Annotated in this window: 206 protein-coding genes, 2 tRNA genes, 2 other RNA genes and 1 pseudogene (1 of these 211 only partly in view); 117 read left to right on the top strand and 94 right to left on the bottom strand. The window is 64.7% G+C overall.

Annotation, left to right across the window (positions count from 1 at the left end; all coding sequences use genetic code 11):
* The 4 genes and pseudogenes from M2336_RS17370 to M2336_RS17355 all read right to left on the bottom strand — a co-directional run.
* Positions 1-464: pseudogene (locus M2336_RS17370) on the bottom strand (chromosome partitioning protein); the annotation flags it as partial.
* A 32-nt stretch (positions 465-496) separates the two neighbouring features.
* A complete protein-coding gene (locus M2336_RS17365; protein ID WP_264571106.1) occupies positions 497-1999 on the bottom strand; it encodes a GumC family protein in 1503 nt (500 codons plus the stop codon).
* Positions 1999-3192 (bottom strand): hypothetical protein, encoded by a 1194-nt coding sequence (locus M2336_RS17360; RefSeq protein ID WP_264573431.1) that lies wholly within the window; start codon positions 3190-3192, stop codon positions 1999-2001. Before M2336_RS17360 ends, M2336_RS17365 begins: the two co-directional genes overlap by 1 nt.
* Positions 3189-3806 carry a polysaccharide biosynthesis/export family protein gene (locus M2336_RS17355; RefSeq protein WP_264571104.1) on the bottom strand — a complete coding sequence of 206 codons (618 nt, stop codon included), beginning with the start codon at positions 3804-3806 and terminating at the stop codon, positions 3189-3191. Before M2336_RS17355 ends, M2336_RS17360 begins: the two co-directional genes overlap by 4 nt.
* Positions 3807-4077: 271 nt before the next feature.
* Here M2336_RS17355 and M2336_RS17350 point away from each other — a divergent pair, with 271 nt between their 5' ends.
* The 4 genes from M2336_RS17350 (at position 4078) to M2336_RS17335 (ending at position 10591) form a co-directional block, all read left to right on the top strand.
* On the top strand, positions 4078-5610 hold the full coding sequence (locus M2336_RS17350; protein WP_264573430.1) for a tetratricopeptide repeat protein: 1533 nt from the start codon (positions 4078-4080) through the stop codon (positions 5608-5610).
* Between the two features lie 24 nt (positions 5611-5634).
* Positions 5635-7083, top strand: a complete 1449-nt coding sequence (locus M2336_RS17345; RefSeq protein WP_181560414.1) for an undecaprenyl-phosphate glucose phosphotransferase — start codon at positions 5635-5637, stop codon at positions 7081-7083.
* 95 nt (positions 7084-7178) lie between these two features.
* Positions 7179-8600: a hypothetical protein gene (locus M2336_RS17340; protein ID WP_264593231.1), complete on the top strand. Its 1422-nt coding sequence runs from the start codon at positions 7179-7181 to the stop codon at positions 8598-8600.
* A gap of 263 nt (positions 8601-8863) precedes the next feature.
* Positions 8864-10591 (top strand): hypothetical protein, encoded by a 1728-nt coding sequence (locus M2336_RS17335; protein ID WP_264573428.1) that lies wholly within the window; start codon positions 8864-8866, stop codon positions 10589-10591.
* Positions 10592-10656: 65 nt separating this feature from the next.
* Here the strand turns inward: M2336_RS17335 and ggt are convergent, their stop codons facing one another.
* The gene (gene ggt, locus M2336_RS17330) at positions 10657-12399 is read right to left on the bottom strand and encodes a gamma-glutamyltransferase (RefSeq protein ID WP_264593230.1); all 1743 of its coding nucleotides are present in this window, start codon (positions 12397-12399) and stop codon (positions 10657-10659) included.
* 219 nt (positions 12400-12618) lie between these two features.
* Here ggt and M2336_RS17325 point away from each other — a divergent pair, with 219 nt between their 5' ends.
* The gene (locus M2336_RS17325; RefSeq protein WP_264573426.1) at positions 12619-14412 is read left to right on the top strand and encodes an AMP-dependent synthetase/ligase; all 1794 of its coding nucleotides are present in this window, start codon (positions 12619-12621) and stop codon (positions 14410-14412) included.
* Positions 14413-14427: 15 nt separating this feature from the next.
* Here M2336_RS17325 and M2336_RS17320 read toward each other — a convergent pair whose 3' ends face one another.
* From M2336_RS17320 to M2336_RS17310, 3 genes are all read right to left on the bottom strand, one after another.
* The gene (locus M2336_RS17320) at positions 14428-14844 is read right to left on the bottom strand and encodes a DUF6491 family protein (RefSeq protein ID WP_264573425.1); all 417 of its coding nucleotides are present in this window, start codon (positions 14842-14844) and stop codon (positions 14428-14430) included.
* A 132-nt stretch (positions 14845-14976) separates the two neighbouring features.
* The gene (gloB, locus tag M2336_RS17315; RefSeq protein ID WP_264573424.1) at positions 14977-15708 is read right to left on the bottom strand and encodes a hydroxyacylglutathione hydrolase; all 732 of its coding nucleotides are present in this window, start codon (positions 15706-15708) and stop codon (positions 14977-14979) included.
* Positions 15702-16136 (bottom strand): VOC family protein, encoded by a 435-nt coding sequence (locus M2336_RS17310; RefSeq protein ID WP_264573423.1) that lies wholly within the window; start codon positions 16134-16136, stop codon positions 15702-15704. Before M2336_RS17310 ends, gloB begins: the two co-directional genes overlap by 7 nt.
* A gap of 112 nt (positions 16137-16248) precedes the next feature.
* Between M2336_RS17310 and M2336_RS17305 the strand changes: the two genes are divergently transcribed.
* Positions 16249-16965, top strand: a complete 717-nt coding sequence (locus tag M2336_RS17305; RefSeq protein WP_264574915.1) for an SIMPL domain-containing protein — start codon at positions 16249-16251, stop codon at positions 16963-16965.
* A 32-nt stretch (positions 16966-16997) separates the two neighbouring features.
* Here the strand turns inward: M2336_RS17305 and M2336_RS17300 are convergent, their stop codons facing one another.
* The 6 genes from M2336_RS17300 to M2336_RS17275 form a co-directional block, all read right to left on the bottom strand.
* Positions 16998-17933: a hypothetical protein gene (locus M2336_RS17300; protein WP_264573422.1), complete on the bottom strand. Its 936-nt coding sequence runs from the start codon at positions 17931-17933 to the stop codon at positions 16998-17000.
* A gap of 8 nt (positions 17934-17941) precedes the next feature.
* Positions 17942-18700: an alpha/beta fold hydrolase gene (locus M2336_RS17295; RefSeq protein WP_264573421.1), complete on the bottom strand. Its 759-nt coding sequence runs from the start codon at positions 18698-18700 to the stop codon at positions 17942-17944.
* Positions 18701-18713: 13 nt separating this feature from the next.
* Positions 18714-19796, bottom strand: coding sequence for a M48 family metallopeptidase (locus tag M2336_RS17290; RefSeq protein ID WP_264573420.1), 1083 nt, complete (start codon positions 19794-19796; stop codon positions 18714-18716).
* A gap of 15 nt (positions 19797-19811) precedes the next feature.
* On the bottom strand, positions 19812-20900 hold the full coding sequence (locus M2336_RS17285) for a YjgN family protein (protein WP_264573419.1): 1089 nt from the start codon (positions 20898-20900) through the stop codon (positions 19812-19814).
* 111 nt (positions 20901-21011) lie between these two features.
* On the bottom strand, positions 21012-23201 hold the full coding sequence (locus M2336_RS17280) for a TonB-dependent receptor (protein ID WP_264573418.1): 2190 nt from the start codon (positions 23199-23201) through the stop codon (positions 21012-21014).
* A 160-nt stretch (positions 23202-23361) separates the two neighbouring features.
* Entirely contained in the window at positions 23362-24948 is a 1587-nt protein-coding gene (locus M2336_RS17275; protein ID WP_264573417.1) for a M23 family metallopeptidase, read from the bottom strand.
* A gap of 226 nt (positions 24949-25174) precedes the next feature.
* On the opposite strand from M2336_RS17275, the gene M2336_RS17270 reads away from it, so the two are divergent.
* The 5 genes from M2336_RS17270 (at position 25175) to M2336_RS17250 (ending at position 30748) form a co-directional block, all read left to right on the top strand.
* On the top strand, positions 25175-28144 hold the full coding sequence (locus M2336_RS17270) for a helicase-related protein (protein WP_413715981.1): 2970 nt from the start codon (positions 25175-25177) through the stop codon (positions 28142-28144).
* Complete coding sequence (locus tag M2336_RS17265) at positions 28128-28481, top strand: RNA-binding S4 domain-containing protein (protein WP_264573415.1); 354 nt, start codon at positions 28128-28130, stop codon at positions 28479-28481. Before M2336_RS17270 ends, M2336_RS17265 begins: the two co-directional genes overlap by 17 nt.
* A gap of 94 nt (positions 28482-28575) precedes the next feature.
* Positions 28576-28914, top strand: a complete 339-nt coding sequence (gene fdxA / locus M2336_RS17260; RefSeq protein ID WP_181560401.1) for a ferredoxin FdxA — start codon at positions 28576-28578, stop codon at positions 28912-28914.
* 391 nt (positions 28915-29305) lie between these two features.
* Positions 29306-29836: a CarD family transcriptional regulator gene (locus M2336_RS17255; RefSeq protein ID WP_181560400.1), complete on the top strand. Its 531-nt coding sequence runs from the start codon at positions 29306-29308 to the stop codon at positions 29834-29836.
* A gap of 183 nt (positions 29837-30019) precedes the next feature.
* Positions 30020-30748, top strand: a complete 729-nt coding sequence (locus M2336_RS17250; protein WP_264593229.1) for a DUF2807 domain-containing protein — start codon at positions 30020-30022, stop codon at positions 30746-30748.
* Positions 30749-30812: 64 nt separating this feature from the next.
* On the opposite strand, the gene M2336_RS17245 is transcribed toward M2336_RS17250, so the two are convergent.
* Positions 30813-31412 carry a PEPxxWA-CTERM sorting domain-containing protein gene (locus tag M2336_RS17245; protein ID WP_264573413.1) on the bottom strand — a complete coding sequence of 200 codons (600 nt, stop codon included), beginning with the start codon at positions 31410-31412 and terminating at the stop codon, positions 30813-30815.
* Between the two features lie 239 nt (positions 31413-31651).
* Positions 31652-33748 (bottom strand): RelA/SpoT family protein, encoded by a 2097-nt coding sequence (locus M2336_RS17240; protein WP_264573412.1) that lies wholly within the window; start codon positions 33746-33748, stop codon positions 31652-31654.
* A 178-nt stretch (positions 33749-33926) separates the two neighbouring features.
* On the opposite strand from M2336_RS17240, the gene M2336_RS17235 reads away from it, so the two are divergent.
* From M2336_RS17235 to M2336_RS17225, 3 genes are read left to right on the top strand one after another with little or no spacing between them, the layout of a single operon-like run.
* Positions 33927-34436: a winged helix-turn-helix transcriptional regulator gene (locus M2336_RS17235; RefSeq protein WP_264573411.1), complete on the top strand. Its 510-nt coding sequence runs from the start codon at positions 33927-33929 to the stop codon at positions 34434-34436.
* Positions 34437-34444: 8 nt separating this feature from the next.
* Positions 34445-35545: a sensor histidine kinase gene (locus M2336_RS17230; protein ID WP_181560395.1), complete on the top strand. Its 1101-nt coding sequence runs from the start codon at positions 34445-34447 to the stop codon at positions 35543-35545.
* Positions 35542-36342: a LytR/AlgR family response regulator transcription factor gene (locus M2336_RS17225; protein WP_181560394.1), complete on the top strand. Its 801-nt coding sequence runs from the start codon at positions 35542-35544 to the stop codon at positions 36340-36342. Before M2336_RS17230 ends, M2336_RS17225 begins: the two co-directional genes overlap by 4 nt.
* 102 nt (positions 36343-36444) lie before the next feature.
* Here the strand turns inward: M2336_RS17225 and M2336_RS17220 are convergent, their stop codons facing one another.
* The gene (locus M2336_RS17220; RefSeq protein ID WP_181560393.1) at positions 36445-36819 is read right to left on the bottom strand and encodes a glycine zipper 2TM domain-containing protein; all 375 of its coding nucleotides are present in this window, start codon (positions 36817-36819) and stop codon (positions 36445-36447) included.
* A gap of 188 nt (positions 36820-37007) precedes the next feature.
* On the opposite strand from M2336_RS17220, the gene M2336_RS17215 reads away from it, so the two are divergent.
* Positions 37008-38012: an esterase-like activity of phytase family protein gene (locus M2336_RS17215; protein WP_264573410.1), complete on the top strand. Its 1005-nt coding sequence runs from the start codon at positions 37008-37010 to the stop codon at positions 38010-38012.
* Positions 38013-38093: 81 nt separating this feature from the next.
* Here the strand turns inward: M2336_RS17215 and rpmB are convergent, their stop codons facing one another.
* Positions 38094-38387, bottom strand: coding sequence for a 50S ribosomal protein L28 (gene rpmB / locus M2336_RS17210; protein ID WP_181560391.1), 294 nt, complete (start codon positions 38385-38387; stop codon positions 38094-38096).
* Positions 38388-38546: 159 nt separating this feature from the next.
* Here rpmB and M2336_RS17205 point away from each other — a divergent pair, with 159 nt between their 5' ends.
* Complete coding sequence (locus M2336_RS17205) at positions 38547-39005, top strand: nucleoside deaminase (RefSeq protein WP_264573409.1); 459 nt, start codon at positions 38547-38549, stop codon at positions 39003-39005.
* On the opposite strand, the gene M2336_RS17200 is transcribed toward M2336_RS17205, so the two are convergent.
* The gene (locus tag M2336_RS17200; protein ID WP_264573408.1) at positions 38964-41012 is read right to left on the bottom strand and encodes a hypothetical protein; all 2049 of its coding nucleotides are present in this window, start codon (positions 41010-41012) and stop codon (positions 38964-38966) included. The two genes, M2336_RS17205 and M2336_RS17200, sit on opposite strands and share 42 nt — an antisense overlap.
* 208 nt (positions 41013-41220) lie before the next feature.
* On the opposite strand from M2336_RS17200, the gene M2336_RS17195 reads away from it, so the two are divergent.
* Positions 41221-41601 carry a GtrA family protein gene (locus M2336_RS17195; protein WP_181560388.1) on the top strand — a complete coding sequence of 127 codons (381 nt, stop codon included), beginning with the start codon at positions 41221-41223 and terminating at the stop codon, positions 41599-41601.
* Positions 41602-41673: 72 nt separating this feature from the next.
* On the opposite strand, the gene M2336_RS17190 is transcribed toward M2336_RS17195, so the two are convergent.
* Positions 41674-41883 carry a circumsporozoite protein gene (locus M2336_RS17190; RefSeq protein ID WP_181560387.1) on the bottom strand — a complete coding sequence of 70 codons (210 nt, stop codon included), beginning with the start codon at positions 41881-41883 and terminating at the stop codon, positions 41674-41676.
* 183 nt (positions 41884-42066) lie between these two features.
* Here M2336_RS17190 and M2336_RS17185 point away from each other — a divergent pair, with 183 nt between their 5' ends.
* Complete coding sequence (locus M2336_RS17185; RefSeq protein WP_264573407.1) at positions 42067-43038, top strand: ArsR/SmtB family transcription factor; 972 nt, start codon at positions 42067-42069, stop codon at positions 43036-43038.
* Positions 43039-43080: 42 nt separating this feature from the next.
* Here the strand turns inward: M2336_RS17185 and M2336_RS17180 are convergent, their stop codons facing one another.
* The 3 genes from M2336_RS17180 to M2336_RS17170 form a co-directional block, all read right to left on the bottom strand.
* Positions 43081-43263 carry a DUF465 domain-containing protein gene (locus M2336_RS17180; protein WP_181560385.1) on the bottom strand — a complete coding sequence of 61 codons (183 nt, stop codon included), beginning with the start codon at positions 43261-43263 and terminating at the stop codon, positions 43081-43083.
* A 260-nt stretch (positions 43264-43523) separates the two neighbouring features.
* Entirely contained in the window at positions 43524-44237 is a 714-nt protein-coding gene (locus M2336_RS17175) for a hypothetical protein (RefSeq protein WP_264573406.1), read from the bottom strand.
* Between the two features lie 10 nt (positions 44238-44247).
* Positions 44248-45453: a toxic anion resistance protein gene (locus M2336_RS17170; RefSeq protein WP_264573405.1), complete on the bottom strand. Its 1206-nt coding sequence runs from the start codon at positions 45451-45453 to the stop codon at positions 44248-44250.
* 323 nt (positions 45454-45776) lie between these two features.
* Between M2336_RS17170 and sthA the strand changes: the two genes are divergently transcribed.
* Positions 45777-47174 carry a Si-specific NAD(P)(+) transhydrogenase gene (gene sthA, locus M2336_RS17165; protein ID WP_264573404.1) on the top strand — a complete coding sequence of 466 codons (1398 nt, stop codon included), beginning with the start codon at positions 45777-45779 and terminating at the stop codon, positions 47172-47174.
* A 145-nt stretch (positions 47175-47319) separates the two neighbouring features.
* Here sthA and M2336_RS17160 read toward each other — a convergent pair whose 3' ends face one another.
* Together M2336_RS17160 and M2336_RS17155 are read right to left on the bottom strand one after the other, a co-directional pair.
* Positions 47320-48693, bottom strand: a complete 1374-nt coding sequence (locus M2336_RS17160; protein WP_264573403.1) for a glutamate--cysteine ligase — start codon at positions 48691-48693, stop codon at positions 47320-47322.
* A gap of 64 nt (positions 48694-48757) precedes the next feature.
* A complete protein-coding gene (locus M2336_RS17155; RefSeq protein WP_264573402.1) occupies positions 48758-49519 on the bottom strand; it encodes a 16S rRNA (uracil(1498)-N(3))-methyltransferase in 762 nt (253 codons plus the stop codon).
* A 267-nt stretch (positions 49520-49786) separates the two neighbouring features.
* On the opposite strand from M2336_RS17155, the gene ubiA reads away from it, so the two are divergent.
* From ubiA to M2336_RS17035, 24 genes are all read left to right on the top strand, one after another.
* A complete protein-coding gene (ubiA, locus tag M2336_RS17150; RefSeq protein WP_264573401.1) occupies positions 49787-50698 on the top strand; it encodes a 4-hydroxybenzoate octaprenyltransferase in 912 nt (303 codons plus the stop codon).
* 55 nt (positions 50699-50753) lie between these two features.
* Positions 50754-51335 carry a YqaA family protein gene (locus tag M2336_RS17145; RefSeq protein ID WP_264573400.1) on the top strand — a complete coding sequence of 194 codons (582 nt, stop codon included), beginning with the start codon at positions 50754-50756 and terminating at the stop codon, positions 51333-51335.
* 64 nt (positions 51336-51399) lie between these two features.
* Positions 51400-52929, top strand: coding sequence for an apolipoprotein N-acyltransferase (gene lnt, locus M2336_RS17140; RefSeq protein ID WP_264593228.1), 1530 nt, complete (start codon positions 51400-51402; stop codon positions 52927-52929).
* A gap of 88 nt (positions 52930-53017) precedes the next feature.
* A complete protein-coding gene (metK, locus tag M2336_RS17135; protein WP_181560377.1) occupies positions 53018-54226 on the top strand; it encodes a methionine adenosyltransferase in 1209 nt (402 codons plus the stop codon).
* Positions 54227-54379: 153 nt separating this feature from the next.
* Positions 54380-55087, top strand: coding sequence for a tRNA (guanine(46)-N(7))-methyltransferase TrmB (trmB, locus tag M2336_RS17130; protein ID WP_181560376.1), 708 nt, complete (start codon positions 54380-54382; stop codon positions 55085-55087).
* A gap of 158 nt (positions 55088-55245) precedes the next feature.
* Positions 55246-55785 (top strand): hypothetical protein, encoded by a 540-nt coding sequence (locus tag M2336_RS17125; protein WP_264573398.1) that lies wholly within the window; start codon positions 55246-55248, stop codon positions 55783-55785.
* Between the two features lie 13 nt (positions 55786-55798).
* Positions 55799-57103 (top strand): DNA-packaging protein, encoded by a 1305-nt coding sequence (locus M2336_RS17120; RefSeq protein ID WP_413715980.1) that lies wholly within the window; start codon positions 55799-55801, stop codon positions 57101-57103.
* Between the two features lie 106 nt (positions 57104-57209).
* Positions 57210-57917, top strand: a complete 708-nt coding sequence (locus tag M2336_RS17115) for a helix-turn-helix transcriptional regulator (RefSeq protein WP_264573396.1) — start codon at positions 57210-57212, stop codon at positions 57915-57917.
* Between the two features lie 120 nt (positions 57918-58037).
* A complete protein-coding gene (locus M2336_RS17110; RefSeq protein ID WP_264574914.1) occupies positions 58038-59183 on the top strand; it encodes a phage portal protein in 1146 nt (381 codons plus the stop codon).
* Positions 59180-59599 (top strand): HK97 family phage prohead protease, encoded by a 420-nt coding sequence (locus tag M2336_RS17105; RefSeq protein WP_264573395.1) that lies wholly within the window; start codon positions 59180-59182, stop codon positions 59597-59599. Before M2336_RS17110 ends, M2336_RS17105 begins: the two co-directional genes overlap by 4 nt.
* A gap of 79 nt (positions 59600-59678) precedes the next feature.
* Positions 59679-60830, top strand: a complete 1152-nt coding sequence (locus M2336_RS17100; protein WP_264573394.1) for a phage major capsid protein — start codon at positions 59679-59681, stop codon at positions 60828-60830.
* 95 nt (positions 60831-60925) lie between these two features.
* Complete coding sequence (locus tag M2336_RS17095) at positions 60926-61465, top strand: head-tail connector protein (RefSeq protein WP_264573393.1); 540 nt, start codon at positions 60926-60928, stop codon at positions 61463-61465.
* Positions 61466-61473: 8 nt separating this feature from the next.
* Positions 61474-61857 carry a DUF3168 domain-containing protein gene (locus M2336_RS17090; protein ID WP_264573392.1) on the top strand — a complete coding sequence of 128 codons (384 nt, stop codon included), beginning with the start codon at positions 61474-61476 and terminating at the stop codon, positions 61855-61857.
* Between the two features lie 61 nt (positions 61858-61918).
* Complete coding sequence (locus M2336_RS17085) at positions 61919-62326, top strand: phage major tail protein, TP901-1 family (protein WP_264573391.1); 408 nt, start codon at positions 61919-61921, stop codon at positions 62324-62326.
* Positions 62323-62643 carry a gene transfer agent family protein gene (locus M2336_RS17080; protein WP_264573390.1) on the top strand — a complete coding sequence of 107 codons (321 nt, stop codon included), beginning with the start codon at positions 62323-62325 and terminating at the stop codon, positions 62641-62643. Before M2336_RS17085 ends, M2336_RS17080 begins: the two co-directional genes overlap by 4 nt.
* Positions 62640-62849 carry a phage tail assembly chaperone gene (locus M2336_RS17075; RefSeq protein WP_264573389.1) on the top strand — a complete coding sequence of 70 codons (210 nt, stop codon included), beginning with the start codon at positions 62640-62642 and terminating at the stop codon, positions 62847-62849. The genes M2336_RS17080 and M2336_RS17075 overlap by 4 nt, the downstream gene beginning before the upstream one ends.
* The gene (locus M2336_RS17070; protein WP_264593227.1) at positions 62842-63405 is read left to right on the top strand and encodes a tail tape measure protein; all 564 of its coding nucleotides are present in this window, start codon (positions 62842-62844) and stop codon (positions 63403-63405) included. Before M2336_RS17075 ends, M2336_RS17070 begins: the two co-directional genes overlap by 8 nt.
* Before the next feature lie 158 nt (positions 63406-63563).
* Positions 63564-65891, top strand: coding sequence for a DUF2460 domain-containing protein (locus M2336_RS17065; protein WP_264573388.1), 2328 nt, complete (start codon positions 63564-63566; stop codon positions 65889-65891).
* The gene (locus M2336_RS17060; protein WP_264573387.1) at positions 65888-66703 is read left to right on the top strand and encodes a DUF2163 domain-containing protein; all 816 of its coding nucleotides are present in this window, start codon (positions 65888-65890) and stop codon (positions 66701-66703) included. Before M2336_RS17065 ends, M2336_RS17060 begins: the two co-directional genes overlap by 4 nt.
* Before the next feature lie 3 nt (positions 66704-66706).
* Positions 66707-67105 carry a peptidoglycan endopeptidase gene (locus tag M2336_RS17055; protein WP_264573386.1) on the top strand — a complete coding sequence of 133 codons (399 nt, stop codon included), beginning with the start codon at positions 66707-66709 and terminating at the stop codon, positions 67103-67105.
* 3 nt (positions 67106-67108) lie between these two features.
* Positions 67109-69325: a phage tail protein gene (locus M2336_RS17050; RefSeq protein WP_264573385.1), complete on the top strand. Its 2217-nt coding sequence runs from the start codon at positions 67109-67111 to the stop codon at positions 69323-69325.
* Positions 69326-69381: 56 nt separating this feature from the next.
* The gene (locus M2336_RS17045) at positions 69382-69879 is read left to right on the top strand and encodes a DUF2793 domain-containing protein (protein ID WP_264573384.1); all 498 of its coding nucleotides are present in this window, start codon (positions 69382-69384) and stop codon (positions 69877-69879) included.
* Between the two features lie 194 nt (positions 69880-70073).
* On the top strand, positions 70074-71162 hold the full coding sequence (locus M2336_RS17040; RefSeq protein ID WP_264573383.1) for an OmpA family protein: 1089 nt from the start codon (positions 70074-70076) through the stop codon (positions 71160-71162).
* A 230-nt stretch (positions 71163-71392) separates the two neighbouring features.
* A complete protein-coding gene (locus M2336_RS17035; protein ID WP_264571054.1) occupies positions 71393-72124 on the top strand; it encodes a Bax inhibitor-1/YccA family protein in 732 nt (243 codons plus the stop codon).
* 103 nt (positions 72125-72227) lie between these two features.
* On the opposite strand, the gene M2336_RS17030 is transcribed toward M2336_RS17035, so the two are convergent.
* The 4 genes from M2336_RS17030 to M2336_RS17015 all read right to left on the bottom strand — a co-directional run bounded on the left by M2336_RS17030 (position 72228) and on the right by M2336_RS17015 (position 76385).
* Entirely contained in the window at positions 72228-72857 is a 630-nt protein-coding gene (locus tag M2336_RS17030; RefSeq protein ID WP_264571053.1) for a glutathione S-transferase family protein, read from the bottom strand.
* A gap of 51 nt (positions 72858-72908) precedes the next feature.
* Positions 72909-73526 carry a lipase family alpha/beta hydrolase gene (locus M2336_RS17025; RefSeq protein ID WP_413715943.1) on the bottom strand — a complete coding sequence of 206 codons (618 nt, stop codon included), beginning with the start codon at positions 73524-73526 and terminating at the stop codon, positions 72909-72911.
* A gap of 184 nt (positions 73527-73710) precedes the next feature.
* Positions 73711-76041, bottom strand: coding sequence for an ATP-dependent Clp protease ATP-binding subunit ClpA (gene clpA, locus M2336_RS17020; protein WP_181560356.1), 2331 nt, complete (start codon positions 76039-76041; stop codon positions 73711-73713).
* A gap of 143 nt (positions 76042-76184) precedes the next feature.
* A complete protein-coding gene (locus tag M2336_RS17015) occupies positions 76185-76385 on the bottom strand; it encodes a DUF1192 domain-containing protein (protein ID WP_181560355.1) in 201 nt (66 codons plus the stop codon).
* Between the two features lie 190 nt (positions 76386-76575).
* Between M2336_RS17015 and M2336_RS17010 the strand changes: the two genes are divergently transcribed.
* From M2336_RS17010 to M2336_RS16990, 5 genes are all read left to right on the top strand, one after another.
* Positions 76576-77556: an NAD(P)H-quinone oxidoreductase gene (locus M2336_RS17010; protein ID WP_264574912.1), complete on the top strand. Its 981-nt coding sequence runs from the start codon at positions 76576-76578 to the stop codon at positions 77554-77556.
* Positions 77557-77660: 104 nt separating this feature from the next.
* The gene (locus M2336_RS17005) at positions 77661-78500 is read left to right on the top strand and encodes a UDP-2,3-diacylglucosamine diphosphatase (protein WP_264593226.1); all 840 of its coding nucleotides are present in this window, start codon (positions 77661-77663) and stop codon (positions 78498-78500) included.
* Positions 78497-79555, top strand: a complete 1059-nt coding sequence (locus M2336_RS17000) for a glycosyltransferase family 4 protein (RefSeq protein WP_264573381.1) — start codon at positions 78497-78499, stop codon at positions 79553-79555. Before M2336_RS17005 ends, M2336_RS17000 begins: the two co-directional genes overlap by 4 nt.
* A 167-nt stretch (positions 79556-79722) precedes the next feature.
* Positions 79723-80379, top strand: coding sequence for a DUF1013 domain-containing protein (locus tag M2336_RS16995; protein WP_181561486.1), 657 nt, complete (start codon positions 79723-79725; stop codon positions 80377-80379).
* A gap of 125 nt (positions 80380-80504) precedes the next feature.
* Positions 80505-82190, top strand: a complete 1686-nt coding sequence (locus M2336_RS16990) for a long-chain-fatty-acid--CoA ligase (RefSeq protein ID WP_264573380.1) — start codon at positions 80505-80507, stop codon at positions 82188-82190.
* 101 nt (positions 82191-82291) lie between these two features.
* Here M2336_RS16990 and M2336_RS16985 read toward each other — a convergent pair whose 3' ends face one another.
* The gene (locus M2336_RS16985) at positions 82292-82501 is read right to left on the bottom strand and encodes a hypothetical protein (RefSeq protein WP_181560352.1); all 210 of its coding nucleotides are present in this window, start codon (positions 82499-82501) and stop codon (positions 82292-82294) included.
* A gap of 225 nt (positions 82502-82726) precedes the next feature.
* On the opposite strand from M2336_RS16985, the gene M2336_RS16980 reads away from it, so the two are divergent.
* Positions 82727-82909 carry a hypothetical protein gene (locus M2336_RS16980; protein ID WP_264573378.1) on the top strand — a complete coding sequence of 61 codons (183 nt, stop codon included), beginning with the start codon at positions 82727-82729 and terminating at the stop codon, positions 82907-82909.
* A gap of 73 nt (positions 82910-82982) precedes the next feature.
* Positions 82983-84350: a PQQ-dependent sugar dehydrogenase gene (locus M2336_RS16975; protein ID WP_264573377.1), complete on the top strand. Its 1368-nt coding sequence runs from the start codon at positions 82983-82985 to the stop codon at positions 84348-84350.
* 132 nt (positions 84351-84482) lie between these two features.
* On the opposite strand, the gene M2336_RS16970 is transcribed toward M2336_RS16975, so the two are convergent.
* The gene (locus M2336_RS16970; protein ID WP_264574911.1) at positions 84483-85304 is read right to left on the bottom strand and encodes an ATP-binding protein; all 822 of its coding nucleotides are present in this window, start codon (positions 85302-85304) and stop codon (positions 84483-84485) included.
* A gap of 164 nt (positions 85305-85468) precedes the next feature.
* Between M2336_RS16970 and M2336_RS16965 the strand changes: the two genes are divergently transcribed.
* Positions 85469-86425, top strand: coding sequence for an L-threonylcarbamoyladenylate synthase (locus M2336_RS16965; protein WP_264573376.1), 957 nt, complete (start codon positions 85469-85471; stop codon positions 86423-86425).
* A gap of 369 nt (positions 86426-86794) precedes the next feature.
* Positions 86795-88585: a glycosyltransferase gene (locus M2336_RS16960; protein WP_264593225.1), complete on the top strand. Its 1791-nt coding sequence runs from the start codon at positions 86795-86797 to the stop codon at positions 88583-88585.
* Positions 88586-88639: 54 nt separating this feature from the next.
* Here the strand turns inward: M2336_RS16960 and M2336_RS16955 are convergent, their stop codons facing one another.
* The 5 genes from M2336_RS16955 to M2336_RS16935 all read right to left on the bottom strand — a co-directional run bounded on the left by M2336_RS16955 (position 88640) and on the right by M2336_RS16935 (position 92995).
* On the bottom strand, positions 88640-88861 hold the full coding sequence (locus tag M2336_RS16955; protein ID WP_264571045.1) for a hypothetical protein: 222 nt from the start codon (positions 88859-88861) through the stop codon (positions 88640-88642).
* Positions 88862-88958: 97 nt separating this feature from the next.
* Positions 88959-89489, bottom strand: a complete 531-nt coding sequence (gene msrA / locus M2336_RS16950) for a peptide-methionine (S)-S-oxide reductase MsrA (RefSeq protein WP_264573374.1) — start codon at positions 89487-89489, stop codon at positions 88959-88961.
* 185 nt (positions 89490-89674) lie between these two features.
* On the bottom strand, positions 89675-90601 hold the full coding sequence (gene argC, locus M2336_RS16945) for an N-acetyl-gamma-glutamyl-phosphate reductase (protein ID WP_264573373.1): 927 nt from the start codon (positions 90599-90601) through the stop codon (positions 89675-89677).
* Entirely contained in the window at positions 90598-91503 is a 906-nt protein-coding gene (locus M2336_RS16940) for a C40 family peptidase (RefSeq protein ID WP_264573372.1), read from the bottom strand. The genes argC and M2336_RS16940 overlap by 4 nt, the downstream gene beginning before the upstream one ends.
* 91 nt (positions 91504-91594) lie before the next feature.
* Positions 91595-92995: a leucyl aminopeptidase family protein gene (locus M2336_RS16935; RefSeq protein WP_264573371.1), complete on the bottom strand. Its 1401-nt coding sequence runs from the start codon at positions 92993-92995 to the stop codon at positions 91595-91597.
* A gap of 83 nt (positions 92996-93078) precedes the next feature.
* Here M2336_RS16935 and M2336_RS16930 point away from each other — a divergent pair, with 83 nt between their 5' ends.
* Entirely contained in the window at positions 93079-93906 is an 828-nt protein-coding gene (locus M2336_RS16930) for a DUF3298 and DUF4163 domain-containing protein (protein WP_264573370.1), read from the top strand.
* A 106-nt stretch (positions 93907-94012) separates the two neighbouring features.
* Here M2336_RS16930 and rimO read toward each other — a convergent pair whose 3' ends face one another.
* The 4 genes from rimO to serS all read right to left on the bottom strand — a co-directional run bounded on the left by rimO (position 94013) and on the right by serS (position 98666).
* Complete coding sequence (rimO, locus tag M2336_RS16925) at positions 94013-95383, bottom strand: 30S ribosomal protein S12 methylthiotransferase RimO (RefSeq protein ID WP_264573369.1); 1371 nt, start codon at positions 95381-95383, stop codon at positions 94013-94015.
* A gap of 67 nt (positions 95384-95450) precedes the next feature.
* The gene (locus M2336_RS16920; protein ID WP_264573368.1) at positions 95451-96509 is read right to left on the bottom strand and encodes a potassium channel family protein; all 1059 of its coding nucleotides are present in this window, start codon (positions 96507-96509) and stop codon (positions 95451-95453) included.
* Between the two features lie 106 nt (positions 96510-96615).
* Positions 96616-97389: a 5'/3'-nucleotidase SurE gene (surE, locus tag M2336_RS16915; protein WP_264573367.1), complete on the bottom strand. Its 774-nt coding sequence runs from the start codon at positions 97387-97389 to the stop codon at positions 96616-96618.
* Positions 97389-98666: a serine--tRNA ligase gene (serS, locus tag M2336_RS16910; RefSeq protein ID WP_264573366.1), complete on the bottom strand. Its 1278-nt coding sequence runs from the start codon at positions 98664-98666 to the stop codon at positions 97389-97391. Before serS ends, surE begins: the two co-directional genes overlap by 1 nt.
* Positions 98667-98928: 262 nt before the next feature.
* On the opposite strand from serS, the gene dksA reads away from it, so the two are divergent.
* Positions 98929-99390, top strand: coding sequence for an RNA polymerase-binding protein DksA (gene dksA / locus M2336_RS16905; protein WP_181560338.1), 462 nt, complete (start codon positions 98929-98931; stop codon positions 99388-99390).
* Positions 99391-100244: 854 nt separating this feature from the next.
* Here the strand turns inward: dksA and M2336_RS16900 are convergent.
* Positions 100245-101129 (bottom strand): neutral zinc metallopeptidase, encoded by an 885-nt coding sequence (locus M2336_RS16900; RefSeq protein WP_264593224.1) that lies wholly within the window; start codon positions 101127-101129, stop codon positions 100245-100247.
* A 194-nt stretch (positions 101130-101323) separates the two neighbouring features.
* On the opposite strand from M2336_RS16900, the gene M2336_RS16895 reads away from it, so the two are divergent.
* Entirely contained in the window at positions 101324-102502 is a 1179-nt protein-coding gene (locus tag M2336_RS16895) for a patatin-like phospholipase family protein (protein WP_264571034.1), read from the top strand.
* Positions 102499-103284 (top strand): 3-hydroxybutyrate dehydrogenase, encoded by a 786-nt coding sequence (locus M2336_RS16890; protein WP_264593223.1) that lies wholly within the window; start codon positions 102499-102501, stop codon positions 103282-103284. Before M2336_RS16895 ends, M2336_RS16890 begins: the two co-directional genes overlap by 4 nt.
* A 329-nt stretch (positions 103285-103613) precedes the next feature.
* On the opposite strand, the gene M2336_RS16885 is transcribed toward M2336_RS16890, so the two are convergent.
* The 6 genes from M2336_RS16885 to M2336_RS16860 all read right to left on the bottom strand — a co-directional run bounded on the left by M2336_RS16885 (position 103614) and on the right by M2336_RS16860 (position 108494).
* Positions 103614-104279, bottom strand: a complete 666-nt coding sequence (locus M2336_RS16885) for a DUF1345 domain-containing protein (protein WP_264593222.1) — start codon at positions 104277-104279, stop codon at positions 103614-103616.
* A gap of 240 nt (positions 104280-104519) precedes the next feature.
* Positions 104520-105449 carry an electron transfer flavoprotein subunit alpha/FixB family protein gene (locus M2336_RS16880; protein WP_264573363.1) on the bottom strand — a complete coding sequence of 310 codons (930 nt, stop codon included), beginning with the start codon at positions 105447-105449 and terminating at the stop codon, positions 104520-104522.
* Between the two features lie 107 nt (positions 105450-105556).
* A complete protein-coding gene (locus M2336_RS16875) occupies positions 105557-106303 on the bottom strand; it encodes an electron transfer flavoprotein subunit beta/FixA family protein (RefSeq protein ID WP_264573362.1) in 747 nt (248 codons plus the stop codon).
* 49 nt (positions 106304-106352) lie between these two features.
* Positions 106353-106802 carry a GFA family protein gene (locus M2336_RS16870; protein WP_264573361.1) on the bottom strand — a complete coding sequence of 150 codons (450 nt, stop codon included), beginning with the start codon at positions 106800-106802 and terminating at the stop codon, positions 106353-106355.
* On the bottom strand, positions 106802-107998 hold the full coding sequence (gene sucC / locus M2336_RS16865; RefSeq protein ID WP_181560330.1) for an ADP-forming succinate--CoA ligase subunit beta: 1197 nt from the start codon (positions 107996-107998) through the stop codon (positions 106802-106804). The genes M2336_RS16870 and sucC overlap by 1 nt, the downstream gene beginning before the upstream one ends.
* Positions 107999-108170: 172 nt before the next feature.
* Positions 108171-108494 (bottom strand): hypothetical protein, encoded by a 324-nt coding sequence (locus M2336_RS16860; protein WP_181560329.1) that lies wholly within the window; start codon positions 108492-108494, stop codon positions 108171-108173.
* A gap of 172 nt (positions 108495-108666) precedes the next feature.
* On the opposite strand from M2336_RS16860, the gene M2336_RS16855 reads away from it, so the two are divergent.
* Positions 108667-109077: a low affinity iron permease family protein gene (locus M2336_RS16855; protein WP_181561484.1), complete on the top strand. Its 411-nt coding sequence runs from the start codon at positions 108667-108669 to the stop codon at positions 109075-109077.
* Positions 109078-109130: 53 nt separating this feature from the next.
* Here the strand turns inward: M2336_RS16855 and M2336_RS16850 are convergent, their stop codons facing one another.
* The 4 genes from M2336_RS16850 to M2336_RS16835 all read right to left on the bottom strand — a co-directional run bounded on the left by M2336_RS16850 (position 109131) and on the right by M2336_RS16835 (position 112491).
* Positions 109131-109427: a hypothetical protein gene (locus M2336_RS16850; RefSeq protein ID WP_264573359.1), complete on the bottom strand. Its 297-nt coding sequence runs from the start codon at positions 109425-109427 to the stop codon at positions 109131-109133.
* A 57-nt stretch (positions 109428-109484) separates the two neighbouring features.
* The gene (locus tag M2336_RS16845; RefSeq protein ID WP_181560327.1) at positions 109485-109829 is read right to left on the bottom strand and encodes a glycine zipper 2TM domain-containing protein; all 345 of its coding nucleotides are present in this window, start codon (positions 109827-109829) and stop codon (positions 109485-109487) included.
* A 109-nt stretch (positions 109830-109938) separates the two neighbouring features.
* Positions 109939-110364 (bottom strand): OsmC family protein, encoded by a 426-nt coding sequence (locus tag M2336_RS16840; protein ID WP_264571026.1) that lies wholly within the window; start codon positions 110362-110364, stop codon positions 109939-109941.
* A gap of 258 nt (positions 110365-110622) precedes the next feature.
* Complete coding sequence (locus M2336_RS16835) at positions 110623-112491, bottom strand: ribonucleoside-diphosphate reductase subunit alpha (protein ID WP_264574909.1); 1869 nt, start codon at positions 112489-112491, stop codon at positions 110623-110625.
* A gap of 533 nt (positions 112492-113024) precedes the next feature.
* On the opposite strand from M2336_RS16835, the gene M2336_RS16830 reads away from it, so the two are divergent.
* Entirely contained in the window at positions 113025-113576 is a 552-nt protein-coding gene (locus tag M2336_RS16830) for a hypothetical protein (RefSeq protein WP_264573358.1), read from the top strand.
* 10 nt (positions 113577-113586) lie between these two features.
* The gene (locus tag M2336_RS16825) at positions 113587-114816 is read left to right on the top strand and encodes a Bcr/CflA family efflux MFS transporter (protein WP_319801646.1); all 1230 of its coding nucleotides are present in this window, start codon (positions 113587-113589) and stop codon (positions 114814-114816) included.
* Positions 114817-114820: 4 nt separating this feature from the next.
* Here the strand turns inward: M2336_RS16825 and M2336_RS16820 are convergent, their stop codons facing one another.
* From M2336_RS16820 to M2336_RS16810, 3 genes are all read right to left on the bottom strand, one after another.
* Positions 114821-116233, bottom strand: a complete 1413-nt coding sequence (locus tag M2336_RS16820; RefSeq protein ID WP_264593268.1) for a methyl-accepting chemotaxis protein — start codon at positions 116231-116233, stop codon at positions 114821-114823.
* 91 nt (positions 116234-116324) lie between these two features.
* A complete protein-coding gene (locus M2336_RS16815) occupies positions 116325-117248 on the bottom strand; it encodes an EamA family transporter (protein WP_264587640.1) in 924 nt (307 codons plus the stop codon).
* A gap of 25 nt (positions 117249-117273) precedes the next feature.
* Positions 117274-118797 carry a fumarate hydratase gene (locus tag M2336_RS16810; RefSeq protein WP_264593221.1) on the bottom strand — a complete coding sequence of 508 codons (1524 nt, stop codon included), beginning with the start codon at positions 118795-118797 and terminating at the stop codon, positions 117274-117276.
* Positions 118798-118969: 172 nt separating this feature from the next.
* Between M2336_RS16810 and M2336_RS16805 the strand changes: the two genes are divergently transcribed.
* Complete coding sequence (locus tag M2336_RS16805; RefSeq protein WP_264575280.1) at positions 118970-119215, top strand: GlsB/YeaQ/YmgE family stress response membrane protein; 246 nt, start codon at positions 118970-118972, stop codon at positions 119213-119215.
* A gap of 130 nt (positions 119216-119345) precedes the next feature.
* Here M2336_RS16805 and M2336_RS16800 read toward each other — a convergent pair whose 3' ends face one another.
* From M2336_RS16800 to M2336_RS16785, 4 genes are all read right to left on the bottom strand, one after another.
* Positions 119346-120227 (bottom strand): arylamine N-acetyltransferase family protein, encoded by an 882-nt coding sequence (locus M2336_RS16800; RefSeq protein WP_264593220.1) that lies wholly within the window; start codon positions 120225-120227, stop codon positions 119346-119348.
* A gap of 16 nt (positions 120228-120243) precedes the next feature.
* Complete coding sequence (locus M2336_RS16795; RefSeq protein WP_264593219.1) at positions 120244-122121, bottom strand: ABC-F family ATP-binding cassette domain-containing protein; 1878 nt, start codon at positions 122119-122121, stop codon at positions 120244-120246.
* Between the two features lie 70 nt (positions 122122-122191).
* Complete coding sequence (locus M2336_RS16790) at positions 122192-122611, bottom strand: VOC family protein (protein WP_264573351.1); 420 nt, start codon at positions 122609-122611, stop codon at positions 122192-122194.
* Between the two features lie 177 nt (positions 122612-122788).
* Positions 122789-123343 carry a DUF3617 domain-containing protein gene (locus tag M2336_RS16785; RefSeq protein WP_264573350.1) on the bottom strand — a complete coding sequence of 185 codons (555 nt, stop codon included), beginning with the start codon at positions 123341-123343 and terminating at the stop codon, positions 122789-122791.
* Positions 123344-123574: 231 nt separating this feature from the next.
* Here M2336_RS16785 and uvrB point away from each other — a divergent pair, with 231 nt between their 5' ends.
* The 10 genes from uvrB (at position 123575) to M2336_RS16735 (ending at position 136521) form a co-directional block, all read left to right on the top strand.
* A complete protein-coding gene (gene uvrB / locus M2336_RS16780; protein WP_264593267.1) occupies positions 123575-125770 on the top strand; it encodes an excinuclease ABC subunit UvrB in 2196 nt (731 codons plus the stop codon).
* Positions 125771-126058: 288 nt separating this feature from the next.
* A complete protein-coding gene (locus tag M2336_RS16775; RefSeq protein ID WP_264585525.1) occupies positions 126059-127252 on the top strand; it encodes an efflux RND transporter periplasmic adaptor subunit in 1194 nt (397 codons plus the stop codon).
* Between the two features lie 98 nt (positions 127253-127350).
* Entirely contained in the window at positions 127351-130491 is a 3141-nt protein-coding gene (locus M2336_RS16770) for an efflux RND transporter permease subunit (protein WP_264573348.1), read from the top strand.
* Positions 130492-130622: 131 nt separating this feature from the next.
* Positions 130623-131864 (top strand): DUF445 domain-containing protein, encoded by a 1242-nt coding sequence (locus M2336_RS16765; RefSeq protein ID WP_264573347.1) that lies wholly within the window; start codon positions 130623-130625, stop codon positions 131862-131864.
* Between the two features lie 91 nt (positions 131865-131955).
* Complete coding sequence (locus tag M2336_RS16760; RefSeq protein WP_413715979.1) at positions 131956-132342, top strand: DUF2946 family protein; 387 nt, start codon at positions 131956-131958, stop codon at positions 132340-132342.
* Positions 132343-132409: 67 nt separating this feature from the next.
* A complete protein-coding gene (locus tag M2336_RS16755; RefSeq protein ID WP_264573346.1) occupies positions 132410-132880 on the top strand; it encodes a copper chaperone PCu(A)C in 471 nt (156 codons plus the stop codon).
* On the top strand, positions 132867-133490 hold the full coding sequence (locus M2336_RS16750; protein ID WP_264573345.1) for an SCO family protein: 624 nt from the start codon (positions 132867-132869) through the stop codon (positions 133488-133490). Before M2336_RS16755 ends, M2336_RS16750 begins: the two co-directional genes overlap by 14 nt.
* A 40-nt stretch (positions 133491-133530) precedes the next feature.
* Positions 133531-135534, top strand: coding sequence for a TonB-dependent receptor family protein (locus M2336_RS16745; protein ID WP_264573344.1), 2004 nt, complete (start codon positions 133531-133533; stop codon positions 135532-135534).
* A 151-nt stretch (positions 135535-135685) separates the two neighbouring features.
* Positions 135686-136246, top strand: coding sequence for a type 1 glutamine amidotransferase domain-containing protein (locus M2336_RS16740; RefSeq protein WP_264573343.1), 561 nt, complete (start codon positions 135686-135688; stop codon positions 136244-136246).
* A 5-nt stretch (positions 136247-136251) separates the two neighbouring features.
* The gene (locus tag M2336_RS16735) at positions 136252-136521 is read left to right on the top strand and encodes a hypothetical protein (RefSeq protein WP_181560308.1); all 270 of its coding nucleotides are present in this window, start codon (positions 136252-136254) and stop codon (positions 136519-136521) included.
* A gap of 24 nt (positions 136522-136545) precedes the next feature.
* Here the strand turns inward: M2336_RS16735 and M2336_RS16730 are convergent, their stop codons facing one another.
* Entirely contained in the window at positions 136546-137985 is a 1440-nt protein-coding gene (locus tag M2336_RS16730; protein WP_264573342.1) for a L,D-transpeptidase family protein, read from the bottom strand.
* 97 nt (positions 137986-138082) lie between these two features.
* Positions 138083-140062 (bottom strand): DNA topoisomerase IV subunit B, encoded by a 1980-nt coding sequence (parE, locus tag M2336_RS16725; protein WP_264593218.1) that lies wholly within the window; start codon positions 140060-140062, stop codon positions 138083-138085.
* 352 nt (positions 140063-140414) lie between these two features.
* On the opposite strand from parE, the gene M2336_RS16720 reads away from it, so the two are divergent.
* Positions 140415-141266, top strand: coding sequence for an outer membrane protein (locus M2336_RS16720; protein ID WP_264571006.1), 852 nt, complete (start codon positions 140415-140417; stop codon positions 141264-141266).
* Positions 141267-141378: 112 nt separating this feature from the next.
* Here M2336_RS16720 and M2336_RS16715 read toward each other — a convergent pair whose 3' ends face one another.
* Positions 141379-142080 (bottom strand): GcrA family cell cycle regulator, encoded by a 702-nt coding sequence (locus M2336_RS16715; protein WP_264573340.1) that lies wholly within the window; start codon positions 142078-142080, stop codon positions 141379-141381.
* A 134-nt stretch (positions 142081-142214) separates the two neighbouring features.
* Between M2336_RS16715 and M2336_RS16710 the strand changes: the two genes are divergently transcribed.
* Complete coding sequence (locus M2336_RS16710) at positions 142215-143054, top strand: ABC transporter permease (protein ID WP_181560303.1); 840 nt, start codon at positions 142215-142217, stop codon at positions 143052-143054.
* Positions 143055-143101: 47 nt separating this feature from the next.
* Here M2336_RS16710 and hspQ read toward each other — a convergent pair whose 3' ends face one another.
* On the bottom strand, positions 143102-143497 hold the full coding sequence (hspQ, locus tag M2336_RS16705; RefSeq protein ID WP_264571004.1) for a heat shock protein HspQ: 396 nt from the start codon (positions 143495-143497) through the stop codon (positions 143102-143104).
* Between the two features lie 143 nt (positions 143498-143640).
* Here hspQ and M2336_RS16700 point away from each other — a divergent pair.
* Positions 143641-143730: transfer RNA gene (locus M2336_RS16700), tRNA-Ser, on the top strand.
* A 560-nt stretch (positions 143731-144290) separates the two neighbouring features.
* On the opposite strand, the gene M2336_RS16695 is transcribed toward M2336_RS16700, so the two are convergent.
* Entirely contained in the window at positions 144291-147404 is a 3114-nt protein-coding gene (locus M2336_RS16695; RefSeq protein WP_264593217.1) for a TRCF domain-containing protein, read from the bottom strand.
* Positions 147405-147971: 567 nt separating this feature from the next.
* Between M2336_RS16695 and xth the strand changes: the two genes are divergently transcribed.
* Both xth and M2336_RS16685 read left to right on the top strand, forming a co-directional pair.
* Complete coding sequence (gene xth, locus M2336_RS16690; RefSeq protein ID WP_264593216.1) at positions 147972-148781, top strand: exodeoxyribonuclease III; 810 nt, start codon at positions 147972-147974, stop codon at positions 148779-148781.
* A complete protein-coding gene (locus M2336_RS16685; RefSeq protein ID WP_264593215.1) occupies positions 148778-149272 on the top strand; it encodes a cupin in 495 nt (164 codons plus the stop codon). The genes xth and M2336_RS16685 overlap by 4 nt, the downstream gene beginning before the upstream one ends.
* Positions 149273-149331: 59 nt before the next feature.
* On the opposite strand, the gene M2336_RS16680 is transcribed toward M2336_RS16685, so the two are convergent.
* The 3 genes from M2336_RS16680 to M2336_RS16670 form a co-directional block, all read right to left on the bottom strand.
* Complete coding sequence (locus M2336_RS16680) at positions 149332-150546, bottom strand: ATP-dependent DNA ligase (protein ID WP_264593214.1); 1215 nt, start codon at positions 150544-150546, stop codon at positions 149332-149334.
* Positions 150547-151618: 1072 nt separating this feature from the next.
* On the bottom strand, positions 151619-153043 hold the full coding sequence (locus M2336_RS16675) for a UdgX family uracil-DNA binding protein (RefSeq protein WP_413715942.1): 1425 nt from the start codon (positions 153041-153043) through the stop codon (positions 151619-151621).
* The gene (locus M2336_RS16670; RefSeq protein ID WP_264573339.1) at positions 153040-154281 is read right to left on the bottom strand and encodes a putative DNA modification/repair radical SAM protein; all 1242 of its coding nucleotides are present in this window, start codon (positions 154279-154281) and stop codon (positions 153040-153042) included. The genes M2336_RS16675 and M2336_RS16670 overlap by 4 nt, the downstream gene beginning before the upstream one ends.
* A 190-nt stretch (positions 154282-154471) precedes the next feature.
* On the opposite strand from M2336_RS16670, the gene purC reads away from it, so the two are divergent.
* A complete protein-coding gene (gene purC / locus M2336_RS16665) occupies positions 154472-155251 on the top strand; it encodes a phosphoribosylaminoimidazolesuccinocarboxamide synthase (protein WP_181560284.1) in 780 nt (259 codons plus the stop codon).
* Between the two features lie 49 nt (positions 155252-155300).
* Here purC and M2336_RS16660 read toward each other — a convergent pair whose 3' ends face one another.
* Positions 155301-156080, bottom strand: a complete 780-nt coding sequence (locus tag M2336_RS16660; protein ID WP_264573338.1) for a glutaredoxin — start codon at positions 156078-156080, stop codon at positions 155301-155303.
* Between the two features lie 68 nt (positions 156081-156148).
* Between M2336_RS16660 and M2336_RS16655 the strand changes: the two genes are divergently transcribed.
* Complete coding sequence (locus M2336_RS16655) at positions 156149-156553, top strand: MerR family transcriptional regulator (RefSeq protein ID WP_264573337.1); 405 nt, start codon at positions 156149-156151, stop codon at positions 156551-156553.
* A gap of 4 nt (positions 156554-156557) precedes the next feature.
* On the opposite strand, the gene M2336_RS16650 is transcribed toward M2336_RS16655, so the two are convergent.
* The 4 genes from M2336_RS16650 to M2336_RS16635 all read right to left on the bottom strand — a co-directional run bounded on the left by M2336_RS16650 (position 156558) and on the right by M2336_RS16635 (position 159760).
* Complete coding sequence (locus M2336_RS16650; protein ID WP_181561478.1) at positions 156558-157862, bottom strand: sensor histidine kinase; 1305 nt, start codon at positions 157860-157862, stop codon at positions 156558-156560.
* A gap of 73 nt (positions 157863-157935) precedes the next feature.
* Positions 157936-158601 (bottom strand): response regulator transcription factor, encoded by a 666-nt coding sequence (locus M2336_RS16645; RefSeq protein WP_181560281.1) that lies wholly within the window; start codon positions 158599-158601, stop codon positions 157936-157938.
* A 48-nt stretch (positions 158602-158649) separates the two neighbouring features.
* On the bottom strand, positions 158650-158967 hold the full coding sequence (locus M2336_RS16640) for a hypothetical protein (protein WP_181560280.1): 318 nt from the start codon (positions 158965-158967) through the stop codon (positions 158650-158652).
* A 58-nt stretch (positions 158968-159025) separates the two neighbouring features.
* Complete coding sequence (locus M2336_RS16635) at positions 159026-159760, bottom strand: SIMPL domain-containing protein (protein WP_264573336.1); 735 nt, start codon at positions 159758-159760, stop codon at positions 159026-159028.
* 139 nt (positions 159761-159899) lie between these two features.
* On the opposite strand from M2336_RS16635, the gene M2336_RS16630 reads away from it, so the two are divergent.
* Entirely contained in the window at positions 159900-161687 is a 1788-nt protein-coding gene (locus M2336_RS16630) for an ABC-F family ATP-binding cassette domain-containing protein (RefSeq protein ID WP_264593213.1), read from the top strand.
* 112 nt (positions 161688-161799) lie between these two features.
* Complete coding sequence (locus M2336_RS16625; protein WP_264573334.1) at positions 161800-162681, top strand: DMT family transporter; 882 nt, start codon at positions 161800-161802, stop codon at positions 162679-162681.
* A gap of 15 nt (positions 162682-162696) precedes the next feature.
* Here the strand turns inward: M2336_RS16625 and M2336_RS16620 are convergent, their stop codons facing one another.
* The 3 genes from M2336_RS16620 to M2336_RS16610 all read right to left on the bottom strand — a co-directional run bounded on the left by M2336_RS16620 (position 162697) and on the right by M2336_RS16610 (position 164559).
* Entirely contained in the window at positions 162697-162996 is a 300-nt protein-coding gene (locus tag M2336_RS16620; RefSeq protein WP_264573333.1) for a putative quinol monooxygenase, read from the bottom strand.
* Positions 162996-163652, bottom strand: a complete 657-nt coding sequence (locus M2336_RS16615) for an alpha/beta hydrolase (protein WP_181560275.1) — start codon at positions 163650-163652, stop codon at positions 162996-162998. The genes M2336_RS16620 and M2336_RS16615 overlap by 1 nt, the downstream gene beginning before the upstream one ends.
* A 115-nt stretch (positions 163653-163767) precedes the next feature.
* On the bottom strand, positions 163768-164559 hold the full coding sequence (locus M2336_RS16610; protein WP_264573332.1) for a TSUP family transporter: 792 nt from the start codon (positions 164557-164559) through the stop codon (positions 163768-163770).
* Positions 164560-164658: 99 nt separating this feature from the next.
* Between M2336_RS16610 and M2336_RS16605 the strand changes: the two genes are divergently transcribed.
* From M2336_RS16605 to M2336_RS16545, 13 genes are all read left to right on the top strand, one after another.
* Positions 164659-165711, top strand: a complete 1053-nt coding sequence (locus tag M2336_RS16605) for a cysteine desulfurase family protein (protein WP_264573331.1) — start codon at positions 164659-164661, stop codon at positions 165709-165711.
* Positions 165708-166814: a cysteine desulfurase family protein gene (locus M2336_RS16600; protein WP_264573330.1), complete on the top strand. Its 1107-nt coding sequence runs from the start codon at positions 165708-165710 to the stop codon at positions 166812-166814. Before M2336_RS16605 ends, M2336_RS16600 begins: the two co-directional genes overlap by 4 nt.
* Positions 166811-167146, top strand: a complete 336-nt coding sequence (locus M2336_RS16595; RefSeq protein WP_264573329.1) for a 2Fe-2S iron-sulfur cluster-binding protein — start codon at positions 166811-166813, stop codon at positions 167144-167146. Before M2336_RS16600 ends, M2336_RS16595 begins: the two co-directional genes overlap by 4 nt.
* Before the next feature lie 176 nt (positions 167147-167322).
* Positions 167323-167420, top strand: an RNA gene (gene ffs, locus M2336_RS16590) — signal recognition particle sRNA small type.
* Positions 167421-167570: 150 nt separating this feature from the next.
* Positions 167571-168479 carry a DMT family transporter gene (locus tag M2336_RS16585; RefSeq protein WP_264573328.1) on the top strand — a complete coding sequence of 303 codons (909 nt, stop codon included), beginning with the start codon at positions 167571-167573 and terminating at the stop codon, positions 168477-168479.
* Positions 168480-168511: 32 nt separating this feature from the next.
* On the top strand, positions 168512-170266 hold the full coding sequence (locus M2336_RS16580) for a DNA polymerase III subunit gamma/tau (protein ID WP_264593212.1): 1755 nt from the start codon (positions 168512-168514) through the stop codon (positions 170264-170266).
* On the top strand, positions 170266-170589 hold the full coding sequence (locus M2336_RS16575) for a YbaB/EbfC family nucleoid-associated protein (RefSeq protein ID WP_264570937.1): 324 nt from the start codon (positions 170266-170268) through the stop codon (positions 170587-170589). The genes M2336_RS16580 and M2336_RS16575 overlap by 1 nt, the downstream gene beginning before the upstream one ends.
* 216 nt (positions 170590-170805) lie before the next feature.
* Complete coding sequence (gene lon / locus M2336_RS16570; RefSeq protein ID WP_181560267.1) at positions 170806-173202, top strand: endopeptidase La; 2397 nt, start codon at positions 170806-170808, stop codon at positions 173200-173202.
* 253 nt (positions 173203-173455) lie between these two features.
* Positions 173456-173728 carry an HU family DNA-binding protein gene (locus tag M2336_RS16565; protein ID WP_181560266.1) on the top strand — a complete coding sequence of 91 codons (273 nt, stop codon included), beginning with the start codon at positions 173456-173458 and terminating at the stop codon, positions 173726-173728.
* 256 nt (positions 173729-173984) lie between these two features.
* Positions 173985-174061, top strand: a tRNA-His gene (locus M2336_RS16560).
* An 85-nt stretch (positions 174062-174146) separates the two neighbouring features.
* Positions 174147-174536, top strand: coding sequence for a phosphoribosyl-AMP cyclohydrolase (hisI, locus tag M2336_RS16555; protein WP_264573326.1), 390 nt, complete (start codon positions 174147-174149; stop codon positions 174534-174536).
* A gap of 111 nt (positions 174537-174647) precedes the next feature.
* Positions 174648-175082, top strand: a complete 435-nt coding sequence (locus M2336_RS16550) for a MerR family transcriptional regulator (RefSeq protein ID WP_181560264.1) — start codon at positions 174648-174650, stop codon at positions 175080-175082.
* Positions 175083-175105: 23 nt separating this feature from the next.
* Positions 175106-176911, top strand: coding sequence for an acyl-CoA dehydrogenase C-terminal domain-containing protein (locus tag M2336_RS16545; RefSeq protein ID WP_264573325.1), 1806 nt, complete (start codon positions 175106-175108; stop codon positions 176909-176911).
* Positions 176912-176988: 77 nt separating this feature from the next.
* Here the strand turns inward: M2336_RS16545 and M2336_RS16540 are convergent, their stop codons facing one another.
* The 4 genes from M2336_RS16540 to M2336_RS16525 all read right to left on the bottom strand — a co-directional run bounded on the left by M2336_RS16540 (position 176989) and on the right by M2336_RS16525 (position 183551).
* Positions 176989-178401 (bottom strand): cell wall hydrolase, encoded by a 1413-nt coding sequence (locus M2336_RS16540; RefSeq protein ID WP_264593211.1) that lies wholly within the window; start codon positions 178399-178401, stop codon positions 176989-176991.
* Between the two features lie 177 nt (positions 178402-178578).
* Positions 178579-179502, bottom strand: coding sequence for a cysteine synthase A (gene cysK / locus M2336_RS16535; protein WP_264573323.1), 924 nt, complete (start codon positions 179500-179502; stop codon positions 178579-178581).
* A 67-nt stretch (positions 179503-179569) separates the two neighbouring features.
* Positions 179570-180919 (bottom strand): MFS transporter, encoded by a 1350-nt coding sequence (locus tag M2336_RS16530; protein WP_264573322.1) that lies wholly within the window; start codon positions 180917-180919, stop codon positions 179570-179572.
* A 289-nt stretch (positions 180920-181208) separates the two neighbouring features.
* On the bottom strand, positions 181209-183551 hold the full coding sequence (locus M2336_RS16525; protein WP_264573321.1) for an ATP-dependent helicase: 2343 nt from the start codon (positions 183549-183551) through the stop codon (positions 181209-181211).
* A gap of 106 nt (positions 183552-183657) precedes the next feature.
* Here M2336_RS16525 and M2336_RS16520 point away from each other — a divergent pair, with 106 nt between their 5' ends.
* The gene (locus M2336_RS16520) at positions 183658-184068 is read left to right on the top strand and encodes a hypothetical protein (protein ID WP_264573320.1); all 411 of its coding nucleotides are present in this window, start codon (positions 183658-183660) and stop codon (positions 184066-184068) included.
* 32 nt (positions 184069-184100) lie between these two features.
* Here M2336_RS16520 and rsmD read toward each other — a convergent pair whose 3' ends face one another.
* On the bottom strand, positions 184101-184643 hold the full coding sequence (gene rsmD, locus M2336_RS16515; RefSeq protein WP_264570928.1) for a 16S rRNA (guanine(966)-N(2))-methyltransferase RsmD: 543 nt from the start codon (positions 184641-184643) through the stop codon (positions 184101-184103).
* Positions 184640-185542, bottom strand: a complete 903-nt coding sequence (locus M2336_RS16510; RefSeq protein ID WP_264570927.1) for a pseudouridine synthase — start codon at positions 185540-185542, stop codon at positions 184640-184642. The genes rsmD and M2336_RS16510 overlap by 4 nt, the downstream gene beginning before the upstream one ends.
* Before the next feature lie 100 nt (positions 185543-185642).
* Between M2336_RS16510 and M2336_RS16505 the strand changes: the two genes are divergently transcribed.
* On the top strand, positions 185643-186080 hold the full coding sequence (locus M2336_RS16505) for a response regulator (protein WP_181560256.1): 438 nt from the start codon (positions 185643-185645) through the stop codon (positions 186078-186080).
* Positions 186081-186174: 94 nt separating this feature from the next.
* A complete protein-coding gene (locus M2336_RS16500) occupies positions 186175-187533 on the top strand; it encodes an AmpG family muropeptide MFS transporter (RefSeq protein WP_264593210.1) in 1359 nt (452 codons plus the stop codon).
* A 9-nt stretch (positions 187534-187542) separates the two neighbouring features.
* Here the strand turns inward: M2336_RS16500 and M2336_RS16495 are convergent, their stop codons facing one another.
* The 10 genes from M2336_RS16495 to M2336_RS16450 form a co-directional block, all read right to left on the bottom strand.
* Positions 187543-188880, bottom strand: a complete 1338-nt coding sequence (locus M2336_RS16495; protein ID WP_264593209.1) for a bifunctional folylpolyglutamate synthase/dihydrofolate synthase — start codon at positions 188878-188880, stop codon at positions 187543-187545.
* A gap of 110 nt (positions 188881-188990) precedes the next feature.
* Entirely contained in the window at positions 188991-189845 is an 855-nt protein-coding gene (gene accD / locus M2336_RS16490; RefSeq protein ID WP_264573318.1) for an acetyl-CoA carboxylase, carboxyltransferase subunit beta, read from the bottom strand.
* A complete protein-coding gene (trpA, locus tag M2336_RS16485; RefSeq protein WP_264573317.1) occupies positions 189842-190651 on the bottom strand; it encodes a tryptophan synthase subunit alpha in 810 nt (269 codons plus the stop codon). Before trpA ends, accD begins: the two co-directional genes overlap by 4 nt.
* On the bottom strand, positions 190648-191904 hold the full coding sequence (gene trpB, locus M2336_RS16480; RefSeq protein WP_264573316.1) for a tryptophan synthase subunit beta: 1257 nt from the start codon (positions 191902-191904) through the stop codon (positions 190648-190650). Before trpB ends, trpA begins: the two co-directional genes overlap by 4 nt.
* Before the next feature lie 216 nt (positions 191905-192120).
* A complete protein-coding gene (locus tag M2336_RS16475) occupies positions 192121-192732 on the bottom strand; it encodes a TIGR02281 family clan AA aspartic protease (protein WP_264573315.1) in 612 nt (203 codons plus the stop codon).
* Between the two features lie 67 nt (positions 192733-192799).
* Positions 192800-193444, bottom strand: a complete 645-nt coding sequence (locus M2336_RS16470) for a phosphoribosylanthranilate isomerase (RefSeq protein ID WP_264573314.1) — start codon at positions 193442-193444, stop codon at positions 192800-192802.
* A gap of 96 nt (positions 193445-193540) precedes the next feature.
* Positions 193541-194047, bottom strand: a complete 507-nt coding sequence (locus M2336_RS16465) for an NUDIX hydrolase (protein ID WP_264574904.1) — start codon at positions 194045-194047, stop codon at positions 193541-193543.
* Positions 194048-194091: 44 nt separating this feature from the next.
* Positions 194092-194757, bottom strand: coding sequence for a TPM domain-containing protein (locus tag M2336_RS16460; protein WP_264573313.1), 666 nt, complete (start codon positions 194755-194757; stop codon positions 194092-194094).
* 17 nt (positions 194758-194774) lie between these two features.
* Positions 194775-195578 (bottom strand): TPM domain-containing protein, encoded by an 804-nt coding sequence (locus M2336_RS16455; RefSeq protein WP_264574903.1) that lies wholly within the window; start codon positions 195576-195578, stop codon positions 194775-194777.
* A 44-nt stretch (positions 195579-195622) separates the two neighbouring features.
* On the bottom strand, positions 195623-196240 hold the full coding sequence (locus M2336_RS16450; RefSeq protein ID WP_181560247.1) for a LemA family protein: 618 nt from the start codon (positions 196238-196240) through the stop codon (positions 195623-195625).
* Between the two features lie 143 nt (positions 196241-196383).
* Between M2336_RS16450 and mscL the strand changes: the two genes are divergently transcribed.
* From mscL to M2336_RS16420, 6 genes are all read left to right on the top strand, one after another.
* Complete coding sequence (gene mscL, locus M2336_RS16445) at positions 196384-196812, top strand: large conductance mechanosensitive channel protein MscL (RefSeq protein ID WP_264573312.1); 429 nt, start codon at positions 196384-196386, stop codon at positions 196810-196812.
* A 123-nt stretch (positions 196813-196935) separates the two neighbouring features.
* Positions 196936-197196 (top strand): hypothetical protein, encoded by a 261-nt coding sequence (locus M2336_RS16440; protein WP_264572283.1) that lies wholly within the window; start codon positions 196936-196938, stop codon positions 197194-197196.
* An 89-nt stretch (positions 197197-197285) separates the two neighbouring features.
* Positions 197286-197676, top strand: a transfer-messenger RNA (tmRNA) gene (gene ssrA / locus M2336_RS16435).
* 270 nt (positions 197677-197946) lie between these two features.
* Complete coding sequence (locus M2336_RS16430; RefSeq protein WP_181560245.1) at positions 197947-198303, top strand: tetratricopeptide repeat protein; 357 nt, start codon at positions 197947-197949, stop codon at positions 198301-198303.
* Between the two features lie 360 nt (positions 198304-198663).
* Positions 198664-200271, top strand: a complete 1608-nt coding sequence (locus M2336_RS16425) for a hypothetical protein (protein WP_264573311.1) — start codon at positions 198664-198666, stop codon at positions 200269-200271.
* A gap of 80 nt (positions 200272-200351) precedes the next feature.
* Complete coding sequence (locus tag M2336_RS16420; protein WP_264573310.1) at positions 200352-202997, top strand: TonB-dependent receptor domain-containing protein; 2646 nt, start codon at positions 200352-200354, stop codon at positions 202995-202997.
* 96 nt (positions 202998-203093) lie between these two features.
* Here M2336_RS16420 and M2336_RS16415 read toward each other — a convergent pair whose 3' ends face one another.
* The gene (locus tag M2336_RS16415; RefSeq protein ID WP_181560242.1) at positions 203094-203720 is read right to left on the bottom strand and encodes a prolyl hydroxylase family protein; all 627 of its coding nucleotides are present in this window, start codon (positions 203718-203720) and stop codon (positions 203094-203096) included.
* 201 nt (positions 203721-203921) lie between these two features.
* Between M2336_RS16415 and M2336_RS16410 the strand changes: the two genes are divergently transcribed.
* From M2336_RS16410 to ligD, 16 genes are all read left to right on the top strand, one after another.
* Complete coding sequence (locus tag M2336_RS16410) at positions 203922-204788, top strand: type II secretion system protein N (protein WP_264593208.1); 867 nt, start codon at positions 203922-203924, stop codon at positions 204786-204788.
* Positions 204785-206962 carry a type II secretion system secretin GspD gene (gene gspD, locus M2336_RS16405; protein ID WP_264573308.1) on the top strand — a complete coding sequence of 726 codons (2178 nt, stop codon included), beginning with the start codon at positions 204785-204787 and terminating at the stop codon, positions 206960-206962. The genes M2336_RS16410 and gspD overlap by 4 nt, the downstream gene beginning before the upstream one ends.
* Positions 206959-208572, top strand: a complete 1614-nt coding sequence (gspE, locus tag M2336_RS16400) for a type II secretion system ATPase GspE (protein WP_264573307.1) — start codon at positions 206959-206961, stop codon at positions 208570-208572. The genes gspD and gspE overlap by 4 nt, the downstream gene beginning before the upstream one ends.
* A gap of 23 nt (positions 208573-208595) precedes the next feature.
* Positions 208596-209843 carry a type II secretion system inner membrane protein GspF gene (gene gspF / locus M2336_RS16395; protein WP_264573306.1) on the top strand — a complete coding sequence of 416 codons (1248 nt, stop codon included), beginning with the start codon at positions 208596-208598 and terminating at the stop codon, positions 209841-209843.
* Between the two features lie 3 nt (positions 209844-209846).
* Positions 209847-210356 (top strand): type II secretion system major pseudopilin GspG, encoded by a 510-nt coding sequence (gene gspG, locus M2336_RS16390; RefSeq protein WP_181560238.1) that lies wholly within the window; start codon positions 209847-209849, stop codon positions 210354-210356.
* A 40-nt stretch (positions 210357-210396) separates the two neighbouring features.
* Positions 210397-210807, top strand: coding sequence for a type II secretion system minor pseudopilin GspI (gspI, locus tag M2336_RS16385; protein ID WP_413715516.1), 411 nt, complete (start codon positions 210397-210399; stop codon positions 210805-210807).
* Complete coding sequence (locus M2336_RS16380; RefSeq protein WP_264573305.1) at positions 210804-211277, top strand: GspH/FimT family pseudopilin; 474 nt, start codon at positions 210804-210806, stop codon at positions 211275-211277. Before gspI ends, M2336_RS16380 begins: the two co-directional genes overlap by 4 nt.
* Positions 211270-211935, top strand: coding sequence for a type II secretion system minor pseudopilin GspJ (gene gspJ / locus M2336_RS16375; protein WP_264573304.1), 666 nt, complete (start codon positions 211270-211272; stop codon positions 211933-211935). Before M2336_RS16380 ends, gspJ begins: the two co-directional genes overlap by 8 nt.
* Positions 211925-212965, top strand: coding sequence for a type II secretion system minor pseudopilin GspK (gene gspK, locus M2336_RS16370; RefSeq protein ID WP_264573303.1), 1041 nt, complete (start codon positions 211925-211927; stop codon positions 212963-212965). Before gspJ ends, gspK begins: the two co-directional genes overlap by 11 nt.
* Positions 212962-214077 (top strand): type II secretion system protein GspL, encoded by a 1116-nt coding sequence (gene gspL, locus M2336_RS16365; RefSeq protein WP_264573302.1) that lies wholly within the window; start codon positions 212962-212964, stop codon positions 214075-214077. Before gspK ends, gspL begins: the two co-directional genes overlap by 4 nt.
* Complete coding sequence (locus M2336_RS16360) at positions 214077-214556, top strand: type II secretion system protein M (protein WP_264573301.1); 480 nt, start codon at positions 214077-214079, stop codon at positions 214554-214556. Before gspL ends, M2336_RS16360 begins: the two co-directional genes overlap by 1 nt.
* Complete coding sequence (gene gspN / locus M2336_RS16355) at positions 214553-215275, top strand: type II secretion system protein N (RefSeq protein ID WP_264573300.1); 723 nt, start codon at positions 214553-214555, stop codon at positions 215273-215275. Before M2336_RS16360 ends, gspN begins: the two co-directional genes overlap by 4 nt.
* A gap of 7 nt (positions 215276-215282) precedes the next feature.
* The gene (locus tag M2336_RS16350) at positions 215283-216041 is read left to right on the top strand and encodes a prepilin peptidase (RefSeq protein ID WP_264573299.1); all 759 of its coding nucleotides are present in this window, start codon (positions 215283-215285) and stop codon (positions 216039-216041) included.
* A 706-nt stretch (positions 216042-216747) separates the two neighbouring features.
* Positions 216748-217683, top strand: coding sequence for a Ku protein (locus M2336_RS16345; RefSeq protein ID WP_264573298.1), 936 nt, complete (start codon positions 216748-216750; stop codon positions 217681-217683).
* Between the two features lies 1 nt (position 217684).
* Complete coding sequence (locus tag M2336_RS16340; protein WP_264573297.1) at positions 217685-218188, top strand: MgtC/SapB family protein; 504 nt, start codon at positions 217685-217687, stop codon at positions 218186-218188.
* The gene (gene ligD / locus M2336_RS16335) at positions 218188-220713 is read left to right on the top strand and encodes a DNA ligase D (protein ID WP_264573296.1); all 2526 of its coding nucleotides are present in this window, start codon (positions 218188-218190) and stop codon (positions 220711-220713) included. The genes M2336_RS16340 and ligD overlap by 1 nt, the downstream gene beginning before the upstream one ends.
* A 151-nt stretch (positions 220714-220864) precedes the next feature.
* Here the strand turns inward: ligD and M2336_RS16330 are convergent, their stop codons facing one another.
* The 3 genes in view from M2336_RS16330 to M2336_RS16320 are tightly spaced (each overlapping or abutting the next) and all read right to left on the bottom strand, a layout consistent with a single transcriptional unit that may run on beyond the window.
* Complete coding sequence (locus tag M2336_RS16330; protein ID WP_264573295.1) at positions 220865-222073, bottom strand: ABC transporter permease; 1209 nt, start codon at positions 222071-222073, stop codon at positions 220865-220867.
* Positions 222073-222786, bottom strand: coding sequence for an ABC transporter ATP-binding protein (locus tag M2336_RS16325; protein ID WP_264570898.1), 714 nt, complete (start codon positions 222784-222786; stop codon positions 222073-222075). Before M2336_RS16325 ends, M2336_RS16330 begins: the two co-directional genes overlap by 1 nt.
* Positions 222776-223231: the 3' end of an efflux RND transporter periplasmic adaptor subunit gene (locus tag M2336_RS16320; RefSeq protein WP_264573294.1), read on the bottom strand. 891 nt of this gene lie beyond the right edge of the window; the window shows 456 of its 1347 coding nt (coding positions 892-1347); the start codon falls outside the window, past its right edge — the gene reads right to left on this strand; it ends in the stop codon at positions 222776-222778. The genes M2336_RS16325 and M2336_RS16320 overlap by 11 nt, the downstream gene beginning before the upstream one ends.

Here is a 223231-nt window from a genome sequence, read left to right as displayed (position 1 = left end):
TTCGAATAGCAGGGGTAGAGCGTGAGGTTGGTGCCTTCGACATGGCGGCCAATCTTGCGCAGATCGTCGGTTTCACCCGCGAGAAAGCGCTCCAGGCCGACTTCGCCCACCAAGCCGAAATTCTGCGCGAGCGAGGCCCGGCGAATGTCGAGGTCGAACACGAGGACCTGCTTGCCGGGCAGGCGGCTCAGCGTGGCGGCAAGATTGGCGGTCAGGAACGACTTGCCGGCACCGGGAGCCGGGGAGGTGACCCCGATGATCCGGTGCCCGCCCGCTACCATCCGCTTGACCACCTGCGAACGCAGCAGGCTGAACGGGCGGGAGGCAAGGTGCCGGTTGCTGAACGCCACGACATGCTGGGCTTCGAGAAGCTTCGGGTCGGGTGTGAACAGCGCCGTTTCATTGGGCGCGGGAATGCGGAAAGGCGCGCCCTGCAGGGCCGATGGCGCAAGCTGATCAGACAATGCTCAAACTCCTTGGATACAGTGCGCGCGGATCAGTCGTCGTCATCATCGTCATCGGGCTTCGTGCGGCCCTTGCGCCCGCCAAAGGGCCACAGGCGCTTCAAACCGCGCTGCTGCTGCTCGGCCCGCGACATGATCGTGGGAATGACCACCAGCGGCAACGCACCGGTCGCTTGCAGTACGGCGTCAGCGCCACGGATCGGCCGCGTGAGCATCTCGATCAGGAAGATCAGGCCAAAGCCGAGACCCAGGCCTGCGAAGGCGCCGAGCAGGATGATCTTCGGGCGATTGGGCGAATAGGGGTCGTCCGGCACCACCGGCGGGTCGATCACGGAAAGACGCTCGCCCTGCTGCTCGTCCTCGGCACGCTTGCCCGCCTTGGCGTTCATCAGCTGGTTGGACACCTTCTGATATTGCTCGTTGAGGCCCGTCATGCGCTGCTGCAGCTGCGCCAGTTCCTGCTGCACCACCGGCGCGCGGATCTGGGCGCTCAGAATGGAGGCGCTGCGGCCTTCTTCGGCGGCACGCGCCGATTCAAGGCGGGAAATCTCGCGATTATTGGCGGCGATCTGCGCGGAAATAGCGGACGTCGGGATGCGCGACTGATTGGATTTCGCCAGCTCCCGCGCCTCGGCGAGCCGCTGCTTGGCCAGAACCACGTCCGGATGCTGCTCGGTGTAACGCGCCCGGGCGGTGGCCACAGCGGCTTCCGCTTCGGCGATCACCGGATCGCGGTCGGCCGCGCTTTGCGTCAGTTCACGCTGCGCCTGCAACTGCGCATTGGCGGACTGGAGCGCGGCGATGCGGCTGTCGATGCCGATGGTGCCGCCGCCGGTCGTCGCCATGGTGCTGCTGGCCAGCGTGAGGCCGTTCTTCAGCTGGATGTCGGCGATCTGCTTGTCCAGCGCTGCGATCTGCGTCTGCAGATCGGCCTGCTGGTCGGTGAGGAACTGAATGGTGTTCACCGACTGCGCGGCCGAGGTGCTGGCGTCCAGCTGCAGCACCTGGTCGGTCAGCGCCTGGGCGACGGCCTGGGCCTTCACCGGGTCGGAATAGTTGAAGCTCATCGAGAAGGCGATGGTGCTGCGCCGCCCGCCATTGGCGGCCTGGATGTCCGCTGTGACAGGCTCGATGGCAATCGCTTCGCGCATCGTGGTGATGACTTCGGAGAGCGACTGGGTCCGCAATTCGGTCTGGTACAGCCCGTTCCTCTGGATGAGTTCCACCAGCTGCGGACGGCTGAGGACCTGCTGGCGAATGCGCGCCATGCGCTGGTCGACGACGCTCGTGCCGTCTGCGCTGCGGGGATCGCCCGCCACATCCTCGGGAAGAAGCGAGGCCTCGACCAGCAGAACCGCCTTGGACTGGTACTGCACCGGCAGAAGGAACGCCGTAGCGATGCCGGCCAGGAGCAGCAGAAGGGCGGGCACGATGACCAGCCATTTGCGCTGCATGAGGATCGTCGGGATATGCGGCAGGAACGATGCCCCGCCGGACTCCTCAGCCGTGTCGTAATTGGCGTGGACGTTGTTCATCAGTTCTGACCGAGCCTGTACCGCAATCCAACGAGTCCGTGGATGTTTGCGTTGCGTGAGACGAGCGAGCTATATGTGTCACTATAGGTTACCGAAATGACAGCAGACAGCCGAGGACGTAGCAAACGCTCGTAACCGACGCTCGCCCGCGCATAATCGCTGTCATTGCCGCCGGTTCCCACAAGGCTGCTCGACCGGGAATAAGAGGCGCTGGCGTTGAAGCTGCTACGCTGATCGATCTTGTAATTGTACAGCGCGCCGATGGCCGTGACTCGCGAGGAGCCGGCGATCGACGAGGGGGAAACCCCATGCGAGCCCGTGAGGCAGAAGCTCGTGCGATCCCCTTCACGGCAGAGATCTGCCGAGGCGTAGAAGGACGTATTGTTGATCGACACGGCGGGGAATTGCGTTTCGCTGAAGGTCAAGCCCGCCGCGAGTTTCAGGCTCAACCGGGGCGCCAGCCGCGTATTGAGCTGTGCGGTCGGCGTATATTGGGTGGTCTTGCCGAAGGCGGGATCTAGATAGTCGCTGCGAGCCGCATTGAAGCCGACACCCACCGAGGTGTTTGCACCGATTGCGCGCATATAGGTCAGGCCGCCGCCGTAGGTGTCATATTCCTTGGAGAGGCCCATATTGTCCGGGAACCGCACGCGCGTGCCGTTGGCTGACACGTTGAGCGTGTCGCGGGGCGAGAGGGTGAAGCCAAGGCCAAGCTGGCCGGAGAACACGTCGGACCGCTGGCGATAGTTCACGCTGCCGCTCGGATCGACGATGATCGGGGAGCCAGGATCGACCGGGCCGCCCACGATCGGATCGTAGACCGGATACAGGCCGTTGCGCACGTAGCTGCTGTAGGAGAGACCTGCAGTCAGCGAGGTTAGCGGACTGATCTGGCGGCTGATGTTGCCGGAAAGACCGTAGTCGGTGGTGCCGTCGTAGAGCCGCGAATATTCCGTATGCGTCACCGATCCGCGCAACTGGGTCGTGCCCGTCGGCGAATTGATCGTGACGGTGGGGGCGAAGCTGCCGGCCAGCGTGGCAGCCGCGCTATCGCCGCCCACCGTGCCGTAGGGATTGCTGGCGACACCGCCGGTGACGCCGAGATCCGCGCCAATGCGGGTGTCAGCCTGCGCGGCGCTGCCGAGCATGAGAGCTGCCATGGCTGCCGAGCCGATCAGCTTCGTCTTATTCATGGAACGATCACCGTGTCGCCGGTCTGGATCTGGGGAATGGCGCGGGCGGCCTCTTCGGAAAGATTGCCCTTCATCGCGCCGCCGAGCCGGAAGCGCAGCGCCGACAGCTCATTGCCGTTCTTGCGGATGATGGTGACGTTATCGAGATTGGCGAACTCGTCCGGTCCACCGGCCATGGCGATGGCCTCGACCAGGTTCACATAGCGACCCGGGGTGAACGAGCTGGGGCCGCGGACCCGGCCCACCACCGAGAAGGTGAAGCCCGAGGGCGTTTCGACCGAGACGGTCACCTGCGGGGGCTCGCCGCGATACTGGCTGGCCAGTCCGTTCGAGATCGCAGTCTGGACCTGCTCCGGCAGCATGCCCTGCGCGACGATGCGGCCGACCAGCGGGAAGGAGAAGCTGCCATCCGGCAGCACGCGGATCGAGCGCTGCAGACGCTCCTCGCCCCACACATAAACCTCGATCTGGTCGCCGGGGTTAATTGTATAGGGCCGGGCGACCTGATTGGATGCACCGCCTGCCGCAGCGGCGTTCTGCTGCGCCATCGCTGGCAGCGTTGCGACGGCGGCAAGAAGGCCCGCCATGGACCATGAAATTACGGGAAACCGCACGGTTGAGGATCCTTCTACTTGGCCGGGAATGCAGGCTTCATATACCAAAACCCTATGCCGTCACTACGTAAAAGCTGGGTTAATGATGTGGGGGCAATGGTTACTTTCGTTGCTTGCTGGGGTTAAGCCCTGTAACGCGACGCGGGTTGGGCGATATTCACGACAGGGCGATATGACCGGGTTTGGCAGGCTGACTTTCGCTCATGGCAGCGCTGCCCGTTTCGGCAGTAGAATGCCGAAGGCCTCGGGCCGAGGCCCATCATCGAACGCTTTGGCAGCTTTGCTGATCCTCGCGGCCTTGGGCGGCTGCAAGAGCCCGAGTGAGCAGGCCGCCGAGCGGGCGCAGGCGGCGGAAGCGATGCTGCAGGCGGGTGACCTCGCCGGCGCCCAGCGGGCGATTGGCGAGGCGATCCGTCTGCGGGAAGATGGACCCAATTTCCAGCAATTGGCGGGCATGATTGCCTTGCAGTCGGGCGATCCTGCGGGGGCCTATCGGGCGTTCCAGAGAGCGCTGGAGTTCGATGCCACGAACCGCCTGGCCCTCGCTTATGTGGCGAATCTCGGTGTTCAGCTGGGGCAGATTGCGGATGCCGAAGCGGCAGCGGACCGATTGTTGACACTGGAACCCGATGCCATGCCCGCGCTGCAGACGAAAGGCATGATCGCCCTGGCCCGCGAGCAGCTGGACGATGCGATGTCCTATGCGGACCGGATTCTGGCGCGCTCGTCGACGGACGAAGCCGGTGTTATCGTGAAGGCGCGAGTGCTGGCGCGGCGCGGGCAGGCGGAAGAGGCCATCGCCCTGATCGACAACGCGTTGCGTGTCTCCGGCGATTCCTCGGCGCTGCTGACCAATAAGGTCAATCTCTACCGCTATCTGGGCAAGCCCGAGCCGATGGCGGAGGCGCTGGGCCGGCTGGTCGCGACCGGCAATGCCGGGACGGCCATGAAGCTGGACCGCATCAACCTGCTCTACAAGATGGGCCGGCTGCCGCAGGCCCGCGAGGCCAGTCTGGCGCTGCTCCGCGAGGGTCTGCGAGAGCCGTCGGATTATGAGGTGCTCACCCGCATCTGGTGGGAGTTCGACCCCACGCCGCTGTCGCCCGAGGTCGCGCGCGGGCCGACGGATTGGCGCGACCCGCTCGCCGTCCTGACGGTTTCGCGCTATCTGCTCGCGCGCGGAAATCGCGAGACGGCCAGTCTGCTTTTGAATTCCGTGCCAGACGGGCGGGCCAAGGATTTGATCGCGCCGCTCAAGCTGCGGCTGCTCATGGAAACCGGCAAGGATCAAGGAGTCGAGGGCCAGGTCGAATCGCTGCTCAAGCAGGATCCCGAGAATGTCGACGCGCTGCTGTTGCGCGCGCACTATGCGGCGAAAAGGGGCGACGCACGCGCTGCGCTGGAAGCGGCGCAGCTGGCGCTGGCGAACGATCCGCGCAATCCCGACGCCTATCAGGCCGTGGCGCAGCTTTATCGGGCGCGCGGCGAGAACTGGCGTGCCCGCCAGATCTACGAAGAGGGATTGAAGCAGATTCCCCAGAATTTTCCTCTGGTGCAATCTTATATGCAATATCTTCATGACTCGGGGGATAGGGCGCGGAGTATGTCGGTCGCGCGCAATTTTGCCCGGGCTTTGCCGTCGTCGGAAAAGGCGTGGAGCCTGCTCGTGGCGCAATGCGCGGCCATACAAGATGGGACCTGCGCGAGCGTGGCTCAGAATGGATTGGACAATGCCCGGACAGCCTATCTCGTGGATGATCCCCCAGGCAAACCGGCCGATCGCGGCCTGTTTGGTCGCTTTTGACACCGTTTTGTAATTCGGCGAACCATGATCAGCTTTCAGCGTCCTGCGCGTAACAAATATGTCCGCTTCACGTCCAACGTGTTGCGCTCGGGCGGTATCATCAATGACAGCCTGTGCTTCCTGCTGTCCTATCTGATCACGGTCGCCTTTTACCGCAGTTTCCTGGGCTATTATCTGGACGCGCGCCTGCATTCGACCGTCGTGGTCGTCATGGCGATCAACTTTTTCCTGATCCGGATTTCCCGGGACGCCTATTCCGGCTTCCGGGGGCAGGGCGATGATCTTGGCGGCAGCACATTCCTCGACTTCCTCGTGGCTTTGACGCTGACCGGATTCATCCTCGTCCAGTTTGGCAAAGGCGGCGATCTGTCGCTCCGCTTCGCGCTCGTCTTCTCGCTGGTCTGCCTGATCTTTCTGGTGTTTTCGCGCCTGCTGTTCCGGCAACTCGTTCGCGTGGCGATGAAGCACAAGATTATCGGACAGCGCGTGGCGATCTATGGCGCGGACCGGGAGGTAACGAGCCGGCTGCTGGAACTGCTGGAAATCGAGCGGCTGCCCCATATCAACATCGTGGGTTTTGCAGACGACCGGCGCTCTCGGGTCGAGACGGGCATGATCGGGCGATTTCCGTATCTCGGCGGGTTCGACGAGATGCTGGGCCTCGCGCAGCAGGGGATGCTGGACCAGGTGATCGTGGCGCTGCCTCTGGTGCGACAGGAGCGCCTCAACCAGATCATCGAGCAGCTCAGTGCCGGCGCGATCGACATTTGCATCATGCCGCGCGAGTTCCTGGTGCTGCGCGACCGGTACAGCGTCAATTATATCGGCTCCCTGCCGGTGCTCAGCGTGTGGCAACTGCCGATGCGAGACTTCGACGGTGTTCTGAAGGAGATCCAGGATCGCCTTCTTGCGCTCATCGGCGTGATCGTGCTGGCGCCGCTGCTCATCCTCACCGCGCTCGCCATCCGGCTGGAGAGCAAGGGGCCGATCCTGTTCCGCCAGAAGCGCCTCGGCTTCAACAATCTGGAAATCGAGGTTCTCAAGTTCCGGTCGATGTATACCGATCGTCAGGATGTCAGTGGTGGCGAACGGACCCGCAAGGGCGACCCGCGGATCACCCGGGTGGGCCGCATCATTCGTCGCACCAGCATCGACGAACTGCCGCAGCTGTGGAATGTGCTCCGGGGTGAGATGTCTCTGGTCGGGCCTCGGCCCCACGCCTTGGCGATGCGCGTCGGCGATGCCTATTATCACGACGCGGTTCGGGGATATGCTGCGCGGCATCGCGTGAAGCCCGGGATCACGGGCCTGGCGCAGGTGAGGGGCTTGCGCGGGGAGATCGATACGATCGAGAGAGCCAAGAAACGTGTCGAATATGACATCTATTATATCGAGAACTGGTCGCCCTTGCTTGATCTGCGGATCATCCTCGAGACTGTCGTGCGCCTGATCTGGGACAAGCATGCCTACTGAGGCTGTCCGCCAGCGTGAAGGGTCGTGCGAGCGGGCTGCCATGGCCGGCGCGTTGATGAGCGCGCTCAACTGCATCGCGCGGAGGGGATGAAGCGATGCAGGCGTTGATCGCTCAGGGCGTTCTCATCCTCTGGCCGCTGGTGGCTCTGGTCCTTTACATGACCATGTCGGCCGGACGGGCGACGATCTGGACGTTGCTCGCAGGCTATCTGCTGCTGCCGCGCGGGGTTGCGTTCGACCTTCCGGGCATCCCGGCCTTCGACAAGTCCACCGTCCCAAGCCTCGCAGCGTTCGTGCTTGCGCTGGCCACCTCGCGGCGGGGTGAGTTCAAATGGCCGCGCAGCAAGGCGCTGAACCTGCTGATGCTGGGCTTCGTCCTCACGCCCTTTGCCACGGCTTTGACCAACCGCGATTTTTACATGATCGGGAGCATGGCCTTCCCGGCGCTTGGTTTCAGAGAAGGGCTGTCCATGTCGGTCGGCCATATGATCACGCTGGCGCCGTTCGTGCTCGGCGCCGGTCTGCTGGGCAATGAGCGCGGCCATCGGCAGATCCTGCTCGCGCTGGTGATCGGCGCGCTAGCCTATTCCATCCCAATCATGCTCGAAGTCAGGCTCAGCCCGTTTTTTCAGCAGTGGGTCTACGGTATTTCCGACGGCGAGTATTTCCTGCAACAGATGCGGTTCGGCGGCTTCCGTTCGATGGTGTTCCTCGGCCATGGGCTGCTGGTATCTACGCTGCTCGGTATGGCACTTCTGGCCGCGCTCGGCCTGATGAAGATGCGAATGAAGTTGTTCGGACTCCCGATGGCTCTCATCGCGGCTTATCTGGCGGGCATCCTGATCCTGAACAAATCCGTCGGCGCAGTTGTCCTGGTCGCGCTGCTGGCGCCGATGTTGTTGCTGCTCAAGCGGCGCATGTTCCTGATCGCAATCGCCGGCTTGGCCATGATGGTCGTCACATATCCTGCCCTGCGCGGCGCCAATCTGCTGCCGTTGCAGGGGATCGTGCAGGCCACTGCCTCGTTGAGCGCTGAGCGGGCGGAATCCTTCGATTTCCGGCTGAGGAATGAGGAATTGCTGCTCGACAGAGCGGAGCAACGGCCCTTGTTCGGCTGGGGAACATTTGGCCGGAATCGCGTGATTGTGGTCGCGAATTGGGGCGGCACACTCGATGTCGCGGTAACCGATGGCACATGGATCATCGTCATCGGTATGCTGGGCTGGGTCGGCTATGTGGTATTCTTCGGTTTGCTGTCCTATCCCTTCTGGCGCGCTTTCCGGTTGCGCCGCAGCGCGGTACCGACAGCCAGCCTCGCACTGGTGGCGGTCCACATGTATAATGTGCTCGACTTGATCCCAAATTCGTCCATCCAGCCGATTACATGGCTCGTCGCGGGAGCGATTGCCGGACTGCGCCTGGACACGAGGCTCCGGAGAGGCCAGCGCGATGCCCAGCCGGTGGATGGGCCGTCCCGTGACATCCACCCGCTATCAAAGGCGTTGGCGCGCGCCTAGCAGCATGGCGAGCCGCTGATCGCCGCAGATGGAAACCTGTTGGTAGCTTTGCTCTTGGCAAAACCGAAAGATCGGTCAACCGGCTTAGAACGGCGGGCTGCAGATAATCTACAGAGCAATAGAGCGGATCGGTAACGCGATGCGTTCAGTGGGGTGGTAAGCAGGAATTTAACCACACTTGGCAATCGAAGCTTTTTGGCTCTCTCCTAGGTTCGCTTCGGGACGCAATGAATCCCTACGGGGTTGGCAGGAAGTTGAAGCGTATGAACCGGGTGCGTAAAACGAAACTCAGGTTGATCGGTGCGATGGCACTGAGTTCGACAGTGATGATGGGCACGGCGGCAGTGGCTGCCAGCACGGCCAGCGCGTTTCTTCTCTATACGGCGTCAATCAAGCTGAAAGGCCTCAATCTGGTGAAATGGGCCGATGTTCTCTCGGTTCTGACCCTTGCGTCACTCCCGTCGACGTCATCGGGCACAAAGCCGTCGGGCTCTTCCACGACGACGATTTCTACACCGGGTTCTGCGACCACTGTGGGAAGCGGGTCGGCAGCGACCGGCGTGCCGGCCATGAAGCTCGGATTGAACTTGACTGCTCCCGCCACGTGGATTGGAAACAGGTCTTTCCTGAACCTCCTGAGCGGCTGGCGCCTCAGCAATGCACAGGGCGGATGGTCTGACATGCCCGAGGACCGTCTGGACGCCAACAAACGGCTTGTCGATCTGCGATCGGGTGAATCGGGTATTCGCCAAATGGCTCTGCCTACGCGCACCCTGCGGGGTGAGAGTGTCGATATCATCTGTCGGTGGCAAGGTACGGGAAGCGTCAGCGTCGGTGGTACGCCTGCAAAGAATGTCCGTGTATCCGGGAAAACCTTGACATTCACATTTGTCCCTCAGGGGGGGGCTTCACCCTGGCTTCGGATCGCAAGTACAAGCCCGTCGGATCCTGTTCGGAACGCAGACTGTCGTGAAGTTGACGCCGATCCGAATGCGACGTTCGACCCGACTTATCTTGCCGAGGTGAAGCGCTACGGCGTCTTGCGGTTCATGAAATGGTCTTACGGGGGCGTCGAGGGTAATCTTCCCGTGCGTTGGGAGGCCCGAACAAAGCTGGGCGACGAAATCGTGGCCGGTTCGGACGGCGTGGCGCTGGAATATATGATCCAGTTGGCCAATGAATTAAAGGCCGATCCGTGGTTCTGCGTTCCCTGGAATGCCGACGACGAGTATGTGCGCAAGTTCGCGGAGCTCGTGCGCACACGGCTGGACCCGTCTCTCAAAGCCTATGTTGAGGTATCTAACGAGGTTTGGAATTACGTTTATCCCGTGACGACGCAGGCTTTGAAAGAAGGTAAGGCGGCCGGTCTCTCCTCGAACGACCATATGGCAATGCTGTCTCGTTATTCGCAGAAGACTGGACAAGTGATGGACATCTGGTCCTCCGTTTTTGCCGGCCAGATGCAACGGATCGTTCGTGTTGCGGCAGTTCAGACGGGCGCCTGGAATGCGGACTTTGTTCTAAGTTTTGGCGACACTGCAAAGAAGGTGGATGCTGTTGCCATCGCGCCTTATTTTGCAGCGAACCTATCTGCGAATGCGCTTGATACCTCGGCAGGTGTCGATGCTGCCTTTGCCGGTCTGTCCAATGACGTGAACGACCGCATCGCCGAATCCAAGAAGGTCAAGGATGTCGCGACCAAATTCGGTTTGCGAACGATCACTTATGAGGCGGGCCAGCACGTGCTGGGATCGGCGCCGCTGGACAAAATGATCGCCCTGCAACGGGACGCGCGGATGACCAAGCTCTACACGACCTATCTCACCAAATGGCGTGACGAGGTCGGAGACCTCATGGTGATGTTCGCGGATTATGGAGGCGGCAGCCAATGGGGGAGCTGGGGCCAGCGGGATTATGTGGGTCAGCCTTTGAGTGAGGCGAATAAGGAAAGAGCCGTAGAGCTGTTCCGCCAGTCCTACATCACACGCTGATCAGGATAGATTGGATGGGACGGGTCGCGCTGAGCGCGGCCCGTTCTTTTGTCTGACGGATAACTTTATCGGTCAACTTGCGGAGTCGCGGCCTCAACGAGAACCCGCCCCTCTCTGCGTGGGTCATAACCGCCGTCCACCACGCCATTGCGGATGATGACGGCGTGAACACCGCTGTCTTCGCCTTGTCCGGGTCGCAGGTCGATGCCGCGGGCCTTCAGGCCTGCCAGCGTCTCCGGAGAGAACTTGCTCACTTCACCCTGAAAGGCAGAGCCGCGCGCGATGAGGTTGGGGAGGGCGAGGGCTTCCTGCATGGGGAGACCCCAATCCACTGCAGCGACCAGCGACTTGCCGACATAAGCGAGAATGGCGTTGCCGCCAGCTGAACCGGTGGCGCCTGCGAAGTGGCCCGCGCGATCAACCATCACCAGCGGGATCATCGAGGAGCGCGGGCGCTTGCCGGGTGCGACGGCGTTGGCTGCCGGCCTTCCGCCCGCATCCTGCGGCGTGAAGGAAAAATCGGTCAGCTGATTATTGAGAAAGAAGCCATCGACCATGCGGCCCGTGCCGAAGATGGATTCGACGGTGGTCGTGATCGAGACGACATTGCCGCGCGCATCGCCCACGATGAAATGAGAGGTGCCGCCGGGCTCATGGGTATCGTCGATGCCAGCGATCTGCGCGCCGGGCGGCACGCCGGCCGAGGGCGGCGGCCCCGCGGTAGCGCCGATCAGCTTTGCCCGGCTGTCGACATAGGCGCTATCGAGGAGCCCGGCGACGGGAACGGCAGTGAACGCCGGATCGCCGACATAACGGTCGCGATCGGCGTACATCAGCCGGCTCGCCTCGGCGAACAGGAACCATGCCTGCGGGTCCGCCGGTCCGCGCTTGTCGATGTCGGTCCGTTCCAACAGGGAGAGCAATTGCAGGAAGGCGACACCGCTTGACGGCGGCGGCGGTACGCACACGACGTAGACCCGGTACGGATTGCACACGGCTTCGCGCTTGAGCGGGCGGTAGGCCGCCAGATCAGCCAGCGTCATGCTGCTGCCCAGCGGCCCGGCGGCGACGCGCGTCACGATCCGTTGCGCGGTATCGCCGGCATAGAGCGCGGATGGCCCCTGCGCCGCGAGACGCTGCAGAAAATCGGCATAAGCGGGATTGGCGAGCTGATCGCCGGCCTTCTTGATCGATCCGTCCGGGGCAGAAAAATAACGCCGCGCGTCGGCGACCTGCATCTGGGGAAAATTCCCTTCCAGGAACTTGGCCAGGCGCGGCGTGATAGTGAAGCCGGTGCGTGCCGTCCGCTCCGCGTCGCCGAAGAGAGATTTCCAGGGCAGGCTGCCATGCTCGTCATGAGCCAGGGCCAGCATCCGCACCGCACCCGGCACGCCGGTGGCCCGGCCGCTCACCAGCGCGTCGCGAAAGGGGATGGGCTTGCCGTCGGCGCCGAGGAACATGTCCGGCGCGGCACCGGCGGGTGCGGTTTCCCGACCGTCATAGACGACCACCTTGCCCGTGCCGCCATCGAAGAAGGTCATGAATGCGCCGCCGCCCATGCCCGAGCTCTGGGGTTCGACAAGCGAGAGCATCGCCTGCACGGCAATGGCCGCATCGACTGCGCTGCCGCCCTGGCGCAGGATCTTCATGCCGGCTTCCGCTGCCAGCGGGTTGGAGGCCACGACGAAATTCTGGGCTACCGGCGATGCAGAACGCGGCGCTGTGCTCCAGCGCGGCGGCGTGGTTGTCGCGCAGGCTGCCAGGGCCAGCGCGGAAAGGAAGCCGATGGCGACACGGAAATGGAACATATGGCAAGCCCGCTTGGTTGTGATCGACGACGCTGCGCTGCAGTCGCGGCACAGTGGGGCGCGCACGATCCCGAAGCAAGGGGATGATGTGCGTATCTTGCCGGCGCTGCCGCCCATGCCCGATCGGGCGCGCGGGCAGGGTGGCCCTCGCGGAACGGCGCGCTATATGGGATGTAAAGGCGCTCGCTGTCGGAGCAGCCGGTTCAAGGAGAGCGTTGCTTGCAGGCCCTCGAATATTTTCCAAGCCTGACCGCCATGTTTTTCACCCGCGCCATGGAGCGCGGCGAGCGGCCGTTCCTGTGGGCCAAGCAGGGCGAGCAATGGCAGCCAATCAGCTGGATGGAGACCGCCCGCCGGGTCGCCTCAATGGCAAAGGCGCTCAAGGCGCTGGGCGTCGCGCCGGGCGACCGGGTGATGCTGGTCTGTGAGAACCGGCCGGAATTCTGCATTGCCGATTTGGCGATCATGGCGGCGGGCGCCATCACCGTGCCGACCTACACCACCAACACCACGCGCGATCATGAGCATATCATCGGCAATAGCGGCGCGCGGGCGGTGATCTTCTCGACCGCGAAGATCGGCTCTGCCCTGCTGCCCGCCGTCGTGCGCTCGCGGATCGAGTTCGCGATCAGCATCGAGCCGATCAAGTCGATGCAGAACTCGGCTGTGCAGATCTGCGACTGGGCGACGCTCATCGCCGAGCATCCGGCCGACCCTGTCGCCTGCGCCGCCGAGCAGACGGCCACGCGCGATGACATTGCCTGCCTGATCTACACCAGCGGAACCGGCGGGGCACCGCGCGGGGTGATCCAGCATCACGGCGCGATCCTTTGCAATGTGGAGGGCTGTGTCGACATCATTGCCGGTGATTTCGGCTGGGACGACGAGGTGTTCCTCTCCTTCCTGCCGATCAGCCATGCCTATGAGCATTCGGGCGGGCAGTTCCTGCCGATCGGGCTGGGCGGGCAGATCTATTATGCCGAGAGCCTGGAAAAGCTGGCCAGCAATATTGCCGAAACCCGACCGACCATCATGGTGGTCGTGCCGCGCTTGTTCGAGCTGCTGAAAACCCGCGTCACCAAGGCGGTGGAGAAACAGGGCAAATTTCCTTCCATGCTGCTGGAGCAGACGCTGCGGCTGGGCGCCAAGCGGGCGGAAAGGGGCGGCACGCTGGCCTTGTGGGACAAGCCGCTCGAGGCCGTGCTCAACCGGACGATCAATCCCAAAATCCAGGCCCGGTTCGGCGGCCGCATGAAGGCACTGGTCTCCGGCGGTGCGCCGCTCAATCCGGAGGTGGGGACCTTTTTCCAGTCGTTCGGCCTCACCTTGCTGCAAGGCTATGGCCAGACGGAGTCAGGACCGGTCGTGAGCTGCAATCGTCCCTCGGTCGGGCTGCGGATGGACACGGTGGGGCCGCCGCTCAAGCATGTGGAGGTGCGCATTGCCGAGGATGGCGAAATCCTCGTGCGCGGCGAGCTGGTGATGAAGGGCTATTGGAACAACCCGGCGGAAACCGCGCGGGCCATCCAGGATGGCTGGCTGCACACCGGTGATATCGGCCGGTTCGACGATGTCGGGCGGTTGATGATCACGGACCGCAAGAAGGACCTGATCGTCAATGACAAGGGCGACAATGTCGCACCGGCCAAGCTGGAGGGAATGCTGACCCTGCAGCCGGAAATAGGGCAGGTGATGGTGCATGGCGACCGGCGCCCGCACATCGTGGCGCTGATCGTGCCCGATCCGGACTGGCTCAAGGCATGGGCGCAGACGCAGGGCAAGCCGGCCGATCTTGAGGCCTTGCGTGAGGACCCTGCGTTGCACGGGGCGATCAGGGCCGCGGTCGATCGCGTCAATATCGACCTGTCCGTGATCGAGAAGGTGCGGCGCTTTGCGTTGGCGGACGAGCCGTTCACGATCGACAATGAGATGCTGACGCCCAAGCAGTCGATCCGCCGCCACGTGATCCGCGCACGCTATCAGGCGCGGCTGGACGCGCTTTACAAGGCGTGACGGCTGGCCGGCGTGTTACTTGCCGGGCGTGCGGTAGGGAATGAAATCGCCCAGCGCGCAGCTGCCCGTCATCGCGCCCGAGGGCAGGTTCACCACGCGGGCGATGTCGCCCCGGCAATATTGCGATGAACTCATGCGGTTCATCACCAGCGTGTCGCCGCGCGAGATGCCGTTGCAACTCCCCTGCAGGCGGTTGAGATAGACCTGATCCTTGCTGACCACATAGACCAGCGTGTTATCGCCGATGGACCGCAGGCGGCTGCTATCGAACGAGGTCACGCAGGAGACGGGCTCGCCCGCCGTCTTGCCCTCCAGCAGGCGCTCCAGCTCCTGCGTTTCGCGTTCGCTGAGCCTTGGTTCGGGGGCGGGACCCGCCGTCGCGCAGGCGGCTAGCGGCAGGACCGCCAATGAGAGACACAATCTGTTCATCATCTCCGCTCCTCTCGCGTCCGTCTGTCTCGCGAAACTAGCAGATTTCCGGCTGTCTCGCATCTTGTATGACGGATACGAATGTGCGGGCCCTTGGTTGCGCAGGCCAGGACAGAGCGCCGTGGCCTCTATTGCCTACCCCCTGTCCTTGGCCGCGCGCCGGCTGGCCAGTTCCTCCACGCTTTGGGCGCGCATGAAGGGGTTGGTGGCGCGTTCCAGCGCGATCGTTGTGGGAACGGTGGCCTCGTCGCGCGCGCGCGCAGCTTCGACCTGCGCGAGGCGATCCGCGATGGCCGCATTCTGCGGTTCGGCCTGAAGGGCGAACTTGCCGTTGGAGAGCGTATATTCGTGCGCGCAATAGACCTGTGTGTCGTCGGGCAAAGCCTCGAAGCGACGCATATTGGCGTACATCTGCGCGGGCGTACCCTCGAACAGCCGGCCGCAGCCCATGGCGAACATCGTATCCCCCACGAAGATCATGACATCGTCAGCAAAGTGATAAGCGATGTGGCCGGCGGTGTGGGCCGGCACTTCCATCACCACCGCTTCATGGTCGCCCAGCCGTACCCGGTCGCCTTCGCGGGCCGGGCTGTCGACATGGGGGATTCTCGCCAGTTCGGCGGCGGGCGCCGTGACGGTGGCGCCGGTCGCGACCACGATGCCCGCATTCCCGCCGATATGATCGCCATGCCAGTGCGTATTCCAGATCTGGGTGATGGACCAGCCGCGCGCCTGCGCGGCGGCCAGCACCGGCTCGGCCACCGAGGGGTCGACGACCAGCGTCTCCCCGCTCGGCTTGTCATGGACCAGCCAGATGTAATTGTCCGACAGAACCGGAACACGCAGGATTTCGAGCGTGCTCACCATTCACCCGTGTTCGGCATCGACGCCCAGGGTTCGGCCGGGTCGAGGTGGCCATCCTGCAGCAGCTCAATGGAAATGCCATCGGGCGTGCGGACAAATGCCATATGGCCGTCCCGGGGCGGGCGGTTGATGGTCACGCCATTGTCCATGAGGCGCTGGCAGGTCTCGTAGATATTCTCGACCCGATAGGCGAGGTGGCCGAAATTGCGCCCGCCGCCATAGCTTTCGCCGGCGCTGCCGTCTTCCGGCGGCCAGTTGTAGGTCAGTTCCACCTGCGCATCCTCATCGCCCGGCGCGGCGACGAAAACGAGCGTGAAACGACCCTTCTCATTATCGAAGCGACGGACTTCCTTAAGGCCGAGCAATTCGAAAAAGCGCAAGGTTGCGTCGATGTCGGTCACGCGGATCATGGTGTGGAGATATTTGGGCATGGTGCAGCTCTTTCCTTTGGTCCCGCGTCAGCAACGGTTCAGCACAAGAGTGAGATTGGTCACCTCTCAAATAGGCGTCTCGCGGTCGCGGGAAAAGAGAGGAATGCGCACAATGGTTTGGCTGCAGGACATGAACAAGGTCGCTTTGGCAGGTGCGGTGGTACTCGCGGGCGGCATGATCACCGGTGGCTACCTGCTTGGGGATGGCCTGCGGCGTGCTCACGCGGCCGACCGGTCTGTCACGGTGCGGGGCCTTGCCGAGCGGAATGTGACCGCCGATCTTGCGACCTGGACCATCGCCTATTCCGCGACCGGCACCGACCTTGCCAGCGTGCGGGCCGATATCGAGGGCAATACGGCTGAACTGCGCGGCTACTTCAAGAGCCTCGGCTTCCCGGACACTGCGCTGACCGCGACCGGTGCCGGGGTCAATCAGTTCATCAACAATGGCGTGCCTAACATCACGATCACCCAGCGGATGCAGTTGCGCACGACCGATATCGAGCGGGCGCAAAAGGCAGTGGCCAACCAGTTCGATCTCGTCCGGCGCGGCGTCACGCTGCAGGAAGGCTCGGCGATGAGCTACAGCTTCACCAGGCTCAACGATATCAAGCCGGAGATGGTCGCCGCCGCGACCAAGGATGCGCGCTCCTCCGCAGAACAGTTCGCCAAGGATAGCGGCACTGGCGTGGGTGGCATCAAGAGCGCGACACAGGGCTATTTCTCCATCGAGCCGCGTGATGGCGAGACGTCCGGCGGTTATGGCGCGGCTGACACGCCGTTCAAGAAGGTGCGGGTCGTGACGACGGTGGACTTCTACCTCGATTGAGGTCGGCCGGACTCAGCCGGCCGCGTGATGCTTCACCGCCCGGTTTCGGTCCCTGTCGGAGCAGCGGCGGGGGCCGGATCGCCGTTCAGCTGGGCGAGATAATCGGTGGCCTGCCGGGCAATATCGCTATCGCGCGCAGCCAGTTCCTTGCTGCGGCTGAAGGCAGCGCGGGCGCCGGCATCATTGCCTGAGAGCGCCAGAATGATGCCCTGTTCCAGCGCAATGGCGGCATCGTTGCGGGCGCGGCTGGCGGCTTCCTCGATATGCAGGCGAGCCAAGGGCAGGTCGTCCATGCGCCGGGCCAGCGTGGCCGAGAGCAGCCATGCGAGCGGATCGGCGGCGGCCAGCACGATCGCCTGATCGAGATCGGCCCGGGCGCCGGGCAGATCCTTGGCAGCCACGCGGGCGCGGGCGCGATCCAGATAGATTTCTCCGGTCGCGAGCGTCTTGGGCAGGGGCCGGGAGAGCGCCGCGTCCAGCGCTCGCAGTGCGCGTGGCGTTTCCCCCGCGATCAGTGCCGCGTTGCCGGCCTGCGACCACAATCGCGCCTGCGTTACCGCGTCGAGGCCCTTGAAGGCCGCGCCATCCTCGAAAGCCTTTGCCGCATCACTCCAGCGCCCGGCCTGGCCGAGCGCATAGCCCCGGCATTGCGCGGCATAAGCGCCGCCATCGGTCTTTGCCCAGGTCTCCGCATCGGCAATGCCCTCGGAGGGGTTTGCGTTGGCGCGCTCCAGACAGGTGGCGAGGCGGGGCGCAATGGCGGGCGGGACGACGGCGGCCAGTTCCGTGCTGTCATTGCCGGCGCGTTCCCCCGGAACCTGCTCGATCCAGGGGCGCTGCTCTCTCTGCTCGGCCTCGGCGCGGCGCATCTCGTCTCGTCGCCGCAGCAGGGCCTCGATTTCGGGATCATGCTGGGGCACGCTCGCCTGAGCGAGCTGGGCGAGGGAAAGCGCGGCGGCAACGAGCATAGGCAGGGTCAGGACTCCACGAGGCGCGCGACAGTCGCGATCAGCAGGGCGATGTCCTGCGGGCGCGAGAGGCGATGATCGCCATCCTTGACGAGCAGCGTCTGCACATCGGCTGAACGAACCTGCTGCGCGATCCGCACGGCGATCTGCCAGGGGACGTCGGCATCGGCCTGTCCTTGCAGCAGGCGGATGGGGCACTCGATCGCGATTTCGCCATCGAGCAGCCGCAGCGCCTCGCCCGATTCCCAGAAGGCGCGTGTGGTGACATAGGGCTGGTCGCCATAAGGCGTAGGCTCGACCAACTTGCCCTCGCGCTGCAAGATCGCTTTTTGCGCAGCATCAAAGCCCCAATTGGTAAAATCCGGCGCGGCGGCGATGCCGACGAGGCCGGCGACGCGCGCGCCCAAATCGCGGGCGAGTAGCAGGGCCAGCCAGCCGCCCATGGAGGAGCCGACGAGGATGATCGGCCCGGCGGGGACGCAATGATCGATCACGGCGCGGGCATCGTCGCGCCAGCTGGCGAGTGTGCCGTCCTCGAACCGGCCTGCACTTTCGCCGCAGCCCGCATAGTCCAAACGGAGCATGGCGCGGCCTTGGGCGGCGGCCCAGTCGTCCAGCGCGAGCGCCTTGCTGCCCATCATGTCCGACATGTAGCCGGGGAGGAAGACGATGGTCGGCCCTGTGCCGGACCGGTGGCGATAGGCGAGGCGCAGGCCTGCGGCGTTGGGCAGGAAGGCGGGCGGTGCGCTGGTGGTGTCGTCAGTCATGACGCTGCCCTTATCAGAAAGGGAAGCGGCTGGCAGGTGCGACGTCCTTGTCATCCTTGCAGGCATTCACGAGGGCGCGCCATTCCGCCGGAGTCAGTGCGGCCTCATAGCGGTGGCCCTTGCGCGCAGAGGCCTCGAACGCCTTGCGCCGTTCGGCCGAAATGGGGTGCGACGCCATGAGATTGGCGGCGCGCTCGATCTGCTCCCCGCCCTCACCACCGCCGAGGCGTTTAAAGAAGGCGGCGGTGGGCAGGGGCGATATGTCGGCCTTTTGCAAGGCGCCGATGGAGTAGCTGTCCGCCGCCCGCTCGGCATCGCGACCATAGCTCAGGGACAGCAGGCCGTTGGCGGTGTTGCCGAGGTCACCGCCGAACCCGCCCAGCACGATGCTGAGGCCAAACTGGCGGATCAGCGCGGTCATCGTGTCGCGGTTGCGGACATGGCCGATCTCATGGGCGAGGATGCCAGCCACTTCATCGGGCGACTGGGCATCCTGAATGAGCTGGTCAAACAGCAGGATGTGGCCGCCGGGCAAGGCGACCGCATTGACCATCTTTACATTGGCGATGCCGATGCGGCGGATTGGTACATCCTCACCGAGCTTGCGCTGGAGCTTGTCGAGCGCGGCGCGGCTTTGGGGCGTCTGGCACAGGCGACCGCCGAAATCGCCGATCATGGCATCGCCGAGCCGTTGCTCCCAGCTGAGCGGAACATGCGGCGCGATCCAGTCGGGCGCGCGGAGGACGGCGTAGACGACGCCCGCCGCGATCACGGCGAAGAGCGCCAGTGCCCGCCACAGGCCGACACGGTCGATCCAGCGGCCATAACGTGCGGGGAGGGGCAGGTGGATCGCGAAGTCCTGCGGTGGCGCGCCGGTGAAGCCGAGCCGCCAGCCATGCTGCCCGCGCAGGCCATAAATGGAGCGCCCGCCGCTGCCATCGACCGGCACCAGATCGCCCCAGCGGTGCGGGCCGCTTTTGTTCAGACCCCAGCGGAGCGTGAACGTCTGCGCTGTCCATTCCAGAACCGGATGATGGCGCGTCGCGCTGGTGCCATCATAATGCCAGATGGTCTCGTCCGGGCCGGCCTGGGTCATGCGCGCGCTATGGAGCTAGATAGCGCCGATGTCGAACGCATCGGCAAGGCCCTCGCCCTGACCCGGCGCATTCGTGCTCGACTGGGTGAGAGATGAGAGGCTGATCTCGCCGCTGGCATCGAGATGGACGATGAAGAACTTCCAGTGCCGATAGGAGAGGAAGACGAGGCCGATGCCGAGCGTCAGCACCACCAGCGCGATGTCGCCGAGGATGAGCTTGAACCAGTCCTTGGTGCGGGCCGAAAAGTGGAAATCGAGCGTCGAAAGTGACAGGCTGCTCACCGCCACGCGGAAGAATTTGGCGTAATAGGCCAGCGCCACAAAGCCGATGATCGTATAGATCAGCAGCACCATCAGGATCATCGCCAGCACGAAGGCGAGGCCGGGTTGGGCCTGCGTCTCGGGATCGAAACCGCCAAGCATCGCAGCGCCGCCACCTGCAAAGATGAGTACGGCCATGACGGCAAAGATGATGAACGGCAGCAGGTAGAATAGCAGGAACCGGCGGAAGATTTGTCCGGGCATTGCCGCCGCGCGGAAGGGATGGGGGCCAAAGCTCATCGCGTTCCAGCGATCGTTCCACAGCGAGGTCATCGACCAGGGAATGAGCAGGCCGATCACCATCCACGCGACGATGTTGCGCCAGACATAGGACCAGCCATAGGCCCAACCCTTATCATTGCTGCCACCGCGAATGCCGTGCCACCAGGTGCGGCTGAGGCGATAGCGCAGCATCCGCATGCGCGCGACGCCGGCGAGATAGAAGATCACCATGAACGACGCGAGGCCCAGCACGCCGGCGAGCGGTGCCTGTCCGCGCAACACCATCGCCTGCATGCCGAAGTTGAGAAACAGAAAGGGGATGCCGAAAAGCACCAGCACGATGAGGAAGCCGATGAGCAGCTCAACGCCGGTGCCGGTCCATTCCAGCCGCTCGTCGATGAAGCGGGTGCGGCTCCATAGATAACGGCGCGTCCGCGTCGTTGCCCAGAAGCGATACACGCCCAGTGTCACGATGGTCAGCAGCAGATTGGTGAAGGCAATCGGGGCGTATTCCCGCCAGCTTCCTTCAAAACCGAATGCACGGTCGGTCTGGTCGTTCATTGGCAATGGTCCCCCGGCTATTGCGCGGGCGACCAGACACCGGATGCGGCTGAGCTGTCAAGTGACTGAGAAAAAAGGGCGGGGCGCGGAGAGGGGCGCCCCGCCCCGCACTCACAGGGCGAGGGAGACCGTGAGGCGTATGTCGCGCCCGGCGAGCGGGGCGTAATCCTTGAGCAGGCTGGCATGGCGCCGCGCCTCGACATCGAAGATGTTGTTGGCTTGCAGGGAGAAGGAAACCTGCTGGTTCGCGATGGCGGGTTTCCAGGTCAGCCCGGCGTTGACGAAGGTGTAGGCCGGCGTGACAGTCTCGCGCGCGCTTACCCGATCCTGGTTGAAGGCATGCTCAATCTCGCCGCGCGCAGACCATTCGCCCGCATCGAGCGTGGCACCGCCAAGCAGCCGCAGCGGCGGGATGCGCGGGACGGGCTCCCCGCTGTTAAGAGTCGCGCGCGTGAAGTCGGCGAGACCATCCAGGCGCAGTTCGGTGCGCCCGAAGCGCGCCGCGGTCCAGTCCGCCTGAATCTCCGCGCCATAATATTCCGCGCCGGATTGCAGATAGGCAAAGCAGGGGAATTCCAGCGAGGTCGCGCCGCTGGCCGCCAGACAGACGCTGTCATCGACGATGGAATCATAAATGAACCGATCGAACTTGTTGTAGAAGCCCGAGATGGTGAAGTGGAAGTCCTGGCCCCGCCCGTGCAGTGTGCCCTCGACGCCCCAGCCGCGTTCGGTGCCGAAGTTGGGGTTGCCCAGCTCAAAAGCCTGCGTGCCGGCATGGTTGCCGCGCGCGAAGAGTTCGTCTGCCGTGGGTGCGCGCTCGACCCGCGAGAGGTTGACGCCGACCCGCCAGTCTGTCGCGATGGCATAGCTCGCGCCGAGCGATCCCGACACCGTGTCGAAGTTGCGGCGATAGTCCGGCGAGCCGAGGTCGCTGTCCTGCGCCGCCTCGATGCGGTTGTGCTCGAACCGCGCGCCGGCCTCCAGCCGCACCTTGCCGAGATCGAGCGCCTGCAGGGTGAACAGGCCCCAGGTCTCGCTGTCGATAGCCGGCAGGAACTTCTCCTCGCCTTCGATGTGGCTCTTGCGCAGCAGCATCTGGCCGCCGATCGCGCCTTCCCATCCGCCGCGCCGCGCCTGTACGAGATCGAGCCGGGTTTCGAGGCCTTGCGTGAAGAAGCGGGTGTGAATGTCCTGCCCGTCGAGCGACATCTCGGCGTGCTCGTAATCGGCCCAGCCGGCGCGCAGGCGGATCTGGTCGAGCAATCCGCCGCCCACATTCACTTGCGCGCGCAGATCGGCACGGGTCTGTTTCATCTGGATTTTGACTTCCTCGGCGCCGTGCTCGTGCTCGCCTTCTTCGCCCTCGATCGCGCCTTCGTCCTCATGGTCCTCGTGGGTCACGTAGCGGATCGGCAGACCATAGGTGAATTGCGAGCGGCCGACCGAGAAGCCGATGGACCCGCCGGAATCGATGTAGTTGAGGCCGCCGGTGTAGCTCCAGCCTTCGATGGCGGAATTGGGGATGCGCCCGCGCAGCCCGGCGAGGTCGCGGATCTCGGCTTCGTCGCTTTCCAGCGCTTCGGCGCGCGGCTCGGCGCCAAGCACATAGCCGCCGCTGCGCAGATCGTCGGTTTCGATCCAGCTGCCATCGGCATGGAACACAAAGCCACCCCCCAGTGCAATGTCGGTCTTGCCGGCGAGCGATTTCTCGCGGGCGGCGCTGCCGAAGGTACCGGTGGCGGCCAGATCGAAGCCGCCCTCGGGCAGATGCGTAGGAATGCGCGTGTCGATGACGTTGACGACGCCGCCGACCGCGGACGAACCATAGAGCAACGCCGCAGGGCCGTGCAGCACCTCGATCCGGTCGGCGAGCAGCGGATTGATTGCGACGGCATGATCCGCCGAGGTGGCGGACGCGTCGAAGCTGCCGATCCCATCAGTGAGCAAACGGATGCGGTCGCCCGAGAAGCCGCGCAGGATCGGGCGGGAGGCGCCGGGGCCGAAGGACGTGGAAGAAACGCCCGGCTGCCGGGCCAGCGTCTCGCCCAGGCTCGGGCGGATGTCGCGGGCCAGTTCCTCGCCGGTGAGGACGGATGTGCCACCAAGCACATCGATATGCGAGCGCGGGATGATCGCGGTGACGACGATGTTTTCCGGCCGATCGTCATGGCCATGCGCTTCGCCGGTATCCGGCGGCGGCTGACGCTGCGCCAGAGCAGGGGCTGCGAACAGCGCGGCGCTGGAGAGAAGGGCGGAGAGGGCGGCGGTATGCGCGAGGCGCGGACGGAAATTGCTTTTCATATGATATAACGTAACGAGTGGAAAAATGCTGCGCAAGCGAAATATCGTTCGGCGTCGCTTCGTGCGAATTTTGACGCGGCAGCGGGGCGGCGCGCGTCAGGCGCGCCGAAGGCGTGGCATCCGAGAGGAACGACGTCGCTCGTGACCGAGCGGATCGCTCTTACCGCGTGCGGCTGGACCCGCCGCCTGCCGACTGAGCGGACGCAGCAACGCTTGAGGCATTGCTCGCTGCCATTTCCGTCGGCTCCGTCTTCGCAGGCTCAGGAAGGCCGGCGCGCAGGCGCTTGAGTTCGGCAAGGCGGCCCTTGAAGGCGCGCAGTTCGGCGCCGGCCAGTTGCGCTGTCTCGGTGAACTTCACGCTCGCCGGATTGATGGTGCGGCCATTGCGATAGAGTTCGTAGTGCAGGTGCGGCCCGGTGGAGAGGCCGGTCGAGCCGACATAACCGATGACCTGCCCGCGCTTGACGCGCTGACCAGCGGCGACGGCGATGCGGCTCATATGGCCGTAGCCAGAACCAAGGCTGCCACCATGCTCAATCTTGACGTACTTGCCATGGCCGCCGTGCCAACCGGAATAGGTCACCCGGCCGTCGCTCACCGCATAAATGGGTGTGCCGGTGCTGGCGGCGAAGTCGAGGCCGGCGTGCATCCGGCTATAGCCGAGGATCGGGTGCCTGCGCATGCCATAGCCGGAACTCTGCCGCCCGCTTACCGGACGGGCGAGAACACCGCGCCGCTCACCGACGCCGGATGCTTCGAACCACTGCGCGCGGCCGGCCTGCGTCCAGCGCAGCAGATTGATGTCCTTGCCGCGCTGCCGCTGCAGCCCTGCAAACAGCAGCTCTCCGGTCTCGCTTTCACCGGTCGCGGCGCGGCGATGGGCGACGATGATATCGAACGTATCGCCAGCCCGCAGGCCGTTGCCGACATTGACCTGCGCCGACAGCACCTTGAGATAGGCCTGGATCGTCGACGGATCGGCGCCGGCTGCGCGGGCAGAGCGGTAGAGGCTGTCACCCACCTGGCCGCGAATGCGCATTGGCGTGTTGTCCACAATGATGGGAATGCGGCGCAGCGTCAGCGCGCCATCCTGCCGGGTGATTTCCAGAGCCAGCTCGAGCTTCGCGCGGAGGGACAGATGATCCAGCGGGCGTGCGACATTGCGATTGGCGCGCCGCCCGAGCACGATGCGCACGCGGGTGCCGGGCGCGATCGTGGCAGGATCGACAGCCTGCCGGATCAGCGCCATCGCCGCGCTGGCGTCATTGCTGCTGATGCCAGCGCGCGCGAGGGTGTGAGCAAAGCTGTCGCCAGTGCCGACGGCGGCATCCAGCTCGATCTGCGGGCGCTCGGGCGTCTCGCGCAGCGGCGCGACCAGATCGGTCGGCCCCATGCGCTTGCCTGTATCGGCCCCGAGCGCCGAGGCGCTGATCATCTGCGAGCGATACTGGTCCAGCTGCTCGGTCGAGAGCGGCGCGGGTTGTGCGCCGGGGACGGTCAGAACGCCGGGCGCGGACATGACCATGATACCGCAGAGCGAAAAGCAGGTGATGAGACCGCGCCACCAGGTCCGGCTGCCGATGTTCTGGCCAAGATCGGGCGCGAGATCGACACGATGCGCCCAGTCCTGCACTCGCTCGCGCCAGTCGCCAGAACGGAGCGGTGCGAGCACCTTCGCCGGGCTGTTGAGCCAAAGCGTACCGGTGCCGGCGCCCTGCGTGGGGCTAAGCTCGATCTTCTGAAACACGAATTGATGCGCCCCTGACGGCTTCTGCCACGCTGTCGCGACTGCCAAACGTCGCGCTTTGTTTGTAAAGGCAGGGGGTTAAAGTCAAATAAAGACACAATATCGACCTGCGGCTTGCGGCGAGTTGTGCGCAATCGTCGGCTGGTTGCGGAACCATCCCTAATTCTTGTGCCGTCTGGATTGAGCCTTGCCGTGAGGCACGCCGCGCTCCATGTGTCAGACAATCATGTCGAGCTACGAGCCTGCAGCTCTCAAGGCGGTCCTGGGACCGACCAACACGGGCAAGACCCATCTGGCGATTGAGCGGATGTGCGGCCATTCGAGCGGGCTCATGGGGTTTCCGCTCCGCTTGCTGGCGCGTGAGGTTTACGAGCGCGTGGTGCGAATCAAGGGCGCCGATCAGGTCGCGCTGCTGACCGGCGAGGAACGAATCGCGCCGCCCGGCGCCCGTTATGTGCTGGCGACTGCCGAGGCAATGCCGGTTCGCGGCGGCTTCGGCGCCTTCTCAGACTTCGCGTTCGTGGCGGTGGATGAGATCCAGCTCGCCGCCGACCCTGAGCGCGGCCACATCTTCACCGACCGGATGCTGAATGCCCGTGGGCGCGAGGAGACAATGCTGCTCGGCTCGGCGAGCATGGCGCCGTTGGTGCGCACGCTGCTGCCCAAGGCGGAAATCGTGACGCGGCCGCGCTTCTCGACCCTGCGCTACAGCGGCCCGCAGAAGCTCTCACGCCTGCCGCGCCGCTGCGCTGTCGTCGCCTTCTCCGTCGAGGAGGTGTACCGCGTCGCCGAAATGTTGCGCCGGCATCGCGGGGGCGCGGCGATCGTCATGGGCGCGCTCAGCCCCGCGACGCGCAATGCGCAGGTCGCGATGTTCGAGGCCGGAGAGGTCGATTATCTGGTGGCCACCGATGCCATCGGCATGGGGCTTAATCTTAACGTCGATCACGTCGCCTTCGCGTCGCTCCGCAAGTTCGATGGGCGGCGGACACGCCGCCTGACCGTCTCCGAAATGGCGCAGATTGCCGGGCGCGCCGGGCGCCACCAGCGGGACGGGACATTCGGCGATGTCGGCGCGGCGGATGGCGAGCCGGCCTTTTCTGCCGAGGAGGTGGAGCGGATCGAGGAGCATCGCTTCGACCCCATCGAGCAGATTTTCTGGCGGGAAGCGGACCTGCCGATGGACGACATCGACACGCTGATCGAGGCGCTGCTGGATCGGCCGGAGCGTGCGGGGTTGCGCGCGGCGCCCGAAGCGATTGACCTGGCGGTGCTGCAATATCTCGCCGACCTGCCGGACGTGCGCGCACGGGCGCGGGGCCGGGGGCAGGTCGCGCGGCTCTGGGCGGCCTGTTCCGTGCCGGATTTCCAGAAGCTCGGCATCGAGCATCATGCGCGCACCGTCCACCGCCTGTGGACGTGGCTGAGCCAGGGCAGCGGCCATATTCCGCAAGACTGGTTCGCAGCCCAACTCGCCCGGCTGGACAATGTGCAGGGCGATGTCGATGCGCTGGCCGGGCGGATCGGTGCCGTGCGAATCTGGGCTTATGTCGCGCAGCGCGACGATTGGCTGGCCCAGCCTGTCGAGATGGCGGCGCGCGCGCGGGCGCTGGAAGAGCGGCTTTCCGACGCCTTGCACGGCGCATTGAAGCAGCGTTTCGTCGATCGGCGCGCCTCCGCCTTGCTTCGGCGCGGCGGTGATGCCAAGGCGTTTTTGTCAGTGGACGTCGATGGCGCAGGCAATGTAACAGTCGATGGTCACAGGATCGGCACGATGCGGGGCTTCCGCTTCATCGTCGATCCCTTGGCGAGAGCGAATGAGAAGCGGCTGCTGCTGGCCGCTGCCGAACGGAGACTGGGTGCGCATTTGAACGAGATGGCTCAGGCATTGCTGGCGGTGGACGATAAAGCGTTCACTCTCGCCAGCCCTCCCGGCGGTGATGCGCAGATCATCTGGAACGGGCACCCGGTCGCGACGTTGAAGGCAGGGCAGCGTCTGCTCGCGCCTGAAATGACGCTGGATGCGGGGCTCTCCAGCCTCGTCCCGGAAATTCAGCAGGGCGTGCGCGATCGGCTCGCGCTCTGGCTCAAGAATCAATTCGAGCGCCACATTCCGGCGCTGCTGAAGATGGAGGCCGGCTCCACGGACGCCGAACTGCCGGCGACCGTGCGCGCGGTGCTCGCGCAACTGGCGGATGCCGGCGGTATCGTGCCGCGCAACACGCTGGATGAGGCGCTCGGGCAGGTCGCCAAGGAAGACCGCACCCATTTGCGCAAGGCCGGCGTGGTGATCGGCGTCATGGATTTGTATCATCCGGGCCTGATGAAGCCGGCGGCGGCGCAATGGCGCATGGTGCTGCTCTCGCTGAAATCCGGCAAGCCGCTGGTGGCACTGCCCGCGCCGGGCGCGGTGCTGCTGCAGAGCGGTGGCGGCGAAGAGCGCAAGGCGAGTGCGCCGAGCGAGCCGGTGGAATCCAGCGACGTTGCAGCGCCGGCTGAGGCCGAAACCGAAGCATCCGCGGAGGCTCCGGCGCCGGTTGAGGCTCCGGCATCCGAAACGCCGGCAGTTGCTGAGGCGCCCGCACCTGCCAAGGTCGCCAAGCCTGTCGTGCCGATCGACGAGATTGGCGCGCGCATTGCCGGGTTCCGCAAGCTGGGCGAGGCCTGGCTGCGCATCGATATGGCCGAACGGCTGGCGCGCGGGGCGCATGAGGCGATTGCAGCCGGTAAGCCTTATGGCGCTGATGATCCAACGATCGTCTCCATTGGCCTGAATGAAGCGAGCTTCCTGGAACTGATGCGGCAGGCGGGTTTCCGCCCGGTGCCCGATGCGGCGGAAGGCGCGCCCAACTGGCAGTTCCGTGGCCGGCCCAAGCCGCGTCCGAAATTCGAGGGGCCGCGCAATCGCGGCGGCAATCGTCGTCCGGCCCAGCAGGGGCGGCAGGATCAGGATGGCCAGGCTCAAGCGGCCGGCGATGGCCCGCGCAACCGCCCGGATCGGCGCGGTAAGGCGGCCGAGGGTGGCCCGCGTCGTGAACGGGACAAGCGCCCGGATCGCGACAATCGTTCCGATCGCGGCCAACGGCCGGATCGTGGTCCGCGACCGGACCGTGATGGCGGAGGTCGCGAGCGGCCGATTGTCGCCACGGGCAAGGCGTTGGCGGGTCTTGGCGCCCTGTTTGGCCGAGAGGACTGACTTTCTGGCGAGGCAGCGGGATGAGGGTGCATCGACCGGGCACGGACCGAGCCTGCGCCTCGACAAATTCCTCTGGTTTGTGCGCCTGTCTCCCAGTCGTTCCAATGCGCAGGCGCTGGCAGAGCGCGGCATCGTGCGCATCAATGGCCGCCGGATCGAGCGGGCGCACGCGCCGGTGCGTGTGGGTGACCTGCTCACCTTGCCGCAGGGCAATGTCATTCGCGTGATCCGCGTGGAACATCTGCCGGAGCGGCGTGGCCCGGCCCCCGAGGCCCAGCTTTGCTACAGTGCGATCACGCCCGGCGCCGACCCGGATACGACGGTGATGCCCCGATAAAGTTAAGCTACGCGCAATCCTTGCCCTTGCCTGTTGACCCTGTGGCGGCGCGCGCATATCGCGATCAGCGAAAACCAAGCTAGGAAAGCCAGCCATGACCTATGTCGTGACCGACGCGTGCATTCGCTGCAAATATATGGACTGCGTGGAAGTATGCCCGGTGGATTGCTTCTACGAGGGCGAGAACATGCTCGTGATCAATCCCAACGAGTGCATCGACTGCGGCGTGTGCGAGCCGGAATGCCCGGCTGAGGCGATCCTGCCCGATACCGAGAGCGGTCTCGAGCAGTGGCTTGAGGTGAACACCAAATATTCCGCCGAGTGGCCGAATATCACGACCAAGCGCGAACCCCCCGCGGATGCTGAAGAGCATAAGGGTGAGGACGGCAAGTTCGACAAATATTTCTCGCCTGAGCCGGGCGAAGGCGGCTGAGCCTTACGCACAACTGACTGTATTCGCCTGCAATTGCGGGCGGATGCGGTCCCTCGCGATGCCGACCTAGTGGCTCGCGAAGGACTAAGGGCGGGTTCGGAACGAGCCCGCTACGGTTGGGCCAGATGAACTCTCCAGACCAGCGCGACACGCCATCCATAGTGTGTCGGCGTGCGATATGCCGCAAAATATCAGATTACCTCCGGTTAGGCTGGTAATTTTGTTGCGAATCTGTTAAACCCGCCGGGAAGTGACACCCCTCGTCACTCAGGAGTATTCGCGCATGGCCTGTGGCTGGCACCTGCACATCTGCATTCTCGCACATCTGCATTCTCAACGTGCCGCGTAACTCAGCCAAGAATACAAACAGATAGAAGAAAGGTTCGCAAGAATGGCTGCAAAAGCGCTGTCTTTTGATGTCGGCGACTATGTTGTCTATCCGAAGCACGGCGTCGGCCGGGTGATCGAGCTGCAAAGCCAGAAGATCGCCGGGATCGACCTCGAGCTTTATGTGCTGCGTTTCGAGAAGGAGCGGATGACCCTCCGCGTCCCGACGAACAAGGCCGAAAGCGTGGGGATGCGCAAGCTCTCCTCGGACAAGACACTGGGCGAGGCACTCGAAACCCTCAAGGGCAAGCCGAAGGTGAAGCGGACGATGTGGTCGCGCCGCGCGCAGGAATATGAAGCCAAGATCAATTCCGGCGATCTGGTGTCGATCGCGGAAGTGACCCGTGACCTGTTCCGGGCGGACGATCAGCCCGAGCAGAGCTATTCCGAGCGTCAGATCTTCGAAGCCGCCTCCAGCCGTCTGGCGCGTGAACTCGCGGCGATGGAAGAGGTGGACGAGGCGACGGCTCTCAAGAAGATCCTCCAGATCCTCAACGAGGCTGCCCCGAAATATGCCAAGGAACGCGTCGAGTAATCGAGGCTTCTTCCTTAGAGACCAAGAGACGGCGCCCCTTACGGGCGCCGTTTTTTGTTGGGGCGCGTCCACGCCAGGGGCATCGTCCATAGTCACCTCGTCACGATGGGGGCTCGTGTTGGCGACTTGGGGCGACACATCTGCTATGCTCGCGCTCATGAACTGCTTCGGGGGATGACCGTCATGACATCAGGTGCCGCGCGCCGGACGATCCGGCTGCTGATGCTCGTGGCTGCCGCTGGCGGACTGTCAGCGGCCCATGCAGCGAACCGCACCTATATCGTGACCGACTTTGATAGCATCCGTGTCGAGGGACCATTGGAAGTCTCCCTTGAAACCGGGCGCGGGGCGTCCGCGCGGGGCGAGGGAGATCGTGCCACGCTGGATGCTCTGCAACTGACGGTGTCTGCGCGCACGCTGACGGTGCGCCTCCGCGCGCCCGTGGCCGGCGCTGCCGGGGCGCAGGGCGCGCGGGGCACGGCGCGCCTCGCTCTCACAGTGCCGAGCTTGCGCCGGGTGCAACTTGTGGGCTCCGGTCTGCTGCGCGTGAAGGGCCTCAACAAGGCGACTGCCGATGTGAATCTCGTCGGCAGCGGTCGCATCGAGGTGAGGGGAATCGAGATCGACGATCTCAAGCTCGTGCAAGGCGGGGCGGGCAGCACGCTCCTGTCCGGGCGAGCGCGCAAGGTGCAGATCGGCCTCTCCGGCAGCGGCACGCTCGATGCGAGCGACCTGCGGGTCGTGGACCTCGATCTTGCGGTGGATGGCGCCGCGACGGCCGAGACCTTTGCCGAGCGAACCGCCAAAGTGATGCTGGTGGGAACCGGCAGCGCGGTGGTGGAGGGGCGCCCTGCCTGTACCGTGCGCCAGGTCGGGAGTGGTCTGGTGCGCTGCGGACGCCCTGCGCCTTGAGGTAAAAGAAAGGGCGCCGGAAACCCGACGCCCTGTCCTTATGCAATTCTGGCGGTCAGGTTGATCAGGCGAACTGAACCTTCGCGGCGCGGCGGCGCATCAGCATGCCTGCCAGGCCGAGACCGGCGACCATCAGTGCCCAGGTGGCGGGCTCCGGCACGGGAGCCGGGACCGGCGCTGCGCCCGTCTTGTAGATGGTCGCGTTCGAGCCGCTGGCGAACTGGAGATTCAGCAGGTCGATGCCGTCGGTGCCAGCATCGAACTTATAGAATGCGGTGATGTTGTTGGCGAGCGGCTGACCCTTGCCCGACGGATTGGGAATGTTGCCGAAGTGCACGCCGATATAGGTCGTGCCGTACATCATCGTGTCGAAGTTGAGGGTGGTGGTCGAGATCCAGGGCGAACCGGAGACCTTCTCCACGGCGCTGGAAAAGGCGTTGGGGAGCGTCAGACCGAGCAGGGCCAGTGCGGACGTCTGATCTCCCGTGGTGGCCTGACTGGCCAGATTACCATTGTAGAAGCCGACGCAGCTGAAGCTCGAACTCGCGGTGAGGCCAATGTCCGATGCGGAGCAGCTTGCGGCAGAGCTGACAAGCGCAGCCTGAGCCGGCTGAACGGCAAAAGCAGCACAGGTCACCAGCGATGCGATGAGGATCTTACGCATGTATCGAACTTCCCGACTGAGCGTTCTCGGCTCGTTTCCTTTGGCAGGCCTGCCTTCGTTCCAACGGAGGCTTCCTGATGACCGAGCATGTAGAGCCCGCGGCAAAAAGGGGCGAGGTCGTTAAGGATAGTTTCCTGGCCCTTCCGGGCGCTGTCCGACATTGGCACTGTTTTGCAGCAAGGATTAACGCGCGTGGAAAAGCGGGATGATCGTTTGCAAGGCGCTGCCGCCCGCCGCCGCTAGATCCGATCCGCCTGCACCACGGCGTCCACGGCCCGCAACGCCGAGAGAATTCGGGCGACGTGGCTCGCATCTTCCACCTCAAGATCGATGAGATCGGTGTGGAACGGGCCTTCGCGGTTCACCAGTTGCAGGTTGAGGATGTTGGCCTTGTTGACCGCGAAGATGTTGGCCACCGTCGCCAGAGCGCCAGGCTGGTTCTTCAGGATGACCGACAGCCGCGCCGTGCCACCCTTGGCTTCGCTGTCCCAGCTGAGGTCCACCCAGTCGGCATCCTGACCGGTCTCCAGCACGAGGCAATCGATGGTATGCACCTCGATCGGTTCGCCCGGCCGCCGCAGGCCGACGATGCGGTCGCCCGGAACGGGATGACAGCATTCTGATAGGGTGAAGGCGATGCCGGGCGTCAGGCCGATGATCGAGACCGCCTGCGCCTGCTTCTTGCGCCGCCGCGCCGCGCCGGGTGCGTCCTCCGCACTGCCGGGCACTAGGGCGTTCATCACCTCCTCGTCCGAGATACGGTTGGTTGCGATGGCGATCATCAGCGCGGCCTTGTCTTCCAGCTTGAGCCGCTTGATCGCCGCTTTCTCCGCCTTGTCGCCAATTTCCACCGGCAGGCGCAGCACGATCTCCTCGTAGAGCTTCTCGCCCAGCGCGATCGTCTCGGTGCGCTGTTTCTGGCGGATGAACCGGCGGATCGCTGCGCGGGCCTTGCCGGTGATCGCGAAGCTGAGCCAGCCGGGCTGCGGCTCCTGCGCATCGGACTTGAGGATCTCGACCTGGTCGCCATTCTCAAGCTGCGTGCGCAGCGGCATGACGCGCCCATTGATCTTCGCGCCGACGGTCTGGTTGCCGAGCGTGGTGTGGACGGCATAGGCAAAATCGACGGGCGTCGATCCCTTGGGCAGCTGTTGCAGCTCTCCCTTGGGGGTGAAGGCGAAGATCCGATCCTGATACATCGCCATGCGGGTGTGCTCGAGCAACTCCTCCGCGTCATGGCTCTGCTCGAGGATTTCGACGAGATCGCGCAGCCAGCCGGCCTGCCCGTCGGGGCGCGCGCCGGACTGCTTGTAGGCCCAGTGGGCGGCAAGGCCGAACTCGCTATCCTGATGCATCCGCTCCGAGCGAATCTGCACCTCGATGCGGGCATTCTCCTCGTGGATCACGGTGGTATGCAGCGACTGATAGCCGTTGCGCTTTGGCGTGGAGATGTAATCCTTGAACCGCCCGGGCACCATCTTGAAGCGCTGATGGATCAGGCCCAGGGCGCGGTAGCAATCGTCCGTGCTGTCGGTGACGACGCGGAATGCCATGATGTCCGTCAGCTGCTCGAAGCTGATGTGGCGCTCCTGCGTCTTTCGCCAGATCGAGTAGGGATGCTTTTCCCGGCCGGAGACCGTGACGTGCATGCCCGCCGAGGTGAGCATATTTTGCAGCTGCGTCGAGATGCGGGCAACCTTGCTCTCGCCACCTTCCTTGAGCAGGGCGAGACGCTTGGTGACGCTGTCATAGGCATCGGGCTCAAGCTGCTGAAAGGCAAGGAGCTGCATCTCGCGCATGAACTCGTACATGCCGATGCGCTCGGCGAGCGGCGCGTAGATATCCATCGTCTCGCGGGCGATGCGGCGGCGCTTTTCCTCATTCCTGATGAAGTGCAACGTGCGCATATTGTGCAGCCGGTCCGCCAGCTTGACGAGCAGCACGCGAATATCATCCGACATGGCGAGGAGAAACTTGCGCAGATTCTCGGCGGCCCGCTGGCTTTCGCTCTGCGCTTCGATCTTGCTGAGCTTGGTCACGCCATCGACCAGTCGGGCAACGTCCTGCCCGAACAGGCGCTCGATCTCCGCCGTGGTGGTGAGCGTATCCTCGATCGTATCGTGCAGCAGGGCGGTGACGATGGTCTTATCGTCCAGGAACAGATCGGTCAGAATGCCTGCCACTTCAATCGGATGACTGAAGTAGGGATCGCCACTGGCGCGTTTTTGCGTGCCATGCTTGGCGACCGAAAACACATAGGCGCGGTTGATCAGGGCCTCATCGGCATCCGGGTCATAGCCTTTGACCCTCTCGACCAGTTCATATTGACGCAACATCGTCGCGCAACATGGTGGGCGGACCCCGTGCAGCGCAACAAAAAACTCGCGCTGCAGCGGCCGGGGAGGGGGAAGTTGTCCCCTCAACGCCACGCTCCGCCCGATCCGTGCGACGAAGGCACAGTCGAGCGCACTCGCCATTTGGCGCGGCGCGCCGAATGCGCTAGCGTCGCTGGCCATGGCTGAACGCAAGGGTCTTGATGCATTTGAGGGCTGCGCCCTGCCGGCCGCGCTCGAAACGATGGGCGAGCGGTGGTCGTTCATGATCCTGCGCGCCTGCTTCAGCGGCATCGTTTATTTCGAGGATTTCCAATGTGCGCTCGGCATCGCCCGCAACATCTTGTCCAATCGGTTGGGTAAGCTGGTTACGAGGGGCATCCTCACCCGTGAGCCGGTCGCCAATGACAAGCGCCGTGTCGCTTACGGCCTTACCGAGAAAGGCAAAGCCTTGATGCCGGTCATGATTGCGCTGCGCCAGTGGGGAGAGCGCTGGGAGCCAGTGCAGCCCGCACGGCGTATTCTGGCGGACAGCCGCGACCGGCAGCCGGTCCGCGAGGTGCGCTTGCAGGCAGCCGATGGCCGGCTGCTCGACTATCAGGATCTGTGCTGGATCGAGGCGCCGGCCGCGGCCGACGAGGAGCCGGACTGCACAGCCGCGCCCCTGCGCGCGATGGGCGCCGCGCGTTGAGCCCGCCGATGACATCCGTGCTCGTCATCCGCCGTCGCCCGTTCTTTGAGGATAAGAACAAGGCGTTCTGGACCTTGCAGGCGGTCGGATGGACCGGCGCCTTCCTGCTGCGCGCGGTCTCCGGCATCGCCAATGGCCAGCCGATGTCCTTTCTGGTGCCGGTGCTGATCTCGACGATCACCGGCTATTCGCTGACGCTGCTGATGGCGGTCGGCTATCGCTTCCTGCTACGGCAGACGCCCATCGTTACCTGGACGGCCTCGATCGTCATCGCGATCGTTGCGGGCGGAACATCGGCCTTTATCGATGCCTGGGTGTTCACCACGCTCAACCAGTCGGGCGATGGCTCCAGCCTCAAGCTGTTCCTGGGAGCCTTTTACCTCAATTTCACGCTGCTGGGGGCGTGGTCGGCGCTTTATTACGCGATTAATTTCTACATCACGGTAGAAGAGCAGGCCGACCAGTTGCAGTTGCTGGAGAGCCAGGCCAGCAGTGCCCAGCTCGCCATGCTGCGCTACCAGCTCAATCCGCATTTCCTGTTCAACACGCTCAACAGCATTTCCACGCTGGTGCTGCTCAAGCAGACGGAGCGGGCCAATGCCATGCTCTCGCGGCTGTCGGCCTTCCTGCGCTACACGCTCATCAACGAGCCGACGGCGCAGGTGACGCTGGAGCAGGAGGTCGAGACGCTCAAGCTGTATCTCGAAATCGAGAAAATGCGCTTCGAGGATCGTCTGCGCCCGATTTTCGACATCCATCCAGCAGTGGCATCGGCGCGACTTCCTTCGCTGCTGCTGCAACCTTTGGTCGAGAACGCCATTAAATATGCCGTAACCCCCCAGGAGGAGGGCGCGGATATCGTGGTCACAGCGCAGCCTGTCGGCGAAAACGTGCGGATCGTCGTTTCGGACACCGGTCCCGGCTTGAATGGGAGCGATCAGCGCATGACGAAGGGTACGGGTGTGGGCCTTGCCAACATTCGTGACCGATTGGTTCAGGCGTTCGGGGAACGCCAGAATATGGAAACGCGTTCACCACCCGAGGGGGGCTACAGCGTCATCATCGAGATGCCGTTCATTACCGCCGAACCATCAAGGGTAGCCGCATGACCATACGCACCATTCTCGTCGACGATGAAAGCCTCGCCATTCAGGGGCTGAAGCTCCGCCTGGAGGCTCATCCCGACGTTGAGATTGTGGAGACGTGCACCAACGGTCGCGAAGCGATCCGCGCGATCAAGACACACAAGCCCGATCTCGTTTTCCTCGATATCCAAATGCCCGGCTTTGACGGCTTCTCTGTGGTCCAGGGGGTGATGGAGGTCGAGCCGCCGCTCTTCATCTTCGTGACGGCTTATTCCGATCACGCGCTGCGAGCCTTTGAGGCCAAGGCGATCGATTATCTGATGAAGCCGGTGGAAGAGCAGCGCCTTGCCGATGCGCTCGACCGTGCCCGGACCCGCCTGCACGAGAAGAAGCAGGTGGAGGAAGCCGGTCGCCTGCGCGAAGTGCTGGCCGAGGTGGCTCCGGACGCGGTGTCCGAAATGCCTGCGGACAATGAGGCGCCCTCATCGAGCCGTTATGAGAAGCTTATCAACATCAAGGATCGCGGGCAGATCTTCCGCATCGATGTCGATACCATCGAGCGGATCGACGCGGCCGGCGATTATATGTGCATCTACACCGCGGATAACTCGCTGATCCTGCGTGAGACGATGAAGGATCTCGAAAAGCGGCTGGACCCGCGCAATTTCCAGCGCATCCATCGCTCGACCATCGTCAACCTGTCGCAGGTTCGTCAGGTCAAGCCGCATACCAACGGCGAGTGCTTCCTGATCCTTGAATCCGGCAGCCAGGTGAAGGTGAGCCGCTCCTATCGCGACGTGGTCGCGCGCTTCGTGCACTAAGAGCGCCACCGCTCAGGTGACGCGACTGAAAAGAAAGGCCGGTCCCTCGCGGGGCCGGCCTTTCCATTTGCCTGGGAGGCAGAAGCGTGGCTGTCAGGCTGCTCAGCAGCGGCTGTCGGCCTTGTCGATCGCGCGGCCGGCAATCGCGCCGACGGCGCCGCCGATGATCACGCCTGCGGTCTTGTCGCCACGGCGACCGGCGACCTCATGGCCGAGCAGGCCACCGGCAAGGGCGCCGATGATCGTGCCGCCCGTGCCATTGTCCCGGCAGCGGTTATCGTAGCGATAGTTGCGGCGGTCAGAATAACGGGCATCGCGGTAATCACGATAGTCGCGGTCGTTGTAGCGATAGTCACGGCCATAATCGCCGCGATAGTCGCGATAATGGTCACGGGCCATGGCCGGAGCCGTGACGCCGAAGGACGTTGCGACCATGGTGGCGGCCGCCGTGATGCTGAGGAACTTGCGTGCAGTCATGGTCTTGCTCCTTCAAATCCTTTGGCGGGCATCTTGCGGCACGGTGGCCACGCCTTGTCCGTCATGATGTCTGTTTAGACCCCATCCGTTGAGCCAAAGCTGAATGGACATTTTAGGCAAGGTTCAGCTTTGCCGACCTGACGTCGCTTGGCTGGCGCGCTGCCCCAGGGGGCGCTAGGAGCAAGGCCATGCGGCGCATCCTGCTCATTCTCGCCCTCTTCATTCTGCTGATGAATGGCCGCCACCCGGCGCTTTCTCCGGGTCTTGAGAATGGGCCGCTGCTCATCAAGGCCGAGCCACTGGCGCTAAGGTCGGCCGCAGCGGACGCCACGGCCTTCGGGCCGCTCCGCCTGACGGGCGCCTGGTCCCTGACCAGCCCGCGTGAGGTCTTCGGCGGCATTTCCGCGCTGATGGTGCGTGCTGACGGCAATCTGACCGGGCTGACCGATTCGGGGGAATTGTTTGAGAACATGCGGCCGGGGCGGCCGGGCGTTGGCAAGGTCCAGTCCCTGCCGCGCTGGGCGGTCGAGCAGGACTGGCCGCGTTGGAAGATGGATTCGGAGAGCCTCGCGCATGACCCGGTGTCGGGGCGCTCCTGGGTGGGGTTCGAGCATCTTCAGCGAATCTGCCGCTATGCGCCCCGGTTTCGCCATGTCGAAGCCTGCGTCGCCCCTGCGGAAATCAGACATTGGCCCTCGACGGGCAGCATCGAATCGCTGGTGCGGTTGGGCGATGGGCGGTTTCTCGCCATTGCCGAAATGGCGCAGGACCGCTCCGGTGCGTTCGAAGCGCTGCTGTGGCAGGGCGATCCGGTCGCGCGGGAGACACCACCGCCGCTGCAGCTTCGCTATCACGCGCCCGCCGGTTACCGGCCGACGGATGCGCTGTGGCTTGGCGGAGACCGGCTGCTGGTTCTCAATCGACGGCTGACGCTGGCACACGGCTTTACGGCCCGGCTGAGCCTTGTGCGATTGCCAGCATTCAAGGATGGCGCCGAGCTTTCCGGTACGGTCGTGGCCCGGCTGGAGCCGCCCGGGTTGGCGGATAATTTCGAGGGGCTGGCGCTGGGCTGGGAGGCGGGTCAGCCGATCCTGTGGGTCGTTTCCGACAATAACCGCTTTGCCCTGCAGCGCACCTTGCTGCTGCGCTTCGCCTTGCCGGCCGACTGGATCGGGGAGGGGCTGCGACCCTGAATTACAGGCACAGAAAAAGGCGGCCTGCTGAGGCCGCCCCTTTCAATCTCTGTGTCTGGCCGAATGGATCGGCCAGCGCGTTCAGGCAGCCTTGACGGCTACCTTCTTGACGATCTCACGCTTCAGGCGACGCACGCGCAGCGAGAGCTTTTCGTCAGAGGTCTTGAGCAGCCAGTTGTCCAGACCACCGTTATGCTCGACCGAGCGCAGGCCGTGGGTCGAAACCCGCAGCTTCACGCCACGCTCCAGCGTGTCGGAGATGAGCGTCACATTCTGCAGGTTGGGCAGAAACACGCGCTTGGTCTTGTTATTGGCGTGGGACACGTTGTGGCCCACTTGGCGGCCCCGGCCGGTCAGTTCGCAGATGCGCGACATGTCAATCGATCCTGATACTTGGTCGTTCGGAAAGCGGCGCCGATACAAGGCGGGGGACGAATCGTCAAGGCGGTTTCCCGCAAAACGACCCTGTCCTTGCGCGCGGCCTAGCAGGACTGGCCTCGACAGGGAAGGGCGGATGAGCCACTAGCTGCGATCATGTCGAGCGCTTTTCCCCTGCCCGAGCCGATGCGTCTGGCGCTGGACTGTGCGCGCCGCGCTGCGGACGCGGGGGAAGTGCCGATCGGCGCTGTGATAATGCGGAATGGCGCGGTGATCGGGCAGGGCGAGAATCGCAACCGGCGCGATCGCGATCCCACGGCGCATGCCGAGATCGTCGCGATCCGCGCTGCCTGCGCACATCTCGGGCAGGACCGGCTTGGCGATTGCGACCTGTGGGTGACGCTCGAACCCTGCCCCATGTGCGCGGGGGCCATTGCCCATGCCCGGATCGCCCGGCTTTATTATGGCGCGGCCGATCCCAAGGGCGGTGGTGTCGAGCATGGTGCGCGGGTCTTTGCGCAGCCTCAATGCCATCACCGTCCGGAGATCTTTCCCGGCATCGGCGAGGACAGCTCAGCGCGCCTTTTGCGGGACTTTTTCGCCGCGCGGCGGTGACGCGGTTGCGGAAGAGGCCTGCGCCGCCAGCGGCGTGATCCGGTAGAGCCGGTAGGGCAACTCGCTCGGCGCCTTGACGGTGACCGGCGTCAGGAAGGGGAATGTCTCGCCACGCGCCAGCCGTGCATAGAAGCCCTTGGGGCTGCGGCGCTGGTAGATCGTCCCTTCCGGGAAGCCGGGACAGTAGAGCAGATAGGTCGCGCCGCGCTTCTGCGCGATCTTGCGAAATGTCTCGGGCGACCCATCGAAGGCGTGGTGCACGTCGAGAATGGCTTCCTGATTGCGGTGATAGGGGCCGGCAATGACCGTGTGGTGCGTAATCGCGATGAGGCGCGGCCCCAGATCGACGAGGGTGAAGATCGTCGCAGGCGCGATCTGGTCGAGCGGTTGCAGCGCAGGCTGGGTGCGGCAGCGCACTTCCGGTCGATGCGTGCCGGTGAGCGGCTTCGTGGCGGGTTTTGAGACCGCGGACAGATTGGACGCCGGTGCGGCGCTGGCGCTGTTGGCTGAGGCGTTCTTCGCCGAGGGGGACGCCTGGTTGCGAATCGAGGGCGCGGTGTTCGCCTGGTTTTCCGGCTTGGGCGCCTGGGCAAAGGCCTTTGAAACGATGGGATAGAGGAAATAGACGCTGCTCGCCCAGATGAGGACGAGCGCGGCCGGCACGGCCAGCAATCGCCGGAGCCACGAGCCGGTGAGCAGGGTGACGATGATCGCCCAGCCGGCCCAGGCGACCGGGGGAATGGCCAGAAGCTGCGCGGCAGGGCCGGCGCGGATTTGCCAGAAGGTGAGCGCGATGGCGAAGGCGATCATCAGCGTGACCGTGGCCCAGGCCCACATCCGCTCCGAATCGCGGCGGGCGGCCCAGCAACCGATCAGGCCACAGAGCAGACCCGTCACCGGCAGGCTGATCATCGGCACCCAGCTCGATTGTGCTTGCACATAGATCGGCTTGGCCTCGCGGATGTAGACCAGCCAGCTCTTCTGGAGTTCAGGCGAGATGCCGTAGAGGTCCGTCACGCAATTGGGCCAGCTCAGCCATGCAAAAGCGAGAACGGCCCCTCCCCCAAGGGCCGCGGCGCCCAGGCGCTGCAGCCAGCCGCGGAGGGGCAGGAGGGTGAGGCCGTAAAGAACGCCCGCCGTCAGCACGAGTACGCTGGCCCAGACCGGTGAGATGGCATCGCATACCGGCGCGCGATTGGCGTTGCTGGCGAACAGCGCGTAGCCGAGCGCCGTCGTACCGCCGAGGCCAAGCGCATAGGGGCGGACGCGGCGGGCAGCGCCTTCCTTGAAAATCCACCGCAAGGCAATGAGCGCGCCGGCCCCGACGAGATATACCAGCATTTCCATGCCGATGACCACGGAGAGAGCGCTGGCGACGCCGGTGACGACACCGCCGCGCGTCCACTTGCGATCGACAAGGCCCGCAAGCGCGGTCGCCGTGAGCGCCAACTGCCAGCCATGATGATCTATGCGCAGCGGCATGAACATGGAGAGGCCCATGCCGGCGCCCAGCGGCAGCAGCATCGCGATGAACCAGCCCTGGCCCTGGCCACGATCCGATAAGCGCCGGGCGATGAAGGCAAGGGCGAGCATCAGCAGCAGCAACGGGAGCAGTGGCTCGACGCCAACCGCCAGTTCCTCGGCGCGCGCGCGATCGGTGAACAGGCTGAAGAAGAGGATGAGGGCGGCGATGGGCAGATCGACCAGCCGGCTCCAGTGGATATTGGCGCCATCGGGCGGCGCCATGCGGTGCTGCCGCAAATCCCACCAACTCTGCCCGGCCAGCCAGTCCCTCACCTGCAGATACCGCATATTATCGTCGGTATCGCCAAGGGAGAGGAAGCGAATGGCATCCGCGGAGCGATTCAGGAAATAGGCCGCGATGATCAGCCAAGCGATGACGATCAGCCAGCGCCATTCACGCTGCGCGAACCCCTCTATGGCGCGCCACAGCCGGCTCGCGCGCGATGTCCACCCGCTTTGAGTGGCAGAACTGTCAATCCGCATGGTTCAGCGCCCGATAGCCATATGTGCAGGAACAGGCAGGGCGGCCTCGTCGTCCCGATACGCCTGCGGTCTTACCCAATGGGGAACCGCGACCATTGCCGCTGCCGAGTTCACGGCCTAGGGCTTAGCCATGTGCATCAAAAGCGCAACGGGGCAAATCACACATGAGTGAATCGAAACGCCGGTCGGCTGAAAGTGCGTGTAGCTGATGATCGGTGGACAACTCGTGCGCTATGCGCTGACCGGCGGCTTCGTCACGGCGCTGCAGGCTGGCGTCTACTGGGTTCTGGCGCAATTGCTGGGCGTCCACCCGCAACTCGCGAATGTCTGCGGCTATCTGGTGGCGGTAGCTACAGGCTATGTGCTGCATGGCCGCTTCACATTTCGGGGGCATGGTAGCCGGGATCGTCCGGTGGCGCAGGCGGTGCGCTTTGCGATCGTTTCGCTGCTCAGTCTGGCGCTCAACGCCTTCTGGGTCTGGCTGTGCGTGGAACGGCTGATGCTGCCGCTCTGGTCGCCGATCCCCTTGATGGGCGTGGTCACGCCGGTGCTGGTCTTCACGCTCAACCGCCAATGGGTGTTCCGCTAAGGCGAGCGCGCAATAAAAAGGGCCGCCGGATCGCCGGCAGCCCTTTTCGAATTCTTACGGCAAAGCCGTGGATTACATCGCGTTGTTGGCGACGTTGCTGGCACCGTTCGCCATGTTGTCCATCGCGTTGCCCGCGGCGTTCATGGTGTTGTCGGCAGCGTTTTCCACGTCGTTCGACATGTTCACGGTGTTGTTGACGGCTTCGTTGGTCTCGGACTTGGAGCACGCGGCGAGGCCGAGCGAAGCAGCCAGAACAAGCGAGATGGCAATAGTCTTGGTCATGGGCAAACCCCTTGATGAATTCAAACCGAGCAGAAGCTGTGGAAGGGGTCCCCCCCCTTTGCCTGCGGAGCGATTCGTATCGATTTGTGAGCGCCAGCGCAATCCCTTGGTAATGATGCCCATTAACCAGCGATGAAAGCTATGGCTTGAACTGCCTCCGCGGATGCCGCAGACAGCCGGGCGATGCTGGGACAACTCGATCTTTTCCGCGCTCTTGCCGATCCCACGAGACTGCGGATCGTGCATCTTCTGCGTGAGATGGAACTGGCGGTGGGCGAAGTCGCGCTCGTCGTCGGGCAGAGCCAGCCCCGCGTCTCCCGGCATGTCCGCATATTGGTGGAGGCCGGGCTGGCGGAACGCCGGAAGGAAGGCAGTTGGGTGTTCCTGCGTCTGTGCGGGGGACAGGAGACGCCGGCATTGCTGGCCCTGCTTGACGCGGCAGCACCCTCAGCAAGCGAGCGGCTGTGGATCGAAGCGGATCAGGCGCGCCTTACGGCCGTTCGGGCGGAGCGGGCGCGCGCGGCCGAGGATTATTTCGCGAGCCATGCCGAGGAATGGGACGCCCAGCGCTCGCTCTATGTGCCGGAGGCCGATGTGGAAGCGGCCATGCTGGCGATGCTCAAGACGCACGAGCTTGGCCGCTTGCTCGATGTGGGCACGGGGACGGGGCGGATCGCGACCCTGTTCGCCGCGCAGTCCGAGCAGGTGCTGGCGATCGATCGCAGTGCCGAAATGCTGCGGCTGGCGCGCGGGAAGCTGCCGCGCGACATCGCCGACCGGGTGCATTTTCTGGCCGGCGATTTCAGTGCCTTGCCCATCGAGGATGGATCGGCCGACACGGCGATTTTACATCAGGTGCTGCATTATGCGCAGGCGCCCGAGCGGGTCATCGCCGAGATCGCGCGCACCTTGCGGCCGGGCGGGCGGCTGCTGATCGTCGATTTCGCGCCGCATGAGCGGGAGGAATTGCGAACGCGCGACGCCCATAGCCGGCTGGGCTTTTCCGATGAGCAGATTAGGGCATGGTTCGCCGCGGCGGGGGTCGCGCTGGAGCAGGTGGATACGCTGGCGGGCGGCGAGCTGACCGTGAAGCTGTGGCTCGGCCAGAGCCAGCGCGTGCCGCTGGCTCAAAAAAAGGACGCCCGACGCGCATAAACGCCGGGCGCCGCGACTGCATTTCGCGACAATCGAGGGAGATCAGTCGCTCGGCACGAGGTGGCGCCGGCGCGCCATCAAGGCCAGCCGGTCCTTGACCGCCAGCTTGAGGCGCTTGAGTCGCTGCAGCTTTCCGAAATCCGGCGCGCGCTGCCGCTGTTCAAAGCGCAGGGCTTCATCGAGCTTCTGGTGCCGATCAAGGAGACTGAAGATATGCTTGGACATATGCCACTCCGTTGGAAGGTTTCCAAAACTCGGGTGACAACCGGGCGATGATCTTGTCTGCATGGGGGTGCCAGACGTCGCACCGGTGTCACCCGATGCGGTCCGACATCACGAGCTGACGCAGGGGGAACGTCGTTGCTCGCCAGAGGGGCCCGGCCCGCACATCCAATGTAGCAAGCCGAGACGGCTGTTCAAGTCTGAACAGGCTTTTTCTGTCGCAAAAACCGCCTCATAGCGGGCGTGGCGCGGAGCGACCGGCGTTATTCGCCGAGTTGGCGGGCTTCCTGATATTTAAGCTCAAGATAGCGGTTATGAACCGCGAGCTTGTCGAGATCGCCATCGGCGAGCTGGGCCGTCACATGCGCGATCTCCTGCTCGATGACGGAGAGGCCCTCGACCAGTTGCGCGTCCGGCACGCGGCCGTTGCGAGGGACATGACGCAGCGGTTCGGGAATCGACTGATAGCCGGTAACCAGCTCCGGCAGATGGTCGCTGAGCAGGCGCCGGACCTCGACGGCGGCAGGCTCGCGGGGGTCGAGCTTGGCGAGCTGAGGTGCCAGGGTCTCCAGCCGGTTGCCGATGGCGTTGACGATGGGGATGGCGGGCGCCGGGAGCGCGCGACGCTGATTGTCGAGCCAGATCTCGGTCTTTTGCGGAAGCGTCTTGAGGTCCGCCTGCGCGAGCCGTTCCGGCTCCATGACGCGGGGCTCGGTGGAGATGAACGCGAAAGCGAGGCAGGCGATGAGCAGGCCCATGACCAGCAGAACGCCCGTGGTGCCGATGCCACCCAGCACGAACCCGGCAATCGCCGCGCCCACCAGCACGGCAGCGACCGCGAGGATCATGCGCTTGAGCCGCCGCGTCCAGTCGCGCTGCATCCGGGCGATCTTGCGACCGGTATGGCGGTAGCGCTCGCTGGTCCGCGCAATCAACTCATTGGCGCGCTGGACGATTTCGTCGACTTCGCTGGGCATGGCGGCCCTGTTACTCGATTGCCGTCAGCGGAGACTGGCCGCTGGTCACCGCTGCCTGCGCGCGGGCCTGACCCTCCGCGCGCGCAATATAGCCTTTCGACTTCTCGACTTCAGTGCTGAGCGTGTTCACCGTCGTCTTCATATTCTCCAGCGCTTTCAGCTTGAAGGTGTCGATATTGTCCATGGTGTCGTAGATATTCTGGAAAGCGCGCTGCAGCGTCTCCAGCGGGATTGTGCTGCTGGCCGCCTGCTCATGGATTTGCGCCGACTGGGTCTTGAGCAGTTCGCCCGTCGAATCGATGAGGTTGGCCGTCGTCGTGTTAAGCGCGGTGATCTGATCGAGGACCAGCTTCTGCCCGGCCAGTGCCTGCGCCACGGTCACTGCCGTGCGCAAGGCAGAGACGGTGGTCGTGCTCGCACGGTCTACGCCCTTCACCAGCTCGACATTGTTCTTCTTAACCAGATCCAGCGCCAGATAGCCCTGCACGGTGACCGCCATTTGCGTCAGCAGGTCCTGGGTGCGCTGGCGCACGTAGAACAGCGCGCTCTCCTTGATGGCCTTGCTCTTGGCCGGATCGGTCGTCTCCAGCTCGAAGGCCTTTTGCTCGAGCCGCGCGTCCATGGCCTTGGCGATGTGGATCATCTGCTCCAGCCGGCCCATGGTCGCCCACATGTTCTGCCGCTCGACATCGATGGCGGCATTATCCTTGATCAGCGTGTCCTTGCCGCTGGCGAGGCTGCCGAGGATCGAGTTGATGTGCGTCTGGCTCGACTTGTAGCTGTCGAAATAGTTGCGCATCTTGTTGCCGAACGGGATGATGCCGAAGAGCTTGCGCGGCGCGAGCAGATTGCCGCGCTTGCCGGGATCGAGATCCTCGATGACACGGCGCAACTCGGCAAGGTCGGTGCCGACATTGCTGTCCGCGTCCATGGCGCGCACCGGGCGATCGAGGAAGCGGTTGGAGTGGCCGGCAGCTTCCGCAATCTCCTTGCGGCCCATGTTGGTGATCTGATCGACCTTGGCGCCGAACTCGGGGGAATTGGCGTCGAGCGCGGCCAGTTCCTCGACAAAGGCATCGACCTTTTCGTCGAGCTTGCTCTTCTTCTCATCTTCCAGCGGCACGAGGCCGGCAGCGCGTTCAGCCGTCACATTGGGCACCACCTCGGGTGGGGTGAGATCGAGCTTGTCCTGGGTCGTCGTCGCGCTGGTCGCCATCTGGGTCTCCTTGGGGTGTAATATTGCGATATAACACCGCCGGTTCAAGGCCGGTCTTCAGTATAGGGGGCATGGGGCGGAGAAGTAAGTCCCCGGAGGTCAGGACGACGTGGATTGCACTGCGCGGCCACGGCGCTCACGAGGAGACGCCGGAGACGGAGTGATGGTAAATCAAATCTAAGCCATTTGAGGCTAGGCCCTGCCGCCTTGGAGAGAACATTGCAAAGGCGCCGGAAATGCACCACCATCATCGCTTCGAGAGGATGTCCCTTGGAAGGCGGTTGGACAGGCAGGCAGCCTGTCAGGCAGCGGGGGGCGCCATTATGGATGTTTATGATCTCGTCGTGATCGGCAGTGGGCCGGCCGGGCGCCGGGCAGCGGTGCAGGCCGCCAAGCTCGGTAAATCGGTGCTGGTGGTGGAAGGGCGCAAGCGTGTCGGCGGCGTGTCCGTGCACACCGGCACCATTCCTTCCAAGACGCTGCGGGAGACCGTGCTCAATCTGACCGGCTGGCGCGAGCGCGGCTTCTACGGCCGCTCCTACCGGGTGAAGAAGGACATTGGCGGCAGCGATCTCGATCACCGGATCGACAAGACGCTGGAGCATGAGGTGGACGTGCTTGAGCACCAGTTCCAGCGCAATGGCGTGCGCACGCTGGAGGGGTTTGCTCGTTTTACCGATCCGCACACCTTGCTGGTCACTGCGCCGGACGAAAGCGAATTGCGGGTGCGCGGCGAGCGGATCCTGATTGCGGTCGGCACTGCGCCGTTCCGGCCGGATAATATCCCGTTCGATGACGATATCGTGCTGGACAGTGACGTGCTGATCGAGGCGCCGCGCGTGCCGCGCTCGCTGGTGGTGATCGGCGCGGGCGTCATCGGCATCGAATATGCGACGATCTTCTCAGCGCTGGATGTGGCGGTGACGCTCATCGAGCCGCGCGAGACATTCCTGGACTTCATCGACCGGGAGATCATCGAGGAATTCATCCATCAGCTGCGCGACCGGGGCATGACCATCCGGCTGGGCGCCAAGGTCACCAACGTGGCCAAGGATGCGAGCGGAGCCGTCGTCACCACGCTGGAAGACGGGCGCGCGATCCGCTCCGAGATGATGCTGTTCGCGGCCGGGCGGGTGGGTGCGACGCATACGCTCGGGCTGGAGCATTGCGGACTGGCGGTGGACAATCGCGGCCGGCTGAAGGTGGATCCCAAGACCTTCCAGACCGATGTGCCGCACATCTACGCGGCGGGCGACGTGATCGGCTTTCCCAGCCTTGCCTCGACCTCGATGGAGCAGGGACGGATCGCGGCGTGCCATGCCTTCGATCTGCCGATGCCGCCGGCGCCGGCCTATTTCCCTTATGGCATCTACGCGGTGCCGGAGATTTCCACGGTCGGCATGAGTGAGCAGGACGTGAAGGCGAAAAAGATTCCCTATGAATGCGGGATCGCGCGCTTTCGTGAAACCTCGCGCGGGCACATCATGGGGCTGGATTCAGGGCTGATGAAGATGATCTTCTCGCTCAAGACGCGGCGGCTGCTTGGCGTGCACATCATCGGCGAGGGCGCAACGGAGCTGATCCACATCGGCCAGGCGGTGCTGAACCTCAAAGGCACGATCGATTATTTTATCGAGAACACGTTCAATTATCCGACGCTGGCCGAGGCTTACAAAATTGCGGCACTGGATGCGTGGAACCGGATGCCCAGGGAGGGGTGAGGGTTCGGTTTTGATTTCGTCATTCCCGCGAACGCGGGAATCCAGTTGCGCGCTATCGCTTAGACCCAACGCCGATCTGGATTCCCGCGTTCGCGGGAATGACGGGGGTGAGAATGAGCGCTCGGGGGTTTTAAACTGACCCCCCTCAAAAACTCTCTTCGCCGTAGACCTTCGTGATGTCGCCCCCCCATGCGCCATTGTAGCGATCCAGCAGGCGCTCGGCGTGGGTGCGGCCGGTGGCGGCGACTTCGTCCAGCGCGGAGAGGTAACCGCCTTCATTTTCGCCGATGCTGTTGAGGCGGGCGCGGGCGGTGAGGCCGGCGCGGGCGATGGCGAGGACCTCGCCGGCGATGTCCTGCAGGGTGCGGCCGCCGGGGACGGGCGCGCCAAGGGCGAGGCGGGGGACTTCGGTGCGGAGGGTCTCGCGCTCCTCCATCGTCCAGTCCTTCACCATATCCCAGGCGGCATCGAGCGCGCCGTCATCATAAAGCAGGCCGACCCACAGGGCCGGCAGGGCGCAGATGCGGTTCCACGGGCCACCATCGGCGCCGCGCATTTCGAGGAAGCTCTTCATGCGCACTTCCGGGAAGGCGGTGGAGAGGTGATCCTCCCAGTCGCCCATGGTCGGTCGCTCGCCGGGGAGGGCGGGCAGCTTGCCATCGAGGAAGTCGCGGAAGCTCTGGCCGGCGGCGTCGATATATTTGCCGTCGCGGAAGACGAAGTACATCGGTACGTCGAGTGCGTAGTCGGCGTAGCGCTCGTAACCGAAGCCATCCTCGAACACGAAGGGCAGCATGCCGGTGCGATGCGGATCGGTGTCCGACCAGATGTGGCTGCGATAGGAGAGGTAGCCGTTGGGCTTGCCCTCCGTGAACGGCGAATTGGCGAACAGGGCCGTCGCCAGCGGCTGGAGCGCGAGGCTGGTGCGAAACATCTTCACCATGCGCGCTTCGCTGGAATAATCCAGATTGACCTGAATGGTGCAGGTGCGCAGCATCATGTCCAAGCCCATGCTTCCGACGCGCGGCATGTGCTGCAGCATGATGCCATAGCGGCCCTTGGGCATGATCGGCAGTTCAGCACGTGTCTTGTCCGGCCACATGCCAAGGCCGAGGAAGCCGAGGCCGAGCTTGTCGCCGACGGCCTTGACCTGTTCCAGATGCCGTCCGGTTTCGGCGCAGGTCTGGTGGAGATTGTCGAGCGGGGCGCCGGAGAGTTCGAGCTGGCCGGCAGGCTCAAGGCTGATTGTGCCATCGCTGCCCGAGAGCGCGATGACCTTGCCGCCTTCCTCGACCGGTTCCCAACCGAACGTGCGCAGGCCATCGAGCAGATCGCGAATGCCGCCGGGCTCATCATAAGAGGGGGCGCGGTGGTCTGCGAGGCGGTAGACGAACTTCTCGTGCTCGGTGCCGATTTTCCAGCGATCTGCAGGCTTTTCGCCATCCTGGAACAGGCTGATGAGCTGGCTGCGAGACTCGATGATCGGATCTTCGCCCGCCGTTTCCTTGCGTGTACTCATTGCCTGATCCGGTCCTCGCCCTGCATCGGCGCGCCCATAAGAGGTTTGCCGCGCCCGCGCAAATTCATTTCGATTCGAAACTTGTCCAGTCACCGTTGAGCGCCATCCAGCAGGCCGTGGCGGCGATGGCGGCGGTCTCGGCGCGGAGGATTCGCGGGCCAAGGGAGATGGGGCGGGCGGCCGCATGCGCGCGGATCAGCGCGCGCTCCTTCTCGGTGAAGCCGCCTTCCGGCCCGATGAGCAGGGCGGCCGGGCCGCTGTTCGCCGCAAAGCTCGTGGTCATCGGCTCGCCGCCCGTCTCGTCCGCGAAGAACAGGGCGCGGTCAGCCGGCCAGTCGGCGAGCAGGGCGGGGAGGGTGGTGAGGTCGGCCAGTTCCGGCAGCGCGGTGCGGCCGCATTGCTCTGCGGCCTCGACCAAATGGGCGTGCAACCGCTCGCCGTTGACCTTGTCGACGATGCTGCGCTCGGTGCGCACCGGGACGAGCCGCGCGACGCCCAGTTCGCAGGCCTTTTCGGCGACCAGATCGATCCGGCCCTTCTTGATCGGGGCGACACAGAGCCAGAAGTCCGGCACGCTCTCTGGCGACCGCGTCTGCGCCGCGCAGCGCAGGACGAGATCGCGCTTGCGGACCTGCTCGGCGGTGGCGCTCCATTCGCCCGAGCGGCCATCGAAGAGAAGGACGGTGTCGCCCTCGCGGAGGCGCATCACTGAAATCAGATAATGAGCGCTGTTGCCCTCGACCGGCACGGCAACCTGCTCGCCGAGCGCCGTCTCGACGAACAGGCGCGGCGTAGATTTGGGTGGCCAGGCGGGAGTGGCGGGCATGAGCATTGCCCTAGTGCATCGTCCGTTGACTCGGCAACGCCTCAATTCCGTTCGTGTCGAGCGAAGTCGAGACCCTCGACAGCATGGCGTAGGTCGAGGGGTGTGTCTCGACTTCGCTCGAAACGAACGGTGGCCGCTCAAGGCACGTGGGCAGAGGCCGCCAGGAGGTGGCGGAAGAGGAGGTCCGGCTCGACGAGGGGTTGATCGGATGGTCGCTCCTGGCGCAGGGGTGGGGCGACCATCAAGGCAACAGGGACTAGCAAGGCGATGGAGCGCAGCGAGCCGCAATATGTGCCGGATACCGAAGCGCAGGGTTTCTTGCGCCTGCTCCCGGCTGCGGCACGGCCCTATGCGCTGCTGGCGCGGTTCGACCGGCCGATCGGCTGGTGGCTGCTGTTCTGGCCCGGCGCCTGGGCGATAGCGCTTGCCGGTGGGGTGCCCGAGCGCTGGACGATGCTGCTCTGGTTCCTGATTGGCAGCATCGCGATGCGGGGCGCTGGCTGTGTCTACAATGATATCGTGGACCGCGACCTCGACGCGAAGGTGGCGCGGACCGCCAATCGGCCCATCGCCAGCGGCGCTGTGTCGCTGAAGGCGGCTTGGGCGTGGTTGCTCATCCTGTGCTTCATCGGGTTGATCGTGCTGCTGCAATTGCGCTGGCAGGCGCAGGTCGTGGCGCTGGCGAGCCTTGCGCTGGTCGCGGCCTATCCGTTCATGAAGCGCATTACCTGGTGGCCGCAGGCTTGGCTGGGGCTGGTGTTCACCTGGGCCGCCCTAGTCGGCTGGGTCGAGATCAGCGGGGGCATGAACGCGGCAGGCCTGTTGCTCTATGGCGGCGCCTTCTTCTGGGTGATCGCCTATGACACCATCTATGCCCTGCAGGACAAGGAGGATGACGCGCTGGTCGGCATCCGCTCCAGCGCCTTGGCGATGGGTCGGCATGTGCGGGTGGGCGTGGGGCTTTGCTTTGTCCTGTCCCTGCTCCTGTGGGGCGGCGCGCTCTGGCAAGTCGTGCCGAGCTGGCTCTCCCTCATGGCCCTGGCGCCTCTGGCGGTGCAGTTCGGCTGGCAGGTCGGGACCTTGCGCGAGGATGGCAATGACCCGCTCGTCAAATTTCGCTCCAACCGCTTCGCCGGTTTGCTGATGTTCGCCGCCTGCCTTGCGGTGGGCAGTGCTTGACGAACGCAGCGGGGGCGGGCAGGCGCAGGCAGCCTGACACCGCCGGGGAGCGCCAATGCTGCGTCGCATCTATGAATGGACTCTCGAGAAGGCCGGGCATCGCACCGCGCCGCGCTGGCTGTTCGGCATCAGCTTCATGGAAAGCAGCTTCTTCCCGATTCCGCCGGACGTGCTGCTGGGGCCGATGTGCCTTTCCAAGCCTCACAAGGCTTTTCAATACGCGTTGATCTGCACCGTGGCGTCCGTGCTTGGCGCGCTGCTCGGTTATGTCATTGGTATGTTCCTGTTCGATACGATCGGGCGGGCGATCCTCGATTTTTATGGTCTGACGGCGGAATTCGAGCATTTCGCGCAACGCTTCAACGAGCAAGGCTGGTTGATCGTGCTGCTGGCCGGCTTCACGCCGCTGCCTTTCAAGGTGATCACCATCGCGGCGGGCGCCACCGGGATGCCCCTTTATGTGCTGGTGATCGCGAGCATCATTTCGCGGGCTGCGCGCTTCTTCCTGGTCGCAGGTTTGCTGTGGAAGTTCGGAGAGCCGATGAAGGCCTTTATCGACCGGCACTTCGGGCTGATCACGGCGATTGTCGGCGCTTTGGGCGTCGGCGGGTTCGTGCTGGTCAAGTATCTGGTGTGATGGCGTGACACGCCTCCACGCGCTTTCCCGGCCCGGTGCCGCTTTCTTGGCGCGCAGGCCGGGGGTGACGGCCCTGCTTGCCGGGCTGCTCTCCGCCACTGGCTTCGCGCCGCTCGGGCTGTGGCCGGTGACGCTCATCATGCTCGCGCTGGTGATGCAACTGATCTGGGCGGCGCCGGACCGCAAGAGCGCAGGACGGATCGGCTATCTGTTCGGCCTCGGGCATTTCATGCTTGGGCTCAACTGGATTGCCCATGCCTTCACCTTTCAGGATTCGATGCCGGCCTGGCTGGGCTATCCAGCGGTTGGCCTGCTCTCGGTGTATCTGGCGGTTTATCCGGCGATGGCCGCCCTGATCGGCTGGACGCTCGGGCGTGGCCGGCCGCAGGTCTTCGCCCTGTTTCTCGCTACGACCTGGTTGCTGACCGAATATCTGCGCGCGAGTTTGTTCACGGGTTTTGCCTGGAACCCGCTCGGGGTGATCTGGCTGGGCACCGGCGTGGAGCAGACGGCCATCGCCATCGGCACTTATGGTCTTGGTCTGGTCGCCATGCTCGCAGCGGCGGCCTTGTGGTGGCTGGCGCACCGGCAATGGCGGCCGGCAGGTATCATGATCGTCGGCCTGGCGCTGGTGGCTGGGCTGGGGCTGCTGCGGGCGAGCTATATCGGCGCAAACGGCCAGTCTGGCGACCTTGCCAATATCCATGTGGTGCAGCCCAATATTAATCAGAACGAGAAGTACGACGCCAATCTTGAAATCTTGAACTTCCGCCGTTTGGCGGAGCTGACCATGCTGCGGTCCGGCAAGCCTGCGTTGATCTTCTGGCCGGAGGCAGCCGTACCAGCGGTGCTGGATATGGAACCACGCTGGCGCGGGCGGATCGCCTCGCTGCTGGGGATGGACGATCTGCTGATGCTCGGCGGCGACAAATATCATTTCCACGAGCAGGGCGGCGTGGTGGATACGCAGGTTCTGGAGGGCGCCAATAACAGCCTGTGGGTGCTGGACGCGCGCGGGGACCTGCATGGGCGCTATGACAAGGCGCACCTCGTTCCTTATGGCGAATATCTTCCCATGCGGCCAGTGCTGGAGGCGATCGGCCTCTCGCGGCTCGTACCGGGCAGCGTCGACTTCTGGCCCGGACCGGGGCCGCGAACGCTCGATCTGCCCGCGACGCCGGATGGCGGACAGGCGCGCGGCAAGCTGCGGATGGCCGTGCAGATCTGCTACGAGATCATCTTCTCCGGGCAGGTGGTCGACCGGGCCAATCGTCCCGATTTCCTGTTCAACCCGTCCAATGATGCGTGGTTCGGTAGCTGGGGCCCGCCGCAGCATCTGGCGCAGGCACGGCTGCGAGCGATCGAGGAGGGGCTGTCGGTGATCCGCTCGACCCCCACCGGCATTTCGGCGCTGGTCGACCCCGCCGGGCGTGTCGTCCGGTCCATCCCCTTCCAGCAGGCGGGTGCTTTTGAGGCCCCCCTGCCCGCGCCGCTTGCGCCCACCTTGTTTGCGCGGCTGGGCAACCTGCTGCCGGTCGGTCTGGCCGTGCTGCTGCTCGTAAGCGGCGTTGCTATCGCCCGGCGCACTCGCTAAGGAGCGCGCAACATAAACATTTCTTTATATGAACTGCGGCCCCGAACTTCCGCCACGAGAGCCGCTAGAAGAAAGGTCACGATCTCCCATGCGTTCCAGCTATCTCTTCACGTCTGAATCGGTTTCCGAGGGGCACCCGGACAAGGTTTCCGACCAGATCAGCGATTCGATCGTCGACCTGTTTCTTTCCAAAGACCCCGAGGCGCGCATCGCCTGCGAGACGCTGACGACGACGCAGCTGGTGGTGCTGGCCGGCGAGATCCGCTGCAAGGGCGTGTACGAGAATGGCCAGTGGGCGCCGGGCGCGCTGGAGGAAATCGAACGCACGGTCCGCCAGACGGTCAAGGACATTGGCTATGAGCAGGAGGGCTTCCACTGGGAGACGCTGCGCTTCGAGAATAATCTCCACGGCCAGAGCGAACATATCGCGCAGGGCGTGGATGCGAGCGGCAACAAGGATGAGGGCGCCGGCGACCAAGGCATCATGTTCGGCTATGCCTGCAATGAGACGCCGGACCTGATGCCGGCGACGCTGGATTACAGCCACAAGATCCTCGAGCGCATGGCCGCCGACCGCCACTCAGGCGCCGCGCCCTTCCTGGAGCCGGACACCAAGAGCCAGGTTACATTGCGCTTCGAGAACGGCAAGCCGGTCGCCTGCACCGCTATCGTCGTCTCCACCCAGCATGCCAAGGGCTATGATGCCGGCGAAAAGGAAGCCGAGCTCAAGGCCTATGTGAAGAAGGTGGTCGCCGACGTGTTGCCCGCCGCGCTGCTGAGCGACGAGACCGAGTATCACATCAACCCGACCGGCAGCTTCGAGATCGGCGGCCCGGACGGCGACGCCGGCCTGACCGGCCGCAAGATCATCGTGGACACTTATGGTGGCGCGGCTCCGCATGGCGGCGGCGCGTTCTCCGGCAAGGACCCGACCAAGGTTGACCGTTCGGCGGCCTACATCACGCGTTATCTCGCCAAGAACATCGTGGCGGCGGGCCTGGCCAGCAAGTGCACGATCCAGCTGGCTTATGCCATCGGCGTGTCCAAGCCGCTCTCGCTCTATGTCGATACGCACGGCACCGGCACGGTGGGCGACGACAAGATCGAGGCGGCGATCGGCAAGATCGAGAAGCTGGGCGGCCTGACTCCGCGCGGCATCCGCACGCATCTGGGGCTTAACAAGCCGATCTATCGCAAGACCGCAGCTTACGGCCATTTCGGCCGCAAGGCGGAAGGCGACTTCTTCCCCTGGGAAAAGACCGATCTGGTCGAGGACCTCAAGGCCGCGCTGGGCTGAGCCAGGGCGCTCCTTTGCGTTCTAAGAGATAGGGAACGGCGCGAGGCTTGCTTCGCGCCGTTTTTTGTGGGTGCTGCGCGGGCGGATGAAAGCAGGCACGGGGCGCGCCGTCCCCCGTTTCCTCCAGCGACAAAATGATCTAGGCGCACGCGCATGACTGCGCACAAATCAGGCGATCCCACCACGCTCAACCGGCTCTATGGCCGCCAATCCGGCCATAAGCTGCGGCAGGGGCAGCAGGCCCTTGTCGATGAGCTGCTGCCGGCGATCAGCGTGCCCGAGGAGGGCGAGATCACCGCCGAGCGCTTGTTCGGCCCGACCGCCTTTGGTGAGCGACCGCTGCACTTCGAGATCGGTTTCGGCAGCGGCGAGCATCTGGCCTACCGCGCCGATATGCTGCCGGACCATGGCTTCATCGGCTGCGAGCCCTTCCTCAACGGCGTCGTCGGCGCGCTGGGGCATGTGCGGGACCAGCATCTCGGCAATGTCCGGCTGCATATGGGCAATGCCCTCGAAGTGCTGGCGCGCATCCCCGATGGGGCGCTCAGCTTCGTGTATCTGCTCCACCCGGACCCATGGCCAAAGGCGCGCCATGCCAAGCGGCGGATGATGAACAAGGGGCCGGTCGACATGATCGCCGCCAAGCTGAAACCGGGCGGCGAGTTCCGGTTCGGGACCGATCATCCGATCTACCTGCGCTGGGCGCTGATGGTGATGCGGGACCGCGAGGACTTCGACTGGCTGTGCGATAGCCCGCGCGATTTCCTCAACCGTCCGGGCGGCTGGCCCGAAACCCGCTATGAGGCCAAGGCTCGCAGGCAAGGGCATGAGGTCTGGTACTTCCGGTATCGCCGGAAGTAAAAATGACCATTTAGGTTATTTATTGTTGACATCGTGACGCTCTCTGGTTAAAAGAAGGCATCATCGCAATTCGAATCGCTCGAGCGGGCCGCTCTGACAGAGCCGGCCACCTCGTCATGCGGCACATTGCGAAGACCTCTCTCAACAGGATGGTGTTCATGACGCAACGCCCGATCGGCGCGCCGCGACCGCACATGTCGCGTCCCCGGCGCCCGCGCTGGACGATCCAGCGCCGCCGCCAGTTTCTTGCGGTGCTCGCCGAGACATCCAATGTCAGTGCAGCGGCGCAGGCGGCCTCAATGCATCGATGCACGGCCTATGCGCTCAAGGGGCGTGACCCCGAATTCGCCCGAGCCTGGAAGGAGGCTCTGGAGCAGGGCTATTCCGACCTCGAATTGCATCTTATGCGCCAATCGATCGACGGGACGATGCGAACCGAAACGGTTATCGATGGCGAAACCAAGGCGGTCAAGCAGGTGCGGACCATCCACAGCTATCCGCTGACGGTGGCCGTGCGATTGCTGACAGCCCATCGGCAGGAGGTGGAATCCTGGCGGCGCGAAACCGAAGCGGCAAGTGGCGCTGGCGATGACCCGGAAGATGTGGACGCGCTGGATGCCGAACTGGAGGCCATTTGCGAGCGGTTCCTCGCGGAGGACGATATAGAGGAGAATGCCGGGGAGCCGGCAGGTGAATGATGACAGGCTGTCGATGATCGATCGCCTGGCCAGGCTGGCGCCCACGCTGCGGCAGCAATTCTTGCGGAACCTGTCACTCTTGCAACGGCGGCGCTTGATGCAGGCTTGGCGCTTTCGGGCGCGGCCTGCGCAATTGCCGCCGCCGGGCGACTGGTTCACCTGGATGATCATGGCGGGGCGGGGCTTCGGTAAGACGCGGGCTGGTGCCGAATGGGTACGAAGGGTGGCCGAGGGCGATCCCACCGCGCGGATCGCTTTGGTTGGGGCGAGCCTGCATGAAGCGCGAGCTGTGATGGTGGAAGGTGAGAGCGGGCTGCTTGCCATCGCGACGCAGGGCATTGAACCGAAATGGTTTCCTGCCAAGCGCCAGTTGCGCTGGCCGGGTGGGGCGTGCGCCATGCTCTACGGCGCTGCGGACCCGGAAACGTTGCGCGGACCGCAGCACAGCCATGCCTGGGCGGACGAGATCGGGAAGTGGCCGCGCGGAGAAGCGGCGTGGGACAATCTGGCGATGGGGCTGCGTCTGGGCAATCGACCGGCCATTGTCGCGACCACCACGCCGCGCGCCGTGCCACTGGTCCGACGTCTGGCAGCCGATCCGCGCGTGGTGGTGACGCGGGGCAGCACGCAGGACAATCGAGGTGCGCTTCCGCAGAGCTTCCTCGCGGAGATGGAACGCAATTTCGGCGGCACGCGGCTGGGGCGACAGGAACTGGACGGGGAATTGTTGCTTGATCACGAAGGCGCGCTGTGGACGCGGGCGCTCATTGAGACGTGCCGTTTAGCCGGCCTTGTGCCTGAGCGTGCAGAGTTGGCGCGTGTCGCGGTGGGCGTCGATCCGCCAGCGAGCGCGGGAGGCGACGCCTGCGGGATCATTGTCGCAGGAATCGATCAGGCCGGCGAGGCAATCGTGCTGGAGGATGCGAGCGTCGAGCAGGCGAGCCCGCAACGCTGGGCACAGGCTGTAGCGCACGCCGCGGAGCGCTGGGCGGCAGACCGCATCGTGGCGGAAGCGAATAATGGCGGCGAGATGGTGCGTACCGTGCTGCGCGGAGCCGACATGGCCCTGCCGGTCCGCCTCGTTCACGCGGCGCAGGGCAAAGTGGCGCGAGCCGAGCCGATTGCCGCCGCCTATGAGGCTGGTCGGGTCCGCCATGCCCGACCCTTTGCGATACTGGAGGACCAGTTGTGCGGCTTGTTGATCAATGGGCGTTACGAGGGGCCGGGGCGATCGCCTGACCGTGCGGATGCCCTTGTCTGGTGCCTGACCGAACTGCTTTTGAAGGCCAATCTGCAGGCGCGGGTGCGATCACTCTAGCTTGTCGCTTCACCCCGTTTCGGGAACGATACGGAAGTGCTTGCTATTGGTTGCAAGCAGGCACAGCATGATCGTCCCATGAAGCTGTCCCCAGGAGCTTCCACGGGTGAACGACATTTTGGAGAAGATTGCCGAGGCATCCAGCCTCCCGCTGCTGTGGCGCGGGATGACGCGTTATTATGCGCGCAACGGTTTCGGCGCGGTCAGCTATTATTGGGTGAAAATCGGCACCAACATGCCGGCGACCCTGCCGCTGCAACATGGCTTCTCCAAGAAGGAGGTGGCGCTCTATTGCTCGTTCGATTTCCAGCGGCTGGATATCGTGCCGCGCGCGGCGCTTGCAGCAGGCGTACCCATCCGGTGGCATGAGGTATGGGGGAATACCGAACTCACGGTAGAGGAGCGCCAGTTTCTGGAGGCCATGCGGCAAATTGATTTCACCGATGGCTTCTCCTTGCCCTGCTATGGGCCCGGTAATCGCAATGGTGTTGTTGGCCTTGGGAGAATCGCGCGGGGTGCGGACCTGAGCGAAGAGCGGATGACCCAGTTGCATTTTGCGGCGCAAGCGGCGCATTTGCGGATCTGCGGCCTTTTTGCGGAGGAAACGGGGCGGGAACGGCAACTCTCTGCGCGGGAAAAGGAGATCCTGCATTGGGTGGCGCGCGGCAAGAGCAACACGGTGATTGCCGACATCCTCCAGATATCGCCGGGAACGGTCGATACCTATATGCGGCGGATTTACGAGAAACTGGAGGTGTCTGACCGGACGTCTGCCGCCGTCAAAGGTGTGGGGTCGGGCTTGATCGCGGCCTGATCCATTCCTGCGCGATCGGGGGCGTTGCCGCGCATCGACCGTGGCGACCGATAAGTGAATCTTGCAGCCGCCAGCCCCGACGCTGGCGGCTTTTTCGTGCGCAAGCGAGGAGACGATCAGGTGAAATGGTTTGGACGAAAAGCCGCGTCGACACCGGCGCGGCCGCCGCTGGCGCGCGCCTGGCTGGGGCTTGGCTGGGCAGGAGCGGGCGACTGGCCGCAAAGTTATGAGGTGCAGCTCAAGGCGGCAGTGATTGCCAACCCGGTGGCGCAGCGTGCGGTGCGGCTGGTGGCAGAGGCGGCGGGAAGCGCGGCGTTGCACGCGTTGGCTGCCAAGGAGGGGGATGCGCAAGCGGCTCTGGCGCTCGTGCAGCGGCGCGTGGCGGGGCAAAGTCTCATCGAGATGCTCGCCGCGCATGTGCTGCTGCATGGCAATGGTTACGCACAGATTGGCCATGGCGCCGATGGTCTGCCCGCGACCCTCTATGCCCTGCGCCCCGAACGGGTGACAATCGAGCAGGATCGTGCCGGTTGGCCTGTGGGCTATCGTTACCGGGCGGGCGATAGCGAGATGCGCTATGCCAGCGAGGATGCGGCGGGGCGGACCGCGGTCATCCACGTCAAAGCGATCAACCCCGCAGACGATCATTATGGGCTAGGCTGCCTGGGCGCTGCAGCGGGTGCGGTGGCGATCCACAATGCGGCGACGCAGTGGAACAAGGCGCTTCTCGACAATGCGGCGCGGCCATCCGGCGCCCTCATTTATGCGCCGGGCGATGGCAGCGTGCTCGCGCCCGAGCAGTTCGCCCGGTTGAAGGCCGAACTGGAAGGCGCATTTCAGGGTGCGGACAATGCGGGGCGGCCGATGCTGCTGGAGGGCGGGCTGAACTGGCAGTCGATGAGCCTTTCCCCGCACGACATGGATTTCGTGGCGCTAAAGGCAGCGGCGGCGCGGGACATCGCGCTCGCCTTCGGTGTGCCTCCCGTGCTGATTGGGATGCCGGGGGACAGCACCTACTCGAATTATCGGGAGGCCAATAAGGCGCTGTGGCGGCAAAGCGTCCTGCCGCTGCTGGCCAAACTGCTTGGCGCGCTCGGGCAGGGGCTGCGCGACTTCTGGCCCGAACTGGTGCTGGAGGTCGATCTCAACCGCTTGCCCGCGCTCGCCGAGGACAGGATGCTGCTGTGGGACCGGATCGAGAGGGCAGATTTCCTTTCGACTGAGGAAAAGCGCGCGATGCTGGGGCTGGACGCCACGCGCGCATGAGCGCCGGGACCGTGCGGTTCGCAGGTTATGCGGCGATCTTCGACAAGATTGATCAGGGCGGCGATGTCATCGCGCCGGGCGCCTTCTCGGCCAGCCTCTCGCGCCGTGCGGCGACAGCGCTGCCGCTGCTCTGGCAGCATCGCGCGGGCGCGGTGATCGGGCGGATCGATCATGTCGCGGAGGATGCACGCGGGTTGCGGGTGATCGGCACGATTAGTGCGGCCGGGCCGACAGCGGAACAGGCGAAGGCGCTGCTGCGCGATCGCCGGATTGAGGGATTGTCCTTCGGCTATCGCGTGGTGTCGGCGCAGGGTCATCAGCCCCGCCGGCTCGATGCACTCGATCTGGTCGAGGTGAGCCTGGTGACTCACCCGATGCAGCCGCTGGCGCGGGTTCACGCGGTGGAGGCTGGCTGACAGCGCGCGCCGATTTTCTGGATGTTCGAGGGGCCGACTGCGGCCCCTTTTTTGTTTTTGACCGCAGGAGAATGACGCAATGCAGGACGTGGAAACCAAAAGCCTTGAGGAGAGCTTCGACGCGATCCTGCAGGCAGACCGGCTGACGGGCATGGAAGCCCGGATGGACGCCTTTGACGAAGCGCTGCGCAAGCAGGCCGAGCGGGCGATGGCGCTGGCCGGTCGGCCGCCGCTGGATGGCGCCAAGGGCAGCGATGTCGACCCGGCGCGCGCGGCCTTTACCGACCGCTATCTGCGGCGCGGCATCGAGGCCGGCGTGGAGCTGAAGAGCTTCTCGGGCGCGAGCGGCGGCAGCGGTGGCTATGCGGTGCCGCGCGAGATCGACCAGATGATCGACGCGGCGCTCAAGTCGATTTCCCCGATCCGCGCGGTGGCCAATGTGGTGCGTACGGGGTCGGCGGGATACCGCAAGCTTGTGACGACCGGCGGTGTCGTATCCGGCTGGGCGGCCGAGACGGCAGCGCGGCCCGAGACGGCGACCCCCACCTTCCAGGAAATCGCGCCGCCCTCCGGCGACCTTTACGCCAATCCGTCGGCCAGCCAGGCGATGCTGGACGATGCCCAGTTCGATGTGGAAAGCTGGCTCGCCGAGGAAATCGCCCGCGAGTTTGGACGAGCCGAAGGCGCGGCATTCGTCAATGGCGACGGGACGAGCAAGCCCAAGGGCTTCCTGACCTATGCCACCACCAATCAGGCGGACAGCGTCCGCCCGTTCGGGTCGCTGCAATATGTCGCATCGGGCGCAGCGGGCGGCTTTAGTGCCAGCAATCCGCAGGATCGGCTGATCGACCTCGTCCAGTCGCTACGGGCGCCCTATCGGCAGGGTGCGGTATTCGTGATGAATGCCGCGACGCTGGCGACGATCCGCAAGTTCAAGACCAGTGACGGCGCGTTCCTGTGGCAGCCGAGCATGATCGCGGGCCAGCCTGCGACGCTGCTTGGGTATCCGGTGATCGAGGCCGAGGACATGCCCGACATCGCCGCCAACAGCCTTTCCATCGCCTTCGGCAACTTCGCCAATGGCTATGTGATCGCCGAGCGCAGCGAGACGAGCATCCTGCGCGATCCCTTCACCAACAAGCCGTTCGTCCACTTCTACGCAGTGAAGCGGATCGGCGGCGCGGTCGCCAACAGCGAGGCCATCAAGCTCATGAAGTTCGCCGCCTCCTAACGAGGCCCTGATCGGCGAACCAATGAGGGGCGCCATGCCGGTCTCTCCCCGCCGGCATGGCGCCTTTTTCTCATGCTTGAAGGATGGCTGCGATCATGACCGTGACAATCGAGAAGGGCGGGCCGCTCGCGGTGCCGCTCGAAGACCTGAAGCAGTATCTGGGCATCAGCCTTAGCGACGATGATGCTGCGCTCACCGATCTGCTGTGCGCGGCGAGCGAGGCGGCCGAGCAATATCTCGGCCAGATGCTGATCGAGAGAGCTGTGACCGAAGTGCGCGGCGCCAGCGGCGCATGGGGTCGGCTGACGATGGCGCCGGTCAGCGCGATCAGCAGCATTGAAGGACTGCCGGCGGATGGCGCGGCGTTCGTCCTGCCGGTTACGGCCTATGCCATCGATATCGATGGGCAGGGGGCGGGGTGGGTGCGCATCCTCAATCCGGGATCGGCCGGGCGGGTTCGCGTGACCTATCGTGCCGGGCTTGCCCTTGCCACGGACAATGTGCCCGATGCGCTTCAGCACGCCGTCGTTCGGCTGGCGGGCGAGTGGTATGCGCGACGCGACGGGCTGGAGGGAGACCTGCCGGCATCGGTCGTCGCCCTGTTGCGACCCTGGCGTCAGGTGCACCTCGCATGAGCGGCGAGATGGCAGTGAGGGGGGCGGTGATCGCCGCGCTCCGCAACGATGCGGACCTGATGGCGCTGGTCAACCTCGTGAGCAATGGCGAGCCGATCAAGGCAAGCCCGCCCTGGCTTCTGGTCGGCGAGACGGTGTCGACCGGCTGGGGCGCGCGGGATGTGACGGGTCTGGCGCTCCGCTTGCCCATCCAGCTGGTCGTTCGTGGCGATGATCTGGCGCGGGTGACCGCCGTGCTTGCGCGCGTGGATGCCGTGCTCGCGGGGGTCGATGGCGATCTGGGCGACTGGCGGATCACCAGCTTGCGGTTCGAGAGATCACGCATCCTGCGCAGCCGCACCGAGTGGCGAGCGAGCGCCGACTATGCCGTGCGGGCGGCGCGGCTGAATTGAAGCCCGCATCTCGCCTTCGCTCGGTGCGAGCGGGGATGCGGATACAGAAAGGATCAAGGCGATGGCAGTGGAGAAGGGCAGCGCGTTTCTGCTCAAGATCGGCAACGGAAGTTCGCCGGTGAGCTATGCGACGGTGGCGGGGCTGCGCGCTACGCAGCTTTCCGTCAATGGTGAGGCGGTGAATGTCACCTCCAAGGATTCCGGCGGCTGGCGCGACCTTCTGCCGGGCGCGGGGGTGCGCTCCGTGAGTGTGTCAGGCTCCGGCATCTTTACCGGATCGGCGGCGGAAACCCGGCTGCGCAATCATGCGCTGGCCGGTGCCATCGACGATTATGAACTGAGCTTCGAGAGTGGCGAGAAGCTGCGTGGGCGGTTTCTGGTCACGCGGCTGGACTATGCCGGCGACTATAATGGCGAGCGCACCTATACGCTCGCGCTGGAAAGCTCAGGCGCCGTGAGCGCACTATGAGCGGGGCGGTCGCGAATGAGGCGCGCGGGGAAGCCGCGCTGATGGTCGGCGAGCACGGCCTGACGGTGCGCCCGAGCTTTGCGGCGTTGGTCGCTGCCGAGCGCGAGACCGGGCCGTTGCTTGCGCTGGTCGAGCGCGCGGCGGACGGGCGGCTCGGCCTCGCCGAGATGGAAGCTCTGTTGTGGCACTGCCTTGCGGATCGACCCGAGGCGATGGCCCGAGCCGATCTGGGCGACGCGCTGATCGCGCAAGGGGTGGGCGTGGCCTTGCCGGCGCTTCGGGCAATCATGCGGCAGGTCGTGGCTGGCGGGGCATGACGTCGGCCTGCTTTGCGGAGGTCGCGCGCACCCTGGCCGGGCAGGCCGGGCTGTTGCTCGGCTGGCGCCCCGACGAGTTCTGGCGGGCCACACCGGCCGAGCTGGCCGACGCCTTGGCGGTGTTGCGCGATCTGGGCGGCCCCCAGGTCGCGCCGTTCGACCGATCTGGACTGGCCAAGATGATGGAAAGGCATCCCGATGGATGAGGATATGCAAAGCCTGTTCGCGCCGATGGGCAGCGACATGGCCCGCTTGCGCGAAGATGCCAGCGGTCTGCGGGACGAGCTGGATTTACTGAGCGCAGGCGCGGAACGAGCGAGCCGCACCATCGAGGCGGGGCTGCTGCGTGCTGTGCGGACGGGGCGGATCGGCTTTGAAGATCTCGGCAAGATCGCGCTGTCCGTCATGGACCAGATCGCCCGTTCGGCGGTTCGTAACGGCTTGGAGGCGATCCTCGGCGGCGGAGGCTCTTCCGGGCTTTTGGGGTTGGGAACGAGCCTCCTCACCGGTGCGCTTGGGTTGCCCGGCCGGGCAACGGGCGGCCCGGTGGCGCCGGGGCGGGCCTATCTCGTTGGCGAGCGCGGGCCGGAAGTGTTCGTCCCGACGAACAGCGGCCAGATTGTGTCCGGCGTCGGTGGCCAGGGCGGACGAGACGTGCGCGTCTCGATCACCGTCAATGGCAGCGGGCAGGACGCGCCGCGCGCGCTGGCGCGCAGTGCGCGTCAGGTGGCGCGGGCGGTGCGTGGGGCGCTCGGGGATTAGGCGTTTTTCGCGTCCATGACTGTGTCTCGACTTGAGCCGAGAGGCTGAAGTTTACCCTGAGCGCCCGCCTGCGGGCGGTCGAAGGGCTCGATACAAACGGGTGCCGGGGGAACGCCCGTCCCAGTGGCTGCGCTCAATATTGGCAGAGGACAATCCTTATGGCCTACTGGCTGGCGACCGAGAGGCGCAATCAGGAGAGCAGCGTCGTCAAGCGCTTCTCGCCACCTTTCTGGACCGTCAATTTCCCCCGGCCGATGACGGCCTCCGTCGTGACGGTCGGGGATGATGGATTGCGCGTCGATGCGGTGTTCCATGGCTCGGGCGACCTTGCCGGGCTGATCTGGGAATCGGCTGATGTACGGGACCATCCGCTGCTCCGTTATGAGACGCGACGGGATTATCGTGGCTGCACCTTGCGGTTCCGCTGGCGGAGTGCTGGGGTCAAGCCGCTCGATGCCATTCAGGGCCCGACGTTGACGCTTGAGGGGCGGGACGCGGCCGGCAATGCGCGGGCCTGGTATGTGCGGCTCTGGAACTATGCGGAAGGCAGTCCGGAGGACGCGGTCGTCACCCTCGACTTCGGCGCGTTGGTCGGTGGCTTTGCCTTGCCGGCCGATGCGGACCCGGTGGATGCGCGGGATATTGACCGCCTGTTCATCTCCATCGTCCAGACCGATTATGACGAGGGAGAGACGACCTTTCCTGACGCCCGCGAAGGCTGGGTGGAGGTCAGCGAGATGGTTTGCGAGGGGGCAGGATCGATCATCGCCATGGGCGATCCGATGCTGCCGGAGCATGGGCTGTCGATCGCCAGCGGCTATGATGATGCGTACAATCAGACGCCTGAGCGCTTGCTGCGGCAGGTGCTGGCGCTGGGCTATCGCGGCGCGATCAATCATTATGTCGGGATGAGCCACTATATGCGGCTCGCCCCTGATGGCAGCGATTTTCGCGTGACGCTGGCGGGCGGTGCGCTGGCGACGCCATGCCGGCGCTGGCACGAGGACTTCGCTGCGCGCTGCAAGGCGCTGGGGTTTGGGCTGATCCTGTCGCTCGCTTATGAGTTGTTCGATGCCTATTGCCCATCTGAGTGGAAGCAGCGGGCGTGGGACGGAGCGCCCGCGCTGACAGGGTGGACGCCGCCCTCCGCCCTGCTTTCGCCAGCCAATGCTGCGGCTAACGACTATTTGCGTTCGGTGGCGCGGGCCTTTGCGGGCATCGCGCGGGATGCCGGGCTAGCGGTGCGTTTCCAGATCGGTGAGCCCTGGTGGTGGGTGATGTCGGATGGGCGACCCTGCCTGTATGACGATGCTGCCCGCGCTGCGTTCGGGAGTGCCGCCGTGGAAATTCCGACGGTTCGCGATACGCTCGACAGCGGGCAGATCGCTTTGCTGGATGCGGCTGGCGCTCTGCTGGCCGCTTCGACGGCGGGCGTGGCGGATGCCGTGCGCGCGGAGACGCCGGGCGCCGAGCTTCTTCTGCTTGTCTATCTGCCGAGCGTGCTGGACCCTGAGGCGCCGGAGCTCAAACGCGCGAACGTTCCGACAGGCTGGGCCGCGCCGGCTTTCGACCGGTTGCAGATCGAAGATTATGACTGGGTGACCGAGGGGCGAACCGCCCGCTCAGCCGCAGGGCGCGCCGCGATGGACGCGCGCCTGGGCTATCCGCCAGACGCGCAGCACTATTTCGCCGGATTTTTGCCGGCTGGCTCCACCGATGAGTCAATGCAGACCGGTTGGGACCGCATTGCCACAGCGGCAGATGGTGCGCGGGCGCGCGGCCATGCCGCTACCTTTATCTGGGCGCTACCCCAGGTCGCGCGGGACGGCTTTACCTATTTCCAGCTTTCAGGAGATGCGGACGTGCAGCATTTCGACGACCTCGCCTTTCCGCTCGACATTGGCAATCGCGCGCAGGTGGCACCGGCTTTCTCGACACGGATCGTGGAGAGCGTGTCCGGCCATGAGCAGCGCAGCACGCAATGGGCCGACGCGCGGCTGCAGTTCGATGCGGGACCGGGCGTGCGATCCGAGGCGGATATCGCGACGCTCATCGCCTTTTTTCGGGCTCGACGCGGTGCAGCGCGAGGGTTTCGGTTTCGTGATCCGTTCGACCATACGTCCGGCCCGTTCGGCGTCGCGCCGGGGCCGTTCGATCAGTGGATCGGAACGGGCGATGGCGTGACGACGAGCTTCCAGTTGCGCAAGAATTACGGGGTGGATGATCCCCAGCAACGACGGATCACGCGGCCCATGGCAGGGAGCATCAGGGTTGCGGTGGACGGGGTGGAGCGGTTTGCCGGCTGGTCTCATCCAGGTATGGGGGAGGTCGCGTTCGATGACCCGCCGTCCGAGGGCGCGGTGGTGACGGCGGGCTTTGTCTTCGACGTGCCCGTGCGCTTCGCCGAAGACCGGCTGGACATCGACCGAGAGACGTTTGCGGCGGCGATTGTCCCGTCCGTCCCGCTCTTGGAGGTGCGCGAGTGAGCACTGCAGCGATCCTGAGCAAGCCGCTCTGCGCGCTTGCTTTCTGCTGGCGACTGGAGCGGCGGGATGGCGTGACCATCGGCCTGACTAGCCATGATCGGGGCCTGCGGGCGCATGGCCTGCATTATGCGGCAGCACCCGGGATCACGCCGAGCGCCATCGTGCAGGGTGGCAGCGACCCGGACCTGACGGACTTGCAGGGCGCCATTAGCAGCGCGGCCATCAGCGAGGTCGATCTCGATGCCGGGCGCTGGGACGGCGCGACACTGCTCCTGCATCTCACCGAATGGACCGAACCCGGGGTGCTCTGGCTGGAACTTGCGCGCGGCGAACTGGGAAGCATCGAGCGGCGCGGCGGCGCTTATTCGGTGAGCCTGCGGTCCACGCTTGCTTCGGCGCTTGAGCGACCGGTCGCGCCGGTGACCAGCGCCACCTGCCGGGCGACGCTGGGGGATGCGGATTGCCGGATCGATTTGCGACGGCATCAGCAGATCGTCGCGGTTGGTGCCGTGGCGGATGACCGCGTTGCGTGCGGTGGCCTGCTGGCTGGGGTGTATCCCTTCGGCTCGTTGCGCTGGCTGGAGGGGCCCAATTGCGGCCTCCTGCAGACCATTGTCGATCAGGAGGCGGGGGGCGTTTTCTTGGCAGAACCGCCGGTGTTTCCGGTGGCAGCAGGCACGCGCGCGCTGTTGACGCAGGGGTGCGACAAGCGCCTTGCGACCTGTGCGGGGCGGTTCGGCAATGCTGTCAATTTCCGCGGGGAGCCGCATCTGCCCGGCATGGACCTGCTGACGCGCTATCCGGGGAGCTGAGTGATGGACGTGGGCGAACGAATGGCGGCCGAGGGCTTGGCCTTGGTCGGTGTGCGCTTTCGGCTGCACGGGCGCAGCGTAGAGACGGGGGTGGACTGTGTGGGCTTGGTTGCGCTGGCGGCGCGGCGGGCCGGAGTCCGCGTTCCCACGCTCCCGACCTATAAGCTGAGGGGGATGGGGCAGGCGAGGGCAGTGCAGAACCTCGCGGCATGCGGCCTCTCGCCGGCGCCGGAGCTGGGCGAAGGCGCCGTGCTGCTGGTCGATAGCGGTCCGATGCAGTTGCATCTGATGATCGTGACGCGGGGCGGTCATGTCCATGCTCATGCCGGACTGGGCAAGGTAGTGCTGATGCCGGGGCCGTCGCCCTGGCCGGTGCTGGGTGCGTGGCAATTTCAGGAGTAGCGCATGGCGACATTGGTTCTCACCGCCGTGGGCAGTGCCCTTGGCGGAACGTTCGGCGCTGTGGGCGCGGCGGTTGGCGGCGCGGTCGGCGCGCTCGCCGGGCGGTCTGTCGACGCGCTGATTTTTCGACCCGGCGGGCGGACGGGGCCCCGGCTGAGCGACCTTCAGGTCCAGACATCTCGTTACGGCGCGGCGATCCCGCGCATCCACGGAACGATCCGTGTCGCGGGGACGGTGATCTGGGCCACGGACCTTCAGGAGAGCAAATCGACCAGCGGTGGAGGCAAGGGCAGCCCAAGCGTCACGACTTACAGTTATTCCGCGAGCCTGGCTGTTGCGCTTTCCTCACGGCCTATTCTCGGCATCGGGCGCATCTGGGCGGACGGCAATCTGCTTCGTGGTGCAGTGGGGGATTTCAAATCGCCGCTCACGGCATTTCGGCTGTATCTGGGCGGGCCGGACCAGATGGTGGACCCGCTGGTTGCGTCCGCAGTGGGCGTGACGCAATGTCCTGCTTATCGCGGCTGTGCTTACGTCGCGTTCGAAGGGCTGCAGCTGGCGGACTTCGGCAACCGGATTCCCTCGCTGACGTTCGAAGTGATCGCTGATGCCGAACCAGTGGCCCTGCCGGCGATTGCCTCCGACCTTGCCGGGCGCACCGTCAGTCATGCCGGAGACGGCGATCCAGCGCGTCTGCTGGGCTTCGCGGCGGAAGGGACAGTGGAGGAAGCGATGCGCGACATCGTCTCACTCCACGACGTGCGATGGACAGAGCGCGAGGGGGCGCTTGCGTTGAACAGTGGGATGGTGACGGGCCAAGCCATCGATCGGGCAGCCGCCGTGCGCAGCATAGACGGCGAGAAGCAAGCCGAGCCTCAATATGTCCGCACACCGATCGAGACGGTGGCTGCCCGGCTGGCGATCCGTCACCACGACCCGGCTCGCGACTATCAGCTTGGCTTGCAGACCGCGTTGCGGGCGGGGCCGGGGATGCGCAGCGAGGAAATCGACTTGCCGGCCGCGATGGGCGCGGACGATGCCCGGCGCCTGGCCGACCGGAAGTTGCGCAATGCGCTCCGGCGGCGCCGAAGCGTCAATATCGGCACTGGTTGGAGCGCGCTGGACCTTGGTCCGGGCGATCTTGTGACGGTCGCGGGCGAGCCGGGGCAGTGGCTCGTCGAGACGACGGAATGGGATGACATGGCCGTCAGGCTCAGCTTGCAGGCTTTTGAGAGCGGCACGCGGGCCATCGCAGGCGCAGGGGCCTCCGGGGAGCCGGTCCGTCAGCCTGACCTCGTCCAGGGGCCGACCAGTCTGACGATTGTGGAGTTGCCGGGTGACGGGACTACGATTTCCACGAGCCCCGTCCTTGCGGCAGCGGCGTGCGGTACAAATGCCGGGTGGCGGCGCGCGGCCCTCTTTCGCTATGATCCGGTGCTGGAGATTGCCGAGCCCATTGGCAGCACAGCGCCGCGCGCCGTGATGGGCCGCACTGGTGGCGCGCTGCCTCCGGGCGCGCCGTGGCGGATCGACCTTTCCAGCAGCATTGAGATCATTCTCGACGATCCCGGTGATGTGTTGACCGGGGTGGGGGACGATCTTCTGCTCGGCGGCGCGAACATCTGCCAGATTGGAAAGGAACCGCTGCAATTTGGTCAGGCGGACGTCATCGCGCCGGGGCATTATCGTCTGTCACGGCTCGTTCGCGGGCGCATGGGCACCGAATGGGCCATGACTGGGCACGATGCGGGCGAACGGTTCGTGCTGATCGACCCCGAGCGGCTGGCGCCGATCTCGGTCGAGCAAAGCGCGGTTGGAACGACGCTGACTCTGAGGGCGATCGGCAGCGGTGATGGTACACCCGCGCAGGACAGGCTTTTGATCGAGGGCCATGCATTGATGCCCCTTTCGCCGGTGCATGGGCGGCGCACGACTTTGGCCGGTGGTGATGTTGAGATCAGTTGGGTTCGCAGAAGCCGGCTTGGCTCGGCATGGATCGACGGCGTGGATGCGCCCCTCGGGGAGGAGCGGGAGGCTTATGCGGTCAGTGTCGTCGCAGACGGAGTGACATTGCGGCGATGGGAAACGACGCTCCCGTCCTGCGTCTACGCGGCGAGTGACGTTGCGGCCGATCTCGCGACCGCGGCCTCGGCTGGCGTGCAGATCGAAGTGAGGCAGATGGGAAGCTGGGGAGCGGGGCGAGCGCTCGTCATTCCCTAGCCCTGTCTTATCCGCGTCTGCGCGCGCGACTTCCCACATCAGAAGGACGACGATCTATGGCTCAAACCGATCGATTTGGCTTGCCGCTGCTCTCTGCTGGGCAGGCGCAAAAGGAACTTACCCATAATGAGGCCTTGTCGCTCATCGACATCGCAATCGGGCGAGTGGTGGAAAGCGCGAGCCTGTCAGCGCCTCCCGCCGCGCCCGATCTGGGTGCATGCTGGCTCGTCGGGAGTGGGGCGACAGGCGAATGGGCAGGGCGCGAGCGGATGATTGCTGCGTGGACTGCGGCTGGATGGCGCTTCCTCGCGCCGTTCGAGGGCTTGCATTGCTGGAAGCGGGATACGCAAAGTGGCGTGAGATTCCAGGCCGGCGACTGGCGGGAAGAAGGTCTGCGGACTGACGGTTTCTATGTTGATGGCGAGAAAGTGATTGGCAGCAGGCGGCCTGCAATCGCGAATCCATCCGGGGGGGCGCCCGTCGATTCGCAGGCGAGAGAGGCGATCATTTCAGTGCTTGATACCCTGAGGGCGCACGGTCTCATCGCATCGTAACCACGCATAAAGCACAAAGACGTTGTCGGTTCCCAACATGCGGACGCGACAGGCAATATTTCCTGCAGGGCCAACATTAGCTGACCACAATGCGGCATTTAGGCAACATCATGCGATTGTGCGCTTGAAACCTTTGCGGCGCACTCCTAAAAACGTCGAGCAGCATTTTACGATCAACCTGAAAGGGGAATGATATGCGGAAGCTTGGCCTCGCCATAGCGCTCGCTTCGACCGCGATGGCATCACCATCGCTCGCCAAGGACGGCGCCTGGTATCTGGGCGGCGACGTTGGCGCGATCATCGTCGAGGACTCTGACACCACGTATGACGCCGGCACCGTTGCCGGTGTGGCAGCGACCACTGGCGTCACGGCCAACACCCCGCACAAGGTCGGTTACGACGCCGCGGGTTATGTGGGTTACGACTTCGGCGCGTTCCGCCTGGAAGCCGAATATTCGCACAAGAAGGCGATGAACAAGAACACCACCTACTCGAACCTGACGACGGCTCTGCCCGGCGGCCAGGCTCGCGTGGACAGCATCATGCTGAACGGTATGCTCGACTTCGGTCCCGATGATGGCCTGCAGGGCTTCGTCGGCGGCGGCGTCGGCGTTGCGCGGTCCAAGATCTCGCTGCCCGACACGCGCGATTCCGACACGGGCTTCGCCTGGCAGGCAATCGCTGGCGTCCGTTATCCGGTGAGCAACAATGTCGATCTGTCGCTGAAGTATCGCTTCTTCAACCACAGCAACATCGACCTGATCAACACCGCTGGCACGCCGCTGGAAACTGAGGTTCGCAGCCACAGCATCCTGGCTGGCCTGGTGTTCAACTTCGGTGGTGAAGAGCCGGCTCCGCCGCCGCCTCCCCCGCCGCCCCCGCCGCCGCCTCCCCCGCCGCCTCCGCCTCCGCCGCCTCCGCCGGTCGCGCAGTGCCAGCCGGGGCCGTACATCGTGTTCTTCGAGTGGGATAGCGCCGACGTTACGCCGGATGCTGCCTCGATCCTCGACAACGCGGTTTCGGCTTATGCGAACTGCGGTAGTGCGCAGGTCATGCTCGCTGGTCACGCTGACCGTTCGGGCTCGCCGCGCTACAACATGGGCCTTTCCGAGCGTCGTAACGCTTCGGTCCGTGGCTACCTCACCTCGCGCGGCATCTCCGACGGCGTCATCTCGACGCAGGCCTTCGGTGAGACGCGTCCGCGTGTCGACACGGCCGACGGTGTGCGTGAACTCCAGAACCGTCGCGTGGAAATCACCTACGGTCCGGGTTCGGGCAACTAAGAACTTTCCGCTTCGGCGGGACGAACAAGGAAGGGGCCGGCTTATCCGGCCCCTTTTTTTGTGTGAAAGAGCGTTGGGCTGTCAGCTTGCGTCTATGGGCGCGCATCGAGAGCGGGCGATACAGCAGGCATGATAAGCCTCGCGGACCGGTTTCACTTGAAATCTAAGGGCATAGCCCGATATTGTGCGCTGATAGTCCGGCGCTGTTGCCGGAAAGAGGAGATGATAAAATGGCGAATTGGCCAGATCCCCGGTCGTCCGCTACGGGCTACGGTGGTGCTTCCACGCATGCGAGCGAGGTTGCTTATGACGCAGGCCTGCGCTCCTACATGCTCTCGATCTACAATTACATGGCCAGCGGCGTGCTGGTCACGGGTATCGTTGCGCTGTTGTTTGCAAGCTCCGGCTTCGCAGCTCAGGTGCTGGTGACCCCGCTGCGGTGGGTAATCATGCTGGCCCCGATGGCCTTCGTGATGGTGCTGAGCTTCGGCATCAACAAGCTGCAGACGAGCACCGCGCAAGCGCTGTATTGGGCATTTGCAGTCGTCATGGGCCTCTCCATGTCGTCGATCTTCCTGGTGTTCACGGGTGTCTCGATTGCGCAGACATTTTTCGCCACGGCAGCGGCTTTCGTGGGCCTGAGCCTGTACGGCTATACGACTAAGAAGGACCTCTCCGGTTTCGGCACGTTCCTGATCATGGGCGTGGTCGGTATTCTCGTCGCCATGGTCATCAATATCTTCGTGCAGTCGACGGCGCTTCAGCTGGTCATCAGCATCCTTGGTGTCCTGATCTTTGCCGGCCTGACTGCCTATGATACGCAGCGCCTTAAGAGCCTGTATTTCCAGGTTGCCGGGTCCGACATGATGGGCAAGGCCGTCATCATGGGCGCGCTGAGCCTGTATCTGGACTTCGTGAACATGTTTACGTTCCTGCTGCAGTTCCTCGGCAATCGCGACTGATCTCGCCGGGTTCTTTTCTTGTACAAGAAGGGCTGGGAGACATCCTCCCGGCCCTTTTTCTTATTAGGCCAGCCCGAGTGAGTGCACCGGAACTGAGTCTGGACTAAGCTTTGCCCGACTGCGCCTGCGCGATAAGCGCATTGTCGATTTCCTTCGCGCGCACATAGGCGGGTCGGCTCTCAAGGCGCGCGACATAGTCCGAGAAAATCGGCCGGGAAGGGATGGTGCCGAACTGCAGCCCCCAGACGATATGCGATCCGACATAAACATCGGCTGCCGTGAACATCTCTCCGCAAATAAACGTCTTCCCCCGGAGCGCGCTTTCCAAGGTGTCGATTGTCTGCTCGAAGCTGCCATAGCCCAAAGTCCTTTCCCGACCAGGCTCAGCGACGAAACCCAGTGCACGGTTCGTCACAGCCGCCTCTAGCGGTCCCGCCGCAAAGAACATCCAGCGATAATAATCGGCACGATCGGGCAGGGGTGGGGCCAGCGCTGCTTCGGGAAAGCGATCCGCCAGCCAGGCGCAAATCGCGGCGCATTCTGTGACGACCGCTCCTTCGTACACCACGGCGGGCACCTTTCCCATCGGATTGATGGCCAGATAGGCCGGGCCTTTCATCTCGGTCTGGTAGTCGAGCAGGTGGGTTTCGTACGGGACGCCGACTTCTTCCAGCATCCAGCGGACAATTTGCCCACGCGACATCGGGTTGGTGTAGAATTGAATTTGGCTCATGATCGTCTCCCCAGTGACTGGAACGTATCATGAACGAAATTTAGGGTTTCGTCAAAGCCCTGCCTCACGAGCGAAGCGTCCTTCGCTCAGAAAATGCTTTATCTGGGCATGAGCTGCCGGGTGATAGGGTAGCAGCATATGGGAGAGCGGGAGGACGATGTGGTCCGTCGCGTTCTTCAATCTGGTCGAGGCCACGCTGACCTTGCCGTCGCTCGGCCCGGGCAGAAGGCGTGACGCGCCATAGCGCATCATCGGGCGGTCGCCGGCGATGATGCCTAGCGGATAATCAATGTCACCCAGCATTGCAGTGATCTCTGCGGGGCGCTGCGTGACCAGAGCCGGGGCGGCCCTGCCGAGGATCGGACGCAGCAGAGCATAACGGTGCAATGTGTCGGCTATTTCGCTGCCAGCATTAGGGGTTCCCAACATGACGACCCGGCCCAGCCGTGCCGGGCGCCGCGCTTTGATGAGCGCGCGGGCGACCAGTCCGCCCATGGAATGGCAGACGATGTGGAGAGGCTGATCCGGGCTGCCCGCTGTATCGATTTCTTCCAAGCGTGGGCCGAGTAGTTTGCAGATGCCATCGAGGTCCAGCCGCCAACTGTCGTAACTCAGATCGACGGGCTGATAGCCGGTGCTGCGAAGCATGGCAGCGAGGGGCCGGTTCATCACCGCAAATCCAGCAAAGCCATGAATAAGGACGACAGTTGGCTGCACGGTGGGTTTCAACGCCTGATCATGCCTGAGCGATCCCAGCCATTCTCATGGTGATGCGGATATCCTGAAAACAAGCCGGCCCCGAGCAACTGCCCGGGGCCGGTCGAGATTATATGAACTGTGCCGTCGATGGCGTTCAGCTCTTTGGCTCTGAGACCTCGGAAGGGCCGCTCTTTGCCTTGCGCGTAGCACTCCCCTTGCTGCGCTTGGGTGCTGCAGGCGTGATCTCGAAGGTGAGAGCGTCGTCCTTGAGGCGGACATGAACCTCGCCACCGTGCACGAGCTTGCCGAACAGCAGTTCCTCGGCGAGGGGCTGCTTGATCTTCTCCTGCATGAGCCGACCCATCGGACGGGCACCGTACAGCTTGTCGTAACCGCGGGCGGTGAGCCAGTTGCGGGCTTCGTCGTCGAGCGTGATGTGGACATCGCGATCGGCCAGTTGAAGCTCGAGTTGCAGGATGAACTTGTCGACCACGCGGGCGACAACCTCGGACGGCAGATAGCCGAAGGGCACGATGGCATCGAGGCGGTTGCGGAATTCCGGCGTGAAGAGCTTCTTCACGGCTTCCTCCTGCACATCTTCGCGCGTCGATTCCCCGAACCCGATCGATTCCTTCGCCATGTCGGACGCGCCGGCATTGGTCGTCATGATCAGGATCACGTTGCGGAAGTCGACGGTCTTGCCGTGGTGATCGGTCAGGCGCCCGTTGTCCATCACCTGCAGCAGGATGTTGAACAGGTCCGGATGGGCCTTTTCGATCTCGTCCAGCAGCAGCACGCAATGCGGGTTCTGGTCGATAGCATCGGTAAGCAGGCCGCCCTGATCATAGCCGACATAGCCCGGAGGCGCGCCGATCAGGCGGCTGACCGAATGCCGCTCCATATATTCCGACATGTCGAAGCGCTGGAGCGGGATGCCGAGCAGCGTGGCGAGCTGGCGGGCGACCTCTGTCTTGCCGACGCCGGTAGGGCCGGAGAAGAGATAGTTGCCGATCGGCTTGTCCGGATCGCGTAGGCCGGCGCGCGACAGCTTGATCGCGGAGCTGAGCACCTCGATGGCCTTGTCCTGCCCGAAGACGACACGCTTGAGATCGGTCTGGAGGGTTTCCAGCACGCTCTTGTCGTCGCTCGACACGGTCTTGGGCGGGATGCGCGCCATCGTGGCGATCACAGCCTCGATCTCCTTGGGCGTGATCATCTTCTTGCGACGCGAGGGCGGCACAAGCATCTGCATCGCGCCGACTTCGTCGATCACGTCGATCGCCTTGTCCGGCAGCTTGCGATCATTGATATACCGCGCTGACAGCTCCACCGCCGCCTTGATGGCATCGGGCGTGTATTTGACCGAGTGGTGATCCTCGAAGGCCGAACGCAGGCCCATGAGGATCTTGACGGTATCATCCACCGTTGGCTCGTTCACATCGATCTTCTGGAAGCGACGCAGCAACGCGCGGTCCTTCTCGAAGTGATTGCGGAACTCCTTGTAGGTCGTCGAGCCGATGCAGCGGATCGCGCCACCCGACAGCGCAGGCTTCAGGAGGTTCGAGGCATCCATGGCTCCGCCTGACGTCGCGCCGGCGCCGATCACCGTGTGGATCTCGTCGATGAACAGCACCGCGTGCGGCATTTTTTCCAGTTCGGTAACGACGGCCTTCAGCCGCTCCTCGAAGTCGCCGCGATAGCGCGTGCCGGCGAGCAGTGCGCCCATGTCGAGCGAGTAGATCACCGCTTCCTTGAGCACGTCTGGCACTTCGCCATTGACGATCTTGCGCGCCAGACCCTCGGCAATGGCCGTTTTGCCCACGCCCGGATCACCCACATAGAGCGGGTTGTTCTTGGAACGCCGGCACAGGATCTGGATCGTCCGATCCACCTCGGAATCGCGGCCGATCAGCGGATCGACCTTTCCTTCCTTCGCCTTCTCGTTGAGATTGACGGTGAACTGGTCGAGCGCGCCTTCCTTCTTCTTGGCCTCCGGCTTCTTCTCTTCCTCGGCCTGGGCTGGCTTGGCCGGCTCCGGCGAGGCAGCGCCCTTACCGACGCCGTGCGAGAGATAGGAAACCGCGTCGAGGCGGCTCATGTCCTGCTGCTGCAGGAAATAGACGGCATAGCTCTCCCGCTCGGAGAACAAAGCCACCAGCACATTGGCACCGGTCACTTCTTCCTTGCCAGAAGATTGGACGTGCAGGATCGCGCGCTGGACGACGCGCTGAAACCCGCTGGTCGGAGAGGGGTCGACGCCGCCGGAGACCTTCAGGCTCTCCAGTTCGGTATCGAGATAATGGGTGACCGTGTCGCCAAGCTCACCAAGATCCACGCCACAGGCCTGCATGACCTTTGCGGCATGTTCATCGTCAATCAGCGCCAGCAGCAGATGCTCGAGCGTCGCATATTCGTGCGCGCGCTCCGTGGCATGCGCCAGGGCATTGTGCAGAGTTGTTTCGAGGGCGGACGCGAAAGAGGGCATATCGTTCTACTCCTGCGGCCCGAGAGAGGGTCGCGTTAGGGTCAATGTCGGCACGCCGCGAGCCGCCTTCAAGGGCCGCTCTGTCATCCACCGATTTGCCGGAGGCCGATATGCGCCAGAAGGCGATCCTGCCTCCGCTCTCCTCATTTCTTGAATAGCGCCTCAGCGCTTGCCTTATGGTGAACCGCGCTCGATTTCTTGGCGCGGGTGCGCTCGATTTCGGCTGAAAGAAGGCTGATGCGTTCATCGAGCTCATCGACCGAAAGCCGATCCAAATCTTCGCGGATCAGCTGTGCAATCAGGTCGCCGGGCCGCGCCCGGGGTGAGGCGTCGTCGAAATCCATGGCGACATGCTTGCGCCAAAGTCCGCGCAAGTCAACCGGGGTTGGCAGAAGCCTCGGCATGCCGGAAGGGGCGGTCCCAATCCGCCTATGTTGCTTTCCGGGCTGGTCTTTTTCGCACCGGACTCTAGACGTAGGGCCGATCACGGCCAGCCAGGGGGAGCAAGCCAAGGTGACGAACCTGCCCGAGACCATGCGCGCCATTGCTATTCGGGAGCCAGGCGGGCCGGATGTGCTGACCGAGGTTCAGGTTCCCCTGCCGGTGCCCGCGCAAGGCGAAGTGCTCATTGCGGTCGCGGCGGCAGGCGTCAATCGCCCGGACGTTCTGCAGCGGCAAGGCAGCTATCCGCCTCCGCCCGGCGCCTCCCCGCTGCCGGGGCTGGAAGTGGCCGGAACCATTGTAGCGGTGGGTGAGGGGATAGGCCCCGACGTGATCGGCGAGCGCGTCTGCTCGCTGGTCGCGGGCGGCGGTTATGCCGAATATGCCTGCGCCGACTATGCCCAATGCCTCGCCATTCCGCCGGCGCTCTCGATGGAAGAAGCGGCCGGAATTCCTGAGACGCTGATGACGGTCTGGCACAATCTCTTCGAGCGCGCCTACATCGTGAACGGCGACAGCGTGCTCATCCATGGTGGGACGAGCGGCATCGGCACCATGGCCGTGGCTCTATGCCGGCTGTTCGAGATCACGACGATCGTCACCTGTGGCAGTGACGAGAAGTGCCGCGCCGCGCTGGAATGGGGCGCTGGCCATACGATCAATTATCGCAGCGAGGACTTCGTCGAGGCGGTAAAGCGCATCACGGATGGCAAGGGCGTGACGGCGGTGCTGGACATGGTGGGCGGCGATTATCTTCCGCGCAACCTGGAGTGCCTGGCGGAGGACGGCCGGCATGTCTCCATCGCAGTGCTGGGGGGGGCCAAGGCCGACCTGTTCATTCCCAAAATCATGATGCGCCGCCTGACGCTCACCGGGTCCACATTGCGGGCGCGGACCGCGGGCTTCAAGGGCCTGCTCGTCGATGAGATCCGCCGCACGGTCTGGTCGATGGCGGAGGAGGGTGCGCTGCGTCCCGCACTGGACCGCGTCTTCCCGCTTGGCGAAGCAGCGCAAGCGCACGCGCTGATGGAAGCGGGCGAGCACTTTGGCAAGATCGTCCTGAAGGTGCGGTGAAGAGTTGCCGAGTGACGCAAATCCGTCATATTCCCAGAAAAACTGTCACATTGTTCGGCTAGAGCGCGCTTGGGGAAATGGTGTCCCCGGGGGTCGAGAAAGCCATGAACGCCATCAGCTCAATCGCGCAGGAGCGGGCTGTCCGCAGCGGTCATCCGCGCGCCCACTACCGCACGATCTGGATCAGCGACATCCATCTCGGCACCAAAGGGTGCAATGCGGAGATGTTGGTCGATTTTCTCGACAATGTGGACAGCGACACGCTGTACCTCGTTGGCGACATCGTCGATGGCTGGCAGCTCAAGAAGCGGGTCTACTGGCCGACCGCCCATAACGATGTGGTCTGGCGCGTGATGAAGCGGGCGCGGCGCGGCACGCGCGTCATCTATATCCCCGGCAATCATGACGAGATTTTTCGCCAGTTCACCGGCATGAGCTTTGGCGGCGTCGAGATCCGCCGCAAGATGATCCACACGACCGTAGAGGGCCGCAAGCTGCTGGTGCTGCATGGCGATGAGTTCGACACGGTCATGCTCGCCCATCGCTGGCTCGCCTTCGTGGGGGACGCCGCTTACACCGCGCTGATGGCGCTCAATCGCCGCGTCAATCAGGTCCGCCGCTGGCTGGGCCTGCCTTATTGGTCGCTCTCGAAGATCGCCAAGCACAAGGTCAAGAATGCGGTGGCGTTCATCACGCGTTTCGAGGAGATCGTTGCGCATGAGGCGGGACGACGGCGTGTCAATGGCGTCGTCTGCGGGCACATCCACACGGCGGAAATCCGCCAGTTCGGCGAGATCACTTATTATAATGATGGCGACTGGGTGGAGGGATGCACGGCGCTTGTCGAGCATCATGATGGGCGGATGGAAATCCTGCACTGGGCCGAGGTGATGGCGGCACGCACCCTGAGCGCTGCCGCGGATGATCTGGAGGTCGCCGCTTGAGCGGTTATGGGCCTGCGAAGGCCGGCCGGCGCATCCTCATCGTCACCGATGCCTGGGCGCCCCAGGTCAATGGCGTCGTGCGAACGCTTCAGGCGGTCCGCGCAGAACTCATCGCCATGGGGCACACGGTCGAGGTGATCGCGCCCGATCGCTTTCACACGCTACCTTGCCCCACCTATCCAGAAATTCGGCTAGCGATGCCTGCGCCGGGAGCGATCGCCCGCATGATCGCGGCGTTCGGCCCGGATGCGATCCATCTCGCGACCGAAGGCCCACTGTGTCTGGCCGCGCGGCGCTGGTGCCTGCGGCATGACCGCCCGTTCACCACGGCGTTCCACACCAATTTCCCCGATTATGTCGAGCGGCGCACGGGCCTGTCGGCGGACTGGTTCTGGCCCTATTTCCGCTGGTTTCATGGGGCGGCGCAGGCGGTGCTCACGGCGACGCCGTCAGTGCGCGCCGAACTGCATCGCGCCGGCATCCGCCACACGCATCACTGGGGGCGCGGCGTCGATCTCACGCAATTCTCGCCGCTAGGGGATGGGCATCCCGCGCTTGCCGGCTTGCCGAGGCCAATCCTTCTTCACGTTGGCCGCGTCGCCGTGGAGAAGAATATCGAGGCCTTCCTTGCGCTCGATACGCCCGGCAGCAAGGTCGTGGTGGGCGATGGGCCTGCGCGCGCGTCGCTGGAGGCGCGACATCCTGCCGTTCATTTCCTCGGCATGTTGAGCGGCGAGGCGCTTGTCTCGGCCTATCGGGCTGCCGATGTCTTCGTCTTCCCCAGTCGCACCGACACCTTCGGGCTGGTGATGATCGAGGCACTGGCGTGTGGTACGCCCGTGGCGGCTTATCCGGTCACCGGCCCGGTCGACGTGCTGACAGCACAGACCGGCGCGATGGATGAGGATCTCGCGCGCGCCATGACGCAGGCGCTGGAGCTTTCTCCGTCGGCCTGCACGGCGCATGCGCGGGGCTTCACCTGGCGGCGCAGTGCAGAGCAGTTCCTCGAGAGCTTGCACTGGCTCGACGCCCCGGCGTTGGCACACGCGGCCTGAGCCCGTTGTACAGGCCGAACGGTCTTTCGCCCCCTTGGGCGCCGTGACGCGCGCGAGCGCTTGCCGATCCAGCCGGAATAGCTTATCTGTGCGACCATCGAGGCCATCCCGTGAGGGGTGGCCCTTCTATTTTGCACAGAAGGACTTGTCCCGTGGCACAGCCGCTCATGCCCCACGCCACAGCCAGCTGGCTGGTCGACAACACTGCGCTCAGCTTTGAGCAGATTGCGGAATTCTGCGGTTTGCACATTCTCGAGGTGCAGGCGATCGCGGACGATACCGCCGGCACGAAATATACCGGCCGCGATCCGGTTCGTGCGCATGAAATCTCGGTGGAGGAAATCCACAAGGGCGAGCAGAACCCCGATTACAAGCTGCAGATGCTCAAGGGGCCGGACCCGGTCCGCCGCACCAAGGGGCCGCGCTACACGCCGGTTTCCAAGCGTCAGGACAAGCCGGACGGCATCGCATGGATTCTGCGCCACCATCCCGAGGTTTCGGACGGCGCGATCGGCAAGCTGATCGGCACGACGCGCACGACCATCCAGGCGATCCGCGAGCGGACCCACTGGAACATCAGCAACATCCAGCCCAAGGATCCGGTGACGCTGGGCCTGTGCTCGCAGCGTGAGCTGGACGCGCTGGTGGCCAAGGCGGCCAAGAAGGCCGGCATCGAAGCGCCGACCGACAACCGTCTCGATGGCGACCGTGAGGCGCTGATCGCCGAACTGCGTCAGGAGCGCGAGGACGCACAGCGCCGCGCGTCTGAAACGATGCTGGCGGAGGAAGCCGCTTTGTTCGCGAGCCGCCCCCGCGAAGACTGATTTTGCGCCCCGATTCGGGGCGTTCGGGGTCGAATTTGCACTGTGATCGAAAGCATTCATCCGGGCGACGTAGCGTCGCCCGGCATGGCGTTGCCTTGCCACGCGGGATCGCATAGCCTCTCCGTATGGAGAGCGAAAAACCCGCCTGGCAGGACCATTATGATCACCCCGTTGCGTGGGCGCAGGACTTTGCCCCGCTATCGCTGCCGGAGATGCTGCGATCTGCCGTGGAGCAGGACGGCAGCCGCCCGATGCTTGATTTTTACGGGCGCAAGTTCAGCTATGCCGAGTGCTACCGCAATGCACGGCGCTTCGCGGCCGGGCTGATCGGCCTTGGCGTCCAGCCCGGCGATCGGGTCGGCCTCTACCTCCCCAACGTCCCGCACTACGTCGTGGCCTATTATGGCGCGATGATGGCCGGCGCCATCGCGGTCAATTTCTCGCCGCTTTATACGGTCGAGGAGCTGGCGCATCAGGCCGAGGACAGCGGGACGACCCTGCTGGTGACCATCTCCGCCAAACCCCTGTTTGGCAATGCCTGCGCCGTGCTGGATTGCTCCTGCATTGACCGGCTGGTGGTCGGCTCCGTCGCCGGTGGCCTGCCGCTGGGCAAATCGCTGCTCTACCGCCTGTTCAAGCGGTCGGCGGACGACCATGTCCCGTCCGATCCGCGCATTCTCTCGTTCGGATCGCTGCTGGGCGATGATCCCTCCAGTCTGCCGTCGATCGATCCGCTGCGTGACCTTGCCTTGCTGCAATATACCGGCGGCACCACCGGGCGGCCTAAAGGCGCGATGCTCACCCACCAGAACCTCTCGGCCAATGCGCGGCAGATCGACCTGCTCGATCCCTGGCATGCCCTTGAGGACCGCATTCTGGGTGCGCTGCCCTTCTTCCATGTGTTCGCCAACACTGCGGTGCTCAATCGCACGGTCGTTCGCGGTGGCGAGATCGTCATTCTTCCGCGGTTCGATGCGCGGCAGGTCATCGCGGCGATCCAGCGGACCCGCGTCACCTCGCTGCCCGGGGTGCCGACCATGTTCCAGGCTCTGCTGGACAGCCCCTATCTCGCCAAAGCGGACCTCTCTTCCCTGCGCGTCTGTATTTCCGGTGGCGCGCCGCTGCCACTGCCACTCAAGGAGCGGTTCATGGCGACCACCGGCGCGCGGCTGGTCGAAGGCTATGGGCTGACGGAGAGCAGCGGGGTCGTCTCGGCCAATCCCTATGATGGGCCGGGCAAGACCGGCTCGATCGGCCAGCCCATTCCCGGCACGCGCGTGCGCCTGCTTGACCGGGAAGACCCGTCCCGGCTTGCCCCGCCGGGGGAACCGGGTGAGATCGCCTTTGACGGCCCGCAAAGAATGCAAGGCTATTGGCAGAATCCGGATGCCGATCGGGAGGTCTTCGTCGATGGCTTCCTGCGCACCGGTGACGTCGGCACGATCGATGAAGACGGCTATTTCCGCGTGGTCGACCGCATCAAGGACATGATCGCGGTCGGTGGCTTCAAGGTCTTCCCCAGCCAGGTCGAGGACGTGCTGTATCGCCATCCCGCGGTTCGCGAGGCGCTCGTGATTGGCATTCCCGATGATTATCGCGGCGAGGTGCCCAAGGCGTTCGTGACCTTGCGGCCGGAGGTGGAGGACGACATCGACGGCGAGCGTCTCAAGGACTGGCTCAATCCGCAGCTCGGCAAGCATGAGCGCGTCTGCGCGGTCGAAATTCGTGAGAGCCTGCCGCGCACATTGGTCGGCAAGCTCTCGCGCAAGGAACTCGTCGCGGAAGAGCGGGCCAAGGCGGGACTTGTTTGAGGGTTTCTCTCCCGGCTCATCGTTAGGGGGGACTGAGGGATGAGCCGGGAGAGATGATAGCGGCAATTGCGGGGAGCCGCATCATTCCCTCAACGCGGCTGTCAATGGACGGTTCCCACGCAATGTTGGACCTGGAGAAGAAACAGGACGCGCTCCACCTCTCTCCAGTGGCAGAAGCGGATGTGGTTGCCGACATCGCGGCTGCGATCTGCGCGCTGGGCCGCTTCAACGCCCGCGTGATCGCCGAAAATGCGCATCAATGCGGTGGCGTCGTCGTAACTCCGACGGTCGACCATGATCGGAAGATGCATTCAAAATTCGGATCCCTTGCCCCCGCAAAATCAAGTCATTCTGGTCCAGCTGTATCCATTCACGGACCGTGCCAGCTTCGCCCTCTATCCGTGCCGGACGCCCCACGCTGCCTAAGCACGGCTTAACCAAGTCCCGCGCGGGAGCAATCTGTCCAGTTACGGCACGACGAAGACCGCCGGCTTGTTCGGCTGGCATCGCGGCGCGGGACATGGCATGGGCGTGACATGACCGATCCGAATTCTTCAGGCGACAAATCACCCATGGGCGGCGGTGCGCCGCTGGCTGGCCTCATTCTCCTTGGTACGATCGTCGGCATCGCGACCGGGCAGCCCTCGATCGGCATTCTGGCCGGGCTTGCGCTGGGGGTGATCGTGGCTGTCGCGATCTGGCTGAAGGGCCGGGGCTGATCCGCGCAGATAAGGGCGCGCATGGCCGCTCGGCTTGTTGCGTCAAGGCGGGCGCAGCCGTAAGATCGTCGCCATGAAAAAGATCATCCTGCTGACACTCGCCGCGCTGATCCTCATCGCGGGTGGCGTGTTCTATTATCTGTCGCGCCCCGATGTCGCGCGCCTGCCGGAAACCGCGCTCGAAGGGCGTGAGCCCGAGTTCACGCCGGCGCGCAAGCAGATCCTCCCCACCGTCATGATCGCCAAGCCAGTCGGCTGGGCCGATGGCGCCGCGCCGGTGGCCGCACGTGGTCTCGTCGTGCAGCGTTTTGCGGCCGGTCTCGATCACCCACGCCAGATGTTGCGCCTGCCCAATGGCGACATTCTGGTGGCGGAGACCAACAGCCCGCCCCGCAAAGCCGGCGGCATCCAGGATTGGATCATGGGCAAGCTGATCGGCTTTGCCGGCGCTGGTGGCGTGTCCGCCAATCGCATCACGCTGCTGCGCGATACCAATGGCGACGGCATTGCCGAGCAGCGGCATGTTCTGCTGGAAGGGCTGAACTCGCCCTATGGCATGGCGCTGATCGACGAGACGCTCTACGTCGCGAACACCGATAGCCTGATGGCCTTCCCCTACAAGCTGGGCGAAACGCGGATCAGCGTAGAAGGCCGCAAGGTCGCCAATCTTCCCGCCAATGCGCCCAATAATCACTGGACGCGCAGCCTTGCAGCGAGCCCGGACGGCAAACTCTATGTCGGCGTCGGCTCGAACAGCAATATCGCCGAGAACGGGCTGGACGCGGAGGATTATCGCGCCGCCATTCTGGAGATCGATCCGCGCAAGGGCGAGGCGAATATCTTCGCCAGCGGCCTGCGCAACCCCACCGATCTGGCGTGGAACCCGTGGACCGGCTCGCTCTGGGCGGTCGTCAACGAGCGGGACATGCTGGGCTCGGACCTGGTGCCGGATTACATGACCGACGTGGAATTCGCGGCCTTCTACGGCTGGCCGTGGAATTACTGGGGCGGCTATGTCGACCGGCGCGTGCAGCCGCAGCGCGATGATCTGCGCGAATATACCCGCCGCCCGGCCTTTGGTCTCGGCACGCACACGGCGCCACTGGGCCTGGCCTTCACGCCGGGGTCCGCGCTTGGCGCGCCGTTCAATCAGGGGGCCTTCGTGGCCCTGCATGGCAGTTGGAACCGCAAACCGCCCAGCGGCTACAAGGTTTCCTATGTCGCCTTTGACGATCGCGGCCGGCCGCAGGGCAAGCTTGTCGATCTTCTCACCGGCTTCCTCAACAAGGACGGGCAGGCGCAGGGTCGCCCGGTCGACGTGCTCGTGGCCGCCGATGGATCGGTGCTGGTCAGTGACGATGTCGGCGGGATCATCTGGCGTGTGAGCAATTCCGCAAGACCGGCCGCCGCGCCGACGCCGGAGCGCGCGCCCGCCTCCTGAGCCTTTCGCAGAATTGATTAAGCCCCGTGCTCCTGCGAAAGCAGGAGCCCAGGGAGCAGCCGAAGAGGAGACCCGCCCTAGACTTCTGCTTTCGCAGGAGCACAGTTTTCATCGTGGTCTCGGCACCATCGCTCAGCGGTCGAGCGTAATGCCCGCTCGCCCGGCCAGTTCCACCACATATTGCCAGGCGACCCGGCCTGAGCGGCTGCCGCGCTGGGTTGCCCACTGGATTGCGGCCAGTGGATCGACATCCAGTTCATAACGGGCGGCATAGCGGCGCACGATGGCGACATAGGCATCCTGATCGAGCGCATGGAAGCCGAGCGACAAGCCGAACCGATCCGAAAGGGCCATCCGGTCGTCCACGACGTCGCGGGGGTTGATCGGGTCATCCTGCTCGCCCATCGAGCGCGGCACGATGTGGCGCCGGTTGGATGTCGCATAGAGCCGCACATGGCTCCCGCGCGCACTGGCGCCACCCTGCAGCAGCGAGCGCAGCGCTCGCGCATCGGCGCCGAAGTCACCGTCGAAACCAAGGTCGTCGATATAGAGGACGATCGGCCGGCGCGCGGCGCGCAGCAGCGAGAACAGCGTTGCGAGGCTGCGCAGATCGTCCGTGGCGATCTCGACCATCGCGAGTGGAAGTCCTTCCTTCTGGACCTGGCCGACACAGGCGGCGACCGTGGCCGACTTGCCCGTGCCCCGCGCACCCCACAGCAGAATGTCGTGCGCCGCATGGCCCCGCGCGAGGCGACGGGTATTCTCAAGGCAAGCCTCTTTCTGCGCTTCGATGCCGGTCAGCAGGGCATAGTCGATCGGTTCGAAGCCCTCGATGGGCACCAGCGTCTTCCCATCCCATCGATAGGCCGGATGGGCCTCCAGATCCGGGGTGGCGGCGGCATTCGGCGCAAGCCGTTCGAGCGCGGCGGCGATCCGCGCGAGCGCATCGTCCATGGACGGTGTGGACATGGCATTTCCCTCGGTCATCATGGATTGAGCCGTGGCGGGCCGTTCCCGCGAGGTCAAGACGCGAAGGCCGGCGGCACCGGTCTCCGCCCTTTCGCCGCCACGCTATCATGCCGCTTCAATGTGTCACGCGGCGCGGCTATAGGCCGCACATGTCCCGCGCCACCCGGTCCCTCGAAACGCGTATTCGCGCCTATGACAGCGCCGGGCTGGCGGAAGCCGCCGCGCTGATCATGGCCGGCGAACCGGTCGCCGTGCCCACCGAGACGGTTTACGGTCTCGCCGCTGATGCGACCAACGATCTCGCCGTGGCGCGCATCTATGAGGCCAAGGGCCGCCCGTCCTTCAATCCCCTGATCGTCCATGTCAGCGATGTTGCGATGGCGCGCCAGCTGGTGTCGTTCAACGCCATGGCACAGGCGCTGGCCGAGGCATTCTGGCCAGGCGCGCTGACCATGGTCCTGCCGCGCCTGCCCGATAGTCCCGTCGCCGGGCTTGCCAGCGCCGGTCTTCCCACGCTGGCGGTGCGGCTGCCATCGCATCCGGCAATGCGCGCGCTCATCGGCGCGGCGGGCGTGCCGTTGGCCGCCCCCTCGGCCAATCGCTCCGGCGCGATCAGTCCGACCCGTGCCAGCCATGTGCTGGCCAGCCTCGGAGGGCGTATCCCGTTCATCCTCGATGCCGGGCCAGCCAGCGATGGCGTGGAATCGACCATCGTCGAGCCGCTCGACGATGCGATCATCCTGCTGCGGCCCGGCCCCGTGACCCCGGAGCGCCTGGAAGCGATCACCGGACGACCGGTGCGCGCACCCGCAGCCAGTGCAGGGATTACCGCGCCCGGCCAACTCGAAAGCCATTATGCGCCATCCAAACCCTTGATGCTCAACTGCACGGAGCCTGCGCCGGGCAGCTTCCACATCGGTTTTGGTCCGGGACCATCCCAGCGCAACCTCAGCCCGAGCGGTGATCTGGTCGAAGCCGCCGCGCATCTGTTCGCCGCTCTGCACGAAGCAGACGAGAGCGCAGCGGCGCGCATTTCGGTGGCGCCGATCCCGTCTGAAGGGCTCGGTCTTGCCATCAACGATCGTCTGCGTCGCGCGGCGGCGTGAGGTCGGCCTAGGCAGTGAGTCGGTCGAAAATATGCGGGGCGGGCGGGGGCGATCGACCGCTGGCCATCCTCGCGAATCTCGCAACTGTGGCAGGCAGCGGCGGCTCATGCACGGTTTGCCGCTGGCTGGTTTGCGGTTTTTGAAGAGTTCGTGAAGGCTCGATTGTCAAATCCATGCGTTATGCACGGACGCGGCAAATCCAGTTGGCGTGTCGGCAGTAAACGGAGGACTGAATAATTGATCGCCTTATCCAGAGTTGATCTCGATTCTTCGTTGATCTTCGTTGCATTTTTTACACTTGCGGCTGCACTTTTGACACTTCGTGCCGTTTCTGCGCCGCATCGTATTTCTCGGCCGGTTTCCGAGGAAGTGCACGAGTTTTTGGGCGCCTCGTTCGGCGCGCTTTTCGCCACGGCGCTGGTGACCTGGCAGATCGGCTCGGTCATCCCCATCTTCCTTGCCACGATCACGCTGGTCGCGATCGCGCGCTATTATCTCGTGCGGTTCAGCATGCCGGGCATCCTCTGGCTGACTGGCGCCGGGCTTGGCAGCGTGATGACGAGCCTATGGGGCACCTTGTTCATTCTCGAAGCCGGCCTGCCGCCGTTGCTGATGGTGCTGGCCTTCGCCGCGCTCGGGCTGACGCTGTTCGCCTTCCTCGCCAATCTCATCGCCAGCGTGGCGCGCGAAGCGGTGCTGACGCATGAGCGCTGGCGCCTGCCGGTGGCGATTCCGTCGTCAGATCCCGCAGCCGCGCATCTCAAGGTCTCGCTGCACCTCGCCTGCTATGCCGAACCGCCCGAGATCGTGATCGAGACGATGAACCGTCTCGCCGCGCAGGATTATGATAATTTCGAAGTGCTGGTCTGCGATAATAATACGAAGGACGAAGCTCTTTGGAGGCCCTTGGAAGCCCATTGCGCGCGCCTCAACGCGAAGCTCGGCAAGGAGTGCTTCCGTTTTTTCCACGTCGATCCGCTGCCCGGCGCCAAGGCCGGCGCGCTCAATTTCCTGCTCGAGCAGACCGCCTCAGATGCGCAGATCATCGGCGTGATCGACGCCGATTATTATTCCCGCAACGACTTCCTCTCGCGCTTGCTGCCGTTCTTCGCCGATCCGAAGCTCGGCTATATCCAGACGCCGCACGACTATCGTGACTATGAGGGCAATGACTATCTGAGCGCCTGCTATTGGGAATATATGCCGGTCAACAAGGTCGATTACCCCGGCGTGAGCGAATATGGCGGTGCCTTCACCATCGGTACGATGTGCCTGATGCGCGAGGATGCGCTGGTGAAAGCCGGCGGCTGGGCGGAATGGTGCCTCACGGAAGATTCGGAAGTCTCCGTGCGCCTGCGCAAGGTCGGCTATGAGGGCCTGTATTTCGGCGAGACCTTCGGGCGCGGGCTGATCCCCGAGACCTTCGACGATTACAAGAAGCAGCGCTTCCGGTGGACAGCGGGTCCGGTGCAGCAGCTGCGTCGTCACTGGCGTCTGTTCCTGCCGGCGCCCTTTGCCGCGCCGCTGCCAGGCTGGACAAAATTGCTGGAAGTCGTGCGCTGCCTCGCGCCTCTGCAGACGCTGGCCGCGCTCGTCGTCAGCGTGGGCGGCATGCTTGCCATGGTCGTTGGGCTGGCCATCGGCGCTATGGAGCCGGTCAAGGTGCCGTCCATCGCCGGTCTGCTGATGCTCATCGGTGCGGCGACATGGTGGGTGCGGCTCGTGCATCGCTATCGCCTGTCCGGCTGCTATGACACTGGCGCCATGGTGTGGGGCGAGATCGCCCGCGCCTCGCTCAGCTATGTCGTGCTGGTCGCAGGCATTGCCGGCCTCTCCAATCGCCCGCTCGCCTGGCGGCGCACGCCCAAGTTCGCCGGACTGGCCGACGAATCGCCTTTCGCGGCGACCCGGCCAGAGACGATCGCAGGGTGGGCGTCACTCGCCGTGGCAGTGCTGTGCCTGTTTGCCACCGGGCTGCTTGGCACGGGCGTCGCGCTCCTCAGCTTCATCGGCTTCGTGTCGCTGGCCCTGCGCTTCTTTTGTGCGCCGCTGATGGCGGCGACGGCCATTCGTGCCTCCCGCCCGGCGCCCCGGCCGTCTCGCCCGCGCTACATTCCGCGGGATGCGCGCGTCGCCGTCAGCCGCGTCTGGGAAAGCTGAGTTTTTGGAAATCGCGGGGGAGGGCGGCTAGTCCTGCCCTCCCGCCCTCCTGCCTCATTCGCAATAATAAGGGTCGTAGCGCGCCTTGCATTTGCGCCGAAGTTCGCGACCCCGTTCCCGATCCGCTTCGTCGCCGCTGACCGTTGCCCAGTCAGCCATTTTCGCACCGGCATCGACCGGCGCCTTGGCCACCTTATAGGCCGTGCGGGCGACGCAGCCCTGCAGGGTGAGCGGTCCAAGCACGCTCGCGGCGATTAGCAGGGCAGGTCGAACCATGGCAGCCTCTCCAATGTCCATCAGGGACAGGTGCCTTGTCTGAGCGGCTTCACGTCGTCGCGCAAGACTGCTGCGCCGGAATGGCCACCGTTTCCCCTCAGTTTCGCAGGCGGTCGGCGAAGCCCTTGCGCAGCTTCTGCAGCTTGGGTGGGATCACCGCCATGCAATAAGGGTTCCGGTCGCCAACCCGATCCCAATATTGCTGGTGATAATCCTCGGCTGGATACCAGGTGGCCAGCGGCTCGATCGTTGTGACGATAGGGCTCGGCCAGTCCGCCTGTGCCCGTTCCATGGCAGCGCGTGCCGCGGCCTCCTGCTCGGCATCATGGGGGAAGATCGCCGAGCGATATTGGGTGCCGATGTCATTTCCCTGCCGATTCATTGTCGTCGGGTCATGCGTGGCAAAGAAGATGTCGAGCAGATCGCCATAGCCGATCACGGCCGGATCATAAGTGATGCGGATTGCCTCGGCATGGCCCGTGCTGCCCGAGCAGACCTCCTCATAAGTGGGGTTGGGCTTACTGCCGCCGATATAGCCGCTCTCGACGGACTCGACGCCCGCGAGATTTTGATAGACCGCTTCTGTGCACCAGAAGCAGCCGCCGGCCAGCGTAGCAGTCGCGCTCATGAGGGGGCGTCCTTTCGAGGAGGGGTGTGTTGCCTCAAAGATAGGAAGTCGGTGGCGGGGTGCAAAGGGGTGCGCCCAGTCCACCTGCCGTTCGTGTCGAGCGAAGTCGAGACACGTCAAGCACAGTGGCAAAGTGTCTCGACTTCGCTCGATACGAACGGGAACGGAAATCCGCTGGCCGTTGCCTAAAGGCGCAGCCCCGTCGTCTCCGGCAGGCCCGCCATCAGGTTGAGGTTCTGCACGGCCGCACCGGATGCGCCCTTGCCGAGGTTGTCGAGCGCCGCGACCAGTCGGATCTGCGCGCTGCTTTCATCCGCAAAGACGAACAGGCGCATGATGTCCTTGTCCCGCAGCAACTCGATGGGGAGCGTCGCCGCCTCATAATCATCCGCCACGCTGATGATCGGCGAGCCTGCATAATGCTCGGCCAGCGCTGCGCGCATGGTGCCGGCATCCGCGCCACTGACCAACAGATCGCGATGCAGCGGGACGTCCACGATCATGCCGGAATAGACCGGCACGACAGCCGGCGCGAACAGCGGGCGATGCGTCAGGCCGCAGCGGGCCTGCATTTCGGGCACATGCTTGTGCCCAAGGCCGAGCGCATAGGTGCGGAAGGCACTCGGCGCGCCGTCAGTGCCTTCGTATTCAGCGATCATGGCCTTGCCGCCGCCAGAATAGCCTGAGGCGGCGTTGCATGTGAGCTGCGTCTCGGCGGGGATGATGCCGGCTTTCACCAGCGGCGCCACGAGCGCGATGAAGCCGGTCGAATAGCAGCCGGGATTGCTCACGAAGCGGGCTTTCGCGACGGTATCATGGCCGGAGATTTCCGGCATGCCATACACCCAGCCATCGGCCACGCGATGCGCCGTCGAGGCGTCGATCACCCGCGTGCGATCATTGGCGATCATCTGCACGGACTGGCGCGCAGCATCGTCCGGCAGGCAGAGGATGACGATATCGGCGGTGTTGATCGCCTCGGCGCGCGCGCCATCGTCCTTGCGGGCGGCATCGCCCAGCGTAATGAGATCGAATTCGCTGCGCCCCTCCAGCCGGTCCCGGATCTGGATGCCGGTGGTGCCGGCGGCGCCATCAATGAAAATCTTTGTCATGTCGTAATCCTGCGCCGGCCTGTCACCGGCTGCTCATGCGTGTCGCGGAGCCGCGCGACGACATCGTTCAGCGGCTCGATGGTCACGGCCATCGCGTGGGCATTGGCATGGATCAGGCGCTCGCCATCCACCATCAGCCCCACATGGCCGGGGAAGAAGATGATGTCGCCTCGTCGGAGCGCCGCATTGTCGCCCAGCGCCTCGCCGACGGCCTCGGCCTGCTGGTCGGTGTCGCGCGGTGCGTTTATCCCACAGGCAGCCAGAGCGATCTGCGCCAGCCCCGAGCAATCGAGCCCAAGGCCCCGGCCACCCCATATATAGGGCGCGCCCAAGTGGCGCTCCGCGACGGCAACCCAGTCGCTCTCGACATCCGCGAGGGTGCGGACGTGCCGCTGATGAACGAACCCGGCATCGATGGCGAGAAAATCGCCCTGCGCCGTACCGGCCAGTTTGGCACCGGCGGGCAGGAGCATCTGCACCGGTGACTTGATATCGGCCGCCGCGAACACCGGCGCGAGGCCGCGTGCGACATGGCTGGCCTCGACAGGTTCGCCCAGCGCGTCCAGCGGCACATAGCCGACATAATGGTCATGGCCGCAATAGCCCCAGGCCCAGCCGGCGCGGGCATCGAGCATGTGAAAGCTCTCGCCATAGAGCAGCTCGCTCACGGCGCTTGCGGCGACGTCCGGTGCGGCGCGCAGCATCGTGGCGGCTACAACGCAGCTGCGCGGCACCGGCGCGGCATAATGCGGCGCGAAATACAGATCGGCGAGGGCCACATCGGCCAGATCGGGCCGGATCGCGCGCACGCGCGGATCGTAGCTGCGGGATGTCCCGTCCAGCTTCACGCTCTTGCGTTCGGGCGACGACGCCACGCTAGTCCCGGCGATGGTCTGTTTCATCGGCGCCCCCTGCGGCAAAACAGGCCGAAAGGTCAAGGGATACCCGACCGCAACGGTGCATCCCGGCCCCCGGCGCAGACGCCCCGATCGCTCAATCCCCCGACTGTCCGTAGCGCTTTTGCAGCATGGCAAAGGTCGCGCGCAGGCCGAGGGCCTCGCCCCCCTTGGGTCGGCCCGGTTTGGCGGTCGGCCGCCAGGCGAAGGTATCGAAATGCACCCACAGGGTCTTGTCCGGCACGAAGCGCTGGAGGAACAGCGCCGCCGTCGAGGCGCCGGCAAACGGCGTTTCGCCACTGTTGGAGAGGTCCGCAATGTCGCTCTTGAACAGGTCGTTGTAGGGCGCCCAAAGGGGCAGGCGCCAGAGGGGATCATCCACGTCGCTGCCACAGCTGGCCAGCGTGGCCGCCAGCGCATCATCATTGGTGAAGAGCGCAGGCAGGTCCGGGCCGAGCGCGACCCGGGCCGCACCGGTCAGCGTGGCGAAGTCGATGATGAGTTCGGGCTTGTCTTCCCCGGCCCGCGTCAGCGCGTCGCCGAGCACCAGCCGTCCCTCCGCATCGGTATTGCCGATCTCCACGGTCAGGCCCTTGCGGCTGCGCAGCACATCGCCGGGGCGGAAGGCATTGCCAGCGATGGCGTTCTCGGCGACCGGCAGTAGCAGGTGCAAGCGCACCGGCAGGCCCGCACCCATCACCAGATCCGCCAGGGCCAGCGCATGGGCCGCGCCGCCCATGTCCTTCTTCATCAGGCGCATTCCGGAGGCCGGCTTGATATCGAGCCCACCGGTATCGAAGGTAATGCCCTTGCCGACCAGCGCGACGCGGGGATGCTCCTCGCGGCCCCAGACCAGCTCGATCAGCCGGGGCGCATTGGCCCGGTCCGCCGCGCGGCCGACGGCGTGGATCATCGGATAGCCCGATTCGAGCGCATCGCCCCGCGTCACGGTCATGGTCGCGCCATGGCGCTCGGTGACCGCGCGCGCCTGCGCCTCGATCTCGTCCGGCCCCATCTCGGCCGTCGGCGTATTGACCATATCGCGCACAAGCGCCGTCGCGCGGGCCTGCGCGGCCGCACCGTCAATGGCGCTGGGCTGGCCGGTGAGCAGAACGCATGGTCCGTTGGCCGCCGGCTTCGCCTTGTAGCGCTCGAAGCGATATTGCGCCGTCATCCAGCCGAAGATGGCCGGGCCCGGCTCCCGCTCGGCCAGGCGATAGGTTCCCGCGGGCAGCACGCCCGGCAGTTTGGCGAGGCACCAGCTGGAGAGCGAGTCGACTTTGGCGACATATGTCACCACGCTCCAACCATCGGGCTTTTCCCCGGGCATGATGGCGTGGGCATAGGCCTTTGGCTGGTAATTCTGCGCCACGAGCGCGGCGCGTTCCCGCTCGGTCCGTCCGGCGAGCCATTGCTCATGGCTGGCGGCATCGATGAGATGGATGAGATGGGCGGTCTGGCCCGTGTCGGGGCGCACGAGATCGGCTGGGTCCGTCATAATGCAGGGTTAGAGTGCGCAAGGGGCCTCGGCAAGCGCCGGCTGATCCGTTAGGCTCGCCCCATTCGTGAAAGGATTGCCCCATGGCCCCCATCAAGACCGCCACTCTGCTCAGCCTTTGCATCGCGCTGGCCGCCTGCGGCAATGAGACCGTCGCCAACAATATGCAGGCGCCGGTCGAGAATGCGGTTAACGCAGCCGAGCCCGCCAATGCGATGCAGGCCAATGCGGTGGGGGGCAAGTCGGTGGCGTTCACCAAGGGCGAATCTGAATTTCGCGTCAGCTGGCCCGCCGCGGCGGCGGCCATCGCCCCGCTCGATGCCATGCTGCAGGAGAGCGCGGAGAAGCAGCGCAAGGAAACGGAGGACGGCATCCGGGCAGAAGAAGCCTCCGCGAAGGAAGCCGGCTATCCCTTCCGTGGCTATAGCTACACCGAGGACTGGTCCGTGGCGGCCGACGTGCCGACGCTGCTCGTTCTGCGCAGCGAAGGCTATAGCTATACGGGCGGCGCCCACGGCATGCCACTGGTCAAGGTTCTCTACTGGGACAAGGCCGGGAATAAGGCGCTGGAAGCCAGCGACCTGTTCGACATTGCTGCGCTAGGCCGCGCCGTTAAAGACCGCTTCTGCGGGGCTTTGGACGCCGAGCGCGCCAAGCGGCGCGGAGAGCCCGTCGGCAGCGGGGAGGGCAGCCCGATCCCCGAATTCGACCAATGTGTCGATCCAACCAAGCAGACGATCATTGCCGCGACCTCAGGTGGCGGCGCGCTCAACCGCCTTCACTTCGTGATCATGCCTTATGAGGCCGGGCCCTATGCGGAAGGGATCTACGAGATCGAAGTGCCGGTGGATGCGGCCGTGCTGGGCGCGGTGAAACCGGCCTGGAAGGGGGCCTTCGCGGCGGCGCAGTAACCTTCAGAACCACCTTCCGTTCGTGTCGAGCGAAGTCGAGACACGATAAACCAGCGCCGGCGTGTCTCGACTTCGCTCAACACGAACGGGAGGCTGGAAAGCTTGGTCAGACCGAAATCGGCACGCCAAACAGGTCGTGCTCATCCGCATCCTCAATCTCGACCGAGACGAAATCACCCGCCGACAGCCCCGGATCCACATCGCGCAGATAGACATGCCCGTCGATCTCCGGCGCGTCAGCCTGGCTGCGGCCGGTCGCCCCGACGTTGCCGTCCTCATCCGGTTCGCCAACCTCGTCGATAATCACAGGCAACGTGCGGCCGATCTTGGTCGCCAGCTTCGCTGCTGAAATCCGCGCGCAGGCGTCCATGATCCGCTGGAAGCGCTCTTCCTTCACGTCGTCTGGCACATGGTCAGGCAGGGCATTGGCCTGCGCGCCTTCCACCGGCTCGAAGCGGAAGGCGCCGACGCGGTCGAGCCGCGCTTCCTCCAGCCAGTCGAGCAGATACTGGAAGTCCGCTTCCGTCTCGCCGGGGAAGCCGACGACGAAGCTGGAGCGGATTGCGATATCGGGGCAGATTTCCCGCCAGCCGCGCAGGCGCTCCAGCACCTTCGCCTCGTTGGCGGGGCGCTTCATGGCGCGCAGCACATTGGGCGCGGCGTGCTGGAAGGGGATGTCGAGATAGGGCGTCAGCAACCCTTCCGCCATCAGCGGGATCACCGCGTCGACATGCGGATAGGGGTAGACATAATGCAGCCGCACCCAGGGCTGCTCGCCCTGTGGCGTGCGCAGGCCGCCGAGTGCGCGGGCAAGGTCGGTCATATGGGTGCGCACCGGTTCGCCCTTCCACAGCCGCTCCTCATGGCGCACGTCCACGCCATAAGCAGAGGTGTCCTGGCTGATGATCAGCAGTTCCTTCGTGCCCGCCGCGACCAGCTTCTCCGCCTCGCGCAGCACCGCATCGATCCGCCGGCTGGCGAGCTTCCCGCGCAGGTCGGGGATGATGCAGAAGGCGCAGCTGTGGTTGCAGCCCTCGCTGATCTTCACATAGCCATAATGGCGCGGGGTGAGCTTGAGGCCGCCCTCGGGCACCAGATCGACAAAAGCATTGGGGACGGGCGGCGCGGCATCGTGCACCGCATTGACCACATCCTCATATTGATGCGCACCGGTGATCGCCAGCACCTGCGGGAAGCGGGCGCGGATCAGCTCGGCCTCATTGCCCATGCAGCCGGTCACGATCACGCGACCGTTCTCGGCAATGGCCTCGCCAATTGCCTCGAGGCTTTCTTCCTTGGCGCTGTCGAGGAAGCCGCAGGTATTCACCAGCACCACGTCCGCGCCATCATAGTCCGGGGACAAGGCGTAACCATCGCTCCTCAGCTTGGTGAGGATACGTTCTGAATCGACCAGCGCCTTGGGGCAGCCGAGCGAGACCATGCCCACCTTGGGCGCGTCGGGAATTTTCAATGCCATGATTGCGCGCGCATATAGGGCGCCGGCAAGCAAAAGGCGAGTCGTCCCGCGCGGTCCATCTGCGCCGTTACGCCGGGCTAGGGCTGGGCGGTGTTTCGCCGTCGTTGGGAATGATCTCGATGATCATGTCACCAGCATAGAGCATCGCGGCCTCTGGCTCCCAGAAACCATAAGCGCGCCCGGCCCGGTAGAGCCGCACGCCCAGGCCGGTCTGGATCGCGCTCAGCGGTTCGCCCACCTCGGCCTGCGTGACGCGGCGCTCGCGCAGCTGCACGCGCCCGCCCGATGCGGCAAGATCGGCCATATAATCGGCGATATGAGCGCCTTGGCACGAACCGGCGAGCAGCAGTCCGGCGAAACTGACCGGATTGATGACCGTCGTCGCACCCGCCTGGCGGGCCAGCGACTCATTATCCGGCGCCCGCACGACGACACTCAACGGAATATCGGGCGCGAGGTGGCGAGCCGTCAGCGTCACGAGGATCGAGGTGTCGTCGCGTCCGGCCGAGACGATCATGGCCTGCGCTTCTTGAACGCGCACGTCCATCAAAGTCTGGTCGCGCGTCGCATCCCCTTTCAGGATGTTGCAGCCAGCAGCCTCGGCCAGCGCCAGTGATTCGTCGCTGCGCTCGATGACGACGATGCAGCGTGGGTCGGTGCCGCGCGCCACCAGCTCCCGCACCGCCTCGGAACCGCTCGTGCCGAAGCCGGCGACGATGATGTGGTTGGTGAGGGACTTCTGGATCTGCGACATGCGCCACCTGTGCCAAACATTGCGGAAAACGAACTGATAGGCCGTGCCAAGAAAGATCAGCCAGACGAAGATGCGCGCCGGGGTAACGAAGATGCTCTCGAACAGCCGGGTGCGGTCCGTGACCGGCACGATGTCGCCATAGCCCACGGTGGTGACCGTCACGGCGGTGAAGTAGACGACATCGCCAAAGCTGACCTCCCCGTCGAGATTGTCGCGCAGCCCGTCCCGCTCGAACCAGTGAACCATCAGAACGAAGGTCGCGAGGATCAGAATCGCGCCCACCCGCCAGGCGAGGTCGGCCCAGACCGGCAGGGACGAGCGCCGTCGCAAAAAGGCGCGCGGCGGCACGCGGGGATCGTCGCGCTGGAACATCACCGGCCTTGTGCCAGCGGGGAGGGCAGGGTGCAAGGCGAGGTGGGGAAAGCGGAAGCGCTGGCGCGTTCAACCTTCTCCCCTCCTCCTCAGAGGATTACTGCCGTTATTCGACGACCCCCGCCAGCCCCGCTTCCAGCGCCGTCAGCAATTCATAGTGCGTCAGGTCGTAATGCAGCGGCGTCACCGATACATAACCCTCCGCCACCGCCGCGAGGTCGCTCGCTTCCGGTGCTGAGTCGCTGTGGTGCAGGCCGAACCAGAAATAATCATAACCGCGCGGATCGGTGCCTGGCACGATGCGGGTGCGGTCGATGTCGTAGAAGCCCTGGCGCGCGACCTTGATGCCCTTGATCGCGCTGGCGGGCAGGGCCGGGAAGTTCACGTTGATGAGTGTGCGTTCCAGCGCATCCTGCTTGAGCAGCGCGCGGACCACCCGCTCGCCCCAGGCCTCGGCCGCCTCGAACGGAATGCTGTCGCCCAGCCCCTCGCGCGAGTAGACCTGGCTCAGCGCGATCGAGCGCACGCCGGAGATCGCGCCTTCCATCGCCGCCGAGACGGTGCCGGAATAGGTCACGTCCTCGCCCAGATTGGCGCCGCGATTGACGCCGGAGAGCAGCAGGTCGGGCTTCTGGTCCTTCATCAGATGCCCTACCGCCATCATCACCGCATCGGTGGGTGTGCCGGAGACGCTGTAATGCTTCTCACCATGCTGGCGCAGGCGCAGCGGGCGGGAGAGTGTCAGGCTATGCCCGGCGCCCGATTGCTCCTCCATCGGTGCGACGATCCAGATGTCGTCTGAGAAGCAGCGGGCGATCTTTTCCAGCACCTTGAGGCCGGGCGCGTTTACGCCGTCATCATTGGTGAGCAGAATGCGCATCAGGCGGGCGCCAGCGTCGTGAGGCCACCGGTATAGGGTAGCAACGCCTCGGGCACGGTCACGCTGCCGTCGGCGTTCTGGTAATTCTCCAGCACCGCCACCAGTGTCCGCCCTACGGCGAGACCCGATCCGTTGAGCGTGTGCAGGAAGCGCGTGCCCTTCTCGCCCTCGGGCCGGTAGCGCGCATTCATGCGCCGCGCCTGGAAGTCGCCGCAGGTCGAGACGGAGCTGATCTCGCGATAGGTCTGCTGGCTGGGCAGCCAGACTTCGAGATCGAAGGTCTTGGTCGCGGAAAAGCCCATGTCCCCGGCGCAGAGCAGCATCCGGCGATAGGGCAGGCCGAGCGCCTCAAGAATGCCCTCGGCGGATTTCAGCATATGCTCATGCTCCGCCGCCGCCTGATCGGGCGTGCAGATCGCCACCAGCTCGACCTTCTCGAACTGATGCTGACGAATGAACCCACGCGTATCGCGCCCCGCCGATCCCGCCTCCGAGCGGAAGCAGGGCGTGAGCGCCGTGAACCGCATCGGCAGCGCGGCCTCGGTCAAAATCTGCTCGCGCACGAGGTTGGTTAGGCTCACCTCGGCGGTCGGGATCAGCCAGTGGCCGGTGGTGGTGCGGAAGAGGTCTTCGGCGAACTTGGGCAACTGCCCGGTGCCGAACACCGCCTCATCGCGTACCAGCAGCGGCGGATTGACCTCGGTATAGCCATTGGCCTCCGTCTGCCGGTCGAGCATGAACTGCGCCAGCGCCCGGTGGAGGCGCGCCATCTGCCCCCGCAGCGCCGCAAAGCGCGCGCCGGACATGGCAGCCGCACCCTCGAAATCGAGGCCGAGCGCGGGACCGAAATCGGCATGGTCCTGCGGCGTGAAGTCGAAGCTGCGCGGCGTGCCCCAGCGATGCACTTCCACATTGCCAGTCTCGTCGACGCCATCGGGCACGTCTGCGGCGGGCAGATTGGGAATGGCGGCAAGACGGCTCTGCACGGCCTCCGCCAGCGTCTTCTCCTGCGCCTCCAGCTCGGGCAGGCTGGTCTTGAGGGTCGCGACCTCGCCCTTCAGCGCCTCGGCTGTCTCCTTGTCGCCCTTCGCCATCGCCTGGCCGATGGCCTTGCTGGCCTCATTGCGGCGCGCGAGGCCTTCCTGCACCTGCGTCGCGACGGCGCGCCAGCGCGTGTCCTCCTCGCCGATGGAGGCGGCGACCGGCTCCATGCCACGGCGGGCGAGGGCGGCGTCGAAGGCGGCGGGATTGTCCCGAATGGCTTTGATATCATGCATGGCGCACCGCCTATGCCCCGCGCGCCATGGCCGATCAAGCGGCCAGCGATCTCCCAGTGATGGGGACGCGACCGGCACCGCCACCAAAGCCTGGCGAGGGCGGCGATAATCGGCTCGTTCGGCCGCCGTTTCATGGCGGATTCGGCCGTTGTTCAGTCATCGTTCAATGCGCTGGAAACAGTGCTTGTTTCACTCTCGGCTGCGCTCTATAGGCGCCGCGAGAGCGCCGGAAATCGGCGACTTGATCGACGCGGAGAAGTGAATGGCCTCGCTTGCAGATTCGTCGGATAAAAACGGCTCGAAAGGCTCGGGGATCGATCTTCCCGAAGGCTATCGGCCTTCCGCAGACGAAGAGTTTATGGGGCCGCTGCAGCTGGAATATTTCCGCCGCAGGTTGCTCGATTGGAAAAAGCAGATTCTCGCTGAGGCAGAGGGCACGCTCGCCACGCTGCAGAGCGAACCGCTGCGCGAGCCCGATCTCAACGATCGCGCCTCTAGCGAAACGGACTGGTCCATCGAGCTGCGCACCCGCGATCGGCAGCGCAAGCTCATCTCGAAGATCGACGCCGCGTTGCGCCGCATCGACGATGGCGAATATGGCTATTGCGAAGTGACCGGCGAGCCCATCTCGCTCGGTCGCCTCGAAGCCCGCCCCATCGCGACCATGACCGTTGAGGCGCAGGAGCGCCACGAACGGCAGGAAAAAGTCTCTCGCGACGATTGATCATACGACTAGCGGCTCTGCTCCCGATAGCTTGCATGTCTGCGCAGGGCGCGCCGCCGATGAGCGGCGTTCTGGCCGCTCGCCTTCCTGACTGATCGACTAGCATTGATTGCGCGTGCGCGGTTCAGTGCTCGCGGGCTTTCTGTTCTCTCGCGAGGCTGTCAACGGTGCCGGGCTGCCGCCTTCGCTCGGGGGGCATCCTTGTGCCCTACCCGCGCACTCAAAGCCGCTTACGGAAGGCAGCCTGCCCAATGACAGCAAGACACTGCTGCCTCGATAGTCCCGCGCAATGTTCAGAGTCCCGCGCAATGTTCAGAAACGAAAAAGCGGAGGAGAGCTGCTTCTAAGCGCTCGATCCTCCGCTTTGTCCCGTCGCCCGTGCCGGTCTTCCCGGCGGCTCCCTCTCCGAAGTAATCTTGTAAGAGCGATGGAGACGGGCCTGCCTAATGCAGTTTTATACAAAAAAAAAGGGCCGACCTCGTGAGAGATCGGCCGCTTGAGTCTTAGGAGAGGATGCCTGAAAGGCAGTTTCTAAATAGCACATCCGTTTTTTGCTGCAAGTGCGAAAAACGAAACTCGCTGATGCAAAAATGTAATTTGCGTATACAGGGTTGATATAAAAGAGAAAAAATTTTCTCCGAAGAGGAAACCTTCTTCATCCCTCTCATCGCTGGGTTTTATCTCGCGTCCGCGAGAGGTGACGGAATCAACCGGCGATCGCCTCAAAGAAGCGAAAAAAATTCAAAGAAACCCGCCATTTTCTGATCATGGACAAGGGCGCCTTGCTCCTAGCTGAACATTGCAATCGAATGCAATGTCGCCCTCATTCGCGAATCACCTGCCCGCTTCGACGATCAGATGTCGCCGCTGAAGGTGTCGCACTGGGCAGGGTCGCCGGAGTCGTAGCCCCGACGCAGCCAAGCCACCCGCTGGGCGCTGGTGCCGTGGGTGAAGCTGTCCGGCATCGGCCGGCGCCCGGCGTCCTTTTGCAGCGTGTCATCGCCGATCGCTGCGGCAGCGCGCAGGCCTTCCTCAAGGTCGCCGGTTTCCATCAGACCGGTACGGCGTCCCCACACCCCTGCGTAGCAATCGGCCTGCAGCTCGATGCGGACCTGCAGTGCATTGGCTTGTGCTTCGCCCAGCTGCTGCTGCCTTTTGTTCACATCATCCAGCCGGCCCTCCAGATGCTGGACATGATGCGCGACTTCATGGGCGATCACATAGGCCTGGGCGAAGTCGCCCGGTGCGCCGAAGCGCTGCTGCAGTTCCCGGAAAAAATCCGTGTCGAGGTAAATCTTCTCGTCGAGCGGGCAGTAGAATGGTCCCATGGCCGATTGCGCGATCCCACAGCCAGATTGTCCGTTTTGGGCATAGAATGAGAGCACGGCGGGCTTGTAGGTCTGGCCGCTTTGCCGGAAGAGATCGCCCCAGATGCGCTCGGTGGTGTTGAGCACCTTGAGCGAGAAGCTCTGCATCTGTGTCAGCTCTCCCTCCTGACCCGTAGGAGCGCCCTGCTCGGTCGCCGGCTGGGAGGTATCTCCGCCGGTCAGCAGCCCGCCGCCGCTGAAGCTGATGAAGGCGAACACGGCGAGCGCGATTACCACCCCGCCGCAGCCGAAGCGGCTGCCGATCATCGGCAGCAACATGCCGAGCAGATTGCCGCCCCCGCCGCCGAAACCGCCCCCGCCGCCACGCTGGATCTCGTAGTTGCTGCTTTCCCGTTCGTCGTCGAGCCGCATTCTCGTCCCTTCCCCAGCGCGTGCTTGCATGATCACGCCATGGTCGATGTGTCGGGAAATTCTCCCCGCTGCGACGGTGAAATGCAACAAGGCTAGGAACTATCCCAACGCCCCGGCAATTCTGTGGGGATCGCGACATCCGGTCCCCGCTCGGCGCTGGTGGACGGCCGGGGAATGGGATATTGCATCGCACCATGGATATGCCGACTCCGCGTCGCCGCGGCGGCCATGCGCCGCTCCCTTTGCCCGATCAGGTCGCACTGGTCCTCCAGGGCGGAGGCGCGCTGGGGTCTTATCAGGCCGGCGTGATCGAGCGGCTGGCGGCGCTTGGCATCGGGATCGACTGGGTCGCAGGCATCTCCATCGGCGCCGTCAATGCCGCCATCATCGCCGGCAACACGCCCGATCAATGGGTGGCCCGTCTGACCGAGTTCTGGACTCTCGTCAGCAGCGGCCTGCCGAACATCTGCCTGCCCGAGGACGATCATCTGCGCGAGGGCGCACATCTCGCCGCCGCCGGCGCGGTACTGCTCGGGGGCGTACCAGGTTTCTTCCGCCCGCATTTTCTGCAGCCCCTATGGGCGCCGCCCGGAACGACGGAAGCGATCAGCTATTACGACACGGCGCCCTTGCGCGAGACGCTGGACCGGCTGGTCGACTGGGACCGGGTCAATCACGGTCCCATGCGGTTTTCCATTGGCGCAGTGGATATCGAGAGCGGCAATTTCGTCTATTTCGACAATCAGGACCCGCAATGGCGGGGCCGGATCGATGCCCGCCATGTCATGGCTTCCGGTGCCCTGCCGCCGGGACTCCCGCAGGTGGAGATTGACGGCCGCCATTATTGGGATGGGGGCCTGGTCTCCAATACCCCGCTCAGTCATGTCCTCGAGCACCAGTCCGGTGATCTGCTGATCTTCCAGGTCGATCTCTTCCCGGCAGAAGGGCCGCTGCCGCGCGAAATGAGCGATGTCTGGTCGCGGCAAAAGGATATTCAATATTCCAGCCGCACCCGGCAGGTGACGGACCGCTTCCTGCGTACCCGGCGGGAGCATGAGGCGATCCGCGCGCTGCTGGATCGCTTGCCGCAGGACGTCGCCCAAACATCCGAGGCGCGGCGGCTGGCGGGGATGATCGAGGAAGGATCGGTCAACATCATCCATCTCATCCACCGCCTGCGCGCCTGGCATAGCGGCGCGCGCGATTTCGAGTTTTCGCGCCGCACGATGCTGGATCACTGGGCGCAGGGCGATGCCGCCGTCGCCGCCGTGCTCTCGCACGGGACCCAGCTTATCGCGGAAAACATCGTCAGCGGCCGCAGCGCAACCTTCGACCTCGCGCTGACCGGTCAGATCAAGGAGAAGCAGGCATGAGTTTGAAGGGCAAGACAGCGCTGATCACCGGCTCCACATCAGGCATCGGCCTTGCTTATGCCAAGTCGCTGGCGGCCGAGGGCGTCAACCTCCTCATCAACGGCTTTGGCGATGCCGATGCCATCGAGAAGGAGCGGCTGGCCCTGGAACAGGCGAGCGGCGCGAAGGCGATCTATTCCGGCCATGATCTCACCAAGCCGGAGGAGATCGAGGCGATGATGGCGCAGGCGGCGGAGGCCTTTGGCGGCGTCGACATCCTCATCAACAATGCCGGCACCCAGCATGTCGCGCCCGTTGAGGAATTCCCGCTCGACAAGTGGAGCCTCATCATCAAGCTCAATCTGGAATCCGCCTTCCACACCACCCGGCTTGCCGTGCCCTATATGAAGCAGCGTAAATGGGGCCGGATCATCCAGACCGCCTCCGCGCACAGCCTCGTCGCCTCGCCGTTCAAGTCGGCTTATGTGACGGCCAAGCACGGCCTTGCCGGCTTCACCAAGACGATCGCGCTGGAGTTGGCGACCTTTGGCATCACCGCCAACTGCATCTCGCCCGGCTATGTCTGGACCCCGCTGGTCGAGGGCCAGATTCCGGACACGATGAAAGCGCGCAACATGACGCGCGAGCAGGTGATCAACGATGTTCTGCTGGCTGGCCAGCCGACCAAGGAGTTCGTGACGGTGGAGCAGGTCGCCGCCATCGCGATGTTCCTCTGCTCGGATCCCGCGAGCAACATTACCGGCGCGAACATCAGCGTGGATGGCGGCTGGACCGCTGCCTGACAACGCCATCAAGCATAACTTCTAATAGCGTAACGTGTGCTCCTGCGCAGGCAGGAGCCTAGGGCGGCAAGGACATCCGGCTGCGCCCTAGGCTCCTGCCTGCGCAGGAGCACTAATCGCAATTTTAGTTGTGGTGGGGAACGGGGGGCGCTTACCCCCAAACGTCCTTGGCCCCTCCCTGGGGGAGGGAGGGGCCGTCGGGGACTGTGGGAGAGTATCAGCGCCGTGGGAGAGTAACGCTGATGAGGACTGTATAGCCCCCACTTGTCACGAGACTTTGTCGCAATCGGCGGAGTTTGTATCAATGTGTCGCAGCCAGAGCGACGGGATCAGTTGCCGCTGCCGCCCAGCACGTTGATCGTGAAGGCCAGCACGCCCAGATTGAAGACGAAGGCGGCAAGGCAGTGGATCGTCGCCACGCGCCGGACCGAGGTGGAGGTGACCGCCACGTCCGAGGTCTGGAACGTCATGCCCAGCGTGAAGCTGAAGTAGACGAAATCCCAATAGGTCGGCTCCTTGGTGCCGGGAAAGTCGAAGCCGCGCGCATCCGCGCCGCCCTCGTCCTTCGCGTCGCCCTCGCTCCGCACATAGAACATATGGGCATAATGGAGGGCGTAGACCATGTTCGAGAAGATCCACGCCAGTGCCAGGGTCCCGATGACCAGAGCCATGGCCTCGATGCCGGGATCGTGCCTGTTCTCAAGTTCGGAGAAGATTGCGACGAGCACCACCAGCGAGACCGCGCCGGTTATCCCCAGCAGCAAGGTGCGATTGGCATCGTTCCGCGCGGCAGACTGGCGCATCTGATCCGGCCCGGCGCGGGCCAGCAAAGGCCAGACGGACAGCAGAAAGATACCGGCCGCCACATCGAATCCCGCCATCATGGCATGACGCCAGCCCAGGACCGGATGCAGCAGCGGCAGGCTGACAAGCAGGATCGCCGCAAAAGCGAGGAAGCGTATGGGCGCAAGGCGCCGTCCAAGGTCAAGAGCCATCGGTGCGACTATAGCGGGCGAAATTGCCTGCCGAACCTTGTTTCTTCATCTGCTAGCGCCGGCGCGCATCGCCGTTCGGGGCTCGCCAATCCCTGACTTTCCCGTTCTACAACGCAAGTCACGTCCACGCCCTTCTGTGCGCCAAGGTTAGGAACCTTTAGCAGAGTCCGGCATGGCCCCGCAGAACCCGGACGCGTCCAATAGCGACGCTCCCGCATTCTGCCGAATGCACCCCGCGCCTCAGAGCTTGCTCGTCAGCTCCGGCACGATCTGGAACAGGTCGCCCACCAGTCCGACGTCGGCCACCTGGAAGATCGGCGCGTCCTCGTCCTTGTTGATGGCGATGATTGTCTTGGAGTCTTTCATGCCGGCAAGGTGCTGGATGGCGCCGGAAATACCGACGGCGATGTAGACGTCCGGCGCCACGATCTTGCCGGTCTGGCCGACCTGATAATCATTGGGCACGAAGCCCGCGTCCACCGCCGCGCGCGAGGCGCCGACGGCGGCACCGAGCTTGTCGGCCAGCGGCTCGATGAGCGCCTTGTAATTCTCGCCGCTGCCCACGCCACGTCCACCGGACACGATGATCTTGGCGCTCGTCAGTTCGGGCCGCTCGGAGGCTGCGACCTCGGCGGACACGAAGCGCGCGGTGCCAGCGTCGCCGGTGCCGGACACGGCCTCCACCGGGGCCGATCCGCCCTCGGGCGCCGCCTTGTCGAAGGCGGTGCCGCGCACGGTGATGACCAGCTTGGCGTCACTCGTCTTCACCTGCGCGATGGCATTGCCGGCATAGATCGGGCGCGTGAACATGTCCGGCCCATCCACCGCGATGATGTCCGAAATCTGCATCACGTCGAGCAAGGCGGCGACGCGCGGCGCGATGTTCTTGCCGGTCGTCGTGGCCGGGGCGAGGAAGGCGTCATGATGCCCCATGAGGTCCACGATCAACGGTGCGACATTCTCGGGGAGCTGGTGCTCCAGCGCCGCATCATCGGCGAGATGGACCTTGGCGACGCCAGCAATCTTGGCGGCCTGCTCCGCCACCCCGGCGCAGCCCTTGCCCGCGACGAGCAGATGGACCTCGCCAAGCTGGGCGGCGGCGGTCACGACCGGCAGGGTCGCATCCTTGAGGGTGGCATTGTCATGCTCGACCAGAACCAGTGTCTTCATTATCCTGTCCCTTCATCCGCATCCCGTTCGCTTCGAGCGAAGTCGAGAAGCGTTGTGCGCGGCGTGTCTCGACTTCGCTCGACACGAACGGAAAAGTGATCGGTCGCTCAGGCGACCCCAAGCACCTTCAGCTTCTCGACCAGCTCATCCACGCTGTTCACCTTCACGCCCGCCTGCCGCTTGGCCGGCTCGGTCACCGTCAGCGTCGTCAGCCTCGGCGTCATGTCCACGCCGTAATCGGCCGGCGTCTTCTGCGCGAGCGGCTTGGACTTGGCCTTCATGATGTTGGGCAGTGAGGCATAGCGCGGCTCGTTCAAGCGCAGGTCGGTGGTCACGATGGCCGGCAGCTTAACCGCCACCGTTTCCAGCCCGCCGTCCACTTCGCGCGTCACATTCGCCGTGTCGCCCGAGACCTCGACCTTGCTGGCGAAGGTGCCCTGCGCCCAGCCGAGCAGTGCAGCGAGCATCTGGCCCGTCTGGTTGCTGTCATCGTCGATCGCCTGCTTGCCGAGGATCACCAGGCCCGGCTGCTCCTCATCGACAATCGCCTTCAGGAGCTTGGCCACCGCCAGCGGCTCGGCCACGCCCTCATGCGTGATCAGGATCGCGCGGTCCGCGCCCATGGCCAGCGCCGTGCGCAGTGTTTCCTGCGACTTCGCCTCGCCGATGGAGACCGCGACGATCTCGGTCGCCACGCCTTTTTCCTTCAGGCGAATGGCTTCCTCGACGGCAATCTCGTCAAAGGGGTTCATGCTGAGCTTGACGTTGGCGAGGTCCACACCGGACCCGTCCGCCTTCACGCGCGGCTTGAGATTGTAATCGAGCACCCGTTTTACGGGGACGAGGATTTTCATCTGCGCTCTCCTTAAGACATTCAAATATTAGTTGACGTTCACGTTAACGTCAACCGTGCGCGAGACTGGCGAATTCCGCCATGAGGGGTTGGAATTGCTCCATGGGCGGGAAGGTCTCGAAGCTGTGTCTGGCTTTCGTGACTGCCCAGGGCAGCGCTTCCGAGGTATAGGTTTCGAGGAAGGGTGGGTCCGTCGGTGGCACGTCCAGCAAGGTCGTGCGCACGTTGACGATCTCGTCCATGCCGTCCGGCCGCGTGAACACCCAGCTCAGGCAATGATCGCAGAAGAAATGCCGGGTTGCCCCGTGCAATCCACCGATCACCGGCTCGCCGGCGATCACTTGGAAACCGGTGAAGAGATAGCAGCTACTCAGCGAGAAAGCGCTCGCCGTCATCAGCTGGCAGCCGCGGCAGTGGCAGGCCGCCGTGAACAGCGGCGCTCCGGTCACCCGAAAGCGCAGCTTGCCACAGCGGCAACCGCCCTCTGCCGCGCCGTGCATCAGGCCAGCGCCTTCACCTCGGCCACGATCTTCTTGGCAGCATCGCCCAGATCGTCGGCCGGCACGATGGCGAGGCCGGAATTGGCGAGGATTTCCTTGCCCTGCGCCACATTGGTGCCCTCAAGCCGTACGACCAGCGGCACCGAGAGGTTCACTTCCTTGGCCGCCGCGACGATGCCCTCGGCAATGATATCGCAGCGCATGATGCCGCCGAAGATGTTGACCAGAATGCCTTTCACCGCCGGGTCGCTCAGAATGATCTTGAACGCCGCTGTCACCTTCTCCTTGGAGGCGCCGCCGCCCACATCGAGGAAGTTGGCCGGGAACATGCCATTGAGCTTGATGATATCCATCGTCGCCATGGCAAGGCCCGCGCCGTTGACCATGCAGCCGATGTCGCCATCCAGCTTGATGTAGGCGAGGTCGTACTTGCTCGCTTCCAGCTCGGCGGGGTCTTCCTCGGTCTCGTCGCGCAATTCCATCAGGTCCGGGTGGCGGAACAGGGCATTGCCGTCGAAGCCGACCTTGGCGTCCAGCACCTGGATCTTGCCGCCGGCGATGGCGAGCGGGTTGATCTCGATCTGGCTGGCATCAGTGCCAAGGAACGCCTTGTACAGCGCGCCGGCGACCTTGCTGGCCTGCTTGGCGAGATCACCGGAAAGCTCCAGCGCGGCAGCCACGCGGCGGCCATGATGCGGCATGAAGCCGGTCGCCGGGTCGATGGTGATGGTGTGGATCTTCTCGGGCGTGGAGTGCGCCACTTCCTCGATGTCCATGCCGCCCTCGGTCGAAGCGACCATGGCGATGCGGCCGCTGGCGCGGTCCACGAGCAGGGCGAGGTAGAATTCCTTTTCGATGTCGACGCCATCGGTGATGTACAGGCGGTTGACCTGCTTGCCGGCCTCACCGGTCTGGATCGTCACCAGCGTGTTGCCGAGCATGTCCTTGGCGTGCGCTTCGACTTCCTCGATCGTCTTGGCCAGCCGCACGCCACCCTTGGCATCCGGACCGAGCTCCTTGAACTTGCCCTTGCCGCGACCGCCGGCATGAATCTGCGCCTTCACCACATAGAGCGGGCCGGGGAGCGACTTCGCGGCTTCGACGGCTTCCGCCACGGTCAGCGCGGCATGGCCGGCGGGGACGGGGGCGCCAAATTTCGCGAGCAGTTCCTTGGCCTGATATTCATGGATGTTCATGCGTGCAGTATCCTGAGCCTGAGAAGAGGTTGGGTGCGCCATAGCCCAAGCCGACGCGGGCGTAATTTGCAAAGTTGCAAAATCGACGGTTCGGATATGCTAATTGCGCGTGGACCAGCGCGGCGCCGGTCAAGGTCTCGCGAGGCGGATTGGCTCGAAGACGTGCGTTACGTCAGATTGCGCAGCTAATCGCCGATGCTGTAGCCGCCCGCAGGATTTCTGGATCGCCCAACGTGCTCAAGTGGCGGACCATTTCGCTCACCGTCGTCCTGTTGGGGTCGATGCCGCGTCCATCGGTCAGCGTCGCGATCCGGCGAAGCTGCGCATTGCTCAGGCGATCCGTAAGGGTGCGCGCCATGCAGCCGGCCATAGGCTCGCTGAGGCCCGCGCGGACGAGCCCTGCGCGAATGCGACTTTCCGGCGTCGCGCAGCTGCTCAACAAAATGGCTGCGGGCAGGGCGAGGGCGGCAAGCGCGCGGACGGAAGTAAGCTTCATGCGCGGGAGAGTAGCCGGCCAGACGGCTCATGCCTAGAGCCTGCGTTTCGGCTGCTCTGTCTTGGCGCACAGGCGGGCGCAGCAACTTTGGCTTGAGTGCCTGCATGCTGGCCAGTCCGGCCTCGACCGGTTACACATCCGCCGCATCCTCCCTGCTGGAATGCGCAATATGATCGAGATGTTTTTCACCCGTTTCGCCAGCCGCATGGCGAGCTGGACGGGGCAGCCGTTCACCTTCGTTCTCGCCTTGAGCATCATCGTCATATGGGGGATCAGCGGGCCGATTTTTCAGTGGTCGGACACGTGGCAGCTGGTCATCAACACCGGCACGACGATCGTGACCTTTCTCATGGTGTTCCTGATCCAGAATGCCCAGAACCGCGACGCGAGCGCCATGCAGGTCAAGCTGGACGAGCTTATCCGCGCCATCGAGTCCGCGCAGAATGGCTATATCGGCATCGAGCATCTCACCGATGCGCAGATTTGCAGCCTGCGCGATGCCTTGGAGAAGGAAATCGACGCGGTGCCGGAATTGATCGCCCAGCGCCAGGTGGAGCTGAACAGGCTGATCGAGCGGCGCTGACAAAGCAAAACGGGCGCCGTTCGGGCGCCCGTTTCATGTGGAGGACTGGTCACTCAGCTCGGCATAGCCTGTGGATCGACCGGCCAGGGATGGGCCTTTGCGGGCTTCGAAACATCCGGCGATGCCGAAGCATTGGCTTGCGTCTTGTCGGACGACAGCGATTTGCCGATCCCCTGCCGGGCCGTATCCGTCTCGGACGTCTGGCGATGTTCCGCCAGCTTGTCCTTGAGCTCCTGAGCGCGCTTGCGGGCGCGATCCTTATACGGCTCGAGGCGTCCCTCATCGTTCATCTTCTTGAGCTTCGAGCCGATGAAGGCGGCGACCGCTCCATAGAAAAATGTTTTCAGCATGATGCTCTCCTGATTTGCGAAATTTTGCGAAGCACGTTTGCGTTGGCCGGCGAGGCCTTAGCGGCAGCGCACCTCGCCGCGTTCGATCGCTCGGCCCGCCACGGCGCCACCCGCAGCGCCGATGATCGTGCCGATCGTCTTGCTGCCACCGGGCGCGATGATGTTCCCGAGAACGCCACCGGCAAGGCCGCCAATGATCGCGCCGCGCGTACCGTCCGGCTTGCGGCAATAGTAGCCGCCGCGGTCGTCGCGATAGATCGGGTCATTGGCGCCCAGCACATAGCCATCATTGTTGGAGGCATAGCCGGGGCCGCCGCCAAGGCCCATGTCGCTGCACCCTGCGAGGGTCATGGTCGCGGCCGCGAGTGCGATGGCCGGTGTGCGAAATCCTGCGAAAGTCATGTCCTTGCCTTTCTGATCGTCCTGCCCTTGTTGGCAGAGATAACGGCTGGAAGGCGAGGTCGTTCCGAGGGCTCGCAGAACCTGCTCTGCTGCGCGCTCGCGTGCCGGATCAACTCAGGCGATGTTCCAGCGTCACCTCGGCATTGAGCAGCTTCGAGACCGGGCAGGTCTTCTTCGCCTCTTCCGCGATCCGCGCAAACTCATCGGGGTCGATGCCGGGCACGGTGGCTTCCAGCACCAAGTCGGAGCGGGTAATCGTAAATCCGCCGTCGCCCTGTTCGAGTTTGACCGAAGCCTTGGTGTCGAGCGACCCGTCGGCATAGCCGGCGCGCTCCAGCGCGAAGGAGAGCGCCATGGTGAAGCAACCGGCATGGGCCGCCGCGATCAGCTCCTCGGGATTGGTGCCGGGCTCATCGCCGAACCGCGTGCCAAAGCCATAGGGCTGCTCCTTGAGCACGCCGGATTGGGTGGTGAGGCGGCCTTTGCCGGCCTTGCCCATGCCTTCATATTGAGCCGATGCTGTCCGGGTGGTCATATGCTGTCTCCTTGAACGCGTTGCGCAATATCGTTGAACGAACGCCCCCCGCGCTCGGTTGCCTGAAGGGCGGCGTGCCAGATCGTACCATCTTTGCTGGAGGATTTGGCGACAATGCATGGGGGAGGCGTCGCCCGCCAAAGATATGGGCCGGAGACGCCATGCGCTCCGGCCCATATGGGATCGATTGAGTGGACGATGCCCGCTCCTTACTGGCAGGCGAGAGTGCCGAGCCGGAACGTGCCGATGATCCGGGGATCATTGGCAGGCGAGGCACTCGTCATAATCGGTGGACTCGCCCAGCTCGATCTTCTTGAGCTCGGCTGTGTTGTCCGCCTCCACGCCGCCCGCGAAGCCGGCGCGCTGGATGGACTTGGAGCGCAGATAATAGAGCGACTTCACGCCCAGCTCCCAGGCGCGGAAGTGGAGCATCAGCAGGTCCCACTTCTCCACGTCGGCCGGGATGAACAGATTCAAGGACTGCGCCTGATCGATGAACGGCGCGCGGTCGGCGGCCAGCTCGAGCAGCCAGCGCTGGTCGATCTCGAAGCTGGTCTTGAACGTGTCCTTCTCTTCCTGGGTCAGGAAGTCGAGATGCTGCACGCTGCCGCCCTTCTCGAGGATCGAGTTCCAGACATTGGTCGAATCCTTGGACTTCGCCGCGAGGATCTTCTCGAGATAGGGGTTCTTGACGATGAAGCTGCCCGAGAGCGTCTTGTGCGTGTAGATATTCGCCGGGATCGGCTCGATGCACGCCGAGGTGCCGCCGCAGATGATGCTGATCGACGCGGTGGGGGCGATCGCCATCTTGCAGGAGAAGCGCTCCATCACGCCCTGATCGGCCGCGTCGGGGCAGGGGCCGCGCTCTTGCGCCAGCACCATCGAGGCCTCGTTTGCCTTGGCGTTGATATGCTTGAAGATGCGCAGGTTCCAGCTCTTGGCCATGGCGCCTTCGAACGAGATGCCGCGCGCCTGCAGGAAGCTGTGGAAGCCCATGACGCCGAGGCCAACGGACCGCTCGCGGCCGGCGGAATATTTGGCGCGGGCCATCTCGTCGGGGGCGCGGTCGATATAATCCTGCAGCACATTGTCGAGGAAGCGCATGACGTCCTCGATGAACATCTTGTCGCCGTTCCACTCGTCCCAGGTTTCGAGGTTGAGCGAGGAGAGGCAGCACACGGCGGTGCGATCCTCGCCGAACTGGTCCTTGCCGGTCGGCAGGGTGATTTCCGAGCAGAGGTTGGAGGTGGAGACCTTCAGGCCCACGTCGCGATGATGCTTGGGCATCATCCGGTTCACCGTGTCCGAGAAGACGATGTAGGGCTCGCCGGTCGCCAGCCGCGTCTCGACCAGTTTCTGGAAAAGCGAGCGCGCATCGACGGTGGCGCGCACGCTGCCGTCCTTGGGACTCCGTAGCTGGAACTCGGCGCCCTTGCGCACCGCTTCCATGAACTCATCGGTGATGAGCACGCCATGATGCAGGTTGAGCGCCTTGCGGTTGAAGTCGCCCGATGGCTTGCGGATTTCGAGGAACTCCTCGATCTCCGGGTGCGAGACGTCCAGATAGCAGGCCGCCGAGCCGCGCCGCAGCGAGCCCTGGCTGATCGCGAGGGTGAGCGAATCCATCACGCGGACGAAGGGAATGATGCCGCTGGTCTTGCCGTTGAGGCCGACCGGCTCGCCGATGCCGCGGACGCTGCCCCAATAGGTGCCGATGCCGCCGCCGCGCGAGGCGAGCCAGACATTCTCGTTCCAGGTGTTGACGATGCCTTCCAGGCTGTCATCCACGCTGTTGAGATAGCAGGAGATGGGCAGGCCGCGCCCGGTGCCGCCATTGGAGAGCACGGGCGTCGCGGGCATGAACCACAGCTTGGAGATATAATCGTAGATGCGCTGGGCGTGCGCCTCATCGTCGGCATAAGCCGCCGCGACGCGCGCGAACAGATCCTGATAGGATTCGCCGGGCAGCAGATAGCGATCCTTGAGCGTCTCCTTGCCGAACTCCGTCAGCAGGGCATCGCGCGTGGAATCGGTCACTACATCGAAGCGGCGGGCGTCGATGGTGTTCGATGCTGCCGCCTTCTTGGGCGCCTTTTCAGGCGCATCGCCTGTCCGCACAGTCTCCATGATGCCCTCGCTGGCCAGCGTTGCTTCTGCCAAACCTTCCGCCTGCAAATCCCGAAACTCCATGATTCAACCCCCAATGTTCTTGCTTCGTTCGGTTTCGTCAAGCCTTGGCCGGAGAGACCTCAAATTCGGATGTCGGCGGGAACTTCCGCCGGGTTACGCGCCTTGGCGCGCTATCCAGAACATCACGAAGCACAATCTATAGCGTAGCCCCCGGACCCCTAACACTATTGATAGTGCCACAGATGATTGCGGATGCAAGGTATAATGGCGATCGCGGGGCCGCATTTCATCGACGAAATGACTCGGTTGGGCGATGTCTGCTTATGCTGCAGTGCAGCGACGCGCGGTCCTGCGCGGGCTTGCCGGAAAGCAAGCGCAGAAAGCGGGCCGGAAAAATAAAGATGTGGAAAAGGCCGGCCATCGGGACGGGCTTGGCGACGTGCACCGAATGCGCGCCCTCGTGATGCTGGCAAATCCGCCGAGGCCGCCTTATGGATCGGGCGAAGAGTCAGGCACAGAGGATTGTCGGCATGTCCCAAGGCATCATCATGATCATCGGCGCAATCGCGCTCATCATTCTGCTGGTGTGGGTTTTCCGGTCACGATTCGGAGCGGCGGACCATATCGATACCTCGGCCACCGCCGTGGGCGCGGTGACGGAAGCGGCACGCAACATCGCCGAAGAGGTCGCGCATAAGTTCGAGGGCAAGTCTGAGCCGCAGACGGCCGCAGCCGAGACGACACCGATCCCGGATGACTCCCTCGCAGCCCCGGCCCCGGCGGCGACAACGCCCAACGCCATCGGCATTCCTGCCGCCGTGGGCGCGCCGGACAATCTGCGCCTGCTCAAGGGCGTCGGGCCGAAGCTGGCTGCGCTGCTGACGGAACTCGGGATTACCCGCTTCGACCAGATCGCCGGCTGGAACGCGGCGGACATCGCGACGGTCGATGCCAATCTGGGCACGTTCAAAGGCCGCATCGTGCGCGACAATTGGGTGGAGCAAGCCGGCTTCCTTGCGCGCGGTGACACTGCCGGCTTCGAGGCGCGGTTCGGCAAGCTGAACGGCCCCGGCAACAGTTGAACGGACCCCCATTCTGACCGATCATCCTTCCAAGGCGGCGCCCGGCGCGCCCGCACCGTCGCATCTCCCGCTCGGCCATGTCCTGCTGCTGGCCGCGCTGACGGCGACCTTGCCGGCCGCCATCGAAGGCGTGTCGCCCGCCTTGCCGGCTATTGCGAGCGGCCTTGGGGCAGACCCCACTCATATGCCGACGGCGATGAGCGCGTTCGTGATCAGCTTCGCTATCGCGCAGCTGCTGGGCGGCATGTGCGCGGATGCGCTGGGCCGCCGGCCGGTTGTTATCGGCGGGTTGCTGCTATTTACGCTGGCGGGCCTGTTGGGTGCATTTGCGGAGAGCTTCCCGATGCTGCTCGCGGCTCGTGCGCTGCAGGGCGTCGGCGCAGCCGCAGCGGTGCTGCTGGCCCGCACGATGGTCCGCGATCAGCTTGGCCGGGAGGACGCCGCGCGCGCTCTGGCGCTGATCGGCATCATCATGGGGTTCACCCCGGCGCTGGCGCCACTCATCAGCGGCGTTCTGGTGGCGACAGGCGGCTGGCGTGCGCCCCTGGTGGCACTGGCCGTGATGGGCGGCGTGCTAGTCATCGTGACGACCCTGCGCTTGCCGGAAACGCTGGCGCGCGAAGAGCGGCTCCCCTTTGATCTGCGCGCCTTGTTCCGCACCCTCTCAGGCCTTGCCCGGTCGCGCGCGTTGATGGCCTACATCATCGCGAACGCCTTTGCTTACAGCGGCATCCTGCTGTTTTCTTCCGCCGCGCCGCAAGTCATCATCGACTATCTCGGCGTCTCGGCCGCCGGCTATGCGGCAATGCTCTCGCTGGCGACGGCCGGGTTCATCGCCGGCAATTTCCTATCCTATCGTCTCGTCCGTCGCCTGGGCGTGGATGGCACCTTGCGGGTCGGCGTGCTGTTTCAGGCGGCCGGGCCGCTGCTCATGCTGCTCGCCGTCTCTGCCTGGCCGCACATATGGGTCGCGCTGGTGATCCCGCAGATGCTCTACACCATGGGTTGGGGCATCGTGCAGCCGCAGACGCAGGCGGGCGCCTTGTCCACCCATCCGCACAGCATCGGTCAGGCCTCGGCCTTGCTGGGCTTCGTCCAACTGGCGCTGGCGGGCCTGATCGTGGCGATTTTCTCGCGCGTGACGGCGGGAGAGCCGGCTTCGCTCGCTCTGGCCCTGATGGTTTGCGGCGGCATGGCGACGGTGTGCGCCTGGCATCTGGTGCCGCGCCAACGCGCCTGAGCCCTCAGGCTGCGATGGTGAGCGGCGCAGCCAGCGGCGGCTGATAGATCAGTTCGATGACGCCCCAATGCTGGCCCGCAATGGGGAGCGGCGCCACCACCTGCTTGAACAGCCCGCTTCTGCCCTGCGCCAGCGGGCGCCGGCTTGTCCGCACGGTGAACGGCCGGGTCGTCCGCGCCAGCGCGCGCATGTGGGGCGCATTGAGCATCTGCCCCTGCTGGCCCTGATCGCTCGCCTGCTCCAGGGCCGCTGACGGTTGCTTCATCCCCTGCACGGGGAGAGCGAGCGCGCAAAAGGCATTGCGGTCGAGGCAGTTGAAGCCAACCAGCCCCGGCAGCTGCCGCGCACCCTCCCGCCAGCCTGCCGCAATCCGCTCGATCAGAGGCTGGGCAGGATGGCTGAACAACGGCGGGTTGCTGCCCGCCAGCGGCTCATAATCGTCGGTGAAGATCAGATCGGCCGTGATCTCGCCGGCTGCGATGGCCTCCTCGACGGCAGAGGCCATGGCCGCCGCCGCTTCGGACGCAAAGCGGATATAAGGCGAATCCGGGATGTCGACACCGCTTTCGGCGAGATACTGGAGCAGCTGGTTGGTGTCCTCGCTCACGTCGATGACGCGCGTGGATAGCCGCTGGAGGCCGATGGCGTTGTCGATGGAAGCATCGGCGAGGTCAGAGAGGCCGGTGCGGATTTCGCCGACCGAGCCGAGGATCGCGTGAATGTTGGCCGACACCGCTTCGCTATTGCCGGAGAGGCCGAGGATGAGATCCCGCAACCGCGCGACCAGCGCGGCGATCTCGCCCGAGGCGGCATGGGCACCATTGGCCTTTTCCGCGCCCTGAGCGATTCGATCGAGCATGGTCTGCGCTTCGCTGCGCAATTCGCGGATCGATCCTTCGATCTGCTGCGTGGCGAGGGCCGTCTCCTGTGCCAGCTTCTTCACTTCCGCCGCCACCACCGCGAAACCCCGTCCGGCGTCGCCGGCGCGGGCGGCTTCGATGGCCGCGTTGAGCGCCAGCAAATTGGTCTGGCCGGCAATGCCGCTGATCACCTTGCTGGTGTCGCTCACGCTGGCAAGGGCGAGATTGAACCCGTCCAGCCGCTCGTGAATACGGGAGACCTGATCGATCAGATCCAGCACATTCTGCGAGGCGGAGGCGAGCTGCGTGCTCGAATCATCGACCACCTTGCGCGCGGTGCTGGCCTGCGCGCGGGCCTGATCGGCATTGTCGCCCACGTCATCGCCCATCTGGCCGAGCGCGATCGCGGCATCCTCGAGCGTTTCGAGCATGGACGCCTGATCGGTCACGCGGTCGGCCAGCTCGGCAATGTCCACCTGCAGGTCGAGCGTGCGCAGGCCGAGCGCGCCGGTATGCTCGGCGACATGCAAGATCGTCGTTTCCAGCCGGTTCGTCATGTTCACGCGCTTTTGTCTCCCGCTCAAAGGGCGGTTTAGGAACAAGCGGTTAAAATGACGTTGTGCAGTGCGGTATTAATGGCGCGCCGCCCTAACCTCGGGCGCCGAGCAGCGCCAGCACCACCGCGCTTACGACCAGCAGCAGGCCGATCACTTCGCTCCGGCGCAGGCGCTCGCGCAGATAGAAATGCGCAAAGCTGAGCGTGAAGACGACCTCGCTCTGGCCGACGATCCGCACCAGCGCCACCGGCGCGGTCGCAAAGCCGGTGAACCAGCAGGCCGAGCCAAGCGCGGACAGAAAGCCGACCTGCCCCGAGACGCGCCATGTCTCGAACACCCTCCGCACCTGTTCTGGTTCTCGCCACAGCAGGTAGCCGCCCTGCATCACCGTCTGCAGCGCAACGGTGATGACCAGCACCGTCAGTGCGGCCGAAATGGGGTCGGGCGTGGTTACGTCCATCGTCGCGCGCCGAATGGCAATCGCCGTGAGCGCGAAGAAGAAGCCGGACGCGATGCCGTAGCGCGCGGCGGGCTGGCCGAGCGCCCGCAGAAAATCGCCCGCGCTCATTCGCTTGCCCCCGGTAGAGAGCAGCATGACGCCCACCACGCCAATGGCGATGCCGATCCAGGCCAGCAGGCTCAGTGTCTCGCCCAGCAGCAGAATGGAGAGCAGCGCGCCCTGTGCAGCTTCCGTCTTGGAGTAGGCGGTGCCGACGACGAAATTGCGATGATGGAAGGCCATCAGCAGCAGATTCGTCGCCAGTATCTGCGCCAGTCCACCCAATGCGCTGTAGATGACGGTGGCGCTGGAGAAGGCTGGGAACAGCCCGTCCCTCAGCAGGGCGTGATATCCCAGCATCAGCGCTGCTGCGAAGGGCAGGCCGTAGAGATAGCGCACCAGCCCGGCGGCATTGACGGACATCATCTGCCCGACGCGCCGCTGCACGGCCGTCCGCCACGCCTGCAGCAGGCCCGCCAGCAGCGTCGCCGGCAGCCAGATGGGCGAAGAAATCAACGCTGCGCTCTATGCCGGGTCAGGTTCATGCCTTCTCCAGCAGGCCTTCCCGCGCGATCTTCTCCTGCCAGACGAGCGGCGCGAGCTGGTGGACGTTGTTGCCTTCGCTGTCCACCGCGACGGTGACCGGGAAGTCCTGCACCTCGAACTCGTAGATCGCTTCCATGCCCAGATCCTCGAAGCCGACCACCTTGCTGCCCTTGATCGCCCGCGCGACAAGATAGGCCGCGCCGCCGACCGCCATCAGATAAGCGCTCTTGGCGTCCTTGATCGCCTCGGTCGCCGCAGGGCCGCGCTCGGCCTTGCCGACGCAGGCGAGCAGGCCCTGATCGAGCATCATGCGCATGAACTTGTCCATGCGGGTCGCGGTCGTGGGGCCAGCCGGGCCGACCACTTCCTCGCCGACCGGATCGACAGGGCCGACATAATAGATGACGCGACCCTTGAACTCGACCGGCAGTTGCTCGCCCTTGGCTAGCATGTCCTGAATGCGCTTGTGAGCGGCATCCCTGCCGGTGAGCATCTTGCCATTGAGCAGCAGGCGGTCGCCCTGCTTCCAGCTCTGCACCATCTCGGGCGTGAGCGCATCGAGATCGACGCGGATCGCTTCGGCGCTCGGCTTCCAGTCCACCTTGGGCCATTCATCGAGCTTGGGCGCTTCCAGATAGGCCGGGCCGGAGCCATCGAGCGAGAAATGCGCGTGGCGCGTGGCGGCGCAATTGGGGATCATCGCCACCGGCTTGCCCGCCGCATGGCAGGGGGCGTCGAGGATCTTCACGTCGAGGATCGTGGCAAGCCCGCCCAGACCCTGGGCGCCGATGCCGAGCGCGTTCACCTTGTCGAAAATCTCGATGCGCAGCGCCTCGATGTCCGTCTGCGGCCCGCGCGCCTTGAGGCTGGCCATGTCGATCTGCTCCATCAGCGCCTTCTTGGCGAGGTGGACGCAATGCTCGGCGGTGCCGCCGATGCCGATGCCGAGCATCCCCGGCGGGCACCAGCCGGCGCCCATTTGCGGCAGCATTTCAAGCACCCAGTCGACGATATTGTCAGCCGGGTTCATCATCTTGAACTTGGACTTGTTCTCGCTGCCGCCGCCCTTGGCCGCGACATCGACATGGACATGATGGCCGGGCACCATTTCGACATGCAGCACGCAGGGCGTGTTGTCCTTGGTATTCCGCCGCGTGAAGGCGGGGTCGGCCAGCACGGATGCGCGCAGCTTGTTCTCGGGGTTGAGATAAGCGCGACGCACGCCCTCGTCGACGACCTCCTGCAGCGACTTGCTGGTGTCGTCGAGGCGGCAATCCATGCCCCATTTCACGAACACGTTGACGATGCCGGTATCCTGGCAGATCGGGCGATGGCCCTCGGCGCACAGGCGGCTGTTGGTGAGGATCTGCGCGATGGCGTCCTTGGCCGCCGGCCCTTGCTCCGCTTCATAGGCCGTGCCCAGCGCGCGGATATAATCCATCGGGTGATAGTAGCTGATGAACTGAAGCGCATCGGCGACGCTTTCGATCAGGTCGGCGGTCTTGATGGTCACGGTCATGGCGCGCGTGAGACTCCCGGCAAATGGCAAGGAAAGGCGGTTTGGATGCCGGGCGCTATACGCCTTTGGCCTGCGCAGGCAAGCGCTCGACGCCGTTGCGGTGCGGGCCGATCCGCGCAATAACCGCTCAGCGGCGCGCGCTCATGACGCCGCAGGCAGGAAGGATGCATCTATGTTCCGGATCATCGGCTATATCGTCGTCGGCCTCATCGTTGGCGTCTTCGCGCGCTTCTTCTATCCCGGCGCCGTGGACCTCGGCTGGATCGCCACGATCCTGCTCGGCATTGGCGGTGGCATCGTCGGCGGCTTCGTCGCGGGGCTGATGGATGGCAAGAGCGGCAACTTCCGTCCGGTCGGCTTCATCGGCTCGGTGCTCGGCGGCATGCTGCTGATCTTCATCGTGCGGTCGCTGAGCTAGGCGCGGTCAAGCCTAGGGTCTGCCTTGTGTTCCTGTGAAAACAGGAACCCAGGGCACAACCGCTGTGCCCCGAGGCCCTGGGCTCCTGCTTCCGCAGGAGCACCGCGTCATCGGTAAGGGGTAACGCCGATTATTCGGCCGCGCTCGAACTGTTAAGTGGCGCAAACAGGGGCAGCGCGGCCACGTCATCCGGCGCAAGGGTGAGCCCGAAGACATCCGCCAGGGCCACGCGATACTCTTCCGGCGTGGTTATTGCGCGCACCTCGCGAATAGGCCCACGCGCCATAGACAGATCACGTTCGGTCAACGCCGCAAAGCCGTCGGGCAGAACGATGCTGACAATGTGCAGGGTCGTAAAGCGCGAGGCCGCCCGCGTGGAGGTCCAGTGGTTGCACTGTTCCAGATCGACCGGTGCCACGGGATCGAGGTGGAACGCATATTGTGGTTGCCAGTCGTCGGTCTCAGCGCTGCGCCCGTCGGTGGAGGCCGTCGGGCCGGCGCGCTCCAGCAGCCAGTCGCCGAGGACGTCGCCGGGCTGGTCGGTCCGGCGCAAGCGATGGCTGGCCCCGTCCGGCGTCGTGGCCTCGGCGCCGTCCTGCAAGGGCAGGGGCGGCACGAAACTGCCGCCAAATCCGGCATCGGCCACCCAAGGCTGGCCTTCGATCTCAAGCAGCAACAGCGTATGCGTGCGCGGCGGGATGTCGCCGGGCGCCGCGCCGAGCAACACCCGCGCGAGCAGCGGTCTGGCCGGCAGGCCAAGCGTGCCCAGCATGTCGGCAAACAGCCGGTTCTGCTCGAAGCAATAGCCGCCGCGCCGCCGGGTGACGAGCTTGTCGAACACGCTGTCCCCATCGATCAGGATCGGCCGGCCCAGGCGGACATCCAGATTCTCGAACGCGATGCGCCGGCGCTGCGCCGCCTGAAGAATGGCGAGGCCGTCGGCATCGGGAGCCGGCGCGGACTCAAGGCCGAGGCGGGCCAGATAGGCGTCGAGGCGGTCGGCGGTGGTCATGGCAGGCTCGCCCCCGTCAGGCCGCGTCGAGGCTGTCGAGCGCTTCGCTGGCTTCCATCCAGCTCTGTTCGGCCTGTTCGATGGCGCCGTCGAGCTTGGCGCGCCGCTGCATCAGTTCGCTCATCGTCCGGTCCTTTTCCTGCGGTCCAGCCTTTGCCGGATCGAACAGGGCGAGATCGATCCGCGAGCGCTCGGCGGTGAGATCGGCCAGCGCTTTCTCTGTCTTCTTCACAGCCGCCTGCAGCGCCTTGTAGCGCTCCCGTGCCTGGGCGTTCGCGCGGCGATCGGCCTTGCGGTCGTTCTTGGACCCGCTCTCCTTCGCCGGGGCACTGGCACCGCGCCCGAGCACGAAGTCGGTATAATCCTCAAGGCTGCCGTCAAAAGGCTGCGCCAGTCCGCTATCGACCAGCACCAGCCGGTCGGCGACCAGCTCGATCATGTGCCGGTCGTGGCTGACGATCACCACCGCGCCGGAATAGCTGTTGAGCGCCTGGACCAGTGCCTCGCGGCTATCGACGTCGAGGTGGTTGGTCGGCTCGTCGAGGATCAGCAGATGCGGCGCGTGGCGAGTGATCAGCGCCAGCGCCAGCCGCGCACGTTCGCCGCCGGAGAGCGACCCGACCTTCTGGGTCGCCCTTATGCCTGAAAAGCCGAACCGCCCAAGTTGCGCCCGCACCGCGCCGGGCGTGGCGCCCTTCATCTGCCGGGTCATGTGCTCCAGCGGCGTGTCTTCCGTATCCAGCTCTTCCACCTGATATTGGGTGAAATAGCCGACGTTCATCTTGCCCGAGGCGTTCATCTCGCCTTCCATGGCCGGCAACTGCGCGGCCAGTAGCCGGGCCAGCGTCGTCTTGCCGTTGCCGTTCTTGCCGAGCAGCGCGATGCGGTCATCGGGGTCGATGCGCAGATTGAGGCGCTGGAGGATCGGGGTCTCATTGTAGCCGACTGCCGCCATGTCGAGCGTGATGAGCGGCGGGCGTAGCGCTTCGGGATCGGGAAAGTCGAAGGAGAGGCTGGGGTCTTCCAGCGCAGCGGCGATTGGCTGCATCTTGGCCAGGGCCTTGGCCCGTGATTGCGCCTGCTTGGCCGTGCTGGCGCGCGCGCTGTTGCGCGCGACATAATCCTGCAGCTTGGCACGCTCTGCCGCCTGCTTCTCGCGGGCCGATTCGAGCTGGGCGAGCCGCTCGGCGCGCTGCCGCTCGAACGCGTCATAGCCGCCTGGATAGAGGGTGATCTTGCCGCCCTCCAGATGCAGGATGTGGTCCACCACATTATTGAGCAGGTCGCGCTCGTGGCTGATCACCAGCACCGTGCCGCGATATTCTTTGAGAAAGCTTTCCAGCCACAGGGTCGCTTCGAGGTCGAGGTGGTTGGATGGCTCGTCGAGCAGGAGCAGGTCCGGCTCGGAGAAGAGCAGGGCGCCCAGCGCGACACGCATCTTCCACCCGCCCGAGAAGCTGTCGAGCGGCCGGTTCTGCATCTCTTCATCGAAACCGAGGCCCGTGAGGATGCGACCCGCGCGCGCGGGCGCGGCGTAGGCATCGATGGCGATCAGGCGATCGTGCAGGTCGCCCAGCCGGTCCGGGTCTTCGCACGTCTCGCTCTCCACCAGCAGCGCAGCGCGCTCGGTATCGGCAGCGAGCACGGTGTCGAACGGCGTGGCGCTGCCGCTCGGCGCTTCCTGCGCGATATAGCCCAGCCGCGTGTCACGGGGCATGTCGACCGATCCACCATCGGGGTCGAGGTCGCCGATGATCGTCTTCATCAGGGTGGACTTGCCGGCGCCATTGCGGCCGATCAGGCCGACCCGCGACCGGGGCGGCAATGCCGCGCTCGCGGCATCGAGAATGACACGGCCCCCCAGCCGCACGGTGATATCATTGATGGTCAGCATGGCGCGCCGTTAGCACAAGCGCAGCGCAGGTCGCCCGGAAAATTCTGTCCGCCCGCGTGTGTTTGCGGATCTAGCCGGCCAGCGCAGCCGTCTCCGCATCGCCGTCGCCGGGACCGACGCAGTAGAAACAGAGCTTGTTCCCATCGAGATCACGCACATAGGCGGCGTAGAAGGCCTGACTCCCATCGGCACTACGCAGACCAGGCGGGCCTTCATCCACCCCGCCCATTTCGATGGCCTTGCCATGTAGGCGCCGCACCTTCTCCCGCGTGCGCTGGCCCATGGCGACCATCGCCCCATTGCCGGGGGTCGCCGGTCCGCCATTGAAGGGCTTGGCGACGCCAAACATCGGTTTGCTCCAGCTGGCGCCCCAGGCCGCGATATGCGGCAGCTCCAGCAACCTTCGGATGCCGACACTGCCGAACAGCGCATCATAGAAGGCCATGGCGCGCTGCAGGTCATTGGTGCCCACCGTCGTGTAGCCGATCATGGGTGCCTCTCCACCGGGATGGACCGCTTGCCCGACTCAACGCCGCGCGAACCAGCGGCTCCATACAGTAGAATTCGGCTGGTGCTAACCGGTCCCGCTCCACGCTAGTTCTGCCGCCCCGAATTGAAACGCTTCGCATGGGCGGGTCCCTATCGCCCCGCAGGGCGACCGAGGCTGTCAGCCCTGCTCGTCTCCCTTGCAGGCGCCGACCCGCTTGGCATCTACTGTCATCTTCATCGTCATCTCGCCTGCGGCGTCCCCGCCTTGGGCCTTTGAGGCCATTTCCATCCGGTAGCGGTCGGGGGCATATTCGCCGTCCATCTTCATTTCCATGCGGCCCTGCGCGCCGCCATCGCATTTGAGTAGCGCGGAAATCTTACCATTTTTCATCGTGAAGTGATCATATTTGCAGCTCTTGTCGTGCTCGCCGGGGAATAAGGCCTTCTGCTCCTTCACATCCTCCTCGGTCACGCAACTGGTGAAGCTTCGCCCGGCGCCCATCTGCGCCTTCATGTGATCACGCGCTTCGGCCGGCAGACCGGGCATCTCGATCTCCTGCACCGTCATCTGGCCTTCCCACCGGCCGGGGCTGACCATGACGCCATCGCCGCCGGCAGCCGCCACTTGCTGCTGCACTTCCTCGGGCGTCGCGTTGGTCGCCGAAACATCCGGGCCGCTATCGCAGCCGGAGAGGACAAGAAGGGTAGGGGTGATCAGAAAAACGGCGCGCATGGGCATATCCTCGTCGCAAGGCCCGGCACCTGTGTGTCCAAGCTCGTCCGGCCGGTGATGGAGGTTTCGCCTGCGCGGGGCAAGCCCGAGAATAAGGCGCGGGGGGTCGGATCGGCCGTAAAGCCTGACTGATGCTCACCCCATATCATGATGGCGGGCCCAGTCATCGTCGATCCCGCTTTGTTCTTCCGCCCCATTGCCGCCGGCGGCCACAATCGCCATATTCCCCCTATGGCGATCCAGATCCGCACGACTCTAGCCGAGCCCCAAACCGACCAGTCCTTCGTTCCCCATCGTCCGGCACGCCCGGAGAAGGCGGAGGGCGGCAGGCGTTTCAAGCTGGTGAGCGATTATCAGCCGGCCGGCGACCAGCCGACCGCCATTGCCGAGCTGGTCGAGGCGGCCGAGGCTGGCGAGAAGGATCAGGTGCTGCTCGGCGTCACCGGGTCGGGCAAGACCTTCACCATGGCGAAGGTGATCGAAGCGGTACAGCGCCCCGCGCTGGTGCTGGCGCCCAACAAGATCCTCGCCGCCCAGCTCTATGGGGAGTTCAAGAGCTTCTTCCCTGACAATGCGGTGGAATATTTCGTCAGCTATTATGATTACTACCAGCCCGAGGCCTATGTGCCCCGCTCGGATACGTACATCGAGAAAGAGTCGAGCGTGAACGAGGGGATCGACCGGATGCGCCACTCGGCGACCCGGTCGCTGCTGGAGCGCGATGACGTGATCATCGTCGCGTCCGTCTCGTGCATTTACGGTATCGGTTCGGTCGAGACCTATTCAGCGATGACCTTCAGCCTCAAGAAGGGCGAGAGCGCCGATCAGCGGGAGATCATCCGCAAGCTTGTGGCGCTGCAATATAAGCGCAACGATGCCGCCTTCGCGCGCGGCAATTTCCGCGTGCGCGGCGACAATCTGGAGATTTTCCCGAGCCACTATGAGGATAATGCCTGGCGGATCAGCTTCTTCGGCGACGAGATCGAGGAGATTGTGGAGTTCGATCCGCTGACAGGCAAGAAGGCGGCGAGCCTCGATTACGTCAAGGTCTTCCCCAATTCGCACCACGTTACCCCCGGCCCGACGCTCAAGCAGGCGATGGAGGCGATCCGCCATGAGCTGACCGAGCGGCTGAAGGAGCTGCTCGAGGAGGGTAAGTTGCTGGAGGCGCAGCGGCTGGAGCAGCGCACCAATTTCGATCTGGAGATGATCGCGGCGACTGGTTCCTGCGCCGGCATCGAGAATTACTCCCGCTTCCTCACCGGTCGCCTGCCGGGTGAGCCGCCGCCGACTTTGTTCGAGTATCTGCCGGAAAACGCGATCCTGTTCGTGGATGAGAGCCACCAGACCGTGCCGCAGATCGGCGCGATGGCGCGGGGCGATCATCGCCGCAAGGTGACGCTCGCCGAATATGGCTTCCGCCTGCCGAGCTGCATCGACAACCGCCCGCTGCGCTTCAATGAATGGGATGCGATGCGCCCGCAGACGGTCAGCGTCTCCGCCACGCCCGGCAACTGGGAGATGGAGCAGACCGGCGGCACCTTCTCCGAGCAGGTCATCCGCCCCACCGGCCTCATCGATCCGCCGGTGGAGATCAAGCCGGTCGAGGATCAGGTGGACGACCTGATCCATGAAGCCAAGCTGACTGCCCAAAAGGGCTACCGCACCCTCGTCACCACGCTCACCAAGCGCATGGCCGAGGATCTGACCGAGTTCATGCATGAGGCGGGGCTCAAGGTCCGCTACATGCACAGCGATGTCGAGACGCTGGAGCGCATCGAGCTGATCCGCGACTTGCGTCTGGGCGTCTATGACGTGCTCGTGGGCATCAACCTGCTGCGCGAGGGCCTGGATATTCCCGAATGCGGCCTCGTCGCCATTCTCGATGCGGACAAGGAGGGCTTTCTGCGGTCGGAAACCAGCCTCATCCAGACCATCGGCCGCGCCGCCCGCAATGTGGACGGGCGCGTGATCCTCTATGCCGACCGCATGACAGGCTCGATGGAGCGCGCGCTCAACGAAACGAACCGTCGCCGCGAGAAGCAGGTCGCCTATAATCTGGAACATGGCATCACGCCGGAAAGCGTGAAGAAGCAGATCGGCGACATCATCGCCCATGTCGCCAGCAAGGATCAGGTGACCGTCGACACCGGCCTCGACGATGCGCCGCACATGGTGGGCCACAATCTGCGCGCCTATATCGAGGATCTCGAAAAGAAGATGCGCACCGCGGCTGCCGATCTCGAGTTCGAGGAAGCCGGCCGCCTGCGCGACCAGATCCGCAAGCTGGAAGCCGAAGAGCTGGGACTCCCTGTCGATCAGCAGGTCACCGCCAATGCCGGGCGCTATCTTGGCCGCGCAACGGAGGGCAAACCCGGCACGCGCAAGATGCGCTATGGCAAGACGCAGCGAAAAATGGGGCGCTAGCCTCACAAGCAGTAGAGACTTTTCGCGGCTCAATTTCGTTTGACAGCAAGTAGACGAAGTCTACAAGCCGGCACCGCTGCGACACTCGGATCTCATGCAGGCGCATCCGCCGAGCATCGCTTTTGCTCAGCGTTCATTCATGATGCTGTCCTGTAAGGTCTTCAGCTTAGAAAGCGAAGTGAACACAGGGTGTTGCGGCTGCGAGAAGGTGGGTATAATCCCGCTTGTCGATAGTGACTTATTCATGTAATACAGTTCGAGCTAAGGGGCGCCTAGGCGGCGAAACTCATGAACTATGAAGCGAACATGAAATACGGCGTGTCCAGTGTGGACCCGGAAGAGGCCGAGAGTCGGCAGAAGCGGCGGCGCCTGCTGCTGGTTGTTGGCGCGCTCGTCGCGTTGGCGGTCATCGCGATGCTGGCCTATCGATTCTTCGGCGGTTCGGGCGATCAGGGCGAGCAGGTCAGCCAGGTGGCAATCGTCACCGTCGCTGTGCCCGCGCAGGAAGCCGTGACGCGCACCGCCAATGCCACCGGCTCACTCGCAGCGCGGGTGGATATGCCCGTCGGCGTGGTCGGCGAGGGTGGCCGCGTGGTCGCCGTTCATGTTCAGCCGGGCGACTGGGTCGGCGCGAATCAGATTCTCGCGACCATTGAGCGGTCGGTGCAGGCCCAGCAGATTTCCCAGCTCGAAGCGTCCGTGCAGGTCGCGCGGGCCGACGCCAAGCTGGCCCAGAACAATCTTGATCGCGCCAAGGCGCTGGTGAGCGACGGATTCGTGTCCCGCGCCGACATCGACCAGAAAACCGCGACGCGCGATGCCGCCGTCGCCCGGGTCAATGTGGCCGTGGCGCAGCTCAACCAGATGCGCGCGCAGGTCGGGCGGCTGGATATTCGCGCGCCCGCCGCAGGGCTGGTGCTCACGCGCTCGGTCGAGCCGGGTCAGGTCGTGTCCGGTGGCAGCGGCGTGCTGTTCCGCATCGCCCGCGCGGGCGAAATGGAAATGAAGGCACTGCTCTCCGAAGACGAGCTGGCCTTGCTGTCCGAAGGCGCCGTGGCACGCGTGACGCCTGTCGGCATGACGCAGAGCTTCGAGGGCCGCGTGTGGCAGATCGCGCCGGTGATCGACCAGACGTCACGCCAGGGCATCGTCCGCATCGCCGTGCCTTATAATGCCGCGCTGCGTCCGGGTGGTTTCGCTAATGCGGAGATTGCCATGGAGCGCGTGTCGGCAGCGGTCCTGCCGGAGTCGGCGATCCAGAGCGACCCGAAGGGCAGCTATGTCTACGTCGTCGGCAAGGATAACAAGGTCGAGCGCCGGTCGGTGAAGACGGGCGCCGTGACAACGCGGGGCATCGCCGTGGTGCAGGGGCTCAATGGTTCGGAGCGCGTCGTGCTCTATGCTGGCGGCTTCCTCAGCCCGGGCGAGACGGTCAAGCCCCGGCTCGCGAAGAGTGCAACGGACGGAAGGGCTGGCGGCTGACCGGCGACGCCTGACAGGGCGACGTCTAATGGGCGACGTCTAACAGGGCGCCGCTGCTTGTGGCGGCCGTCACATGCTAGATTGGCAGGACAGACGAGATGAGTCTTCGCAACATATCGGCCTGGAGCATCCGCAATCCGGTGCCGCCGATCGTGCTCTTCATCGGCCTGCTGCTGGCGGGCATCATTGCGTTCAGCCGCATGGCCGTCGTGGACAATCCGGACATCGATTTTCCGGCCGTTAACGTCACGATCAGCCAGCCGGGCGCCGCGCCGACGGAAATCGAGACACAGATCACCCAGCGCGTCGAGGCGGCGGTGCGATCGATCAATGGCGTCGATGAAATCCAGTCGACGGCCAGCGAAGGATCGAGCCAGACCTTCGTCCAGTTCCAGATCGGCGTCGATTCCAACGTCGCTACCCAAGAAGTGAAGAACGCGGTCGATCAGATCCGCAGCGATCTTCCAGACGGCATTCTCGAGCCCTTCGTCCAGAAGGTCGAAGTGGGCGGCGCCGAGATCGCGTTTTTCTCGGTCCAGGCCTCGGACATGACGATCGAGCAGCTGAGCTGGTTCGTCGATGATACGGTGGCCAAGCGCCTGCTCGGCATCGAAGGCATGGCGCGCGTCGGGCGCGGTGGCGGGGTCGATCGCGAAATCCGCGTGACGCTGGATCCGGCCAAGATGCAGTCGCTCGGTGTCACGGCGTCCCAGGTCAATCAGGCGCTGCGTCAGGTGAACGTCAACGCGGCGGGCGGCCAGGCGGAGATCGCCGGCTCGCGCCAGTCGGTGCGCGTGCTGGGTAATGCGCAGGATGCCTACAGCCTCGGCCAGACCCAGATATCGCTGGGCAACGGCCGCACGATCCTGCTGGCGGACATTGCCAGCGTGACCGATGGCTATGGCGAGCAGAAGCGGCTGGCGAAGGTCGGCGGCAAGCAGGTCGTCAACTTCTCCATCGAGCGCGCCAAGGGCGCATCGGACGTCAGCGTCTTCGATGAAACGCTCAAGGTGTTGAAGCAGCTTGAGACGGAAAATCCCGGCATTCGCTTCTACCAGCGCTTCAACAGCGTGAACTATACCAAGAGCCAGTATAGCAGCTCGATGCACGCTCTCATCGAGGGTGCGGTGCTCGCCGTCATCGTGGTGTTCATCTTCCTGCGCGACTGGCGTGCGACGGTGATCAGCGCCATCGCCATTCCGCTCTCGGCAATTCCGACCTTCTATTTCATGGATTTGATGGGGTTCAACCTGAACTCTCTGTCCCTGCTCGCGCTTGGTCTGGTGGCCGGCGTGCTGGTCGACGATGCGATTGTGGAGATCGAGAACATCGTGCGGCACATGCGCATGGGCAAGACGGCTTATCAGGCCTCCATCGACGCGGCGGACGAGATCGGCCTCGCGGTGGTTGCAACGACGATGTCCATCGTCGCGGTGTTCTTCCCGGTCGCCTTGATGCCCGGCATCACCGGTCAGTTCTTCAAGAATTTCGGCTTCACGGTCGTCATCGCCGTGCTGATCAGCCTTGCCGTCGCGCGCATGATCACGCCGCTGGTCGCCGCTTACTTCCTCGAACATCATGGCGAGGAGAAGCATGGCGAAGGCTGGCTGATGGACCGCTATATGAGCCTGCTTGGCTGGGCGCTCGATGATCGCAAGGCTAAGGCTTATGCCCGGGGCGGCGGGCTGGGGCGGCGGATTCGCGCACGCTTCCTCGATCATCGCGTCTGGATGATGGGCTTTGGTCTGGCGGCCTTTGCCTTAACCGTCATCCTGCTCATCTCGATGCCCAAGCAGTTCGAGCCCAATGCTGATCAGGACTTCAGCCGGATCAATATCGAGGCAGTGCCGGGCACCACGCTCCGTCAGAGCGAGGCCATTGCCGATCAGGTGACCGAGCTGCTGAACAAGCAGCCGGAAGTCGATACCGCCATGGCGAACGTCGGCGAGGGCAATGCCCGTATCTTCATCACGCTCAAGAAGGACCGCAAGCGGACCAGCATCGAGTTCGAGCGCGAACTGGCGCCGCGCCTTGCGGAAATTGCGGACGCGCGCGTCTCGTTCGCGTCCCAGCAGGGCGGGTTCGGCACGGGACGCGATATTTCCGTGATGCTCTCCGGCTCTGACCCGGCGCTTCTGGAAGAGACGGCGACGAAGGTTGCCGAAGAGATGAAGAGCCTGCCCGGTGTGGTGGCGCCGCGCGTCAATGCCGACATGCAGCGGCCGGAGCTCATCATCCGTCCGCGGCTCGATCTGGCCGCGCAACTTGGCGTCACGACGTCCGCGCTCAGCCAGACGATCCGCATCGCAACACTGGGCGATATCGACCAGAACAGCGCGAAATTCTCGCTGTCCGATCGCCAGGTGCCCATCCGGGTCATGCTGCCGGAATCGGCGCGGCGCGACCTCTCGAACATCGAGAACCTGCCTGTCCCCACGGCGGGCGGCGGCACCGTGCCGCTCAGCCGCGTCGCCGAGATCAGCTTCGGCTCCGGGCCCACCTCCATCCAGCGTTATGCCCAGCAGCGCCGCATCTTCGTCGGTGCGGATCTGGCGCAGGGCGCGGTCAAGGGCCCGGTCATGGAGGCGATCAACAAGCTGCCCACCATGCGCAACCTGCCGCAGGGCGTGAGCAATCAGGCTGTCGGCAGCGATCGCTGGCAGGAGGAGTTGATCCAGAACTTCGTCATCGCCGTGACCTCTGGCGTGCTGCTGGTCTTCGCGGTGCTGGTGCTGCTCTACAAGCGCTTCATCTCGCCGCTGGTGAACATGTGCTCGCTGGCGCTGGCGCCCCTGGGTGGCCTGCTGCTGATGCTGGTGATGAACGAGCCGCTTTCGCTGCCGGTCTATATCGGCCTGCTGATGCTGCTGGGCATCGTCGGCAAGAACTCGATCCTGCTGATCGACTTCGCGCTGGAGGAGATGGACAAGGGCGTGCCCAAGTTCGAGGCGATCATGGAAGCAGGCCACAAGCGCGCCCAGCCGATCGTGATGACGACGGTCGCCATGACCGCCGGCATGGTGCCGACCGCGCTCTCGCTCACCGGTGATGGCGCCTGGCGCTCGCCTATGGGCATCACCGTGATTGGCGGCCTGATCCTCTCGACGCTGCTCACCCTCGCGATCGTGCCTGCTGCGTTCAGCCTCGCCGATGGCGTCGAGAAGCGGATCGGCCCGTGGCTGCGCCGCCGGGTGCTGACCTATGACGGCAAGGGCGAGGCCGCTCAGCCAGCCGAATAAGCAGGGGTTTCTGGAACTCTTGTCGCTGGCGGGACTTCTTCCGGCAGCGGCTTGGTTCGCGTGCGGGGATGGACCTGTTGCGCGATGCCTTGCCGGATGACCCAGGGGCAGCACTCGGCTAGAGACGTCGCATGATCAAGGTTCCCGTCCATAGCGGCGTGCGGCAGATGCGCATCATTGCGACCGGGTTGCTGGTCGTGATGGCGATTGCCTATGTGTCGGCGCGTCGGTTCGAGGACCTGCATCCGGCTTTGGGCTTCGTTCGGGCGTTTGCGGAAGCGGCCATGGTCGGCGGATTGGCCGACTGGTTCGCGGTTACTGCGCTGTTCCGTCATCCGCTGGGCTTGCCGATCCCGCACACTGCGATCATCCCTCGCAACAAGGACCGCATCGGCGATACGCTGGCGGTCTTTCTGCGCGACAATTTCCTCACGCCCGCCGTCGTCGCTCGCCGCATGGGCCGGCTGGATGTCGCCGGCGCGGCCGGGCGCGTGCTGGCGGCGCCGGCCGCCGGCGATGGACGCTTGCGGCGCGGTGCCTCGCGCTTGCTGGCCGATTCTCTGGAAGCGCTGGATGATGAGCGGCTGGGCGGGATGCTCAAGGGCGTGCTGGTCCAGCGCATCGGGCAGCTCAATGCCGCGCCGCTGCTGGGCCAGTTGCTCGCCGCCGCCATGAAGGACGGGCGTCACCAGCCGGTGCTCGACGCCCTGATCCGCTGGGGCGCGCGGACGCTGGAAGCCAATCGCGAACTCATCCGCCAGATCGTGCATGAGCGCTCGGGCAAGATCATGCGCTTCACGGGGCTCGACGAGACCTTGGCCAACAAGATCATCGACGGGCTGGACAGGCTGCTGCAGGAGGCCGCGGACGACCCGGAGCACCGGCTGCGCTCCAAGGTGGAGGAGGGGCTGGCGACCCTTGCGGACGATCTCCAGACCGACCCCAAGATGCAGGCGCGTGTCGACCGCATCCGCGACGAGATGATCGCTAACCCGGCCATGCAGCGCTGGCTGGATGGCATCTGGCAAGCCGCGCGCGAGGCCATGCTGCGCGCTGCGCGTGATCCGCAGGCAGCGCTCGCCGGGCGGATGGGCGAGGTGGTGCGCCAGCTTGGCGAAACGCTCCGCGACGATCCCGCGCTCAAGCATGTGGTCAATCGTTTCGCCCGGCGCGTCGCGGTCGGCACGGCGGCGCGCTACGGCGACAGCATCGTCCTGCTGGTCTCCGAAACCGTGCGCAGTTGGGACGCGCGAACGATCACCGGGCGGCTGGAAAATGCGGTCGGGCGCGATCTGCAATATATCCGTATCAACGGCACCCTGGTCGGCGGGTTGGTCGGTCTCACGCTGCACAGCCTGAGCTATCTGTTCTAGAAAATCCGCTCCTGCCTGCGCGCCGTGAGGTTTTATCCGTTCGCGGGTGACAAATGCGGCGGAGGGGATTAGGAGCGCGGCCGTGTTGCATATGCGCCGCCTTGTTCATTCGCACCGCTGCTGGGCTGCCACGCTGCTCGGCCTCGCGTTGCTGTTCAAGGCGCTGATGCCGGCGGGCTTCATGCCGGTCGTCAGCGGTAAGACGCTCACCGTCGAGCTATGCTCGTCCGGCGGGGCGGGGCCGATCACGCTGCACATTCCCGTCGAGGGCAAGGACAAGACGCCGCAGACCCAATCGGATCAGACCTGCGCCTTCGGCGGCCTGACGGCTCAGGCGCTTGCCGCAACCGATCCGGTCGTGCTTGAAGCCGCGCTGGCGTTCATCTTCGCGACGGCCCTGCTGCAGCCCGATCTGCGGCTGCCACGGCATGAGACCTATCTCCGACCCCCCCTACGCGGCCCTCCGGCCTACGCCTGACAATCTGAGCTGATTTGTCGGTCCTGCCGGCGCGTCGTCACGCGTGGGCATGTCGGAGTGTTTCTCAATGCAAATTCCTATCGTGATCGCGGCGGGTTTCGCCGCAGCTTTGGTGGCACCTGCCACCGCGCAGGGCGTCAAGAAGGACGGCCTCACCATCGATCGACCCTGGGCGCGGGAAACCGCGCGTGGGCAGTCTGCGGGTGGCGGTTTCCTCACCATCACCAACAGCGCCCGTGCGGATGAGCGGCTCACTGGCGGTAGCACGCCGGTCGCCACCCGCGTCGAAATCCACAGCATGAGCATGGAGGGCGGTGTCATGCGGATGCGGCCGCTCAAGAATGGCCTGCCGGTCGCGGCGGGCGGCTCTGTCGCGCTCAAGCCGGGCAGCTTCCATATCATGTTCATGGGCCTCAAGCGCCCGCTGGTGCGCGGCGAGACCATTCCCGTCACGCTCGACTTCGCCCGCGCCGGCAAGGTGCAGGTCTCGTTCGCCGTCGAGGCCGTCACTTATGGAGGCAGCCATGGCGGACACTGATCCGCGCCGGCTGGCTCGCATTCGTTTGTGGCTCTGGCTGCTGGTGGCGCTCGCTGCCCTTGGCCTTGGTATTCTGTTGGCCCTGCGGTTCGTCACCCAAGGTCCGCCGCAAGTGATAGCGGGGGCGCCGGCCGATGTGGGCCAGCATTTCTCGCTGGTCGACAGGGATGGAAAGCCGGTCACCGCGCAGACGCTCAAGGGCACGCCCTATGCGATCTTCTTCGGCTTCACCCGCTGCCCGGATATTTGCCCGACCACCCTCAGCCGCATGGCGCATCTGCGCAAGGCGATGGGGGCCGATGGGGACAAGTTCCGCATCGTCTTCGTCTCGGTCGACAGCGGCCATGACACGCCGGCTGATGTGGGTGCTTATGTCGATCTGTTCGGCACGCCCATTCTCGGCCTCACCGGTTCGCCAACCCAGATTGCCGACGCGGCGAAGTCCTTCCGGGTCTTCTACCAGAAGATCCCGCTCGAGGGCGGCGATTACACCATCGATCACAGCGCCTTCGTCATCCTCATGGGTCGCGACGGGCGCCTGCAATCCCTGCTGAGCGATCAGGATAGCGAAGATGCGGCCCTTGCCGAACTTCGCCGCCTGATCGCCTGACCCACAATATTTCAGACCCCGAACGGGGGGAGACATCATCATGAAAACGTCCTTTATCGCTCTCGCAACCATGCTCGCCATGGCCACGCCCGCTTTTGCCGAGGAGGCTGCTGATGCCGCCGCCGATGGCGAGCGCACCATCATCGTTGTGGGCCAGTCCCAAACGCAGGATGCCGAGCGGCTCGCCCGCGCCACGCCGGGCGGCACCGATGTCGTCCGGCACGAGGATTATGCCGACAAGACCATCGTCTCACTGCGCGATACGCTCGCCTTTTCACCCGGCGTCTACACCCAGCCGCGCTATGGGCAGGAGGTTCGCCTCTCCATTCGCGGCTCGGGCCTCTCGCGCGGCTACCACATGCGCGGCATCACGCTGCTGCAGGATGGCGCGCCGATCAATCTCGCTGACGACAATGGCGACTTTCAGGAACTGGACCCGATCTTCTTCGAGCGGCTGGAGGTCTATCGCGGCGCCAATGCCCTGCGCTTCGGCTCGGGCACGCTGGGCGGCGCGATCAATGGCGTGACCCCCACCGGCAAGGATGCGCCCGGCCTGTATTTGCGCGCCGATGCCGGCAGCTTCGAGACAGTCCGGGGGCTGGCGGCCTATGGCGGCAACAGTGGCCCGGCCGACTATTGGGTCGGCATGAGCGCCGATACCTCGGATGGCGACCGCCAGCACGCCCATCGCGAGAGCATGCGCGTCCATGGCAATGTCGGCCTCGCTCTGTCCGACGTTGTGAGCACGCGCTTCTATGCGAGCCTCAACCGCATCCGTCAGGATCTGCCCGGCGCGCTTACCGCTACGGATGTTCTGAATAATCCGCAAAAAGGCAATTTCAGCGGCGATCAGGGGCGGGATATCGACTCGATCCGCCTGCAGAACCGCACCCGCTTCGATTGGGGGCAGACCCGGCTCGATGTCGGGGCCTTCCTCAACATGAAGGATCTGTTCCACCCCATCTATGAAGTCATCGATCAGAAATCGACCGACCGGGGCGTCTTCGCCCGGCTGGACCATGATGCCGGCATTCTCTCCTTCACGCTGGGCGGCGAGTTCCGCCACGGCGAAACGCGGGCGCGCCAGTATCGGAATGTGAATGGGGAACGCGGCGCGCTGACCTTCGATGCCGATCAGACCGCGCGCACCGCCAATGTCTATGGCGAGGCGCGCCTGCAGCCGGTGCCGGGCGTCACGCTGATTGCCGGCGGCATTTATGCCGATGGCTTCCGCAAGCGCACGGTCCTGCTCTCCACGGGGCAAAGCGGGCGGTTGGCGTTCAATGAATTCTCGCCCAAGTTCGGCGTGCTCATCGAGCCGACGCCGGACATCCAGCTCTTCGCCAACTACAGCCGCTCGGCGGAATTCCCGGGCTTCGGGGAGGTTTTCCAGAGCGTCGGCACGCCGCCGGTCAGCACGCTCATTGCGGCCATCGCCCCGCAGACGGCCTGGACGGCGGAAATCGGCACCCGCGGGCAGGCGGGCATGGTGAGCTGGGATATCACCGCCTACCGTGCCACCCTGCGCGATGAGCTGCTGCAATATTCCCCCAATGGCACCACCGTTCCGGCCGCCACCTTCAACGCGGATCGCACGCGGCACAGTGGCATCGAGGCCGCCGTCAGCCTCGCGCCGACCCCCTGGCTGCGCCTGCGCCAGATCTGGCAATATTCGGACTTCCACTTCGTCGACGATGCGGTTTTCCAGAACAACCGCCTGCCGGTGGTGCCGCTGAATGTACTGCGCAGTGAAGTTCGGATCGGGACGGCGGCGCTCAATGTCGCGCCCAATCTCGAATGGGTGCCCCAAGGGGCATTTGCCGATTACGCCAACAGCACGCGCACGCCCGGCTATGCGCTGCTGGGCCTGACAGCAGGCGCGACGCTGACCAGCGGGATCGACCTGTTCCTCGACGTGCGGAACATCACCGACAAGAAGGCCATCGGCGACATTTCGGCAGTGATAGCTGCCACTGGAGCGTCAGCGATCTATTATCCGGTCGAGCGCCGCGCGGTGTACGGCGGCGTTCGCGCCCGCTTCTGAGACTGAATGAGAGCGCTGGCGGCGGAGGAATTGCTCCGCCGCCGGCGCATGATTGGTTCGGTTCAGCCTGTCTTGCACGTCCTTCGGGCTCGGAACGCCTGCCGGTGCGTTGTCCGGAATATCCCCAAACGCAAGGAAAGGCAGAGACCCCATGAGTCTGGAAGGAAAATCCATCGCGATCCTCATCGCGCCGCGCGGCACGGAAGAGCCCGAATTCGTTCAACCCCGCGACGCCGTGACCAAGGCGGGCGCCACCGTCACAGTGATCGGCATCGAGACGGGTGAAGCCAAGACCAACAATAATGATCTCGACCCCGGCGGCAGCTACACCGTCGATCGCGCGGTTGCCGATGTGTCTGTCGATGACTTCGACGGTCTGATCATCCCCGGCGGCAGCGTCGGCGCGGACAAGCTGCGCGGCGATGATGATGTCGTGGATCTGGTTCGCGCCTTCGCCGAGGCTGGCAAACCCATCGGCGTGATCTGCCACGGTCCGTGGCTGCTGGTCGAAGCCGATGTGGTCGAGGGGCGCACGCTCACCTCTTACCCCACCGTCAGGACCGATATCGAAAATGCCGGCGGTGATTGGGTGGATGAGGAAGTGGTCGTCGACAACGGCCTCGTCACCAGCCGCACGCCGGATGATCTGGACGCCTTCTGCGCCAAGATCATCGAGGAATTTGCTGAAGGTCGTCATGTCGATGCGGCCTGACCTGCATGTCTGACGGCTTGCTGACAGCCTTACAATATTATGGCGCGGCCGCGGCGACGCTGGCCGCGCTCATCGTGTCGCTCAATCTCGGCAGGCTATGGACGGGCTGGGCGATGGTGATTTTCGTCACCAGTTCCATGGCGCTTATCGGCTGGGGTTTCCTCCAGCCGGAGAGCGAAGGCATCGGCGTGCAGAACATCGTGCTGCTCGTCATCAATCTCGTCGGGGTGTGGCGTTACCTGCTGCGGCCGGGCCGGCGCCGGGCGGAAGGCTAAGCCAACCGCCCGGCACCGCACGGCTCACGGCCCGATGTCGCCGCGGTCGCCCCGCACCCGCCGTTCCGACCCCGAGCCGAAGCCAAGTGCGGCGGCGACGGGGTTGTTCCACCCATAAGGATCGTCGCGGACCACCGGCTCGCCGGCATCGTCGAAGATCACGGTCTGGTAGAGCAGCCGCACCGGGATTTCGCGGGGCAGGGGGACAAAGCTCTCCTTGCCGGTTTCGCGTGCCTTTTGCCATTCGGCTGTCACGCCTTCGTCCCGCGCGATCATATCGGCAAAGCCTAGCGCATCCTGCACGCGCACGCACCCATGGCTGCGCTGGCGCTGTACTTCATCGAACAGTTGCTTGGCCGGCGTGTCGTGCAGGTAGATGGCGTGATCGTTCTTCATGTCGAATTTGACCAGTCCGAGCGAATTCTTCGGCCCGGGCTGCTGGACGATCCAGCCGTCCTTTCGCGCCATGTTGTTGCGGCGGAGATAGTCCGCGCCCTTGCCGGCCAGTTCCTTCTCTTCGATAGAGCGGGGCACGGTCCAGGTCGGGTTGGCGACGAGGCGATAGATGGGCGATGCGAGCATCGGCGTTTCATGGTCCGGTTCGCCCACGATCACCCGGCGCACATCGGCCAACTTGCCGTCGCGCCAGTAGCTCTGCCGGGCCGCCGCGATGTTCACATCGATGCGCGTCGCGGGCGGCGTGCGCTCGAGCCAGCGCATCCGCTCCATGTTCACCGCGATGGCGCGGGCGCGGTCAGCGTCTGACAGGTTGATGATCTTCAGTGCATCATCCCCGATCACCCCGTCGGCCGTGATGCCATAGTCCGCCTGCATGGCCCGCACGGCGGCGCCGATTGCCGGGGTGTAGCGCGTGTCCGTGCTGGCATTCGCCTTGTCGAGATAACCCGTCGCCACGAGCTGCCGGGCTATGGCCGGGATGCGGGGGTCGCTCTCACCCGGCTTGAGCGGCGCGCTGGTTGCCGGAATTTCGGTGCTGGCGCCATTGCCTTGCTTGCGCAGCGCGAGATAGGTCTCGGACAGCTTGCGATAGCTTGCATCCTGCGGCGCGAGGCTGGCGAGCCATGCGCCGACCTTGCCTTCCCGCAACGCCTGCGCAAGCCCGGCGCGAAGATCGGGCGAGGGGCGGGGGACGGTATAGATTTCATACAGCTTGGTCGGGTCAGTCGCGCCCCGAGCCAGTGCCTGTGCATAAGCAAGCGCAGCCTTGGTTAGCTCCGCATTGCCGGCCTTTTCACCCGAGCCGCCGAGGCCGAAATCCTTCTGGTCCAGACCATGGGCGGCGCGCTGGGCCAGCGCTTCGGTCAGTTGATCGGTTGCCTCGTCGCTCCACTGCATGTCTTCCAGCGCGAGGCCGGCCTGATCATGATTGTCCTTTGTTTTATCGCAACCCGAAAGAAGTAGCGCGATCGCCAGCAACGATGATCCAAAAATTCCAGTGCGCACATATGTCTCCCGACTGCTTGGTAGGGAAACGCGAGGCGCGGGATAACGCTCCCGTTACGGGCGGTTTCAGGCGTGAAATTCCGTGGGTTCGCCCGGCTCAGGCGTCGATGACGTCCTCATCGACCTGCGCGGCATTCTCCTGAATGAACGCGAAGCGATGCGCGGGATTGGTGCCCATCAGCCGGTCCACCAGATCCTTCACGCCCGCGCGCTCCTCATATTCCTGCGGCAGCGTGATGCGGATCATCTTGCGCTTCTTGGGGTCCATGGTGGTCTCGCGCAGCTGCATGGGGTTCATCTCGCCCAGGCCCTTGAAGCGGCTGACCTCCAGCTTCTTGACTTTGAGCTCGCCGCTGCGCAGTTTGGCGAGTGCGGCATCGTCCGCCGCATACCAGCTCTTGCCGCCCGCCACGAGGCGATAGAGCGGCGGCTGGGCGAGGTAGAGATGGCCGCGGCGCACAAGCTCCGGCATCTCCTGGAAGAAGAAGGTCATCAGCAAGGTGGCGATATGTGCGCCATCGACATCGGCATCGGTCATGATGACGATGCGCTCATAGCGCAGATTGTCCGGGTTGCAGTCCTTGCGGGTGCCGCAGCCGATGGCGAGGATCAGGTCTGCGATTTCCTGATTGGCGAGGATCTTGGCAGAGGTGGCCGAGGCGACGTTCAGGATTTTGCCGCGGATCGGCAGGATCGCCTGCGTCTTGCGGTCGCGCGCCTGCTTGGCGCTGCCGCCGGCGCTGTCGCCTTCCACGATGAACAGTTCGGTGCCCTCGGGGTCATCGGACGAGCAATCTGTCAGCTTGCCCGGCAGGCGGACCTTGCGGCCCGAGGTCGCCGTCTTGCGCTTGATTTCCTTTTCCTGCTTGCGGCGCAGGCGCTCGTCCATCCGCTCCAGCACATGGCCGAGCAGCGCCTTGCCCCGGTCCATATTGTCGGTGAGGAAATGGTCGAAATGGTCGCGCATGGCCGCTTCCACCAGCCGCGCGGCTTCCGGACTGGTCAGCCGGTCCTTGGTCTGGCTCTGGAATTGCGGATCGCGGATGAACACGCTCAGCATCAGCTCGCAGCCGGACATGATGTCGTCCGTCTGGATGTCCTTCGCCTTCTTCTGCCCGACCAGCTCGCCAAAGGCGCGGATGCCCTTGGTGACCGCGCCGCGCAGCCCGGTCTCGTGCGTGCCGCCGTCCGGGGTGGGGATGGTGTTGCAGTACCAGCTGGTGGAACCGTCGGACCAGAGCGGCCAGGCGATGGCCCATTCCACGCGCCCGACACCGTCCGGGAAATCCTGCGTGCCGCGGAAGAACTCCGCTGTCGCGCATTCGCGATTGCCCAGCTGCTCGCGCAGATGGTCGGAAAGGCCGCCGGGGAACTGGAACACCGCCTCGGCGGGGGTGTCATCCGTGATGATAGCCGGATCGCATTTCCAGCGGATTTCCACACCGGCAAAGAGATAGGCCTTGGAGCGGGCGAGGCGGTGCAGCCGGGAGGGCTTGAATTTCAGCTCGCCGAAAATATCGCCATCCGGGGTGAAGCTGACGCTGGTGCCCCGCCGGTTGGGCGCCGCACCCACCTTCTCCAGCGGACCCACAGGGTGCCCCTTGGAGAAGCGCTGGCGGAACAGTTCGCGATTACGCGCCACCTCGATCTCGGTGTCGACGGACAGCGCGTTGACCACGCTGATGCCGACGCCATGCAGGCCGCCCGACGTCGCATAGGCCTTGTCCGAGAATTTGCCGCCCGAGTGCAGCGTGGTGAGGATGACCTCCAGCGCCGACTTGCCGGGGAATTTGGGGTGCGGGTCCACTGGGATGCCGCGGCCATTGTCGGTGATCGTCAGCCGATTGCCCGCCTCCAGCGTCACCTCGATGCGGGTGGCGTGGCCGGCGACCGCTTCGTCCATCGCGTTGTCGAGCACTTCGGAGGCGAGATGGTGCAGGGCGCGCTCATCCGTGCCGCCGATATACATGCCGGGGCGGCGACGCACCGGCTCCAGCCCCTCCAGCACCTCAATGGCGGAGGCGTCGTAGCTTTCGGTTGTGCGGGCGATGTTCTGGTCGAACAGGTTGTCGGACATGCGGGAACTATAGGGCCAGCGGAGTCACGGGCGCAAGCGGCGTGATCTTATCCGGCGGGTGGTGGAACCATGTCGGCCCCCGAGCGCTCTAGCGGATCGATCATCGCAGCGCCGCACCGCGGCCAAATGCAATAGAATAGCTTGCAGATGCAGACAGCTCAGCGAGCAACGAAGTACGCAAAATCAATAATCGCGACCGTTTCGTTCATCTGGCAGCAATATTCGCGGGCAAAGCGTTACAAAAAAGAGACAGGTGTCGTGGTTAACAGAATTTTGTGAGCGAGTTCGCGAAACCAATTCGAGGGGGTGAACGTATTGCGGCCAGCCAGTTCAGAGGCAGGAGATTTATTGTATGAAAAAGATCGCTCTCATTTCGCTCACCACCGCCATGGCAGGCCTGCTGGCCGCTCCGGCTCTGGCGCAGGATGGCGCGGGTGATTGGACCGGTCCGTATGTCGGTGGCTCGCTCGGCATGGCCTGGCAGCCCAATTATGACCGCGACACGCTCGAGACGCTGACCTTCGACACCAACAATGATGGCAATTACGGCGATACCGTTTCTACGGCTGTCCCCGGCAATGCCTTCGCGCCCGGCTTCTGCCGTGGCCGCGCGCTTGGTGCCACGCCCGGCTCCTGTGCCGGTGACAAGGATCGTCGCGTCGCTTGGGGTGTCCATGCCGGTTATGACATGCAGATGGGCAACTTTGTCGTCGGCGCTGTCATCGAAGGCGGTCGCACGATGATCGGTAACTCGGTCAGCGGCTTCAGCACCACTCCCGCCAGCTATGTCCTGTCGCGTCGGATTGACTGGGATGCCAACGCCCGTCTGCGCGCTGGTCTGGCACTCGGCACCGGCACGCTGATCTACGGCACCGGCGGTGTCGCCTACGCCAAGATCAAGAACAACTTCGCCACCAGCAACACGTTCAACACCTTCACCGAGTCCAACGAAAGCGCGGACGAGTGGGGCTGGACCGCTGGCGGCGGCATCGAGCAGCGCGTGAGCCAGAACTTCTCGATCGGCGTGCAGTATCGCTACACCCGCTTCAACACGGATGGCTACACGGTTCGCGCCGGCCAAGGCACGCCGCCCTCGCTGACGAACCCGTTCGTGATTACGCCGGCTGGCTTCACCGACATCCAGCGCACCAACGATGTGTTCGATCATCACACCGTTCGCGCGACGGCGAGCTTCCGCTTCTAAGATCGATTGCGCCCTCCCGCTTCATAAGGCGGGAGGGTGTACGTCGCACTGGAATGCCAGATACAGAAAAGGGGCCGAAACCGGCCCCTTTTTTATGTCATCGCTTGATGCCTCAGCGCACCCGTGGGCCGCCATAAGGCATGGGCGGCGGGGGACGGCGCGTGCCACGCGGCAGCTGCGCCTGATAGGCCCGCCCGCAATGTTCCACGCAATAAGGGAAGCCAGGGTTCACCTTTTCACCGCAGAAGTGGAAGTCCGGCTCGCCCGGATGGCCCATCGGCCATTTACAGATCTTCTCGTTGAGATCGAGCAGGCTAGTCTTGTCTGCGATTTCCGGGCTGGGCTTGGCCGGAACCAGCCGGCGCGGCGGTGCCGGCGGAATCGGCTGCTGCATCTCGCCCGGACCCTGCCGCAGGAAGCCGCCGGGGCCAACCGAGACGATCCGGGGCTGGGGAGGCGGCGGAGGGGCGTCGGCAACAGGCTGGGCCGCGACGGGCGGCTGCGGCCGTGCTTCCACCACCGGCGGCGCCTTGGGCTGCGGCTTTGCGATGCGCGGCTCGGGCGCCGGCGCGGCTTCCGCCTTGGGTGCGGCGGGTGCCGGCGGAGGCGCGGCCTTGCGGCTTTGCGGCGCAGCAGCGCGGCTGGAGTCCGCCGCCTTCACGGGGGAGGGGCGCGACTGCAGGCCAAGGCGGTGCGCCTTGCCGATCACGGCGTTGCGGCTCACGCCGCCCAGCTCTTCAGCGATCTGGCTCGCAGTCATGCCGCGCTCCCACATCTGCCGGAGCTGATCGATGCGTTCGTCTGTCCAGGACATGCCTATTCCTTCAAATGATCGGGTCATATGGGCATCCATGGCCCAAAGGTCAAACGGCCTGTCATCGACAAAGCCGGGCGGCACAGTATCGCTGCGCCATTGCTGCTGCGGGTGGGACGCGATAGGGCGGTTTCATGGCCGAACCTGCTTCCTCGCACACCCAACCGCTCATTCGTCATGAACCGGGCGTTCCCGTCATCCACGGCGTCAACTGGTCCGGGATGAAGGCGCTCTACCTCAAGGAAGTCCGCCGCTTCCTCAAGGTGCATCTGCAGACGATCTGGGGGCCGGCGCTTACCAGCCTGTTGTTCCTGATCATCTTCACCGTCGCGCTGGGGCGTGGCGGCCTGATGGTGATGGGCGTGCCCTTCGCCGATTTCGTGGCGCCCGGCCTCATCATCATGGCGATGGTGCAGAACAGCTTCCAGAATACCGCCACCGTGGTGCTCGCCGGCAAACTGCAGGGGACCATCGTCGATTATCTCATGCCGCCTTTCTCCGCCGGGGAACTGCTGTTCGCCCTCGTCGCGGCCTCGGTGACCCGTGCGGCCTTTGTCGGTGGCGCCATCTGGCTGGCGATGCTGGCCTGGCCTGGCGTCCATGTGGCCCCGCATCATCTCTGGGCCGTCGTCTATTTCGGCATTGCCGGCTCGGCGATGCTGGGCTTCCTCGGCATTCTCACCGGCATCTGGGCGGAAAAGTTCGATCATGCCGCTGCCGTCACCAACTTTCTCGTTGCGCCTCTGTCGCTGCTCTCCGGCACCTTCTACTCGATGGATCATGTCTCGCCGATCATGCGAGCGATCAGCCACGTCAATCCGTTCTTCTACGCGATTTCCGGCTTCCGCTATGGCTTCCTCGCCGCGGCCGATTCGCCCATCGCGGTGGGCGCGGCGCTCCTGCTGGCGCTCAACCTCGTGCTGGCCGCCGTCTGCTACATCGGGCTACGGCAGGGGTGGCGGATCAAATCCTGAAGACAGGCATAGCCCCGACTACAACAGGCGAGGCGCCGCCCGTCAGTTCAGTGCCAGTAGCTCGGGTCGAGCGCATAATGCCCGCCGCGATGCTCGCCGAACAAGGCGGTGACAGCGGGATGATCGATCGGCTCGTCGGTTCCGTCGGCCACCAGATTCTGCTGGCTCACATAAGCGACATAGGTCGCTTCACCATTGTCCGCGAACAGATGGTAGAAAGGCTGGTCCCGCTCCGGCCGCATCGCCTCGGGAATGGCCTCATACCATTCCTCGCTGTTGGAAAAGACCGGATCGATATCGAACACAACCCCGCGAAACCCCAGCAGGCGGTGCCGGACCTTCTCCCCAATGCCGAAATGCGCGTGCGACACGCGATGGGCGGCACTGATCGTCGGAATGTGCGTCACGGAAGAGAATGACTTGCGGGCTTGGGCTTGATTCATGAGACAGATTTAGTGTCGCCGGCACCGAGTGCAAGTTTTCCCGCACCGACTGCTTGGCAAAGCCCTGATCATCCGCTAACAGCGCGCGCTCGACTACCGCAGCGGCGCCCTCTCTTTGGGCACTGCGACGCGAAAACCTCTGCGGAGAGGTGGCAGAGTGGTCGAATGCGCCGCACTCGAAATGCGGTGTACGGGCAACCGTACCGTGGGTTCGAATCCCACCCTCTCCGCCAGTTCCTGCGCCTCAGCGACCACTCCCGATCCAGCGCGTACGCAAATTTTCTCGAAAATCCTAAGGTTTCGGGAGAGGGGCCATCCGTCTCCGTCCGCGGTAGATCGTGTGCAAACTCGGCCGGTTTTATGACCGATTTCAAGGCTGCGGCATGACTTTGTTCACCGGTGCCAAGTCGCTCGCGCCTTCTCTATCCTGCGGTTGCCTTTCTGGGCATCGAGGCACACACCTCGATCCTCGCGATCGTGATGGTGTTTGGTAACTGGTTTGGCGCGCGAGCAGCGCCATCGTCTTCGGGTTCGGCTCCCCACTCTCGGCCGACTTTGGCGCTCTCCCGGCGGTTGCTTCAGGCTATTGCTACGATCTCATCGGCACCTTTGCGCCTGTGTTAGACGTTGTTGCCGCACTGTTCTTTATGGAACTGGTATTATGGCTTTCTTTAAGCCGCCGCACCTGCTTCGAGCTCGACTAGCCGTGATCTCGCTTGAATTGATAATTAGGGCAGCATGATTGCGGTCACATTGAGTCTGGGCGTGGTGATCGTTGATAGAACCAATGCGATTATGGCGCGATGGCGTGCAGCACGCCTTCCAGCCGCTCCAGTTGCTCTTCCTCAGCGATCCGCTCCTTGAGCAGCCAGCGCCCGTCTTTAGAGAGCAGCCCGGTCGGGACCTTCCTGCGACGCCCGCGCGGAGTCAGGGCGATTGCTGCAGGTCCTGCGTCGACCCTCTCTATCTGGGCCAATCGAGCGAGCAGCTTGATCCGCGCGACCGCAAGAAGTCGCTCAGCAGCATCCGGGAGCGAGCCGAACCGATCGATCAGCTCTTCTTCTAAGGCTTCGAGTTCTCCTTCGTCGCTCGCCCTGGCGATCCGCACATAGAGACCCAGACGAATGTCGACGTCGGGAATCCAGTCCTCGGGCAACGCGCCGGCCGTTCCAACATTCACCTCCGCGAGCCAAAGCCCGTCATCCTCGCCGCGCGCGGCCCTCAACGCCGCCTCGAATAAATGCTGGTAAAGGTCGACGCCCATGAGCTTCATATGCCCCGCCTGAGCATCGCTTAACAGATCGCCGGCGCCGCGCTGATCAAGGTCTGCTGCACTTATCTCGAATCCCGCGCCAAGTCGGTCGTAAGTCGTAAGCGTTCGCAGGCGCTTCATCGTATGCTCGGCAATCGTCCCACCCTCGGTGAACAGCATGACCTGTCCTCGCCTATTGCCCCGGCCGACCCGTCCGCGCAGTTGATGAAGCTGGGCGAGGCCGAAACGGTCGGCGTGCCAAACGAGCATGGTATTGGCGCGCGGCACGTCGAGACCCGCCTCGATAATATTCGTTGCGAGGAGCACATCGCCCTCGCCATTGGCGAAACGGACCATAGCCGCGTCAATCTCCGCCGCCGGTAGCTTGCCATGCGCCTCGATCAGCACAAGATCGGGCGTGATGCGCCGCAATCGCTCCGAGAGGGGCGCGAGATCCTCGATCCGTGGCACGACGACGAAGCTTTGCCCGCCCCGCGAGCGCTCGCGTAGCAAGGCCGTTCTGATCTGCGCGTCGTTCGGCTCGGCAAGGCTGGTACGGATCGGCTGGCGGCGCGCTGGCGGCGTTGCGATGACGGAAATCTGCTGAAGTCCGATCATCGCCCGGTGGAGTGTTCGCGGGATCGGGGTTGCGCTCATCGCGAGCAAATGAATGTCGGCCCGGCCGCGCAGCTTCGCCTTGTCAGCTGCACCAAAACGCTGCTCCTCATCTATGACAACGAGACCCAGCTTCGCATAGCGCACGTCCTTCGCCATTACCGCGCTGGTTCCGATGACGATGTCGATCGATCCGTCCGCCAAGCCCGCCTTGACGACCTTTTTCTCTGCCGCACTCGAAAGGCGGGATAGGCTAGCGACTTTGACTCCCAGCCCTGCGAAGCGGCGCTCGAACGTTTCCAGGTGCTGGCGCACAAGCACGGTAGTCGGCGCTGCGACCACGACTTGATGCCCGGCAAGGGCAGCCAATGCCGCAGCCCGGAGGGCAACTTCGGTCTTTCCATAGCCTACATCGCCAATGATCAGTCGGTCCATTGGACGACCGCTGGCAAGGTCATCGCGCACGGCTGCGATGGCCCGTGCCTGATCAGCCGTCTCATTGAACGCGAAGGTCGCAACGAAGCGCTCATAGGCGGCCGCCTCCGGCTCCAGTAAAGGGGCTTTTGTATTCATGCGCTGTTGCGCCAGCTTCAAAAGCGCCTTTGCGTTGGCCGCCGTCGCCTCGTCTATCTCGCTACGCCGCTTCGTCCAGCTCGTGCCGTCAAGCTTGTCGAGCTTTACTGCGTCCGCATCGGCGCCATAGCGCCAGATACGCCCCGCCTCTCCGGCAGGCACCAGTCGGCGGGTACCGCCGGCATATTCCAAAATGATCGCTTCCGATCCGCCTTCGGCTGGCGCGGCATTGAGCCCGAGCACTCGCGCGACGCCATGGTCTTCATGGACGACCACATCGCCCACGCGAATATCGCCGCCTGCGCGCGCAATTTCTGACGATGCCGTCTCCGGGGCCTCGTTCAGCAACGCCCGGCTGCCCAAGAGATCGGCGGCCGCCAGCATGATCAATCCGTCTCCGACCGCGCCCGCGTCGATCGGCGCAATTAGAGAGCCACCACTCGACTTCGGAGACGCGAGAACGGAACCGAGATCGGCCACGTCATGTAATTCGAGACCCAATTTGCGCGCGATGCGAGACCGCAGGAATCGGACATCCCGCTCGCTTCCAACGAGCAGTAATCGGTCGCCGGAATCAAGCCGCGGCTTCACAAACCGGACCATCGCGTTGAGTGGTGCGCGTTGCTCAGCGAAACGGGGGAGGGCTTCGATTTGAGCATCGGTAATCTCACTTGTCTTCCAGCTTTCTTCGCCCGCCCTCCACTCACCTTCCGCCACGGCGTCGGCCGGCTGTTCGGCCCCTGTCTCAGCTGCCAGTCGAGCAAATCGACGACGGCGCTGGTCGGCTTTTCCACTTTGAAACAGGCGCCCCGGCCGAAGATGAGCGAGAATGCTGCAACGCCGACCATCCGTTGGCTCCAGCGCGCGGCCGATCTCCAGCGCTTCGCAATCTCCAGTGCTAAGCTGGGTCGCCGGGTCGTAATGCCGGATGCTGGCGATCTGCCCATCAGAAATCTCGATGCGAGCGGGCGCACCGGCATCCGCCGGATAGATATCAATGACTTCACCCCGCACCGCGATCTCGCCCGGTTCGTCTACGCGGTCGTCACTGACATAGCCAATCGCGTACATGTCCTGCGCAAACCCCGCAGGATCGATCTTGTCGCCCTCCCTCAGCGTAGGCGGCGCAGCGTCAAAGGCTGCTGGATCCGGATAAAGCCTTGCCGCCGCTTCGCCGCTCATTACCACAGCGATGGGCTTGACGCCGCCCGCCTGCATGGAGCGCCTGAGCATGCGCAGCGCGGCAACACGCTGCCCAATGTTCGCAGGTGAAGCAGGAGCACTGTCGCCGGGCAGTGTGTCACTTGATGGTAAGAAGATGACAACGTTCTCGGGCGCTAGCTTGCCGAGGGCGGCGGCCAGCGCCTCTGCTTCCTGTTCATCATCGGCGAGATAGAGAACGTCCTCGGCTTGCAGCGCTTTCCATAGTGTCAGGGCCCGTACACCCACTCCATGCCCGCCGCTCATTTCGCGTTCTCTCCGGCAAGATCGACCGCAGTTCGCGCCCCGATATTGGCAGCGGTCATCATAGCGGCGATCATAGTGGCCGCGGCCGCAATCCGGCCTGCAAAGTCTTCCAGGGTCTGCTCCTGCGCTGGACGATAGGAAGCCTGAAACGCGCACATTCGCCCCTGGTCGCAGGGTCGCGAGCAATTTTAGTCTGATTTATGTTGATTGTCCTGGTCGGAACTTCCGACGTTGGACGATGCGCCGCCTTCGTTGCATCGGTCCCTAGCTTGTCAGTGTTGAGACTGCCCTGATCCATCGACCGGCAGATTTGTGTCCCCGCAAGTAAACGCGTCCTTAGCGGCGGTTGCGCTCGGCTCAACGAGCATTTCCGCGGGTGAGCGACGTGCGTTGGGCCGCTGGAACCTTCCTTAGACCAAGCTGGAACGACTCTCATGCCAAAGGATTTCGTGGATATGCCATTGGCGGGATTCATGATGTGGCGCAGATGAAGCGCGTCGGTCCAGGGTTCTTCATGGGCTTGGGCGGCCGCCGACGGGATGCTGCCGGACATGCGGGTGCTCGGCGGTGAAGATCGCGACCTACAATGTGAATGGCGTCAACGGCCGGCTGCCTGTCCTCCTCCGTTGGCTGGAAGAAGCTGAACCCGATGTCGTCGTGCTCCAGGAGTTGAAGGCACCGCAGGAGCGCTTTCCCGAAGGCGCCATCCGCGATCTTGGTTATGATGTCATCTGGCACGGCCAGAAATCCTGGAACGGCGTCGCGATGCTGAGCCGCGTCGGAGAAATTCACGAGACCCGGCGAGGGCTTCCCGATGACCCGGACCCGAGCCAAAGCCGGTACCTCGAGGCGGCGGTCAACGGTATCCTGATTGGCGGGCTTTATCTCCCGAATGGCAATCCCCGACCTGGCCCCAAATTCGACTATAAGCTGCGCTGGTTCGAGCGGCTGATCGATCACGCTGCCGGGTTACTCGAAACCGGGCTGCCAGTAATGCTTGCTGGTGACTTCAATGTCATGCCCACCGATCTGGACGTCTATAAGCCCGAGCGCTGGCTCGACGACGCCCTGTTCGCGCCTGAGGTGAAGGCGGCCTATTTCCGGTTGCTGGACCAAGGTTGGAAAGATGCGCTTCGCACGCTTCATCCCGGCGAAGTCATCTACACCTTCTGGGATTATTTCCGGAACGCCTACGGCCGAAATGCAGGCCTTAGAATAGACCATCTGCTGCTCAGCCCGGCCCTCGCCAGCCGACTGGTCGATGCTCAGGTTGACGCCCATGTGCGTAGCTGGGAAAAAACGAGCGACCATGCGCCAGTTTGGATCGAGCTTGCCGATAAGCCCAAACGCAAAAGAATCCCGAAAGCTATGTCATGATGGAGACTGAAAGCTTCCTCCTGGGCAAAAACGGCTGGGTGCCGAACAACGATCGGTTGCCCGTAATCGTCTATCGCGGCGTATTGCAGGGCGGTAACTCGGATTTGGCCGAACGGTTCGAAGCGCTGTTCGCGGAGAACGGCTGGTTGCCCGACTGGCGTGACGGTGTGTTCGACTATCATCATTATCATTCGACCACGCATGAAGCGCTCGGCGTGTTTGCCGGAAGGGCGATGCTCGAACTCGGCGGACCCGATGGCCGGCAGATCGAAGTCGTGGCGGGCGATGCGGTGATGTTGCCCGTCGGCACCGGCCACCGCTGCGTCGCGTCCAGCGAAGATTTTCAGGTTGTTGGCGCGTACCCGAAAGGGCTGAGCTGGGACATCTGCCGGGAAGGGCCCGACGATGCCGCCGAGGCCCGAATGGCCGCTGTGCCTGAACCCCGTCGCGATCCCGTGACTGGCGAAACGGGCACGCAAAACGGGGCATAAGAAGGATCAGTCGCGGGACAGCTCTGCTTCAGTGCCTCGATCCGCGTCGTCCCGTTCGCTTAGGTCAGGTCTTCGGGCGGAAGTTTCTTCCTCATTTCCTTGCTCTTTTCAACGAGTTGAATGAGTTCGGCAGGCTTCAACTCTCGCACCAACTGATCGAACGTGCATTGCACGGGCGCTTTGTCAGGGCGCCAGCGGCGAAAGCGGGTGCCGTGGCGGAACCGGCCTGCGGTGATCTGGTCATAAATGACCTCGGCGACCAGCCCATGGTCGAGAGCAATATAATCACCGCTCTTGTCGGGATTCCAGCGGCTGGGTCCGCCGGGCGCCTTTCCGGTAAACCCCGGCCCGCCTTCATGCGGCTTGAGTGCTTTGATCAGCGCCTTGCGCTCGGTGGCGGGGAAACCCGAGCTAAATCCGACAAGATCGAGATGACCAGTCTGAGTATAGAGCCCAAGGAGCAGTGAGGCGACATCGCCCTTGGCAGTCTTGCGATATCCGCCAACCACGCAATCGGCCGTGCGCAATTGCTTCACCTTCCGCATCGCGCGTTCCCCTGGTCGATAGGGCTCGTCGAGCGCCTTGGCGATCACGCCATCAAGGGCGCCGCCCGTTTCGGCTAGCCAGGTTTTGGCTTGCTCCAGCGATGTCGAGGCCGGCGACAGGATCAGTGATGAGTTGACTATCGAGCTGTATAGCGCCTCAAGCGCGCCCCGTCGTTCCGCCAGCGGCTTGTCGCGAAGGTTGCTGCTGCCGATTGCCAGCGCGTCGAACAGGATAAGCTGCGCGGGTGTCTCCCTCGAGAGCTTGGCGATGCGCGAGGCAGCGGGATGGAGGCGAGCCTGAAGCACATTGAAGGAGAGATGATCGCCGATCGGGATCACCAGTTCGCCGTCAAGGAGCAGGTGCTTCTCAGGAAGGTTGCGAATATGGGCAATCATTTCCGGAAAGTAGCGGCCGAGCGGCTTGCCCGATTTGGACCAGATCTCGATATTGTCGCCCTCGCGCGCAGCGATCGCGCGAAAGCCATCCCATTTGGGTTCATACTGCCAGCCGGGTGGGGAGGGCAGTTCCTCGACCAAAACCGCTTCCATGGGCGCAAGCGGAGCCTTGCTGTCGTCAGTATGGGTTGATTTCGAGCGAGCCATGCCAGGATAACCCCTGGCGGGGAGAGCGGTTGCCCGGGCTGGCAGTCCATTCAGTCGGCAGACCGGCGTACCTTTCAGCATATGCGGTGTTACGAGCCATGTGCCGATTGAGATGGGCCGCTCCATCGTTCCATCGCACGGGACCCCGCCACCGAGCGCTCTCTTGGCTATGTCCACGGCCTTAGCGGAGGGTGGGGCAGGGGACATTGGTCGTAATAGCGTTGTTCAAAGGGTCGATGGGCGGTTGCTGAAAGCTGTCATCGATTCAGACCTGAGCGGCCATACGGGCATCCAACTCTGAATGGCGAAGTTGCTCAGGAGCGGACAGGGTAATCCGGTGCGAGGCGCAGTGCAGGCTAAGCAGATGCCGTTGGCGCCAATGGGGCATCCCGATTTCCGGCTGGTCGTGCTGCTGCCTGCGGAAGGCGACGCTTAGGCGGACCAGCTAGTGAAAAAACGAACAGCTCGCTATTCGTTGGCGCCGTCAGGTCAATCTCGCAGCTTGTAATGTCATCTCTGAAGGCGGCAGTTGCGCGAACACTTTCCCATCGCTCGCTGCCAGGTTCGATTCCCGGCCAGCCGGTTTGCTGGCGCAAGACGGGATCGGGGTGGAGGACTTCAGGGCCCGTCCAGCGGACAATCTCGTCGGACCAGGCTTCGTTGTCCTCGCCGCGAAATTGTTGCGAGGCGATCTTTAGGGGTGCGGAAAGCGATGCTCGCGCGTGCTTCCCTCGCTCGGCGACACGAAGCGCATGATCGCGGTTGGTCGCATCCTTTAATCGGCGTCTTAAAGAGGCGGCGCGCATGGCGGCCGCGAAGGATCTTGTCCTTGGGTCAAAGCCTCATGACGGAGGGCGCGAGCAACAAACCTAGCTCAACCGAAGGTGGCGTAACGCTCTAGTGCCAACGCACTATGCGAACTTATGACGATTTTTATGACCATCGAAGGAGGTCATGAAATAATCTTTAAATAACATAGAATTTTGGCGTACACCCTCTCCGCCACTTACAAATGAGCGCTGGTGCCGACGGCGCGTGCCCCTCGCCTCCGTCGTTGCCGATTTCGCCCCTGGGTGCTTGCGTTCGCTGCGATCGGGTGATGGTTAGTTCGATGGCCTGCCGCTCCCTTTTTATTCCAAGCGATCTCCGCAGGCCTATGCGCAACATCAGGGGCCGTCGCACCGCGTCTCTTGCGCTCTCAACCTTGCAGCGCCACGCGGACCGCCGCCAGATCGCGCGCGAACAAATTTTGTTCTCGCGCTTGCGCCTCTCCGCTCAGGCGCAGCAGATAGCTGGGATGGGCGCTCAGCCAGAGCTGGCTGCCATCCGCGAGCTCATAGGGCCGGCCGCGCTCCTTGGCGATGCTGGGTGTCCGGCCTAGCAGGGCGCGCCCGGCGCTGGCGCCCAAGGCCAGCACGATCGTTGGTTGAACGATCCGTCTTTCGGCATCGAGCCACCAGCGGCAATGGTCGATCTCCCCCGCGGTCGGGTTTTGGTGGAGACGTCGCTTGCCGCGTTGCTCGAATTTGAAATGTTTGACGGCGTTGGTCAGCCGGATTTCGGCACGATCGAACCCCGCCGTCTCCAGATGCCCGTCGAGCAACTGCCCCGCCGGACCGACAAAAGGCCGGCCCTCCTGCTCTTCGAAATCGCCCGGCTGCTCGCCCACGATCATCAGCCGCGCGTTGCCGGGCCCTTCGCCAGCGACGGCGCGCGTGCCGTTGCAGCCGATCGAGCAGGCCGTACAGGTCGAGATGCCCTCGGCAATCTCACTGAGGGACGTCGGGGGCGGGCGCTGGAAGGGATCGGCGCCTTGATCGACCATCTGAGCCTCGCGGGCCTGCGCGCCGGCAATCAACGCAGGGATCAACGCGGCTTCCGGCAGGTTCTTCCAGTATCGCCGGGGCATTTCCTTCACCATCATCGCCACCTTGAGCCGCGCGGGGTTGAAGATGGAGGCATAATAACGCTGCCAAAGCCCTTCGATCTCGTCTTCGCCGGGGGCATCCCGGGCGTCGGCGCCCGGCCCCTCCGCGAGCTGAGCGCCATCCCAGTGCAAGCTGAGATCGGGCGTCAGGATGGACCAGCGCTGGCTCGCGAACCGATTGAGGAAAAACGGGGCGTTGGCGCGCACGATGGCATGATCCGGCTCGAACCAGGCCACGTAGCGGTCCGTTCCATCGGGATCCTGGGCCAGCCGGAACCGCACGAACGCCCTCATCTTGTGAATGTCGCGGCGCACCTGCCGCTCCAACTGCGTGAGGGCGTGCACATCGGCATCGCTCGTCTTTTCAAGCAGGTGCGGGTCGCTTTGCAGGCGCCACAACAGGCGATAGAGCAGCGCCAACCGTGTATCCGAGCTGTGCAGGATCACCTTGCGGGCCAACTCGATGAAGCGCTTGTTGGCCGTGACCGGGCGGGGTGATGGAGCAGGCTCAGGCGTGTCTTTGGACGCGAACAAATCCCGCGCGCCGTCCGATGCCGCTGCCCAGCGGATATGCTCCGGACCGACGCCCTGCAAGACCAGGGCGCGGGCCAGATCGCGCCATGTGTCGAAATCATGGGCGTCATCCAGCTCGGCATTGAACAGCGCGGGCTGACGCAGGAGCGGGGCCGGCTTCACCTGAACAGTTCCATCTGGCGAGGTGGCGGGGCCAGCCGGGCACGCAGGTTTGCCGTGTCGATCAAGCCAGTCGGGCGCCAGTCGGCCGTGACAATGAACGGCCGCAATTTGGTGACCGTGCGAGTGAGCCGGGCGAGATCATCCAGCCGGAGACGATGATGGCGGCGGGCTTGCAGGATGGCAGCCACCGCCCGCGTGCCCAGTCCCGGCACGCGCAGGAGCTTTTCGCGCGAGGCCAGATTGATGTCGACCGGAAAATCCTGCCGGTGCCGCAAGGCCCAGGCCAGCTTGGGGTCGATGTCGAGCGCCAGCATCCCGTCATCGTCCGTCGCGGTCTGCACCTCGCTTGTCGAAAATCCGTAGAAGCGGATCAGCCAGTCGGATTGATAAAGCCGATGCTCGCGCATCAGGGGCGGTCGCTTGAGCGGCAGAACGGCGCTGGCATCGGGGATCGGGCTGAAGGCGGAATAATAGACGCGGCGCAGGCGATGGCGGTCGTACAATTCGCTGGCCCGGCCGATGATCTGCGTGTCGCTGGCGCCATCCGCGCCGACGATCATCTGGGTAGATTGGCCGGCGGGCGCGAACATCGGCGCATGCTTGAAGCGTTTGCGCGCATCCTTCGCCTCCACCATGGCCGAACCGAGCCGCGCCATCGCGCCTTCGATCTGCCCGCCATTCTTGTCGGGCGCCAGATCGGTCAGGCCGCGCTCGGTCGGCAGTTCGACATTGATCGAGACGCGGTCCGCCCACAGGCCCGCTTGCTCGACCAGCGCGCGATCGGCCTCGGGGATCGTCTTGAGGTGGATATAGCCCTTGAAGCCATGATCCTCCCGCAAGGCACGGGCGACCTCGATCAGCTGCTCCATCGTATGGTCGGCGGACTTGATGATGCCCGAGGAGAGGAACAGGCCCTCGATATAATTGCGCCGGTAGAAGTTGAGCGTCAGCTCGACCACTTCCTGCGCCGTAAAGCGCGCCCGCCGCACGTTCGAGCTTTTGCGGTTGACGCAATAATGGCAGTCGAAAATGCAATGATTGGTGAGCAGGATCTTGAGCAGCGAGATGCAGCGCCCGTCCGGCGCATAGGCATGGCAGATGCCCATGCCTTCGGTCGAGCCGATCCCCTTGCCATCGCGACTGTTGCGCTTGGCCGTGCCGGACGATGCGCAGGAGGCATCATATTTGGCGGCGTCCGCAAGGATCGCCAGCCGATCCGTAATCGTCTCCTGTTTCATTTGTTCTTTATATGTTCCAGCGGCTGGGGCGGCAAGCACCGAGCAGGCCAGCCCGGCTCGGTTCGTCTGAAAATTGCACTGCCATGTGCCTTGCGCTATGCGCTGGGGAAGAGCCCCGGTGTCCGCTGATCCTCGCTGATTCGCGCCGCCGGGGCCTTGATTTTTACAACTGATGAGTAGGCACCCGCACATGTCCCGTCGTCGCCAGATTTATGAGGGCAAGGCGAAGATCCTTTATGAAGGTCCCGAGCCCGGCACGCTGATCCAGTATTTCAAGGACGATGCGACCGCCTTCAATGCGCAGAAGAAGGGGACGATCTCCGGCAAGGGCGTGCTGAATAACCGGATTTCCGAGCATGTCTTCACGCTGCTCGCGAACATCGGCGTGCCCACCCACTTCATCAAGCGGCTGAACATGCGCGAGCAGCTCATCCGTCAGGTCGAGATCGTGCCGATCGAGGTCGTGGTGCGCAATGTCGCTGCTGGCTCGCTCTCCACTCGGCTGGGCATTGAGGAGGGCACGCAGCTGCCCCGCACGCTCATCGAATATTATTACAAGGATGATGCGCTCGGCGATCCGCTGATCACCGAAGAGCATATCGCCTGCTTCGGCTGGGCGAGCCAGGAAGAGATGCACGACATCGCCGACATGGCGATCCGCGTAAACGACTTCATGAGCGGCTTGTTCGCCGGCATCGGCATCCGTCTGGTCGACTTCAAGCTGGAGTTCGGCCGCATCTGGGATGGCGATTTCTCGCGCATCATTCTGGCCGACGAGATCAGCCCCGATGGCTGCCGCTTGTGGGATATGGCCACTAACGAGAAGCTGGATAAGGACCGCTTCCGCCGCGATCTGGGCGGTGAGGTCGAGGCCTATCAGGAAGTCGCGCGCCGCTTGGGCCTGCTGCCCGAGGGCCTTGAGAACGACGTTCTCGATCTGGAGAGCCACCGCAAGAAGCGCGGCAAGTAAGAGACGTTTCGGGCCGGGCGCTCATCAGCGGCGCCCGGCTCCCGCGCCTTTACATCGCCGCGCCGGGCAGCACCCAGGCATTGAGGCCCATCCACAGGGCCATGGCGACCATGAACAGGTCTTCGGTCAGCGAGACGAAGCCGAGTGGCACATTGGTCCCGCCGCCAACGCAGGCACATTTGAGGCTGCGTTTCTCCACATAGACAGCCTTGTAGATCGAGACCGCGCCGATGCCGCCGATGAACGCGGCGACTGGTACCGAGAGCCAGGGCAGGGCCCCCGCGAGCATCAGCACGCCGGCGCCCAATTGGGCGAACGGATAGATTGAGGCATAGGGCACCCATTTGCGGGCCAGCAGATCATAGCCCAGGAACATGGTCGCGAACCGATCCACATCCTGCAGCTTGAGCATCGCCAGCAGGATCATCGTCACGGAGATGAAGCGCTCGAGGGTGAGCAGGCTGAGCAGCGGCGCGGCCGTCAACAGATCGATCGTCAGCGCGATCAGCGCCGCAACAGCGAAGACGACCAGAACAGGCGTATAGCTCGTCGCGTTCGGATCCTTGACGCTGAGGCCCAGGAAGCGGCGCAAGTCATCATGGCCACCGATCCGCTGACCGTCGATGAACACCTGCGGCGTGGTGGTCACATAATGCTCGGCCTTGAAGGCTTCCTGCTGGGCGCGGGTTTCGATCCAGCGATCCTCGACATCATAGCCTTTGCTGCGCAGCAGGTGGAGCGCCTTGAGGCCATAGGGGCAGATGTGGGTCGGCATGACCATCCGATAGAGGACAGCCTTGCGGCCCTTCGGGTTTCGGGGTTCAGGCATTGACGCTCATCCTTGCTGAGAAGTCCATGCACCCCATATAGGGTCTGTACCATGGTACGGAGTCAAGCATGGCGGCGATCAGCATTTCGGGTCTGGCGAAAGCCGGCGGTGTGGGGGTCGAGACGATCCGCTTCTACCAGCGCAAGGGGCTGCTCCCTACGCCTGAGAAACAGGCCGGCAATGATCTGTCCGGGGGCATAAGGCGCTATAGAGAGGAGGATGTCCGGCGGCTGCGCTTCATTCGGGCGGCGCAGCAGGCCGGCTTTACGCTGGAAGAAATCCGCACGCTTTTGTCGCTGGACGCGGGGCAGGATCGCGCCCGCGCGCGCGCTCTGGCGGAAGAGCGGCTGGTCCAGCTCGATGAAAGGATCGCGCAACTCGAAGCGGCCCGCGCCTCGCTGCGCCAACTCGCGCGGACCTGTGCCCGTTCCGAAGAAGGGCCGTGCCCGATCCTGCAATCCTTCGGCGTGTGAGGCCTTATCCGGCCGGCAGGCGCAGGCGTACCATCAGGCCGCCTAGGTCCTCGCTCTCATCCAGCGTGACAGAGCCACCGTAGATTTCCGCGACATCGCGCACGATGGCGAGGCCAAGGCCGGTGCCGGGCTTGCCGCTATCCAGCCGCACGCCGCGATCGAAGATGCGTTCGCGCGCGGCCTCGGGAATGCCCATGCCGTCGTCCTCCACGAGAATGTCGACCCAGGGCGTGCTCTGCACCACGGTGACGAACACGCTGCCGCCGCCATATTTGGCGGCATTCTCGACCAGATTGCCGAGCAGCTCGTCTAGATCCTGCCGCTCGACGCGGACGACGGCCGTCTGCGCGCCGTCGCGGTCGATGCGGACATCCGGGTAGAGGCGCTCGACGGCGCGCTCCACCGCTTCGAGGCTCGGCCACACCAATGTGCGGCTCTGCGCCGCGCCGCGCCGGCCGAGGGCACGGGCGCGGGCAAGATGGTGGTCGATCTGGCGGCGCATCGTCCCGGTTTCCCGCACCACTGTCGTGGCCAGGTCGGGCGACTGGGCCGTCGCGGCGTTCATCACGACCGTCAGCGGCGTCTTGAGCGCGTGGGCGAGATTGCCGGCGTGGCGGCGGGCTTCCTCCGCCTGCTGCTCGTTATGGGCGAGCAGCGCGTTCAATTCCTCGACCAGCGGCTGGACCTCCCGCGGGAGCGGCACGGTTACGCGGCTTTTCTCGCCATCCCTCATGCGCGCGATTTCGCGGCGGATATGGCGCAGCGGCCGCAGGCCGAAGAACACCTGCAAGCCGGCCAATATGATCAGCCCGACGCCAAGAATGACGAAGCTGTTGAACAGCGTGGCCCGCAGCGCGTGGATCTGCGCGTCCAGGCCCTCGCGGGCCTGCGCGACGATGAAAATCCACCGCGTATTGCTGCCCGGCAGGATCACGGTGCGAGCCATCAGGCGCAGCGGCTCATCGGGGAACTGGTTGCTGTCCATCCCCTCGCCGGGATTGGTGGTCATGCCCGGCGTGACGCGGATCGCCCGGTCCCATAGCGAACGCGAGCGCCAGTCTTCATGGCCCTGACCGCTGATCTGGTAATAGAGCCCGCTCGCCGGCTCCAGAAACCTTTGGTCGGCGAGCGGCCGATTGAACAGCACTTCGCCTTCCGGGCCGATCTCCGCCGAGGAGATCATGGCGGTCAGCACATAGGACAAGCCGTCATCGAAGGTGCGCGTGACGGTGCTCACCAGCACCCGGTCGAGCGCCAGCGCGCCGCCGAGCAACAGCAGGCCGATCCAGATGGCCGAGATGCCGAGAATGCGGCGGCTGAGCGATCCGGTGCTGCGGCTGGAGGCTGGCGCGGGCGCCGTCTCCGCGTCTTGCGGCGCCGGTTCAGCCAGCGGGGTCCTCCAGGCTGTAGCCAAGACCGCGGATGGTGGAGATCACATCGGCACCCAGCTTCTTGCGAATGCGCGTGACGAACACTTCGATGGTGTTGGAATCCCGGTCGAAATCCTGATCGTAAATATGCTCGATCAGTTCGGTGCGGCTCACCACCTTGCCCTTGTGGTGCATCAGGTAGGAGAGCAGCTTATATTCCTGCGCGGTCAGCTTCACCGGCTCGCCGTTCAGCGTGACCTTGCCCGAGCGGGTATCCAGCCGCACGCTGCCGGCGATGAGCTCGGACGAGGCATTGCCGGACGAGCGGCGAATGAGCGCGCGCAGGCGGGCGATCAGTTCCTCGCTCTGGAACGGCTTGGCGAGATAATCGTCTGCACCGGCATCGAGCCCGGCCACCTTGTCGGACCAGCTATCCCGCGCTGTCAGCACAAGCACGGGCACCGCCGAGCCTTCCTTGCGCCAGCGGTCGAGCACGGTCAGACCGTCGATTTCCGGCAGGCCCAGATCCAGGATAATCGCGTCGTAGCTCTCGGTCGATCCGAGGAAATGGCCGTCCTCGCCATCGGTCGCCAAGTCGACGGCATAGCCGACGCCTTCGAGCGTGGACTTGAGCTGTTTGCCCAAGGTCGGCTCATCTTCGACGATCAGCAGACGCATGGCTTTTCCTTTCCGAATGAGGGAGCGTGCGCAGGCGATCCGGCCGGATCAGCGCGTCCGTCCGATGATATTGCCGGTCTTGCCGTCCACATCAACCCAGATGACCTTGCCATCCTGCTGGAGGAACTGCATCCGGTACACGCCTTCGCGAACGGATGGGGCGACGCCGACATATTGGGCGTCGCTGATCTCGCGCTCGACACGACGCTTGATGATCGAAAACGGCATCACCTCACCGTCGAGCATGGCGCGCCGCGCCGCCCGCTGGTCATCGCCCCGCGCAAAGCTCTGCGCCGAAACCGGGAGGCTGGTGGCCGCCAGTGCCATCAGCCCGCCGAGCAGAAGAGAGGATGAAAGATGTTTCATGATGCCGTGTTAGCCATCAAGCATTGAACAAGCGCTGAATGTCCCATCTGTCCCCCGTTCAGGGTTCCAGCATATACTGGACGTTGAGGGAAATCGAGGTGGCGATCTCACCGGGCTCGATCTTGGTCTGCGGCGCCGCTGCAGCAGAGTCGCGCATAGCCATCATCGGCATCGGCGGCGGCGCGAAACCGCCACCTTCGGAGATGCTCACCAGGCGCGCGGTGCGGAAGCCGGTCGCCTGCGCATACAGGTTTGCGCGGGCCTGCGCGGTTTTTAGCGCCTTGGTGCGGGCCTGATCGAGCAGCTTGTCCGGCTCGGCAATGCCAAAGCTCGGGCCATTGATGTTGGTTGCGCCCGCTGCGACCAGCGAGTCGATCAGATCGCCTGCGCTATCCAGCTTGCGGACTGCGACGGTGAGCTGGTTGCTGGCTTCATAGCCGATGAAGCGCGGACCTTTGCCATCTGTGCGGTCGCTATAATCATATTGCGGGTTGAGGTTGATGCCGCTGGTCTGGATGTCCTTGCGGGCGATGCCAGCCTTCACAAGCGCAGCGATCAGCTTGTCCATCTGGGTGGCATTCTGCGCCATCGCATCCTTTGCTGACATCGCGCGGGTCTGCACGCCGGTGTTGATGGTCGCCATATCCGGCGCGCTGTTCACCGATTCACTGACGCTCAGGCTCAGCAGCGGGCCCTTGGCTGCCTGGGGTGCCGGCGGTTGCGGCTGGGCCGAGACGATCGCCGGCGTCATGAGAGCGGCAGTTGCAGCGAGCAGAATTGGCAAACGACGCATGGAACATTTTCCCTTTTGTGTGATGGCCATAGAAATGGGCTGAAGCTTCTGAACGCATCCTGACCCATCGAGTTTCTTCCCGTTCATCTGGCGCCTCAGCCCTTGCTCCCGCCGCCTGCATCTGTTTTAGCGCCTTGCCATGGCCCCGCCACTTCTTTCCTTCGAGAATCTCGGTCTCATCCAGGGCGCCGGCTGGCTGTTCCGTAGTCTGGATATTCATGTCGGCGAGCGCGATCGCCTGGCGCTGATCGGCCGCAACGGCGCCGGCAAGACGACGCTACTCAAGCTGATTGCTGGCACGGTGGAACCGGATGAAGGCAAGCGCTCGGTCGTGCCGGGACGGCATGTGGTGATGCTGGAGCAGGACCCGGACGTCTCCGCCTTCGCAACGCTGCATGATTTCGCCACGTCTGGCGCCAAGGCGCCGGCGGCGCATGAGGTGGAAGCGATTGCGGACCAGCTCGGCATCGACCTCTCCCGCGCGGCGGCGACCGCGTCGGGCGGCGAGCGCCGGCGGGCGGCGATTTGCCGGGCACTGGCGAGCGAGCCCGATATCCTGTTGCTCGACGAGCCGACCAACCATCTCGATATCGCCGCGATCACCTGGCTGGAAGACTGGCTGACGCGCTTCAATGGCGCGTTCATCGTGATCAGCCATGACCGGACCTTCCTCACGCGCCTCACCCGGTCCACGCTCTGGCTCGACCGGGGCAGCCTGCGGCGGCAGGAGATCGGCTTTGGCGGGTTCGAGGCCTGGATGGAAAAGGCCTATGCAGACGAGGCCCGCGCGGCCGAGAAGCTCGACGCGAAGCTGAAGATCGAGGCGCACTGGCTGGAGCGCGGCGTCACGGCGCGGCGCAAGCGCAATCAGGGCCGGCTGGCCAAGCTCTGGGAGATGCGCGCCCAGCGCGCGGCGATGATCGGCCCGCAGGGCGGCGCCAAGCTGGAGGTCACCGCCAACGACACCAAGACCAAGAGCGTCATCACCGCCGAACATGTCACCAAGCAGTTCGGCGACCGCGCGGTCATCAAGGATTTCTCGATCCGTATTCAGCGCGGTGACCGCATCGGCATCGTCGGCGGCAACGGGGCCGGCAAGACGACGCTGCTGCGCCTGCTGACCGGCGATCTGCAGCCCGATAGCGGCACCATCACGCTGGCCAAGACGCTGGACGGCATCGTGATCGACCAGCAACGCTCGCTCATGCAGCCGGACAAAAGGGTGCGGGATGTGCTGGCCGAGGGTGGCGACTGGATCGATGTGCGGGGCGTGCGCAAGCATGTCCACGGCTATCTCAAGGACTTTCTGTTCGATCCCTCGCTGGCCGAGGCGAAGATCGGCACGCTCTCGGGCGGCGAGCGTTCGCGCCTGCTGCTGGCGCGGGAGTTTGCGCGCGAATCCAACCTGCTGGTGCTGGACGAGCCGACTAACGATCTCGACTTGGAAACGCTCGATCTGTTGCAGGAAGTGATTGCCGATTATGACGGTACGGTGCTGATCGTCAGCCATGATCGCGACTTCCTCGACCGCACGGTGACGGTGACGCTGGGACTGGATGGCTCGGGCCGGATCGATGTGATCGCCGGCGGCTATGCGGACTGGGAAGCCAAGCGCCAAAAGCCCAATGCGGCCGGCAAGCGATCAGCTGCGAAGGCGGATACGCCGGCGGCGCCACCGCCGCCCAAGGCGGCGAAGCTCAGCTACAAGGACCAGCGGGATTATGATCTGTTGCCGGGTCAGATCGAGGCGCTCGAGGCGGCGATTGCCCGCGATGAAGCCGCGCTCGCCGACCCCGATCTCTATGCCAAGAATCCCAAGCGCTTCGCCGAGTTGAGCGCGACGATCGAAAAGGCGCGCGCGCAAAAGGATGCGGCCGAGGAGCGCTGGCTGGAGTTGGCCGAGCAGGTCGAGGCCCTGCAGGGTTGAGCCCGGCAAGGGTTGCGTGGCGTTCGGCTGTCTTTGACCAGATCGCCCCGATCAAGATTTTCGACGTGCCCAGCCATGGTCGGCGGGGACGTTGTCGCCGACGAGCATTCAGATGACCAGCACTCAACCGATTCGGGGAATTCTGCTCTGCGCCGCCGCTCTGCTGCTGTTCGCGGCGCTGGATACGACCACGAAAGTGCTCACCGCGCATTTCGAGGCGCCGGTGATCGTGGCGGCGCGTTTCATCGGCAACCTCTTGTTGATGCTCGTCGTCATGGCGCCGCGCGGCGGGCGGGAGATGGTGCGCACGACGCGCACCGCGCTCGTTTGGCTGCGTGGCTGCTGCCTCGCCTGTGCCTCCGTGCTGATGGCGCTGGCGCTCACCCGCATGCCGGTCGGTGAAGCGACGGCGATCATGTTTCTGGCGCCGACGCTGGTCGCGCTGGGCGGGGGGCTGCTGCTCGGGGAAGAGGTCGGGCTGCGGGGCTGGGGCGCTGTGTTGCTGGGGCTCGCCGGCGTTGTGCTGATTGCACGGCCGGGTGGCGGGCTGGATGTCGTGGGCGTCATGCTCGCTCTGGGCGCCGCCATGCTCAATGGCACCTATCAGCTGATGTCCCGCACGCTCGCGGCGACCGAAAAGACCTTCGCGCTGCTCTTCTACAGTGCCGCCGTGGGCAGCCTCGTCTTCGGCGCGGTGGCGCCCTTCTACTGGGCGGGGCGGATGCCGACGCTGCTGGAAGGCGCGCTGCTGGCGTCGCTGGGCCTGTGGGGCGGGGTGGGACATTATCTGTTCACGGCGGCCTTTCGCCATGCCCCGGCTTCGACTCTGGCGCCGATCACGTATCTGCAGGTGCTGTGGGCGACGGTGCTGGGCTGGATCGTGTTCCGGCATGTGCCCGATCCGGTGGCGATAATCGGAATGCTCACGATCGGCAGCGCCGGCATGTTGATCGTGCTGAAGCGCCGCCGCCGGACTCCGCCCGCAACAGTGTGAACGCACCCGCCCGTATCAGCCCTCCGAGGTGGCCGAAACCTCATAATGGGTGATCTGCTTGTCGCCGATGCCGAGGTCTTCCCATGTGGCGCGCCAGTCCTTCATGTGCTGGCTCGCGGCATGGGCCTGCTGGGCCTCGCGGTCGCGAAAGACCTCGAAGATGCGCAGAAGACCGGGTGCCTCGAGATCCTCGGCGAAGCTGTAGGCGATGCAACCCGGCTCCGCGCGGCTGGCCGCGACCATCCGCGCGATCACCAGACGCGCTGCGGCCAAGTTCTCCGGCGGCAAGCGAACGGTCCCGGCGAGGATCAGCATCAGCGGATCGGCGAATCCGGGGCAAGGCGCATGTCGAGATAGTTGTCGACGCTCATCATCAGCTGGTCGAGCTCATGCTCGAAGAAGTGATTGGCGTTGCGGATCTCGTCATGATGGATGGTGATGCCCTTCTGCGTGCGCAGCTTGTCGACCAGCTTCTGAACGGAGGCGGCCGAAACCACCTCATCGTTCACACCCTGCACGATGATGCCGGACGCGGGGCAGGGCGCGAGGAACGAGAAGTCGTACATGTTCGCCGGCGGCGCGACGGAGATGAAGCCGCGCACTTCCGGCCGGCGCATCAGCAGCTGCATGGAGATCCACGCGCCAAACGAGAAACCGGCGATCCACGTCGTCTGCGCTTCCTGGTGGAAGCTCTGGATCCAGTCGAGCGCGGCGGCGGCATCGGAGAGCTCGCCGATGCCATTGTCGAACACGCCCTGCGAGCGACCGACACCCCGGAAATTGAACCGCAGCGTCGCAAAACCGCGCTTCACGAAGGTCTTGTAGAGTGCTTGCGTGATGCGATCGTTCATCGTGCCGCCGCCCTGCGGGTGCGGATGCAGGATCAGCGCAACGGGCGCACGCGGGCGGGGCGGAGGGCTGAAACGACCTTCGAGACGGCCTTCGGGACCGGGAAAAATGACGTCGGGCATGGCACCTGAGACTTGAAATGGGAGCGGGCGACCGAGACTGGCCGACGACGCGGGACGCGCGCTTATATAGGCGGAAGCGCGATTTTCGCAATGTTTCTGGTTGAGGGCGCCCGCTTCAGCCCCGGAGCCAGCCCAGAGCAGCGGCCGTCAAGGGGTTCGTCGGGTCCAGCAGCAGCTTGGTGGTGAGCGCGAGGGACATGACGATCAGCAGGGGCCGCGCGATTCCGGCGCCGAAGCGGATCGCGAGATAGGCGCCGAATTGCCCGCCTGCGATGCTGCCGACCGCCATGGCAAGGCCGGTGATCCAGAGCACATGCCCGCCGATGATGAAGACAATGACGCTAGAGAAATTGCTGGCGAAATTGAGCAGCTTGGTATGGGCTACGGCGCGGATGAGGCCCAGGCCGAACAGTCCGACCAGCGCGGTGGTAAAGAAGGAGCCGGTGCCGGGCCCGAAAAAGCCGTCATAGCCGCCGATGATCGCCGCTGTGACGATGAGCGCGAGCGGGCCGAAGCGGCTGTGCCTGTCCTCATCGCTCATGCGTGGCGAGAGCAGGAAATATAGCACCATCGCGATCAGCAGCATCGGCAGCAGCGCGGAGAGAAAGCCGGAATCGATCCGGGTGACCAGAAACGCGCCGCCCGCAGAGCCGATAAATGACGCCAGCGCCGGTAAGGCGAAGCGGCGGAAATCAATATGTCCGCGCCGGGCGAAGGCGATGACGGCGCCGCAGGTGCCAAAGCTGCTCTGGAGCTTGTTGGTCGCCAGCGCAGCCACGGGCGGGATGCCCGCCGCCAGCAGCGCGGGAATGGTGACGAGGCCGCCGCCGCCCGCCATGGCGTCGATGGTCGCAGCGAGAAACGCCACCGCCATGAGGATGAGGATGATGTCGAAGGCGGGATCCATGCCTTCGCATATCAGGTCTGTGCTGCGCCGCAACATGGCTGATTGCACCAGAGGGCAAATCCATTTGCCGCGGCGCGGCGGGCCTGTAGGGAAGGGGCGATGAGCCGACGCATCTATCTCGATCATGCCGCGACCACACCGCTGCTGCCGCAGGCTCGCGCGGCGATGCTGGCCGGGTTCGATGCTTGGGCCAATCCCTCGTCGCCGCATGCTGCCGGTCGACAGGCGCGCGCCATGCTGGAGGATGCTCGCCGCCGCGTGGCGCAGGCGCTCGATTGGGATGGGCATGTGCTGTTCACCGCCGGCGCGAGCGAGGCGCTGGCTATCGCGTTGACGCGCGCAAAGGCGTCTCCCTTGCTGGCAGGGGCGAGCGAACATGATGCTGTGCTGCGCCACATCCCGGAGGATCGCCGGCTGCCGGTCGATCATGACGGGATCGTGTGCCTGCCCGATGCCATTGCGCCGGGTACGCTGATCGCGATCCAGCAGGTCAATAGCGAGACCGGCGTGATCCAGCCGCTGGAGGCGTTCGCCGAGCGCATCCACGCGCAAAATGGCCTGCTGCTGGCCGATTGCAGCCAATCGGCTGGGAAGATGCCGCTTCCGAAAGGTCCGGACCTGATCGTTCTGAGCGCGCACAAGCTGGGCGGACCGATCGGCATTGGTGCGCTGCTGGTACGGGATCTGACGCTGCTGGCGCCGAGCGGCGGACAGGAGCAGGGCTACCGCGCCGGCACCGAGGCCATGCCGCTGGCGCTAGGCTTTGCGGCGGCGCTGGAAGCTCCGCGCGACTGGTTGGCTGACGTCGCCGGTTGGCGCGAGCGGATGAACGCGGCTATTCTCGCAGCCGGCGGTGAGATCGTGGCGGACGCTTCCCCGCGCTTGCCGACCATTGCCAGCTACCGAATGCCCGGCGTGTCCGCGCAAGCGCAGCTCATCCGCTTCGACATGGCCGGGATTGCGGTTTCGGCAGGCAGCGCCTGCTCATCGGGCAGCTTGCGCACCAGCCATGTGCTGGCAGCCATGGGCTGGCCGCAGGCTGAGGCCGCCGAGGTGATCCGTGTCACTATGGGGCATGACACGTGCGCGGCCGACATTGACGATTTTCTCACTGAGTGGCAGGCCATCGCGCACGGGAACGCAAGACGATGATCTACCTCGATTACCAAGCCACCACGCCGCTGGCGCCGGAGGTTGCGGATGCCATGGTGGCCGCGATGGATCATTATGGCAATCCGAACAGCGCGCATCGCATCGGCCGCATTGCGGCGGCGGATGTCGAGCTGGCGCGGGGCCGCATCCTTGATGCGCTGGGCCGGGCGGATGGCCGCCTGATCTTCACAAGCGGCGCGACGGAGGCGCTGAACATGGCCATTATCGGCGCCGCGCGGGCCGCTCCGCACAGCCGGCGGCGGGTGGTGACGGTGGCGACCGAACATGCCGCCGTGCTCGATACGGTGATGGCCTTGCGCCGCGAGGGTTTCGAGCCGGTGATCGTGCCGGTGAATGCCGACGGGCTGGTCGATCTGGAGATTGCCGAGGCGGCGATCGACGAGCGAGCCGCCCTGCTTGCGGTAATGCAGGCGAACAACGAGATCGGCGTGGTGCAGCCACTCGACCGGCTGTTCGTGATCGCGCGCGCGGCTGGCGTGCCGACATTGTGCGACGCCGTGCAGGGTTTTGGCCGACTTGCGACTCCTCAGGCGGACCTGATCGCGATCAGTGCCCACAAGATCCACGGCCCCAAGGGCGTGGGCGCTCTGTGGCTGCGCGAAGGGCTCGACCTGCCGCCGCTCATGCATGGTGGCGGGCAGGAGCAGGGGGTGAGGCCGGGGACGCTCTCGCCCATGCTGTGCGCGGGCTTCGGTGTGGCCGCGCAACTGGCGGCGCAGCGCCGCTATGCCGACCTCGCCCATGTCGAAGCGCTCTGGACGCGCGCGCTGGAGCTGTTTGCGGATTGGCACCTCAATGGTACCGGCGAGGCGCGCTATCATGGCAATCTCAATCTCCGCCGGGCGGGGCTGGACGCGGCGCGGCTGATCTCGGACGTGCGGACGGTGGCCGTTTCCCTCGGGTCTGCTTGCGCAAGCGGGTCCGGCCGGCCGAGCCATGTGCTCAAGGCCATGGGCCTTAGCGATGCAGAGGCGCGCAGTTCCTTGCGGATCGGCATGGGGCGCTACACCAGCATGGCCGATCTGGAAGAAGCCGCGAGCCTGCTCAATAAGGCCGCCGACGCACAGGGAGTGCCCGCATGACCTTAGTCCGCTTCATCAGCGCCAATGGCGAACATGTGCAGGAAGTGGAGGCCAGCGCGGGCGACATTCTGCTCGAGGTAGCGCAGGCCGCCGGCCAGCCGCTGGAAGGCACCTGCGAGGGGCAGATGGCCTGCTCCACCTGCCATGTGATCGTGGACGCGGAGCACTTCAGCAAGCTCCCCCGCGCCAGCGAGGATGAGGAGGACATGCTCGATCTGGCCGCCTCCACCACTCGGACAAGCCGGCTCTCCTGCCAAATCGTGCTGAGTGACGCGCTGGAGACGCTGACCGTGCACATTCCCGCCGAGAGCCGGAACATGCAGGGGGCGTGAGGCAGGGCAGGCTGGCCACTCCCGTCGTTCTCCGTCATCTTCGTGAACAAGGAATCCAGAACCAGCTGAACCGCTCTTCCGCTCCTGGATTCCCGCGTTGGCGGGATTGACGGGAAAGTGACCTCACGGCTGGCCTCGCGCCGCTTGCATTTCCCGCCTCATGCCGCCATATGCGCCGCGGAAGTCGGGCGGACGTAGTCTTCGCCAACCTGGTCAGGTCCTGACGGAAGCAGCCACAACGAATTCGCTGCGGGTCGTTCCGGCTTCCACCTACCTCCCATCGCAATGTCCTTGTTCTGCAGCGCTCTTCTGCTTGCGAACCTGCGCGCGGACTTGCCGGGGGCAGGATAGGGCGTCATGGGCATGGCGTCATAGGCAGGCCGCGCTTTCGTGGCTGAGCGGCGCGCGTGAAAGGACTGAGTTCATGGCCGGCAGATCCCGAACCATCGTCTATCTCATGCTGGTGCTGGTGATGCTGCTCTGGTCCGGCAACTCCGTGGTCGCGCGGGCGATCCATGAAGAAATGCCGCCCTTCACGCTGGCCTTCTGGCGCTGGAGCGGCGCGACCCTGATAGCCCTGCCCGTCGCTTGGCGCTATTTGCGGCAGGACTGGCCCGTGGCGAAAGCCAATTGGAAGATCATCCTGTTCCTCGGCGTGATCGGCGTCGGCTGCTTCAACGCGTTCATGTATTCCGGCCTGCAATATACGACGGCGGCGAACAGCCTGCTCATCCAGGCAGCCATTCCGGCGCTGGTTCTGCTGTTCGATTTCCTGTTCTTTCGCAATCGGCCCCGCGCCGTGCAGGTGGCGGGTGTGATCATGGCCGCTGCCGGCGTGCTCACGATCATCCTGCAAGGCAATCCGTCGGCCCTGTTCGCCATGGTGTTCAACCGGGGCGATCTGCTCGTGCTTTGCGCTGTCACGCTCTGGTCGCTCTACACGGTGTTTCTGCGCCTGCGGCCCAAGATTCATGGCCTGAGCTTTCTGGCGATCACTGCCTTTATCGGCGTGCTGTGCATGGCGCCGCTATCCGCTTATGAGCTGACGCACGCGCGGGTGATCATGACGCCGGGTGTTGCGGCGGGCGTGGCCTATGTCATCCTGCTGCCCTCGCTGGTCGCCTACTTTCTGTTCAACCTGGCGGTGGAGCAGATCGGGGCGGGCGATGCTGGTCAGGTGATCAACCTGCAGCCGGTGTTCGGCGCGCTGCTGGCGGCGCTGCTGCTGGACGAGCCGCTGCATGGCTACCATCTTGCCGGCATGGGCCTGATCTTCATTGGCATCGCGCTGCCCTTCCTGCGCCGATCCGTCCGCGCCCCGATGGCGCATTAACTTCCGGCGCGAGTACGGCTAGAACGAACGCAATGACCGATTCCTCAGATGATCCGGGCTTCGACCTCGGCGAGCCGCCCCGGCCGCCCTTGGCCGCGCCTGATGCACCGGCCTACCGCGTGCTCGCCCGCGCCTATCGCCCGCAGACCTTTGCCGAACTGATCGGCCAGGAAGCGATGGTGCGCACGCTCGCCAATGCGATCAAGCGCGAGCGTCTGCCCCACGCCTTCCTGATGACCGGCGTGCGCGGGGTGGGGAAGACGTCCACCGCGCGACTGATCGCCAAGGCGCTCAATTGCGTCGGGCCGGACGGGCAGGGCGGGCCGACGATCGATCCCTGCGGCGTATGCGAACCGTGCAAGGCGATTGCCGAGGGGCGCCATATCGATGTGATCGAGATGGATGCAGCCAGCCATACCGGTGTCGACGATGTGCGCGAGATCATCGAGGCGGTGCGCTACGCGGCCGTCTCGGCGCGGTTCAAGATCTACATCATCGACGAAGTGCACATGCTCTCGCGCAATGCCTTCAATGCGTTGCTCAAGACTCTTGAGGAGCCGCCTGAGCATGTGAAGTTCCTGTTCGCCACCACCGAGGTGAACAAGGTGCCGATCACGGTGCTCTCCCGCTGCCAGCGCTTCGACCTGAGGCGCATCCCGGTGGAGCTGCTGGTCGATAATTTCCGCATGATTTGCGGCAAGGAAGGCGTCGTTGCCGAGGACGATGCCCTGCGCCTCATTGCCACCGCCGCGGAAGGCTCGGCGCGCGATGGCCAGTCGATCCTCGATCAGGCGATTGCCCACGCCGGGGTTGGCGAGGATGGCCGGCCCTTCGTGCAGGCCGATCAGGTTCGCGAAATGCTCGGCCTGTCGGATCGCGGCGCGACGCGGCGGCTGTTCGACCAGATTCTCGATGGCGATGCGCCGGCGGTGCTGGCGACATTGGGCGAGCAGGAAGCGCTCGGCGTTGAGCCGCTCGCCACGGTGAATGCCTTGCTCGACCTCATCCATGCGGCGACGACCGCCAAGGCCGGCCGCGGTGCCGGCCTCGACCGCATGCCGGAGGCCGAGCGCGGCGCGATTGCCGGTTGGGCAGAGCAATTGTCTTTCGCCGTGCTGCACCGGCTGTGGCAATTGCTGCTCAAGGGCCATGCCGAGGTTGCCGCTGCCGCGCGGCCCCACGCGGCCTGCGAAATGGCGCTGCTGCGGCTGATCCACGCCTCAGCCATGCCGGACCCGGCCGAACTGGCGCGGCTCATCCGCGACGGTGCCGGTGGTGGGCAGGCGAGCCCGACGATGCCGGCCCCTGCGCCCAGTGGGACGTTGAGCGAAGCGGCCCAGCCGGTCCCAAGCGCTCCGCCGCCGCCCGCGCCGCCAGCCGCGCCTGAGCCGGAGTCGGAAGCGGCAACGCCAGCGCTGCCGACGGATTTTGCCGCGATGATCGAGGCGCTCAAGGCGCGCCATGCCCGGCTCAGCGCGGAGCTGCATGATTATGTGAGCCTTGTGCATTATGCTCCGCCGGAACTGGCCTTCCGCATCCTCCAGCCGCTCGACGCCGATTTCCCCCGGCAAGTAGCGGCGGCGCTGCGTGAGGTGACGGGCGAGGTCTGGGATGTCCGCTCGACGGATGCCCACGGCCAGCCAAGCCTGCGCGAGCAGGAGCAGGCCGCCAAGGAAGCGCGGCTTGCCCAGATCAGCGCTGCGCCCATCGTGGCTGCCGCGCTGGAAGCATTCCCCGGAGCACGGCTCGTGGACCCGGAAGATGAGCAATATAGGAGTGAAGGCTGATGAAGGACCTCAACGACATTCTCGGCATGGCCAGCCGGGTGCAGGAGGAAATGCAGAAGGCGCAGGCTGAACTCGATAACATCGAGGTCGAGGGTGCTTCCGGCGGCGGACTGGTCAAGGTGCGGGCGAGCGCCAAGGGGCGCATCCTTGGCCTTTCGGTCGATGAGAGCCTGATCGTGCCAGCCGACAAAACGATGCTGGAAGACCTGATTGTCGCCGCTTTCAATGATGCGCGCGCCAAGGCGGATGAAGCCGCCAACGAGCAGATGAGCAAGATGACTGCTGGTCTGCCGCTGCCGCCGGGCTTCAAGATGCCCTTCTGATCGGCGTAAAAAGGCGATAGTTTTTACCCGTGCTTAACCAGTTCGGCAGTCAGTAGCTTTTCGCGCCGTTGAAATGCGCGCGCGGCTGAACGATATGATGCATTGATCGTTTTTCGCGATGCGCGGGAAAAGCGACCGGGTTGTGAAGCGGCCCCTTCTGCACGAAGGCGGTTCGCAGGCTCAGGGGTAAGGCCCCCTGGCTGGATTGGAGTGACAATGGATCTTGATCTGCCTCTCTTGCCGCTGCGGGATATCGTCGTTTTCCCGCAGATGATCGTGCCCCTGTTCGTGGGACGCGACAAGAGCGTGACGGCGCTTGAAAAGGCGATGGCGGGCGACAAGGACATCTTCCTCGTCGCGCAGCTCGACCCGAGCGAGGACGATCCGGACCGGGAAGCGCTTTATGACATGGGCGTCATTGCCAGCATCGTGCAGATGCTCAAGCTGCCCGACGGCAATGTCCGCGTGCTGGTGGAAGGCAAGCAGCGCGCTTCCCTGACCGCGTTGACGGATGCCGAGGATCACATCGTCGCCACCGTTGCGCCGTTGGACGACATCGTCGTGGGCGGCGCTGAGGTCGAGGCGATGATGCGCTCGGTCACCGACCAGTTCGAGAATTACGCCAAGCTCAACAAGAAGTTGCCGGCGGAAGCTGCCGCGCAATTGCGCGAGATCACCGAGGCTGGCCGCCTGTCCGATTTCATCGCGGCCAACCTTGCCGTGAAGGTTGCCGACAAGCAGTCGCTGCTGGTCGAGGGCGATCCGCTCAAGCGTCTGGAAATGGTGTTTGCCTTCATGGAAGGCGAACTCGGCGTGTTGCAGGTCGAGAAGAAAATCCGTGGCCGCGTGAAGCGCCAGATGGAGAAGACCCAGCGCGAATATTATCTCAACGAACAGCTCAAGGCGATCCAGCGCGAGCTGGGCGGCGGCGAAGGCGAGGAGGGCGATGAGCTTTCCGAACTGACCGAGAAGATCAAGAAGACACGCCTGAGCAAGGAAGCGCGCAGCAAGGCGGAAGCCGAGCTGAAGAAGCTGCGCTCCATGCAGCCCATGTCGGCCGAAGCGACGGTGGTCCGCAATTATCTCGATGCGCTGCTCGGCGTGCCGTGGGGCAAGAAGAGCAAGCTTAAAAAGGATCTGGTGAAGGCGCAGGAAGTGCTGGATGCCGATCACTTCGCGCTCGACAAGGTCAAGGACCGGATTATCGAATATCTCGCCGTGCAGGCGCGCTCTGACAAGCTGAAAGGGCCGATCCTGTGCCTCGTCGGTCCGCCGGGTGTCGGCAAGACCTCGCTGGGCCGCTCGATCGCTAAGGCGACAGGCCGCGAGTTCGTGCGCCAGTCGCTGGGCGGCGTACGGGACGAGGCCGAGATTCGCGGCCATCGCCGCACTTATATCGGCTCCATGCCGGGCAAGATCGCGTCCAACCTCAAAAAGGCCGGGGCGATGAACCCGCTGGTGCTGCTCGACGAGATCGACAAGCTCGGCCAGGATTTCCGGGGCGATCCGGCATCGGCGCTGCTCGAGGTGCTGGACCCGGAGCAGAACAGCAAGTTCCAGGACCATTATCTGGAGATCGACCTCGATCTGTCGGACGTGATGTTCGTCACGACCGCCAACAGCCTCAATCTTCCGCAGGCGCTGCTCGACCGCATGGAGATCATCCGGCTGGAGGGCTACACCGAGGATGAAAAGCTGGAGATCGCCCAGCGGCATTTGATCGAGAAGCAGATCGAGGCCCATGGGCTGAAAGAAGGCGAATTCGCCATCGAGGAGGCCGCGCTGCGCGACCTCATTCGCTATTATACGCGGGAAGCGGGCGTGCGGACGCTGGAGCGCGAGATCGCGCGGCTGGCGCGCAAGGCGCTCCGCCGTATCCTCGAGGGCAAGGAAACCAGCGTGACCATCACGCCGGAGAATCTCGGCGATTATGCGGGCGTGCGGAAATTCCGTCACGGCATTTCCGAGGAAGAGCACCAGATCGGTGCCGTCACGGGCCTTGCCTGGACGGAAGTGGGCGGCGAACTGCTCACCATCGAATCGGTGACGGTCCCCGGCAAGGGCCAGATCAAGACGACCGGCAAGCTCGGCGACGTGATGACCGAGTCGGTGCAGGCGGCCTTCTCCTATGTGAAGGCGCGCGCCCCAGCTTATGGCATCAAGCCGAGCATCTTCAACCGCAAGGATATTCACATCCACCTTCCCGAAGGCGCCGTGCCCAAGGATGGGCCGAGCGCTGGTATCGGCATGGTGACGTCCATCGTCTCGACGCTGACCGGCATCCCCGTCCACAAGGATGTCGCGATGACCGGCGAAGTGACGCTGCGCGGCCGGGTGCTGCCCATTGGCGGGCTCAAGGAAAAGCTGCTCGCGGCGCTGCGCGGGGGAATCAAGACCGTGCTCATTCCGCAGGAGAATGAGAAGGACCTGGTGGAGATTCCGGCGAACATCAAGGAAGGCCTTGAAATCGTGCCGGTGAGCCATGTGGACGAGGTGCTTGCTCGCGCTCTCACCGGGGCGCTGACACCGATCGACTGGTCCGAGGAAGATGATCTCGCCGCCCAGCCTCCGATCGGCTCGGCAGCCGAGCATGAGCAGCGGATGCGGCACTGAGTCTCGCGATGATCGTCATGACACCGATGCCCAAAACAGCCCGATTTGAAGTTAAGGGCGGTTAAGGATCGTCGTAAATGGGCCGGTCCGTCGCCCGGACCGGACCGATCATCGTGAAAAACAGCGTAAATCAGGGTTTTTAACGGGTTTGAGGCGCAAATCTCTTTGACACTTGCGACGAAGCAAGCCTTTATGCGCGCCTTCGTCGCATGATTCCCACCACAAGTTTTCTCAAGAAGGGGGTTCCCAAGGCATGAACAAGCAGGATCTCATCAGTTCGGTCGCGGATCAGAGCGGCCTCACCAAGGCCGATGCGAACAAGGCTGTTGAGGCAGTGTTCGACGCGATCACCGCCGCTCTCAAGAAGGGCGATGAAGTTCGCCTCGTTGGCTTCGGCACGTTCTCCGTTTCGCAGCGCAAGGCCTCGACCGGTCGCAACCCGCGCACCGGCGAAACCATGGCGATCAAGGCTTCCAGCCAGCCGAAGTTCAAGGCCGGCAAGGGTCTCAAGGACGCCGTCAACTAATCAACTCGATCGATCGTTGCCCCGCGCTTTCCGGCCGGGGCACCGCTTGATTGGATCGCCGACAGGGAACGCGACGTCCCATGGCGGCAAAGGCCGGGCTCTGCCTGGCCTTTTTGATTTTCAGCCGGATGAAGGCTGAGGATGCCCGGTCTGCCGGGAAAAGCGTGCTAATCCCGAAAGGGGCGCGCTCTATGCTTGACGGCGGTCCTCCCGGGGCATTATGGGCCGCCTCTCGATAGCGTCGATGGACGCTGTGGCGATCGTAGCTCAGTTGGTTAGAGCGCTGGTTTGTGGTACCAGAGGTCGCGGGTTCGGATCCCGTCGATCGCCCCATTTTCTTCTCCGAGATTTGGATAACTGGCCGCCGCGCTGCGTGCGCGGGGCTGACAGCCCGTCGCGCGCAGCCTATAGGCACAGCATGGCAAAAACAGACGATGATCGGGAGGAAGGGCTGCGGCTCAATCCTCGCTATGACCGCGATGGGTTGATCACAGCCGTGGCGAGCAATGTCGATACCGGCGAATTTCTGATGCTGGCGCATATGAACGCGCAGGCCCTGGCCGCGACGATCGAAACGCGCGTTGCCCATTTCTGGTCCCGCAGCCGGGGCAAGCTCTGGCGCAAGGGCGAGGAGTCCGGCAACGAACTCCACATCGTCGACATGCGGATGGATTGCGATCAGGACGCGATCTGGCTGCTGGTCAAGCCCGTAGGGCCGGCCTGCCACACGGGCCGTGTCAGTTGCTTCTATCGCCGCGTGACGGATGACGGGCTCGAGTGGATCGATCGCGAGCCGCACGCCCATTGAGCTGTAACGGATATGTCGCTCAGTCCCGTCTGAGCACAGGCGCGGAGGGGTTGATTTTCCGTTGACGTAAACGTAAACAGTGCATCTGACCTTCATGGAAGGATGGATGCAATGACGAAGCTCCAGATGATTGCCGGCATTCCCCAGCCGGAACGGGACGGGCGGGAAGAGTTTTCGATCTCCGACCTGTGCGATGAATTCGAAGTGACGCCGCGCGCTCTGCGCTTTTACGAGGATGAGGAACTCATCTCGCCGCGCCGGCAGGGCCTGACGCGGGTCTACAGCCACCGCGATCGCGCGCGGCTCGCCTGGATCTTGCGCGGCAAGCGGGTGGGATTCAGCCTGGCCGAAATCCGCGACATGATCGACCTGTACGATGCCGGCGACGGTCGGCGCACCCAGCGCGAATTTACCGTCGCCAAATGCGAAGAGCGGATCGGATTGCTCCAGCGGCAGCGGCAGGATATCGACGAAGCGATTGAAGAGTTGAAGAATTTCGTCGCGCTCGTCGAAGAAAACCAGCGCCTGTCAGGCGAACTCAACTAAGACTTTCTACCACGGAGAGGCCAATGCCCAGCTATAAGGCGCCCGTCGCCGACACCATGTTCATCCTCAACGAGATCGTCGGGCTGGAGCGTCTGACGAACAATCCCGGCTTTGCTTCGGCGACCAGCGATATCGTTCAGGCCATTCTCGAAGAGGGCGGCAAGTTTGCCAGCGAGGTGCTCAGCCCGCTCAATGCCGTCGGCGACCAGATTGGCTGCAAGCGCAATGACGATGGCACGGTGACGACGCCGCCGGGCTTTCAGGAGGCCTTCGACCAGTTCGTCGCGGGTGGCTGGACCACGCTGCATGCGCCGGAGGAATATGGCGGGCAGGGTCTGCCTATCGTGCTGGCGATCGCCGCCGAGGAATATTTCACGGCGTCGAACCACGGCTTCAACATGTATCACGGCCTGACCGGCGCCGCGGTCAGCGCGATCCTCGCCAAGGGCGACGATACGCTCAAGCAGAAATATGTGCCCAACATGGTCTCCGGCCAGTGGTGCGGCACCATGAACCTGACCGAGCCGCACTGCGGCACCGACCTCGGCCTCATCAAGACGCGCGCGTTGCCGCAGGATGATGGCAGCTACAAGATCACCGGCACCAAGATCTTCATCTCGGCCGGCGAGCACAGCATGGCCGAGAACATCATCCACCTCGTGCTGGCCAAGACGCCGGGTGCGCCCGCAGGCAGCAAGGGCATCTCGCTCTTCCTCGTCCCCAAGATGATGGTCAATGACGATGGCTCGCTGGGCGCGCACAACGCCGTCACCTGCGGCTCCATCGAGCACAAGATGGGCATTCACGGCAACGCGACCTGCGTCATGAACTATGACGATGCGACCGGCTGGATGATCGGCGAGGAGAATAAGGGCCTCGCCGCGATGTTCATCATGATGAACCAGGCGCGACTGGGCGTGGGCCTTCAGGGCCTTGCGCAAGGTGAACTGGCCTATCAGCAGGCAGTCCATTATGCGATGGACCGGCGGCAGGGCCGCGCGCTGACCGGCGCTGCCGAGCCTGACAAGCCCGCCGATACGCTGTTCGTGCACCCCGATGTCCGCCGCATGCTGATGGAGTGCAAGGCGCTCACCGAGGGCCTGCGTGCGCTGGTTCTGTGGGGCGCGCTGCAGGTCGATCTCATCAAATATGCGCCGACCGAGGAAGAGCGTCAGGCGGCGGATGACATCATCTCGCTGCTCACCCCGGTCATCAAGGGCTATGGCACGGACAAGGGCTTCGATGTCGCCGTCCTCGCGCAACAGGTGTTCGGCGGCCATGGCTACATCCGCGAATGGGGCGTGGAGCAGGCGGTGCGGGATGCGCGCATCACCATGATCTACGAAGGCACCAATGGCGTTCAGGCCATGGATCTGGTCGGCCGTAAGCTGCCCGCCAATGGCGGTCGCGCGGTGCAGGCGCTGTTCAAGATGGTCGCCGAGGATGTCGCCGCCGGCAAGGCCGTGCCGGAGACGGCTGCTATTGCTGAGGCGCTGGAGAAGGCCAATCAGCAACTGCAGGCCGCGACGATGTGGCTGATGCAGAATGCCATGCAGAACCCGAACAATGCCGGCGCGGCGGCTTATGCCTATATGCACATCACCGGCATCGTCGCGACGGGCATGATGTGGCTGCGTATGGCGATGGCCGCGCAGGCGCAGCTCAATGCCGGCACGGGCAATCCCGACTATATGAAGGCCAAGCTGGTGACGGCGCGTTACTTCGCCGAGCGCATCATGCCGGAAGCCGGCGCACTGCGTCGCAAGATCGAGGGCGGCGCCGAGGTGCTGATGGAACTGCCGCCGGAGGCGTTCCTGACGGCAGCCTGATCGGGCTTATCCTGCGGGATCAAGAAGCGGCTTCCTCTCTCCGGAGAGGGAGCCGTTTTCACGTCGATGGCTGAGGTTCAGGGCTTTGCAGATGCCGGTGCATCAGCCCGCAGCGGCGCCTTGAACAGCGCGGCGTCGCCGGGCTTGAGCGGCACCAGCTCGCCGCGCTGCATGTCGGCAACGGGGCGCGCGCCGTCCGGCAGGTTGATCCGCGAGCCTTCACCTCGTTCGTCGGCCAGCAGCTTGGGCGCGGGTGCGCTCGGCGTGCGGCGGACCATGCAGTTGACGCGCGGCACGTCGCGGAACTCGTCGCAATTGTAGAGCGTGCGCTCGATGCCGCTGTCCTTCATGCGGATATAGGAGAAAGACATGGAGGCGAGGCTGGTTTCCGCGACCGGGAAGCTGCGCGGCGTCGCCTTATCGCTCGTCCAGGCCAGCAAGCGACACTGCGCGCGCCCGGCGCACAGGCGCGCGGCGGCGTCGGCATAGCGGGCTGGGTCGCCGCCCGGATCGAGTGTCATCACAAACCCTGTGCCGCCGGGTTCGATGGCAGCCAGCCGACCGGGGCCGATGCGCTTGCCGATATCCGCAGCACCAAGCAACGCCGGTGCGGTGGCGTCGTCGATCAGCGAGCCGGGCAAGGTGCCGGCCAGCGCGCCATCATCGGCGTGAACGGGCGACAAGGCGGCAAGCTTGGCGATGGCGGGCTCGGCAGCGATGCTGAGGCTCCGCGCAAAGGCCGGCGGTGTGCCCCACCAGCCCTCCCAGCGGAAGAACAGGTGCGTATCGACCGCCGCGACCTTGTCGAGCGACTTGCTCCAATAAGGCATCACCCAGTCGGTATGATAATGGGTGCTGTAGCCGACAGGCGCATAGACATCGCCTGCGAGCATCCGTGCCGCATTGCCCCGGGCGCGATCCCAGGCTGACGGGGATGGGCGACGCGCCATGGCACCATCGCAGGTAAAGGTAAACTGGCAGCCGGTGGCCCGCTCCTGCCCTTGGAAGACCACGCCGCACACCGTCTTGGGGAAGGCGGGGTGGCGCAGGCGGTTGAGCACGACCTGTCCCACGGCGCGCTGGCCCTTGGCGTCGTCGCCGGCTTCATAGATCATCGCGGCGGCAAGACAGTCGGTTGCCCGACCCAGCGCCATCGCGTCGCCCTTGAACGTGAAGGGGCGCGCGGCAGGATTGGGCGCGGTCGAGAAGGGGATCTGCGCGTTCAGCTGCCGCGCCTGATCGGGGTGGGAGGCGTCGAGCACCAGCGGCTCGACGACGGGCACGGGGCTGTTATCCGGTGCCTTGGGCAGGGCTGTGCTCACGGCCTCGCTGCCGGACAGCGCGGTAACGCTGGTGCGATTGCCGATGGCGAGCAGCGCCAGAGCGCCGGTGAGGATCAGCCCTAGAAGGCCGGCCAGCACAAGTCGGCCCTGGCGCGAAGAGAGCGCCGGGAATGCCGATTTTCGCGCAATCAGACCGTTGGTTGCCATACGTCCTTCCGCCAAAGCCGCCATGCGCGGCCGGAGAGGGGCGGTATGTGTGCCTTTAGGCCGCGTTAGGCAAGAGCGGCACGGCCAGCCGACCGGCCACAGGGACGGCCGTGCCATAACGGGAAAATCCGGCCGGCAAGTCTTAACGGCTCGCCGGCACGGGATGGTCGGCCCGGATTAGCCGGCTTCGGGCAGGAAGTCCGGCACCGAGAGATAGCGCTCGCCAGTATCGTAATTGAAGCCCAGCACCTTGGCGTCGGCGGGCAGGTCCGGCAGCTTCTGGGCGATAGCGGCGAGCGTCGCGCCGGAGGAGATGCCGACCAGCACGCCTTCCTCGCTGGCAGCGCGGCGGGCGTAGTCCTTGGCATCGGCGGGATCGACCTGGATCACGCCGTCCAGCAGATCGGTGTGCAGATTGGCCGGGATGAAACCGGCGCCGATGCCCTGAATCGGGTGCGGGCCGGGCGCGCCGCCGCTGATGACCGGGGAGAGCGTCGGCTCCACGGCAAAGACCTTGAGGCCCGGCCACATTGCCTTGAGCACCTGCGCGCAGCCGGTGATGTGCCCGCCCGTGCCGACGCCGGTGATCAGTGCATCCAGCGGCTCGTCGCCGAAATCGTTGAAGATTTCCTGCGCCGTCGTGCGGACATGAACATCGATATTGGCCGGATTTTCGAACTGCTGCGGCATCCACGCACCCGGCGTAGCCGCGACGATCTCCAGCGCGCGCTCGATGGCGCCCTTCATGCCCTTTTCACGCGGGGTCAGGTCGAAGCTGGCACCGTAGGCCAGCATCAGGCGGCGGCGCTCAAGGCTCATGCTCTCGGGCATGACGAGGACGAGCTTGTAGCCCTTCACGGCGGCGACCATGGCAAGACCAATGCCGGTGTTGCCCGAGGTGGGCTCGACGATGACGCCACCGGGCTTGAGGCTGCCGTCCTTTTCTGCAGCCTCGATCATGGCCAGCGCGATGCGGTCCTTGATCGATCCGCCGGGGTTGGAGCGCTCGGACTTGATCCAGACATTCGCATCGCCAAACAGGCGGTTGAAGCGGATGTGCGGCGTGCCGCCGATCGTTTCGAGAATGGACGAGACTTTCATGGGCAATCCTCCATAAGGCGATCGATCAATTAAAACTTAATCGATAGAGATTTGCAAGGGGCGGACTCTATCCTTCTTTTGCGGGAGTGGCGCCCGCGTGGGAAGGTCGTAAATGAACCTCGGGCGGATCGAACGTCCGGGCGTTCCGCAATTCAGGGAAAAGGCGCGACCACCACAAGGTGATGGCGATTGCACCCACGCCGCCGGCAATCACAGCAGCGATCGGCCCGATGAGCGCGGCGAGAAAGCCCGACTCGGCATCGCCCAGCTCGTTCGAGGCGGAAATCGTCATCATCGATACGCTGGTCACCCGGCCGCGCATGTCGTCGGGGGTGTGGAGCTGGATGAGTGATTGGCGGACGAACACAGAGAACATGTCCGCGCTGCCCCAGGTCGCCATGGCGAACAGGGCGACGATGATCGCGGTCTGCTGCGGCATGAAGGCGGTGAGGCCGAAGACAATGGTCGCCAACCCGAAGATGCCGACGGACAGCATCATTTTCAGCCCGACATTGTGGCGCAGCGGCCGGAACGAGAAGAACAGCGCCGTCAGACCCGCGCCGATGCCGGGCGCTGCGGCAAGATGTCCCAGGCCCTGCGAGCCGATATGGAGCACATCGCGCGCATAGACCGGCAGCAGCGCTGTGGTGCCGGCCAGCAGCACGGCAAACAGATCGAGCGTGATGGCACCGAAGACCAGCCGGTTGGTCCGCACATAAGTGAGGCCGTCGATGATCTGGCCGATGGGATGACGGTCGCGCTGGCGGGCCGCTTGCGGGACCTTGCCGACGAAGATCATGCCGATGACCGCTACGCCGAACAGGGCGCTGCTGAACATGTAGGCGAAATAGGGCTTGAACGCATAGGCATAGCCGGCGACGGCCGGCCCGACGATGCTGCCGGCCTGCCAGAACATGCTGCTGAATGCGATGGCGCGGGGCAGCAGGTCCTTGGGGACGATGTTCGGGCCCAAAGAGCCGAGCGCCGGCCCCTGGAAAGCGCGGGCGAAGCCGATCAGCGCGGCGAGGGCGAAAATCAGTGGCAGGCTAATCCACCCTTCATAGCTGGAAAGCGCCAAAATCCCTGCCGAGAAGAGCAGCAGCGAGAGCGTGCCCATGGCGATGCGGGTGCGCGAATAATTGTCCGCGACGAGCCCCGCAAAGGGCGTCAGCATGAAGACCATGACGAACTGGATGAGGCCGATCAGTCCCAGCTGCGCCGCCGACTGCCCGGGCGACATGGTCTGGCGCGCGATGTTGTAGGCTTCCCATGCGATGATGAGCGCCATGCCGTTGGACGCGAGGATCGTCGACAGGCGCACCATCAGATAGGCGCGGAAGGCGCCGATCTGAAAGGGATGGGTCGGTGGCTTGCGCCCGGCGGTGCCGTCAGGCTCGCGAGAAGATGGGCTGACCATGCATGTTCCTTGGCGCAAGGCTGGCGACGGCGCAACGGACCAAAACGCGCGCAGGGCAAAGATTTTCGATTGCCGCGCGCCTTCGCTTGGGCGGAACGAAAAAGGCCCGGCAGGAACCCACGCTCCGCCGGGCCGAGTTTGAGCACTGGGGCTACCAGCGCCCTTCGGGTCGCAGCTCCGCCCTAAGAAAACAGGGTTAATGAGTCATCAGGAAATAAAGCAGCTTGTCATTTTTCCTGGGGCACCTGCGGCGTCAGGAACACAATTGCGCCGCCTGAGGTGCCGCACCTCAGGCGAGGCTGATGAAGCTGTCCAGAACCCGCTTGGCGCCGGCCTGCTCGAAATCGATCTCCAGCTTGTTGCCCTCAATGCCTGTCACCGTCCCATAGCCGAACTTCTGGTGGAAGACGCGGGTGCCGAGGCTGACGTCGCTGCGGCCCTTGTTGCCGAGACTCACAGCGCTCTGCCGCGCTTCGACGAGGCGCGTCGGCTCACGCGAGAACTGGCTTTGAGCGCGTTGCCAGCCCGGTCCGCGTCCTGAGCCGCGCGCGACATTGGCGAAGGGATCATCCCGTTCGGACCAGTTGGCGCGCCACAGGCTGGCGCCGCCGGACATGGTGTTTTCCTCGTCCACCGTCTCCTTGGGTAACTCGCCAATGAAGCGGGAGGGGATGGAACTGGTCCACTGGCCATAGACCCGCCGGTTGGCGGCGTGCAGGATCAAGCAGCGCTGGCGGGCACGGGTGATCGCCACATAAGCCAGCCGACGCTCTTCCTCCAGGCTGGCAAGGCCGCCCTCATCGAGCGCGCGTTGCGAGGGGAACAGGCCATCCTCCCAGCCCGCCAGGAACACGGTGTCGAACTCCAGTCCCTTGGCGGCGTGGATGGTCATCAGCGTGACCTTGGCTTCATCCGCCTGCGCCTCATTGTCCATGACGAGGCTGACATGCTCGAGGAAGGCCCCGAGCGTCTCATATTCCTCCATGGCGCGGGTGAGTTCCTGCAGGTTCTCCAGTCGCCCGCTGGCCTCCGTCGTACGCTCGGCCTGCAGCGCAGCGGTGTAACCGCTCTCGTCTAGAATCTGACGCGCGAGATCGGCGTGGTTCATCGCATTGGCGAGATCGCGCCAGCGGGCGAGATCGCCGATGAACCGTCCCAGCGAGCGCCGCGCCTGCGGGGTCAGCTCGTCCGTGTCGAGAATACGGGCCGCCGCGCTGGTGAGCGGCTCCCCCATGGCGCGGGCGAGGCGGTGCACCTTCTCGACTGCCTTGTCGCCAAGGCCGCGCTTGGGGACATTGACGATCCGCTCGAAGGCAAGATCATCCGCCGGTTGGTTGACGAGGCGCAGATAGGCGAGCGCATCGCGGATTTCGGCGCGCTCGTAGAAGCGGAAGCCGCCGACGATGCGGTAGGGCAGGCCGATCTGGATAAAGCGGTCCTCGAACTCGCGAGTCTGGAAGGAGGCGCGCACGAGGATCGCGATCTTCTCGGCGCCGACGCCCTGCCGCTCCAGCGACTCGATCTCCTCGCCGACGCGGCGGGCCTCTTCCGGCCCGTCCCACACGCCGATGACGCGCAGCTTCTCGCCATCGGCCTCCTGGGTCCACAAGGTCTTGCCGAGCCGCCCGCCATTCTGCGCGATGACGCCGGAGGCCGCGGCAAGGATGTGCGGCGTCGAGCGATAATTCTGCTCCAGCCGGATGATCGCGGCGCCGGGAAAATCGCGCTCGAAGCGCAGGATGTTGGCCACTTCCGCGCCGCGCCAGCTATAGATGCTCTGGTCATCATCGCCGACGCAGCAGATATTCTTGCGCTGCTGGGCGAGCAGCCGCAGCCAGAGATACTGGCTGGTGTTGGTGTCCTGATACTCGTCCACCATGATGTAGCGGAAACGCTGCTGATATTGCTCCAGCACCACGCGATCGGTCTTGAAGATCGTCAGCATGTGCAGCAGCAGGTCGCCGAAATCGCATGCGTTGAGCGCGCGCAGGCGGGCCTGATACAGCGCATAGATCGCCGCGCCCTTGCCATTGGCGAAGGTCTCACTCTCGCCCGCGTCGATTTCACCGGGGGTGAGGCCCTTGTTCTTCCACTTGTCGATCAGTCCGGCCAGCGCGCGGGCGGTGAAGCGCTTCTCATCGATCCCCTCGGCGACGATGATCTGCTTCATCAGGCGCAACTGGTCGTCGGTATCGAGAATGGTGAAGTTGCTCTGCAGCCCGACCAGTTCGGCATGGCGGCGCAGCATCTTGGCGCAGACGGAGTGGAAGGTGCCGAGCCAGGGCATGCCCTCGACCGCCTCGCCGATCATCCGCCCCACGCGCTCGCGCATCTCGCGGGCGGCCTTGTTGGTGAAGGTGACGCACAGGATCTCTGATGGCCATGCGCGGCGGGTCGCCACCAGATGCGCGAGGCGCGCGGTCAGTGCCGCTGTCTTGCCTGTGCCCGCGCCGGCCAGAACCAGAATTGGCCCTTCCGTGGTCAGCACGGCCTCGCGCTGCGGCGCATTGAGGCCCTGGATATAAGGCGGGTCGGCAGGAGAGGGGGCTGGCAAAGGATCGGTCACAGGCGAACAACTAGGGAACGGGTGGGGCGGGGGCAAGGGCCTTGGCGTGCGTTCCGACCGCTTCATCCCGATTACGCCCCCGGCGGTCTGCGGCGGATGGTTCGCACGGAACGGCTGTCCCGTTGCGGGATTTCCATCCCACAAGAACGATCACTCATAGGAGGATGCGATCATGCGCTTCTCAACCATTCTCGCCTGCGGTGCCGCTTCGGCACTGGCCTTCGCTGCCCACGCACAAGACATGCCGCCTCCGGGTGGCGCGCCGGTCGGCCCACCGTCCGCGACCGCGCCGATGCCGGGCGACACACCCGGGCCGATGCCGGGCGGGACGGACACCATGCCCCCGCCGACTGGTAACCCCATGCCCGGCGATGGCATGAACCCGCCGCCGCCGCCGCCGGCTCCCCCGCGGCCCCCTGCACCCGGCGGCACGATGACGCCGCCGCCTCCGCCCCCCGGTGGTGGTCAGGTTGAGATGATGCCGCAGCGGCCCGTGGAGCAGACCGCTCCGCAGCCCCCGGCAGAATATCCGGTCTGCTCGCGCACCGTGAAGGACGGGTGCAAGAACCCCGGCGGGCAATAATTAACTGAGCTTCTGCTGAGGTCGGCGTCCGTCTAGGTCGCTGGCCTCAGGAGGACCAATTTTGCCTTGCCGACCACGCGCTCGGCATCGCAATCGAAGCCTTTGACCGCGATCTCTTCCCGCTTTTCGGTCTCGATGCTCACCCAGGTGCTCGGGCCGACCCAGCCGAGCCGGGCGAGCTTGTCCAGGGCGACGGCACCCGCGCCGGTGCCATAAGGCGGGTCCATAAAAATCACATCCAGCGGCGCTGACGTGGCGCCAAGCGCGAGAACATCGTTCTGGCGGATGTCGGGACGCGCCAGTCCCAGCTTTTCGGCATTTTTACGCAAGGCGGCGATCGCAGCCCGGTCGCGCTCGACGAACAGGCATGTCGCTGCCCCGCGAGAGAGCGCCTCAAAGCCCAGCGCGCCGGAGCCGGCAAAGAAATCGCCCACCGCCAGCCCTTCGAACGAACCAAGCCGGCTGGTCAGCATCGAAAACAGTGTCTCGCGTGTGCGATCCGCTGTAGGGCGCGTTTCCTCGCCGACTGGCGCCACCAGGGGGCGGCCCCGCCATTGTCCTGAGATGATCCTCATTTGAGCGTCTTGCGGAACTTGATGAGATCGACCTGGCGCACCTCGGCCACTTCACCCGGCGCGGAATCGCCCAGCACGAAGGGACCGTAGCGGGTCCGGATCAGCCGGCTGACCTTGAGGCCGAGATGTTCGAGCACGCGCCGCACTTCGCGGTTCTTGCCTTCGGTCAGCGTCATTTCAATCCACTGATTGCGCCCGGTCCGCCGCTCCAGATTGGCGTCGATGCGGCCATAGCGCATCCCCTCAATCTCGACGCCCTCGATCAGTTCTTCAAGCTGGGCCTGGCTGATCTCCCCGAAGGCACGCGCGCGATAGGTGCGCTCGACACCGGTCGAGGGCAATTCCAGCTGCCGCTTCAGCTCGCCATCGGTGGTGAGCAGCAGCAGACCTTCCGTGTTGAGATCGAGCCGGCCGACCGGCATCACGCGCGGCAGGTCGGCGGGCAGGCGATCATAAATGGTCGGACGCCCGGCGGGGTCTTTGGCGGTGGTGAGGAGACCTGCGGGTTTGTGGAACAGGAACATGCGGGCCGGTGCGGGTTCTTTCACCGCCACACCATCCACCGTCACGCCGCGCAGCGACTTGAGCAGCGTTGCGGGCGTTTCCACCAGCGTGCCGTTCAGCGCCACGCGCCCTTCGGCGATCATCCGCTCGACATCCCGGCGGGAGGCGACGCCCGCGCGGGCCATCAGCTTGGCAATGCGCTCGCCCTCTCGCGCGGTGCCATCATCGGCGGCCTGGCGCACCTGCGGCGCGACGCGGCCTGCGCCCCGGCGCGCTCTGGGCGGCTGGGCTCGACGATCGGTAGCACCGGCTACAGGGCGCTGGGGACGGCGAGGTCCGGAAGGTCCACGAGTGTTCGACAAAATCTGTGTCCGTTTTTGGGGCGGCTGTGTCATCGCTGCACTGGCGAATCGCAGCCGCGCGACCTAGCGTTTTTGTGCGCCGGGATCGATCCGTTTTCGGTCTGCGGTTTGGCGCAACGGGAATGAGGCGGCAATGTTTTTCTCGAAGGAGACGCAGCGAATACGCCGCATCCTGATCGTCGAGGATGAGCCGCTGCTCGCGTTCGATGAAGAACACACACTCCAGACGGCCGGCTATGAGGTGGTCGCGACGGTCGATCGCTTCCGGGAAGCGACGGCGATCATCCTCGAACAGGGCGCGGTCGATCTGGTGGTGACCGATGTGCGGCTTGCCGGTGTCCGCTCGGGCGTCGAGTTGGCCCGCCATGCCCGCGAACTCGGCATCGCCGTGCTGTTCGCGACGGCCACCTGCCCGGAGGAAGCGCGCGATCAGGACATTGCGCTGGGATGCCTCTCCAAGCCGTTTCTGCCGCGCGATCTTATCCGTGCCATTGGCGTGTGCGAGCGGGTGATAGGCGGGCGTTCGCCGGGCCGGCTGCCGGCGGGGCTGAAGCTCTTCAAGCGCAACTGAGGGCTGCGCTGAGGCGCGCCGGCAAAAACGATGCTTTGAATTCCGGCATAGCGCTCTAAGACTGCGCGTTCAGGCCCAAGCAGTCGGAGTGTGCATGTCGCAGACCCTCATATTCGCCGTGATTGTCGGTGCAGTCGTGGCGAGCGGCTTCTTCGTTCCAAGCTTTCGTCCCTATTTGCGGCCCATGCCGTTCGTCGCGTTCCTGCTCGGCATATCGAGCGGCTTTCCGCTGACGCTGCTGCTGGCGACCATGACCTTCTGGCTCTCCAAGGTCGGCATCGACAAGTCCACGATCGGCTTCGCTATCGGCCTGACGACCCCCTACACGCTCAAATTCCTGTGGGCGCCTCTTGTCGACAAGGTGCCGCTGCCTGTGCTCACCCGCTTGTTCGGGCAGCGGCGCGCGTGGCTGTTCTTCATTCAGGCGCTGCTGTTTGGCGCGATCTGGCAACTGGGCGCCAGCGATCCGGCGACCGATCTGGCGCGCTTTGCGCTCTGGGCCATCGCCGTCGCCTTCCTCTCCGCCACGCAGGACATCGTGATCGATGCCTATCGCATCGAAATCCTGAGCGAGCAGGAACTGCCGCACGGTACGGCGATGAACCAGTTCGGCTATCGCACCGGCAATCTGCTGGCCGGCGCTGGGACGATCTTCCTCGCCTCCACTGAAGGCGCCGGGCTGGGTTGGGCCGTCGCCTATGGCATCACTGCCTTTTGCGTGCTCCCGGCAGCGATTGGCGCGCTGCTGGCGGGGCCGGGGCGCTATGTGGAGCACCGCGCGGTCCGCGAAGGGCTGGCGATGGGCGACTGGCTCAAGGAGACCATCGTCAATCCGTTCCGTGAGTTCCTCTCCCGCCACGGCGCCTTTCTCGTCCTGGGCTTCGTGCTGATCTACAAGATCGGCGATGCCATGGGGCAGGTGATGCTGGCGCCGATGATCGTCGAGCTGGGCTTTACCGACACCGAATATGTCACCGTCAACAAGTTCTTCGGCTTTGCCGCGCTGATTGCCGGGTCGGCGCTGGGCGCACCGTTCATCGCCCGGCTGGGCATGGGGCGTGCTTTGTTCGTCTCCGGTGCGATGATGATGCTCTCCAACCTGCTGTTCTGCGCGCTGGCCGTGGCCGGACATTCGACGCCGATGCTCGCGCTGGCGGTGGGGACGGAGAATTTCACCAGCGGCATCGGCCTGACGGTGTTCGTCACCTATCTGTCCGGCCTGTCGAGCCTGGCTTATACCGCGACGCAGTTTGCTTTGCTCTCATCCTTCGCCGCAGTCGGCCGGACATGGCTCTCGACGCCTTCGGGCTATCTCGCCGAGGGGCTGGGCTGGGTCGGTTTCTGGGCGTTCACCGTCGTGGCAGCGATCCCGGGCATGATCCTGCTCTGGATCATGTGGACGAAAGGCTTCGTGGTGGAGTCCGTTAGACAGCCCAGCACGCAGGACGATTAGCGACGCGCCTCAGACCGGCGGCTGGTTGTTCGCGACCAGCACCTGCCCGGCCAGATAGAGCGTACCCGCCATCAGGACCGTGCGTCGCGGTCCGGCGGCGACATCCGTCAGCGCCTCCTGGATCGTGGTGAAGCTACGATGCGGCACCTCCCAGGCACGGGCAACTTGCGCGAAGACCTCCGGCCCGTGATGCTCATGGCCGGGCACCGGCACGGAGCGGATCGAGCGGATCAAGGGGCGGAGCGGCTTGAGGAAGCCGGCGACGTCCTTGTTCGAGAGCATGCCGATGATCAGGTCGATGCCCTCATCGGCCAGATGGCTTTCCGTCAGCGCATCGGCCAGCGCCTTGCCGGCATCGGGATTATGCCCGCCATCGAGCATCAGCGTCCGCCCGGGCAGCATCGCGTTGAGCGGACCGCCTTCCAGACGCTGCATGCGCGCGGGCCAGTGCGCCCAGAGCGGTGCGGCGCGCAGCGCGGCCTCGGGCAGGGGCACCGCCTGCTGGTGACGGAGCATCGCAATGGCGAGGCCCATATTGGAAATCTGGTGGGCGCCGTGGAGGCGGGGCATCGGCAATTCGATGCGCCCGGCTTCGTCGCGATAATGCAACTGTCCCTGATATTCGGCGATGTCCCAGCTCCGCCCGCGCGGCAGATGCGCGGCACCCACCTTGTCGGCCACGCGGGCGATCGTGGCGTTCATCGCCGGGCGATAATGCTGGGTGACCAATGGCGCCCCGGCCTTGGCGATGCCGGCCTTCTCAAAGGCGATGCGGCTCAGCGGGTCTTCCGGCACGTCATGGTCCGGCGCGAGCAGGAAGCTCTCATGGTCGATCGCCAGCGAGGCGATACCGCAGGCGACCGGCGACTGTATCACGTTCGTCGCGTCCAGCCGTCCGCCTAAGCCGACCTCGATCACGCAGGCATCCGCCGGCACGGTGGCGAACAGCATGAAAGCTGCGGCGGTGGTGATCTCGAAGAAGCTGGCGTTCAGATCGCCGCCGATGTCGAGCACCTGCTCCAGCGCGCGGGCGAGCGTGTCATCGTCGATCAACGTACCGGCGAGGCGAATGCGCTCGTTGAACCGCACGAGATGGGGGGAGGTGAAGACATGGACGCTCCTGCCGTCCGCTTCCAGCGCCGCGCGCAGATAGGCGCAGGTCGATCCCTTGCCGTTGGTGCCGGCCACATGGAAGACCGGCGGCATCTCCAGATGCGGGTTGCCCAGCCGGCGGACGAGTTCGCTGATACGCTCCAGCCCCAGCACGTCACGGCCGGGCGAAAGCGCCATCAGGCGATCGAGTTGTGCCTGCACAGCAGGGTGGTCGGAAACGGCGTGGTCAGCCATCGCAAGGCCTCTGGGTCAGGTACCGCCCGGCCTGCTTGCCGGGAGACCCGCCCTGCTGCGCAGGTCGGCGAGTCCTCAGGCAGGCGCGGACGGGACGGAAATCGGTGGTTTTATGCCGCTTGCTTCGTCGTCAGATAGCCGATCGTCTTGGCCAGCGTCGCCTTCATTTCCTTGCGATGCGTCACCATGTCAATCATGCCGTGTGCGAGCAGATATTCGGCCCGCTGGAAGCCCTCGGGCAGCTTCTCGCGGATGGTGTTCTCGATCACGCGGGCACCGGCGAAGGCGATCAGCGCATTGGGCTCGGCAATCTGCACGTCGCCCAGCATCGCATAGCTGGCGGTGACGCCCCCGGTGGTTGGATCGGTCAGCACCACGATGTAGGGCAGGCCAGCCGCGCGCAGTTGCTGCACGGCGACGGTGGCGCGGGGCATCTGCATCAGCGAGAGGATGCCCTCCTGCATCCGCGCGCCACCAGCGGCTGTGAAGATCACATAAGGGCAGGACTGGCGCACGGCTTCCTGCACGCCCGCGACCAAGGCCGCGCCAACTGCCGTGCCCATCGAGCCGCCCATGAAGGCGAAGTTCTGCACGCCGACAACAGCCGGCTGGCCCTCGATCCGGCCGGAGGCATTGATCAGCGCATCCTGGTCGCCGGTCTGCGCGCGGGCGGCCTTCAGGCGATCAGTGTAGCGCTTGGAATCGCGGAACTTGAGCGGGTCTTCCTTGACCACCGGTGCGGGCAGGATGTGAATCGTGCCCTCATCGAAGATGTGCGCGAAGCGGGTGTGCGGGCCGATCCGGCCATGATGGTCGCAACGCGGGCACACCGAGAGATTCTCGTCCCATTCCTTCTGGAAGATCATCTGGCCGCAGCTCGTGCATTTGTGCCAGAGATTGTCCGGTGTCTCGGCCTTCTTGGCGATGAAGGGCAGGGCATTGCGAACGCGGTTCAGCCAGCTCATGCGGCTTTCTCCTTCTGATTGAGCGCGGCGCGCAGGGTCGCCACGAAGTCGCGGACCGGGCCAGCGGCCTGGGCGCCATGCTTGCCGACCAGCTCGACGATGGCCGAGCCGACGACGACCCCTTCAGCCACCGCGCCGATGGCGGCGGCCTGCTCGGGCGTGCGCACGCCGAAGCCAACGGCCACGGGCAGATCGGTTGCGGCCTTGAGCTTGGCGACGGCGGACTCGATGCTGGTCTGCGCTGCCTGCTGCAAGCCGGTGATGCCGGCGACGGACACATAATAGAGAAAGCCCGAGGCGCCCTCCAGCACGGCCGGCAGGCGCGCGGCATCCGTGGTCGGCGTCGCAAGGCGGATGAGCGAGACGCCGGCGCCGCGCAACGCCGGGCCAAGCTCGGCATCTTCCTCGGGCGGAATGTCGACGCAAATCACGCCATCGACGCCCGCCTTGGCGCATTCGGCGGCGAACCAGTCGGCGCCGCGTACGGTCATCGGGTTGGCATAGCCCATCAACACCAGCGGCGTCTCCGGATGGCGGGCCCGGAAGGCGGCGGCGATCTCGAAGATCTTCGCCGTGCTGATCCCCGCCGCCAGCGCGCGCAGATTGGCGGACTGAATGGCCTGCCCGTCCGCCATGGGATCAGTGAACGGCATCCCCAGCTCGATCACATCCGCGCCGCCCGCGACCAATGCATCGAGCACAGAGGCCGTGTCAGCAGGCGTCGGATCGCCGCCGGTGACGAAGGTGACGAGTGCGGCGCGCCCTTCTGAGCGGGTGCGGGCGAAGGTGGAGGTGAGGCGGTTCATATCTTCGCTCCCAGCGCCTGGGCGACGGTGAAGATGTCCTTGTCGCCGCGGCCGGAGACGTTGACGACGATCAGCTTGTCCTGCGGCATCGCCGTGGCTTCCGCCTCCAGCGCCGCGAGCGCGTGGGCGCTTTCGAGGGCGGGAATGATGCCTTCCTGCTGCGAGCAGAGCTGGAACGCGTCGAGTGCGGCCACATCCGTTACCGGCACATAGCGCACGCGGCCGCTCTCATGCAGCCAGCTGTGCTCGGGGCCGATGCCGGGATAATCGAGGCCCGCCGAGATCGAATGCGCCTCGGTGATCTGGCCGTCCTCGTCCTGCAGCAAATAGGTCTTGTTGCCGTGGAGGATGCCGGGCTTGCCGCCGGTGAGGCTGGCGGCGTGCTTGTCCGTATCGATGCCGTGGCCGGCTGCCTCGGTGCCGACCATCGCTACATCGGGATCATCGAGGAACGGGTGGAACATACCGATGGCGTTGGAGCCACCGCCCACGGCCGCGATCAGCAGATCGGGCAGGCGCCCTTCGGCAGCCAGCATCTGCTCGCGGGTTTCCCTGCCGATCACGCTCTGAAAGTCGCGCACCAGCTCTGGATAGGGGTGCGGACCTGCGGCGGTGCCAATGATGTAGAAGGTGTTCTCCACCGTCGCCACCCAGTCACGCAGCGCTTCATTCATTGCATCCTTGAGGCTTTGCGATCCGCTGGTGACGGGGCGCACTTCCGCGCCGAGCAGCTTCATGCGGAAGACGTTGGGCTGCTGCCGCTCGATGTCCTTGGCGCCCATGAAGATGGTGCACGGCAGGCCAAAGCGGGCACAAACGGTCGCCGTCGCCACGCCATGCTGGCCTGCGCCGGTCTCGGCGATGATCCGCGTCTTGCCCATGCGGATCGCGAGCAGGATCTGGCCGATGCAATTGTTGATCTTGTGCGCGCCAGTGTGATTGAGCTCCTCGCGCTTGAAATAGATCTTGGCGCCGAAACCGGGCTTGGCGCGCTCGCGATAATAAGCGGTCAGCCGTTCCGCGAAGTAGAGCGGCGAGGGGCGGCCGACATAATGCGTCATCAGGCCATTGAACTCGGCTTCGAAAGCCGGGTCTTCCTTGGCGGCGCGATACTCGCGCTCCAGGTCGAGGATGAGCGGCATCAGCGTCTCGGCCACATAACGGCCACCGAACTGGCCAAAATGGCCGCGCTCGTCGGGCAGGGCGCGCAAGGAATTGGGGCGGGAATTGGGGAGGGTGGTTGCAGCAGTCACTGTGCGTCTCTCTTGGTCACTGGGGTCGGGTCGCGTCGAAAGGGTCGAGCGATCAGCGCCATCGTGTCCCGATGCATCTGGCTATGGCAGGCAGTGTCATCATTCCCAACCGCTTTGCAGAAGGTCGCGGCCTTGTCCACCGCATTGACGCATTCGGCGGCTGGCCTTTGGGGCAGTTGCGCGAGCGGCGCCCGTTTTGCCCTCGGTCCTGATCCATCAGGCGGGCGGGGCGGGCACGAGGATCAGGGTTCGCTCCTCCACGCGCCAGGAGGCCAGTTGGGAGAGAAAGTTCATCCCCAGCACGTCAATGTCACCCAGCGCGGGGGATATCACGACCTTGAGATTTCGGGCTGTCAGCGGGCCGATCGCGAGGCGCTCGACCGTGCCCGTTTCCGCCTGCACCGTACCGTTCGCCGTCTGGAGCACGACCGGCAGCAGGCTGGCCCCGCGGGGCACGCCTGCGAGGTCCGCCGTCCCCGTGGACAGCGCTGTGACGGTGGCGCCGCTATCGATGAGCATCCGCCGGTCGACGCCATTGATTTGCGCTGTCGCCCAGAAATGGCCGTCGGGCGACATCCGGATGCGCACCTCGTCGCCCACGACTTGCTGAGAGTCGACGCCGAGCCGGCTGCTGAATCGGGACAGGGACGGGTCGAATGGCGCCTGCTGGAACAGCACGAACAAGGCAAACGCCAGCAAGGCGAACGAAAACAGGGCGCGCAAAGCCCGCCCCACATAGGGGATTTTGAAGATCAGAATGAGGATCAGCGCCGCACCGCCCGCATAGAGCGCAAGGTGAAGCCATTCGGGGTTGGTCGTCATCGGCATGAAAGCTCAACCGCAATCACGTGCATTCGATCCCGCACAGCGTCCGCGAACCGCCAGGGGGATCCAATCAGCCAGCCTGCGCCGCACGGCAAAAGTCAGAGATCTTGGCCACATCCTTGACGCCCGGCGCGCTCTCGATGCCGGAAGAGACATCCACCAGCGGCGCGCCAGTCAGGCGAATGGCATCGGCGACATTCTCCGCGTCCAGCCCGCCCGAGAGGCCCCAGGGCAGGGGCGGGCGATGGCCGGCGAGGAGGCGCCAATCAAAACGCAGGCCCATGCCGCCGGGCAGCACCGCGCCGTCGGGCGTCTTGGCATCGTAAAGCAGGAAGTCGGCCGCGCCGGCGAAAGCCGCACCGGTCGCGAGATCGCCGGCGGTCTTCACGGAGATGACTTTCCAGACCTCCAGCCCGGTGCGCTGGCGGATGGCCGCAGCCCGTTCCGGCGTCTCTCGTCCATGCAACTGGGCAATCTCCATGCCGCCGGCAGCGACCAGTGTATCGATCAGATCATCGCTCGGATCCACAAGAACACCCACCCGCTTCACATGGGCCGGCACCCGCGCGGCGATGAGGCTCACCCGATCGGGCGCGAGATAACGCGGGCTGGGCGGGAAATAATTAAGGCCGACATGGCTCGCGCCGCCCCGCACGGCCGCATCGATAGCTTCGGCGGTCTTGACCCCGCAAATCTTGATGGCGACCTTGGGCATGAACAATGGCATCCGGTTGGGTGTCGCCGGCGCTCGCAGCCGGTTGGCGGGCTAGGTAGGGGAGGATCGCTATCAGCGCAACGCAGCGGAACAGCCTCAGCGGATCATCGCGCCGCCGAGCAGCGTGAGTAGCTTTACGTCCACCGCATAGCCTTCCGCGCGGCGGCCTGCGATCCAGTCGGCGAAGCCGGCGAGCGGGACGCGGTGAACGCGGATGTCCTCGCCGGGAACGCCGCCGCCGTCGCCCACTTTCTCAAGATCGAAGGCGCGGAACAGGGTGAAACTTTCCGAAACCATACCGGGCGAGCTCCAATATTCGCCCAGATCCTCCATGCGGCCTGCGCGATAGCCGGTTTCCTCCTCCAGTTCGCGCGCGGCCGCGAGGCCCGGCTCTTCGCCAGCCGACTCGTCGCCCACCAGCCCGGCGGGCAGTTCGATGCAGCGCCGCCCGAGGGGGACGCGAAACTGGTCGACCAGCAGAATATGGCGCCCGTCCGTGCCCTCATCCATGGCGATGATGACGGCGGCGCGGATGCCGCGAGCGCGCGAGACATATTCCCACCGCCCGCGCCTCTTGGCGGTAATGAACCGGCCCTCCCACATGGCTTCCTCGGGGAAGCGGAACTCGTCTTCAGGGGTGGCGTCGCTCACAGTTCGATCGGCCGATCCGGCAACTCATTGGGATTGTCGGCGCTCTTGGGGCAATGTTCGGCAAGGATGAGGCCGGCCTTCTCGATGGCGAGCGCCATGCCTTGCGCGATGCGCCCGGCGCGCACTTCGTCGATCATCGCAGCCATTGCTTCGCCCCAGACTTCCGGCGACACGCGCGAGGCGATGGCTTCGTCTGCCACGATTTCCGCGCGATGCTCATCCAGCGAGAGGTAGAGCAACATGCCCGTAAGGCGGCGGGTCCGCGCCTCGGCCGAAGTACGGAACAGCAGCAGAGCGCGCCGCCGCACCCGCCGCGATTTGGTCGCGCCGGGCGTCGCCAGCATCCGCAGCGCTGGGATCGCCAGCAGATAGCGCATCACGAGGAAGTGCAGGCACATCTGCCCGAACATCAGCAGGTAGAGCAGGTGTCGCGGCAACTCATGATGCCAGCCGCCGGTCAGGCCGATCAAGGCACGCTCATAGGCTGCGGGGAAGGCGGCAGCAATCAGCGGCACCAGCAGCACGAACAGCAAGGACCAGTGCAGCCCGACATCATGATAGGCATCCGAGCGGCGCGCGACGATGGTCACGATCTCCGCGTCTGTCTTCAGTTCAGCCTTCGCCACAGCATCGGTGACGATGCGATGATCGGCCTCGCTCATGGAAATCCGCCTGCCCATCACCAGCCTCCGCTCGCGCCGCCGCCGCCGAAGCTGCCACCACCGCCGGAAAATCCGCCACCGCCGCCCCAGCCACCGCCGCCACCCCAGCCGCCGCCATCATTGTCGCGACTGTTGAGCGCGCTGCGAATGGCCGCTTCCGCCCCCCAGATGATGATGGGGTGGATGCCGCCGCGATAGCGCCGGCCGCCGCGCAACCGCCCGAAAATGGGCAGCACGACGAAGAACAATATGAAGATTGCGAGGAAGATCGCCGGCCCGAAGCCCTTGCCCGCCTGGCGCTTGTCCTGCTCGGCCGCGGCCGAGGCGAGCTTGCGCTGTTCTTCGGGCGGCAGTTCGAGAATGCGCACGATCTCGGCGACGCCCGCGCTGATGCCACCCGGAAAATCCCCATCGCGGAAGCGCGGCGTGATGACATCGCGGATGATGCGGCCGGATAGCGCATCGGTCAGGATCGGCTCCAGACCATAGCCGACCTGAATGGTCAGCCGGCGCTCGTTCGGCGCGACCAGCAACAACACGCCGCTGTTGGTGTCCTTCTCGCCGATGCCCCAGGCGCGACCAAGCCGATAGCCATAATCGCTGATCTCATAGCCATTGAGGTCCGGCACGGTCGCCACGACCAGCTGGCGCCCGGTGGTTTTTTCCAACGTTTCGGATTGCTGGGTAAGGGCTGCCTCTGTGGCGGGGTCGAGAATGTCGGCGCCGTCCACCACCCGCCCCGTCAGCGCGGGAAAGCTCTGGGCAAGCGCCGCATCCGGCCGCAGCATGAGCAGCGCGACCAGCACCAGCATAAAGCGCATCAGCGCCGGCACGATGGCCGGCGCGACAGGGCGGTGGGAACGGGTCAATTGCCGTTGAACATCGCGCCGACATCCGGCGTGGTGTCAGCGCCGGCCTTGGCCTCGAAGGGCGTCAGCGGCTTGGCGCCATGGATCAGCTTGGCGCCGATCATCTCCGGGAAGGTGCGGATGCGCGTGTTATAATCCTGCACCGCGAGATTATAGTCGCGGATCGAGATGTTGATGCGGTTTTCCGTGCCCTCAAGCTGGGTCATCAGGTCCGCGAAGCGCTCCTGACTCTTGAGGTCGGGATAGCGCTCGACGGTGACAAGCAGGCGGGAGAGGGCGCCGCTCACATTGTTCTGCGCGGCCTGAAACGCCTGGACCTTGGCCGGGTCGCTCAGTTGATCTGCAGTGACCTGCACCTGCGTCGCGGACGCGCGGGCACTGATCACGCCTTCCAGCGTCTCTCGCTCGATCTGCGCGGAATTGCGCGCGACGGCGACGAGATTGGGAATAAGATCGGCCCGGCGCTGATAAGCCGCCTGCACGTCAGCCCATTTGGCCTTGGCATTTTCCTCGGCGGTGGGCACCGAATTGATGCCGCAGGCCGCCAGCGCCAGCGGCAAGGCAAGCAGCAGAAACATGCGCAGTGCTTTGAATGGCGATGAAAGCGTGGCCATGGCGGTCTGTCCCCTCATAAGGCGGTGTATCGCTTGAGTGATACGCTAAATAGGGTGTTGATTGCCCGCCCGCAACGGGCTTAGCTGCCCCGCATCATCCAAATCCATCATCAGCAGCCCGCAGACGGCAGGGGAGAAACACGATGCTGACCGAATTCAAAGCCTTCATCGCACGGGGCAATGTCCTCGATCTCGCCGTGGGCGTCATCATCGGCGCAGCCTTCGGCGCCATCGTCAGTTCGGTGACGGACGATCTCATCATGCCGATCATCGGCGCGTTGCTCGGCGGCCTGGATTTCTCCAACTACTTCGTTCCGCTGGCCGCCGTCCCCGACGGGACGGAGCCCACGCTGGAGGCCATGAAGGCTGCGGCGGTGCCGGTGTTCGCTTATGGCTCGTTCATCACGGCGGTGATCAAGTTCTTCATTCTGGCGTTCGTCATTTTCCTGATCGTGCGGCAGGCCAACCGCTTCTTCGTTAAGAAAAAAGCGGAGGAAGTTGCAGCGCCCGCTGGCCCCTCTGAGGTCGATCTTCTCAAGGAAATCCGCGACGTTCTGAAGGCGAAGCCCTGATCGGTCCGTCGCATTGGGGTGAACGAAAGGTTGCCGAGCCGGGAACCTTTGTCGCTGCGGGGGTTTTGTTTGCAGTCTCGTGACAGATGGCGGGACCTAACAGGAGACAGACGCGTGAAACCCATGATGATCCTTGCCGCTGCAGGCGTAGCCCTGACGCTGGCCGCATGCGATTCCAAGGAAGCGCAGAACGTCGAAGATGCCTATGACAACCGGGCGGACGCGATTGACAACCAGGCTGACCAGCTTGAGCAGGCGAGCGACCACATGAACGGCGCTGCTGAAGACCGCGCGGAAAACGCCGTGGATCGTCTTGAAAATCGTGCGGATGCCGTGCGGAACATGGGCGACGAGAAGGCTGACGCGATCGACGCGGCCAAGTGAATTGCCAATTGATCTGAACGCTCGCTGAGCGTTTGGTTCGACCGGCCCGGCATAGTCCACAGGGATTATGCCGGGCTGTTTGCGTCTGCGGGCTTCTCAACCGCGAATTGATCCCTATATGAGGATCTGCCGGCTTGTCCGGCTATGGCGATAAACTGCGGCGTGTAATAGGCGCAGCGGACCCGGGGGCGGTACCCGGCGGCTCCACCAGAAGTGGCTCTTCCTTTCAGGAAGAACTGTTCCTGACGGGGCCGAACTAGGATCGACGTGTGTTGAAAAACGCTGTTTTTGCCCGGGCTGAGTAACCCGTTCAAGGCTCAAAACCCATAAGTGCCAACGATAACGAAGCACTTGCTCTTGCAGCGTAATTGAGGGCCTCACGGCCTGACATTACCCTAACAGAACGCGGTTGGACCGAACCGGGCAACAGAATCGGATTCCAGCGGCACGGGGAGCGCCGGGCAACAGAAGCTCCCCACCTCAGCCCTTCTCGCACAGCTTTTGAAGACCCGACTTCTTTGGGGCGCTGCTTCGCGCGGTTCTGGCGTTTCGCGCCCAAGCGTCGCTGCAAAGCCCAGAATCATGAATATTACAGAATTATGACAAAATGTTACTCTCGTACGTACATACAAAAAATCATGACTATCCTTATGATTTTGTTAATTTAAAAATTTTTGTTCGAATATTGATAGCGAGTCATAAAACTGAAATACTCTCGGTAAGATTTCAAAAGATACGAGAGGAATTGTCATGAATTTCAAGATTTTGATTGCAGGAGGCGCCGCGCTCGCGGCACTGGGCTGCACAGGCGCGATCGCTCAGACCGGCGGCGCCACGGGCAGCTATGCCGCCACCGCCATTTCTGCCGGAAATCTGGACGAAGCCGAGCGCTTGCTGCAGCCGGCCAGCATGACCGATGCTGCGGATCCCGCGCGGCTCATCAACATCGCGACGGTCTATGCGCGCACGCAGCGCAAGGCTGAGGCGCGCGAGGCGCTGATGCGCGTTCAGTCGCTGCCCGCCGAGCAGCTCGATCTGGCCGATGGCGCCAGCTATTCGAGCCACGCCGTCGCCCGCACCCTGCTGGCGCGCCTCGATCAGCATTGAGGCCGATCCGGCTTCCGGCCGGACATCATCCCGAAAAGGTGCGCGGACGCAGGTCTTGCGCACCTTTTTCTATTGAGGGGTACGGCGCGCCCGCCACCGGCAGCTCCAATGCCGTACGTCCTCCCGCTTCCGAAAGTTGGGCCGATCTTCGCGGCCTCGTCCATGTGGTCGGTCGCTGCCCCAAGCCCCTGCAATAAAACTGACATGAATCCGTCACGCGGATGACGCGGGGATTGCATCCCGCTGTCACACTCATCGCCTAGCTGCCGCGCCGAGGGCGCAAGGGGGACTTCACAGAGTCGCTACTCCCGTTGGCCGTCCTGCAATCGAAATCCGGAACATCCGGCAGCGGAGACGACGATGAAACTGATCAATCGGACTATCAACTTCATGCTGGCAGGCGTAGCCCTGCCGCTGCTCGCCGGTTGCGGTGCGCAGGATATCGCGTCACCGGGCACGGGCGGCAATGTCATCGTCAACCCGACACCCACCCCGTCGCCGACGCCCACACCTACGCCGACAACGAGCGTGACGCCGGCTGCCGGGTGCCCCACGATTGCAGATCCGCAGGGACTGACCGACGCAGGCACGATCACGGGCTCCACGGGCACCTGGCGCGTTTGCAGCCTTCCGGCACAAATTCGTGCGAACGTGACTTTGCCCAAGCTCGCCGGCCTGCTGTATCAGCTCCCCGGGCGAGTCGATGTCGGTTGCGATCGCGGTCCTTCGGATGCGCTGGTCCCCTCCGGCTGCACGATCCCCGCGGTTACGCTGACGATCGAGCCTGGCGTGATCGTCTATGGCGGCACCGGCGTCTCCTGGCTGGCGGTCAATCGCGGCAACAAGATCAACGCTGTCGGCACCGTCGCAAAGCCGATCATTTTCACCAGCCGCGACAATGTGCTTGGTCTGAATGACGACTCCAAGTCGGGTCAGTGGGGCGGCGTTGTGCTGCTCGGCCGTGCGCCGACCACCGATTGCGCCATCGGCGGCGCGACCCCGGGCTCCAATGATTGCTATCGTCAGACCGAGGGCGCGGCTGACCCGGCCTATTTCGGCGGTCAGATCGTGGCGGATAACAGCGGTACGATGCGTTACGTCCAGATCCGCTACTCTGGTTATGTGCTGGGCGCGAACTCGGAGCTCCAGTCGCTCACGCTGGGCGGTGTCGGCTCGGCCACGACCCTCGATCACATCCAGAGCCACAACAGCTCGGACGATGCGGTCGAAGCTTTCGGTGGCGTGGTGAATATGAAGCACTTCGTGTCGACGGGCGCTGAGGACGACATCCTCGACACTGACACGGGCGTGAAGGCGAACATCCAGTTCGTCCTCGGCATCCACCGCGCTGGCGGCGGCGCCGGCGACTCGTTCATCGAGGCGGACAGCGACAATGCCTTCACCACCAACACGCCGCGCCAGAACACCAAGGTGTCCAACGCCACGTTCATCGGTCGTTCGACGGCCAACAGCAACGGCGCGCTAGTCTACATCCGTGGTGCGGCCGACTACACGCTGGTCAACAGCATCGTCATCAGCCCGAACTTCCCCTGCCTCGGCATCAGCCAGGCGGCGACGGCTTCTGCCACGGTCGATGCCGCAACCGACGAAGCCGGCGCGCCCGTTTTCCGCTCGGTGCAGATGCAGTGCCCGTCCAGCGGTGCCTTCTTCGGGAAGAACAGCGTGACGGCGGCTGACGTGCAGGCCATCTTCCAGGCCGGCACAAACAATAGCGCAGCCTATACCCCGTCGCTGGTGAGCGTGTTCGTCAACGGCATCACCGAGAATGGCGTCAGCGCCTTCGACGTGACGACCCTCGGCTCCTTCTTCACGGCGGTGAACTACATCGGCGCGGTGAAGGACGCCAATGACAGCTGGTACCAGGGTTGGACCTGCAATTCCGGCACGGCGACCTTTGACAACGGCTCGGACACCACCCGCGCCTGCACGTCGCTGCCGACCGCCTGACACAATAGATGACAATGGAGGCGGGTGGATGCGCAGCGCACCCGCCCGCCTCTCTCCACAGTGATTTAAGGGGACTATCGATGGTGACGCCGCTCCGTTTCGCGGGTCTGCTGCTCGTGACAACCGCATTGACCGCATCCGCCGCCTGGGCTCAGGACATGGATGCCGCGCAGACCGCCGACGGCGCGAGCGAAGCGGCGGCTGCACCCGCCGATGCCGCAGAGGTTTCCATTCCCGGCGGCGGCGACATCATCGTCACCGGCCGTCGCGGCGCGAACATCGAGCGATCGGCACCCGCCGTCGTCTCCTTGCTCTCGGCCGAAGCGATTGCCCGCACCGGTGAGGGCGACATTGCCGGCGCCCTCGGGCGCGTGACCGGGCTTAGCGTGGTCGGCAACGGCTATGTCTATGTGCGCGGTCTGGGCGATCGCTACTCGCTGGCGCTGCTCAACGGCTCGCCATTGCCGAGCCCGGAGCCGCTCAAGCGCGTCGTTCCGCTCGATCTCTTCCCGACCAGCCTCGTCGCCTCGTCGCTGGTGCAGAAGAGCTATTCGGCCAATTTCCCCGGCGAGTTCGGTGGCGGCGTGATCAACCTCACGACCCGCGCGATCCCGGATGACTCCTTCCTCAGCATCTCGGGCGGGCTCAGCTTCAACAGCGAGACCACGGGTCGCCTGGGCTATACCTATTATGGCTCGCGCACCGACTGGTCGGGCTTTGACAATGGCGCGCGCGATACGCCGCCGGCGCTGGCCCAGTTTTTCGCCAGCGGCGCCAAGATCAGCGACGTGGGCGTCGATCAGGCAGCCATCATCGGCCAGATCGCAAACGGCCGGAACGCCATCGTCCAGCGCAACTTCAACATGCCGCCGAGCGGCAGCGTGGCGTTGAGCGCCGGCACCAGCCTGGATCTTGGCGGGTCGACGCTCGGCGTCATTGCCAGCGCCGGCTGGAGCAGCAAGTGGCGCACGCGCGACATTCTCCAGCAGTCAGCCGCCAGCCTGGACCTGTCGCAGCTCGGAAGCGATTTCCACACGGTCGCGACCGACAACCGCGTGGTCGTCAACGGCCTGCTCGGCTTTGGCCTGGAATTTGGCGAGCAGAAGCTGCGCTGGACCAACCTCTACATTCGCGACACGATCAAGCAGGCGCGGCTCTCCAACGGCCAGATCGCGGCGTCCGCCGGGTTCGATTTCCTCAATCAGGATACCGCCTGGTATGAGCGCCAGCTCATCAACACCCAGTTGGTTGGCGAGCTGCGCTTTGGCGAGCTGAAGGTCGATCTGCGCGGCAGCTACGCCAATTCGCAGCGCGAGGCGCCCTACGAGCTCGGCTTCACCTATGTCCGCACCAACGCGCCGACCAGCATCGATCCGTTCGGCGATCAGTACATCAACCGCCTGAGCGGGCAGGTGGGTACGGCCAACTTCTCCTTCTCGGACCTAAATGAGAACCTGCTCTCGGGCGGGATCGACCTGTCCTACCCGCTGCTGTCGACTGTGCGGGCGACTGTGGGCTATGCCTATATGAAGACGATCCGCACCTCCGAGCGGCGCGACTTCCGCATCCAGGCGCCGGGCAGCTTCCCGGCTGGCGTTGGTGCGCTCCGTCCCGATCTGTTGCTGGACGGCGACCTCGCAAAATATTTCGGCTACCAGCTCTTCGAGACGACCGAGACCGATCCGGCCTTCCGCGCCCGCATGAAAGTGCATGGCGCCTATGGCCAGATCCAGGCGACGCTCATGGACGGCCTCGATCTCAACGCCGGCGTTCGCTACGAGCGTGGTTTTGAAGCGGTGCGGCCGATCCAGGTGTTCAGCGTTCCGAGCAGTTCCAATGCCTCGACGGGTCTCAAGAAGGACTATTGGCTCCCCACCGCCACGCTCACTTACGCGTTCGGCGATATGCAGGTGCGCGCCAATGCCTCCAAGACCATCGCCCGCCCGCAGTTCCGCGAGTTGATCTTCCAATCCTATTACGATCCGGAGACCAACACGTCCTTCCAGGGCAATCCGCTGCTGGTCGATAGCGAATTGTTCAACGCCGAGTTGCGCTACGAATGGTATTTCGCGCGGGATCAGCGCATCTCGCTGGCGGGCTTCTACAAGAAGATCGACCGCCCGATCGAGACCTATATCTCGCCCGTCGGCGACAACAGCTTCACCACCAGCTTTGCCAACGCGCCCAAGGCCAATCTCTACGGCGTCGAGTTCGAGACGCAGAAATACTGGTCGCTGGGGGGCATGGCGCCGGACCGGCGCGTGGTGACGATCCTCAACTACACCTATTCGCGCTCAAAGCTGAAGGTGAAGGCGGACGATCAGGTGTTGATCTACGGCGTGCCACCGCAGGTCGCGACCAACGTGTTCCGCGATGGCGCGTCGCTGACCGGCCAGTCCGATCACCTGCTCAACATGCAGATCGGGCTCGAGGACACGTCGCGCCTTTCGCAGCAGACCTTCCTCATCAACTATGCCAGCCAGCGCGTGACGCGGCGCGGCTTCTCCGGCCAGCCGGACATTGTCGAGCAGCCGGGCTTCACGGTCGATTTCGTGGCGCGGCAGGGCATCCAGCTCGGCCGGGTTGAAAGCGAGCTGAAGCTGGAGGTGCGCAACATCACAGGCACCAAGTACAAGGAATTTCAGGATAACGGCGTGAATCGGGTCTACTACAATCTCTACAAGCCCGGCACGAGCGTCGAGGCATCGTTCAGCGTCAATTTCTGATCCGATTGACGCACCCATAGCGTGAACGAAGGAGGGCGGCCCCATGGTCGCCCTTTTTCGCGCGCGGGCTTGATCGGGATGGGGACCGCGCCGGGCTTACCCCGCCCAGATGCGCTCGCGATACCATTTCGTGATGATGTACTTCACGCCCGAGCGCACCTTCATGCCGTGATGGATGGTGGCCGGGTTCATTGTCCCGTCCGGCAGGCGATTGTTCCAGGCGACCAGCTTGCCGGTTTCCGGCTGGATCATCTTGTCGACCTGGGTGAAGCGCGTGGCGCCGCCGGCGGCGGGCTGGTTGAGATAGACCATCAACGTCCAGGTGCGGTTGCCCGAGCGACCGCAATAGCGCTCAAAATCCATGCCGCCCGGCTCGAAATAATCGGTATGCGCCTTGAATTCCTGACCCACGGCGTAGCGCTGCCCCTGCAATTGCTCGCCCTGCGCGGGATCGATGCCGCTATAGGCCGCGAGCTTGGCGTTGATCGCGGCGACGAAGGGGTCGCTATCCTCCAGATCGCAGGTCTCGCTGGTGCGGAAGGCTTCGTAGCCGAGATCATCGGCGATGGTGGAAGGCCGGCGGTTGGCTTCGATGCGATCGATCAGCCCTGCGCATTCGTCCGAATCGAGAAAACCCTTCTTCACGAACAGCGTGAGGTCGCGCCGAGGGAGGCGCTGAATGCCCGGCTGACCGGCAAGAAGAGGTGCGTCGAGCATCGACATGGCTGAACGGTGCGTCTAGCAACGGGAGCGGAGCTGGATCAACCGCTCCACGGCGATTATTTTTGCGGGGTAGACGGCGTCCGACCGGCCATTCAGCGCATCTCAGCGTCGGTTGTCATTTTTTGGTAACCATGGTGAAACGGATCAGTCATACACCGCGCATAGGCAGCGCTTGCTTTGCTGGAGGGCATCAAATCTAGGATGCGGTGGACCGATCTCATTCGGCGCGCGCGACAGGGCCGGCCCGGCGGTTCTTCCAGCCTCGGTCAATGGATCGAGGCGGTGCTGCTCGTCGTCCTCATTATTCAGATCACCCGGCTGCTCTGGGCGCTCGGCACGCCGGTTGGCCTGTTCGGCGACTGGCGCGCGCGTGAGCCCGTGCTCGTGTCCGCCGATGCGCGGAGCGCCCTGTTCGCCGGCTTCGATCCGTTCTTCCGCACCGGCGCGAGCGCGGGCGGTGGCGTGCAGCAAGTCACGTCCCTGCCGTTCCGCCTGTTCGGCATCCGTCTCAACGAGGCGTCGGGCCAGGGTTCGGCGATTATCGCCAATGAAGCGGGCGAGCAGGCCAGCTATGCGGTGGGCGATCAGATCGCCCCGGGCATCATCCTCAAGGCCGTGCAGTTCGATCATGTCGTCATCGAGCGCGGCGGTGTCGGCGAGACGCTCTACATCGATCAGTCCGGTGGCGACGCGCCCGTGGTGCCCGCGCCGCCGGCCGAGGGCGGCCCTGCCATGCCGCCGGAGATGACGACCGGCGCCGGCCCGCAGGCGCCTGCCGCGGCGTTGACGCCCGACTCGGTGATGAAGGCGGTTAACATGGCGCCGCGCAATCAGGACGGGAAAGTCACAGGCATCGTCCTCAACGCCGGCAGCGATAGCGGCGCACTATCACAGGTCGGCTTCCGGCCCGGCGACATCATCGTGCAGATCAACGGGCGGCCGGTCACATCCATGGGCGACATCGCCCAGTTGCAGGCGGCGCTCCGGCCCGGTGCGCGCCTGTCCCTCATGGTCGAGCGCGGTGCCTCCACCGTGCCCATCTCACTCAATCTTCCGGAACGCCAATGACCCTGCTTCCCAAATTCCGCCGTTTCGCCGGCAGCGCTATGATCGCGCTGCTGCTCGCCGTGCCGGCGGTCGGCCAGTTGACGCTGAATGTGCGGGATGCCGACGTGCGCGCCTTCATTCAGGATGCGGCGCGGGTGACCGGGCGCACCTTCATCATCGACAATCGGGTGCAGGGCAAGGTTTCGGTCGTGACGGACCGGCCGCTGTCGCGCTCGGAATATTTCGAGATTTTCCTTTCGACGCTGCGCGCCAACGGGCTGGTCGCCGTGCCTGCCGCGGGCGGTGCGTTCCGCATCCAGCCGGTCGAGGGCGCGGCGGGCCAGCCGGGGCAGGTGGGCCGGGCCGCTAACAGCAACCAGTTCGTGACGGAAGTCATCCGCCTGCGCTCCATCGACGCGCAATCGGCGCTGGAAACGCTGCGCCCGCTGGTGAGCCGCGATGGCTCGATCACCGCCAACCGCTCCGGCCGCTCCATCGTGGTGGCGGATTATGCCGACAATATCCGGCGCATCCGGCAGGTGCTCGCGCAGGTGGATACGGATGGATCGACCACGCAGCTCATCACGCTGAAAAATGCCGGCGCGCGTGAGATCGCCACCTCGCTGCAAGGTCTGCTCGCCGGTGAGGAAGGCGCGCCCTCCCGCGCCAGTATCGTCGCGATCGACAGTTCCAACAGCATCGCCCTGCGCGGTGACGCGACGACCGTGCAGCGCCTCGCCGCGATGGTGCGGGATATCGACGCGCGCGCCGCCTCGGGCACGGAAATTCGCGTCTACTGGCTGCAGCATGCCGATGCCGACAAGATGCTGCCGGTGCTGCAGCAACTGCTGGGTCAGGCCGGGGTGGTGTCGGAGACGCCGACCGCTTCGAATGCGCCCAGCGCGCCCGCCGGGGCTGGCAGCGCACCCGCGGCCCCCGCCGCCACACCGGCGAGCAGTTCGAGCGGGGGCGGCATCGGGCGCGGGCCCGCCGTCGTGACCCGCTACGAGGGCGCCAATGCGGTGATCGTCGCGGCCAATGGCGACACGCAGCGGATGCTTGGCGAAGTGATCCGCCAGCTCGATACCCGTCGCGATCAGGTGCTGGTCGAAGCGATCATCGTCGAAATCGGCGACAATGCCGCGCGGCAACTCGGCGTGCAGTTCCTTGTCGGCAGCACGTCGACCGGCTTTGCCGCGACGAACTATTCCAATGCCAGCCCGAACATCCTGACGCTGGCCGGCGCGCTTGCCGCCCGAAATCTGAGCCAGACGGAAACGGTGGTGGTGGCGCCCGATGGCACGCGCACCACGACGACCACGACCGAGAATAGCGGCCTTGCCAATCAGCTCCAGAGCGCGGCCGTCGATTCGCTGGCGGCGGCGCGCGGCGGCTTTGGCGGCATCGCGACGGAACTGGGCAGCAACGGCGTGTTCGGCGCGATCATCAACGCCGTCCAGTCGGATACCGAGAGCAACATCCTCTCGACGCCGCACATCACCACGCTCGATAACCAGCAGGCCAAGATGCTCGTCGGGCAGGAAGTGCCGGTTGCGACGGGCGAGGCGCTCAGCCCCAATTTCGATAACAAGTTCCGCACCGTGCAGCGGCAGAATGTCGGCATCATGCTCGACGTGACGCCGCAGATCAGCTCGGAAGGGACGATCAAGCTGTTCATCAAGCAGGAGGTCAGCAGCGTCGCCGGACCGGTCTCCAACAACAGCAGCGATCTCATCATCAACAAGCGCGAGTTCGAGACGACGGTTCTGGTCGATAATGGCGATATCCTCGCCATTGGCGGCCTGCTCGACGAGAATGAGCGCCGGACGATCGAGAAGATCCCGCTGCTGGGGGACATTCCCCTGATCGGTGAGCTGTTCAAGTCGCGCAGCCGGGCGAAGGCCAAGACCAACCTCATGGTCTTCATCCGCCCGACGATCCTCGGCAGTCGCGCCGATGCGCGCAAGATGACCGCCCAGCGCTATGGCTATATTCGCGGCCAGCAGATGCTCGCCAACCCGGATGTCGAGCCGTCCATCGATCAGCTCGTGCGCGAATATCTGGGCACGACGCCGCCGGTCGCCGAGCCCAAGCCCGGCGATCAGGTCGTCGACGGGCGGATCACAACCGGGCAGGAGGTGCGCTCCCAGCAGGTCGTGCGGCCCGGCGCAGTCAAGACGACGGACGTGCCATGAGCGAGCCCGAGCGCCCCGCTCAGGCCGAAGGCGCGCCCTTGCCGGTGCCGGCACTGGATGAACCCGCTGTGCCGGTGCAGGCATCTGACGAACCCGCACCGCTGGTTCACGAGACCTTGCCGGTCGATATTCCCTATGCCTTCGCGCGCAAGCATGGCGTGGTGCTGGTGGCGGACAAGGCCGATGCGGATGCCGCGCAGCCCCGCCTTGCCGTCGCGATGCGGGAGGGCGCCGATCCGCGCGTGCTGGTGGAGGTGCGCCGGCATCTTGCTCGCAGCTTCGATGTCTCGATCGTCAGCCAGAAGGATTTCGACAAGCATCTCTCCAACCATTACGCCATGGAAGGCTCGGCAGCGGCGATGGCCGGCTCGCTCGCCATGGGCGGCGACGATCTCGATTTCATCGCCGGCGACCTGCCGACCGCCGAGGATCTCCTCGACAGCGGCGACGACGCCCCGGCGATCCGCCTGATCAACGGCATTCTCGCCGAAGCGGCCCGGCAGGGCGTCAGCGATATTCATATCGAGCCTTACGAGACCGGCCTTGTCGTGCGGATGCGCATGGATGGCGTGCTGACCGAGACGTTGCGGATGCCGCCGCATGTCGCGCCGGTCGTCGTCAGCCGCATCAAGGTGATGGCGCGGCTGGACATTGCCGAGCGGCGCGTGCCGCAGGATGGCCGCATCGGCCTCACGCTAGGGGGCAAGCTGCTGGACGTGCGCGTCTCGACCTTGCCCAGCCGGGCGGGCGAGCGCGTCGTCATGCGTATCCTCGACAAGGAGAATGCCGGCATTTCGCTCGATGTGCTCGGGCTGGCCGGCACGGCCGATGGCGTCTTCCGTCGCGCGCTGGAGGAGCCGAACGGCATCATTCTCGTCACCGGCCCGACCGGCAGCGGCAAGACGACCACGCTCTATGCCGGCCTGCGCCAGCTGAATGACGGCAGCCGCAACATCCTCACGGTGGAGGACCCGGTGGAATATGCCATCGAGGGTGTCGGCCAGACGCAGGTCAATGCCAAGGTCGGCCTGACCTTCGCCGCCGGTCTGCGCGCCATTCTGCGCCAGGACCCCGATGTGGTGATGGTCGGCGAAATTCGCGACCGGGAGACGGCGGAGATCGCGGTGCAAGCCTCGCTCACCGGTCACCTCGTGCTCTCGACCGTTCACACCAATGATGCGGTGGGCGCGATCACCCGGATGCGCGACATGAAGGTGGAGCCATTCCTGCTTGCCTCAACGCTGCGCGCGGTCATCGCCCAGCGGCTGGTGCGGCGGCTGTGCCCGCACTGCCGCGAGCAGGTGCCGGCGGACAAGTCAGTCAGCGCGCTACTCGGCATTGACGAGGGCACGTTGATCTATCGCCCGCGCGGCTGCGACCAGTGCGGCAATAGCGGCTATAAGGGCCGCATCGGCGTGTTTGAGGCCATTCGCGTCGATGAGACGATCCGCCGGATGATCAACGAGGGCGGCGATGAATCGCGCATTGCCCGCCACGCCTATCTCAATGCCCCCAATCTGATTTCCGCAGCGCGGGCGCTGGTGCTGAGCGGCGAGACGAGCGCGGAAGAAGCGATCCGCATCTCGCGGCGTGAAGCGGTCGATGCCTGAAGTCGTGATGCCTGAGAACGGCCATGCCTGAGTTCGACTATGTCGTCATCGACGGCGCCGGGCGGGAGAAGCGCGGGCTGATCCGCGCGGAAACCGCCACCGATGCGCGCAGCGCGCTGGCGGCGAAGAAGCTGTTCGTGGTGCGCATCGGCGAGGGGCGGGGCTCCTCGGGTACCAAGGCCGAAGGCAAGGCCCGGCCGGCGCGCAGCCTGCTCAGCTTCGAGCGCAATCGGCTCTCAAACAAAGATCTCACCTTGTTCACGCGTCAGCTCTCCACGCTGGCGCAGGTCTCGCCGCTGGAAGAAGCGCTGCGCACGATCACCCGGCAGAGCGAGAAGCCCCATGTGCGCGAGATCGTCTCGCGGGTCCATCAGGGCGTGGTCGAGGGACGCACGCTGGGCGAGGCGATGGGCATGGACCCGCGCAGCTTCCCCGGCCTCTATCGCGCGATGATCGCAGCGGGGGAGCGCTCCGGCAGTCTTCCGATGCTTACCGAGCGGCTGGCGGTCTTGCTGGAACGGCAGGCCGTGATGCGCTCCAAGCTGCTGACGGCGCTGGCTTATCCGACCGTTCTCGCGGCGTTCGCGGTCATCGTCATCATTTCGCTCATGATCTTCGTGGTGCCGCTGGTGGTCGAACAGTTCGATACGCTGGGCCAGCAATTGCCGCTGCTCACGCGCATCGTGATGGGCATCTCGAATATGCTGGCAAGTTGGTGGTGGGCGATCCTCATCCTGTTGGTGGCGCTCGGCCTGATCGGCTGGCGGGCGCTCAAGAATGAGGATGTGCGCCTGCGTGCCGATGCGATGCTGCTTGGCGTGCCGTTCGTCGGCCGGCTGCTGCGCGATCTCCACGCCGCGCGCATGGCCCGCACGCTGGCGACGATGGTGCAGAGCCGCCTGCCGGTGATGGAAGGCCTCTCGCTCACCGTGCCGACCATCCACAACCGCGTGTTACGGGCCGCGACGAGCGAGATCGTGGAGTCGGTGCGCGGTGGCGGCAGCCTGTCCGCCGCGATGCGCCGTGCCGATGTATTCCCGCCGCTGCTCGTCTATCTCGCGGCCAGCGGCGAAAGCGCCGGCCAGCTCGACCTGATGCTGGAGCGCGCCGCCGAATATCTGGAGCGCGAGTTCGACAGCTTTACCGCTGCGGCGCTCTCCATGCTGGAGCCGCTGATCATCATCCTCATGGGTGGTATCGTGGCGATCATCATCCTCTCGATTCTGCTGCCGATCATGCAGCTGCAGAATCTCACCGGTGCCGGAGTCTGACTCATGAAGTTCGCGCGTTTTCTCGCTTCCTCCCTCCGCCGCAAGGCACGGCGGTCGCGATCCTTCGGGCCGGCCCTGCGGGGGCCGCAGCGGCCGAGCGAGCAGGGCTTCACGCTCATCGAGCTGCTGGTGGTGATCGTCATCATCGGCCTGCTCGGCACCATCGTGGCGATCAATGTGTTCGGCGCGCTCGGCACCAGCAATGTCGCCAAGGCCAAGGCCGATATTTCCGTCATCGAATCGGCGCTGGAGCAGTATCGGCTGGATAACCTCACTTATCCCAGCACCAGCGATGGCCTGAATGCGCTCACCGCGCCGCCGCCGGGCCTGGCGCAGCCGGAGCGCTATCGCGTCGGCGGGTACGTCAAGAAGCTGCCGAACGATCCCTGGGGCAAGCCCTATCAATATGCCGCCCCCGGCCGTCGCGGCGCCTTCGACGTCTATTCGCTGGGCGCCGACGGCCAGACAGGAGGCGAGGGCGAGAATGCCGACATCTATTCGAGCGATCTTTAAGGGCAGCGCACCGGCGCGGGTCCGTCAGGGAGATTGAGGCATGAGGCGGGGCACGCCCGGTCATCGGCAGGGCTTGCCCATGCCGCGCCGCGCATGCGCATCCGCCGGCTTCACCTTGCTGGAAATGTTGGTCGCGCTTGCCATCTTCAGCCTCGCCGCGCTGGCGCTGGTGCGCCTGCAAGGCGTCTCGGCGCGGACCTCGGTCGATCTCAACAGCCGCACCATGGCGCAGATCGTCGCGCGCAACCTCATGATCGAGCGCATGACCGATCCGCAGCCCCCGGCGCTGGGCGCGAGCAACGGCGTGGCCGAGAATGGCGGCCGCAAATGGCCGTGGATTCAGCGGGTCGACAAGGGGGAAGACGGGCGCCTGCTCATTGTGACGGTGCGTGTGGATGCCGGGCCGGGCCAGTCGCCTGCCGTCCTCACCTTCGGGCGGCCGGCGCAATGATGCGGCGGGCCCCTGCTTCGCCTGTGACGCGCGGTACGGCCGGCTTCACGCTGGTTGAGCTGATGGTCGTCATCGCGATTATCGGGCTGATCTCGGGCGCGGTTGTCCTCACCATGGCCGATCCGCGCGGGCGGGTTTCGGGCGATGTGGACCGCTTTGCCGGGCGTGTGCGCGCCGCGCGGGACAGTGCCGTCATCGCCGGACGCCCGGTCGCCCTGTGGGTCTCCACCACCGCTTATGGTTTCGAGCGGCGGGCGCAGGGGCAGTGGGAGCCGATCACGGAAGGACCGCTGGCCGCGCATGACTGGTCCGGCGAGACCCGCGCCGCGCTCGGCCAGCAGACGCGCCTGCGGGTGATGTTCGACAGCGTCGGGCAGGCCGATCAGCCGCTTGATTTTGCGCTGGAGCGTGACGGGCAGAAACTGCCGGTGCGCATGACGCTGGATGGCAAGGTGACCAGCGGTGACTGACGCGCGCGCCATTGGCCATGCCCATGCGGGCGAGGAGGGTTTTACCCTCATCGAGCTGCTGGTGGCGGTGATGATCTTCGCCATGCTCGCGACGGCCGGTGTCGTGCTGCTGCGCACCAGCGTAGACGGGCAGGCCGCCATCGGCCGCAATCTCGATGCGCTGGCGGATGTGCAGCGCGGCGTGTCCCTGCTCGATGCCGATCTCTCGCAGGCTGTGACGCGGATCAGCCGGACCGAGGCCGGGACGTTCGCACCGGCCTTCTTCGGCCGCGCCGCGCAGAGCGAGGAGCCGTTGATCCAGTTCGTGCGCGCGGGCTGGAGCAATCCTGCCACATTGCGCCGACCGACCTTGCAGAAGATCGAATATTGGTGGCGGGATGGGCGGCTGGAACGCATCGGCTACCCGGCGCTCGATGGCGCGCAGCCGCCGGCCCCATCCGTGCTGTTCGAGAATGTGACGACGCTCAGCCTGCGCTACCGGGCGCGCAATGGCGCCTGGCAGGACCGCTGGGCGCCCGCCCGGCCGACCGAACTGCCGACCGTCGTCGAGATCAGCGTGGAGCGCCGGGGCGCCGCGCCGGTGACGCTGCGCTTTCCGGTCGGCACTGCCATGTATCAGCCGCCGGCTGAGGGGGCGGAGGCTGCCAGTGCGCCCTGACCCCCTTCATGCCAGCGCGGCAACGCCGGCCCACGAGCGGGGCGCTGCGCTGCTCACGGTGCTGCTGCTTGTGGCCATTCTCTCGGTCGTCACGGCGGTCGCGCTGGATCGGCTGACGTTGGCGAGCCGGATGACCCGCAACATTGTCTCGGCCGATCAGGGCCGCGCCTATCTGCTCACCGGCGAGCAGATGGTGGCCAATCTGGTGAGCGACCTTGTGGCGGTGAATGCGGATCGCACCACCTTGCAGGGCGGCTGGCTGGGCCGCGACCAGACCATCTCTGTGCCCGGCGGCGCGGTGACCGTGCAGCTGGTGGATCGCGGCAATTGCTTCAATCTCAACAGTCTGGTCGTGGGGCCGGAGCCGGCAGGTGGGGTAGAGGGGGATGCCTCCACCATGCAACTCGCTGCCCGGCCGGTCGGCATCGCTCAGTTCGCGGCACTGATGCGTTTGCTCGGCGTGGATCAGAATGCCGCCACCCAGATCGCGATTTCCGCAGCCGACTGGATCGACAGCGATTCAGAGCCGGGCAATGGCGGCGCGGAAGACAATTATTATGCGGGGTTCGATCCGCCCTATCGCGCGGCCAACACATTAATGGCCGATCCGAGCGAGCTGCTGATGGTCAATGCCATGACGCCGCAGGTCTATCAGCGCATCCGCCCGTGGGTCTGCGCCTTGCCGACGACGCGGCTCTCGCCGATCAACATCAATACGCTGCTGCCGGGGCAGGCCGTGCTGCTGGCCATGCTCGCGCCGGACGGTCTCGGGCTCGAACAGGCGCGGCAGGTGCTGGCGCAGCGCCCTGCGGATGGGTATGGCAGCGTGAACGCCTTCTGGTCTCTCCCGCAGCTTGTCAGGCTTGCGTTGCCCGAGGATGTGAAGAACCAGACCGTGGCCAGGACGCGCTGGTTCGAAGCGACGTTACGGGCGGATCTCGGGGGAGACCAGGTGAGTGAGATTGTGCTGATCGATGCGGAGACGCAGCCGGCCCGGCTGATGCGCCGCCAATGGGGTGACGAGAGTTGAAGCACGATTATGTCATTGTCCTCCCGCGCGAAAGCGACACGCCCCCGGTCTGGTATCGGGTGGCGGACGAGCAGATCGTGCGGCGCGGGCGCGGGACCGAGTGGTTTCCGCCCGAGCAGGCGAATGAGACCGAGCCCGCCGTCGGCCACGCCATGCTGGTGCTCCCGCCGCATGTGACGACGCTCCACTTCATCGCCTGCCCCGGCATGACGCCAAAGCAAGGCGCCGCCGCCGCGCGGCTGATGGCGCTGGAGGCGAGCATTGGCGATAGCGACCAGCTTCACGCAGCCGCTGCCGCCAATGATGATCCCGATGCGCCGCATGTCGTGGCCGTCACCAGCCGCAGCGCCATGACGCATTGGGTGGACTGGGCGACAGAGCATGGCATCGCGCAGGCAAGCCTCGTCCCTTCCGCGCTGCTGCTGCCGGCGCCTGAGGATGGCTTTGTCCATGCGCCCATTGGCGGCGCGGACGTGGTGCGCGGGCGCGACAGCGCGTTCGATGGCAGCGAGCCGCACGCGCCGCTCATCATCGGCGAGGCGCCGCTGACCCGTCTGCCGCCGGATGATGTCGATGAGGCGCTGTTGCTGGCGCTGGCGACGCCGCCGCTGGATCTGCGGCAGGGCGCCTTCGCTCGCCGCGCGCCGGCCTTGTTCGGCAAGGATCGCTGGCGGCGCATGGCCATCATGCTCGGGCTCATTCTGCTGGCCAGCCTTATCGTCTCGCTCATCACCATCGTTCGGCTGAATGCGGAGGCCTCCCGACTGGACGCCCAGACCGTGGCCATCGCGCAAAGTGTCGATCCTGCGGTGTCCGATGCGGCCGGTGCAGAGGCGCGCGTGACCGCCTTGCTCGGCGCGCGGGGCGGGCGCGGCGGCTTCACCGGCACGGTCGCCGGGCTGATGAGCGCCATGCAGGTGAATGCCAATGTCACGCTCACCAGCATCAATCAGGGCAGCGATGGCGCGCTGCGGGTGCAACTGTCCGCCAATCAGGCCGAGGAGATCAATGAGGTGCTGATCGCCATTCAGGAGGCCGGCTGGCGGATTAGCGCCAACGCCGTTCAGCAGCGCGGCGCGCGGATCGTCGCCGATATCACGGTGGTGCGCTGATGCAGGGGCTGCGGACCTGGTGGGCCAATCACAGCCTGGCCGAGCGTCGCTTCATGGCGGGGCTGGGCATCGTGGCGTTGCTGATCTTCCTGTGGCTGGGCGTCTGGCGTCCGGTCAATGATGGCCTGGCAGCCGGCTGGGAGCGACAAGGCGCCGCGCTGGATCGCTATGCGTCGGTGCGGGCCATGGTCGCGGAATTGCGCCAGAAGCCGCCAAAGCGCGTGCAGGGCGAGCGCCTCGCGGTCGATCAACGCATCGGCCAGACAGCAGCGGAAGCGGGCTTCACGCTCGATCGCGCCGACCAGCAGGGGCAGGGCCGCATGTCGGTGAATATCGCCTCGGCGCGCGTCGGGCCGTTGCTGCAATGGATCGCGCGGCTGGAGGCAGACGGGGTTGCGGTCCAGACGATCAGCATCGTCCCCGGCGCGGCAGAAGGCACCGTCTCCGTACAGGCCGTGTTCCAGGAGACGCAGCCATGATGGCGATGGTCCAGACGACGCGGGCGCGCATAATGCTCGGCGTGATCTTCCTGATCGCGCTGCTGGTAACATGGCCGCTTTATGCCGCTTTCGCGCTGTTCGGCCTCAAGGACATGGGCGTCGCCGCCCGATCCCTGCGCGGGCCCATCTGGTGGGGAGGCGCCGAGGAGTTGCAGATCCGCGGTGTTCAGCTGGGCACGGTGGATGTGTTCCTCAGTCCCATCCAGTTGTTCGTGGGCCGCGTGCGCATCGACATCGTGCGGCGGCTGGGTGACCGCGATGATATCAGCGGGGCCTTCACGCTGGGGCTCAACCGGCGCGGTGTTGACGATGTGACCGGATCGGTCGCGCTCGGCGCACCGCTGGCGCCGCTGCCGGTGAGCCGGGTCGAGTTCGAGGATATGACCGTCCACTTCTCCGGCGGCATGTGCACCAAGGCGGAAGGGCGGGTGCGCGCGCGCGTGCCGGCGATCATGAGCGGGCTGGGTCTCGCCAATGGCCTTGCCGGCGCCGTGCGGTGCGCGGGCGATGTGGTGGAACTGCCGCTGGTCAGCCAGTCCGGTCAGGAGCAACTGTTCGTGCGGATCAAGCAGGACGGCAGCTATGAGGCAACGATGCGCATGCGCACAACCGATCCGCTGATCGGCGCGGCGCTGGGCGCCAACGGCTTTCAGGCGGTGAATGGCGAGCAGGTGCTGCGGACCGTCGGCCGGTTCTGATCGCGTGATGTTGGGGGCCGATCTGTTGCGCGTGGCGCTGGGCTGCGGCCTTGGTCTCATCGCCGGCAGTTTTCTCGGCGCCATCGTCACCCGCTGGCCGCGGGGCGAATCGGTGATGCGCGGTCGCTCGGCCTGCGATGCCTGCGGGCGCACATTGGGCGCAATCGACCTCATCCCGCTGCTCAGCGCCTTGCGGACGCGCGGGCGATGCCGGACCTGCGGGGCACGGATCGATCCGGCGCATATGATGATGGAACTGGGCGCAGCGCTGATCGGCGGCGTCTGCGCCTTGATGCTGCCGCTGCCCGCTGCCGCGCTGGTCGCGGTGGCGCTGTGGATCTTGCTGGCGCTGGCGGTGCTGGATGCGCGCCATTTCTGGTTGCCGGATGCGTTGACGTTGCCGCTCGCGGTGCTGGGCCTCACGCTGGGCGACTGGCTGGTGCCCGCGCCTTTTGCGGATCGCATGATCGGCGCGGCCATCGGCTATATCGGCCTGTTCCTGCTGGCCATGAGCTACCGGCGCCTGCGCGGACGCGATGGGCTGGGCTTGGGGGATGCCAAACTGCTTGGCGCGATCGGCGCGTGGCTCGGCTGGCAACTGCTGCCGTTCGTCTTGCTGCTGGCCAGCATGGGCGGGCTGATCTGGGCCGTCATCCTGCGCCTGAAGGGGCGGACGCTGTCCGGCGACCTGCGCCTGCCGTTTGGCACTTTCCTCTGCCTGGCTGCACCATTGGCAGCAGCATTGGCGTGGACCATAGCCCCATGACGGTTATGCGGTAGAGTTATGTGGACAAAGTCCGACCTGAAAGCATCCGCTTCGATCGGAGACAGGGAGAAGATGCAAGTCAGAAAAGGCTTGGGAAACGGGCATTGACACACCAATCAATCCATCCAAATCATGCCTTATGAAACACGCTAGTCTTGCTATTGGTGTTTGCTGCCTTGCAGCCTTGAGCACGTCATCATCTAGTGCGGCGCTAAAAGTTTGCCCAGCTCCGAGCAAGCATTGGGTGGGTGATAGGTGGGAAGCCCAGATGCACCAAGGAGCTAACATTATATCGCTCTCAAAAGCAGGGGCCCCTCGATGGAACGGATCGGCTATTGATTGGAAAACACTCGACAAATATCTTCTCGCCACGACAAAATTCCGCATGCAAGTTCTCACAGTTTTCCGTCCTTCGAAGTACGCGCAATGCAGCGCTAAAGTTCGGGTCAGAAAGATGATGGAAAGCCGTCTCCAATGTCGGAAGACACGGAGCGCTTGCGATGAAGCTCCTGGATGGTCTGGCGTAACCAAGCAGAAGGGCCCCACCATCTAACACCGGCCGCAATGTCGTCGTGTCCGGAAAGGCAGCTTCGGGGAAATGGAATGGGATAGCCGCCATTCTACCAACTTTGGAATTGTCGAAGCCACCTAGCGCTAAACGGGGAACCAACCACCGCGCCGCGGGGTTCATTCCCGGAGGTATCTCATGGCAGCGCGTGCATATTGGCGTGGGCAGATCAAGCTGGCGCTCGTTTCGATCCCCGTGGAAGTCTTTTCCGCCACGCGCTCGGGCGCCAAGATCGCCTTTCATCAGGTCCATGAACCGAGCGGCAAGCGCATCCGCTATGAGAAGGTCGCGCCCGGCGTTGGGCCGGTGGATCGCGACGAGATCATGAAGGGCTTCGAGGTTTCCAAGGGGCAGTATGTGCTGCTCGATGACGAGGAAATCGAGGCGGTGAAGATCGAGAGCCGCAAGACGCTGGACCTTGTCCAGTTCGTCGACGCGAGCGAGATCGATGTGCTCTATTACGACAAGCCTTATTATGTCGTGCCGGCGGACGATCTCGCCGAGGAGGCCTATGTCGTCCTGCGCGATGCCTTGCGGCAGGCGAAGAAGGTCGGCTTGGGCCAATTATCCGTGCGTGGGCGCGAGCAACTCGTCTCGATCAAACCATGCGGGCGCGGGCTGGTGATGGAAGTGCTGCGCTATGCCGATGAGGTGGTTAAGGCACAGGGCTTTTTCCGCGATATCGGAGACACCAAGCCGGAGGCCGATCTGCTCGATCTCGCCACCGCGCTGATCGACAAGAAAAGCGCGCCGTTCCACCCGGCCGAATTTCAGGATCGCTACATTGAGGCGCTCGAGGGGCTGATCGAGAAAAAGCGCAAGGCGAAGGGCGGCAAGCGCATTCTCGAGGATGCCGAGGAGGCGAGCCGGCCCGGCGGCAGCAATGTCATCGATCTGATGGCTGCGCTCAAGAAGTCGGTTGGCGATGGTGGGGCTGCCAAGAAGGGCGGCACAACCAAGAGCGCGCCCGCCAAGAGCCGGGCAACCGCCAGCAAGAGCGTCAAGGCTCCGGCCTCGAAGGCGGCGGGAAGCCGGGCAACCGCATCACGGTCGAGCCGCCGCAAGAGCGCCTGACATGGATCTCAACCCCGGAACGCCGCTGCATTGGGTCGATGGGGAGGTGATGCTGCGGCTGGGCATCGCGGCCCTGCTGGGATTGGCGTTGGGGTTGGACCGGGAATTGCGCGGACACGCTGCCGGGCTTCGTACCCATGGCCTCATCTGCTTCAGCGCGGCGGTGATGACGGTGAGCTCGATCTCGCTCTATCGCCAGCTGGCGACCGGCCAGTCGGGCATGGATCCGCTGCGTATCTTCGAAGCGACGGGGACGTTCGTCGGTATCATCGCGGCCGGCCTCATCGTCTTCAGCAAGGGCGAGGTCCATAATCTCACCACCGCGGCGCACATCTGGCTGGCGACCGTGGTGGGCATTGCGTGCGGTGCGGCGCAGTGGCCGCTGGTTTGGGTGGCGAGCATCGTGTCGGTGGTGATGCTGACCTTTCTGCGGCTGGTGGAGCGGCGCTGGATCGAGCCTCGCCTCGCAGAGAGGGCGTTCGACAAGGAAAAGGAGAAGAGCTGATGCCCCGCAAGAGCCCCCTTGCCGATTATGACGCCAAGCGCGATTTCACGCGGACGCCCGAGCCGGCTGGCAAGCAGGAGCGCAGCCCCGGCGGCAATCTGTTCATCGTGCAAAAGCATGATGCGACGCGGCTGCACTGGGACTTCCGGCTGGAAGTGGACGGCGTGCTCAAGAGCTGGGCGGTGACCAAGGGGCCGAGCGTGGACCCGGACGACAAGCGCCTCGCGGTGCGCACGGAGGATCATCCGCTCTCCTACGCGACGTTCGAGGGCATCATCCCCAAGGGCGAATATGGCGGCGGCACGGTGATGCTGTGGGACAAGGGAAGCTGGGCGCCGGTGGAAGGCAAGAGCGCCAAGGATATCGAGAAGGGCCACCTCCATTTCCGGCTGGAAGGCGAGCGGATGAAGGGCGAATGGCTGTTGGTGCGGATGAAGCCGCGCCCCGGCGAAAAGCGCGAGAATTGGCTGCTGCGCAAGATCGACGACGCCTTCGCCGGCACCGGCGACGTTCTGGTGGAGCAATCACTGACATCCGTGCTCACCGACCGCACCATGGCGGAGATCGCGGCGGATACGGCGGGCGCGCAGTCGCTGGCCGGCAAGAAGGGCAAGGCCTTTACCCAAGCGATGGAGGCCGCCGCTGCGCATAATGACAAGGCTGCCAAGAAGGCGGCGGCGCCTGAGCGCCGGGCGTCGAAAGCTCAGTCGAAAGCCAAGCGGCCGGATTTCCAGTCCGTGCAGCTGGCGACCCTGGTCGATGCGGTGCCCACGGGCAATGAGTGGATGCACGAGATCAAGTTCGACGGCTATCGTGCACTCGCAGCCGTCAACGGGGCGGATGTACGGCTCTTTACGCGCAGCGGCCTCGACTGGACGGACAAGTTTCAGCCCATTGCCGATGCCCTTGCCGCGCTGGATCTACCGCCCGCGCTGATTGACGGCGAGATCGTGGCGCTGGGTAAGGGCGGTAACCCCGATTTCTCGACGTTGCAGGCCGCGCTCAAGGACGAGGGGAAAGCCGCGCTCAGCTTCTTCGCCTTCGATCTGCTGAGCCTCGAGGGCGCGGACCTGCGCGGCAGTTCGAACATCGAGCGCAAGGAGCGGCTGGAATCGCTGCTCCACCCGGCACAGGCGCCGCTGCATGTCGCCGATCATGTCATTGGTGCGGGCGAGAAGCTGTTTGCCGCCATGTGCAAGGCGGGTGGGGAGGGGATTATCTCCAAGCGCATCGACGCGCCCTATCGCGGCGCGCGGACCCGCAACTGGCTCAAGGTCAAATGTACGCTGCGGCAGGAGTTCGTGCTGATCGGCTGGACCCGCAGCAGCGCCAAGGGGCGCCCGTTTGCCTCACTTCTGCTGGGCCAGCGAGAGGGGGAGGAGCTGGTCTACAAAGGCAAGGTCGGCACCGGCTTCGATGCGGCGACGATGGACGATCTCGCGGCCCGCTTCGCCACGCGCGCGCGCAAGACCCCGGCGGCCGATGTGCCTCGGGCCGAGGCACGCGGCGCGCAGTGGATCAAGCCGGACCTGGTTGCCGAGGTGGCCTTTGCGGAATTTACCGGCGACGGCCGGGTTCGGCATGGCAGCTTCCTGGGGCTGCGCAGCGACAAGGATGCGACCGCCGTGACGCCCGAAAAGAAAGCCCCCGCACCCAAGGCGAAGAGCGAAGTGCCGATCTCCAACCGGGAGCGTGTGATTTTCCCCGAGAGCGGGCAGACCAAGGGCGATCTGGCCGATTATTATGCGGCGATCGCGCCGATCATGCTGCCTTTCGTCTCGGACCGGCCGATCAGCCTGGTGCGCTGCCCGCAGGGCCGGGCGAAGCAGTGCTTTTTCCAGAAGCATGATAGCGGTTCGTTCGGCGCCCATGTGCATCATGTGCCCATTCGCGAGAAGGATGGCGGCACGGAGGATTATCTCTACGTGCAGGACAGCGAGGGCCTGCTCGCCTGCGTGCAGATGGGGACTATCGAGTTCCACGGCTGGGCCGCGCGGGCCAGCGATGTCGAGCATCCTGACAAGATGATCTTCGATCTCGATCCCGATGAGGCGCTGGATTTCTCCGAGATCATCCGCGCGGCCCGGGATATCCGCCGGCGACTGGAGGATATCGGGCTGGTCAGCTTCGCCATGCTGTCCGGCGGCAAGGGCGTGCATGTGGTCGTTCCGCTCACGCCGGGGCATGATTGGGACACGCACAAGGATTTCTCGCATCGCTTCGCAGAGGCGATGAGCATGGCCGAGCCGGAGCGCTTCGTCGCCACGATGAGCAAGGCCAAGCGCAAGGGGCGCATCTTCATCGATTATCTGCGCAACCAGCGGGGCGGCACGGCGGTGGTGCCCTATTCGGCCCGCGCCCGCGCCGGCGCCCCCGTTGCGGTGCCGATCAGTTGGGAGGAGCTGGAGGATGCGAAGGACGCGCATCCGTTCAGCATCGCGGATGCGGACGCGTTGATCGAGCGGTCACGGGACAAGTCTCTGCGGGGCTGGGGATTGATGGCGCAGAGCTTGCCGGAATTGTGAGCCTTTGCCTGCCCGCTCGTGTCGAGCCCTTCGACTGCCCGCAGGCGGGCGCTCAGGATAAACTTCAGCTGCAAGCTGAAGTCGAGACACGTTAGGACAGCGCTGGCGTGTCTCGACTTCGCTCGACACGAACGGGGGAGGATTAGACCCCCTATTCGTGCCGAAGCGCGTCGATGGGGTTCAGGGCCGCCGCCCGCCGGGCGGGGAAGAAGCCGAATACCACCCCGATCAGCGCCGAAATGCAGAAGGCAAAGACGTTGATCTGCGCGTCGAACGTCCACGGCACCTGCATCAAAGGCGTCGCCACCGCGATGGCGATTTGGGCCAACAGCAGGCCGATCGCGCCGCCGAGGCAGGAGAGCACCACCGCCTCCACAAGAAACTGCAGCAGCACCTCGCGCTGCACCGCGCCGATGGCGAGGCGAATGCCGATTTCGCGGGTCCGTTCCGTCACGGAGACGAGCATGATGTTCATGATGCCGATGCCGCCGACCACAAGGCTGATGCCCGCCACCGCCGCGACGATGCGGGTGAGCAGCGTCGTGGTGCCGGTCAGCGTGTCGGAAATCTGGCGGGTGTCGAAAATGTTGAAGTCATCTTCCTTGCCGCCGGTGATCTTCCGCCGGTCCCGCAGCAGGTCGGTGAGGGAGGCCTGCACCTGCTGGGTTGAATAGGCTTGATCGACGCCCACCATCAGCAGGCGGATATCCGTCGTCCCGGTAAAGCGCCGCTGCACGGCCTTGATCGGCATGATGACGACATCGTCCTGATCGCCGCCGAAGCCGGCCTGTCCGCGCGTGCTCAGCGTGCCGACGATGTCGCAGCTGACATCGCCAATGCGGAAGCGCTTGCCGATGGCATCGTCGCCCCGGAAGAGGTTGCGTTGCACGGTCGAGCCGATGATGCACACGGCCTTGCCGGCGGTTTCCTCCGCCGGGGTGAACATGCGCCCGGCACTTAGTGGCCAGGGCTGCACCTTGAAATAATCCATCGTCGTGCCGTTGATCGTCGTCGACCAATTGGCGCCCTCATAGATCGCCGTCGCGCTGGCCTGCGCCTGCGGTGCGACCGCGGTAACGCCCGCCACCTGCTGCTGAATCGCCGTTACGTCCGAGGGTTCGAACTCGGGCGGACGCGGCCCGCCGCCCCCCCGGCCGAAGCCTTGGCCGGGCCGCACCTGCAGGATGTTGGTGCCAAGCGCCGCGATCTGCTGCTGCACGGCGGCTGTCGTCGCCTTGCCCAGCGTCACCATGGTGACGACCGCCGCCACGCCGATGATGATGCCCAGCGTCGTCAGGAAGGAGCGCAGCTTGTGCCGCAGGATCGAGCGGAGCGCGAGGAGGAAGGTGGTGCCCAGCATCAGTGCATCGCCCTCTTGCCGGCGCCCTGCTCGATGCGGTCGACCAGCCCGTCCTTGAAATGCACGATGGTGCGGGCGAACTCGGCCATGTCTGGCTCGTGCGTCACCATGAGCACGGTGATGCCCGCATCGCGATTAAGGCCGCTCAGCAGTTCCATGATCTCCACCGAGCGCTCGCTATCGAGATTTCCGGTGGGCTCGTCGGCGAGCAGCACATCGGGATTGGTGACGATCGCGCGCGCGATGGCGACGCGCTGTTGCTGGCCGCCGGAGAGTTCGGCGGGCGTATGGTCCCACCATTTGTCCAGCCCGACCTTCTCGAGCGCGCTCATTGCCGCCTCTCGCCGCGCATCCTTGGCATCGCCGCGGTAGAGCAGGGGCAGCTCGACATTTTCGAGCGCCGTCGTGCGCGCCAGCAGATTGAAGCCCTGAAAGACGAAGCCGAGATATTTGCGGCGCAGCAGTGCCCGCTGATCCCGGTCCAGCGTCTCGACATGCACGCCCTTGAACATGAAGGCGCCGGAGGTCGGCACATCGAGGCAGCCGAGGATGTTCATCGCCGTCGACTTGCCGGAGCCGGACGGGCCCATGACCGCCACGAAATCGCCCTGCGCCACGTCGAGGTCGACGCCCTTGAGCGCCTGGAACGCCGTCGCGCCCTCGCCATAGACCTTGGTGATGCCGCGCAGGGAAATGAAGGCGTTATCGGCCACTGCTGGCGGCCCCGCTGAGCTGGCTGGTGATGACGTTCATGCCGGGCTTGAGGTCGCCGGAGAGCACTTCGGTATGGAAGCCGTCGGTGTCGCCGGTCGTGATCTGCACCGCTTTCGGCTTGCCATCGTCGCCCAGCACATAGACCTGCTGCTGCGCCCCGCGACCCACGGTGACGCTGCGGTCATTGCCGCCGCCTCTGCGGCGGGGCCCCATCGAGAGCGCGCCGGTGATGCCGGACTGCCCGCCGCCGGCCTGGCTGCCGCCCTGCGCCTGCGGGGAGAAGCGCAGCGCCGCGTTGGGCACCAGCAGCACATCCTTCTTGTCGGACGTGACGATGTCCGCCGTCGCGGTCATGCCGGGGCGCAGGTCGAGCTTCTCGTTATCGACGCTGAGGTCGGCGGCATAGGAGACAACCTGACCCGTGGTGCCGCTCGTGGACGTGCT

The sequence above is a fragment of the Sphingobium sp. B1D7B genome, assembly GCF_025961965.1.
Classification (GTDB): domain Bacteria; phylum Pseudomonadota; class Alphaproteobacteria; order Sphingomonadales; family Sphingomonadaceae; genus Sphingobium.
Note: the sequence above shows the minus strand (reverse complement) of the source record. Positions and strands in the feature narration are given on the sequence as shown.

Excerpts from the sequence above, each read along its gene's own strand:
- M2336_RS17230 (WP_181560395.1), top strand. The coding sequence starts at position 34,445 with ATGACATCCGTGCTCGTCATCCGCCGTCGCCCGTTCTTTGAGGATAAG.
- gspN (WP_264573300.1), top strand. The coding sequence starts at position 214,553 with ATGATGGCGATGGTCCAGACGACGCGGGCGCGCATAATGCTCGGCGTG.
- M2336_RS16340 (WP_264573297.1), top strand. The coding sequence starts at position 217,685 with ATGGATCTCAACCCCGGAACGCCGCTGCATTGGGTCGATGGGGAGGTG.
- M2336_RS17090 (WP_264573392.1), top strand. The coding sequence starts at position 61,474 with ATGGCAGTGAGGGGGGCGGTGATCGCCGCGCTCCGCAACGATGCGGAC.
- M2336_RS17055 (WP_264573386.1), top strand. The coding sequence starts at position 66,707 with ATGGACGTGGGCGAACGAATGGCGGCCGAGGGCTTGGCCTTGGTCGGT.
- M2336_RS17065 (WP_264573388.1), top strand. The coding sequence starts at position 63,564 with ATGGCCTACTGGCTGGCGACCGAGAGGCGCAATCAGGAGAGCAGCGTC.
- M2336_RS16735 (WP_181560308.1), top strand. The coding sequence starts at position 136,252 with ATGTCTGACGGCTTGCTGACAGCCTTACAATATTATGGCGCGGCCGCG.
- rpmB (WP_181560391.1), bottom strand. The coding sequence starts at position 38,387 with ATGTCGCGCATCTGCGAACTGACCGGCCGGGGCCGCCAAGTGGGCCAC.
- M2336_RS17120 (WP_413715980.1), top strand. The coding sequence starts at position 55,799 with ATGATCGATCGCCTGGCCAGGCTGGCGCCCACGCTGCGGCAGCAATTC.
- M2336_RS16430 (WP_181560245.1), top strand. The coding sequence starts at position 197,947 with ATGAATTTCAAGATTTTGATTGCAGGAGGCGCCGCGCTCGCGGCACTG.
- M2336_RS16775 (WP_264585525.1), top strand. The coding sequence starts at position 126,059 with ATGAACTATGAAGCGAACATGAAATACGGCGTGTCCAGTGTGGACCCG.
- M2336_RS17340 (WP_264593231.1), top strand. The coding sequence starts at position 7,179 with ATGCAGGCGTTGATCGCTCAGGGCGTTCTCATCCTCTGGCCGCTGGTG.
- M2336_RS16835 (WP_264574909.1), bottom strand. The coding sequence starts at position 112,491 with ATGGAGACTGTGCGGACAGGCGATGCGCCTGAAAAGGCGCCCAAGAAG.
- M2336_RS17155 (WP_264573402.1), bottom strand. The coding sequence starts at position 49,519 with ATGCCCGCCACTCCCGCCTGGCCACCCAAATCTACGCCGCGCCTGTTC.
- M2336_RS17075 (WP_264573389.1), top strand. The coding sequence starts at position 62,640 with ATGACGTCGGCCTGCTTTGCGGAGGTCGCGCGCACCCTGGCCGGGCAG.
- M2336_RS16625 (WP_264573334.1), top strand. The coding sequence starts at position 161,800 with ATGACCAGCACTCAACCGATTCGGGGAATTCTGCTCTGCGCCGCCGCT.
- M2336_RS16940 (WP_264573372.1), bottom strand. The coding sequence starts at position 91,503 with ATGAAACAGACCATCGCCGGGACTAGCGTGGCGTCGTCGCCCGAACGC.
- M2336_RS17250 (WP_264593229.1), top strand. The coding sequence starts at position 30,020 with ATGACATCAGGTGCCGCGCGCCGGACGATCCGGCTGCTGATGCTCGTG.
- M2336_RS16510 (WP_264570927.1), bottom strand. The coding sequence starts at position 185,542 with ATGACACAGCCGCCCCAAAAACGGACACAGATTTTGTCGAACACTCGT.
- M2336_RS16460 (WP_264573313.1), bottom strand. The coding sequence starts at position 194,757 with ATGAGCGAGGCCGATCATCGCATCGTCACCGATGCTGTGGCGAAGGCT.
- M2336_RS16575 (WP_264570937.1), top strand. The coding sequence starts at position 170,266 with ATGAAGGACCTCAACGACATTCTCGGCATGGCCAGCCGGGTGCAGGAG.
- surE (WP_264573367.1), bottom strand. The coding sequence starts at position 97,389 with ATGCGCATTCTGCTCACCAATGATGACGGCGTAAACGCGCCCGGCCTC.
- M2336_RS16970 (WP_264574911.1), bottom strand. The coding sequence starts at position 85,304 with ATGGACGATGCGCTCGCGCGGATCGCCGCCGCGCTCGAACGGCTTGCG.
- mscL (WP_264573312.1), top strand. The coding sequence starts at position 196,384 with ATGCTGACCGAATTCAAAGCCTTCATCGCACGGGGCAATGTCCTCGAT.
- M2336_RS17035 (WP_264571054.1), top strand. The coding sequence starts at position 71,393 with ATGGCGAATTGGCCAGATCCCCGGTCGTCCGCTACGGGCTACGGTGGT.
- M2336_RS17010 (WP_264574912.1), top strand. The coding sequence starts at position 76,576 with ATGCGCGCCATTGCTATTCGGGAGCCAGGCGGGCCGGATGTGCTGACC.
- M2336_RS16890 (WP_264593223.1), top strand. The coding sequence starts at position 102,499 with ATGAGTTTGAAGGGCAAGACAGCGCTGATCACCGGCTCCACATCAGGC.
- M2336_RS16760 (WP_413715979.1), top strand. The coding sequence starts at position 131,956 with ATGCGCCGCCTTGTTCATTCGCACCGCTGCTGGGCTGCCACGCTGCTC.
- M2336_RS16810 (WP_264593221.1), bottom strand. The coding sequence starts at position 118,797 with ATGACCGTGACCATCAAGACCGCCGACCTGATCGAAAGCGTCGCCGAT.
- M2336_RS16595 (WP_264573329.1), top strand. The coding sequence starts at position 166,811 with ATGACCTTAGTCCGCTTCATCAGCGCCAATGGCGAACATGTGCAGGAA.
- M2336_RS16830 (WP_264573358.1), top strand. The coding sequence starts at position 113,025 with ATGTCCCAAGGCATCATCATGATCATCGGCGCAATCGCGCTCATCATT.
- dksA (WP_181560338.1), top strand. The coding sequence starts at position 98,929 with ATGGCCTCGCTTGCAGATTCGTCGGATAAAAACGGCTCGAAAGGCTCG.
- M2336_RS16995 (WP_181561486.1), top strand. The coding sequence starts at position 79,723 with ATGCCCCACGCCACAGCCAGCTGGCTGGTCGACAACACTGCGCTCAGC.
- M2336_RS16500 (WP_264593210.1), top strand. The coding sequence starts at position 186,175 with ATGTCGCAGACCCTCATATTCGCCGTGATTGTCGGTGCAGTCGTGGCG.
- M2336_RS17205 (WP_264573409.1), top strand. The coding sequence starts at position 38,547 with ATGTCGAGCGCTTTTCCCCTGCCCGAGCCGATGCGTCTGGCGCTGGAC.
- M2336_RS17320 (WP_264573425.1), bottom strand. The coding sequence starts at position 14,844 with ATGATGAACAGATTGTGTCTCTCATTGGCGGTCCTGCCGCTAGCCGCC.
- M2336_RS17050 (WP_264573385.1), top strand. The coding sequence starts at position 67,109 with ATGGCGACATTGGTTCTCACCGCCGTGGGCAGTGCCCTTGGCGGAACG.
- sucC (WP_181560330.1), bottom strand. The coding sequence starts at position 107,998 with ATGAACATCCATGAATATCAGGCCAAGGAACTGCTCGCGAAATTTGGC.
- M2336_RS17295 (WP_264573421.1), bottom strand. The coding sequence starts at position 18,700 with ATGACTGACGACACCACCAGCGCACCGCCCGCCTTCCTGCCCAACGCC.
- M2336_RS17190 (WP_181560387.1), bottom strand. The coding sequence starts at position 41,883 with ATGACCAAGACTATTGCCATCTCGCTTGTTCTGGCTGCTTCGCTCGGC.
- M2336_RS16465 (WP_264574904.1), bottom strand. The coding sequence starts at position 194,047 with ATGTGGGAGGGCCGGTTCATTACCGCCAAGAGGCGCGGGCGGTGGGAA.
- M2336_RS17025 (WP_413715943.1), bottom strand. The coding sequence starts at position 73,526 with ATGAACCGGCCCCTCGCTGCCATGCTTCGCAGCACCGGCTATCAGCCC.
- M2336_RS16745 (WP_264573344.1), top strand. The coding sequence starts at position 133,531 with ATGAAAACGTCCTTTATCGCTCTCGCAACCATGCTCGCCATGGCCACG.
- M2336_RS16495 (WP_264593209.1), bottom strand. The coding sequence starts at position 188,880 with ATGGCTGACCACGCCGTTTCCGACCACCCTGCTGTGCAGGCACAACTC.
- M2336_RS16805 (WP_264575280.1), top strand. The coding sequence starts at position 118,970 with ATGTTCCGGATCATCGGCTATATCGTCGTCGGCCTCATCGTTGGCGTC.
- purC (WP_181560284.1), top strand. The coding sequence starts at position 154,472 with ATGTCCCGTCGTCGCCAGATTTATGAGGGCAAGGCGAAGATCCTTTAT.
- M2336_RS16450 (WP_181560247.1), bottom strand. The coding sequence starts at position 196,240 with ATGGCCACGCTTTCATCGCCATTCAAAGCACTGCGCATGTTTCTGCTG.
- M2336_RS16410 (WP_264593208.1), top strand. The coding sequence starts at position 203,922 with ATGCGGTGGACCGATCTCATTCGGCGCGCGCGACAGGGCCGGCCCGGC.
- M2336_RS16875 (WP_264573362.1), bottom strand. The coding sequence starts at position 106,303 with ATGAAAATCCTCGTCCCCGTAAAACGGGTGCTCGATTACAATCTCAAG.
- M2336_RS16530 (WP_264573322.1), bottom strand. The coding sequence starts at position 180,919 with ATGGTCAGCCCATCTTCTCGCGAGCCTGACGGCACCGCCGGGCGCAAG.
- M2336_RS16420 (WP_264573310.1), top strand. The coding sequence starts at position 200,352 with ATGGTGACGCCGCTCCGTTTCGCGGGTCTGCTGCTCGTGACAACCGCA.
- M2336_RS17270 (WP_413715981.1), top strand. The coding sequence starts at position 25,175 with ATGTCGAGCTACGAGCCTGCAGCTCTCAAGGCGGTCCTGGGACCGACC.
- fdxA (WP_181560401.1), top strand. The coding sequence starts at position 28,576 with ATGACCTATGTCGTGACCGACGCGTGCATTCGCTGCAAATATATGGAC.
- M2336_RS16600 (WP_264573330.1), top strand. The coding sequence starts at position 165,708 with ATGATCTACCTCGATTACCAAGCCACCACGCCGCTGGCGCCGGAGGTT.
- M2336_RS16975 (WP_264573377.1), top strand. The coding sequence starts at position 82,983 with ATGAAAAAGATCATCCTGCTGACACTCGCCGCGCTGATCCTCATCGCG.
- M2336_RS16990 (WP_264573380.1), top strand. The coding sequence starts at position 80,505 with ATGGAGAGCGAAAAACCCGCCTGGCAGGACCATTATGATCACCCCGTT.
- M2336_RS17305 (WP_264574915.1), top strand. The coding sequence starts at position 16,249 with ATGGTTTGGCTGCAGGACATGAACAAGGTCGCTTTGGCAGGTGCGGTG.
- M2336_RS16985 (WP_181560352.1), bottom strand. The coding sequence starts at position 82,501 with ATGCATCTTCCGATCATGGTCGACCGTCGGAGTTACGACGACGCCACC.
- M2336_RS16955 (WP_264571045.1), bottom strand. The coding sequence starts at position 88,861 with ATGGTTCGACCTGCCCTGCTAATCGCCGCGAGCGTGCTTGGACCGCTC.
- M2336_RS16750 (WP_264573345.1), top strand. The coding sequence starts at position 132,867 with ATGGCGGACACTGATCCGCGCCGGCTGGCTCGCATTCGTTTGTGGCTC.
- M2336_RS16350 (WP_264573299.1), top strand. The coding sequence starts at position 215,283 with ATGTTGGGGGCCGATCTGTTGCGCGTGGCGCTGGGCTGCGGCCTTGGT.
- M2336_RS17310 (WP_264573423.1), bottom strand. The coding sequence starts at position 16,136 with ATGCCCAAATATCTCCACACCATGATCCGCGTGACCGACATCGACGCA.
- M2336_RS16820 (WP_264593268.1), bottom strand. The coding sequence starts at position 116,233 with ATGACGAACCGGCTGGAAACGACGATCTTGCATGTCGCCGAGCATACC.
- M2336_RS16610 (WP_264573332.1), bottom strand. The coding sequence starts at position 164,559 with ATGGATCCCGCCTTCGACATCATCCTCATCCTCATGGCGGTGGCGTTT.
- M2336_RS17225 (WP_181560394.1), top strand. The coding sequence starts at position 35,542 with ATGACCATACGCACCATTCTCGTCGACGATGAAAGCCTCGCCATTCAG.
- M2336_RS16695 (WP_264593217.1), bottom strand. The coding sequence starts at position 147,404 with ATGAGCGGCGGGCATGGAGTGGGTGTACGGGCCCTGACACTATGGAAA.
- M2336_RS16540 (WP_264593211.1), bottom strand. The coding sequence starts at position 178,401 with ATGGCAACCAACGGTCTGATTGCGCGAAAATCGGCATTCCCGGCGCTC.
- M2336_RS16840 (WP_264571026.1), bottom strand. The coding sequence starts at position 110,364 with ATGACCACCCGGACAGCATCGGCTCAATATGAAGGCATGGGCAAGGCC.
- M2336_RS16580 (WP_264593212.1), top strand. The coding sequence starts at position 168,512 with ATGACCGATTCCTCAGATGATCCGGGCTTCGACCTCGGCGAGCCGCCC.
- M2336_RS17255 (WP_181560400.1), top strand. The coding sequence starts at position 29,306 with ATGGCTGCAAAAGCGCTGTCTTTTGATGTCGGCGACTATGTTGTCTAT.
- M2336_RS16520 (WP_264573320.1), top strand. The coding sequence starts at position 183,658 with ATGCGCTTCTCAACCATTCTCGCCTGCGGTGCCGCTTCGGCACTGGCC.
- M2336_RS16885 (WP_264593222.1), bottom strand. The coding sequence starts at position 104,279 with ATGGCTCTTGACCTTGGACGGCGCCTTGCGCCCATACGCTTCCTCGCT.
- M2336_RS16965 (WP_264573376.1), top strand. The coding sequence starts at position 85,469 with ATGTCCCGCGCCACCCGGTCCCTCGAAACGCGTATTCGCGCCTATGAC.
- M2336_RS16660 (WP_264573338.1), bottom strand. The coding sequence starts at position 156,080 with ATGCCTGAACCCCGAAACCCGAAGGGCCGCAAGGCTGTCCTCTATCGG.
- M2336_RS16770 (WP_264573348.1), top strand. The coding sequence starts at position 127,351 with ATGAGTCTTCGCAACATATCGGCCTGGAGCATCCGCAATCCGGTGCCG.
- M2336_RS16920 (WP_264573368.1), bottom strand. The coding sequence starts at position 96,509 with ATGTTCCAGCGCGACGATCCCCGCGTGCCGCCGCGCGCCTTTTTGCGA.
- serS (WP_264573366.1), bottom strand. The coding sequence starts at position 98,666 with ATGCATGATATCAAAGCCATTCGGGACAATCCCGCCGCCTTCGACGCC.
- M2336_RS17285 (WP_264573419.1), bottom strand. The coding sequence starts at position 20,900 with ATGAACGACCAGACCGACCGTGCATTCGGTTTTGAAGGAAGCTGGCGG.
- accD (WP_264573318.1), bottom strand. The coding sequence starts at position 189,845 with ATGAGCTGGCTGAACCGCGTTCGCAATGCCCTGCCCTTCATCGCCAAG.
- M2336_RS16860 (WP_181560329.1), bottom strand. The coding sequence starts at position 108,494 with ATGAAGCTTACTTCCGTCCGCGCGCTTGCCGCCCTCGCCCTGCCCGCA.
- msrA (WP_264573374.1), bottom strand. The coding sequence starts at position 89,489 with ATGAGCGCGACTGCTACGCTGGCCGGCGGCTGCTTCTGGTGCACAGAA.
- M2336_RS17175 (WP_264573406.1), bottom strand. The coding sequence starts at position 44,237 with ATGCCCAGCGAAGTCGACGAAATCGTCCAGCGCGCCAATGAGTTGATT.
- M2336_RS17360 (WP_264573431.1), bottom strand. The coding sequence starts at position 3,192 with ATGAATAAGACGAAGCTGATCGGCTCGGCAGCCATGGCAGCTCTCATG.
- gspG (WP_181560238.1), top strand. The coding sequence starts at position 209,847 with ATGAAGTTCGCGCGTTTTCTCGCTTCCTCCCTCCGCCGCAAGGCACGG.
- M2336_RS16850 (WP_264573359.1), bottom strand. The coding sequence starts at position 109,427 with ATGCTGAAAACATTTTTCTATGGAGCGGTCGCCGCCTTCATCGGCTCG.
- M2336_RS16330 (WP_264573295.1), bottom strand. The coding sequence starts at position 222,073 with ATGCTGGGCACCACCTTCCTCCTCGCGCTCCGCTCGATCCTGCGGCAC.
- M2336_RS17105 (WP_264573395.1), top strand. The coding sequence starts at position 59,180 with ATGAGCGCCGGGACCGTGCGGTTCGCAGGTTATGCGGCGATCTTCGAC.
- M2336_RS17070 (WP_264593227.1), top strand. The coding sequence starts at position 62,842 with ATGGATGAGGATATGCAAAGCCTGTTCGCGCCGATGGGCAGCGACATG.
- M2336_RS16470 (WP_264573314.1), bottom strand. The coding sequence starts at position 193,444 with ATGCCCAAGGTCGCCATCAAGATTTGCGGGGTCAAGACCGCCGAAGCT.
- gspE (WP_264573307.1), top strand. The coding sequence starts at position 206,959 with ATGAGCGAGCCCGAGCGCCCCGCTCAGGCCGAAGGCGCGCCCTTGCCG.
- M2336_RS17345 (WP_181560414.1), top strand. The coding sequence starts at position 5,635 with ATGATCAGCTTTCAGCGTCCTGCGCGTAACAAATATGTCCGCTTCACG.
- uvrB (WP_264593267.1), top strand. The coding sequence starts at position 123,575 with ATGGCGATCCAGATCCGCACGACTCTAGCCGAGCCCCAAACCGACCAG.
- M2336_RS17005 (WP_264593226.1), top strand. The coding sequence starts at position 77,661 with ATGAACGCCATCAGCTCAATCGCGCAGGAGCGGGCTGTCCGCAGCGGT.
- M2336_RS17040 (WP_264573383.1), top strand. The coding sequence starts at position 70,074 with ATGCGGAAGCTTGGCCTCGCCATAGCGCTCGCTTCGACCGCGATGGCA.
- M2336_RS16380 (WP_264573305.1), top strand. The coding sequence starts at position 210,804 with ATGATGCGGCGGGCCCCTGCTTCGCCTGTGACGCGCGGTACGGCCGGC.
- M2336_RS16785 (WP_264573350.1), bottom strand. The coding sequence starts at position 123,343 with ATGCGCGCCGTTTTTCTGATCACCCCTACCCTTCTTGTCCTCTCCGGC.
- M2336_RS17145 (WP_264573400.1), top strand. The coding sequence starts at position 50,754 with ATGCTGCGTCGCATCTATGAATGGACTCTCGAGAAGGCCGGGCATCGC.
- M2336_RS16630 (WP_264593213.1), top strand. The coding sequence starts at position 159,900 with ATGGCCCCGCCACTTCTTTCCTTCGAGAATCTCGGTCTCATCCAGGGC.
- argC (WP_264573373.1), bottom strand. The coding sequence starts at position 90,601 with ATGACAAAGATTTTCATTGATGGCGCCGCCGGCACCACCGGCATCCAG.
- M2336_RS16565 (WP_181560266.1), top strand. The coding sequence starts at position 173,456 with ATGAACAAGCAGGATCTCATCAGTTCGGTCGCGGATCAGAGCGGCCTC.
- M2336_RS16360 (WP_264573301.1), top strand. The coding sequence starts at position 214,077 with ATGCAGGGGCTGCGGACCTGGTGGGCCAATCACAGCCTGGCCGAGCGT.
- M2336_RS16795 (WP_264593219.1), bottom strand. The coding sequence starts at position 122,121 with ATGCTGACCATCAATGATATCACCGTGCGGCTGGGGGGCCGTGTCATT.
- M2336_RS16930 (WP_264573370.1), top strand. The coding sequence starts at position 93,079 with ATGGCCCCCATCAAGACCGCCACTCTGCTCAGCCTTTGCATCGCGCTG.
- M2336_RS17085 (WP_264573391.1), top strand. The coding sequence starts at position 61,919 with ATGGCAGTGGAGAAGGGCAGCGCGTTTCTGCTCAAGATCGGCAACGGA.
- M2336_RS16680 (WP_264593214.1), bottom strand. The coding sequence starts at position 150,546 with ATGGAGCGGCCCATCTCAATCGGCACATGGCTCGTAACACCGCATATG.
- M2336_RS17100 (WP_264573394.1), top strand. The coding sequence starts at position 59,679 with ATGCAGGACGTGGAAACCAAAAGCCTTGAGGAGAGCTTCGACGCGATC.
- M2336_RS17335 (WP_264573428.1), top strand. The coding sequence starts at position 8,864 with ATGAACCGGGTGCGTAAAACGAAACTCAGGTTGATCGGTGCGATGGCA.
- M2336_RS17220 (WP_181560393.1), bottom strand. The coding sequence starts at position 36,819 with ATGACTGCACGCAAGTTCCTCAGCATCACGGCGGCCGCCACCATGGTC.
- M2336_RS17015 (WP_181560355.1), bottom strand. The coding sequence starts at position 76,385 with ATGGATTTCGACGACGCCTCACCCCGGGCGCGGCCCGGCGACCTGATT.
- M2336_RS16755 (WP_264573346.1), top strand. The coding sequence starts at position 132,410 with ATGCAAATTCCTATCGTGATCGCGGCGGGTTTCGCCGCAGCTTTGGTG.
- M2336_RS16640 (WP_181560280.1), bottom strand. The coding sequence starts at position 158,967 with ATGAAACATCTTTCATCCTCTCTTCTGCTCGGCGGGCTGATGGCACTG.
- trmB (WP_181560376.1), top strand. The coding sequence starts at position 54,380 with ATGACTGCGCACAAATCAGGCGATCCCACCACGCTCAACCGGCTCTAT.
- M2336_RS16845 (WP_181560327.1), bottom strand. The coding sequence starts at position 109,829 with ATGACTTTCGCAGGATTTCGCACACCGGCCATCGCACTCGCGGCCGCG.
- M2336_RS17290 (WP_264573420.1), bottom strand. The coding sequence starts at position 19,796 with ATGACCCAGGCCGGCCCGGACGAGACCATCTGGCATTATGATGGCACC.
- M2336_RS16800 (WP_264593220.1), bottom strand. The coding sequence starts at position 120,227 with ATGACCACCGCCGACCGCCTCGACGCCTATCTGGCCCGCCTCGGCCTT.
- M2336_RS17200 (WP_264573408.1), bottom strand. The coding sequence starts at position 41,012 with ATGCGGATTGACAGTTCTGCCACTCAAAGCGGGTGGACATCGCGCGCG.
- M2336_RS16585 (WP_264573328.1), top strand. The coding sequence starts at position 167,571 with ATGGCCGGCAGATCCCGAACCATCGTCTATCTCATGCTGGTGCTGGTG.
- lon (WP_181560267.1), top strand. The coding sequence starts at position 170,806 with ATGGATCTTGATCTGCCTCTCTTGCCGCTGCGGGATATCGTCGTTTTC.
- M2336_RS17215 (WP_264573410.1), top strand. The coding sequence starts at position 37,008 with ATGCGGCGCATCCTGCTCATTCTCGCCCTCTTCATTCTGCTGATGAAT.
- M2336_RS16620 (WP_264573333.1), bottom strand. The coding sequence starts at position 162,996 with ATGCTGATCCTCGCCGGGACCGTTCGCTTGCCGCCGGAGAACTTGGCC.
- M2336_RS16935 (WP_264573371.1), bottom strand. The coding sequence starts at position 92,995 with ATGACGGACCCAGCCGATCTCGTGCGCCCCGACACGGGCCAGACCGCC.
- M2336_RS16900 (WP_264593224.1), bottom strand. The coding sequence starts at position 101,129 with ATGCGGCTCGACGACGAACGGGAAAGCAGCAACTACGAGATCCAGCGT.
- M2336_RS16655 (WP_264573337.1), top strand. The coding sequence starts at position 156,149 with ATGGCGGCGATCAGCATTTCGGGTCTGGCGAAAGCCGGCGGTGTGGGG.
- M2336_RS16455 (WP_264574903.1), bottom strand. The coding sequence starts at position 195,578 with ATGCGCTTTATGCTGGTGCTGGTCGCGCTGCTCATGCTGCGGCCGGAT.
- M2336_RS16715 (WP_264573340.1), bottom strand. The coding sequence starts at position 142,080 with ATGTCCTGGACAGACGAACGCATCGATCAGCTCCGGCAGATGTGGGAG.
- M2336_RS16670 (WP_264573339.1), bottom strand. The coding sequence starts at position 154,281 with ATGAAACAGGAGACGATTACGGATCGGCTGGCGATCCTTGCGGACGCC.
- M2336_RS17185 (WP_264573407.1), top strand. The coding sequence starts at position 42,067 with ATGCTGGGACAACTCGATCTTTTCCGCGCTCTTGCCGATCCCACGAGA.
- M2336_RS17030 (WP_264571053.1), bottom strand. The coding sequence starts at position 72,857 with ATGAGCCAAATTCAATTCTACACCAACCCGATGTCGCGTGGGCAAATT.
- M2336_RS17125 (WP_264573398.1), top strand. The coding sequence starts at position 55,246 with ATGACGCAACGCCCGATCGGCGCGCCGCGACCGCACATGTCGCGTCCC.
- M2336_RS16765 (WP_264573347.1), top strand. The coding sequence starts at position 130,623 with ATGATCAAGGTTCCCGTCCATAGCGGCGTGCGGCAGATGCGCATCATT.
- gloB (WP_264573424.1), bottom strand. The coding sequence starts at position 15,708 with ATGGTGAGCACGCTCGAAATCCTGCGTGTTCCGGTTCTGTCGGACAAT.
- sthA (WP_264573404.1), top strand. The coding sequence starts at position 45,777 with ATGGATGTTTATGATCTCGTCGTGATCGGCAGTGGGCCGGCCGGGCGC.
- M2336_RS17280 (WP_264573418.1), bottom strand. The coding sequence starts at position 23,201 with ATGAAAAGCAATTTCCGTCCGCGCCTCGCGCATACCGCCGCCCTCTCC.
- M2336_RS16345 (WP_264573298.1), top strand. The coding sequence starts at position 216,748 with ATGGCAGCGCGTGCATATTGGCGTGGGCAGATCAAGCTGGCGCTCGTT.
- gspI (WP_413715516.1), top strand. The coding sequence starts at position 210,397 with ATGAGGCGGGGCACGCCCGGTCATCGGCAGGGCTTGCCCATGCCGCGC.
- trpA (WP_264573317.1), bottom strand. The coding sequence starts at position 190,651 with ATGAACCGCCTCACCTCCACCTTCGCCCGCACCCGCTCAGAAGGGCGC.
- M2336_RS16475 (WP_264573315.1), bottom strand. The coding sequence starts at position 192,732 with ATGCCGATGACGACCAACCCCGAATGGCTTCACCTTGCGCTCTATGCG.
- M2336_RS16605 (WP_264573331.1), top strand. The coding sequence starts at position 164,659 with ATGAGCCGACGCATCTATCTCGATCATGCCGCGACCACACCGCTGCTG.
- M2336_RS17045 (WP_264573384.1), top strand. The coding sequence starts at position 69,382 with ATGGCTCAAACCGATCGATTTGGCTTGCCGCTGCTCTCTGCTGGGCAG.
- M2336_RS16870 (WP_264573361.1), bottom strand. The coding sequence starts at position 106,802 with ATGCACGGCGCGGCAGAGGGCGGTTGCCGCTGTGGCAAGCTGCGCTTT.
- M2336_RS17240 (WP_264573412.1), bottom strand. The coding sequence starts at position 33,748 with ATGTTGCGTCAATATGAACTGGTCGAGAGGGTCAAAGGCTATGACCCG.
- M2336_RS17180 (WP_181560385.1), bottom strand. The coding sequence starts at position 43,263 with ATGTCCAAGCATATCTTCAGTCTCCTTGATCGGCACCAGAAGCTCGAT.
- M2336_RS17300 (WP_264573422.1), bottom strand. The coding sequence starts at position 17,933 with ATGCTCGTTGCCGCCGCGCTTTCCCTCGCCCAGCTCGCTCAGGCGAGC.
- ligD (WP_264573296.1), top strand. The coding sequence starts at position 218,188 with ATGCCCCGCAAGAGCCCCCTTGCCGATTATGACGCCAAGCGCGATTTC.
- M2336_RS16505 (WP_181560256.1), top strand. The coding sequence starts at position 185,643 with ATGTTTTTCTCGAAGGAGACGCAGCGAATACGCCGCATCCTGATCGTC.
- parE (WP_264593218.1), bottom strand. The coding sequence starts at position 140,062 with ATGTCCGACAACCTGTTCGACCAGAACATCGCCCGCACAACCGAAAGC.
- M2336_RS17235 (WP_264573411.1), top strand. The coding sequence starts at position 33,927 with ATGGCTGAACGCAAGGGTCTTGATGCATTTGAGGGCTGCGCCCTGCCG.
- ubiA (WP_264573401.1), top strand. The coding sequence starts at position 49,787 with ATGGAGCGCAGCGAGCCGCAATATGTGCCGGATACCGAAGCGCAGGGT.
- M2336_RS16440 (WP_264572283.1), top strand. The coding sequence starts at position 196,936 with ATGATGATCCTTGCCGCTGCAGGCGTAGCCCTGACGCTGGCCGCATGC.
- M2336_RS16980 (WP_264573378.1), top strand. The coding sequence starts at position 82,727 with ATGACCGATCCGAATTCTTCAGGCGACAAATCACCCATGGGCGGCGGT.
- M2336_RS16425 (WP_264573311.1), top strand. The coding sequence starts at position 198,664 with ATGAAACTGATCAATCGGACTATCAACTTCATGCTGGCAGGCGTAGCC.
- M2336_RS16525 (WP_264573321.1), bottom strand. The coding sequence starts at position 183,551 with ATGAAGCGGTCGGAACGCACGCCAAGGCCCTTGCCCCCGCCCCACCCG.
- M2336_RS16740 (WP_264573343.1), top strand. The coding sequence starts at position 135,686 with ATGAGTCTGGAAGGAAAATCCATCGCGATCCTCATCGCGCCGCGCGGC.
- M2336_RS16545 (WP_264573325.1), top strand. The coding sequence starts at position 175,106 with ATGCCCAGCTATAAGGCGCCCGTCGCCGACACCATGTTCATCCTCAAC.
- M2336_RS16790 (WP_264573351.1), bottom strand. The coding sequence starts at position 122,611 with ATGATCGGCTACACGACGGTGGGCACCAATGACCTGCAGCGCGCCATG.
- clpA (WP_181560356.1), bottom strand. The coding sequence starts at position 76,041 with ATGCCCTCTTTCGCGTCCGCCCTCGAAACAACTCTGCACAATGCCCTG.
- M2336_RS16645 (WP_181560281.1), bottom strand. The coding sequence starts at position 158,601 with ATGCGTCTGCTGATCGTCGAAGATGAGCCGACCTTGGGCAAACAGCTC.
- M2336_RS16635 (WP_264573336.1), bottom strand. The coding sequence starts at position 159,760 with ATGCGTCGTTTGCCAATTCTGCTCGCTGCAACTGCCGCTCTCATGACG.
- M2336_RS16710 (WP_181560303.1), top strand. The coding sequence starts at position 142,215 with ATGGCCGAACCTGCTTCCTCGCACACCCAACCGCTCATTCGTCATGAA.
- M2336_RS17160 (WP_264573403.1), bottom strand. The coding sequence starts at position 48,693 with ATGAGTACACGCAAGGAAACGGCGGGCGAAGATCCGATCATCGAGTCT.
- M2336_RS16880 (WP_264573363.1), bottom strand. The coding sequence starts at position 105,449 with ATGAAGACACTGGTTCTGGTCGAGCATGACAATGCCACCCTCAAGGAT.
- hspQ (WP_264571004.1), bottom strand. The coding sequence starts at position 143,497 with ATGAATCAAGCCCAAGCCCGCAAGTCATTCTCTTCCGTGACGCACATT.
- M2336_RS16415 (WP_181560242.1), bottom strand. The coding sequence starts at position 203,720 with ATGTCGATGCTCGACGCACCTCTTCTTGCCGGTCAGCCGGGCATTCAG.
- rsmD (WP_264570928.1), bottom strand. The coding sequence starts at position 184,643 with ATGAGGATCATCTCAGGACAATGGCGGGGCCGCCCCCTGGTGGCGCCA.
- rimO (WP_264573369.1), bottom strand. The coding sequence starts at position 95,383 with ATGGCATTGAAAATTCCCGACGCGCCCAAGGTGGGCATGGTCTCGCTC.
- M2336_RS16895 (WP_264571034.1), top strand. The coding sequence starts at position 101,324 with ATGGATATGCCGACTCCGCGTCGCCGCGGCGGCCATGCGCCGCTCCCT.
- M2336_RS16615 (WP_181560275.1), bottom strand. The coding sequence starts at position 163,652 with ATGCCCGACGTCATTTTTCCCGGTCCCGAAGGCCGTCTCGAAGGTCGT.
- M2336_RS17095 (WP_264573393.1), top strand. The coding sequence starts at position 60,926 with ATGACCGTGACAATCGAGAAGGGCGGGCCGCTCGCGGTGCCGCTCGAA.
- M2336_RS17195 (WP_181560388.1), top strand. The coding sequence starts at position 41,221 with ATGATCGGTGGACAACTCGTGCGCTATGCGCTGACCGGCGGCTTCGTC.
- M2336_RS16720 (WP_264571006.1), top strand. The coding sequence starts at position 140,415 with ATGAAAAAGATCGCTCTCATTTCGCTCACCACCGCCATGGCAGGCCTG.
- ggt (WP_264593230.1), bottom strand. The coding sequence starts at position 12,399 with ATGTTCCATTTCCGTGTCGCCATCGGCTTCCTTTCCGCGCTGGCCCTG.
- cysK (WP_264573323.1), bottom strand. The coding sequence starts at position 179,502 with ATGAAAGTCTCGTCCATTCTCGAAACGATCGGCGGCACGCCGCACATC.
- M2336_RS17365 (WP_264571106.1), bottom strand. The coding sequence starts at position 1,999 with ATGAACAACGTCCACGCCAATTACGACACGGCTGAGGAGTCCGGCGGG.
- M2336_RS17080 (WP_264573390.1), top strand. The coding sequence starts at position 62,323 with ATGAGCGGGGCGGTCGCGAATGAGGCGCGCGGGGAAGCCGCGCTGATG.
- metK (WP_181560377.1), top strand. The coding sequence starts at position 53,018 with ATGCGTTCCAGCTATCTCTTCACGTCTGAATCGGTTTCCGAGGGGCAC.
- M2336_RS17245 (WP_264573413.1), bottom strand. The coding sequence starts at position 31,412 with ATGCGTAAGATCCTCATCGCATCGCTGGTGACCTGTGCTGCTTTTGCC.
- gspF (WP_264573306.1), top strand. The coding sequence starts at position 208,596 with ATGCCTGAGTTCGACTATGTCGTCATCGACGGCGCCGGGCGGGAGAAG.
- M2336_RS16550 (WP_181560264.1), top strand. The coding sequence starts at position 174,648 with ATGACGAAGCTCCAGATGATTGCCGGCATTCCCCAGCCGGAACGGGAC.
- M2336_RS17170 (WP_264573405.1), bottom strand. The coding sequence starts at position 45,453 with ATGGCGACCAGCGCGACGACGACCCAGGACAAGCTCGATCTCACCCCA.
- gspD (WP_264573308.1), top strand. The coding sequence starts at position 204,785 with ATGACCCTGCTTCCCAAATTCCGCCGTTTCGCCGGCAGCGCTATGATC.
- hisI (WP_264573326.1), top strand. The coding sequence starts at position 174,147 with ATGGCAAAAACAGACGATGATCGGGAGGAAGGGCTGCGGCTCAATCCT.
- M2336_RS16685 (WP_264593215.1), top strand. The coding sequence starts at position 148,778 with ATGATGGAGACTGAAAGCTTCCTCCTGGGCAAAAACGGCTGGGTGCCG.